The sequence below is a fragment of the Fodinicurvata halophila genome (assembly GCF_042651425.1).
In the GTDB taxonomy this organism is placed as follows: domain Bacteria; phylum Pseudomonadota; class Alphaproteobacteria; order Kiloniellales; family DSM-21159; genus Fodinicurvata; species Fodinicurvata halophila.
Genome location: NZ_JBHSCW010000001.1, coordinates 277,020 through 503,706, shown reverse-complemented (window position 1 = coordinate 503,706; position 226,687 = coordinate 277,020). Strand labels below are relative to the sequence as shown.

The following is a 226,687-nucleotide window of genomic DNA, read 5'->3' as shown; positions in this document are numbered from 1 at the left end:
CCTTCTCCGAGGTGGGGTCGTGAATATCCTCGGGCAGTTCGGTCAGGCCAAGCCCGCCGAAGCCGTTGGCATAGAGCCCACCGATCTGCTTGACGTCGAGGTTGGCGTGCAACTGTGCCATCTCCTCGGCGATGAAGCCGTCGCGGGCCATCATCTCCTTCGCCTGGTCCCAGCTGGAGACGGCGTAGTTGAGCGACGGCAGCTCGAGCCGGGAATCGAACTGGCTGGGCACCGGGATCAAGGCGAACTCGATGGTGTCGCGACGAAGTTCCTCATAGATCTGGGTGTAGTCGCCCAGCTGGTTGGCCGGGAATACGCGGATATCGATTTCGCCGTCGGACTGTTCGGCGGCACGTTCGGCGAACTCGTTCATGGCCTCGGTGGCCGGATGGCCCTCGGGCACGATGCCGGCCATCCTGAGTTGGACCTCGGCGCTGGCCGTACCGGCCAGGACCGTGCCGGCAACCAGTGTGGCCGCCAGCTGGGGAATCGCCTTGCGGGTCAGTCTGTGTGTCATCTGCCTCGCCTCCTTTGTTGAAACCTCCAGCACCCCTGTTCGGGTCAGGGATGCCGCTCTCGCGCACCTGCACAGGCGGATGCAGGAGCGGGTGACCTGTTAACGGCAACGCTGGCACAGAATTGTTGTGCTATGCAACAGTTATGTAAAACAACATTCATGAAGCTGTGAAGGAACGGCCGTGGTTCAGTACCGGATCGGCTTGCGCGTGATCCTGGCCGGTCGCGGGATGGCGGCTTTGGCAGGCATAGGAGGCCAGCTGGCCGCTCACGGATACCCGTTGCTTTCCCCTTGAATCCCAAGGGAAAACCGAGGTCGTTCGCGCACGTTATCTGAAAATCCGAATTCGCCGCCGGAGTTTTTACGATTTGATTTCTCGGCAGGGGCGGCGGAGGCTTCTGGCTGGGGCGACCAGCCGCTGGCCGGACAAGGCGGCATCCGCATCCCGACAGACCGGAGGCGAGATCGATCATGACGGGACCGCAGCTTTATACGCCCACCTCGCTGGATGACGCGCTGGCCGCCCTGTTCGGGGCTGGCGACGAGGCCGGGGGCGCGGCCCGGCCCCTGGCCGGAGCCACCTGGACCATGCGCGCGCCGCTGCGCGGCGAGGCGCCGCCGGCCCGCTATGTGGCGCTGGGCGGGCTGAAGGACCTCAACGACATCACCATCACCGACGAGGCAGTCACGTTGGGCGCCTGCGTTACCCATGCCCGGCTGGCCGCCGCCTTGGCGGAGCTGCCGGAGCTGAGCGGGTTGGCCCAGGCGGCGGGCCGCTCGGCGAACCCGGCCATCCGCCAGGTGGCGACCCTGGGCGGCAACCTCTGTGCGGCGGACTTTCCGGCCGCCGACCTGCCGCCCGCCTTGCTGGCGCTGGAGGCCAGCGTGCTGCTGCGCCGGCACGGCACGGAGGTGACGGAGGAGATGCCGCTGGAGGACTTCCTGGCGCAGCGCGCGCAGCTGCTGCCCGGGGCGCTGGTCAGCGCCGTGCACATCCCGCGCGCGGCCGGGCGCAGCGCCCATGCGCGGCTGACCTTGAAGGCGGCCGGCGACTACCCGGTCGCCATCGTCAGTGTCGCCGCCGAGGTTGGAGTTACCGAGGTAGAAGATCAGGAGATCGGGGGAGGGGGCCGCCTGCAGCGCGTGCGCATCGCCGTCGGCTCCGTCGGGCCGGTGGCCCGGCGCTGGCGGACGCTGGAGGACGCGCTGCAGGATGGCCCTCCAAATGGACAAGGCATTGACCCCGACCGCGCGGCCGCCTTTGCCGCGGAGTTGAGCAGCGAGCTGCCGGCCCGTGACGGGGTCGAGGCGCCGGCGGCCTATCGCCGCCGCGTGCTGCCCGCCCTGGTTCGCCGCGCTGTTGCGGAGCTGGCACCAGACGACAGCCAGGGGGACGACAGCCAGGGGAGGGCCCAGCCATGACGGTGACCTTCACGCTGAACGGACGCGAGACCCGGGCCCAGGCGGAGGCCATGACGCCGCTGGCCCGGGTGCTGCGCGAGGAGCTGTTCCTGACCGGTACCAAGATCGCCTGTGGCGAGGGTTTCTGCGGGTCCTGCACCGTGCTGCTGGACGGTGCACCGGCGGCGGCCTGCCTGCTGCCCCTGGGCCTGGCCGAGGGGCGCGAGGTCCGTACCGTCGAGGGGCTGGCGCCGGCCAGCGGCGGCGGTGGAGCGAGCGGCGAAGCGCCGCTGGCGCCGCTGCAGCAGGCCTTCCTGGACCAGGACGTGGTCCAGTGCGGCATGTGCTTTCCCGGCATCCTGATGGCGCTGACCCCGCTGTTCGAGCGCAATCAGACGCCCAGCGAGGACGAGGTGCGCGCTGCGCTGACCGGGAATATTTGCCGCTGCACCGGCTATGAACAGATCATCTCGGCCGCGCTCTCGCTGCGGGACGGCGCAGTGGGCGAAAATGCCGGGGAAGGAGCCGCGTCATGAGCGATATCCTGGACAAGGCCGAGGACCGTCCCGTGATTGGCGACAGCCTGCCGCGCCGCGATGCCCGCGACAAGCTGCGCGGCGCCACGCGTTACACCGTGGATTCCGCGCGGCCCGGCATGCTGCATGCCGCCCTCTGCCGCGCCCAGGTGGCGGCTGCCCGCATCCGCAGCATCGACGTGGAGCCGGCACGGCGCATGCCGGGCGTCCACGCCGTCATCACCGCCGCCGACGCGCCGGGCCGCTACGGCATCGGCGTGGCCGACCATCCGCTCTTCGCCGTGGACGAGGTGCGCTATTGCGGCGAGCCGCTGGCCGCCATCGCCGCCGAGACGCCGGAACAGGCCGCCGCCGCGGCCGCAGCGGTGGTCGTCGAGCTGGAACCGCTGGAGCCGCTGATCACCATGGCCCAGGCGCTGGCCTCCGGTGCGCGCGAGATCCATCCGGACTGGCGCGACTACGAGGTGCTGGTGGAGGGCGGCGCGCGCGAGGGCAACATCGCCTGGGAGGCGACGGTGGTGCGCGGCGACAGCGACGCCGCCTTCGCCCGCGACGACGTCACGGTGGTGGAGAGCAGCTTCCGCAGCGGCCGGCAGAACCAGGCCCCGCTGGAGCCGCGCGCCTGTGTGGCGAGCTACGAGGACGGGCGCTTCGTCATCGAGACCTCGACCCAGGTGCCCTGGGCCGTGCGCGGCTCCACCGCCCGGCTGATGGGCGTGCCGGAGTCCCAGGTGCGGGTGGTGGTGCCGGCCGTGGGCGGCGGCTTCGGCCTGAAGTTCGAATTCGCGCTGGAGCCCTTCGCCGCCTTGCTGGCGCGCGCCTCGGGCCGGCCGGTGCGCCTGGTAAACAGCCGGCAGGAGGAGATGCAGACCGCGCTCTGCCGCGAGAACGCCGACATCCGCGTGCGCTCGGCCATCGGGCCGGAGGGGCAGATCCTGGCGCGCGAGATGGTGGTGCTGATGGACTGCGGCGCCTATGGCGGGGAGCAGCCGTTCCTCACCACCATGACGGCGCACACCCTGGGCGGCAACTATCGCCTGGGCGCGGTGCGCCTGGTCAGCCGCGCGGTCTATACCAACACGCCGCCCACCGGCGCCTTCCGCGCCTGCAACGGCACCTATGGCACCTTCGCCCTGGAACGCCACACCGACGAGATCTGTGCCGCCATCGGCATGGACCCGTTGGAGTTCCGCCGCCGCAACGTGCTGGGCGACGGCGACCTGGGGGCCACAGGCCAGGTCTTCCAGGGCGACGTGCTGGGGCCCCTGCTGGCGCGCATGGAGACATTGCGGGCGGCGCCGCTGGAGGAGACGGCGCCCTTCGCCCGCGGGCCGCGCCCCCGGCCGCAGGTCGAGGCCGGAGTTTCCCCTTACAACGCCACCTCCTACAACGGGCGCCTGGCCGACGGGCGGCTCTATGGCCGGGCCACGGTGGTGGGCACCTGGTTCGTCTTCGTCGGGCCCTCGGCGGCTACGGTGAACCTGAACCCCGACGGCAGCGCGACGCTGGTGACCTCGGGCGTGGAGATCGGCTCCGGCTCGATGATGCAGGCGCTGCCCCAGCTGGTGGCCGAGGCCCTGGGCCTGGAGCCCTCGAACGTGGTGGTGCGCGCCGCCGACACCGACGCCGCCGGCTATGACGTGGGCGTGGGCGGCGGGCGGACCACCGTCTCGCTGGGCGTGGCCAGCCACCAGGCCTGTGCCGAGGTGCGGCGCAAGCTGCTCGACATCGCCGCCGACATGGTGGAGGCCGCGCCCGAGGACCTGATCCTCAAGGGCGGGCAGGTCTATATCCAGGGCGTGCCGGAAGCGCGTGTCTCCATCGCCCAGGTGGCCCAGCGCGCCCAGGCGGTGACCGGCCCCATCTCCGGCAGCGGCGCCTTCACCGGCGCCGGCACCCAGGCCATGCCCGGCTGCTGCGCCGGGCACATGATCGAGGCGCTCGACCTGCCCATCTTCACCGTCCACGACTGCGAGCTGGCGGTGGACCCGGAGACCGGCCATGTGGAGGTGCTCGCCTATCGCGTGGTGCAGGACGTGGGCCGCGCCATCAACCCCCGCGCCATCCACGGCCAGATCCAGGGCGGCGTGACCCAGGGCCTGGGCTATGCCCTGCACGAGGAGGTGACCTTCACGCCCAACGGTGACGTCGCCCAGCAGGGCTTCGAGACCTATCGCCTGCCCCAGGCGGGCGACACCCTGCCCATCCAGGTCGACCTCTACGAAGGCGCCCCTTCGATGGGCCCGCTGGGCGCCAAGGGGGCGGGCGAGATCCCCATCCTGAACGTCGCCGCCGCCGTGGCCTGTGCGGTGGCGAACGCCACGGGCACGCGGGTGCAGGAGATCCCGCTGACGCCGCCGCGGGTGCTGGACCTGCTGTGCTGGGAGGGCGATGCGCTGGATCTCGGTCATATGGCCGAGGACTGGTGGGGGAATGTGCTGGGGACGGGGTAGCCTTGCTGGGCGCCTAGTAGAATATGTATGAGTTACGTGCCAACGGGTTTCCCTGGATGTTCAGGGGATAGCGGCTGCCCAGGCGGCAGCGCTGGCCGGCATAGACGAAGCGGCTGCTCGTGGCCACGACATCCGTCCAGGTCCGGCGGTGCAGCAGCAGGCAGGGCTCGTTCGGGGCCACCTGGAGCAAGTCGCGGAACTTCTCGTCGGGAAGGATGGCCTCCACGGTCTGTTCGACCTCGCGTGCGGGATCGCAGGTCGTCAGGTATTCGTTGGGCGTGATCGTCGTGTAATCCTGCTCCAGGTACCGGGGCGCCGCCGAGGGGTTCACGTAGCGCTCTTCGTATTGGATGGGCTGCCCGTCCTCGTAGTGGACGACTTCCGAATGGAAGATGCGGGTATCGGGCGGCACTTCCAGCTCGGAGGCGACGATCGCGGGGGCGTTGATCGCCTCCAGGGTCAGGACTCTGGCGCTGTGCCTGCGGTTCAGCTGGCGGATCTCCTGCGCGATGTCCTTCACTTCCAGGAGCGAGGCGGTGGGCCGCGCGCTTGCCACGAAGGTGCCGACACCCTGCATGCGGACCAGCCAGCCGTCATAGGCCAGTTCCCGAAGCGCCCGCGCCGCGGTCATGCGAGAGACCTGGAACAGCTCGCAGAGCTTGGCTTCGGACGGAAGCTGGTCGTCGGGCTTCCAGTTCCCGAGACGGATCTGCTCGACGATATAGCGCTTTACGCGCTCGTAACTCGGCATCCAGGCCGTTTCATTCTGTTCTATGGCCACTGCCCGCCTCCAAGATTCACTGTTTCTCCCGTAGTCAGGCTTTCGACCATCGCCGCCAGGCCCAGACAATCATGAATGCGGTCGCAATCAGGAGGACGGCACTGATCGGCCGGGTCACGAAGACCGTGAAATCCATGTCATGGACGGTCATCGCCTGACGCAGATTCCTCTCTATGATGGGCCCCAGGACCAGGCCGAGCACGATGGGCGCCATGGGAATTCCCACGCGCAGCAGGACGAACCCGGCCAGGCCCAACACCGCGATCAGGATGACATCGAACGACAGATTGTTGACGGAGTACCCGCCGGCGGCGCACAGCACGGCAATGATCGGCAGCAGGACGGGCAGGGGCACCGAGAGGATATGGGGCAGCCACCGGCGGCTCGCCATCGCGACGACCAGGACGCAGAGATAGGCAAGGATCAGAAGCACGAGGATCTGCGTGAACAGGATGGGATTGTCCCCGATGAAGGACGGGCCGGGCGTGATTCCCTGGATGAGCAGCGCGCCGATCAACACGGCCGTGACCGTGTCCCCCGGGATCCCCAGCGTCAGCAGCGGCACGAGCGCGCCGCCCGTCACCGCGTTGTTCGAGGACTCGGCGGCGATCACGCCCCGCGGCGAGCCGTGGCCGAGTTCCGTATCCGTCTTCTCGGAGCGGGAGGTTTCGCCATAGGCGATCCAGGCGGCGATGGTCGGGCCCGTGCCCGGCAGGATGCCTATGAAGGTGCCGATGAGGGAACTCTTGATGGTCAGCCACTTGTGCCTGAGCAGCTCGCGCAGGGCGGACAGTGCCGAATAGCGCTGCTGGACCGGCAGGTGGCTCTCGTCGTCCTGCTGGGTGACGCGGGACAGGACCTCGGCCAGCGCGAACAGTGCGATCAGTGCGGGCAGGAGGGGGATGCCGTTCATCAGTTGCGGCATCCCGAAGGTCAGGCGCTGCATTCCTGAAACCTGGTCGATGCCGACAAGGCCCAGGTACATGCCCAGGACCGCACCGATGATGCCCTTGATGAGCGACTTGCCGGAAATGGCCGCCACGCAGGTCAGGCCGAACAGGCCGAAGACGGCATATTCCACCGAGGTGAACTTGAGCGCCAGCGTGGCCAGGAAGGGCGCAATCGTCATCAGAAGCAGCACGGAGACGACGCCGCCGACGACGGAGGCCAGGATCGACAAGCCCAGCGCCCGGTCCGCCTCTCCCTTGAGGGCCATCTTGTAGCCGTCCAGGGAGGTCGCCGCGTTTCCGGGCGAGCCCGGCGTGTTCAGGAGAATGGCCGGAATGGAGCCGGCGTAATAGCCGCCGCAATAGATCCCCAGCAGCAGTGCCATCGCCGCCTCGAACCCCATTCCGAATGTCAGGGGGGTGGTAATGGCCACACCGGCCGTCGCCGTCAGTCCCGGCATGGCGCCGAAGACCAGGCCGATCAGCACCCCGGCCAGGATGCTCACGATCAGCATCGGCTGGAACACGCCTGCCAGGGCGGACTGGACAACGCTGGGATCGATCAGCTCCATGTCGGCAGCAAGACTCCGAAACCGTATCTGAAGACACTGTAGCCCAGCAGGCTGACAGCAAGCGGGACCACAGCCAGGTACAGCCACCGGCGTTCGCCCAGCACGAGCATGGCCAGCAGGACGAACGCCAGCGTGCCGACACGGAAATCCATGTATCGGAAGCTGAAGGCATAGATCAGGAAGAGCCCGGCAAAGGCGGCCACACGAGGCACGGCTTGCCGGGGCAGGAAGCTGTCGATCGTCAGGGGTCCCGGGCGCACCAGAAGGATCAGGCCCAGGAGCACCAGGATGGCCGGGAGAAGGATGGGAAAGAAGCGTGCGTTGAGGCCGCCGGGATCAAATCCCGTGGGGACGTCCATCCCGATCAGCAGCAGCCAGGCCGCACACAGGAGTGTCCCCACACCGACAATCACATCCGTTCTCTTCAGCCATCGCATGGTGCGTAAATCCCACTTCGTGAGGGGGCCGAATCAGTTCTCCAGCACGCCCATATCGGTGAGAATCTGCCGGTGAAGCTCGACGTTCCCGTCGATCCTCTCCTGGAACGCATCGGCATCCAGGAAGGAGTCCTGCAGGTTGAACTTGGCGTAGGCGTCCCGGGTTTCCTCGGACTGCGCCACCTTGGAAATCAGCTCCTCCAGGAACGCGACCCGCTCCTCGGGCACTTCGGAATGTGTCAGCAGGCCGAACCAGACAGCGGCCGTCAGGTCATGGCCGGCTTCCTGGAAGGTCGGCGTGTCGGGCAGGTAGTCGACACGCTCTTCGGAGCCGACGCCGAGCACGCGGAGCCCTTCGTCGTCTTCACCATCCAGGTGGCCCAGATAGTTGGTCGCGCCCACGAAGACGAAATCGACCTCGCCGGTCAGCACGTTGGTCACCGCGCCGGTGCCGCCCTTGCCGCCGATATGGCTGAGGTTCAGGCCGTTCTCCAGGGCGAACTGGCCCATGTTGATATGCTGCGTCGTCCCGGGGCCCGGCGTGGAATAGGTGATGCGCTCGTCCTCGGCGGCCGCGAACAGCTGGTCGACGTCTTCCCACTCGCTGTCCTTGGCCACGGCGAGGCCGATGGGCACCTCGACGAGCTGGGCGAGGGGCTGGAAGTCATCGGTCTTGTACCCGGAGTCCGCCATCAGGGGGCGGGCCGTCAGGGCGCCGGTGGAGCCCATCAGGAGGGTGTAGCCATCCGGCTCGGCCTGCACGGCCTCGGCGGTTCCCACGGCACCGCCGGCGCCGGCGATGTTCTGGATCACGACGGAGACGTCGAGTTCGTCTTCCATCTGGTCGGCGATCACCCGTGCGGACTGGTCAAGCGCGTCGCCGGCCGCGAAGGGCACGACGATCTTGATGGGCTCGGAGGGGTAGTCGTCGGCCTGGGCCTGGGCGAGGGGCGCTGCCGTCAGCCCCAGGATGCCGGCTGTGATCAGGGTTCTGGATATCATGAGTTTGCCTCCATGCTAGCTGGGTTCACTACGTCTGCTCTTCTCTATCCTTCTTCGGCGAGGATATTGGTTTGAAGCCAACGATACAGTTTACCTGTGTCCGCTCAAACATGTATATTCATCTATACAAGCTGAGAGACAAGCACGTCAATATTGGGAGCCAGCTGGCACTGGCTTACTCAAGCGACCGCGACAAGGAGACCCGAGATGGAAGCCAATGAAATCTACGTCGATTACCTCAATGGCGATGGGATCGAGGCGGCGCCGTTGAGCGACGCGGAAATATTGGAGGCGGTTGAACAATCCCTCGCGGCCCAGGGGCAGGGGAAGACCGTGATCGAGCCGCGCGTGCACCTGGTTCCGGAAAGCTCGGACAAGGGGCACTTCAATGTCCTGCGCGGCTATATCCAGCCGCTGAACTATGCCGGCGTGAAGATCGTCGGGGATTACTATCGCAACTACGAGCAGGGGCTGCCCTCGGAGCTGGGCGTGCTGAACCTGTTCAACCCGGACAACGGCATGCTGAAGGCCATCGTCGACGCCACGGAGATCACCTCGATGCGGACGGGCGCGCTGACGGCCCTGGGCGGCCGCTATCTGGCACGCGCCAACTCCAAGGTGCTGGGCCATATCGGGGCGCGGGGCACCGCCTACTGGAACGTCCGCCTGCTGGACCACATCTTCGATTTCGAGGAGATCCGCATCCATTCCCGGCGGCCGGAAAGCCGCAACGCCTTCGCCGCCCAGCTGGAGAAGGACCTGGGCAAGACCATCGTCGTCACGGACAACTGGGAGGATTGCGTCGTCGGCGCGGACATCGTCGTCGAGGCCTCGCGCCTGCCCGAGCCCGAGCCGATCCTGAAGACCGCGTGGATCTCCAGGGGCGCCTACGTCGTGCCCTATGGCACCATGAGCGCGGTGGAGTTCGACCTGACCGATATCATGGACAAGATCGTCGTCGACGACTGGGAGCAGTGCAAGCCGGGCCGGCCTTTCGGCGCCCTGCGCGAACATGTGGACAGCGGGAAGGTCACCCAGGAGACCATTCATGGCGAGCTGGGACAGATCGTGGCCGGCCAGAAGCCCGGCCGCGAGTCTGACGAGGAGACGATCCTGCTCTGGCATCGCGGGCTGAGCACGAGCGACATTGCCCTGGGGGCCGCCATGCTGGACAAGGCGCGCGCGGCGGGGACCACCCAGCGACTCAAATTCCGATAAGGGGCGAGACGTGCCCCCCTCCGCCGGCTCCTCCCTGCTCGCCGTCCCCCGGATGTACGATCCGGGGGAGCCGGTGACCTCCCGCTGGCGGCGCTTCTTCGCCTGGCTCGCCGAGGCGGCCGGGGTCGACCTCCATATGGCCGAGATGCCGCCGCCGGCGCAGCTGCCGGACATCTGGTCGCGCCGCGACTTGGGATGTGCCTTCATGTGCGCCCTGCCGTTCTCCGGCGGACGGTTCGACGTGCAGCCCCTGGCCGCGCCCGTGCCCTGCTTTCCGCGCTATGAGTCCCGCCCCGTCTATGCGACGGACTTCATCGTCCGCCACGACTCTCCCATCGAAGCGCTGGAGGACCTCCGGCAGCAGGGGCCCCTCGCCCTCATGCCCCGGGACTCGCTCTCGGGCTTCCGGAGCCCGGTCGCCCACCTGGCGGAGCGCCTGGGGGAGGCGCCACTCCGCCACCTGCTCCGGAGCAAGGCCGTCCAGGTGCAAACGCCGCGGGAGGTCCTGCAGGCCGTGGCCGAAGGCCAGGCCGCCGTGGGGGTCGTCGACACCTATTTCTTCGACTTGTGCGCTCACCCCCAAATGCCGCTTGCCCAGAACCTGCGCAGCATCGCCACGACGCCCTGGCTTCCGATTTCTCCCCTGGTGGCTTCTGGGGTCGTCGACGGCGGAACTATCGATGCCATCAGGGCTGCGCTCTTGAGGGCAGGTGAAGATGCGGAGCCACGCGCGCTCCTCGAGGACCTGGGTTTGTCGGGCTTCGCCGAGGTCGATAGGTCCGCCTATACGGAGGCGGTTGGTGCTCGATTCCGCGACGGCGTGGACAAGAGCCTGATCTCTCCCTGAAGTTTCCTTCGGCCAGGGATATATCCAAGGCGGCTTGACCCAGGGCCTGGGCTATGCCCTGCACGAGGAGGTGACGTTCACGCCAGAGGGCGAGGTCGCCCAGCAGGGCTTCGAGACCTATCGCCTGCCCCAGGCGGGCGACACCCTGCCGATCCAGGTCGACCTTTACGAGGGCGCCCCTTCGATGGGCCCGCTGGGCGCCAAGGGGGCGGGCGAGATCCCCATCCTGAACGTCGCCGCCGCCGTGGCCTGTGCCGTGGCGAACGCCACGGGCAGTCGCGTGCAGGCGCTTCCCCTGACGCCGCCGCGGGTGCTGGACCTGCTGTGTGGTGAGAGTGAGGCGCTGGACCTCGGCCGTATTGCCGAGGACTGGTAGGGGAATGTGTTAGGGGGGCAGCGGAAAGACAAAGCCTCATAAAACCATAGTAGAATGGTCGTTATACTGTTCTGAATATAGAAGTGATTTTCAAACTTATTCTTAGGATTTAGATCTTATAGAATTTTATGCTTATTCATGATACACTACTTCTCCATGTATTATTCGGGGGAGGTTGATCATGGCAGATAATGGGGAAGCAGCGAAGAAACATATCAAGCATATCGTCGTCTTGATGATGGAGAATCGATCCTTCGATCATATGCTTGGTCATTTGAGTCTGCCCCCAGATGAGGGTGGTCTGGGCCGGAAAGACATTGAAGGCATTGATGACCCCGATAACCACGTCAACCCAAATAGGGAGAGCGGTAAGGATGTGTCGCTGCATAGGTTGCGGGATACGAGACGTGTAAAAATTGATATGCCGCACAGCGCTGAAGAGGTTGAGTGGCAAATCAATCCAACGGGCTCGTCGAATGACATGTGTCAAGGCTTCGTGAATCAATATATTTCAAAAGTGCGGGAAGCAGGAGAGGACGCGCAAGAAGCTGATCTAGCGATGAGTTATTATGCCTTTCCGGAGGTCTGGGCCCTGACCGGATTGGCTAAGCAATCCACCGTCTGCGATCATTGGTTCTCGTCCTTGCCAGGTCCTACCCAGCCGAATCGCATGACTGCTTTGGCTGGAACCTCCAATCATGAAAACAAGAATATATTTCCCCCCAAATTGTGGAATGTAACCACTTTGTTCGAGTATTTGGATCAGGCAAAGGTTGAGTGGAGAGCTTATAGTCATGATGTATCTTCATTGCGCTATATATATTCGCACGTAATAAGCCCTCACATTGAGAAGATCTCAATTTTCTATGATCGTGCTCAGCGTGGGAATTTACCTCATGTTACATGGATTGATCCAAACTTCCGCGCCGTTTACGAAGAAGTGGAGGATTCGCAGAAGCTTTTTCAGTGGGCTGAGGATACATATGATGAAATAGTGGGTAACCGCAGCGATCATCGTGTAGATCTGGAAACCGACAACAGCGATCATCCAGATGCAGATATAGCACGAGGACAGGAACTGATTGCCCGCGTCTATAACGCACTCCTTGAGAATGACCCTAAACTTGAAGAAACCCTGTTCATCCTGGCCTACGATGAACACGGGGGGTTTTACGATCATGTCATTCCCCCTGGCTGGGAAAGCGCAGATCCTGCTCTAAGTGAGCAGTTAGGATACTCCGGTGGAAGTCATAAGTTTGGGGTGCGCGTACCCATTATTGTGGCAAGTGGTTGGTTGGAAAGTGGATCAGTGTGTCAGCATGCGCTTGATCATGCAGCAATTACAAAGACTGTTCTCAACCGTTTTTCATTAGGGGAGGATTCACCTGAACGTCCCGATCATTTGGCCCGAGTGCCAGATCTTTGGACTGCGTTAGAGGGAAGTTGGCGAGAAAAGCCCCAAGATGAACCCTTTCAGCGTTTGCGGAAGCCTAAACCAGGAAAAACAGCATTGAGGGAGGAAATGGGGGATTTAATCAGAAGAGCGCTTGAAGGTGGAACACCAGTTGAACGACTCTAAGTGAGAAATGGCCTTACCAAGACTAGACTTTTGATAGGTGCCTGTACTCCACACACGGTACACACAGTACTTGTTGGACATCAGGGGTAGGATCACAAGCCGATCCATTTTTCGTCAGTTAGTGATGCTACAACCTCATCTGTCTCCTATCTTTTGCTCCGCCTGCGCACAAGCGCAATCATCAACCAACGATTTCAGCACCAACTGGATGAAACCTTGAGGTCACGTTAATCATTAGCATTGAGAAACTCTGGGCCCGCTGAAGCAGCGTACAGCCTTCAACTCGTTGGTCTACTATGCCCCGCACTTGGAGCAGAATTCGTCTCTGGCGAGCTGCATCGAATCCTTTATTTAAAGAAGCGAGCGCGGGGTTTGGCTAGTAGTGGGAGCCTCGGTATGCCGGTAGAAAAGATAATTTTGATAAAGAACATCGGCCGCTTCCGCGATGCTAGAGCAAGCGGTGATGTCAAATTCAAGAAATACAACGTTGTCTTCGCGGAAAATGGTCGCGGAAAGACAACGGTGTGCGCGATTCTGCGGGCTCTAAGAGAAAACCAACCGGCTTATATAACTGGACGCAAAACCCTTGCTGCGATCGATGCGCCGGAAGTCCAGATCCGGCTGAATGGAACAACCGCAACGTTCTCCAATGGGACCTGGAATCAGACCGACCCTCACCTTGCCGTGTTCGACGGCCAGTTTGTGACCGAAAACGTCTATGCGGGCGATGCTGTGGAGCCGGAGCAACGGCGCAACCTCTACCGTGTCATGGTTGGCCCGGAAGGTGTCGGAATGGTCCGGCGTATGGATGAGTTAGATAAAGAAAACCGCCAGAAAAGCAGGGAAATTAGGGAGATCCAACAACAGATCAACGAGCATGTTCCGCAGGATATGACCTTCGACGATTTTCTGAATCTCGCAGAAGATCCAGAGATCGCCACCAAAATTGAGGATCAGGAAAGAGCTGTACAGGCCGCCCAGCGCGCCGACCAGATTCAACAGCGAGCTGAACTGCGGCCTGTGGATCTTCCTCGGCTTCCGAATGATTTTACGGCAGTACTTGTCCGAACACTCGAGGGGATCGCCGCTGACGCGGAGGAAAAAGTTAAACAACAGATCGCCAAGCATCAGATGCATGATCGCGGCGAAGCGTGGCTCTCCGAGGGCTTAAACTATATCCACGAGGAGGACGACTGTCCGTTTTGTGGTCAATCCCTCGACCGGATCGATCTGATCGACGCTTACCGGGCATATTTCAGCGAGGAATACGAGCAGCTAAAATCCGAGATTTCCAATCTCATGGCACGTGTCGATGCCGAACTTGGAGAACAGGCATTCAGCGCCGTTGAACGGACTGTTCATCAAAACAGCACCGATCTGGAGTTCTGGCAGCAATATGTGACGATAGCGCCACCAGCCATCGATGATCTAGTTTCACTCATTCAGGTTCTTCGCGATCTCCGTCAAGCAGCTTTGTCGCTGCTTGAGCGCAAGGCTGCAGCACCTCTGGATTCCATCTCACCGAGCGAGGCTTACACGCAGGCTAAGCAGGATTATAGTACTGCCACTGAGAGCATCACTCGATACAACGAATATGTGAATGCGGCCAATCGGATAATTCGAGACAAGAAGGAAGAGGTTGCCGGCACCGACCTGCAAGCTGCCCGAAGTGAGCTAGACAGACGCAAAGCGGTCAAAACACGCTACACCAATCGTATTCGCCAGATCTGTGATTTATATGTTCAGAAGAACAGCGAAAAGCGTCAGCAGGATGAAGAAAAAGAGCAACTTCGTAGCCGGATCGACGATCATACAAATAGGATAATCAGTACATATCAGCAGAGTATTAATAACTACCTGGACCGCTTTAATGCTGGGTTCCGCATAACGGGGACGTCCCATAGCTATCAAGGCGGCACACCGACAACCCATTATCAGCTTCTTATCAATGACACCCCGATCAATTTAGGACGGGCTGACACGTCTTTGGAGACACCTAGCTTCAAGAACACTCTAAGCGCCGGCGATCGCAGCACTTTGGCATTGGCGTTTTTCCTAGCGCAGCTTGAACAGGACCCCGACCGAGCAAGCAAATCTGTGGTTCTGGATGATCCTTTCACTAGCCAAGATAGCTTTCGCCGAAATCAAACGGCTTTGCAGGTACGACGCCTGGGTGACGTTGTGGCGCAAGTCATAGTTCTGTCCCATGACATCGGTTTTCTAAAGCTTGTCTGGGACAAACTTGCGGCAACAGCCAGTCATGAGCGAAAGTCACTTTGGCTGGCCCGAGTGGCAGAGGGTAATACCCGCATCGCGGAGTGGGATATTGAGGAGGCTGTTAAGGATCGCTTCGAGATGTCCCGGGATGCATTGCAGCGGTTCTATTCATTTAATGAAGGTAACGCCGGTGATGTTATCCAGAAGATTCGGCCTGTACTGGAAGCATATTACAAAGCAGTGGCATGGGGGGTATTTCAAGGTGACGACACCCTTGGCGTGATGGTTGGAAAAATAAGGGATCTACCGGGTGACCACGAGCTTCGCGCCGTCGAAGATGAGCTTGAGGAAATCAACGAATACTGCCGCTCCCACTCTCACGGAGAGGCACCAGGAGGTATTGCCGAGCCGATCGACGACGGCGAGTTACAAGCTTATGTGAAAAAAACGCTACGATTGGTGGGATCTTTTTGAGTGGAATGAGGCCCCGTCGTTGCGGCGGGAACTTGCCCGTGAATAAGACAGGGGATTAACGGCTGGTCGAGCACTGCTTCTCGTTCTTCTGACATACCTGCATTTTTTGCGCGAACTTCTGCCCAACCTCGGAGGACATTAATCTACTGCTAGGCAGCTTTGCCAAGCATTATTACCCAAAGAAACTTATACATCGGTTGTAATATAATGGAGAAAGGGAGGGGGATGATTATTGTTGCAGCTACATATTTACATATTGATAAATATATTCATAAAGAAAAATCTTTTGAAGAAAATAGAAAAAAGTTTGAAAGCGAATTAATTAAAATAACCAGGGAGATATATGGAAATAATTTTGATATTAACCTGCATATCGATGAGGGTGGAACATATCTAAATGTTTTAATTGGGGCTGGAGCTTTAGTTTCAATTTTATCACAAGGCCCCTCAGCGATTTCGAATGTTATGGAGTATGGAGAAAAGGCAGTAGATTTTGGAAGTGAAGTAGTTGAAGAAGTTCAAGATGTTTTTGATGTAGATGAGGAAGAGATTGACTGGAAGCAACGGCGCCGTGGCGATATCAAGAATTTAATATCTATATTTAAGTATTCCGATATTATAAAACAAGATAATATGGATAAAAATAGTATAAATGAAGCAAAGAAAGAATTAAGAAGAAATTTGCAGAAAATCTACAAAAAAGTTAATAATATAGAAGAATTAAACCTTATCTCAAAAGAGTTGCCAGCTGATTTTACGCCAAAAATATCGGCAAATATTATAGGGTCGCGAGATCAAGATTTTGAGACTTTCTTGGATTTGCCCGAATTTTCTGTAGGAATTTTAGGTGAAGAGCGCAGCCAGAAAAGGGGAACTCGAAGAAGGCGGCGCATCTACGAAGCAACACTAAGATCCTAAACCAAATAATGCAAATTATTATAAGAGTTTATCACAAGTCACTTCTATCGGTAGATGAAGAAGGCGGTGATGGATAGCTAGTTATCACGCATGTATTGTTAGTGATTACCCTCGGAATTCCGCTGTGACGAGTACGATGGTAAGGAGCTTGGGGTGATGACGAGGAATAAATGGCTCTAACAGTAGATGATTTCCGTGAAACTCTAACCAACTGGCTGCTCCAAGCGAAACGAGAAGATCGGGCGTTCCTGGAAGTATCGGCGGGCGAGCTTCATCGAAATGTGGGAGAATACCCAGGTTCAAGGCACAGCATGCCTTCGTGTTGTAGCGTAATGAGACAGCTCATGAAGCCTGGAGACGAGATCGTCGACGCTCCTCCCAAGGGGAAAGGGGCGTCCTTACGCATTCGTTATAAATTAGCGAAACGGAGTGGTCGCTGAGTGCTGGAGCTACAAGCTTCCTCAACTCCCCTAATCCATCCCCAGCTGCTGATAGATCCGCTTCACGTACTGCCCGAAGGCATCGGAGGTCTTCATGTCCATCGTCCGCGGCTGGGGCAGGTCGATGGGGAAGTAGTCGGCCATGCGGGCCGGGCCGGCGGTGAGCACGGCGCAGCGCGAGCCCAGGAAGACGGCTTCCTGGATGCCGTGGGTGACGAAGACGATGGTCTTGCCGCTGGCCTCCCAGATGCGCAGCATCTCCAGGTTCATCTTCTCGCGGGTCAGCGCGTCCAGCGCGCCAAAGGGCTCGTCCATCAGGACCAGCTTGGGGTCGTGGATCAGCGCGCGGGCGATGGCGGCGCGCTGCTGCATGCCGCCCGAGAGTTCGTAGGGGCGGCTGTTCTCGAAGCCGCTGAGCCCGACCATGTCGAGGAGCTCCCGCGCCCGCTCGCGGCTCTGCTTGCGCGGCAGTTTCAGGATGTCGGCGGGCAGCATGACGTTCTCCAGGATGGTGCGCCATTTCAGCAGCAGCGCCTGCTGGAACACCATGCCCACGTCGCGCCCCGGCGTGAAGCCGCCGGCCGCCCCACCGATGGAAACCTCGCCGTCCTGGGCGTCGCTGAGCCCCGCCAGGATGCGCAGCAGCGTGGTCTTGCCGCAGCCCGAGGGCCCGACCACCGAGACGATCTCGCCCTCGGCGATGTCCATGGTGACGTCGGAGACGGCCAGGAACTCCTGCCCGCCGGTGCGGAAGACCTTGCGCACGTTGCGCAGGCGGATGAAGGCCTCCTCATTAGAAGTCGTGGCGTCTGTGGTGTTACCTGCGGTGTCGATTTGAGCCGTCATGAGAGCCATCTTTCCAGGTTGTCCTGTACGAATGCGTCGTCCGAGAGATCGGGGTGCTCGGCATAGACGCGGTCGATCTCGGCCGCCTGGCCCACGCCCAGCCCCTCGTCCGGGTCCAGGCACCACAGGCCCTCGAGCAAGCCCTGCCGGCGCAGCACCTCGTGACAGCCGGCGATGACGCCGCCGAAGCCGTTGGCGGCGTCGAAGACGGCGGCGTTGCAGTCGGTCACCCGGCTGTCGAGCGCCAGCAGCTCGGGGGTCGCCGTCCCGCCCGCGTCGATCACCGCATGAATGCCCTCCAGCAGCTGCACGGCCGAGCGCGTCCAGACCGACCAGTGGCCGAGCAGGCCGCCGCGGAAGCGTAATGTGACCGTCTCGCCGCCGCGCTGCACCTGAAAGGGGGTCAGCAGGTCCAGGACGATGTGGTCGTCGTTGCCGGTGTAGAGCGTCACCCGATCCTCGGCGCCGGCGGCCGCGACGCCGCGCATCACGTCCAGGGTGCGATAGCGGTTGAAGGGCGCGACCTTGATGCCGATGACGTTGTCGATGGCGGCGAAGCGGTGCCAGAACTCCATCGGCAGTTCGATGCCGCCCACCGCCGTCTGCAGGTAGAAGCCGACGACGGGGATCTCGTTAGCGATGCGCTCGCAGTGGGCGATCAGGTGCTCGGTGTCGGCGCCCTTCATGGCGGCCAGGCTGACCAGCCCGGCGTGATAGCCCAGCTCGACGGCGGTGCGCGCCTCGGCCATCGCCTGCTCGGTCTGGCCGGCGATGCCGGCGATCATGAACAGCTTGCGATCGCTCCAGGCCTTGCTGTCCTCGATGGCCGCGGAGAGCACCGGTGCGTAGAGGCCGTGGTCGCGGATGGCGAACTGGGTGGTGTGCACGCCGACGGCCAGGCCGCCCGCGCCGGCGTCGACGTAATAGCGCGTCAGCGCGCGCTGGCGCCGGCGGTCGAACCGGCGCTCGGCGTCCAGGGCCAGGGGATGGGCCGGGATCACCGCGCCCTTGCGGAAGCGGGCCAGCAGGTCGGGATCAAGCTGTGAATGGTGCAGCCCCATGGTGTCAGGCCTCCTTGCGTGACGTCGTGAAGGTCATCAGCCGAACTCCGGCCCGGCGATGGCGTGCAGGTTCGTGGCGTCGCCTATTCTGCGATCTGCGTTCCGGGTCATGCGCAGGTAAGGCCGCTGCTGGGTGAAGCCACGGGCCTGCAGGTGGTCCACCACCGCTTGGCGCGTATCCACCACGTCCAGGAAGACGCGGCCCGACAGCTGCGCCAGGGCGCTGTCCAGCAGGGCGACGGCGGTCTCTTCGGTCTCGGCCAGCAGCGGACCGATCTGGCTGGCCAGGTCGCCATTGCGCCCGAGGATGGCGCCGCTGCTGTCTTCTGTCATCCAGGCCGCCTCGGGCAGGCGCTGGGCAAGACTGGCCAGGATCGGCCGGCGTTCGGCGCCCAGGGCCGCGGCGTCCAGAGCGACCGCCGCCAGGAAGGCCTCCGGCTGGGACAGCGGCACCAGGCTGCCTTCCGCCGCGTGTGCGGCGGGCGCGCGGCCCTGGCCCTGCCAGCGGGTGAGCCTGAGCGATCCTTCGAAGCCCAGGGTGCGATAGATCGGCTCGCCGGCCGGCGTGGCGTCCAGGCAGGCGATGCGGCCCTGGCGGTCGAGCTCGTCCAGGCAGCGTTCCAGCAGGCGGGTGCCCAGCCCCTGCTTGCGGTGGCTTCCGCGCACCAGGACCATGCCGATCCAGGCGAAGTCGTCGCCGTAGGGCAGGATGGCAGCGGAGCCCACCGCCCGGCCGGCGTCGAGGACGCCGAAGACCCGGCCCTGGTCCAGGAACAGGCGCCAATCCGCCTCCAGCTGGTTCCAGCCGGCCTCGCGCGACAGCGCCATCAGGTCGGGCAGGTGACTTTCGTCCAGAATCTCGGTGGCGACCTGGCTAGTAAGCGCCATCGCGGACCTCGAACTGCGTGGGCTTGCCATAGGTGGGCGAGTCGCGCTGCAGCCAGTCGGCGGTCCAGGCCATCATGCGCTTCAGCGGCACCAGGGGGTAGCCGAAGGTGGCGCAGGCCTCGGCCGCGTTGGACAGCCAGGCGGTCTCCGCCTCCTGGCCCGTGATAATTGGCTCGCGGTCCATCAGGCGGCCGAACTCCCGGGCCAGCCAGCGCACCGAGATGACCTCGGGCCCGGTGACGTTGAGGGGGCTGGTGGGGGCGGTGGAGTGATAGAGGCTGCGCAGGGCCAGGGCGTTGGCGTCGCCCTGCCAGATCACGTTGACGTGGCCCATGGTGACGTCAACGGGCTGGCCCTGCTTCACCTTCAGCGCCACGTCGTGCAGCACGCCATAGCGCAGGTCGATGGCGTAGTTCAGGCGGAACAGGCGCCCCGGCGTGCCGTGGAGGTCGGAGAAATAGCTGAACATGCGCTCGCGGCCGATGCAGGAGTTGGCGTACTCGCCGGGCGGGGTCAGCGGCGCGTCCTCGTCGGCGCCCATGCCGTCCACCGGGGCGAAGGCATAGACGCAGCCGGTGGAAAAGGCGACGATGCGCGACTCGCGGAAGGTCTCGGCGACACGGGCCGGGACATGGACGTTCATGGCCCAGGTCAGCGGCTGGTTGCCCTCGGCGCCGAACTTGCGACCGGCCATGAAGACGATGTTGCGCACGCGGGGCAGGGCCTCCAGCGCGGCCGGGTCCAGCAGGTCGCAGGCGATGGTCTCGACGCCCGCGGCCTCCAGCTCCGACTTGACGGCCGGGTCGCTGAATCGGGCGACGGCGATGACGCGCTTGTCCGGGGCGGCGTTGCGCGCCAGGCGGCAGAGCGAGGGGCCCATCTTGCCGGCGGCGCCCAGGACCATGATGTCGCCGTCCAGCTGGTCCAGCTCGTCGGCCAGCACGCGCGAGGGGCGCGCCATGAAGTCCTCCAGCTCGGCGATGCTGGCGAAGCGGTCGGGCAGGTTGGAGGCGTCCAGCCAGGGGCCGGATTGTGCGCTTGATGTCGGGTCTTGCGAGGTCATGGGTTGGCCTTGCTCCTTCTGGTCTCGATAGCGGGGCTGGTCTCGAAAGCGGGACAGGTCACGACAGCCGCGCGTCCTTGGGCACGAGGAAATGCTCCAGCGCCATGACCAGGCCGTAGAGGACGACGCCGATCAGCGTGATCAGGATGACGGCCATGAACATGGCGGGCGTGTCCAGCGAGGCCTGGACCTGGATCATCAGGTAGCCCAGGCCGCGGCTGGAGGCGATGAACTCGCCGACGATGGCGCCGGCCACGGCCAGGATGGCGGCCACCTTCATGCCCGAGAAGATATAGGGCAGCGAACCCGGCAGCTGGATGTAGTAGAAGGTCTGCCAGCGCGAGGCGCGCAGCGACTTAACCAGGTCCAGCAGGTCGGGCTCGATCTCGCGCAGGCCGCGCACCGTGGTCAGCAGGATCGGGAAGAAGCAGAGGCTGAAGGTGATCAGGATGTTGGTGCCGATGCCGTAGCTGAACCAGACGATGACCAGCGGGCCCAGCGCCACCTTGGGGATCATGTTGAGGGTGACCAGCAGCGGGAAGAACAGCACGAAGGCCAGGCGCGACCAGGTGAAGATCAGCGCGCAGAGCACGCCCAGGACGACGGCCAGCGCATAGCCGCCGAAGATCTCGAGGGCGGTCACGTAACTGTTGGAGATCCAGCTGTACTGCTCGCCGGCCAGCGTGGCCAGGATCTCGCTGGGCGGCGGCAGGATGAACTGCTGCACCTCGAGGACACGGACCAGCAGTTCCCACAGCAGGAAGGCGGCGATGTGGACGCCGACGACGATGAGCTGGTTGGTGGGAAGCCGGCTCTGTTGCGGCTTCGGGGTCGCCATTTGGGTTTCCTGCATCGTCACCACTGTCTGCAAGCTGAGAGGATGAGGGAAGCCTAGGAGATCGCGTCCAGCGCTGTCAACTATCCAGTTGGTTGATAATTGCTGCAGAGTGCGTGCAGCACCAGGTCGATGACGTGCTGGCGCCGGCGCGCGACCTCGGCCGGGGTGGACATGTCGCGATTGAAGATGGCCGAGAGCGTGGAGTTGTTGGAGAAGAAGAAATAGGACAGGCTGGCGATGGAGATATAGAGGTTCACCGGCCCGAAGCGCTCGTTGAAGACGCCCTGCTGCACGCCGCGCTCCAGGATGGTGGCGATCACCTCGACCAGCGGCGAGTGCATGTCCACGAGCTCGCGCGAGTCCTTCAGGTGCGCGCTGCGCATGCGATTCTCGTCGTTCAGCAGGGTGATGAACTCCGGGTGCTCGGCCAGGTAGTCGAAGGAGAAGCCGACCAAGCGCTCCATAGCCGCCACCGGCTCCAGCGCGTGCAGCTCCAGCTCGCGCTCCTGGGTGCGGATGTGGCGGTAGACCTCCTCCAGCGAGGCGGTGAAGAGCTCGTCCTTGCTGCCGTAGTAGTGATAGACGAGCTGCTTGTTCACCCCGGCGCGCCTGGCGATGGCGTCGACGCGCGCGCCGGCCAGGCCGTTCTCGGCGAACTCGGCGATGGAGGCGTCCAGCAGGGCGCGGCGCGTCTCCACCGGATTGCGGCGGCGCGGGGGCGCCTTGTCCGGCGACGCCTGGTCTTGCGAGGGGGGCGCCTTGCGCCGGGGAGATCGCATGTCTGTCATGTCCAACTTAAAACCAACCAGTTGGTTAATTATTGATCCGATGAAGTGAAATGGGTAACGTTTTTTCGGCTTATCTCCAAGCCCGGCCCTGTCGCTTTGCCCGGGCGGGCTTGGCGCGGCTGCACGCCAAGAGGTTCGGCCGCGACAAACAAGGAAGGGAGACTTCGTTGAAAACATTAGCAAAACTGGCTGCCGCGGCAGCGATGGTCCTGCCCGGCACGGCCGTGGCGGAAGACCTGGACATGATCCTGAACTGGGTGCCCACCGCCGATCATTCGCCCTATTTCTATGCCCAGCAGCAGGGCTGGTACGAGGACGCCGGGCTGAACGTCAGCATCGACGCCGGCCAGGGCTCGTCCGCCTCGGCCCAGCGCGTGGGTGCCGGCCGCTCGGAAGTGGGCGTGGCCGACATGGCCACCTCGCTGGTGGCGAAGAGCAAGGGCGCCGACATCGTCGCGGTGATGGTGGTCTATGCCAACTCGCCCCAGGGCTTCTACTGGCTCAAGAGCAGCGGCATCGAGGGGCCCGAGGACTTCCCCGGGCACAAGATCGGCAACCCGCCGGCCGACGCTTCGCGGGTCATGTGGCCGCTGTTCGCCGAGACCGTGGGCATCGACCCGGACTCCGTCGACTTCGTGAACGTCAGCCCGCAGGCCAAGATCACCTCGCTGAAGAGCGGGGCCATCGACATCACCAGCGACTTCTACAACGAGCACGACCTGAAGGTGCGCGAGTTCGGCGACGACCTGGGCTTCGTCGCCTGGCGCGACATCGGCATCAACCCCTACGGCAACTCGGTGATCTTCAACGGCGAATACATGGAGGAGAACCCCGAGGTCGTCGAAAAGTTCACCGAGATCACCCAGCGCGCCTTCAAGGCCTGCGTCGACGACTTTGACCCCTGCCTGGACGCCTTGGTGGAGGACGTCTCGGGCCTGGACCGCGACAACCAGCGCGACCAGTGGGGCCGCATCAAGGAGCTGATGCGCGATCCCACCACCACGTCGGTCGCCCTGGGCGCCTTCAATCCCGAGCGCATGCAGGACGACTACGAGATGGTCGAGGAATACTTCGACATCGACGAGCCCTTCGACGTGACCACGGTCTACACCAACGAGCACCTGGACGAATCCATCACCATGACCGAGGAGTGAGGGGCATTACGCGCGTCCTCGCCTGAGGCAGGATCGCCAAGAATAAACCGCCCGCCGGGGATGTTCCGGCGGGCGGTTTGCGTTTGACCTATTGGATTGCAAATCCTCGGACAGGGAAAATTGCGCCCTGCAGAATCGCGCCAAAGCTGTTATGCAGACAGGGTTCCCACATGGTTCCCGATTCGCCCTGCCCCATGCCTTCATCTCCGCTCGATATCCTGAAATCCGTCTACGGCTACGATGCCTTCCGGGGCCGTCAGGCGGAGGTCATCGATCATGTGATCGCCGGCAACGACGCCTTCGTGCTGATGCCCACGGGCGGGGGCAAGTCGCTGTGCTATCAGATTCCCGCGCTCTGCCGCGACGGGCTGGGGCTGGTGGTCTCGCCGCTGATCGCGCTGATGGAGGACCAGGTGGCCGCCCTGCGCGCCGCCGGGGTGCGGGCGGCTGCCTTGAACTCCAGCCTGGCGGGGCCGGCGCGCGGGCAGCTGTGGGACGATATCCGCGCCGGGGAGCTGGACCTGCTGTACGTGGCGCCGGAGACGCTGCTGCGTCCCGAGGTGCTGGAACGGCTGCGCAGCGAGACGCGGCTGGCGCTGATCGCCATCGACGAGGCGCACTGCCTGTCCCAGTGGGGGCACGACTTCCGGCCGGAGTACCGCGAGCTGTCCTGCCTGGCCGAGGCCTTTCCCGGCGTGCCGCGCATGGCGCTGACGGCCACGGCGGACGCGCCGACGCGCGCCGAGATCGTCGAGCACCTGGCCATCGCGCCGGAGAACAGCTTCCTCGCCGGCTTCGACCGGCCCAACATCCGCTATGCCATCGCCGAGAAGAACACCCCGCGCCGGCAGCTGCAGGGCCTGCTGACGGCGCATCCGGGCGAGAGCGGCATCGTCTATTGCCTGTCCAAGCGCAAGACCGAGGAGACCGCCGACTGGCTGAACGACCAGGGCTTCCGCGCGCTGGCCTATCACGCCGGGCTGGACGCCGGCACGCGCGCCGCGCGCCAGCGCCGCTTCCAGCACGAGGAGGGCATCGTCATGGTGGCGACCATCGCCTTCGGCATGGGCATCGACAAGCCGGACGTGCGCTTCGTCGCCCACCTGGACCTGCCGGGCAGCATCGAAGCCTATTACCAGGAGACCGGGCGGGCCGGGCGCGACGGCCTGCCGGCCGAGGCGCTGATGCTGTACGGCCCCGACGACATCGCCCTGCGCCGCATGTTTATCGAGGACTCGGGCGCGCCCGACGCGCGCAAGCGCATGGAGCGGCAGAAGCTGGACGCCCTGCTGGGCCTGGCGGAGACGGCGGACTGCCGGCGCCAGGCGCTGCTGCGCTATTTCGGCGAGGATCACGCCCCTTGCGGCAACTGCGACACCTGCGCCCGGCCGCCGGAGCTGTTCGACGGCACCGAGGCGGCGCAGAAGGCGCTGTCCTGCATCTATCGCACCGGCCAGCGCTTCGGCCAGGCGCACATCGTCGCCGTGCTGCGCGGCGAGAGCGACGAGCGCATCGCCCGCCTGGGCCACGACCGCCTGTCCACCTGGGCCATCGGGCAGGAGCATGACGCGCGCACCTGGCGCTCGATCCTGCGCCAGCTGATCGCTTTGGGGCTGGTCAGCGTGGACGTGGCCGGGCACGGCGGCCTGGCGATCTCCGAGCGCGGCGCCGCCTTCCTGCGCAACAAGGAGAGCCTGCAGCTGCGCCGGCCGCAGAAGGGCAGCGGCCGCAAGGCGCCCCGGGCGCAGGCGGCGGTGGAGCTGCCGCCCGAGGTGCAGCCGCTGTTCGAGGCGCTGCGCGAGAAGCGCCTGGAGCTGGCCCGGGCGCAGGGCGTGCCCTCCTATGTCATCTTCCACGACAAGACCCTGGCCGAGATGGCCGCGGCGCGGCCGGCCTCTGAGGCGGCCCTGGCCCGCATCTCCGGCGTCGGCGCCGGCAAGCTGGAGCGCTACGGCGCGGCCTTCCTGGCGGTGATCGCCGATCACCCGCAGCCCGCGGAGGCGTGAGGCCTAGTCCTGCAGCGGCCCCCTGGCCTCTTCCAGGACGCTGTCCGGGCTGGGCAGCGAGACTTCCCACAGCTCGTGGCCCAGGCTCTCCATCAGTTTCAGCGTGTGGTCAAAAGCCTGCCTGACCTCGGGCGCCGCGTCCGCTTATCCCCATCTCAGCTCGTGCAGCGCATTCCCAGGAACAGCGTCCGAGACGCACGGAGGCGTCTTCATTGCGCAGACTGACTGGCCCAGCCAGGGTCCTTGCTACAGCCATTGGAGCAGGGTGTCCGTGTCAGTGGTCCACCCGAACTTCATGGCGAAGTTCTTGAGTGTCGCAGCGTGAAGGTCCGGGGCGAATGAGGAAACAGCGTCCGAGACAATCGTCGTGCGATACCCAAAGTGGAATGCTTCACGCGCGCTTTCCTCAATGCAGATCTGGGTGACAGTGCCCGTGACCAGGATTGACTTGACGTCAAGGGCCCGCAGACGCTTATCAAGGTCCGTATCGTGAAAGGCGCCATAGCCGTATTTGTCGATAACGACGTCGCCAGCGCCGGGGGCCAGTTCATCGATCACTTGCGCACATTGCAGTGGATGCGGCGCGTCCGGATAACTGCGGATGTGGTCTTTCCAGCAGCACTTCGTCTCCGGACGGCATTGCGGCGACCAAAGCCACAGTAGGTCAGGCGCTTGCCTGGCCAAGAAACGGGTGAAAACGATCGGATGTCCGCGCTCGCGAAACTTGCCGATCAGACGATTGATAGGTTGCACGGTCGCGCGGGCGTCGGGGACTTCCAACGGCGCACCTTCACGCACAAAATCGTTCTGCATGTCGATGACGAGCAGCGCTGGATTGATCAGCCGTTGGCTATGGGGAATCTCATTGGCAACGAGTGTCTCCGCAGAGTCCAATACAGCCTCCTGATCCGGGAATCGGCGTGCCCGACAAGTGAGTCCCCGAAGATGAGGACGTTAGAATGTGGGGCGAGCGGCAATATGTCAATTATATCCAACTGGTTGGTTGAAGCAGCTGCAGGGCCTGTTGATGGCGCATCCGGGCAAGAGCGGCATCGTTTATTGCCTGTCCAAGCGCAAGACCGAGGAGGCGTGAGGCTTAGCCCTGCAGTGGGCCCCTGGCTTCTTCCAGGGCGACGGCGAGATCCACGGCGGCCTTGTCCTCATCGAGCGGAGCGACGATCTGGACGCTTGCGCCCAGTCCCTGGTCGTTCCGGTGGATCGGCAGGGAGACGGCCGGATGCCCCGTCTGGTCGAACAGGCAGGTATAGCTGATGTGGGCCTGCAGGACGGGAATGGAGCCCTTTGCCGTTTCGACCGTCTCGTCCGATTTCCTGGGCGGCAGGACGGGCAGGGTGGGGGCCAGCAGGAAATCGACCTGCTTGAATGCCCGTGAGACCTGCTGTCTTGCGCCCTGTCGCGCGCGTTCGGCCTGGACATAGCGATAGGCGGGTTCCCGTTTCGCGATGTCCAGCGCCTGCCGGACTCCCTCGGGGTAGTTGTCCCATTGGTCCGGAAAGTGCTCGAAATGATAGGCGCCGGCTTCCGCCGTCAGGTTGATCATGTGGAATGCCAGGACGCTGTCCGGGCTGGGCAGCGAGACTTCCCGCACCTCGTGACCCAGGCTCTCCGCCAGTTTCAGGGCGTGGTCAAAAGCCTGCCTGACCTCGGGCACGGCATCCGCGTAATAGTTCGGGTCATGCCCCAGGACGAATTGTCCGCGAGTGGGGCCCCCCGTGCTGTCGAACTGCGGATCCAGGACCGCCTGGATCGGTGCTATGTCGGCGGCCGAATTCACCAGTGGGCCCGCGTGATCCAGCGACCAGGCCAGGGGCCTGACACCCTCCAGCGGCACCCGGCCATAGGTCGGCTTGAAGCCGGCGATCGAGCAGCAGGCCGCCGGAATCCGGATGCTGCCGCCGGTGTCCGTGCCGATGCCGGCCAGGCCGAAGCCGGCCGCGACCGCCGCCGCTGACCCCCCGCTGGATCCCCCCACGACGTGCTCGGGCGCATTGGGGTGGGTCGTCTGCGGGGTGCGGACCAGGAACGCGCCGCTGTCGGTCTCGCCCATGGCCAGGATGACGGCATCCGCGGCGCGCAGCCGCTTGACCAGTTCCGCATCCTGCCGGGCGACGTAATCCTTGAGGAACTCCAGGCCGGCCTTGCAGTGGGCGCCTTCGACGTCGACCAGGTCCTTGATGATGACGGGCAGGCCGGCCAGGCGGCCTGTCTTCCCGCCTTCACGTTTCCTGCGGTCGATGTCCTCGGCCTGGGCAAGTGCCCTGTCCTCCAGGACATCGCTCAGGGCGTGCAGGGAGGGATTCCGCTTGGAGATCGTTTCCAGGCACCGGGAGACGAATTCCGTCGAGGTGATCTGCCCGGTTCTGAAATCGTCCAGATAGAGATGCGCCGTATCGTACATGCTCGCCCCCGCCGAGAGACACATGAAGAAAGAGGGGCATGGCGAACGCCATGCCCCTCCTGCCAGATCAGGTCAGGTCGCATCCCGGGATCTCGGGGTCGATCTGCCCGAAGTCCTCGATGATGTCGAAGCTGCCGTTGTCGCCAGCACGCGCCAGGATGCTGTTGCAACGCATGTGGTTGTTCTTGGCGGAAATGTTGACGTGGCCCTGAGGGGCCTCGAACTCGACTTCCGGCAGGGCCGCAAGCACCTTGTCCGTCTCGGTGGAATCCGCCTTGGCGACGGCCTTGGCGTACAGCCAGGTGGCGGCATAGGTGGATTCACCGATCCCGTTCACCGGAATGTCGTCGCCGTATTTCTGCCTGTACTTCTTCAGGAACTCCTTATTCGCAGGGGTGTCCAGGCTCATGAAATAGCTCTGGTTGGCAATCACGCCCTTGATCAGCTCGGGATAGCTCTTGGCATAGACATCGTCGAAGCCCTGTCCGACAAGCTGCGGTTCCATCTCGAAGCTGTTGTACTGGTTCAGCATGGTGCCGCCATCCGCGCCGGCGAGCATGCTCCAGACCATGTCCGGCTGGGTCTCGTTGATGCGCTCGAAGACGGGCCCCAGGTCCTGAATGCCGAAGGGGAAGAATTCCGTATCGATGATCTCTCCACCAGCACGCTCGAAGGCCTCCTGGATGTATTTTGCGCTGGTGCGGGGCCAGACATAGTCGGAGCCGACGATGTAGCAGCGCTTGCCCACATTCTCGACCAGCCAGGGGACCATCGGGTCGATCTGCTGGTTGGGGACCTGACCGGTGGCGACGTAGTAGGGGTCGCAGACCTCGCCCTCGTAGTAGGTGGTGTAGATCAGAAGCTTCTGGGCGGGGCTCGTGACCGTACGCGCGGCCTCGTGCTCCAGGCTGGCGATCAGGCCGATGATGACATCGACATCATCCCTGAATATGAGCTGACGTGCCTTGTCGATGGTTGCCTGCGTCTGGGTCTGGTCGTCCTCGACCGTAAAGACCACTTCGCGACCGCCGGCACCGCCGTTGTTGTTGATTTCCTCGACCGCCAGTTCGAAACAGTTCTGCTGGATCTCGCCCAGAATGGTCTCCAGGCCGCTGAGGGCGGTCAGAAAGCCGATGTGGACGGTATCCGATGCCTTGAGGATGGCAGGGAAGCCGAAGGATGTCGTCGCTGCGGCCCCTGTGGCGGCCATGCCCTTCAAGGTCGTTCTTCTGGAAATATTCCTGCTAGCCATAACTTTGTTCTCCCTTTTTCTCAGCCTTCCTGGTTCATTTCAAAGTCTGCGAAAGATTATAGTGCCAATATTTCTTCTAGGACTTCTTCGTTTCTGAATTCGGATGCGTCTCCTTCCTTGACGATTTCACCCTTGTCCATAACCATGCAGTGAGTTGCGAGTTCGATGCCGAACTCGAAATTCTGCTCGACGAGCAGGACGCTGACATGGTGCTCCTCCACGATCGTTCTGACGATCTCCTGAAGAGTCTGGACGATGCTGGGCTGTATGCCCTCGGTAGGTTCGTCCAGCAGCAGGATATTCGGTCGTCCGCAGAGGGCCCTGGCGATGGCCAGCATCTGCTGCTGGCCACCTGACAATGTTCCTCCCGCCTGATTGATCCGCTCTTTCAGGATCGGGAAGTACTCGAATACCTGTTCCGGGATATCCGCGTTCCTGTCCGGACAGGCACGCAGGCCGGCGACCAGGTTCTGCCTGACCGTATGCTTGGGAAAGATACCACGTCCTTGCGGAACATAGGCAATTCCGTGGCGCGCCCGCTTGTGGGTGGGCCAGTTGGTGCAGTCTTCCTGGTTCAGCTTGATCTGTCCCGAGCGGGTCTTGAGCAGCCCGCAGATCGTTTTCAGCAGTGTGGTCTTGCCGACGCCGTTGCGTCCGAAGAGAAACAGGACGTCCTTCGGGGGCAGGGCGAGGCTGACCCCGTTGATGACCGGGATGTTCTGGTATCCGGACTTCACGTTGTCGAGTTCCAGGACCGGATTATTGTTTTCCAAGGTACACCTCCCGGACGGTCTGGTCCTGCTCCACGTCGCTGAACGCGCCTTCCTTCAGGAGCTTTCCCTGATGCAGGACGATCGTATGGCAATTCAGCTTGCGCACGAAACTCATGTCATGCTCGATGACGATCGTGGAGATGCCGGCCTGAACTTCCTTCAACAGGTCCGCCGTCTTCTGCGTTTCGTCCCGCGTCATGCCGGCGGTCGGCTCGTCGAGCAGCAGCAGTTGAGGCACCGGCATCAGGGCGATGCCGATCTCGAGCCACTGTTTCTGGCCGTGAGCCAGCTCGCTGGCTTTCACGGTGCGCTGCCCGGACAGCTGGACGGTCTCCAGGACCTCATCGACCCGTCTGGCCGCGGCCGCGCCGTGTTCCTTGCTGGCGAGGTCCAGGTTGTCTTCGACCGTCAGTTCGTCGAAGACGCTGGGCACCTGGAACTTGCGGCTGATCCCCAGGCGCGCGATGCGATGCAGGGGCAGCCGGGTGATGTCGATGTCCTGAAAGAGAATCGTCCCTTCCGTGGGACTCTCCGAGCCGCACAGCATGTTGAAGAGCGTGCTCTTGCCGGCTCCGTTGGGCCCGATGATGCACTGCATCTGTCCCGACCAGGCCTTGAGGCTGACGGTGTCGACCGCGGTCAGGCCGCCGAAGCGCTTGCTCACGGAGTCGACCGACAGGAGGGGCGTGCTGCTCGTCTCAGGCATGTTCGGCCCCTCCCTTGTTCTTTTTCCTCGTCAGTCTTGCCGAGAGGTTCTGGGCCAGACCGGCCAGGCCGTTCGGAAACAGGAAGACCATGGCGATGAAGAAGGCGCCGATGAACAGCGGCCAGAGGCTGGTGTTGATGCTGCTGAGTTCTCTTTCGATCTGCATGACCAGCACGGCACCGATCACGGGCCCGATCAGCGTGCCGCGTCCGCCAACCGCAACCCAGACGATCACCTTCGTGGAGAGCAGCAGGCCGATCAGGTCGGGCGCGACATAACCGGCAAAGGAGGCATAAAGTCCGCCGGCGAGCGCGGCAATCATGGCCGATACCATGAAGGTGCCGACGAGGTGCAGGGGGGTATTGTACCCGAGCGTGCGTGCCCTGAGCTCGTTGACCTCCAGCGCTTTCAGCAGGCGGCCGTAGCGACTGTTCGCCACCCGCCACAGGGCGAGGAGCAACACCAGCAGAAGCACCAGGGCAATGTAGACTCCCGTCTGCGGGGCGGTGACGACAAACTCGAAGCTTCCCAGCGACAGGCTCAAGGGCTGAACGCCGGTGATTCCCGAATCGCCGCCCGTGACCTCGACCCAGGCAATGACGATATGATGAGAAATGACCGTCAGGGCCAACGTCATGATCGTGAAATAGGGACCGCGAACCCCGGCGAACAGCAGGAAATACCCGAACAGCAGCGCGACCAGGCCGGCAGCGCCAATCCCGGCAATGAGCCCGAGCACCGTGATGTTCGACACATCGAAATTCGTGCTGAGGATGGCGACGGCATAGGCGCCGATGCCGAAGAAGGTGGCGTGTCCGAAGCTCAGCAGGCCCGTTCGCCCCCAAAGGTAATCCAGGGACAGGGCAAAGATGCCGAAGACGAGGGCGTCCCGCAGGATCATCAGCCAGTAGTAATCGGCGACAAGAGAGACGACGATGGCGAGGCCGGCGAGCGCGATCGCCGTGATGGGGGTGAACAGCTCCCGGGCCGAGATCTTGTCTTGCTTAAGCGGAAGGATCTTCATGTCTGCTCACCATTTCACATTCGCATGGGGAACGATGCCCTGCGGACGGAATCGCAGAACGATGATTCCGAGAGCCAGAACCAGTGCCTGGGCGAGCGTAACGGGCATCTGATAGGTGAACACCGTCTCGAGCCCGCCCACGAAGGTGCTGCCCGCGGCGATGCCCCAGAAGCTGCCGGCCCCGCCGACGATCACCACGAAGAAGGCCTTGGCCAGGTAGTTGACACCCATCTGGGCGATGACCACGGCAAGTGGCCCGACAAGCACTCCTGCCAGCGCGGCCAGGCCGGCGCCCAGCATGAAGGCCTTGGTAAAGATGCGCTTCGTATCGATGCCCAGGGCCTCGGCCATGTCCCGGTCCTGTATGACCGTCCTGATGTCCAGGCCGAAGTTGCTGCGCGAGAACATGAGCAGCACCAGGCTGAGGACTCCTGCGGAGAACAGGATGATGAACACGCGGTAGGCCGGGTAGGAGGCTCCCAGGATGTTCATTGTTCCCGAGATGGGAGAATCCACCCCTTGCGGCCCCGCACCGAAGATGATCTCCAGAGTTTGCTGGATGATGAGACTGAGCCCCCATGTGGCAAGGATTGTGGCCAGCCATCTCGTATAGAGATGCTGCACGATGAGACGTTCCACCAGTAAGCCCGCCAGGGCACCAACGATCGGTGCAATGATCAGGGCAATCCAGTAGCTCCCCCCGAAGGCCTGAAGAACCGAAAGCGTGAAGGCGCCGATGGTCATGAACTCGCCATGCGCCAGATTGATCACTCGCATCATGCCGAAGATGATGCCCAGACCCATTGCGACCAGCATAAGGACGCTGATCAGGGTCAGGGCATTCATCACCGACGGTACCAAGCTTGTTATTGTCATGTTCTGGTCATTCCCATCTCAGCTCGTGCACCGCAGTCCTAGGAAGAGCTTCCGGGAAGCACGGAAGCGTCTTCATCGCGCATTCGGGGTGGGCCCAGCCACGTCCCCTCGATCTGCGCATCCAGTTCGATCATGTAGCTTTCCGCATCCACCATGTGCTCGTGCATGAGGGCCCTGACCGCGTCCGGGTCCCCTCTCTTCAGGGCCTCCAGAACCGAGGCATGATAGCGGCAGTTCTGGGCCAGGAAGTCTCCGTGGCGCGTGAAGTTCTCGGCGCTCAGAACGACGAGATCTCTCAGGACGTCGTTGAGGAAGCGTCCGATGAACGCCAGCAGCGGGTTCGGGCAGGCTCTTGCGATGATGTCGTGAAAATCGAGTTCGGCGGTGCGCTGCGCCTTGCGTTGCGCTTGTCGCTCGCGACCCCTGTATTGGCAGACGTCGATCGAAGCCTGCAGCTGCTCGAAATCCCGAGCGCTCAGATGCCCGACGGCCGTGGCGGCGACCTCTGGCTCGACGAATTTCCTTGCCGCATAGACCTGGGCGAAGGTCACCGTCTTCGAGTGGAAGTAATTCCGCAGCAGGTGCATGGCACGGGCGTAGGGCACCTCGCTCAGAACAGCGCCGCCGTCGGCCCCGGGCATGTTCACGATGAGGCCCTGCACTTCGAGCGACTTCAGGGCTTCGCGTACGGTGCCCCTGCCGGCCGAGAAGAGTCGAATCAGTTCCTTTTCATGCGGCAGCTTGTCTCCGGGGCGTTTGCCCTCTTCGACAATCCACCGCTTGATCTGCTCGACGATCCAGTCCGATCGTTTCTGCGGCCGCTGCGGGGCGGCCTGGTAGGTCAGAGTCTGTGCAGTCATCTTCCTGCCCAGGCGTGTTTCCCTATTCAGGGCGAAATGTAATCATAATTATCATAATTAGGGAACACCCAGATTCCCATGTGCGTTCTGGGCGCGGGCACGGTCCGTTCGCCCTGCAACAGTGAAAAGACGATAAGGCGTCATCAGGAAATCAGAAAATACTCGTCCAGGAGATCGGGCTCTTCCGAGGAGTTTCCTTTGGAATCAAGAGTCCCTGGGGGTGAAGATGCCTGTTGCGATATCTGAAAATCCGAACTCGTCTCCGAAATATTTACAATTTGATTTATTCTCAGCCCGGGCGGACGCTGAAGGCTAGGGAGTTCCAGGGTCTCGCGAAGAAGACAGGAACGGGCGCTTGCAGCTGGAGGCATGACAGTGACCAGAAAAGCGGTGGATCTGAACTGCGACCTGGGTGAGAACTTCGGGTACTGGCGGATCAGCGAGGCGACGGACGAGGAGCTGATGGACCTGATCAGCTCCGCCAACGTGGCGACCGGCTTCCACGCCGGCGATCCCAACCTGATGGACAAGGTGGTCAAGGGCGCGGTGGAGCGCGGCGTCGCCATCGGCGCCCATCCCGGCTATCGCGACCTGCAGGGCTTCGGTCGGCGGGTGATCCAGGCCAACCCCGACGAACTGGTCAACGACATCATCTATCAGGTGGGCTCGCTGCGCGAATTCGCGCGGCGCCACGGCACCAAGCTGCAGCACGTGAAACCCCACGGCGCGCTCTACATGGAGGCGGCACGCAACGCCGAGCTGTCGGAGTTGCTGGTCGACGCGCTGAGCAAATCCAGTCCCGAGACCTCGGTGTTCTGCATGGACGTCTCGGAGACCTATCGCGTCGCCAAGGCGGCGGGCCTGAAGACCGTGCGCGAGTTCTACGCCGACCGCGACTACGACACCAGCGGCAGCATCGTGTTCACCCGGCGCATGCGTGCGCTGAACCCCGAGGAGGTGGCCGAGAAGTGCCTGCGCGCCTGCAAGGAGGGCAAGGTGCGCACAGTGGAGGGCGAGGACATCGACATCACCTTCGAGTCCATCTGCTTCCACTCCGACACGCCCGGCGCACTGCAGATCGGCACGGCGGTGCGCAAGGCCCTGGTCGAGGCCGGCATTCACATCCTGCCGGCGGAGGACATCCTGGCGGACGCGGCCTGAAAGCGGCCGCAATCCGCGCGCAGCATTCTCGCGTGATCTTACCGCGAACAGAACAACCAAGCTGAGAAGAAGACAGACAGCCAAGCGAGATCAAGGAGACACAGCCATGGCGGACATCCGCTCTCCCATCCCCGGTACTTTCTATCGCCGCCCCTCGCCCGAGGATGCGCCCTACAAGTCGGAGGGCGACGCGGTGGCCGTGGGCGACGTGGTCGGCCTGGTCGAGGTCATGAAGTCCTTCATCGAGGTGAAGTCCGAGGTCGCCGGCAAGGTGAAGGCCTTCAAGGTCGAGAACGAGGAGCCCGTCTCGGCGGGCGCCGTCCTGGTCGAGCTGGAGGACTGAGCCCCATGGCGATCCGACGCCTGTTCGTGGCCAATCGCGGCGAGATCGCGGTGCGCGTCGTGCGCGCCGCGCAGGCGCTGGGCATCACGGCGGTGCAGGCGCACTCGGACGCGGACAAGGACATGCTGGCTGTGCGCCTGGCCGACGAGGCCATCTGCATCGGCCCGGCCCAGGCGGCCAAGTCGTACCTGAACGCCGAGGCGCTGATCACCGCCGCCAGGGAGACCGGCTGCGACGCCGTGCATCCGGGCTACGGCTTTCTGTCGGAGAACGCCGATTTCGCCGAGGCGGTGGAGCAGGCGGGGATGATCTTCGTCGGCCCCTCGGCCCAGACCATCCGGCGCATGGGCGACAAGGCGGCTGCGCGCGCCGCGGCCCAGGAGGCCGGCGTGCCGGTGGTACCGGGTTCGGACGTCATCAAGACGGCCGCGGAGGCCCTCGCGGCCGCCGCCAAGATCGGCTATCCGGTGATGATCAAGGCCGCCGCCGGCGGCGGCGGGCGCGGCATTCGCATCGCCGACAACGAGGACGAGCTGGGCACCCTGGCGCCGCAGGCGCGCGCCGAGGCCCAGGCCGCCTTCGGCGACGGCGCGCTGTACCTGGAGCGCGCGCTGAAGCAGCCGCGGCACATCGAGGTGCAGATCCTGGGCGACGGCCAGCGGGCCGTCCACTGCTATGAACGCGAGTGCTCGCTGCAGCGCCGCCGGCAGAAGGTCTGGGAAGAGGCCCCCGCCGCCTGCCTGACCACCGAGGTGCGCGAGGAGCTCTGCCGCTCGGCCGTGGCGCTGGCCGAGTCCGTGGCCTATCGCGGGGCGGGGACGCTGGAATACCTCTACGACGAGGGCACGGGGGAGTTTTTCTTCATCGAGATGAACACCCGCATCCAGGTGGAGCATCCGGTGACCGAGATGGTGACCGGCATCGACCTGGTGGCCGAGATGATCAAGGTGGCCGGCGGCGAGCCCCTGTCCATGCGCCAGGAGGACATCACGCTGGACGGCCATGCCATCGAGGTGCGGGTGAACGCCGAGGACCCGGCCAACAACTTCATGCCCTTCCCGGGGGTGATCGGCAAGCTGCGGATCCCGGAGATCGAGGGCCTGCGTTTCGACACCCTGCTGTACGAGGGCTATGTCATCCCGCCGTTCTACGACTCGCTGCTGGGCAAGCTGATCGTCCACGGGGCCGACCGGCCGGCGGCGCTGGCCGCGCTGGCCAGCGCCCTGGCGCAGATCAGCATCGGCGACGTCAAGACGACGCTGGCGCTGCACAAGGCCCTGGCGGCCGACCCGGCGGTGCAGGCCGGGACCTTCCACACCCAGTTCCTCGAGCCCTGGCTCGAGAGCCGCACCCTGACCGCCGACCAGGAGGTTTGAGCATGAAGACACGTTATTCCTTCGGAGGCGACGAGCACATCTTCGTGGAGATGGACGAGGAGATGTCGCTGGACGCCTTCTTCAAGAGCCTGTCGATGACCACCGCCGTGCGCGAGGCCGACATCGACGGGGTGACAGAGGTCTGCCCGGCCAACGCCAGCTTCCAGGTGAAGTTCGACCCGGACCGCATCAAGCCCGACGACATGCTGGCCGAGCTGAAGGCCCTGGAGCACACCGCCGAGAGCGCAGAGAAGCGTCTCAACACGCGCATCGTCGAGTTCCCGGTCTACTACCAGGATCCCTGGACGCACGAGACGCTGATGCGCTTTCGCGACCGGCACCAGGACCCGAGCGGAAGCGACCTGGACTATGCCGCGCGGATCAACGGCTTCAACACGGTGGAGGAGTTCATCACCGCCCACCACTCGGCGCCCTGGTTCGTCTCCATGGTCGGCTTCGTCTCGGGCCTGCCCTTCCTCTACCAGCTGGTGGAGCGCAAGAAGCAGCTGGAGGTGCCCAAGTACGTGCGGCCGCGCACCGATACGCCCAAGCAGACCGTGGGCTACGGCGGCTGCTTCTCCTGCATCTATTCAGTGCGCGGGGCCGGCGGCTACCAGATGTTCGGCATCACGCCGGTGACCATCTTCGATCCCAAGCAGGAGACCTCGTACCTCCGCGACTTCCTGGTCTTCTTCAAGCCCGGCGACCTGGTGAAGTTCACCCCGATCAGCCGCGAGGAATACGACGCCACGCTGGCCGAGGTGCAGGCCAATCGCTACACGCCGCGGGTCCGCGAGGTCGAGTTCGACCTGGAGGCCTTCAACGCGGACATGGACGGCTTCAACAAGAAACTGATGGGGGCCCTCAATGACGTTTAAGGTTCTCAATCCCGGACTGCTCACCACCATCCAGGACCTGGGCCGCCCCGGCTATTTCCACCTGGGCATCCCCATCTCGGGGGCCATGGACCGCCTGTCGCTGCGTGCGGCCAACCTGCTGGTCGGCAACGACCAAGGGGCGGCCGCTCTGGAGACCGTCTTCATGGGCCCGCAACTGGAGTTCGAGAAGGACGCCATGGTGGCGGTGACCGGCGCCGAGCTGCCGCCGAAGGTGGACGGCGAGGAGAAGCCGACCTGGACCGCCTTCAAGGTGAAGGCCGGGCAGGTGCTGTCCTTCGACTACCTGCGCGAGGGCGCGCGCGCATACATCGCGATCTCGGGGGGCATCACCACCGACGTCTACCTGGGCAGCCGTTCGACCTACGCCATCGGCGCGCTGGGCGGCTACGAGGGCCGGGCGATCGCCAGCGGCGACATGGTGCCCTTCGGCGACGACGGAAAGGTCAAGGAAGGGCGCAGCCTGGACAAGTCCCTGCGCCGCCTGCCGGGCAATCCGGCCGAGCTGCGCGTGCTGCCGGGTCTCTACTGGCGCCTGATCACCGAGGAGGCGGGGCGCAACTTCTTCGACGACGAGTGGAAGGTGGCGCCCGAGGCCGACCGCATGGGCGTGCGCTTCCGTGGCGGCCGGCCCATGAGCTTCAAGGAGCGCGAGCAGCCCTTCGGCGCGGGCTCGGACCCCTCCAACATCGTCGACGGCTGCTACTCCTACGGCTCGATCCAGGTGCCGGGCGGCAGCGAGCCCATCGTCCTGCACCGCGATGCGGTCTCGGGCGGCGGCTATTTCACGCTGGGTGCCGTGATTTCGGCGGACATGGACCTGATCGGCCAATTGCAGCCGCATACGCCCACGCGTTTCGTCAAGGTGGACATGGATCAGGCCCTGGCCGCCCGCAAGGAGCGCAAGGCCCAGCTGGGCCGGATCGAGGACGCACTCAGGTAACCGACAACAAAGAGAAAACGACAACACGACTTCAACAGAGGAGGTGGAGAAAATGGTTAGGTTGATTGCAACACTGGCGGTCGCCACGGCCCTTGCGGGCCCGGCCGTCGCACAGGGCGGAGAGTGGTTCCCCTACGAGGCCGAGCAGGTCACGCCGGCCTTCTCGGCGGACGGCGAGGTCAGCAAGGTCGAGTACGTGCCCTTGGAGCAGGCCTCCGAGCCCTGGGAAATCTGCGTGTCCTTCCCGCACATGAAGGATGCCTACTGGCTGGGCGTCGACTACGGCGTGGTCGAGGAGGCCCGGCGCCTCGGCGTCAACCTGAACCTGGTCGAGGCCGGCGGCTATACCGAGCTGGCCAACCAGATCAGCCAGATCGAGGACTGCGTGGCCGGCGGCGCGGATGCCGTCATCATCGGCGCCATCTCGCTGGACGGACTGAACAACCTGGTGGACGAGCTGGCCGAGGACGGGATTCCGGTGATCGACGTGATCAACGGCATCTCCTCGGAGAACGTCACCGCCAAGTCCCTGGTTTCCTTCCGCACCATGGGCTCCAGCGCCGGCGAGTACCTGGCCGAGAGGCACCCCGAGGGCAGCGATCCGGTCCAGGTGGGCTGGTTCCCGGGACCGGCGGGCGCCGGCTGGGTGGAGGCCGCGCACGCGGGCTTCATGGAGGCCGTGGAAGGCTCCGCCATCGAGGTGCTGGAGCCGCGCTACGGCGATACCGGCAAGGAAACCCAGCAGGGCCTGGTCGAGGACGTGCTGCGTGCCAACCCGGACGTGCGCTACATCGCCGGCACGGCGGTCACGGCCGAAGCGGCCCAGGGCATCATCCGCGAGCGCAACCTTGTGGGCGAGGTGGACCTGATCTCCTTCTACATGACGCCGGGCGTCTACGAGGGCATCGAGCGCGGGTTCATCCTGGCCGCCCCGGCGGACTCCATGGTCATCCAGGGCCGCATCGCCGTCGACCAGGCGGTTCGTGTCCTGGAGGGCGAGGATTACGTCAAGCACGTGGGCCCGGAGATCTTCGTGGTCGACCAGGACAACATCGGCGAGGTCGAGCGTACGAACATCCTGCCGCCGCAGGGGTTCAGCCCGGTCTTCTCGGTGGACGCCGAATAAACCCTGTGCCTGTTCCCGGGAACGGCGTTCGCGCCGTTCCCGGCCTTTTTTCCTTTGCAAGGGACCGCGAGAGCCCCGGATGTGCCGGGTGCAATCCGTGGAAAGGTCCCGGGACGACCTGAGATGCAGACGGTCATCGAAACATCCGCCCTGACCAAGCGCTATCCGGGGGTCGTGGCACTGGATGCCGTGGACTTCGACCTGAAGGCCGGCGAGGTGCATGTGCTCTTCGGCGAGAACGGGGCGGGGAAGTCCACCCTGATTGCCATGATCGCGGGCGCCAGCCAGCCGAGTGGCGGCAGCATCCGCGTGAACGGCGAGGAGGTGCAGTTCCAGTCGGTCGCCGATGCCCGGGGCAAGGGCATTTCGGCCGTCTTCCAGGAATTCTCCCTGGTGCCCACCATGACGGTGGCCGAGAACATCTTTCTGGGCGACGAGCCCAAGCGCGGCGGCTTCACCGACAAGGCCGGCATGCTCCGGCGTTCGCGTGAGCTGTTCCGGCAGCTGGACTTCGCCATCGATCCGAAGGCCCTGGTCAGCACGCTACGGCGCGCCGAGCAGCAGATGGTGGAGATCGCCAAGGCCTTCCACGGCCAGCTCTCGATCCTGATCCTGGACGAGCCCACGGCCTCGCTGACCGAGCGCGAGGTCGACCAGCTGTTCCAGGTGGTAGAACAGATGAAGGCGCGCGGCGTGGGAATCATCTACATCTCCCACCGCATCCAGGAGCTCAAGCGTATCGCCGACCGGGTCACGGTGCTGCGCGACGGTCGCAAGATCGGAACGGTCGCCATGGCGGAGACCAGCGAGGCGAAGCTGGTGGAGATGATGGCCGGGCGTGCCATCGACGAGATTTATCCGCGGATCGAGGCCCGTCCGGGCGATGCCCTGCTGGAAGTCGAGGGCCTGAAGACCGCCGGGGTCGCGGAGGCCTCGCTCAGCGTGCGCCCCGGCGAGATCCTGGGGGTGGCCGGGCTGGTCGGCTCCGGCAAGTCGCGCTGCTTCCGTGCGCTCTTCGGCCTGCAGCCGCTGCAGGGCGGCCGCGTGCGCCTGAAGGGCCGCGACGTTACCGGAGCGAACAGCCGGCGCATGATGGGCCTTGGCGTCTACTACCTGCCACCCGACCGCAAGAGCGAGGGGTTGCAGCTGGCCTTCACCTCGCGCGCCAACCTGATCCAGGGCGTGATGGTGGGGGCATCCAGCCGGCTGGGCGTGCTGCCCTGGAAGCAGATGCACGCCAAGGCCGAGGAGGTGGCGGACTCGGTCGAGCTGCCGCCGGACTTTCGAGGCCGCCTGGCGGCCCAGCTGTCGGGCGGCAACCAGCAGAAGACGCTGTTCGGGCGCGGCCTGGGCAAGGACTACGACCTCTACATTTTCGACGAGCCCACGGTGGGCGTGGACATGGGGGCGCGCGCGGCGATCTACGGCCTGATCCAGCGCCTGACGGAACGCGGCAAGGCGGTGGTGGTGATCTCGTCCGACCTGCCCGAGGTGATGAATCTCTCGCACCGCCTGCTGGTGTTCTCACAGGGACGGATCTCGGCTGAGCTGCCCCAGGCGGACATCAGCGAAGCTACGGTCCTGGCACATTTCTTCGAGGATTAATCCGATGACGGACAATGCGACGACACCTCAGCAGACAGCGGAGCGGCAGACGACCCTGCAGGGCGTTCGGGCCGTCTTCATCAAGCTGGGGGTGCTGCCCTTCTTCCTGGTCGGAGCGCTCGTCATCTTCACCCTTTTCTCGGATCGTTTCCTGACCTTCGACAACATGACCAACGTCTTCAGGCAGTCGGTCTACCTGACCCTGGTGTCCCTGGGCCAGATGCTGGCCCTGATCACGGGCGGCTTCGACCTGTCGGTGGGGGCGGTGGTTGCCCTCACCTCGGTGATCTCGGCCATGACGATGGCGGCGCTGATCGGGATCTTTCCGGAGGCCGTCTGGCTGGTGATCATCCTGGGCATGCTGGCCGGGCTGGGCGCCTCGCTGGTGGTGGGCCTGGTCAATGGCGCCGGCGTGGCCTTCTTCGGGGTCTCGCCCTTCATCATGACCCTGGGCGTCAGCTCGGTGGTGGCGGGCATCTCGCTGTTTCTGACCGGCGGTGTGCCGGTCTCCGGCATGCCCTATGCCTTCGCGGACGCCTTCGGCTTCGGGCGCCTCTGGGACATTCCGGTGCCGGTGATCGTCGCGCTGATCGCGATCCTCGCCATGTGGGTCTTCATGGAACGCATGCGCACCGGCGCGCATATCTATGCCGTGGGCGGCAACCTGAAGGCTGCCATACTCTCGGCCATCGACACCAAGCGCACCCTGATCATCGCCTATGGGCTCTGTGCCCTGCTGGCCTCGGTGGCCGGCCTGCTGCTGACCGCGCGGGTGGAGTCCGGCGAAGCCAACCTGGGCGGGACCATCGCGCTGGAATCCATCGCCGCCTGCGTCATCGCCGGCGTGTCGCTGCGCGGTGGCATCGGCCGGGTGATCAACGTGGTGCTGGGCGCCTTCTTCATCACCCTGGCGCAGAACGGCATGAACCTGGCCCAGATCAGCTCGTACATGCAGATGGTGTTGCTGGGCGGCCTGCTGATCCTGGCGGTGATCTTCGACCAGGTGCGCTATCGCATGATGATGGGACGCAGCTGAGGCGCGGGGCGCAACCCCGGACCGGGAAAGGACGAGACTCAGGTGGGCGCGGAATGGGTTTGTCGCTTTTCCGCAGGGGCGGTAGGCTTATCTCGCACGCGTGTCCTCCGAGCGAGAGTTGCCTTTCTTGGTTTTCCCGAACGTCAGCCGGCTCCTGATCAAGCTTGTCCTGGCGGGTCTTGTCGCCCTCGCCGTCCTGGGTGGCCTGGTGCTCTATGCCGTGGAACGGGAATTCAGCCAGGTAGAGGAGTCCCGGGCAGAGGTGGCGGAGAGCAACCGTGTCATCTTCGAGATCCAGCGCCTGTTCTCGACGATGCAGGATGCCGAGGTGGGACAGCGCGGCTATATCATTACCGGCAATCCGGAATTCCTCGAGCCCTATGAGCGCGCCGTTTCGCGCATCAATGGGAACCTTCTGACCGTCTCCGGCCTTGTTGAGGACCGCGAGCAGCAGATGATCCACTTCAACCTGCTGCACTCGCTGGTGCAGGACAAGCTGGATTACATGGAGCATACCATCGTCATCCGGCGCGATCGCGGCCAGGAGCCGGCGACCAACGTCATCCGCCAGAAGCGCGGCAAGCAGCTGATGGATTCCATTCGGCTGGTGATCCAGAAAATGACGACCATCGAGAATCGACGTTTCCAGGGGTTGCGGGAACAGGACCGGCAGCGCCATGAAGACACGTTGCATCTCGTCTATGCCACTCTGGGCGGGATGGGGCTGGTGATGCTGCTGCTGGGCGGTGCAGCCGTGCGTTATGTCGTGCTGAGCAAGCGAGCGGAAGCCGCTCAGGCGGAACTGTCGCAACGGCTGGGTACGATCCTGGACAACATCATGGACGGTATCGTCGTCATCGACGAGAGGGGCATCGTCGAAAGTTTCAATGCGTCGGCCGAAAGCATCTTCGGCTATCGAGCCGAGGACGTGGTGAACCGGAACGTCAGCCTGTTGATGCCGGAACCACATCGCAGTGCGCATGACGACTATCTGAAGCGCTACCTCGAGACCGGCGAGGCACACATCATCGGCATTGGACGCGAGGTGGAAGGCCAGCGCAGAAACGGTGACCTGGTGCCGCTGGACCTTGCGGTGACCGAGATGCATCTGGAGAATCGCCGACTCTTCATCGGCGTGGTGCGGGACATCACCGAGCGCAAGCGCATCGAGCAGATGAAGAAGGAATTCATCTCCACCGTCAGTCACGAGCTGCGCACGCCGTTGACCTCGATCGTCGGTTCTCTGGGCCTGATGTCCGGCGGCGCGGCCGGCGAGCTGCCTCCAAAGGCGCAGCGTCTGGTGGACATCGCGCACAAGAACAGCGAGCGCCTGGTGCGCCTGATCAACGATATCCTGGATATCGAGAAGATCGAGGCCGGGCGCATGGAATTCAACTTCCAGCCCCTGGTGGCCGGCGAAATCGTGGCACAGACCGTCGACGCCAACCGCGGTTTCGCCCAGCGTCACGGCGTCGAGCTTGAACTGGAGGACCTCTCGAGGGGCACCCGGATTCACGCCGATGCCGATCGCATGGCCCAGGTGATGACCAACCTGATATCCAACGCCGTCAAGTACTCCCCGGAGGGAGGATCGGTTCAAGTGCGGGTTAAGCATTTGGAGGACAATCTCGAGATCGCGGTGCATGACCAGGGACCCGGTATTCCGGAGGCCTTCAGGGCCCGTATCTTCGAGAAGTTCGCACAGGCCGATTCCTCCGACAGCCGACAGAAGAGTGGCAGCGGACTGGGGCTGAGCATTGCCCGGCGGATCGTCCAGGAGCATCGCGGCAGGCTTGACTTCGAGACGGATACGCAAGGTGGCGGAACGACCTTCCGGGTCGAGTTGCCGTTGTTCCGCGAGGAGACGGCCTCTCCCAAGGCGGAAGCGGTGCTTGAGGAAGCGGCGGGAGAAGACGGGCAGAAACGCCTACTGATCTGCGAGGATGACGAGGACGCCGCCTCGTTGCTCTCAATTATCTTCCGGGAGGCCGGATTCGGTGTCGATATCGCCTATACTGCAAGTGCAGCGGAGGACTTGCTGGAAAAACAGGACTATGCCGTCCTTATCCTTGACCTTGGTTTGCCGGACCGTGACGGGCTGGACTTCATCGACAGCCTGCGCAACAAGCCGGAAACCCGGAACCTGCCCATCGTCGTCGTTTCGGCCCGGGCCGACGAGGTGCGGCAGGAACAGAAGGTGGCCGCCCTGGACGTGGTCGACTGGCTGACCAAGCCCGTGGAGCGGTTCCGCTTGTTGGCCGCGGTAGACCAGGCTGCGCGCCTGGACCCCTCAGCGTCCCTGCAGGTTCTGCTGGTGGAGGACGATGAAGCGGTGCGTCAGTCGGTTGCAATGGCACTTGAGGGGCAGGCCGATGTGATGATGGCAGGTTCCCTGCAAGAAGCCCGGCAGGTCATGGAACGAGGACTATGCCATCTGGTCATCCTGGACCTGGACCTTCCCGATGGCTCAGGCCTCGACCTGTTGCCTGACCTGCGCCAGTCCTACGGCCCCGTCCTGCCGGTTGTCATATTCTCGGATCGGGAGAGCTCGCAGGAGGCCCTGCCGGAGGTTACGAAAGTCCTGCAGAAGTCCGAGACGGCCACCGAAGACCTGGTTGCGCTTGTCCGGAGCCATGCGAGCGCTCAAGCTTCGGACAGGAAGAGGCAAGGAGATGACGACAACTGAACCTCAGAAACTGCTCTGCGTCGACGACGAGAGCGACATCCGGGAGATCGCCGCGCTGTCCCTGGAGCTGGACGCAGGCTTTACCGTAAAGTCCTGTGCCTCGGGACAGGAGGCGTTGGAAGCCCTGCCCGAGTTTGCTCCGGACATGGTGCTGCTGGACGTGATGATGCCGGACATGGACGGTCCGGCGACATTGGAGAGGCTGCGACAGCTGCCCGAAGGCAGGACGGTTCCGGTGGTCTTCATAACGGCCAAGGCCCAGCGCCAGGAGGTCGAGTATTTCCTGTCCCTGGGCGCGGTTGGCGTGATCGCCAAGCCGTTCGACCCCATGACGCTGGCGGATCAGGTGCGCAGTATCTGGGAGAGCCGTCATGGCACGGGATAAAGCCGATCCGGGTGCGCGCCTGCGCGAACTGCAGCGCGGTTTTCTCGAGCGGACGGACGGGGAGATTGCCGAACTGGAAAGCCTCTACGCCGGCGAGACATTGGATAGGGCGGAGGCCCTGGCCAGTATCGAGCGCATCGCTCATCGTATAGCCGGCGGCGGCGGCACCTTCGGGTTTCCCGAGTTGAGCACGGCCGCCGAAGCCCTGGAGCAGGCAGCCGGGCGCGCACAGAGTGAAGGCGGGAAAACACTCGAGGACCTGGCGCCCCTGGTGGTCGAGTTGCGCCGTGTCCACGACGCGCTGTCACCGGTCTAGGCCGGTCGTTTCAGCTCTGGCGAAAGCCCGTGCGGGTCATCTGTCCCCATCCGCCTTTCTGGCCGCGCAGGAAGCGTAGGAGGCCGACAACCTTCCAGAAATTGTTGGCTTGGCGATAGCCGAAGTTCTCCATCACGGCGGCACCGGCCAGGACCAGGAGGTCGCGCACTTTGGGAAACTGGTGGAACTGGATTTCCTCGAGGATCAGCGTGGAGACGCTGATGAAGATCCCGAGGCTGAAGGTGACGGCAATGAAGGCCAGCATGTAGGCGCCATCCAATGCCCCCAGAAGCCAGAACAGGGGGATCAGGATATAGCCCAGAAGCTCGGCGATCGGGCCGAGGAAATCGGCCAGCAGGACATCCCCGAGCCCGGCGAACCCCACCCGTCCGTAACGCGGATTGAACAGCATGCGCCGATGCGTGAAGAGGGTTTCCAGTGCACCACGTTGCCAGCGGATGCGCTGGCGGGCGAGGACGCGCAGGCTTTCCGGCGCCTCCGTCCAGCAGACGGGATCGGGGATGAACTTGATTGTATAGGCACGCTTGTGTTCGCTCATGTAGCGATGGATCCGGACGATGATCTCTATGTCCTCGCCGACGGTGGCGCGCGAATAGCCTCCCACCTCCATCGCCGTCCGTCGCCGGAAGATTCCGAAGGCACCGGATACGTTGACCAAGGAACCGATCTCGCTCCAGGCAAGGCGACCCATGAGGAAAGCGCGCAGGTACTCCACCGTCTGGAACAGCGCGAGCAGGTTCCGGGGCGGGCCGATGTCGACAACCCGCCCTGCCCGGACGCGGCAGCCATTGACGATGCGCACCGTGCCGCCAACCACGACGGTGCTGAGAGGATTGTCGATGAAGGGCTGGACGGCGCGCAGCAAGGCGCCTGCCTCGAGCAGCGAGTCCGCATCCACAGCACAGAACAGCGGGGCACGGGCCAGGTTGATGCCGGCATTCAGTGCATCGGCCTTGCCACCGTTCTCTTTGTCTATGACCAGCAGCCGGGGCAGGTGAGGAGAGGCATAGAGGCCGCGGATCGGTTGGTGCGGCGTTACCAGGTCGTGGGCACGCTCGACCGGTTCCAGCCCGAAGGTTTCGATCAGGCGCTGCAGGGTCTCGTCCTTCGAGCCGTCGTTGATTACGAGCACCTCGAAGGTGGGGTACTGCAGAGAGAGGAGGGAATTGACGTTCTCGACGACCGTTTCCTGCTCGTTGTGGGCCGGGACCAGCAGAGCAATCGGCGGGCTGACGTCGCTGTAGAGATTCCAGAGCGAATTGATGCGCTGCACGGGAGCTCGCCGCGCAGCGGAGAGGCCGGCCAGCATAAGCTGTGTCAGGTACATGACATTCTGCAGCAGGCCGATCGCGATCACCGCCATGGCGACGGGTTCGGCCACGGCGGACATCCAGGCGTGCAGTTGTTCGGGAATCTGGATCATGGCACGGCCTTTTCGGCCAGGATCATGGAGGCGATGCGGCGTGCGCGCTCCTCTCCGTTGTTCGCTGCCTCGCTCAACCTGTGCCGTCCCTGCTTTCCAAGCGCATGCAGTGCTTCGGCGGCCCGGTAGCGGGTCCACCAGTTGCTGTCATCCAGCAGGGCCGCGAGTGGTTCGAGAGCCTGGTTCAATCCCAACCGGCCGGCACAGCTCGCGGCTTGGGTGCGAACCTCCCAATCGGCATCCGAAAGAGCCTGCAGGACGGCCCGCGATGCTGCCGGATGCTGCAGGTCGGCCAGAGCACGCAGGGCGGCGGCCCGGACTTCAAGGGAGGGGGACGAGGTGGCCTGCATGATGTGCGGTACGGCCTGGTACTGGCCGCTCTTGCCCAGGGCGTCGAGGATCAGGATCCGCGTGACCTCGTCCGTGTCTTCCTTTTCCAGACAGGCCGTCATTTCCTCGCAACGGGTCTCGGCCAGACCCTGGAAAATCTGGAGGAGGGCCCGGGATTGCTCGCTACTGCCGATTTTCAGCTTGTCGATGAGGAGCTCCAGAGATGGAGCAGCTCCCAGCTCCGTAAGGGAACTCACGGCGGCGAGCCGCACGTCTGGGTCGGAATCCTCCAGGGCCTCGCGCAGTGCCTGGAGGCCCTTGTCCGTTTCGGCGTGACCCAGGTTCTTTGCGGCCAGCAGGCGTCTGTGCCTGTCGCCATGCTTCAGGTCGTGCAAGATCCGCTCGCTCAGGCCCAGGTCCTCGAAGAGGGCCATAAGGCGGGCCAATTCGTTGCCGCGAACGAGTTGGGCCAGTTCGTGGATCAGCTCGGTCAGGACCGAGCGTCCTGCAGCGGCGCGCTGCCCCATCTCTTGCGCCGCCAGGTTGCCCTCCAGATAGGAGAAGACGTCCTGCAGCAGGTCCTTGCGTATCCGCCTGCGACGCGCTTCAAGCCGCTGGATGAGCAGGCGGCGCAGGACCAGGGACAGCATGGCAGCGAGGGCCAGTGTGCTGAGGGCGAGGGAGACAACCCATAGGATCTGGAGGAACCCCATGACGCTCCTCAGAACCGCAGCGTGACACCGGCCGTGAGGGCCCGGCGCAGGTAGGAGTCCCGGCGATCTTCGTGCAGATAGTTGAGGTTGAGACTGAGGCGTTCGTTCAGGTCGTAGACAACACCCCCGAAATACGACTGAACGTCATAGGTTACTCCCTCGGAGGTTTCCGGGGCGTCGGCCATACCAGCGAAGACCCGAAGACGATCACTCACCTGAACATCTCCGCGCGCGAGCCAGCCCTGCTCGTGGTCGCTCAGACTCTTGAAGTTGTTGATCCAGCGTCCCGAGACCCAGGCACGACCCTCGAAGAGATAGAGTTGCAGGCCCGGAGAGGCCGTCTGGAAAGCGTCATCGGAATAGCGGGCATGGCGGCCGTCGAATGTCAGGAAGAGCGGTCCGAAGTCACTCACGCCATCATGCAGGTTCAGGCTGCCGCCGAGACCGACATCCCAGTCCTGGCGGAAATCGGCTTCAGGCGTGACACCGGCGTTCAGGTAGACATCGCCTGCCTGTCCGAAGCTGTGTTGAACCCCGGCCTGGAAATAGCTGTCCACCTCCTCGAAGCGCTCGCTGAGCTCCATGCGTCCCGTGAGTGTGGTATCCGAGTCCAGGCGATAGCCGAGCTGATGGGTGGTTTCCCGCCAGGGGTCGAGATCCGTGCGCGCCAGCCGGCTGTAGCTAATCGAGGAATCCAGGCGCCAGCGATGGTCCGGCTCGTGGGCGCGCGAGTCTGGCCCGGCGGTCTCCAGTTGGTCTCGCAACTGCAGGACTTCTTCGTTCTCCGGGGCCAGCGCCAGGGCCTCGTCAAGGGCTTCCCGCGCGGCTGTGCGGCGTCCGTCCCAATACCGGACACGGGCCAGGGCGAGCCAGGCATCGGTATAGCCGGGCGCTTCTTCCACAGCCCGCAATAGCAGCCGTTCGCCCTCCGCGTAGTCTTCCCGATAGCCGTGAATCAAACCCAGCTGCAGCAGGACGTCGGCATTGCCCGGGGAAAGCTCCAGGGCCTGTTCCAGGTATTCGGCCGCTTCGTCGAAATCGCCCGCCAGCCGCGCCTCGGTGCCCGTCTGGTAGAGCGCCTGGAAATCGGCGGCGGTCTCCGCCTCCGCCGCCAGGACACCGCTCGTTATTGCGGGCAGGAGGATTGCGATGATGCAGAAACATCTTAGGGATTTCGGGTGCAAGGGGGCGGGATCCAGCGTTGCCGTATCTTGCCTCACGCCGAGCTGTCCCGTTCGCCGAGGATCTTGGAGATACGCGTGACCAGTTCCTGGGGCATGAAGGGTTTCACCAGATAATCGTGGGCGCCCAGGGAGAGGCCTTGCAGAACATCGTTCTCGGCCTTGCGCGCAGTCAGCATCACGACCGGAATCCCGGCAGTCGTCTCGTTGCCCTTCAGGCGTCGCAGGACCTCGAAGCCGTCGAAGCCGGGCATCATGGCGTCAAGCACGACCAGCGCCGGCTGCTCGCGTTGCACCGCCTCCAGGGCCGAGGGGCCATCGTCCGCCTTGAGAACCTCGTAGCCGCGCGCTTCGAGCTTGTATTCGAGCAATTCCACCAGCAGCGGGTCGTCATCGGCGATCAGGATCTGACTGGCTGGTTGTGGCATACGGGTTCCCCGGACTCCTGCCGGTCATTTATACCTGAGAGCGAGGGTATCGAATCATTTTCCTCGCGTGAATGTTCTCTACTAGAGAACACCATGCAGGGCAAAACCGTGGAAGGACGGCCAAACCTGGAACTTCGGCTCCACCTCGCTCATGAGGAGCTGCATAGCCTGAATATCCCCATTGAAGCTCAGGCGGTCCCCGGGCGAGATGTGACGATGGCTGTAGCGCCAGCTCGTGCCGTGAGGGTTCCGGGCGGGTTCGTCGAGCAGCACCAGCGCGTTGTGTCCGCCCAGCTCCAGGGCCCAGAGTTCTCCTTGCTCGGCCGGTCTGTAGTTCAGGTGCAGTTCATCGGACAGTGGCCCAGCCTCCAGCCCGATCCGAATCGGCATGTTTTCATCCGTGCCCCAGTCCAGGAAAGGGGTCGCGATTTCCTGCAGGTCGGAGGGCTGGGTGCGATAGGACATGACGGCGATGGAGACCACCGAGTCCGGCAGCCTGTCCAGGAATCTGGCCTCGATCTGGGGATTGCCCGCGAACCAGAAGGGCAGGGCCAGTTCGACCGGCATATCGAGAACGGCCGTGAGTTCTTCCAGGGTGTTGCGGAACGCATCCAGCCAGGCCGGCCTGTCCAGATTGAAGCCGGTCAGCAGGTAGGGTTCTATGTCGTACTGGACACCGGCAAGGCGGGATTGTGGTGCAGCGTTGCGGTTATAGGCGGCGATGGCCTCGGCCCTGCGGACAAAGATCGGCCGCTCGCTTTCGAGCACGGCAGCGGGGTCGCCTTCGACAGCCCAGACATCCAGGCCACGCTCATCCGCCCTGCGGATGAACGTCGACAGCACCTCTCTGTTCTGGAGGCGACCGTCCTGATAGTCCACGGAGATATAGAGCGCGTCCAGGTCGAGCGCCTCGGCTTGTTCCAGCACGCTCTCCTGACGACTCTGCCAGAGATCGGGGTGCCAGGCCCAGGCGGTCAGCGGACTGTCGACAGGCTCTGAGCTGACTCTCGGTGCGAGCTCGATGCTGTTCAGGCGGGCCTCACCGCCGCTGTTCGGGCAGTGCAGGGAGAAGGCCAGCGGGTATCGCGGCCCGTGCACTGGATTTGGCTGTGGCAAGGTCATGAACGTCGACCCCTGAGGCAACGCCCCGAGGACCGTCGGGTTCTGGCTGTCCGCCTTGAGCGGGTCGTACAGGGCGAACTGGAAGCCGCCAGAATGCTCGGCGGCGACCCGCAGGTCCACCCTGTCGAGTTCAGGCAAGTCCCTTTCGGGATCTTCCAGGAGGACGCCGGCGGGTTGGCTGCCGGCCTGGCAGCGTATCGTCAGCCCGTCGTCCGTCTTTTCCAGGGTGACCCGCTCTTCCGTTCCGAAGGGCCGTGCGGAGAGGAGTGGTAGCAGGTTCCTGGCCAGCGGCGCTATGCGGGGTACGGAGCGGTCTGCGCGCCGTTCGGCCGTGGTGGTCGTCTCGGCCGTGAATTGCGGCAACCCCTCGGCATCGACCTGGTCGGCCGGTCCGGTCAGAACGATGCTCTCGGTCGAGTCCGTGATATCCGCGACGAAACCCGCCCAGCGCAGGCTGGCGCGATCGACGGGCAGCTGCAGCTGGCTGCAGGCCTCGGCCTCGCCAGGGGTCTCTGCCACTGTCAGTACTTTCCTGGCGCCAGCGGTATCGGTGAAGCTGGCCAGTGTCTTGCCTGCCGTTTCGGCCTGGTCTGCCGGACAGAGCCGAAGGGTTACGGAAGATGCAGAATTCGAGTCTTCGGTCATTGCGGTTCCACAAGACGGCAGGACGACAAGCGAGCACCAGAGACTGACAAGAAAGACGGTATTGCGCACGGGCCCCCACTCCATTCGTAAATTCAAGCACGACGAACAAATCCCCTGGACTATTGCAGAGAGTGGTGGATAGGTGAACTCCTCGATCCTCACTCCCTTGAAAAGAGGCAGCCGGCACAACCGGCAAGTTGGCATGCTGTTCGGATGCCGGGGCTTGTCTTGCCGAACGAATGCGGGTCCCATGGCGCAACCACCGCGGACTGTGAGGCATGAACCTTCAGCGAATCCAGATTGTCTGCGTGCTCTGCCTCGCCGGCATGATCAGCCAGTTCTACCGGGCCGCCAATTCCGTCCTGGCGGAACCGGTCATGGGGGATATCGGCATGTCGCCGACGGCCTACGGCAGCATGACGGCGGCGTTCTTCGTCGCCTTCATGGTCATGCAGCTGCCCTCGGGCCTCCTGTTCGATCGCTACGGGCCGCGGCTGACCATCAGCGGCCTGCTGTTGCTGGCCGTGGCCGGTGCCATCGTCTTCGCGCAGGGCGACAGCCTGCTGCTGCTCGTGCTCGCGCGCGGCCTGCTGGGGGTCGGCTGCGCCGCCGCGGTGATGGGCGCCTTCGTCGTGATCTCGGCCTGGTTCTCCGCTCGGCATTTCGCCGTCGTCTCGTCCTTCGTCATCGCCACGGGGCATCTGGGCAACCTGCTGGCCACGGCGCCCTTCGCCTATTCCATCGAGGCCATCGGTTGGCGTGCCAGCTTTGCCGTGCTCTCGGGCATCACCCTGGTCCTGGCCGTCGTCGTCTTCGTGGTGGTGCGCGACAGACCGGAGACACCTGTCGCCAAGAGCGCCGATCCTCCTTCCTGGACGGAACTGATGCAGGGGCTGGCCATGGTTTTGAAGATGCGGGACATCCAGCGGATCTTCGTCCTCGCCCTGATCGCCTATCCCAGCATGATCACCATCCTCGGGCTGTGGGGCGGGCCCTACCTGCACGCCGCCTTCGATATGGACTCGGTGGCGGTGGGCAACGTGCTGCTGTTCATGCCGGTCTGCAGCCTGGTCGGCACGCTCTGCTTCGGACCGCTGGACCAGCTTCTCAATTCGCGCAAACGGGCCGTACTCACCGGTGTCGTGCCGCTGGGCCTGACCCTGCTGCTGCTGGGGGCCTATCCGGAGCCGCCTGTCGTCCTGGTCGTGGTCCTGCTGGCCGCCATCGCCTTCTTCTCCTCGGCCAGCATGCTGATCATCGCGCACGGTCGCGGCCTTTTGCCCGATCACATGGCGGGGCGCGGAATCACCAGCATCAACACCGGAGTGATGGGGGGTGCCACGCTGTTCCAGCTGGGAACCTCGCTGTTCCTGGGCCTCTTCACCGGAGCCGAGGGTGAGGTGAGCGTGACGGGCTTTCGCCTGATGTTCCTGGGCATGGGCGCGGTGGCCCTGCTGGCGGTCAGCATATACCTGCCGGCACGCGACGTTCACCCAAAGCAGCCGCGTCGGGAGTCCGAGGTCTCCTGAAACCGAGCACCTCCGCGGACATTCACAAGTATAAACGCGGGTCGAACAGATAATCCTTTGATGAAGAAGTGTATTCTTCGGGTCGATTGCGCCGCGTCAAAAGCTCTGCTACCGTCTGTCGCTAAAAAGAACAGAACACAAGTTCTGAACAGTATACCAAATACTGAATATAACCCGGTATTCGGGAAACAAGAACGAATAGGGAGGAAAATCATGCGAGAATCAGGAAAGTGGCTGGCGATAGCCGGCCTTGCAGTGGCTGTTGCCTTGCCCAGCGTGGCGAGTGCGCAGGATACCGTCGAGGGCCCTGAAGTCAGTTGGCGGGTCTCGACCTGGGGCAAGGAACGTGCCTTCACCGCCGGCATAGAGAAAGCGGCGGAATTGATTTCGGAGCGGACCGATGGGCGCTTCCAGATCGAGGTCGTCTATGGCGAGGCGTTGTCGAAGGCGCGCGAGAATCTGGATGGCATCCGCATCGGCGCCTTTGAATCCGCGATGTACTGCAACTTCTATCATCCGGGCAAGATGCCGGCGTCCATGGTGCTGACCATGCCGTTCCTGCAGCTTGGCAACTGGGATGTGTCCAGGGATGTGCGCGAAGCCGTGATGAACCATCCCATCCTGAAGGAGAAGATAGACCAGTGGAATGCCCGCTACTACATGTCGGCGCTGCTGCCGCAGTACGAGTTCCTGGGGGCCGGTGATCCGCCGGAAAGCATCGATGACTGGGACGGCCTGCGGGTGCGCGCCGGGGGCGGTATCGGCCAGGCGATGGAGAAGCTGGGCGCGTCTCCCACCACGGTTCCGGCCACCGAAACCTATACGTCCATCGATCGCGGTACCATCGACGCCGTCTCCCTGCCCTATACCTATTCCCATGCCTCGTACCAGATTCCGGAGGTGTCGGATTGGTTCACCAGCAACATGTCGCCGGGGACGACCGAGTGCGGCACGGTCCTCAACAAGGAGGCTTACAACGAGCTTCCCGAAGAGTACCAGCAGCTGCTGGAGGACGTGAAGGAAGAGGCCTACCAGGCCCAGATCCAGGCCTACAAGGAGATCGACAAGGTCAACCTGCCGAACTTCCGCGAGGAACTGACCGAGATCACCTATGACGACGCCCAGATCGAGCGTTTCAAGGAGGTCGCCGGCCAGCCGGTCTGGGACGAATGGGTCGAGGAGAACCAGGATGACTTCGATGCCCAGGGCCTTCTGGATTTCGTTCTGGAGGAAATCGAGAAGGCTCAGGAGAAATATGAGGGCTGATCTTCGGGCGGCCTGACTACGATGGCCAGATCCTGCGGGTCACGTCCTTGCCGGCGTGACCCGCATTCTTCTGCGAAGGTTCTCTTGTCATGAAATCCGACGACTCCCCCGCACCGGGGCATGGACCGTCCTTGGGGCCGTCCTCGGGGCCGACCGGACTGGTTCGGGTCGACCGCGTGGTGCACCAGGTGGAGAAACTCTTCGCCTATGTGTCCGCCGGCTTCATCTTTGCCCTGATGCTGCTCGGCGTGGCCCAGATTGCCGGGCGCAAGCTCCTGAACACACCGATCTTCGGCTACATCGACATGGTGGAGCTGGCCATGACCACCTTCGCCTTCCTGGCGGTCGCCTATTGCGAGCGCCTCGGCGGGCATGTGCGCATGGACATGATCATCGACAATCTGCATGGGCGATTGCGCTGGGCCTTCGAGGTCTTCGGGATTCTCTGCGGGCTCTTCCTGATCGCGGTACTGATCTACTATGGCTTCGATCATGCGCTCAGGGCCTACAACTACGGGGATTCGACGATCGATGCCCAGTATCCCTGGTGGCCGTCCAAGCTGTTGGTCCCGCTGTCCTTCTCCCTGCTGTGGATCCGCCTGGCGATCAACCTGATCGGATACGGACGGCTGCTGGTCCATCCGGACAGGGAGGCGGTCGCAGTGCCGGTGACACTGAGTTCGGCTGCCGTGGACTCGGCGGAGTATCTGAAGGAAGCGGACGCCCCTGACGACAATGAACAGACGGGGAGGGGCCGGTGAGCGAGCTTGCTGATTCCACCATAGGCATCATCGGCATCGGCGCCCTGGTGTTCCTGGTCGCGCTGGGAGTGCGCATCTATATCGCCGCTGGCCTGGTCGGCCTGGTTGGCCTCGTCGTGCTGCTGGGCTGGGATGCGGGAGCCGGCATGGCGGGGACCGTGCCGCACTCCAAGTCCGCGACCTATACCCTCTCGGTCCTGCCGATGTTCATTCTGATCGGCTTCCTGGCCTTCCATGCCGGCATTACCAATGCTCTCTTCGAGGCGGCGCGCAGGTGGCTCGGCTGGCTTCCGGGGGGCATGGCGATCGCCTCGGTGTTCGCGACGGCCGGGTTTGCCGCAGTCTCCGGCGCGTCCACCGCAACGGCAGCCGTCTTCGCGCGCGTGGCCATTCCGGAAATGCTGAAGGTTGGGTATGCGCCGCGATTGGCCGCCGGTGTCGTCGCGGCCGGAGGGACCCTGGCCTCGCTGATCCCTCCCAGCGCGATCCTGGTGATCTATGCCCTGATCGTCGAGCAGTCCGTGGGACGCCTGCTGCTGGCGGGGTTCATTCCCGGCATATTCTCGGCTTTGATCTACATGGGGATCATCGTTGCCTGGGCTCTCTGGAATCCGTCCATAGGCAGGCCCATCCATGGCTTTACCTGGAGTGAGCGCTTCAAGTCCCTGCCGGGCACTTTCCCTATGATCATTGTGGTCGTCATCATCTTCAGCGCCATCTACCTGGGATGGGCGACGCCGACGGAGGCTGGCGCGCTGGGCGCTTTCGTCGTCTTCCTGGCCGCGCTCAGAAAGGGGATGCGCCACCGCGAACTGGGGGACGCCCTGCTGGAGACAGCCAAGCTGACGGTCATGATCTTCTCGATGATCTGGGGCGTGCTGATCTTCGTGCGGTTCCTGGGCTTCTCGGGACTCCCTGACGAATTCACGACCTGGGTCACATCGCTGCCCTACCCGCCCATTGTGGTGATGATCTGTATCCTGCTGGCCTATGCCCTGCTGGGCATGGTGATGGATGCCATCGGCATGATGCTGCTGACCCTGCCGATCGTCTATCCAGCCGTTATGGCGCTGGGCTACGATCCCATCTGGTTTGGCATCGTGGTCGTCAAGATGGCGGAACTCTGCCTGATCACACCGCCCATCGGGCTGAACTGCTACGTGGTGTCCTCGGTACGCTCGGACATACCGGTTACCTCGGTGTTCCGCGGAGTGGCGCCCTTTGTCCTGGCGGATATCCTGACCGTGGCGGCCTTCCTGGCCTTCCCGGGCATCATTACCTGGCTGCCGCAGCAGATCTGAGGGAGCCGATGGGGCTCAGGTCTGGTTGCGCAGCCTGTTGCGCAGGCTGTGGCGATTGGCGTCCTTGATGCCCAGCACATCCTGGGCAATCAGCACGCGCTGTACGTTCTCGGTGCCTTCGCCCACGGTCAGCATGTCGATGTAGGCGTTCAGCTTCTTGACCGGATACTCGTCGCTCAGCGCATAGCCTCCGAAGACCTCCCGCGCCGTGTCGCCGGCCAGGCGCGCGGCCTTGGTGGCCAGGTACTTGGCGCGGGAGGCCACGCGCGTCGAGGTGCGGCCCTGATCCATGGTCCAGCCGATCTGGCGGGCCATCATGCGGGCGGCGTCGACGGCCACCACGCTGTCGGCGATGCGTTCCTGGAGCATCTGGTAGTGGGCGATTGCCTGGCCGCCGACCACGCGTTCATTGGCATAGGAGACGGCGGCGTCCAGGGCAGCCTGGGCCAGGCCGACCAGCCGGGCCGAGACGGTGAGGCGACCGTATTCCAGCGCGTTCATCGCAATCCGGAACCCCTCGCCTTCCGCGCCAAGCCGGTTCTCCTCGGGCACGGGAAAATCCTCCAGGAAGACGGCACAGGAGCGCAGGGCCTGGGACAGCCCGCTCATGGGTATGGGGTCGGCATGGTAGCCGGGATAATCCTTTGGCCTGACAATGAAGGCGGAGATTCCCCTGTGCTCGGCCTCGGGATCGGTCTTCGCGAAAAGGACGCCGGTGTCCGCCGCGTCCGAGAAGGTGATCCACATCTTCGAGCCGTTCAGCAGGTAGCCATCGCCGGTGCGCCGTGCCGTCGTGCGCATGGCGCCGGCGGGGTCGGAGCCGCCACCGGCCTCGGACAGGGCGAACATGCCGATGCTGCGGCCAGAAATCAGGTCTGGCACATGAGCTTCGGCCTGGGAGTCACTGCCCCAGTTGTAAATCGTGTAGGGGCAGGTCATGGCCTGCATGTTCATGCAGTAGCCGAGCTCCGGGGCCAGCCGGGACAGCTCCTCCGCAATCACCGAAACGGCAAGGAAGCCGGCCTCACTGCCGCCCAGCCATTCCGGGAAGGCCGCCCCGAAGTAACCGGCCTCGCCCAGCTTGCGGACGATCTCGCGCGGGAACTCGCCGCGCGCCTCATAGTCCGGCAGGGCGGGCGCGATCTCGGTTTCGTGAAAGCGGCGCACCGACTCTCGCAGGCTCTGCATTTCTTCCGGCAAATCGAAATCCAAGAGTCCGTTCCCCCTCTGCTGACGTCCCTGGCACCGCTGCCCGGTGTCCCCGTATCCTGCCGCCGCTATCCTGCCGCCCGTGTGCGAAGAAAACAATGCGCTGGCCCGGTGGTGGGCGCGATTCTCCGCAGGGGAAGAACCTGTCTGCTTGCCTGTTGCGGGAACTGACCGCAGCTCACCGAGATTTGATGGGGCACGTCATCCCAGGACGCCCAGCATGTTGTCCCGGATGGAGCTCATGTGCTGGGTCATCAGCTTCTGTGCCGTCTCGGGGTCGCGGTCGGCGATGGCCTGGACGATGGCGCTGTGCTGCTGGTCGTAGAGCGTGCGCGTGTCGGTGGAAACCGTACGCTTCTTCAGGCGGTACCAGCTGGGCTCGTTGCGAATGGCGTTGATGGCATCGCAGTAGTCCACCAGAAGCGCGTTCTTGGTGGCATGGAAGATGGCGAGATGCAGCTCGGCATCCCAGTGCTCGAATTCCGCGAGGCCGCGGGCCGAGAGCGAGGTGCGCAGGGCGATCTGGATCCGGTCTATGTCCTCGTTGCTGCCGCGGCTTGCGGCCAGGGCGGCCACATGGGGTTCGATGATGAGGCGCACCTCCATCAGGTCCGCTGGACTGGCATTGCGCATGCGCCGTGACAGGAAGCTGCCGCTGGAGCGATTGGGGATTTGCGCCACGAAGGTTCCACGTCCGATCTGGCGCGTCAGGAACCCATCGCTTTCCAGCTGTTGCAGAGCGGCCCGCAGGGTATTGCGCGCCACACCCAGAAGATTGGCGAGTTCCCGTTCCGAGGGCAGTTGCTGGCCCAGGGAGAATTCACCACTCTCGATACGGGCCAGCAGGTCCTGCATGGCGCTTACAGCGGCCCGGCCCAGGTGTGGGTTTCGAATCTGGTTCATGACTGAACCATTCTTGATCCAATAATGTGAGTGAGCAAACAGAAATTTTCGAATTCTTGAGAATCAGGTTGACAGTTGAAACTCGATTGAGTGAGTATTGGCTCAATTAAGAACCAATGGTTCAGAATTGGTTCAACAAAAAACAAGACAGGGAGGGGCCTCCCCGACAATGAAGATCGCCGCGTATCATCTGGACGGCAAGCCGGGTCTGGGCAGTCTGTCCGCGGATGGCAACAGCCTGTCGCCGTTCGACCTCTCCGGCAGTGCGGCCGAGCGGGGCGTGCTCACGCTGGTGGACGCCGGCGCGGGCCGGCCTGGACTGACCTCCGAAAAATTGCCCTTGTCCGCCGTGAAACTGCGCGCGCCGGTTCCGCGGCCGCGACGCAACATCTTCTGCGTGGGCAAGAATTATTACGAGCACGCTCATGAGTTTGCCAGCAGCGGCTTCGATTCCGGGGCGGCGTCGGGCGCGGTGCCGGATGCGCCCATCATCTTCTCCAAAGTTCCGGACTGTGTCAGCGCCGCGGGCGACCCCATCCCCGTTGACCCCAGGGTGAGCGATGCGATCGATTACGAGGCCGAACTGGCCGTCATCATCGGGCGCGGCGGACGCGGCATTGCCAAGGCCCGGGCGATGGAGCACGTCTGGGGTTATACCATCGTGAACGACATCACGGCCCGCGACCTGCAGGGCCGTCACAAGCAGTGGCTGATCGGCAAGTCGCAGGACGGGTTCTGCCCCATGGGGCCGGTGGCCGTCACCGCAGACGAGCTGGACCTGTCGAAGACCTGGGTGCGCTGCCACGTCAATGGCGAGCTGCGCCAGGAAGCGCCGGTTTCGGCCCTGATCTTCGACATTCCCACGCTGATCGAGACCCTCTCGGCGGGCATCACGCTCTATCCCGGCGACATCATCGCGACCGGTACGCCGGCAGGGGTGGGCATCGGCTTCGAGCCGCCGCGCTACCTGCGGGCCGGCGACAGGGTCAGCGTGGACATCGACGGCATCGGCCGTCTGGAAAATCCGGTTGCGACCTATCAGGAAGCGCTACGGGGGGCTGTGGCATGAGTACGCAGACAGTCGAACGCATGGCAGTCGAGGTGGACGGCGAGGGGACGCCCGTCGTGATGGTGCACGGCCTGGGCGGGACCTCCAACACATTCACCCCGCAGATGGGCCTGTTCCGGAGCGGGTATCGGGTGATCCGTCCGGATCTTCCCGGCTCGGGACGCAGTCCGCATTCCGGCGAACTGTCCATTTCCGGCTTCGTTGCGACCCTGGCCAAGGCCTGCCGGGTTCTGGGCGTGGACAAGGCGCATTTCGTGGGGCATTCGCTGGGCACCATCATCTGTCAGCATCTGGCCGTGGAGCATCCCTCACTGGTGCGCAGCCTGTCGCTGTTCGGCCCGATCAGCGAGCCGCCGGATCCCGCCCGCAAGGGGCTGAGAGACCGGGCGGCCAAGGCGCGCGCCGAAGGCATGGCGGATATCGCCGATGCCATCGTGCAGGCAGCGACCTCGGGCGAGACGAAAGAGCACAATCCCCTGGCCGTTGCGCTGGTGCGCGAGATGGTGATGCGCCAGCCTGCCAATGGCTATGCCGCCACCTGCGAGGCCCTGGCCGGGGCGTCGGCGGCGGATGTCACGCGCATCCGCTGTCCGGTCCTGCTGGCTACCGGCGACGAGGACGGCGTGGCGCCGGCCTCGGGAGCTCGGGCGATCGGCGAGAAGATGGAAAAAGCCAGGACCAAGATATTAAATCGTTGCGGGCATTGGGCGACCTTTGAGAAGGTCGAGGATAGCAACCGCGAATTGAGAGATTTCATGGCTTCCGTACGAACAGCTTGACCGGACAGGCGAGCCCGACAGCGCCGCACGAGCGCCAAGAAAACAAAACGGGAGCGCCGCTAGGGAGGACGCGTTATGGGTGACTATCTTTTTACCAATGTTCGTATTCTGGACGGCAGCGGGGATCATCCCTACAGCGGCGAGGTCCTGGTCCAGGGCAACCGGATCAAGCAGGTCAGCAGAAGCAGCGGGCGCAGCACGGGCGGCAACGGCCATACAGTGATCGACGGCGCAGGGGCGACCCTGATGCCGGGCATGACAGAGGCCCACACGCACCTCTCCTGGAACGACCAGCCCAGCCTGGAGGCCATTCAGCAGATGCCACTTGAGGAGCACACGCTCTTCACGGCGGAAATGGCCAAGCGCTATATAGAGATGGGCTTCACCTCCTGCATGGGAGCGGCCTCGGCCAAGGCGCGCCTGGATGTCGTCATCCGCGATGCCATCAACCAAGGCCGCATTCCCGGCCCGCGCTATTCGGCGGCCAGCCAGGAGATCACCACCCTTGGCGGACTGGGGGACACCTCACCGCCGCACCTGGACTTCCCGGAACTCTCCTTCGGCTGTATCGTCTCCGGCGTGGAGGAAATGCGCCGGGCTGTACGTCAGTTCATCAAGTACGGCTGCGACACCATCAAGCTGAACCTCTCTGGCGAGGAGATCGCCGGTGTGGGCGCCGAGGAGACGCCGATGACCGACGAGGAGGCCGCTGTGGCCGTCTCGGAGGCCAAACGCCGGGGGCTGCGGGTGGCGGCTCATGCACGCTCCAATGAATCGATCAAGATGTGCATCCGGCACGGCATCGAGATCATCTATCATGCCTCCTTCGCCGATGAGGAAACGCTGGACCTGCTGGAGGCCAACAAGGACAAGCACTTCGTGGCCCCTGGCCTGGCCTGGCTGATCCGTACGTCAAAGAACGCGGCCGAGTACGGCGTACACCCGGACTCTTCGCTTGGCATGATGTACGCCCGCGAGGCGGAGATCGCCACCGAGACCATGCGCAAGATGCACCGGCGCGGCATTCGCGTCCTGCCGGGCGGCGATTACGGCTTCGCCTGGATCCCGCATGGCACCAACGCCAAGGACCTGGAATACTTCGTCGACCGAGTCGGCATGTCCCCCATGGAGGCCATTGTTTCCGCTACCAAGCTGGGCGGCCAGATCATGGGCAGGCCCGACGAGCTGGGGCTGCTTAAGGAAGGCTACCTGGCCGACCTGATCCTGGTCGACGGAGATCCCGTAGCGAACATCCGCATCCTGCAGGAGCGCGCGCGCATCCTGGCCGTCATGAAGGACGGCAGCTTCTATCGGGCCCCTGACGTGACCGCCCAGGGACGTTCCTCCCTGCGCTGGGCCGGATGAGGGCACGCGCAGGATCATGCGGCTTTTCATACTGACCTTCCTGAACGGGATCACGCTGGCGGCCCTTTATTTCATCGTGGCCAGCGGGTTTTCCCTTGTTTTCGGCCTGATGCGCAACGTGAACCTGGCGCACGGCTCGCTCTATCTGTTGGGTGGCTATATTGGCTATGAAATCGCGGACAGCACGGGGTCCTGGGTTCTGGCGGTGGTCGCCGGCTTCGTGTCCATGGCGTTGGCCGGGGTGCTGCTTCAGCTGCTGGTGTTCCGCTACATGGAAGGCCAGGAACTGCGTCAGACCCTGGTGACGATCGCACTGTCCATCATCCTGGCGGACGTCATGCTGGCGATCTGGTCCGGCGTGTCCTACCAGTTCACCCCTCCACAGTGGCTTTACGGAGCCACGCCGATGCCCTTCATCAACGCCTATCCGACCTATCGCCTGTTCACCCTGGCGTCCGCGATCGTCATCGGCCTTGCACTCTGGTTCTTCCTGAACCGTACCCGCATCGGCATCATGATCCGTGCCGGCGTGGACGATCGCGGGATGCTTTCGGCCTCCGGCGTCAACGTCCAGCTGCTGTTCTGCGTGACCTTCGCCATCGGTGCCGGCCTGGCCGGCCTGGCCGGCGTTCTGGGCGGCTCTGCCCTGTCCATTGCCCCGGGTGAGGATACGCGTTTCCTGCTGGCCTCGCTGATCGTGGTGATCGTGGGCGGCATGGGCAGCATCCCGGGGGCCGCCATCGGTGCCCTGCTGATCGGGATGACCGAGCAGTTCGGGCTGGCCTACTTCCCGACCTATGGCGTCGTCTTTTCCTTCCTGGTCATGGTGGCCGTCCTGGCCGTCCGCCCCCAGGGCATTCTCGGACGGGCATAGGAGCGCAGGATGGCCTCGATCACCGAAGAGACAAGCGAGAAGAAGACCGTGCCCACCCTGCCAAGCTGGCTGCGCGGTCTGCGCTGGTACCATCCCGTGGTGGCGGTCCTGCTGCTGATCTACCCGTTGCTTGCGACGGACTTCTGGATCGTCCAGATCGGGGCGCAGTCCCTGATCCTGGGGACGGTCGGGCTCTCGCTGATGCTGCTGGCGGGTTACGGGGGCATGGTCTCGCTTTCCCAGCTGACCATCGCTGGGCTGGCGGGCTATTTGGTGGCCATCTTCGGCAATGCGGAGTGGCCGGCCTGGCTGATGCTGGTGGGCGCGGTCAGCCTGGCCACCCTGGCGGCAGCCCTGATCGGCTGGATATCGGCCCGTACAAGCGGCATCTACACCATCATGATAACGCTGGCCATCTCCGTGGCCTTCTATTACCTGGTGCTGCAGAACGATCCCATCTTCAATTCCTTCAATGGCTTTGCCGGAATCGATCCACCTGCGGTCTTCGGTGTCGATTGGCGCGCGCCCCTGCCGTTCTTCTATCTGACGCTGGCCGTAGTGGCGCTCTGCTATTTTTTCGTTCTCTATCTGTCCCGCACGCCGTTCGGCCTGGCGCTGCAGGCCGTGCGCGACAATCCGCGCCGCATGTCCTCGCTGGGCTTCAACGTCATCGCCCATCGCGTGGCCGCGCATACCGTGGCCGGAGCGATTGCCGGCATCGGCGGCGTGCTGCTGGTCTGGCAGAATGGTCAGATCTCGCCAGGTTCGGTCGGGATCGGGCCGGTGATCGATATCCTGATCCTGACGGTCCTGGGCGGTCTGGCCCACCCGGTCGGTCCATTCATCGGGGCATTGATCTTTATCCTGATGGAGAATTTCGCCATCGACCTGATCGATCGGGAACGCTTCAACACAGTAATAGGAGCGGTTTTCCTGGTGATCGTACTCTTTTCGCCGGACGGGGTGCTTGGCCTCTGGGGCAAGCTGAAATCCTGGCTGGCAAAACAGTCCGCCCGCAACAAGGCGGACCAATGGTAGGTGCTGGGCTCATGCAGGCATGCAGCCTGTCATGGTCGGGCCCAGACAAACAGTAAGGGAGGAAACGAGTATGCTGAAGAAACTACTGTCTATGACAGCGGCGGCGACCCTTGTGGTTGGCGCCGGAGCGGCGGCGGCCCAAGACGATCCCATCAAGCTGGGCGGGCTTGCCACGCTGGAAGGTCCCTTCGCGGTGCCGGGCGAGGATGGCATCCGCGGTATCCGAATGGCCCTGGAAAAATTCGGGCATGAAGCCGGGGGACGCGAGATCGAGTTGATCACCGCCTCGTCCGACGCCTCGCCGGACAGCGCCGTTGATGCGGCGCGCCGCCTGGTCGAGAATGACGAGGTGGATGTTCTGGTCGGACCGCTGTCGGGCTCCGAGGGCATTGCCATCAAGAACTATGCCAAGGATCACCCTGAGGTCACCTTCGTGAACGGCAGCTCGGCGGCCCAGAGGACGACCCTGGACGATCCGTCCGAGAACTTCTTCCGCTTCTCGACCGACGGGGCGCAGTGGCAGGCGGGCCTGGGCGAATATGCCTACGAAGAGAAGGGGTACGAGAAGGTGGCCATCGTGGCCGAGGACTACTCCTTCCCCTATTCACTGGTCATGGGCTTCATGACCGATTTCTGCAAGCTGGGCGGTCAGGTCGTCGAGAAGTTCTACGTGCCGCTGGGCACGCGTGACTACTCCACGACCGTGGCTTCGATTCCCCAGGACATCGATGCACTCTATGTCGCCCTGGGCGGTTCGGATGCCATCAACTTCCTGTCCCAGTACCAGCAGATGGGCAGTGCCAAGCCCATGATCGCCGGCTCGATTACCGTGGACCAGACCGTGCTGGGCGCCAAGGGCCAGCAGCGCGACTACCTAGCCGGTACCATCACCGCCGGTCCGATCGCCGACAACTGGGACGATCCGAAGTGGGTCGAGTTCAAGGAAACCTACGCCGAGATGTTCGACGACGGCTTGCCGTCTCCGTCGCTGTTCGCCCATGCCTATTACGTGAACACGCTGGCCGTGCTCACGGCCCTGGATGAGGTGGACGGCGATCTCTCCGACAACCAGGCGGCCTTCCGCGAAGCCCTGAAGAACCTGGAGCTGGAGACGCCGACGGGGACCATTTCGGTCGATGAGAACCGCAATGCCGTTGCCGACATCTTCATCACCGAGGTCGTGAAGGACGGCGAGGGCGGTCTCTACAACGAGGTCGTCAAGGTCGTGCCGGAAGTGAACCAGACCCTTGGCATGCCGGAAGAGGAGTTCCTGGCCAATGGGTTCGCCTCGCGTGACAACCCCTCCTGCCCGTAAGCCTGAGGAGTTTGTCATGACGGAAAACGGCAGACAGAAGGCGTTTGGCAAATGAGCGCAGTTGCATCTGCCGGTTTCACCGAAACGGTGACGGCTCTCGCCCTGGATCTCCGGGGCGTGAGCCGCACCTTCGGTGCCTTGGTGGCGCTGGACGACGTGACCCTGAAGGTCCAGGCCGGCGAGCGGCGCGCCGTCTTCGGAGCCAACGGTGCCGGAAAGACGACCCTGTTCAATGCCGTTACGGGGGACTTCCCGCCGACGGCCGGGCGCATCCGCTTCTTCGGCGAGGATGTAACCACCATGCCGCCGCAGGAGCGCATACGCCGCGGCTTGCGGCGTACCTATCAGAATTCATTGCTGTTCCGCGGCTTGACGGTTTTCGACAATCTCTACCTGGCGGCGCGCGGCGTAGGCAGCGGACGCTTCTCGATGTTGCGGTCCGGTGAGGACGACGCCACCATGGAGGCGGCACGCAACATGATGCATGCCGCGCATCTCGACCGGCTGGAGAAGACCCCGGTTTCCGACCTGGCGCACGGACAGCAGCGCCAGCTGGAAATCGGCATGGCGCTGGCCGGCGCACCGCGGCTGATCCTGTTCGACGAACCGGCGGCAGGACTGTCCCCGGCCGAGCGGCGCGAGCTGGTGGACATCCTGCGCGCACTGCCCAAGCACATCGGCTACGTCATCATCGAGCACGACCTGGATGTGGCCCTGCGCGTCGTGGACTACTGCACGGTCATGCACAACGGTGCGGTCTTCAAGGAAGGGGCGCCCGACGAGATCGAGGGTGATCCGGACGTGCAGAGGATCTACCTGGGAGGCGGGCATGAGTGATATGCACCAGGCCGGCGCCGGGCAGACCTCTGTCCTGACCGTTCGTGACCTGCACGTCTATTACGGCCAGGCCCATGCCCTGCAGGGGGTGTCCTTCGACCTGCATCACGGCGTGCTGGGAATCGTCGGCCGCAACGGCATGGGCAAGACCACGCTCTGCAACGCCATTATGGGCCTGACGCCTTCGACCCGGGGCGCCATCCAGCTGAGGGGCCGCGAGCTGCGCGGCCTGACCCCCAATGCCATCGTCGAGCGCGGCATCGGCTACGTGCCGCAGGGGCGGCGGGTCTGGCCATCGCTCTCCGTGGACGAGCATCTGCGCCTGGCGGCACGCAGCGGCCGCAAGGGCAGTTGGACCATCGAGCGCGTCTACGAAACCTTTCCGCGCCTGCGCGAGCGTCGCCGTAATGGCGGTGGGCAGCTCTCCGGCGGCGAGCAGCAGATGCTGGCCATCGGCCGTGCGTTGCTGGCCAATCCGACCCTGCTGGTCATGGACGAGCCGACCGAGGGCCTGGCGCCGGTCATCGTGCAGCAGCTCTCGGCCCTGTTGAAACAGCTGGCCGCCGAGGGCGAGATCTCGGTACTGCTGATCGAGCAGAACCTGGGGGTCGCCACGGAGGTGGCCGAGAATATCGGCATCATGGTCAACGGTCGCCTGGTCAAGGAATTGCCGGCGGCCGAGCTGGCGGCCGACAGCGACCTGCAGCAGCGTCTGCTGGGTGTCGGCCGGCACAGCGAGGACGAGGAGGAAAGCGCTGCGGAAGCGGCTGCGCCGGACGAGCCGCCCCAGGTCTTCCGCGTTCGCCGGGCCGACGAGCGCCTGGGCAGCGCGGACCAGCCACCCCCGGCCTATGTGAGTCAGGGTGCGCCGAACCGCTGGGGTCGTCAGGCAGCCGCGCCGACTCCCGAGACAGGGCGCGAGCACAGCCGGGAGGAGAAAGGCGAGCCCCGCGAAGGGACCACTGTCGCCGCGCCGGCCGACGAGCTGCAGGTGCCGGTGGCGCAACTGGTGGATCGCTGCGCCTATGTGGTTGGCACCTTCGATACCAAGGGCCGTGAGCTGCGTTTCATCGAGAACCGCCTGGAACGACTGGGGCTGCGGACGCGCACCGTGGACCTGAGCACCAGCGGCAAGCCCTCTTCGGCGGATATCGGGCCGCAGGAGGTCGCGCGCTGTCATCCCGGGGGCGTGTCCGCCGTGTTTTCCGGGGATCGGGGTGAGGCGGTGTCGGCCATGGCCGAAGCCTTCCGTCATTTCCTGCCGCGTCAACGGGATGTTGGGGGTGTGATCTCCGCCGGTGGATCCGGGGGAACAGCGCTGGCCACACCTGCCATGCAAGTCCTGCCGGTGGGTGTGCCCAAGCTCATGGTCTCCACCGTCGCCTCCGGCGACGTGAAGCGCTACGTGGGCGCCACCGATATCTGCATGATGTATTCGGTGACCGACGTCCAGGGCATCAATCGCATTTCCGAGCAGGTGCTCTCCAACGCGGCCCATGCCATGGCCGGGATGGTGGCGCATGCCGGCCGCGTCAAGCGGAGCTCGACCAAGCCGGCGGTGGGACTGACCATGTTCGGGGTGACCACGCCCTGCGTGCAGCTGGCCTCGAAGGTCCTGGAGGACGACTTCGACTGCCTGGTCTTCCACGCCACGGGAACCGGCGGACAGTCCATGGAGAAGCTTGTGGACTCCGGCATGCTGGCCGGAGTCCTGGACATCTCCACCACGGAGATCGCCGACCTGATCGTCGGCGGGGTTTTCAGTGCCGGCGAAGAGCGGCTGGACTCCGTCATCCGCAGCCGTCTTCCCTATGTCGGTTCCTGCGGGGCCCTGGACATGGTGAATTTCGGCGCCATGGACACGGTGCCCGAGCGCTTCCGCGGCCGCAATCTCTACAAGCACAACCCGCAGGTCACTCTGATGCGGACCACGGTCCAGGAGAACGAGGCCATGGGCCGCTGGATCGCGGACAAGCTGAACCGCTGCGAGGGGCCGGTGCGCTTTTTCATCCCCGAGGGCGGGGTGTCCCTGCTGGACGCGCCGAAACAGGCCTTCTGGGATCCGGAAGCGGACAAAGCCCTGTTTTCAGCGATCGAGAGCAACCTGCGCCAGACGGCGGATCGCAAGCTGATCAGGTTGCCGCACAACATCAATGACCCGGAATTTGCCCAGGCCCTGGTCGAGGCCTTCCGGGAGATAACGGCCACCCATAAGGACAAGAAGGAGGCAGTTCATGCCCAGGTTTGAGCGTCGGGACATCCTGGAAAAGTTCCGTGACATGATCGACCGCAACGAGCCCATCGTCGGGGGAGGGGCCGGGACCGGACTTTCCGCGAAGTGCGAGGAGGCCGGCGGCATCGACCTGATCGTCATCTACAACTCCGGCCGCTACCGCATGGCCGGGCGTGGCTCGCTGGCCGGGCTGATGGCCTATGGCAATGCCAACGAGATCGTCATGGAAATGGCCGCGGAGGTCCTGCCGGTGGTGCACGACACGCCGGTGCTGGCGGGCGTGAACGGGACCGATCCCTTCATGATCCCGGATCACTTCCTGCGCCGCGTGAAGGACATCGGCTTTTCCGGGATCCAGAACTTCCCGACCGTGGGCCTGATCGACGGCACCTTCCGGGCCAACCTGGAGGAGACCGGCATGGGCTATGGCATCGAGGTGGAGGTGGTGCGCAAGGCGCGCGAGCTGGACATGCTGACGACCCCCTATGTCTTCAGCGAGGAGGATGCGCGCGCCATGGCCGAGGCCGGCGCGGACATCGTTGTCTGCCACCTGGGCCTGACCACGGGCGGCGCCATCGGCGCGGAAACGTCGCTGACGCTGGAGGATTGCGTGCCGCGCATCAATGCCTGGGCGGAAGCGGCGCTGAAGGTTCGCAAGGATGTCATGGTGCTCTGCCATGGCGGTCCGATCGCCATGCCCGACGATGCCCGCTACATCCTGAGTCAGTGTCCGGACTGTCACGGCTTTTACGGCGCGTCGTCCATGGAGAGGCTGCCGGTCGAGGGGGCCCTTACGGAGCAGACACGCAATTTCAAGAAGATCGGGCGCGCCTGACGCGCGTCCAGGACGCCCGGGCCGCAGTCTTGCCAGGGCGTTCAGAAAGGGAGGAAGAAGATGTCTGGTGCAGCACTTGGATGGACCGTCCTGGGGATCATCGTCCTCATTGCGGTCATCGTGGGCGTTGTCTACCTGTTGAACTGGCTCTATCGCCGGTCCACCAAGGAGACCGCCTTCGTCAGAACGGGCCTGGGCGGCGAGAAGGTCGTCAAGGACGGCGGGGCCTTCGTCCTGCCCATCGTCCACGAGGTCATTCCCGTCAACATGAACACCCTGCGCCTGGAGATCAAACGCGGCCAGGACCGCGCCCTGATCACCAAGAACCGCATGCGCGTGGACGTGGTGACGGAGTTCTATGTCCGGGTCCAGCCGACGCACGAGGCCATCGCCATTGCGGCGCAGAGCCTGGGACGCCGGACCATGAACCCGGATGCGCTGAAGGAACTGGTCGAAGGCAAGTTCATCGACGCCCTGCGCTGGGTGGCGGCCGAGTTTACGATGGAAGAACTGCACGAAAAACGCGGGGACTATGTCAAGCGCGTGAAGACCGCCGTGGCCGAGGACCTGCAGCGCAGCGGCCTGGAGCTGGAAGCCCTGTCGCTGACCGGGATGGACCAGACCAACATGGAGTACTTCAATCCCTCGAACGCCTTTGACGCCGAGGGGCTGACGCGCCTGACCGAGGAGATCGAGCGGCGCAAGAAGCTGCGGAACGACATCGAGCAGGATACGATGATCGAGATCCGCAACAAGAACCTGGAGACCGAGCGCTATTCGCTGCAGATCGACCGGGACACCGAGTACGCCCGCCTGGAGCAGCAGCGGGACATCGAATCCCGCAAGGCGGCCCAGCAGGCCGAGGTGGCCCGCGAACGGGCCCAGCGTGAGCGCGAGTCCGAGGAGTCCCAGATCAGTTCGCGCCTGGAGATCGAGCGCGCCCGCATCGCCAGCGATCGCGCCCTGGACCAGGAGCGGATCGGGCGCGAGCAGGAGACCCAGCGCCTGGAGGTCGAGCGGCGCAAGGCCCTGGAGATGGCCGAGCAGGACAAGGCCATCGAGCTAGCCGAGAAGTCCAAGGCCCAGTCCGAAGCCCAAGCGGCCGCCGAACTAGCCCGAGCCAAGGCCGTCGAGGCCGAGGAGAAGGTCTTCACGGCTCGCGAGAAGGAGCAGGCCGAGCGCCGCAAGGCCATCGAGCTGGTGCTGGCCGCCCAGGAGGCCGAGCGCGAGGGCATCCGCCTACGCTCCACGGCCGAGGCCGAGAAGCAGGCTTCCGTGGATCGCGCCGAGGCCACGCGTACGACAGCCGAGGGCGAGGCCGAGGCCGACAAGATCAGGGCCCTGGCCGCCAAGCTGCGTTACGAGACCGAGGCCGAGGGCAAGCGCCAGATGAACGAGGCGCAGAACGTGCTCAGCCCCGAGTCCAGGAAGTCCGAGATGCGCATGCACCTGATCGACAGGCTGGATGCCATCATCCGCGAGAGCGTCAAGCCGATGGAGAAGATCGAGGGCATCAAGGTGCTGCAGCTCGACGGCTTCGGTGGCTTCCCCGGCGGTGCCGGGGGCAGTGGCGGTGGCGGCGAGGGCCACAACGGCCTGCCGGACAACCTGGTCAACAGCGCCCTGCGCTATCGCGCTCATGGACCTCTGGTCGACTCGCTGCTGAAGGAGATCGGCATCCAGGGCGGCGATATCCAGAAGCTGGTGGGTGGTGCTGCCGAGGAGGACGACGAGGATTCCTCGGGGAAGGAGCAGCCTTGAGTAGGCAAGAGGGGCCCAGGTAATGGTCAAGGTCTATACCTCAAGCGTTATCGATGCTTCGGCCGAGCGCGTGTGGTCCGTCGTGCGCGACTTCAACGCCCTGCCCGCGTGGCATCCGGCCATTGCCGAGAGTCGGATCGAGCAGAACCATCCCTCGGACAAGATCGGCTGCGTGCGCAACTTCTCGCTGAAGGACGGCGGCAAGATCCGGGAGTGCCTGCTGGCGCTCTCGGACTACGACCTTTCCTGTACCTATTCGATCCTGGAATCCCCCATGGGCGTCACGGACTACGTGGCGACCCTGAAACTGACGCCGGTGACCGACGGGGATCGCACCTTCGCGGAATGGTCGGCGGAGTTCGACTGTCCGCCGGAGCGCGAGCGGGAGCTGGCGGACCTGGTCGGCAACGGGGTGTTCCAGGGCGGCTTCGACGCCCTGAAAGAACGCTTCGGGGGGCGTTGAGGCTCATGCCGCAGGCAAGCAGTCAGGCGGCCTGAATTCATGGTGCGCCTGCGCAAGAGCACGGTGCTGGAGGCGCCGGTCGACGAGGTCTGGGCCCTTCTGCGCGACTTCAACGGCCACGACCGCTGGCATCCCGCCGTCGGCCAGAGCCGGATCGAGGAGTCCCTGCCGCCGGATGTGGTCGGCTGCGTGAGAGACTTCGTGCTCACCAGCGGCGGCCGCATTCGCGAGCAGCTGCTGAGCCTTTCGGACGAGAGCCACAGTTTCACCTACTGTCTGCTGGAAGCACCGGTGCCTCTGGTCAACTATGTCGCGACCGTGCGCCTGAAGCCGGTGACCGACGGCAATGGTACTTTCTGGGAGTGGGCCTGTTCCTTCGACCCACCGCCGGGACGTGCGGAGGAGCTCACGAAGCTGGTGGGCGAGGAAATCTATGAAGCCGGGTTCCGGGCCATACGGCAGGTGCTGGCCGGCGGGGAGGCCAAGCCGACGGCGCGCAGGCCTACACCCGCCTCTCACATTGCGCGGCCGGCCGTAACCTCCGGACAGGCCATGCGCGGTGGCGCGATGGTGCTGAGCGGTCACGGCGGCCCCGAACGCATGGAGTGGCGCGAGGTCGATGTGCCGGCGCCCGGCCCGGGTCAGGTGCGCCTGCGCCACGGGGCCATTGGCGTGAACTACATCGACGTCTACTGCCGCACGGGCTACTACCCCTTGGTCGAGCCGCCCGGTATCCTCGGCATGGAGGCCGCGGGCACCATCCTGGATGTGGGCGCGGGCGTGCATGGCCTGGCGCCCGGCGACCGCGTGGCCTATGCCTGTCCGCCGCCGGGGGCCTACTGCGAACTGCGGACCATGGACGCCGGTCTGCTGGTGCTGCTGCCCGATGCGATCGACGACGAGACCGCAGCCGCCGCCATGCTGAAGGGAGTGACGGCGGAATTCCTGCTGCACCGGGTTCATCGGGTGAAGGACGGCGATGTCGTGCTGGTCCATGCCGCGGCCGGCGGGGTGGGTCTCTATCTCTGTCAGTGGGCCCGCCGCCTGGGCGCGACCGTCATCGGCACAGTGGGCTCCGAGGACAAGGCCCAGCTGGCGCGGCGCCACGGCTGCAGCTATCCGGTGGTCTACACGCGGGAGGATTTCCTGGAAACGGTGCGCGACGTGACCGAGGGCCGGGGTGTGGATGTGGCCTATGACGGCGTAGGCGCCTCCACCTTCGAGCGGTCCTACGAGGCGCTGGCCATACGCGGTCACCTGGTGAGCTATGGCCAGGCCTCGGGCGGCATTTCGGCCATCGACATCTCCTCTTATTCCAGCAAGTCGGCCCGTGTCTCGCGGCCGAACTATGCGCACTACACCTCGACCACCGAAGAAATCCGCAACAGCACGGATCGCCTGTTCCCGCTGCTGGAAACAGGCGACCTCAAGGTGCAGATCGGCCAGCGCTTTCCCCTGCGACAGGCTGGCGAAGCGCACAAGGCCCTGGAATCCCGCCAAACCACCGGCTCAACGATCCTGACGTTGGCGGAGTGAGGCTAACGCCGGCAAGGAGCGAGCGGACATGGCGGAGCCGAGAGAAACCATCGTTGTCGGGGCCGGCGTCATCGGTGCGGCCTGTGCGTTGCAGTTGCAGCGGGACGGGCACCAGGTCCGACTGATCGACCGAGATCCGCCGGGAGCGGGCACGTCTTCGGGCAACGCAGGCTCGATCAGCACCGGCTCGGTCGTCCCCGTGGCATTGCCGGGCATGCTGCGGCAGGTGCCGGGGTGGCTGCTGGATCCGCAGGGACCCTTGTCCGTGCGCTGGGCCTATCTTCCCAAGGCGCTTCCCTGGTTGCTGCAATGGATCAGGGCCTCGAAGACAGAGCGGGCCGAAAGCTACGCCGCCGCGCTCGCCCGATTGACCTTGAACGCCGTGGAGGACTGGACGTCCATCCTTGAGGCAGAGCAGCGTGAGCGACTGATCCACCAGAAAGGCCAGCTACTGGTGTCGCGTACACAAGAGGCGGGGAAAACGGAGCTTTTTGCCCAGGCCCTGAGAGACGCCAACGGCGTGGCGAGCGAGACGGTGGACGAGGATGCGCTGCGCCAGTTGGAGCCCGGCCTGTCGCGCGACTTCAAGCGGGGGCTGTTCATCCCCGACAGCGGTCACACGACCAATCCCCAGGCGTTGACCGAGGCCTTGGTCGCGTTGCTGCAGGCGGCGGGCGGACAGTTCACACGCGCCGAGGTGCTGGAGGTTGATCAGAGCGGTGGGCAGGCGCAGGCCGTGGTGACGGCCGGCGGGCGCTTTCCGGCCGCCAAGGTCGTGGTGGCGACGGGAGCCTTCAGCCTGGATCTCGCGCGCCCCCTGGGCGATCGCGTGCCGCTGGATACCGAGCGCGGCTACCACGCCATGGCGCTGAAGCCCGAACTGGCCCTCAACCGGCCAACCTCGGACATGGACCGCAAGTTCTTCGCGACCTCGATGGAAGAGGGACTGCGTGTGGCCGGGACCGTCGAGATCGCGGGCACGAAGGCGCCACCCGACTACAGCCGTGCGCGACGGCTGCTGAGACAGGCCAAGGAGATGCTGCCCGATCTGGACACCAGCGAGCACAGGTTCTGGATGGGTTATCGTCCCTCACTTCCCGACAGCCTGCCGGTGATCGATCGCGCGCGGAATGTGCAGAATGTCTGGTATGCCTTCGGCCACGGCCATCTGGGGCTGACCATGGCGCCGGCGACGGCTCAGCAAATCGTGAGGATGCTGCGTGCACCCGGGGGGCGTCTGGACGACAATGACTTTCGCATCGATCGCTTCTGATCGCCTCACGCAGATACGCGCATTGCAACGCAGACAGGAAAGGAAAGAGCATGAGCCAGGACAAGGTGGCCGTCATCACGGCCGGGGGCAGCGGCATGGGGGCGGCGGCCGCTCGCCGGCTGGCCGCCGATGGTTTCCAGGTGGCCATTCTTTCATCCTCCGGGAAGGGTGAGGCCCTTGCCGAGGAACTCGGCGGCCTCGGCGTCACCGGTTCGAACCAGTCGAATACCGATCTGCAGACACTCGTGGACCAGACGATGGCACGTTGGGGGCGTATCGACGTACTGGTCAACAGCGCGGGCCATGGCCCAAAGGGGCCGGTGCTGGAGCTGAGCGACGAGGACTGGCACAGCGGCCTGGACGTCTACCTCCTCAACGTCATCCGGCCGACGCGTCTGGTCACGCCCATCATGCAGCAGCAGAAGGACGGCGTGATTCTCAACATCTCGACCTTCGCAGCTTTCGAGCCGGATCCGCTGTTCCCGACCTCCGGCGTCTTCCGCGCCGGCCTGGCGGCCTTCACCAAGCTGTTCGCCGACAAGTACGCCGCCGAGAACCTGCGCATGAACAACGTGCTGCCCGGCTTCATCGACAGCCTGCCCGAGAAGGAGGAGCGCCGCGCACGCATCCCCATGGAACGCTATGGCAGCAGTGAAGAGGTCGCGGCCACGATCTCGTTCCTGGCCTCACCCGGCGCCGGCTACATCACCGGGCAGAACCTCCGCATCGATGGCGGGTTGACGAGGTCGGTGTAAGGCGGCTCATCATGTCCGTCGATATCTTTGAGGGCTCATGCCGGTCCAGTTCCTGAACGCCCGGGAAAACGCGGAGAGTTCCGAATATCCCAGGCAGTGCGCGACCTCCGTGAGGTGCATATCGGAATCTTCCATGTAGTGAAGCGCCAGTTCCTTGCGCGCGGCGTTTACAAGGTCCTGGAAGGTCAGGCCGTGCTCGCGCAGCTGCTTCTGGAAGGTGTGGTCCGGCATGCCGAATATTCGTGCCATCTCCGAGATCGTGGGCGGCATATCCCCGAGGTGCAGCTTGATCTGGTTGCGCACGATCGTGGCGAAACTCTCCGGGCTCCTGCGCAACTCGCAGCGCGATTTCAGGAATGGCTCGATGACAGAGAAAAGATAGGGATCCTGGCTCGGCATACGGGCATCCAGGTCCCGTCGCCGGAAGGCAAAGGCATTGGTGCGCCGTCCGAAGCGAACCGGAGCGGCGAAGAGTTTCTCGTGTTCGTAGGCGGCGTCTGGTGTCTCATGCTCGAAGCGAACTTCCAGCGGGGCCCATTCCGGACCGAGGGCATGACGGAAAATGTTCAGGAACATGCCCATTGAGAGCTCGGCATCCTGACGGCGGTTACTGATGCAGGGGTCGAAAATCCGGTAGCTTAGCCACAGGATGTCACTGTCCTGCAGCAATCCGAAACTCGATTGACCCTGATGAGCCGGAAAATAAGCCTCCATACTGCGCAAAGCGGTCGAGAGCGTGGGAGAACTGATCGCGGCATAGCCGATTGCGCCCAGATGATGGGGCTTGAACTGGCCACCGAAGTGCAGCCCGAAGTTTGAGTTGCCTGTTTGTCTGGCGGCTTCCTCGAACAGATTGCAGAACTGTGCCAAGGGCAATTCGTTGTAAGGGCTGGAGAAGTCCTGTTCGTGCAGATGGACGTTCCCGAGAATGCTGTCCGGGTCGCCGCTGTATTTCTGAATAAGGTCCATTACGCCGGTTGCCGCTGATGCGAGAACCGTGGAAGGTGCCTGAACGGAATCCTGTTGCACAGTGTGTCCCATCACACCCCTTGAATCTCCTGTCGCAGGATTTTCGGTGTCGAGATGGCAAGTATGCGGGCAAGAGGCTGAAAGCCGCAGTCTGAAGCCCTCAATTGAAAAAGTGTTAAATTTTGGTGCGGCGATGTCAAGCGTGCCCTGTGCCGCGTTGTACCCTGAAAGAAAAATTTGTGGGGAGCTTCACAATTTCGAAAATCAGGGAGACTAAAATGAAGTTGACCAGAAGAGCCTTTTCCAAGGGTGTCGCCGGGGCTGCCGGACTTGCTGCATTGGGACCGATGGGAAAGATCCGTGCAGCGCGCAACGACGAAATGAACATTCTCTGCTGGGAGGGCTATAACACCGACCAGGTGCTCGGGCCCTTCCGCGAGGCGCATCCTGATGCCACCATCCGCGCCGAGAGCGGGACCTCGGATCCGGACATGATCAACAAGCTGCGCGCTGGCGAGATCAATGTCTGGGACCTGATCAATGTCAACCAGCCCTGGGCACGCGAACAGCTCTATCCCGAAGATCTGATTCGCCCGCTCAACAAGGACCGGTTCATGCCGTACTTCGACAGCATGCTTCCGGAGTTCAGGGAGCCGGAGCCCTATCCCCTGGCATTCGCCGAGAACGGGGACCTGATCGGGATTCCGCAGCGTTTCGGGCCATTCTCCTTCGTTGTGAACACCGACAAGATCAGCCGGGAGACAGCCGAGCAGGAAGGCTGGAACCTGTTCCTGGATCCGGACATGCAGGATCGCTATGGGGTCCTGACGTATGACAACTGGAACATCATGCACATGTGCATGACGGCGGGCCTCAATCCCTTCGAGCCGCTGAACGAGGACCAACAGCAGGCCTTCGAGGAGACCGCCAACAAGATCTTCGGCGGGGCGCGCATGTTGAGTGGCGATCTGGTTGCCATGAACCAGGCTCTCATCAACGGGGAAATCGACGCCTATTTCACCGGCGGCACCTATACCGCGTCTCCTGCCCGCTATGACGGGGCAACTCAGGTGCGGGCCATCACCCCCGCGTCAGGGCCCGTTGACGGCAAGGGTGGTGTTGTCTGGGTCGAGCTGACCTCTGCGGTGAACAACCCGGACCCATCGGAACTTGCCGAGGAATTTCTCGAGTTCATCATGAAGCCCGAGATTGCCAAGGAGGTCGCCTTCTCCGAAGGGACCTACAATCCGGTCACGAACATGGGGGATCCTGCAGTCATGGACCTGTTCGATGACACGGAGCTGGACGCCATCCAGTGGGATACGCTGGAAGAAGAAATGGAACGTTCAGTCGAGTACCGCGTGGTGGCGTCCTATGACGAACTGAGCAGCCTCTACAGTGCAGCGAAGCGCGGGTAATCCGCGTTCTGACCACTGATCCCCGGTGTGCCCACGGCGCACCGGGGTCTGCTCAACACGTTCGTGCGAGAGGTGCGCCTGATCATGGCTGCGGAACCTGTTCTGCGTCTCAAGAATATAGTCAAGAAGTTTGGCGCTTTCGTAGCGCTTCACGGGATCAACCTGGATATCCTCGACGGCGAGTTCCTGACCATCGTGGGGCCCTCGGGCAGTGGCAAGACCACCTTGATTCGCCTCCTCGTCGGTATGGATTCGCCCAGCGAGGGTGAAATCTGGCTGAATGAATCGCGCATCGACAAGGTTCCGGCCAACAAGCGGCCAACCTGCATGGTATTTCAGTCTCTGGCCCTGTTTCCTCACAGAACCGTGGGCCAGAACATAGAGTTTCCATTGAAGATTCAGGGGGTGGGTGCCGAGGAAAGAGCGGCACGCGCCCGAGAGCTTCTCGAGCTCCTGCGATTGCCCCCTCATTACCACGACAAACGCATTGCCGAATGCTCCGGCGGTGAGAAGCAGCGGGTCGCCCTGGCTCGAGCCCTGGCCTTTGATCCGGAAATCCTGTTCTTCGACGAGCCCCTGTCCGCGCTCGATTACCGCCTGCGCAAGACGCTGGAGAAGGAACTCAAGGACCTTCATGCCCGCACCGGAAAGACCTTTGTTTACATAACCCACAGCCTGGAAGAGGCGATGGTGATGTCGGACCGGATCGCCATCATGCGTGAAGGCAAGCTGGAGCAGTTGGCCGACGCCGATGGGATCTATACCCGGCCGGTCAGTCGTTTCGTCGCCGAGTTCATGGGCGAGGTGAATCTGTTTGACGTAGAGGGGACGGCCCAGGGCGGTCTGCATGGCCGTGGTGTCGAGGTGCATGTCAACGGCCAGATGGAGGATATCGGAATCTCCCTGGCACAGGGAGAGCGCGGCACGCTCATGGTGCGGCCGGAGTTCGTGCGCATCCTGGAGTCCTCGGGCACCAGCGATTTCATCGTTCGCGGCATCCTGCGCGCTGAATACGCGCTGGGCTCGCGCATACAGTACGAGGTCGAGGCCGCGGACGGTTCACGCCTCAGCGTCGAGAAGCTTCGAGAGGACCGCTATCGAGGTGCCATCGGCGACGAGGTGGTGCTGGGCTGGGATCTGGATTCCACGCATCTGATACGAGAAGACTGATGGAGGGCCTGGACAGAAAACTCGGCGTCTTCAGCGCGCTGCCGATCTTCATCGTGCTGGCTGTCACGTTTCTGGCGCCGCTCTTCGTTGTGGCGGCCTTCTCCATCATGCCCGAGAAGGTCTTCAGTCTGGCAAACGTGCCGGACTTCTCCGCCTACGCCACCTTCCTGCAACAGGGATACTGGAAGTCCCTGGCCTGGTCTCTCGGCATGGCTTTCGCGTCGACGCTCCTGCTGTTCATTGTCTGCTGGCCCCTGGCCTATGGCATGGCAAAAGTCTTCGGAAAATTCACGCTGGTGGTCACCATTGCGGTGGTGGTCAGCCTCTTCGTGTCCGAGAACATTCGTCTTTTTGGCTGGGTGCTGACCCTGATGAAAGGCGGGCTGATCGCAGGATATCTGAATGCCTGGTTCGGCGTGGAGATGGAAAGTCCTCTCTATACAGTCCCGATCATCGTCTTCGGCCTCGTCTATGTGTACTTCCCCTTCATGCTGTTCCCCTTGGCGCAAGGCATTGCCATGGTGCCCGACGATGCCCGCCAGGCGGCAGCCGATCTTGGCGCCTCGCGCTGGCGCGTTCTCTGGGAGGTCGACTTTCCCCTGGCCGCGCCGGGCATTGTTGTCGGCTCGCTCCTGAGTTTCGTTCTGGCCGCCGGTGCTTTGGCGGAATCCAAGCTTCTGGGCGGCCAGGCGGTCATCGTTTTCGCGGACGAGATCGAGACGGCCTTTACCTATGGACAGAACTGGCCGCTTGGCTCGGCACTCTCGATGGTCCTGATCCTGATTGTCGGCAGCCTGGCCATCGTTGGCGTCTCCAAGATCGATCTCGATGCCATCATGGGGAGGAAGCGCTGATGGAGACCGGGCGCACGACCCGTATTGTCCTTTATGCCTACGGGATACTGGCCATCTGCTTTCTCTACCTGCCGCTGGTGTCTGTCGGCTTTGCTTCCGTGGCCGAGTCACGCTATCTGAGCTTTCCCATTCGCCGCTACACGATGCAGTGGTACGGAGAAGCACTTAGCAGCCATACCGTTTCAAATCTGCTGACCACGTCATTTACCATTGCCGTCATCGTGACGGTGATTTCCCTGGTCGTCGGTTTCTTCGGGGCTCTGGCCTTTGCGCGTTATCAGTGGCGTTATCGAAATCTCTTCCAGAAATTCATTCTGCTGCCGATCTTTTTCCCCCAGGCCGTTCTCGGGTTGGCGCTTCTGATCTGGTTCAATTCAGTGGGCATCATACCGAGCTGGAAGACCGCCATCGTGGCCCACCTCGTCTGGATTTCACCCATCACCACGCTGATCATCGCGATCCGGGCCTACGCCTTCGACGCCTCGCTCGAGGAGGCCGCCCGCGACATGGGTGCGTCCACCTGGACGGTTCTCAGGGAAGTCACATTCCCGCTCTTGCTGCCGGGCGTGGTTGCCGCGGGTCTCTTCGCCTTCCTCCTGAGCTGGGGAAATTTCCCACTGTCGCTGTTCACCACCGGCGTGGACTCGACGCTGCCGGAATGGCTCTACGCAAAGATGGTTTCGGGCTATTCGCCCCTGGTTCCCACCCTCGGGATGCTGTCCGTCTTTGCCTCTTTGGCCATTCTGTTCGCGGCTTTCCTCGTCCTTATTCTGGCGAAGAGCTTCAAGCAGGCCAGGAGGACAGAATGAAGAGATACAAGCACCAAACTAAACAGGGAGAATCGCAATGCTGACATCAATCAAGGATCGCAGCGTCATCGTGACCGGCGGTTCCAAGGGAATCGGTCGCGGGATCGCCACCGTCTTTGCGCGCCAGGGTGCAAAGGTCATGATCGCAGCGCGCGGAGAAGACGCTGCAAAGTCGACTGTCGAGGAATTGAGCCGTGAGGGCTGTAGCGTCGACTGGGTGAAGTGCGACGTCTCGGATTGGGAGTCCGTGCAGAAGATGGTCGCGCATACCGCCAAGACCTTCGGAAGCGTTGACATACTCTGCGCCAACGCAGGTGTGTTTCCCCAGACCAAGATGGTCGACATGGATCCCTCGGAATGGGACCAGGTCCTGGCCACCAACCTGCGAAGCGCCTTTCTGTGCGTGAAGGCCTGCATTCCTCATTTCGAGAAGAACGGCAAGGGCCGGGTTGTCCTGACGTCCTCGATCACCGGCCCGGTGACCGGCTTTCCGGGATGGGCCCACTATGGAGCTTCCAAGGCAGGGCAACTGGGCTTCCTGAAGACCGCCGCAATGGAACTTTCCCGATACAACACGACGATCAATGCCGTGATGCCGGGCAATATATATACCGAAGGCCTGCAGGACCTCGGTCAGGAATACCTCGACACCATGGCGGCCTCCATTCCGCTGAAGCGGCTGGGGGCCGTCGAGGATATTGGCAATGCTGCTCTGTTCTTCGCCTCCGATGAAGCCGGATACGTGACCGGACAGCAGGTTGTGGTGGACGGCGGTCAGATCCTGCCGGAATCGCTCGAAGCCCTGGAAGAAATCTGATCCCAGCATCGCATACTAGATGGGAGGAAAAGGCATGGCGGAAAGCGGAGTGCCGCATGACGTCCTGTTGAACCGGCTGCATGGACTGGCAAATCAGTCCCTGCAGCTCTGGGGAATTCCGGACGAGGCAACAGCCCGGCTCATCAATGTTTCCGAGAATACCACCTATCTCGTGGACGCGCCGGACGGCTCCAGATCCGTCCTGCGCATTCATCGGGAAAACTATCACAGCAAGCGCGCCATTCAGTGTGAACTGGCCTGGATGCAGGCCCTGAGCGAGGATGACTGTGTCGTCACGCCAGCGGTGATCCCCGGGCGGGACGGAGAAGCCGTTCAGACAGCTACAAGCGAGGAGCTGGAAAATCCTCGCCATATGGTGATGTTTGAATTCGTTCCCGGGGAGCAGCCCGACGAGGACCATGATCTCGTCACCTCCTTCGAGGAATTGGGCGAGATGGCGGCGCGGACGCACGAGCATTCGATCCGCTGGCAGCGTCCTCAACCCTTTGAACGGCTGATATGGAATCTCGAAGCCTTTTACGGCGAGAAAGCTACTTGGGGAAACTGGAGAGACGGGCCGAATCTCACCGATGGGGCCCGCGAAGTGCTGGAGCGCGTGGAATCCACGGTCAAACGAAGGATCCAGGCTTTCGGGGATGGGCCCCAGCAATATGGCCTGATTCATGCCGACATGCGCCTGGCCAACCTGCTGGTCGACAATGGAACCACACGCCTGATCGACTTCGACGACTGCGGCATGGGCTGGTTTCTCTATGATTTTGCGGCAGGTATCAGCTTTATCGAGGATCGCCCGGAGATTCCCGACATGCGTCAGGCGTGGGTGGCCGGCTATCGCAAGGTGAGAGACCTGTCGGATGAAGAGGAACGGGAGATCGACAGCTTCATCATGCTGCGCCGCATGGCATTGCTGGCCTGGATCGCTTCCCATATCGACGTGCCGGAAGCGCAGGAACTGGCACCCGATTTCGCAAGGGTCTCGGCCGAACTTGGAGAAGCCTACCTGTCGCTGCGGGGATAGGCGTTGTCAATTCAGGATAAGCCGCTGTCAAGCGCGGCCATTCGCTGCCGGATAGCCTGCTATCCGGCAGCCGAGAGGATGAAACCGTGAGCCAAGAAAAGCTCGAATTTCTGCAACGCTCCAAGGAGTTCTGGAATCCTGCGAAGACGCAGGATTGGCAGGACATGGGCGTCGATCTCGTGATCGACAAGCGTGAAGGCTATTACCTCTACGACATGGATGGACAGCGGCTGATCGACCTGCACCTGAACGGCGGCACCTATAATCTGGGCCACCGCAATCCGGAGCTGGTCGAGGTCCTGAAAAGCGCCACCGAGCGTTTCGACATGGGCAATCACCACTTTCCGGCGCTGGCCCGGACCGCGCTGGCCGAGGCACTGGCCGCCTGTGCCCCCGCACCGACCATGAGATATACGGCCTATGGATCCGGCGGCGGCGAGGCGATCGACATCGCTCTCAAGACCGCGCGCCACGCCATGAAGAAGCGCAAGATCGTCTCCATCATCAAGGCCTATCACGGCCACACCGGCCTGGCACTGAAGACGGGGGACGAGCGCTTTTCCAAGCTGTTCCTGTCGGAGGACACCCAGGACGAATTCATCCAGGTTCCGTTCAATGACCTCAACGCCATGGAGGATGCGCTGAAGAAGCGCGATGTGGCGGCGGTCATCATGGAAACCATTCCGGCAACCTATGGCTTCCCCATGCCGGAAGAGGGATACCTGCCCGGGGTGAAGAAACTCTGCGAGCGTTACGATGCACTCTACATCGCCGACGAGGTCCAGACCGGCCTGATGCGCACCGGCGAGATGTGGGGCTGTACCCGCTACGGTATCGAGCCTGACATCATGGTGACCGGCAAGGGCATTGGCGGCGGTCTCTACCCCATCGGCTGCACGCTGATATCCGAGCACTGCGCCGGCTGGCTGCACGAGGACGGCTTCGGTCATATCTCGACCGGCGGTGGTGCGGAGCTGGGCTGTGTGGTCTCCATGAAGGTGCTGGAGATGGTCCAGCGGCCCGAGGTTCGCGCCACGGTCGGACTGATCTCGGACTTCATGCGGGCTGGCCTTGAACGGATCATGGAGGAGTACCCGGATTTCTTCATCGGAATCCGCCAGCATGGCCTGGTCATGGGGCTGGAGTTCAACCACGAACAGGGCGCCAAGCCCGTCATGAAGCACCTCTACGAGAACGGCGTCTGGGCCATATTCTCGACGCTTGATCCGCGAGTCCTGCAGTTCAAGCCGGGACTGCTGCTCAGTCAGCCGGACTGTGAGGACGTATTGCGTCGTGTCGAGATCGGCATCGGGCTGGCGCGAGACGAGGTCATGGGGCGTGGCAGCCGCCGGGGAGCGATATGATGGAACCTGAAATTCGCTCTCTCGTCGAGATATCGGACAGCAAGCCGGCGCTGCGCAGTCATGCGGATATCGTTCTTTCCCGTGCACGCTGGGCGGCAAGCATCTTCCAGCGCTTCGATCGCGACACCACCATGCATATCGCCGAAGCCGTGGCACGCACGGCGCACCAGAATGCCGGCAAATATGCGGAATGGGCGGTGGAGGAAACCGGTTTCGGTGTGGTCGAGCACAAGAAGCTGAAGAACGAACTGACCGCCATGCCCCTCGTCGATCATTACCGGGATGAGGACTTCGTCAATCCCGTCATCGACGAGGCACGCAAGATGGTGCGCATTCCCCGTCCGGCGGGTGTCGTCCTGGCGCTGACTCCCTCCACCAATCCGATTGCCACGGTCAATTTCAAGGTGATGATGGCCCTGATGACGCGCAATGCCGTGGTGATCAGCCCACACCCGGCGGCACGTGCCTGCTGTGTGGATGCGGTGAAGGCCATGGCCGACGCCGCGATCGAGGCCGGAGCCCCGGACGGCTGCATCCAGGTGATCGAACAGCCCTCGATCCCCTTGATCGAGGAATTCATGGCCTCGGACAAGACCTCCGTGATCCTGGCGACCGGCGGCACGGCCATGGTGCGTGCGGCGTACTCCTCCTCCAACCCAGCTATAGGTGTGGGCCCCGGCAACGCTCCTGTCTATGTGGACCCCTCGGCCGAAATGCAGGACGCTGCCCAGCGCATCGTCGATTCCAAGAGCTTCGACAACTCGATTCTCTGCACCAACGAGAGCGTGCTGATCACCTTGCCAGAGGCCGACAAGAAACTGCGGCAGGCGCTCAAGCAGGCCGGCGCATATCTATGTGACGACGAGGAGGTCGAGCGGCTGCGGCGCTACCTGTTCCACGACAGGGGATTCAATGTGGCTGCCGTCGGTCGGGATGCTGTCTGGATCGCCCAGGAATGCGGCATCCGCGTGCCGGCCAAGACGAAGATACTGGTGGCTCCGGTGACGCAGCTTGGCATCGAGGAACGCATGACGCGCGAGAAGCTATGCCCGGTACTGGCCTACCACGTGGCCAAGAACCAGACACAGGCTCTGTCCCAGGCCCGCGCCGTGCTGCGTTTTACGGGCGCCGGGCATTCGGCAGCCATTCATGCCGGCGAGTCCCAGGTCGTGGCCGACTATGCGCGCAGCGTGGAAGCCTATCGCGTGGTGGTGAACGCGCCCTGCAGCCAGGGCGCCGCCGGCTTCCAGACCCATCTGGCACCGACCTTCACGATCGGGACGGGTTATTTCGGGCGCAGCTCGATCGGGGAGAATATCGGCCCGCATCACCTGATCCACTGGACACGGGTGGCCTACAATTCCGACCCTTCCGTGTCCTTTGGCGACTATCAGGCCGCCGATTTCGGGTTCGATGGTCCCCTGCCGCACGCGCCCTCCGACGGGGTTCCCGGTGCCGGCCGCGCTGCCCGGCCGTCGAGGTCGCGCAGCTCTGCGGCGGACACGGGGTCAGGCGGTGGAGCCGGGGTTGGCATGGACAGCCGCACCCGGGAGGAATTGCGCCGTCTGATTGCCGAAGAAGTTCGTAACGTCATCAAGGGAGGCCACTGATGGCGGAACTTCGCTCCTTCATCTTCATAGATCAGCTGCAGCCGCAGACGCTGTGCTATATCTCCACCTGGATGCGCGGGTCCCTGCCCCGGCGCAACATGGCCGCGCAGATCATAGAGATCGCCCCCGGCCTGGATATCGAGGCGCTCACGGATGTGGCCCTGAAGGGAGCGGACGTCCGCGCGGGTATCCTGGTGGTGGAGCGGCAGTTCGGCTATCTCGAAATCCATGCAAAGTCCACGGCGGAGGTCAAGGCCAGTGCCGATGCGGTGCTGGAAGCCCTTGGCGCAAGTCCCGAGGATGCCACGCCGCCGCAGATCCTGGCCTCCAAGGTCGTCACGCGTATCGATCACCAGCACGCCTTCCTGATCAACCGGAACAAGCTTGGATCCATGTTGCTGGGGGGGGAATCGCTGTACCTGCTGGAATGCCAGCCAGCATCCTATGCCATTATCGCCTCCAACGAAGCGGAGAAGCAGGCCAACATCAAGGTGGTGGACTATCGCATGATCGGTGCCAATGGACGGCTGTACCTCTCCGGGGACGAGGCCGAGATCCGCAACGCTAAGGACGCGGCGGAAAACGCCCTGCGTTCGCTGGGCGCGCGCTAGGGGGCGATGGCAGATGAGCAGCGATCTACGCAGTCTCATTCGTGAAGTCCTCGCCGAGGAGCTTCAGGCCATGCGTGGCGGTTCCGGCGCACATGCAGACACCTCGCCGCGCCCGCAGGTGCGCGAGGAAATGGTCTCGATCGCCAATGATGCCGATCTCAACCGTTTTGTCTTGCGCGTTCTGGAATTGGCCCGGGATGGGAAGTCGGTTCAGGAAATCCGGAACGGGCGCTGGAAGTTCAGGCTTCAGCAGGCAGGCACAGCATCTGCCACTAAAGCCACGGCACCCGGGCCTGCAGTGTCCGCAAGCTCCGCAAGCGTTGAGTTCGATCGCGGGCTGGTGAGCGAGCGGCAGGTGAGTGCACTGCCGGAAGACAGTCTTGTCCGGGCGGGCAAGCGCGTGCGCTTCACGCCGCTGGCACAGGATGAACTGCGTCGCAAGCGCATCCGGGTGGAAAGGAAGACATCATGATTCGAGCTCGCGTGACAGGCCAGGTCTGGTCCACCAAGCGTATCGAAACCCTGCCCAACGGAGCCCTGTTGCAGGTGGAGCTTGAGAACGGATCCTCGATGGTCGCCCTGGATGTTCTGGGATGCGGCGTCGGCGAAAGTGTGCTGATCACCACCGGTTCGGTGGCGGCAGCCTATTTCACCAAGATCAAGGCGCCCGTCGACGCATTGATTATCGGATCCATCGATGAATAGAGGAGCACGGACGAATGAGTGTCTCCACGAGTGAAACCCGCAAACCCGCCGGCGGGTCCAAATCACAAGCGGCGAAGTCGGGCCGGCGGGCCGAAGCCAATAACGGAGGTAGTTCCATGTCCAATGCAATCGGAATGATCGAAACCAAGGGGTACGTGGCGGCACTGGCCGCGGCGGATGCCATGGTCAAGGCGGCGAATGTCACCATCGCGTCCCGCGAGGAAGTGGGGGATGGCCTGGTGTCCGTGGTGATCCGCGGTGATGTGGGTGCGGTCAAGGCCGCCACCGAAGCCGGCGCCGAAACCGCGAATTCGGTGGGCGAACTGGTCTCCGTGCACGTGATCCCGCGTCCGCATCCGGATCTCGGCAAGCACTTCGAAGCGGCCAAGTAAGTTCTAACGCCGGCTGACGTTACGCCGGCCGTCGAGGAGAGTCGTATGACGGAGTTGCGCGTCTATCTGCCGATATACGATCTGCAGCCTCAGTTTGCCGCTTATCTGAGCACGCCCATGCGGGCGCGAGGCTATCCCCCCTTCGAAGGGGAGCACAGCCTGATCATCGAGGTTGCGCCGGCACTGTCGATTCACCGGATCTGTGACCTCGCGCTCAAGGCCGCTCCGGAGATGGAGCCGGGTATCCTGTTCACGGAGCGGCAGTTCGGCCTGATGGAACTGCACTCCGCCAGCAAGCAGGATCTCGGCGCGGCGGGGCAGGCAGTGCTCGACGGGATCGGGGCCAATGCGGAGGACCAGCTGGCTCCTGTCACGCTGTTCCACGACATCGTCGAGGATATCTCCGACCAGCACGCCATCATCCTGAACCGAAGCCGGGATGCCTCGATGCTGCTGCCCGGCACCTCGCTGCTGGTTTACGAGATGATGCCGGCCCTGTTCGCCTGTGTTGCCGCCAACGAGGCCGAACGGGCCGCACCCAATGTGATCATCAACGACGTGCAGATGATGGGCGCATCAGGCCGGATCTTCATGTCCGGAACGACAGAGAACCTGAAGGTGGCGCGCGAGGCCATCGGCAAGACTCTGGACGAGGTGAAGGGCAGGAAGAATTGAGCGACTGGAAGACGGCCTTCAGATCCTTCTATTACGAGAAGGCTGACCCACCGGAGGATATCGAACTGCCTCCGGAGGAAACCGCCCTGCTGGTCATCGATATCCAGAACACATACCTCGAAACGGATGACGATCCCGACGAGGCGCGGCGCTGGAAACCCTTTCGCGAGCGATTGACCGGCAAAGTCATTCCCAATACACGCAAGCTGATCGACCTCTGTCGGGACAAGGGCGTCGAGGTGATTTACGCGCGCATCGCCTGCCTGAAGCAGGATGGACGTGACCGATCACTCAGCCAGAAGAAGCCGGGCTTCAATTACCTGCTGATGCCCAAGGACCGGGAAGACAGCCTGATCGTTCCCGATCTGGCACCCGAGGATGACGACATCGTCGTGCTGAAGACCACCGACAGCGCGCTCACGGGGACGAACCTGCGGCTGATCCTGCACAACATGGGCATCCGCCATGTCATTGCCGCCGGCCTGTTCACCGACCAGTGCGTCAGTTCCACGGTGCGCAGCCTGGCCGATGAGAGTTTCGATGTGGTGGTGGTCGAGGATTGCTGTGCGGCGGCTACCGATGAACTGCACCGCAACGAACTGACCACTATCAACATGATCTATTGTCACGTGGTGCAGCTGGAGGACATTCCCGGGTTTCTCGGCAGCTGAATAACGTCCCGACCGGGCCGGCAAGGGCGGGCAGACATGACCGATACTCCTTCTTTCCAGGCCAACAGGTGGCGGCGTTTCGACGATTGGGATGCGCGTGCCCTCCGTCTCGACAAGTTTGCGGTCGAGGATCCGGAGAACGGATTCTCCGCCTTCGAGGGAGCGGCCGATCCAGAGCCGTCCCTGGACATTGTCGATGGGCGCATCGAGGTCATGGACGGTATTCCCGCAACCGACTTCGACATGATCGACAGCTTTGTCGCGGCCTATCACCTGGACCCGGAGATCGCGGCCGAGGCCATGGCCATGCCCTCGCAGACCCTGGCACGGATGCTGGTCGACATGAACGTGCCGCGCGAGGAGCTGACGCGGCTGGCGCGTGGCTTGACACCAGCCAAGCTGGCGGAGGTGGTGGCGCAGCTCAACGCGATGGAACTGGCCTTTGCCTATTCGAAGATGCGCGCGCGCTCCACGCCCGGCAACCAGGCCCATGTGACGAATGCCAAGGACGATCCCCTGCAATTGGCGGCCGATGCCGCCGTTGCCGTGGCTCTGGGATTCGACGAGATCGAGACCACCATGCGGGTGGCGCAGAATTCCTGGGCCAATGCGCTGGCCTGCTGTATCGGCTCCGCGGTCGGCCAGGCGGGGACGCTGTTCCAGTGCTCGAGCGAGGAAGCCGAGGAACTGCAGATCGGCATGGCAGGCTTTACCTCCTATGCCGAAACCGTTTCCGTCTATGGCACGGAAAGCGCCTTCGTGGATGGCGATGACACGCCCTGGTCCAAGGCCTGGCTGGCGGCGGCCTATGCGTCACGCGGGATCAAGATGCGCTGTACGTCGGGTGCCGCGGCTGAACTGCTGATGGGCTTCCACGAAGCGAAATCGCTGCTCTACCTGGAGGCACGCTGTCTCTGCCTGCAACGCGGCATGGGCGCCCAGGGGACCCAGAACGGTGGGATCGACGGTGCGCCGCTGGCAGGCTCGATGCCCGGCGGTGTGCGCGAACTGCTGGCCGAAAACCTGTTGGCTGTCTGGCTGGATCTGGAATGTGCCTCGGGAAACGATGCCCGGCATTCGGAATCGGACATGCGGGTCGGCGCCAAGATCCTGCCCTATCTCATCGCCGGCTCGGACCTGATCTGCTCCGGCTTCGGCAGCATCCTGAAGTATGACAACTCATTCAATCCCTCCTCCTTCAACGGCGAGGAGCTGGAAGAGTTCCTGGTCCTGCAGCGCGACTTCGAAGCCGACGGCGGACTGCGCACCATCGATGGCAGTTCGGCGCTGGCGCTGCGACGCCAGGCGATCGATGCCCTGTCGTTCGTGCTGAAGGACCTGGAGCTGGCCGAGGTCGATGAAACCATGAAGCAATCGGTGGCAGTAGCGTCCGGATCGAAGGAGACGCAGACCCTGGATTCCCGGGTGATTACGGAGATCAGCCGTCGTGTGGCGGAGCGCGGCATTACGATCCTGGACGTCATGCGCGCGCTTCACAGAGGCGGCTTCAGGCAGGAAGTGGAGAACCTGCTGTTCCTTCTGAAGCTGCGTCTTTCCGGCGATTATCTCCAGACCTCGGCCGTCGTGCGCGAGGGGCGGGTCCTGAGCGCCGTCAACGACCCGAACCGCTATCAGGGCCCCGGCACGGGGTACCGACCGAGCGCGGCGCGGCGCAAGGAACTGGCGGATATACGTGACGTCCTGAACCGCGAGGATGTGTTGCGCTTTGAAGCAACGCTCGAGTCTGCCGAGCAGGCGCGTATCGAATATCGCCATATGGGGCAGGCGTCGCCCGGAACCGACAGAAGCGAAGTCGTTGTGGGGATCAGCCCCGGGCTGGGCACCAAGTTCTTCCAGACTCTTGCTGGCCATCCGCTGAGTACCCTCCTGCAGACGCTGAAGCGTGGTATCGAGGACGCCGGTGGGGTTATGCGCGTCGTCCGGTTTGCCCATACGGCGGACACCTCCTTCTTGGGGTTGAGTGCGGCCCGCCTGTCGGGATCCGGTATCGGGATCGGGCTGCAATCCAAGGGCACGGCAGTCATTCACCACCGGGACCGCCTGCCGCACAACAATCTGGAGATCTTCTCGAATGCGCCGATAACGATGCTGGCGCACTACCATGCGCTGGGAGCGAATGCCGCAGCCTATGCACACGGCGACTCTCCGGCGCCGATTTTCGTAACGGGGGATGGAGAGGCCCTGGGGGCGCGTTTTCATGCGCGTGTGGCCCTGATCTACGCGATCGAGACCGCCATGACCTACGACGAGGCCGTGCCGGAGGAGATCGCCCTGCATTTCAAGGAACCAGCCCATGACTGACAGGGACTTCAGCGCAGCAGACTACCCGATCGCCGAGCGCAGGCCCGAGACGGTTCGTGGCGCACGCGGCAAAACGCTGGACGATCTCAATATCGAGGCCGTTGCACAGGGCGAGCTGGAAATGGAGGATCTGCGCATCACGCCCCAGGCCCTCCTGCGCCAGGCGTCCATTGCGCGTTCGGCCGGTCGTGCCGCCCTGGCGGACAACTTCGAGCGTGCCGCCGAAATGACCTCGCTGCCCCAGGACGAGGTGATGCGAATATATGAACTGCTGCGCCCCGGTCGCAGCAGAGGAAAACAGGACCTTCTTGATGCCGCGGAGACCCTGCGCCGGCAATTTCACGCGCCGCAGCTTGCAGGTTTTGTCGAGCAGGCGGCAGCTGTCTACGAAAAGCGGGGCCTGTTTCGCAGGCGTTACTAACGCTCTTCGCAGGCGTCTTTACTCAGTCAGTTCGGCTTTTACGCCACCGAATAGCCGCCGTCGGCGCAGAGCACGGCGCCGGTGGTGAAGCTGGCGCGCGGGGAGCAGAGGAAGGCAACGGAGCCCGCCACTTCCTGGGGCTGTCCCCAGCGTTTCATGGGGGTGCGATTGGCGATCTGCGCCCTGTTCGCCTCCTGCCCGTGCAGCGGCTGGGTCAGGGGCGTTTCGATGTAGCCGGGGGCCACGGCGTTCACGCGAATACCCTCCTCGGCCCAGGCAGCGGCCAGGGAGCGAGTCAATTGCAGGAGACCGCCCTTGCTGGCCGAATAGGCGGGAACCGTCGGGCTGCCGAAGAAGCTCAGCATGGAGCAGATGTTGACGATGCAGCCGTCCGCGGCCTTCAGCAGGCGGGGACGGGCGGCCATACACATGCGCATGGCGCCGGTGAGGTTGATGTCGAGGACACGGGCGAAGGTCTCGGGCTCGAACTCCTTGCCCTCGCGGATGGCCGTTCCGGCCCCGTTGACCAGGACCGAAAGCTGGTCGAGGTCCTTCATTGCGGACTCGATCGAGGCGGGATCGGTTACGTCCAGGCGCCGCGTCTCGAACTCGGGATCGCGTTCGGCGCGGGAGGACGCCAGGATGGGGCGGTAGCCATCCTCGGCGAGCGCCACTGCGATGGCGCGTCCGATGGCGCCGGTGCCGCCGGTGATGAGGGCTGTAGGGATCATGTCGCTTCCTTGATCGCTTGCAGGACGGTTTCGGCATGCGGCATTGGCGCGACAGCACCGTGTCCCAGGGTCGAGAGCGCCGCCGCGACATTGGCGTAGCGCGCCGCCGTGAAGGGATCGTCGCCGGCGATGTAGCGAGCCAGGAAAGCCCCGTCGAAGGTATCGCCGGCCGCGGTGGCATCCACCTGCTCGACGGCATGAGCCGGAACCACCTCCTGCCGCTCGGGAGTCGCCACCAGCGTCCCCTCGCGTCCCATGGTCAGAACGACGATGCGGGGGCCGAGGTTCAGATAGAATTCGGCGATCCGGTGGGGGTCCGGGAGTTCGGTCAACTGGCGCGCATCGTCGAGGCCGGGCAGGGCGATATTGCAGTCGGCGATGGCCGCATGAATGATGGCCCGGGCCCGGGCCAGCGGCCAGAGGTTGAGGCGCAGGTTGGTGTCGTAGCTGACCAGTCCCCCGGCCGCCCGCACCGCGGCGATGGCGGCGAAGACCGCATCGCAGGCTTTGTCGCTGATGGCCTGGCTGATGCCCGAGACGTGCAGCACGCGCGCCTGACGCAGATAGTCATGGGGCAGGCTGTCCGGCGTCATGCGACTGGCCGCCGAGCCATTGCGGCGATAGCTGAAGACGTGTTCACCGTTGCGGTAGGAAATGAAGTAGACGCCCGTCGGAGCCTCCGCGTCAGTGGTGACGCCCCCGGTATCGATGCCTTCGCCTGCCCAGAGGTCCAGGAAATTGCGTCCGAAGGAATCCGCCCCCAGGGCCGTGACGTAGCCGACGCTTGCGCCCTGGCGTGCGGCGGCCACGGCACAGTTCGAGGTGTCGCCCCCGAAGCCGGGCAGGTAGAGGGTCTCCTCGCCGCGCTTGACCTGGGCGAACTCCACCATCGGTTCCCCCAGGCAGATCAGATCCAGGTTGCTTCCGCTCATGCTGTCCCCTTGTCCTGTGCGCCGGCCTGCGTGCCAGCCCGGCCGGAGATGTGCCGGGCGCGCGCCACGATACGTTGCCGGGCCTGTTCCCCACCCTCAGTCCGGGCCTCGCCAACCTCGTCCTGGGTGGCCAGTTGCCCCCCCATGCCGACGGCGTAGGCCCCGGCGGCGAAATAGCCGTCCACCTCGTCCAGTTCGATGCCGCCGGTGGGGATCACGGCAATGTCGGGCAGCACACTGCGCAGGGCTTTCAGGTAGCCCGGACCGCCCAGTTGGCGCGCCGGAAAGACCTTGACGGCGTCCGCACCGAGCCGATGGGCCTGCAGGGCCTCCGTGGGGGTTGCCGTTCCCGGAATCACCGGTATTCCAGCCTCGGTGCCGGCCTCGATCACCTCCGGCACCAGGCAGGGCGACACCAGGAAACGGGCGCCGGCTTTAACCGCATTGTGGGCATCTTCGGCGCTCAACAGGGTGCCGGCCCCCACGAGCAGATCCTTTCGTTCGGCGAGTTCGGCGATCACTTCGAGATAGCCTGGCACGCTGGCGGTGATCTCGAAGATCTCGATGCCGCCTTCATGCAGCCAGTCTACGGCCGTCAGGGCAGTTTCGGCCTCCTGCATGCGGATGACCGGGATCACCTGGGCGCTAAGCTGTCTCAGTACGCTGCTCATGCTCTCCTCGCTGGTAACGAACCTGTGGAGGATGTTGTCCGAACTGGTTGATGGATGTCCAACGGGTCCTTGGTTACAGGTTGGTCTGGGCAAATGCCAGTGTTCCGGTACGGCAGTCCGCTGGAGCTCCCGTGCCGGCCAAGGCCTGAGCCGGTACAGCCCAGCGTGTCGAGCAGGATACTGTCTCGTTCCGTCAGGACAAGCTTGCACCTTAGCGCAGCAGTTTGATGCACAGATGCGAATGCGGCGTTTCCCACAGAGGCTTAGCGAAGAGTCTGCAGGTGAGGAGTGTTACCAGGCACCTGGTTCGAGTCCCTGTCCCCATTCAAGTTGGGAAATGACCGGAGCGAGTTGCCAGTGTGTGAAAATCGGATACGCTCCCGGATGCGGGTGTCGGTCGGAAGGTGGCTCCGTCAACCGGCATCAAGCGGCCCGCCGGCCACCTCGGCGTTGGCCCGTTCCCATCCCTGTACGAGGGGTGAGCCAGCCTGCCGACGGTCTTTGGAGCAAGCCGGAATTTCCGTGTGCCTTTATTTTTCCAGGATGTCACTCCAAATCGGGGGTCAGGTGCTTCGCGCACCCCTCAACGCCACGCCACGACCTTGAAATCCCAAGCACTCCCTGCAAGTGATCCGGCATGATCTCCAAGTTGCCCACCCGGTTTGCGCGGTCGTTCTGTACGGCGGGACTGCTGCTCGGAACGCTGTTCTTCGCCGCCTCGCTGACGCCGAGCCTTCTGCCGCGCACGGCACTGGTCCAGGGAGTGCTGTCCGGACTGGCCTTTGGCGCGGGCTACCTGCTGGGATTCTGGGTTCGCCGGCTGTGGCGGTACCTGGAACTGCCGGTGCTGAGGGGACGGCTCAGTCTTGTTGTGCAAGTGGCCGCCGCGCTCGTTTGTCTCGTCATTGCCGGCTATTTCCTCTGGCGCAGCGTCGGATGGCAGAATTCCATCCGGGCCGCGATGGACCTCGAGCCGACGGCCGAGGGGCAACACCTGCAAGTGGCTCTCGTGGCTGCAGCCGTCTTTGCTGGCCTGGTGCTCCTGGCGCGGCTGGTCCGCCTGGTCTTCGTGCTGGTCTCGCGGTTCATACGGCGGCACGTACCGCGGCGCTTCGCACAGGTGATCGGCTTTGCGCTGGTCGCGATGCTGCTGTGGTCGGCCGCGAACGGCCTGATCTTCAGTGTCGGCCTGAGGATGGCCGATTCCTCCTATCGGCAGTTCGATGCCCTGTTCGAATCCGACGTTGAGCAGCCGGCAGCACCCGTCATGGCCGGTTCGGCCGAGTCGCTCGTGGATTGGGAGGGGATGGGCCGCGCGGGCCGCAGGTTCGTTGCCCAGACGCCGAATGCGGAAAAGCTGGGGAAATTTCTCGATCAGGACGAGCCCATGCGGCCGGCCCGTGTCTACATCGGCCTCAACTCCGCAGATTCCATCGAGGCGCGCGCAGAGCTTGCCCTGGAAGAACTCAAGCGCATCGATGCCTTCGAACGCTCGGCACTGGTCATCGCCACGCCGACGGGCACGGGTGAGGTGGACCGCCCCGCCATCGTGCCCGTGGAGTACATGACGGGCGGGGACGTAGCGACGGTGGCCGTCCAGTATTCCTATCTGGCCAGTTGGCTGGCGCTGCTGACTGAGCCGGGTTACGGCGCCGACACGGCGCAGGCGGTGTTCGACAGAGTCTACGAGCACTGGCGCGACCTGCCCGCCGAGGAGCGTCCGGAGCTGTACCTGCACGGCCTCAGCCTGGGTGCGCTGAATTCCGATCTCTCCTTCGATCTCTACGACGTGGTGGGCGATCCCATCGACGGTGCCGTGTGGAGCGGCCCGCCCTTCTCGACGCCCACATGGCAATCGGCCACGCGGGAGCGGAAGGAGGGCTCGCCTGTCTGGCGACCCCGGTTCCGGGACGGGTCGGTCATCCGCTTCACCAACCAGCAGGACGCTCTCGACATTCCCGGCGCCGAGTGGGGGCCGATGCGCTTCGTCTACCTGCAATACGCCAGCGATCCGATCACTTTCTTCGAGCCGGAACTGTTCTACCGCCGTCCCGACTGGTTGACCGGGCGGCGCGGCCCCGATGTCTCGGATGCCCTGACCTGGTATCCGGCGATCACCTTCCTGCAGCTGATCGCCGACATGCCGGCTTCGATGGTAGGGCCGGTCGGCTATGGTCACGTCTATGCCGCAGAGGACTATGCCGATGCCTGGGCGGAGGTGCTCGATCCGACCGGCTGGGATGAATCGAGGATATCGCAATTGAAAGCGCATCTACGAGGCCGGTACTGACGCGCTCAAACGCCAGCTTTGGCGTGGCAGGTTGCGAACGTCGCACGACAGTGGCTTTCAGGCGACCAGCAGTCTAGAACAGGGGCTGGTTGCGGCGCCTGCGCGATGTTCGCAGGTCGGCATTCGTGAACTGACGAGAGTATGAAGATGCCACAGTCCTATGCATTGGCGATCCACGGCGGGGCAGGGGTGGTGCCGCGCTCCCAGATGAGCGATGCGCTGGCGAAACGCTATCATGCGAGCCTGAACGCGATCCTCGTGCAGGCTTCAGGAACTTTGCGCGAAGGCGGCTCCGCCCTCGACGCGGTGGAGCGGGCCGTCTGCGCGCTCGAGGACGATCCGCTTTTCAATGCCGGACGCGGCGCCGTCTATACGGCGGCCGGCACGCAGGAGATGGATGCCGCCATCATGGAGGGGCGGGATCGGCGGGCGGGCGCCGTCGGTGGCATTTTCGGTCCCCGAAACCCGGTGCGCGTCGCGCGTGCCCTGATGGAGGAAGACGGCCCCGTCTTCATGATTGGCGAGGGAGCATTGCAGGTGGCACGTCGGGCGGGGCTGCCGTTCGAGGACAGGGACTATTTCCATACGGCCGAGCGGAGGGAGGCCCTGGAGGCCTTCCTGGCGCTGCAGGAGCGTGGCGAAACAAGCACGGACCCGTCCTTGCTGCATGGGACGGTGGGGGCCGTTGCTCTGGACCAGGAGGGCAATCTGGCCGCCGCCACCTCCACCGGGGGCTTCACGGGCAAGCGGTCCGGCCGCCTGGGAGACAGCCCGATCATCGGTGCGGGGACCTATGCCGACAACGAGACCTGTGCGGTCTCGGCTACCGGGCAGGGGGAGATTTTCATGCGCTACACGGCGGCAAGCGAGATTGCCGCGCGCATGCGCCATGCCGGCGAAACGCTGGCGACAGCCGCGGAGCATGTCGTGGGCCGTATCCTGGCGCCTGCGGAAGGATCAGGGGGACTCATCACGCTCGACAGGCAGGGCAACATCTCCATGCCCTTCAATTGCGAGGGCATGTACCGCGGTTTCGTGACCGGGAACGACATGCCGGTCACCCGCATTTACGCATGAGCCCGCATTTACCGATTGGATGCCAGGCCGGTTGAACACGGAGTCGCCTCCCGGACTCGGCAAGAATGGCCGGTTGATGCCCATTCACCCCCCGATTTGCAGTATACTGCAAAGTCTGAAAGCCTAGAAGGGCGGGTCGCCATGCTGGTGAGTGTGCCTATCGGCGCTTCGGAGAACAGGGAGACAGAAAATGAAGAAGAATATATTCGTTATCGGCTTGAACGCGTTCAACCTGGAGAAGTTGAAGCGCCTGCGCGGTGCGGAAGACATGGAGTTCCACGGGGTGATCGAACCCGCGGCCGTCTACGACACGGAAGAGTTCGACATTCCGGCCATGCTGAGCGAGGCCGAGGCGCAGCTCTCCGCGTTCGATGGTTCCATCGACGCCATCGTCGGCTACATGGACTTTCCCGTTTCCACCATGCTGCCGATCCTCTGTGGCAAGTTCGGCGTGCGTACAACCTCGCTGGAAAGCCTGTTGAAATGCGAGCACAAGTTCTGGAGTCGGACGGTACAGCAAGAGGTCATCCCCGAGCATATCCCGGCCTTCACGGCCTTTGATCCCTTCGACGACAAGGCCCTGTCCAGGATTGGCGAGGCGGGTCTGTCCTTTCCCTTCTTCGTGAAACCCATCAAGTCGTCGGGCTCGCGCCTGGGCTTCCGCATCGACAATCCGGAGGATTTCGACCACGCCATCGAAAGGCTGCGCGCGGAGATCGGCAGCATCCAGGAGCCTTTCAATTTCGTTCTCGATCAGGCCGACCTGCCTAAGGAGATCCGCCAGGTCCATGGCGGTTACTGCATGGCCGAACAGGTGATCGGTGGTCGGCAATGCACCGTCGAGGGTTATGTCCACGACGGCGAGGTGGTGCCTTACGGTATCGTCGACTCCATCCGCTATCCGCAGGTGCTGAGCTTCTTCTATTACATGTATCCTTCGCGCTTGCCGGCGAACGTGCAGGACAAGATGGGCGAATTGACGAAGCGGATCATGAGTCATGTCGGCTTCGACAATTCGGCTTTCAACATCGAGTTCTTCTGGGACGAGGTGCAGGACCGGATCTGGCTGCTGGAGGTCAACACCCGCATTTCCCAGTCGCACTGCGACCTGTTCGAGAAGGTCGACGGGATCAGCCACCAGCAGGTGACCGTGGATCTGGGCCTGGGGCAGCGCCCCGACATGCCCTCGCGCGAAGGGGATTACAAGGTGGGCGCCGAGTTCTTCTATCGCGTATTCTTCACCGATGCGACCGTCAGCCGGGTGCCGCCACCGGAGGAGATCGAGGCCGCGGCGGCCAAGGTGCCGGGCACCTTTATCCGGTCCCAGGTTCACGAGGGCATGCGCCTGTCGGAGTTGCCCGAACAGGACAGTTACAGCTATGCCATTGCCTACATCTGGATGGGGGCGAGCAAGCAGTCGACCTTGCTTTGGAACTACGAGCGTGTATTGAAGAACATCCACTTCGAGTTCACCGATATCGAAGAATGAGTGAGGGCCCTGTCCGGCAGCTATTCTCGCCGGGCAAGCTTGCCGTATAGACAAGACCGAGAAAGGCGAGAATGGACATCGTTACCGAGTTCCCGCGAGAGGTGGTCGAGGAGGAAACCTGGATGACCCTGCCGGATGGCTGCAGGCTGGCCCTGCGCATCTGGCGCCCGAAGGATTCCGATGAGAGCCCCGTGCCGGCCATCATGGAATACCTGCCCTATCGCAAGCGCGATCTGACGGCCGAGCGGGACGTGGGCATGCATGCCTACTGGGCCGGGCACGGCTATGCCGGTGTGCGCGTGGACATGCGGGGCAGCGGCGAGAGCGACGGGGTGCTGCTGGACGAGTACCTGCAGCAGGAACTGGATGACGGCGTGGAGGTTTTGCGCTGGCTGGAGCAACAGCCCTGGTGCACCGGCGACTGTGCCATGATCGGCATCTCCTGGGGCGGCTTCAACGGCCTTCAGATCGCGGCCCTGCGGCCGCCGCAGCTGAAGTGCATCATCACCATCTGCTCAACCGACGACCGCTTTGCCGATGACGTGCACCACATGGGCGGCTGCCTGCTGGCGGACAATCTCTCGTGGGCGTCGACCATGTTCGACCAGAACGCCTGCCCGCCCGATCCGGCCCTGGTGGGTGAGCGCTGGCGCGAGATGTGGATGGAACGCCTGGCCGGCAGCGGGCTGTGGCTCAAGACCTGGCTCAGTCACCAGCGGCGCGATGCCTACTGGAAGCACGGCTCGGTCTGCGAGGATTTCTCGGATATCCAGTGCCCCGTCTATGCCATCAGCGGCTGGGCCGACGGATACGTGAACGCCGTTTTCCGCCTGTTGGACGGATTGCAGGTGCCGCGCAAGGGCCTGGTGGGCCCTTGGGCGCACAAATACCCACATCTGGGGGAGCCGGGACCGGCCATCGGGTTCCTGCAGGACTCCCTGCGCTGGTTCGATCATTGGCTGAAAGGACAAGAAACGGGGATTATGGACGAGCCCATGCTGCGCGTCTGGATGCAGGACAGCGTGGCGCCGAGCACGCGTTATGAACACCGTCCAGGACGCTGGGTGGCAGAGGCGAGCTGGCCTTCGCCGAAAATCGAAACGCAGGGATACCTGCTGACCCCAGGCCATGATCTTGTAGGTGACGCGGAAACCGAAGCGCCGGATGCGGCCATGGAGATCCGTTCGCCGCTGTTCGTGGGGCTCTATGCCGGGAAATGGTGTTCCTACAACGCGCCGCCTGATCTGCCGCACGACCAGCGCGAGGAGGATGGCGGGGCCCTGATCTTTCAGACGCCGCGCCTGGAGGAAGCCATCGAGATCTGCGGCCAGCCGGTGGTCGAACTGGAGCTGGAAAGCGATCAGACGGTTGCCATGGTCGCCGTACGCCTGATCGACATCGCGCCGGACTACAAGGCCACGCGGGTGTCCTATGGCCTGCTGAACCTGACCCACCGGGACAGCAATGAAACGCCGGAAAAACTCGTCCCGGGCAAGCGCTATCGTGTGCGGGTGCCCATGAAACACATCGCCCAGCACTTTCCGGTCGGACACGCCATTCGCCTGTCGATTTCCACCTGTTACTGGCCGGTGGCCTGGCCCTCTCCCAAACCGGCCACATTGACAATCCATACCCTGGGTAGCCGCCTTTACCTACCGCACCGGGCACCGCGACCGGCGGAGGACGGCATGCTGCGGGCCTTTGAGGAGCCTGAGACAGCCCCGCCGCTGGAAACGACCCTGATCGAGCCGATACGCGAGGAGTGGACCGTCATTCGGGATCTGGCGAACAACAGATCGACGCTACAGGTCATAAATGACGTGGGACGCTATCGGATCGAGTCGATTGACCTGGAAATCGCGGCGCGGACCACGGAGCGCTATTTCTACTCTGACGAGGATTACGACAGTATTGGCGGCTGGACCGAGTGGGAGCGGCATTTCCGTCGGGGCGACTGGCAGGTGCGCACCGTGACCCGCACGCTGATGACTTCGAACGAAACGGCCTTCCGCCTGCAGGCGACCCTCGACGCCTATGAGGGCGACAGCCGCGTCTATTCCCAGAGCTGGGACGAGGAAATCCCGCGCGACCTGGTATAGCCAGATGCCTCAGGTGTTTGGCGGCGGATCCTGGAAACTGCGGCCCTTGAGACGTTCGATGGCATAGTCGATGTCGTCCACCAGCAGGACCAGCAGGTCCCCCTCGCTCGCTGCATCCACAGCCTGTTCGATGGCGGCGCGTTCCTCCATCACCACTTCGACCTGACAGCCTTTGCCGCTGTTCTCGGCGCCGCGTTGCATCAGGCTGGCTGCCTCGCCCACGGGCCGACCACGCGGATCGGTCTCGCAGATGAAGAGGCGGGAATGCATGTGGGCCAACTGAGCGCCCAGGGCCTCCAGGTCCTCGTTGCGCCGGTTGCCCGGTGCGCTGGCAACGCTGATCCGCTGTTTCGGGCCGAGGCTGAAGACCAGTGTTTCCAGGGCCTTGAGTGCCGGGACGTTGTGACCATAGTCGATCAGGCACTTGACGCCGTCGGCCTCCACCAGGTTGACCCGTCCGGGCAGCTGTCCCGGCGTGGGGTGGAAGGTCTGCAGGCCCATCTTGATGTCGCCCATGTTCAGGCCCAAGGCATAGCCGGCGGCTGCCGCGGCCAGGGCGTTCTGGATATTGAAGGGGGCATGGCCTTCGAAGGTGATGGGCACGTCATTGACGTGAATGACCTCCGCCTCGACCTGGCCCTGGCGCATGACGATGAAGTCGTCGCGGACGGTGAAGGCCACGCCGTGGTTGGCGACATGTTTTTGGACCGGCTCGAAGTCGGGGTTCATGGTGAAATAGATGATCTTGCCGCGCGACCAATAGGTGCCTTGGTCCAGCACACGCGGGTCGTCGGCGTTTAGCACGCAGGTTCCTTCGGGCGAAACGGCATCGACCACCACGGTCTTGCAGCGCGCCAACTCGTCCAGGGTATGGATGTCGCCTTCGCCCAGATGGTCGCTGGCGATATTGAGCAGGATACCCACATCGCAGCTGTCGAAACCCAGGCCGCGGCGCAGGATGCCGCCGCGGGCCACTTCCAGGACGGCGTTCTCGACACCCGGCTCCTTAAGTACGGTGGAGGCAGCCTGGGGACCGCTGTAGTCGCCGCGCATGACCACGTGGTTGTCGATCTCGATGGTGCCGGTGCAGGCCATGCCGACGCGCCGACCGGCCTGGCGCAGCAGGTGGGATACCAGGCGTGTGGTGGTGGTCTTGCCGTTCGTGCCAGTGATCGCCGTGATGGGAATGCGGCCGTCTTCGCTCTCCATGGGGAAGAGCATGTTGAGGACGTGCTGACCCACGTCCCGCCCTTGGCCGTGAGTGGGCGAGGTGTGCATGCGGAAACCGGGACCGGCATTGACCTCGACCACGCCGGCGGACTGTTCTTCCAGTGGTTTGGTGAGGGTTTCGGCCAGGAGGTCGATACCAATGATGTCCAGGCCGATCAGGCGGCTGATGCGTTCGGCGGCATAGGCCACCTCTGGATGGACGTCGTCGGTCAGGTCGGTGGCCGTGCCGCCGGTGGACAGGTTGGCCGTGGACTTGAGGTAGACGACCTCGCCCTCGGTGATCACGCTGTCCATGGTCAGGCCGGCCTGGGAAATCAGGCGTTCCGTCTGCTCGTCCACGTGGATCTGGGTCAGCAGGTTCTCGTGCCCCACGCCCCGGCGCGGGTCCTGGTTCTCCCGCTCGATCAGCTTGCGCAGGCTGGTCTTGCCGTCGCCGGTCACATGTGCCGGCCGGCGCCGGGCTGCCGCGATGAGTTTGCCGTCGATGACCAGCAGGCGATGATCCTCACCCCTGACGAACTGTTCCACCACCACACTTTCGTGGCGTGCCAACGCAGCCGCGTAGGCATCACGCAGTTCCGTCTCCTTGGTGATGTTGGTGCTGACACCGCGTCCATGGTTGCCGACCAGCGGCTTGGTGGCCAGTGGATAGCCAATCTCGTCGGCTGCCTCCAAAGCTTCCTGAAGCGAGTTGCAGATTTGGCCCCGCGGCACCGGGATGCCGGCGTCGCCCAGGATCTGCTTGGTCCAGTCCTTGTCGTCTGCGATGCCATGCCCGATGATTCCGGTATTCTCGGTGACCGTGGCCTGGAAGCGTTTCTGTTTGCTGCCGTGGCCCAGCTGGATATAGCTGGTGTCCTCACTGAGGCGGAAATAGGGGATGTTGCGCCGCTTTGCGGCCTCGACGATCGAGGCCGTCGAGGGGCCAAGCATATGGGCGTCGCGAACCTCTTTCAGGCGCGCGATGATCGACTCCAGGTCGACATCCTGGTTGGTGTAGAGGCGCTCGACGATATCCACGGCCTCGCGGCCGGCTGCCAGGCCGCAGGCCTCGTCACGATAGCGGTAGCAGACGATGTAAATGCCAGTCTCGTAGCTGTCGACGGTCTTGCCGTAACCGACGGAGAAGCCGATCATGTTCTGCAGTTCGATGGCCACGTGCTCGACCATGTGGCCGGCATAGGTGCCGCGCTCCACGCGCTGCAGGAAGCCGCCGGGCTCGCCCACGGAACAGCGGTGCTCGTAGATGCCGGGCATCAACTCCTGCAGGCGTTCGGCAATGCCGGGCGCCTGGTCGCTGGGTTTCTGCTCCAGCTCCTCGATGTCCAGTCGCATGAAGATGGTCAGGTAGCGGCTGTAGTAGTTGGGCCCCCGCAGGGCCCTGTGTTCCATGATTTTCATACGGCACCCTTGGTCATTTCGGAGAGCAGCATATCAGAAATGTAGCGACGCTGCGTGACATCGAATCCATGGCCGCTGATCAGGGCGTGCATGATGATATGCTCGAGGGCCACCGGTTCGCCCTCGCTGAGTTCGGCAACGTTCGAGCTTATGATTTCGCGGGAATCCACGATGATGACGTGTCCGGAGCCAATGGCTTCCATGATTCCGCCGGGATGGAAGATTACGCCGGCATCCTCGCCCAGGCCGACGCCGATGTACTCGGGATTGGTCGCCCCGACTTCCATCAGGCGTGTGAAGCGCCCGCGCTCCAGGAAGTGGCTGTCGATCACGATGCCGTCCACGAAACCGAGGCCGCTGCTCATGCGCACGGCGCCCTTGCGCAGCGCATCGGCGGCCTGTCCATTGTAGATCATGGTGGCGGACATGGCGGCGGCTCCGGCGCTGGTTCCGGCGACAACGGCGCCCTTCTCGTGGCGCGCACGGATGGCCTCCAGCAGGGGCGAGCCGCCCAGCACATTGGTCAGGCGCAACTGGTCGCCGCCGGTGAAAAAGATGAGGCCACATTGGCCCACGGTTTCGATATGCTGTTCTTCGCGCGCGTCTTCACGCGAGCGTACGTCCATGCGGTGTATGCGTTCGACGCCCAGACGGCCGAACGCCTCTTCATAGACGGGGAAGATTTCATCGGGAATGCCGCTGGCGGTGGCGATGACGGCAACCTCCTGGTTCCCTTCGGGTGCAAGTGAGACGACCCGTCGGAGGATTTCCAGATCCGATTCCTTGTCTTCGGCCCCGCCAATGGCGACAAGGCGTCCGCTCATGGTGCCGCCCTTTTCCTCGAGTGTGGCTGTATTCGTGATTCCGCTCATCCCTGTTTGACCTCTACTCCTGCTATGCGCAGCCTTGCGCCTGCTTACCCTTCAACCTGCTTTTGGCTCGAAGGTCCAGTCCTAGTTCGCAACTACGGCCTGTTTTGGGCCGTGCTTCCCGCTCAAGTGTTGTGCGATCCGTTCAATGGCGCAGTTCCCCCATTCTAACTGTGTGTCCGGTTGGGTTGGGCGGCGAGTTCGAGCCAGGCCCGGGCCGCATGCGAGAGATAGGCGCCACGTCGCCACAGCAGCGCAATATGCCAGTGAAAGTCGGGATCCGCGACCACCACCGAGGCTACCCGGGGGTGGCGCCGTTTCTCTGCGATCATCCGGGGCAGGAAGCCGATCCCCATGCCGGCTGCAACCAGTTCGACGATGAACGAGATCTGGCTGCTGCGCGCGGCCACCTGGGGCGTGAACCCCTGGCGCCGGCAGGCGTCGAAGATGATGTGATCGATGGCGAACTCGGTCTTGAACAGCAGGAACGAAGAGGCCTTGAGTTGGGCCAGGTTTACCGATTCCGTCTCGGACAAGGGGTGATGGATCGGCAACAGGGCCACGATGGGCTCCTTGCAGACGTGCTGCCACTCGAACTCGTCGGAGACGGGCAGCAGGGAGGCCGCAAGGTCGAGCTCGCCGTCGCGCAGCAGTTCCTCGAGGCGCATGCTGCCGTGTTCCTGCAGCTCGATTTCAATGCCCGGGTAGTAGGCGCGGTAGGTGGCAAACAGCGGCGCAAACAGCACACTGCTGCCCACCGGGGGCAGGCCCAGACGCAGAATGCCGCGCTGCAATCCCTGCAGTTCCTCGAGTTCGCCCACGAGGTCGTCACGCTCCGCCAGGATCGTGAGGGCGCGCGCGTAGACGGTCTCTCCGGCCGCGGTCAGCCGGACGCTGCGGTGTCCGCGGTCGAGCAACTGGACTCCGAGCTCGTCCTCCAGCTGCTTCACGGCCTTGCTGACCGTGGACTGGGTCGAGAAGATCGTCTTGGCAGCCTGCGAGAAGCCCCCTTGGCGAACGACTTCTGCAAAGGCGCGCAGGGTCCGGAATTCCATATATATTCCATAGCAGAATAGTAATAATGAAAGCAATTCATTTTGCGCATGCTGCGAGGCGACATAAATTGGCTGGCAGAGGAGTGGACCATGAGACTCAGCCCTGTCACATATGCCCATGTCATGCTGCGTCGGAGCCGCTTGCTGCAGGCCGCGGTCCTGATCGGCTTCTGGCTCATCGGGGAGGGACTGGTGCGCGCGGCCGACCTGGGAATCCCGGGCGGCATCGTCGGCTTCCTGCTCGTGCTCGGCCTGTTGATGAGTCGGCGCCTCCGTCTCGAGAGCGTCAAGCGTGGCGCCGACTGGTTCGTCTCCGAGATGCTGCTGTTCTTCCTGCCCGCCGTGGTGGCGATCGTCGATCACGGCGAATTGGTCAGCCTGGCCGGTCTCAAGGCCCTGCTCGTGATCGTGGCCGGCACACTGGCGGTCATGCTAGTGACAGCCCTTACAGTCGATCTCTGCTATCGCTGGAGTGCGAAGCATGAGTGAGGGACTGCCAAGCCTGGACAATACGATGACCGTGCTGTTCTGGTCGGCGGTGACCATCGCGCTCTATGCAGCCTCGAAGAAGCTCTATCGCCGCTGGCCTGTTTGGTGGCTTTCCCCGCTGGCGGTGGCGCCGGTGGTCGTCATGGCCATCCTGCTCTCCGTCGGGACCGACTACCGGGAGTACCTGCAGGGCACGCGCTGGCTGCTGCTTCTGCTCGGGCCGACCATGGTGGCTTTTGCCGTTCCCGTCTTCGAGCGGCGGCATCTCATCCGTCGCCATTGGGCCGCGCTGACCCTGGGTGTCGTCGTCGGCAGTCTCACGGCCCTTCTGACGGCCTGGGGCCTCGCGTTCACGCTGGGACTCAGCGACCTGTTCCGCACCAGCATGCTGCCGCGCTCCACGAGCATGCCCTTTGCCCTGAAGGTCTCCTCAGACATTGGCGGCTTCCCGGAACTGACCGCCATCTTCGTCGTGTTGACCGGCGTGCTCGGTGCGGCCCTGGGCCAGCTCATGTTGCACTGGCTGCCGCTGCGCTCGGCCCTTGCCCGCGGCGCGCTGCTGGGCGTCGGCGCCCATGCCGCCGGCGTGGCCAAGGCGCACGAGGTCGGCCGGGAGGAGGGCTCGGTGGCCGGCCTGGTGATGATCCTGGTCGGTTTCGTCAATGTGCTCGGCGGTGGTGTCTTCGCACTGGGCTTCGTGTGAGCGGCTAACCATGACGGGGGCTCTGCGAACGTGCCTCGCAACCGGCTCGCAGGAGTGAGCGATAGCACATCCCGTCCATGCGATTCCCCAACATCACTATCGAGACGGGTTTCGGGCCAGGGCCGCTTCATGAATACCCGGAGTCGCTCCCGGCGATCCCCGGGGTTTGTGCCCCCAGCCAAGTTGTTGGTATGCTCGGGAAAATAAAGCACCTCCAGGGAGGAAAGACCTGCACCATGCTGACAGGGACGGGACTTGAGGAGATGCACGCGAAGCACCTAGGCGGCCTGCCGGAATGCGGGGACCGTCCGCTATGACCCTCTCAGGCGACCTGACGGACAGGCTTTTCGTCGTGACGGGCGCCTCGAGCGGGCTCGGTGCGCATTTCGCGGAGGTGCTGTCGCACGCCGGGGCGCGGGTGGCCCTGGTGGCGCGCCGGCGTGGCAAACTGGAGGTCCTGTCCGACAAGCTGGCCGCCCAGACGGGAACGGCCCCGGTGGTTGCCGAAGCGGATGTGCGCGATGTCTCCGCCATTCGCGCCGCCATTGCGGAGATCGTGGACAGCGCCGGGGTGCCGGACGGGCTGGTCAACAATGCGGGCACGGTCGACACGGCCAAGGCCCTGGACGTCACCGAGGACCACTGGGACACGGTGCTGGACACGAACCTGAAGGGTGCCTGGTTCTTCGCGAATGCGGTTGCGGAAAAGATGGTGGAGGCCGGCCGGACCGGGACGGTGGTCAATATCGCTTCCATCACGGCGCTGCGCCCGGCGGGCGCCGTGGGGCCCTACGCGATCTCCAAGGCGGGGCTGGCGCAGATGACGCGACAGCTCGCGGTGGAGTGGGCGCGTCACGGCATTCGCGTGAACGCCCTGGCTCCGGGCTATATCGAAACGGATCTGAACCGCGAGTTCTTCGCCAGCGAGGCGGGACAGGCGCTGATCAAGCGCGTGCCGCAACGCCGGCTCGGCCAGCTGTCGGACCTGGACGCCCCGCTGTTGATGCTGTGTGACGCGGCCTCCGCCTACATGACAGGGGCCGTCATCCCGATCGACGGCGGTCATTCCGTCAACGCGCTTTAGGGGAGCGGTTCCATGGATTTTGCCCTGCCGGACGAGGTCGAGGTGTTGCGCCAGAAGGTGCGCGGCTTCGTGGAGAGCGAACTGCTGCCTCTGGAAGCGGACCCCGAGAGCTACGGCGAGCACGAGAACATCGCCGAGCCGCTGCTCGAGCGCATGCGGGAGACGGCGAAATCGGCCGGGCTCTGGGCACCGCAGATGCCGGTCGACCGCGGCGGGCTGGGCCTGAACGTGCAGGCCATGGCCGCGTTCTACGAAGCGGCCAACCATTCGATCTTCGGTCCCGTCTGCTTCAACTGCGCCGCACCCGACGACGGCAACATGATGCTGCTCGAGAAGGTGGCGCGCGACGATCAGAAGCGCCGCTGGCTGCAGCCCATCGTGGACGGCAAGGTGCGCTCCTCCTTCGCCATGACCGAACCGGCCCCCGGTGGCGGCTCGGACCCCTCGATGATCCGGACGACCGCCGAGCGGGATGGCGATCTCTGGCGGATAAGCGGGCGCAAGTGGTTCATCACGGGGGCGCAGGCGGCGACGCACTTCATCCTGGTGGCGCGCACCTCCGATGACACGCGCAAGGGACTGACGGCCTTCCTGTTCCATCGCGACGATCCCAACTGGCAGATCGTGCGCCGGATCCCGATCATGGGCCCGGAAGAGCATGGTGGGCATTGTGAGCTGGTGTTCGACGGCCTGGAGATTCCCGACGAGAACCGCCTGATGGAGGTGGGCGACGGGCTGAAGGCCACGCAGATCCGCCTGGGCACGGCGCGCCTGACCCACTGCATGCGCTGGCTGGGCCTGGCGCAGCGGGCGATCCGGATCGCACGCGATTATGTCGAGGAGCGCGAGGCCTTCGGCATGAAGCTGGCGGAGCGCGAGTCGGTGCAGATGCAGCTGGGTGAGGCGGCCATGCGCATCGAGATCGGCCGCCTGCTGACCATGCGGGCCGCCTGGACCCTCGACCAGGGGGACAAGGCGCGCAAGCAGATCTCCATGGCCAAGATCGAGGTGGCCGACGCCCTGCACCAGGCCGTCGACACGGCCATACAGTTGAACGGCGCACGCGGCTACTCCAAGGACACGATTCTGGAATGGATCTATCGCTATGCCCGTCAGGCCCGCCTGGTCGACGGCGCTTCGGAGGTGCACAAGACCGTGCTGAACCGCTTCCTGCAACAGGAAGGCCAGGAGTTCTGGCGCTGGGGGGTCTGAGAAGGTGGCGATGTACCTGGACGACGCGGAGATTTCCAGACTGGAGCGTCACCTCGCCGAGGCGTTCGGGGCGCAGCAGGTCCGGGTGCAGGCGCACGAAAAGTTGTCCGGCGGTGCCATCCAGGAGAACTGGGCTCTGGACATCCAGGTTTCCGGCGGGCCGCGTAACGGCAGCCATGCCCTGGTGCTGCGCACGGACAGTGCGAGCGGGGTGGCGGTCAGTCATTCCCGGCTCGAGGAGTTCGCCTTGCTGAAGGCCGCCTGGGATGCCGGCGTGTGCGTGCCCGAGCCACTCCATCACAGCCGGGACCAGAGCGTGCTGGGCAAGGATTTCTGTCTGATGCGGCGCGTCGAGGGCACGGCCGTGGGGCAGAAGGTGGTCAAGGATGACTCCCTGGCCGGTGGCGACAAGGAACGCCTGGCGGAGGCGCTGGGCCGGGAACTGGCGCGGATCCACACGATCACGCCCGCGACCCACAGCTTCGACTTCCTCGGGCTGCCGGAGGACGCGCCTGCACCCCACCAGCTTCGCACCCTCTATGGCTACGTCGACGCCATCGACCGTCCCCAGCCCGCCCTGGAATGGGGCATGCGCTGGCTGAACCTGCGGCTGCCCGAGACCGAGGAGGTCGTCCTGGCGCACCGGGATTACCGCACCGGCAATTACATGGCGGATGAGACGGGGGTGAGGGGGATTCTCGACTGGGAGTTCGCCGGCTGGTCCGACCCGCACGAGGATCTGGGCTGGTTCTGCGCCATGTGCTGGCGTTTCGGCATGCGCGACAAGCCGGCGGGAGGGATCGGCAGCCGTGCGGCCTTCTATCGTGGGTATCGCGCGGAAAGCGGCCGCAGGATCGATCCGGCAAAGGTCTATTGGTGGGAGGTGTTTGCCCACCTGCGCTGGGCCGTGATTGCCCTGCAGCAGGTCGAGCGCTACCTGAGCGGGGAGGAGGCGACGCTGGACTTGGGACTGATCGGCCTGCGCCTGCCGGAAATCGAGATCGAGATGCTGGACATGACGGCGCCGGGCCAGCAGCTGCCCAGTGCCCAGGATGCGGAGGCGGCGGCATGACCCCGGATCGACCCGATGTCACCGCGTTGCTGGCAACGGCGCGCGCGCTCCTCAAGGACGAGATCCTGCCGGTTGTGCCGGCCGACCAGCGGCTGGACATGCTGATGGTGTTGAGCGCCATGGGGCTTGCCGAGCGCGCCTTGCAGGACAGCACCGACGCGCTGCCGCTGAGGCAGGAGGCGCGCCTCGTGGATCTGGCAGGGCACAAGGTGGACGCGGCGTCGCTTGCCGGCGCCGTGCGTAGCGGCAAGTGGGATGACCCCGAAAAGGCCGAGCAACTCTATAAAGCTCTCGTCGAGGACACGCGGGATCGGCTGGCGCGCGCAAACCCGAAATACCTGGCCGCGATCGCGTCGGAACGCCAGAGGTGAACGGAGGGTCAAGGAGTGGATGGATGAGCACGACGTCTGACGGACACTCCATTTTCGAGAGAGATCTGGAGCCCAATGCGGCCAATCACGTGCCGCTGACGCCACTGACCTATCTGGCCTGGGCGGAACGGGTCTATGGCCCGCGCACGGCCGTGATCGACGGACCGCAGCAGTTCACCTATGCACAGATGGCGCAGCGCTGCCGGCGCCTGGCTTCGGCCCTTGCGCGAAGGGGGATCGGCAAGGGCGATACGGTGGCCGTCATGGCGCCCAACAGCCTGGCATTGCTGGAGGCGCATTACGGCGTGCCCATGGCGGGTGCCGTCCTGAATGCGCTGAACGTTCGCCTGGCCGCGCGGGAACTGGCGTTCATCCTGGATCACGGCGAGGCCAGGGTACTGCTGACGGACCGCGAGTTCTCCGGCGTTATCGGCGAGGCCCTGGCCCTGATGCAGGGCTCCCGTCCCCTGGTCGTGGACATAGACCCGCCGCATGTGGACAGTGGCGCGCAGATCGGCGAAACGGACTACGACAGCCTGCTGGGCGAGGGGGACCCCAGCTTCGACCGCTGGATGCCCGACGACGAGTGGGATGCGATCACGCTCAATTACACCTCGGGCACGACGGGCAACCCCAAGGGCGTCGTCTACCACCATCGCGGCGCGTACCTGAATGCGGCGGCCAACGTCATCAGCTTCCGGCTCGGTCCCGAGAGCGTCTATCTCTGGACCCTGCCCATGTTCCATTGCAACGGCTGGACCTATACCTGGGCCGTGACCTGCGCCGGCGGCACGCACATCTGTATCCGGCGGCCCGACCCGGCCCTGATCTTCCCGGCGATCACCGAACACGAGGTGACCCATCTCTGTGCAGCGCCGATCGTACTCAACATGCTGATCCATGCGCCGGCCGACGTGAAACGTGTCTTCGCGCACAGGGTCCAGGTGGCGACGGGCGGGGCCGCGCCGCCGAGCAGCGTGATCGCCCGCATGGAGGAGATGGGCTTTGCGCTCACCCATCTCTACGGGCTGACGGAGACCTATGGCCCCTCGATGCTCTGTGCATGGCAGCCGGGTCTGCAGGAGATGCCGCTGGAGGAACGCTCCGCCTTCGTGGCGCGCCAGGGCGTGCCCCATCAGATGGTATCGGACCTGCAGGTCATGGACCCGATGGACATGAGCCCCGTCCCCGCCGACGGCGAGACGGTGGGCGAGCTGATGATCCGGGGGAACACCGTGCACAAGGGCTATCTGAAGAACCCGACGGCCAGCGCGGAGGCCTTCGCCGGGGGCTGGTACCACAGCGGCGATCTCGCCGTTGTGCATCCCGACGGCTATGTGCAGGTCAAGGACCGCGCCAAGGACGTGATCATCTCCGGCGGCGAGAACATCTCCTCGCTGGAGATCGAGGAAGTGCTCTACAGCCATCCCGACATCGTCGAGGCAGCCGTGGTGGCGGTGCCGCACGAGAAATGGGGCGAGACGCCGCATGCCGTGGTAACGCCGCGCGAGGGCGCCGAATTGACCGCCGAGGCCGTCATCGCCTGGTGCCGCGAGCACCTCGCAGGCTACAAGTGTCCGCACTATGTGAGCTTCGGAGAGCTGCCCAAGACCTCCACGGGCAAGATCCAGAAGTACGTGCTGCGCGAGCAGTTGCGCGGGGAGAGCGACGAGGCGGACAACCAGGCCTGAAACAGCAGACCTGGTGCTGGATCTCACGCAATCCCAAACGCGAGCTTCGCGGAAATCAAGTAAGTCCTTGAAAAATATGGTGGGTGCGGCTGAGATTGAACCAGCGACCCCTACGATGTCAACTAGAAGCAGAAAGCCGATTTCTCAGGAAAAACTGAAGCTTAAGCTGCCTCGAGCTTATTACATGGCAGATTGTCACCGCAGAATTCTCGCCGCAGCGAAGAAGCGTTCGGAATGAGTGAATTCTCATCTATTGAGCATCTGTAAAGGCTGTGCATGTCCAGAAAAGCGCGCAGCTGAAGTCAAAGAGTTTGTTCGTTGAGTTTGAAGAGTGACCTGCTTCCGATCGCTTATGGAAGAGGTTCAAAGAGCCACTTCAGCTTGAGCCACTATGAGAATGTCAGCGCGGTTTAACGTCGTGCCACTGTTCTTAAGGTAAATGGCAAGTTCGAATTGACCCCTTTAGGAGCACTTGCTAAAGTTTCAATAAACAAAATAAGATCTCGAAAACTGGAACTTTAGGAGGTTATCAATGAGCTTTCCCCGAATTCTGGCTGGTTTTGCCAAGTACGCACTTCCTGTCGGTGTAACAGCCTGTCTTGCCTTTCCCGCTGCTGCTCAGGAGTACACTTGGCGCATTCAAAGCAATCTGAACGAGGGCGAGCCTGGTTATATTGCCTTGGAGGAAGACTTCGCCGAGTTGGCAACCGAGATGTCAGATGGGCGCATTGAGTTCGAAATCTATCCGGTCGGCTCGCTGTTCCCGATCGCGGACGGTCTGGAAGCGGTCGGCTCCGGTGTGACCGAAATGGCCGTGCTCACCGGCGGTTACTACACCGGCAAGCTGGGTCCGATTGCGACCCTCGAAAGCGGCGTTCCCGGCTCGATGCGCACACCGCTCGAGAGGTTCAATTTCTTCTATGAGCGGGGATTCATCGATCTTGCGCGCGAGGCCTATTCGGACAGCGGTGTCTATTATCTCGGTCCCCAGTTCTCGCCGTCGTGGGACATCGTTTCCACCGTTCCGATCACGTCCAAGGAGGACTTCGAGGGCTTGAAGATTCGCTCCTTCGGTCTCGAGGCGGAGTGGTATGAATCCATGGGGGCCGAGCCGGTTTTCATGAGTGGTGGTGACATTTACAGCGCGCTTGCCACCGGCACCATCGATGCCGCACGTTGGGCGAGCCCCGCCGGTAACATGAACAACTCCTTCCATGAAGTTGCGGACTACTATGTTCAGCCTTCGCCCATGCCGGTGCCGAACAACTTCTTTGCGGTCAATTCCCAGGCCTGGGAGGCGCTTCCCGATGACCTGAAGGCCATTCTCAACCAAGCCGCTGTCGCGTCCTCTCTCAGCTACATTACGCTGAGCATGAATGAGGATGCCAACGCGATGCAGGAAATGATCGACAGTGGCATGGAAGTCTCCACCATTCCGCCGGAGGAATGGACGGAGATGGAAGCCGAGGCGCGTAAGCTTTGGCGGGCCTATGACGAGGAAGGTGGTCTTGCAGCGGAAGGTGTCGAGATGCTGGATCAATTCCTGCAGGATATGGGCTACTCACAATAAGGCCTGCTAGGATACCCAGAGCCTGCAAACCTGGCGTTTGCAGGCTCTGGGTTTGATTGTTTTCGGGGAGGGCTTGTGCTGAATTCCGCAGTGAAGCTTGTCGACACGGTGATTGCCTGTCTCGGCAAGTTGGCCGCTCTGTTCATTCTGGCCATCATTGCCACTATGGTTCTTGAAATGGTGATGCGTGGTGTCTTCGGCATGTCCACGCCCTGGGCCGGGGATGTCAGCTCCTGGCTGCTCGTTGGTGTCATTTTCCTGGGTGGGCCCTGGGCGCTCGCCAACGGCAACTTCGTTCGCGTGGACGCGGTATTCGGCATCTTGCCGGCTCGTGTGAAAGCTCTTATCGACAGCACGGTCTCCACCGTGCTTTTCGCGCTTTTCGCTTATGTTCTGATCGATTTCGGCGGGGATCTTGCCTTGCGGTCCTTCCAGATCGGGGAGACATCCGCCACCGGTGCCTGGGAGGGCCCTGTCTGGGTTTCCAAGGCCCTGGTTCCCCTCGGGACCTGTCTCCTTTCGCTTGCCTGGGTGTCCCACTTAATCAGGAGCTGGCAGGACCTGAAGCAGGACGGGACGGACATCAATCATGATTGATCCGGTAATGGCCACGGTCGTCCTGTTCGGGGGCATGATTCTCTTTCTTGGTCTGGGTGTTCCCATCGCGTTTGCGCTGGGTGGCTTCTCGGCCGGAATGATCTACTTCTTCTGGAGTCCCCAGGCCCTCAACATGGTGGCCATCAAGGCCTACAACACGGTCTCCAGTTTCGAGTATCTGGCGATTCCGCTCTTCATCTTCATGGCGGCAATGCTGCAGAGAGCGCGCATCGCCGAGGATCTCTACAACACCATGCAGGTCTTCTTTGGAGGCCTGCGGGGCGGCCTTGCAATCGGGACCATCGTGATCTGCACGATCTTTGCCGCCATGGCCGGCATCAGTGGGGCAGCCACCATCTCCATGGGCCTGATTGCCATTCCGGCGATGCTTTCTCGGGGTTATGGAAAAGGTGTGGCTTTGGGCTCCATTGCCGCCGGTGGCTCGCTCGGCATCCTGATCCCGCCGAGCGTGACCATGATCGTCTACGGCATCGTCGCGAACACCTCCATCGGCAAACTCTATGCCGGCGGGCTTCTGCCCGGCCTTGTTCTGGCCGCGATCTTCTGTGTCTACCTGCTGGCCCGCGGCTGGATTCAGCCCGAGATCAGCGGTGGTGCGTTGGCGCGCCGATACAGCCTTTGGGAAAAGGCCGTAAGCATCAAGGGGCTCATCCTGCCACTCTTGTTGATCGTTTCCGTCATGGGCTCGATTCTGACTGGTATTGCCAGTGTGTCGGAAGCTGGTGCCGTGGGCGCCGCCGGGTCGCTCGTCGCGGCAGCCCTGTTGGGGCGTCTCAACTGGTCGTCTGTGGAAGATGCCTGCAAGGAAACGCTGATGCTCAGCTGCATGATCTTCTGGATCATTGTCGGAGCGACGGCGCTTTCGACCTTCTATACCGCGATGGGTGCGTCCCGTCTGATAGAGGGGCTGGTTCTCGATCTCGAATTGAACCGTTGGATGGTGGTGATTGCGATGTTGAGCATTCTTCTGGTGCTCGGCATGCTGCTCGATACCGTGGGCATCATCATGATTACGGCCCCCATCTTCGTGCCCATCGTCACCCAGCTTGGATTTGATCCTGTCTGGTTCGGAATCCTGTTCATTATCCTGATGGAGATCGGCTTCCTGACGCCCCCCTTTGGTTACAATCTGTTCTATCTACGAGGGGTCGCGCCCTCTCACGTGACCATGACCGACATCTATTACTCGGTGCTGCCCTTCATCGCGCTCATGCTGTTTGGCGTGGGGCTGTTCATGGTGTTCCCGCAGATTATACTCTACCTGCCGGAAATGATCTTCTGAAACACTCCTCGGGGTGGATAGCCCGGATCAGGCTTCAACCGCGTCCTTCGCCGGCTGGCTCTGAAGCATCTTGGCAAATCGGTCTGCGGCTTGCTGCAGGGCTTGGGTCCAATGTTCGGTCGGCATCTGGGAAAGTCGGCTGTGGGGCCCCGTGAGACCCACAGAATAGATTGTCCCGACCGTATCCAGATGCACGGGCGCGGCAAAGGCCATGATGTTTTCGTCGATTTCCCGGTCGCAGATGGCGAAATCCGAACTGCGCACGCTCTCGAATTCCGCTCTCACATCGTCGAGGATTGTCTTAGTGCGGCTGGTCAGCGGTTCAAGCGGCTCCTGAAGGATCTGTTTCACGAGTGCATCGTTTTGAAAGGCGAGTATCGCCTTGGCGCTGGCGGCAGCGTGGCCTGGCAGGATTTCCCCCGGGAGGACATGCAATCGATGGCCCTGGTCCGGAGCTGAGCGGGCAATGGAGCGAATATGCTGCCGCCCCAGCCGAACGATATAGCAGGTCTCGTGGAGCTCATTCGCAAGATCATCGACGACGAGCTGCGCACAGGTGCGCACGCTGTCCGTATTCTGGCCGAGATAGAGCATGCGCCACATGCGCGAGCCGATGCGAAAGGTCTTGTACCAGGAATCGTCAACGCTGAGTGCGCCCGCTTCCACAAGGGCCCGGGTAAGACGGTGCGCAGTGGGCTTGGGCAGATCCGTGATCGTCGTGATCTGAGTCAGGGTCAAGCCGTCATTCGAGGCGGCAACCGCTTCCAGGATCTGGAAATAGCGTTCGATAGGGCCAGGGCCATCCTTGCTCACGATCCGCATCATCCTTGTTCAGTCTAAGCGGCACACTCTTGTGCGAACGGTACACATTCATGCCGGGTGGTGTCTCACTTGGCAACAGCTGTGCTCGAAGAAGAGACAGGTATGGAATGGCCAAGGGGCGGATGATTGACAGGCTTCATGTCACTTCGTAAGGTATCAAAATACGGAACAATATATCAAAAATCGAAACTTTCAAGCGGAATAGCGGAATGGCACTCAGTATCGGCGTGGACGTTGGCGGAACCTTTACCGATTTCTTGTTGCTCGATTCACAGACCAAGCAATTCCGTACAGCCAAGGTGCCCACCACCGTGGACGACAGATCCCGCGGTTTCATGGAAGGCTTGCAAGCTTTGGAAGCTGATGTGCAGCAGGTGGATTGGCTGGTTCACGGGACCACGGCCGGCACGAACGCTGTCCTTGAGCGCAATGGAGCACGTTGTGGGCTGATCACCACGCGCGGCTTTCGGGACACCCTCGAACTGGGGCGAAGGACCCGGCCGAATGCCTATGGCCTTGCGGGCAATTTTGAACCCCTCATCGAACGTAAATATCGGATGGAGGTGGATGAGCGGATCGATGCTCAGGGGCGGGTGATCACACCGCTTGATGAAGACGGTGTGCGGGCTGCCGCCCAACAGCTGATCGACATGGGCGTGGAATCCATTGTGATTCATTTCCTCCATTCCTACAGCAACGCCGGAAACGAAGCGCGTGCTGCGGAGATCGTACGTGAGATCTGGCCCAACGACTACGTCGTCGCGGGCCATGAAATCATGCGCGAGATGCGCGAGTTCGAGCGGGGCTCGACGGCAGCCGTTCACGCCTCAATCAGTCCCGTGGTCAGCCGCTATATCGGCAAGGTGGCCCAGGAACTCGAAGCCAAGGGTTTTTCGCGGGAACTGCTCATCATGCAGGCCAATGGCGGAATGATGGCGTCCTCGCTGGTTCGCGAGCAGGCCGTGCAGACTGTCATGTCCGGGCCCGCTGCCGGTGTTCTGGCGGCGGCAGAGCTGGCCCGGGCCGCGAATGTGAAGAACATCATTACCGGCGATATGGGCGGAACAAGTTTCGACGTGGCCCTGATCGTCGATGGCCAGCCCGTGGTCACTGCCGAGAAGGATCTGGCTTACAGCGTCCCTATCCGGGTCCCCATGATCGATATCCACACAGTCGGTGCCGGCGGAGGATCCATCGCCCATGTTGATAAAGCCGGAATGCTGCGCGTCGGTCCTGAGAGTGCGGGTTCCTATCCAGGTCCCATTGGCTACGGCAGGGGCGGTGAGCACCCGACCATCACCGACGCGAATTTTCTGCTTGGGCGGCTCAATCCGGATGCAGTGACCGGCTCCCAGACCCAAGCGCCGCTGGAGAAGGTGGCGGACGCGATGCAGAAAGAGGTTTGCGCCGGCCTGGGGTTGAAGGATGCCTACGAAGCGGCAGCCGCCATTCTCGATGTTGCGATCTCGGAACTTGCCGGTGCCATTCGTCTCATCTCGATCGAGAAGGGGCATGATCCGCGCGATTTCGCTTTCATGCCGTTTGGCGGGGCCGGTCCCTTGCATGCTGTAGCGATTGCCCGCGAACTCAATTTGCCGCGTATTGTGGTGCCGAGGTTCCCGGGTCTCACGTCTGCGCTCGGCTGCATCTTTGCCGATGTTCGCCATGATTTCGTCCAGACCATCAATACGCCCCTGGCTGAAGTCAGGAATGCTGATCTGGAAGATATCATGCATCAGCAGGCCGAGGCAGGCCGAAAGCTTCTTCAGCGAGAGAAGGTCGAGGTCAAGCGGACGGATATCACGCACGAGTTCGATCTGTTGTTCCGCGGCCAGTCCCACGTCATGCGGTTGCCGGTGCAGGACACTCAGATAGATCTCGACAAGGTGCTTGAGCAGTTTCACGCGGCCTACAAGGCAAGGTTCGATCTGGAACTGCCCGAAATGGAAGCCATCCTCGTCAATATACGCACAACCATCGTCGGGGTGCGCGAGCCTCTGGATCTCTCCGTGTTCAAGCCGCTACCCGGATCCTTGGAGGACGCACGGCGGGGCCAACGCAGGGTCTATTTCGATGGCGCCTGGTACGATACCGATATCTATGCCCGCGATGCCATTCCAGCAGATGCAGTGATCACGGGCCCCGCAATCGTGGAGCAGTCGGATTCCACTCTGGCTCTCGATCCCTGCACCACAACGCGTGTTGATTCCATCGGCAATCTCATCGTCGAACTGACGGCTCAAGGATAAGGAATTTCAGTCATGGCCAAGACGTCCAGCCCGCAGGAAACGACTTCGCGTGTTGATCCGGTCACTCTGACCGTGATCGAGAAGGGCTTGCAGCAGATCTGCAGTGAGATGGATCTCGTCCACGAAAAGACCTCGTTCTCGCCGGTGATCTCGGAAGCTTTCGATCGATCGAACGGCATCTACGGTCGCGAGGACGGGCGCATGATCGCGCAGGGCGAATTGGGCTTGCCGATCTTTCTGGGCGTCATGCAGGAGACCACCCGTTCTGTTCTGGAAGAGCGTGGTCCGCTCGACGATGGTGACGTGATCCTTATCAACGATCCCTATCGCGGCGGCACGCATCTCATGGACGTCAAGATGGTGCGCCCCTTCTACTACAATGGAAAGCTCTGGTGCTATCTCTCCAATACAGGGCACTGGCCGGATACGGGCGGTATGGTTCCAGGCGGCTTCAACAGCACGGCCACGGAGATCCATCAGGAAGGCCTGCGCATACCGCCGGTCAAACTGGTCGAAAAAGGGGTCATGGACCCAGAAATCGTGAGTTTGGTTCTCGCTAACATCCGGGTTTCGGAAGAGCGCATTGGCGATATCAAAGCCCAGATTGCCGCCCTCAATGCAGGGGCGAAGCGTTTGACAGGCCTCCTGGATCGCTACGGCGAAGATGTCGTCAATGAGGCCCTTGTCGAACTGGAGGACCGCTCCGAGCGCATGATGCGCGCCAACATCGAGACCATTCCCGACGGCACCTACAGCGCGACCGCCTACATGGATAGCGATGGTGTGGTCAACGAACCCCTTGAGATCAAGGTGAAAATCGATGTGAGGGGCGGCGACATTTCCTTCGATTTCAGTGAATCAAGCCCGCCCTGTATGGGGCCGATGAATTCAGTGTGGGCAACGACCCTTTCCTCTGTCTATGTGGCCATCAAGCACATCTTTCCCGATGTACCCATGAACGCTGGCTGCTTTCGGCCCATCGAGGTCAAGCGGCCGAAGGGGACGTTTCTCTTTGCCGAGTATCCACGGCCCGTGGCCGGCTGTGCGGCCGAGGCCTCGCAGCGCATCATGGAAGCCGTTTTCCTGGCGCTGTCGGAGGCCATCCCGGACAAGCTGTTTGCAGCGCCGGCGGGCACGAGCGGAAACATCAGCCTCGGTGGCGTGGATCCCGATACCGGGCAGGGGTACATCATGTACTATTTCTCCGGTGGTGGATACGGAGGCTGGTGGGAAGGTGACGGCCTGACCAACGGCTGCTCGACCATCGGTATCTCGAAGAGTCAGCCCGTGGAGATACTCGAGCAGAGGTATCCCTTGCTGTTCGATCGTTATGCGCTTCGCGAGGGCTCCGGTGGAATGGGCCGTTTCCGGGGTGGCTTCGGGGTCAGCTATAGGGTCCGCCTGCTGCGCGGAGAAGGTACGGCATCCTTCCTGATGGAGCATGGTCGCTATGGTCCACCGGGTATCCTCGGTGGCGAAGCCGGTGCTCCGAACCAGATCACGATCTCCCAGGGGGGGACCACCACCTCGCCGGAACATTTTTCGAAGGGAGAAGGCTACGTCCTCAAGGCTGGTGACTGGATCGATGTCGAAACACCGGGTGGAGGTGGCTATGGCCCGCCCGGGGAGCGTTCAGAGGAAGCCCGTAGGGCAGATCTGGAGCAGGATTACTATCCAGAACCGGGAGACCCTGCAAAATGACGAAGGTTCTACAGCGTGTCCCGGGTCAATGTCCCCCTGAAGTGAAATCGGCGCACGGGGTCTGGCTGGAGGATACTGATGGCAATGTCTACCTGGATGCCGTCTCCGGCGGGGCTGCAGTCTCCGCGATCGGGCATGGTGATTCCCGTGTGAACGATGCCATCGCGGCGCAGTTGGACCAGGTTGCCTACGCCCACAATTCCTTCTTTACGAATCGCCCGGCCGAGGAACTGGCCGAGCTTCTCTTGAGCGAGGCACCCGAGGGGCTTTCACAGGTACTCTATTGTTCCGGTGGTTCCGAGGCCATCGAGAGTGCCTTGAAGCTGGCGCGCCAGTATTGGGTTGAAAAGGGGCGACCCCAGAAGAGCCGCATCATTTCCCGGCGCCAAAGCTATCACGGTGCGACATTGGGAACCCTGTCGGTCGGTGGAAACATGCCGCGGCGGGACTACTACGCGCCCATGCTGTTCGATGCCCAGTTGATCGAGCCCTGTTACGCCTATCGGCTTGCTCATCCGGACGAGAGTGAGGAAGCTTATGGAAAACGCGCCGCACAGCATTTGGAAGCGGCCATTCTCGAAGCCGGGGCCGAGAATGTGGCGGCCTTCGTTGCCGAGCCTGTGGTCGGAGCGACATTGGGCTGCGCGCCTGCCGTAAAGGGCTACTTCAAGGAAATCAGGGCGATCTGCGATCGCCACGATGTTTTGCTGATCCTCGATGAGGTGATGTGCGGTACGGGGCGAACCGGCTATATGTATGCCTGCCTGGAAGACGAGGTGACGCCCGATCTCCTCGCCGTTGCGAAGGGAATGGGCGGAGGCTTTGTTCCCATTGGTGCCGTTCTTGTTCATGAGCGGCTCGCCGAGGCCATTCGATCGGGCAGTGGCGCACTCCGCCATGGATTTACCTATATGGCACACCCCTTGTCCTGTGCAGCAGCCTTGGCGGTCCAGAAAGTGATCAAGGACGACGGACTGGTTAAGGCCGCCCAACAGAAGGGGGAGCTGTTGCGTCAGGTCCTGGATGAGCGTTTTGGCCAGCACCCCAATGTTGGCGATATTCGTGGCCGCGGACTGTTCCTGGGACTGGAGCTTGTCCGGGAACGCAATTCGAAGCAGCCCTTCGACCCGTCCTTTGCATTCCATTCTCGTGTCAAGGCGGCTGCCCTGGAGGCGGGGCTGATGATCTATCCCTCTGGCGGCACGATTGATGGCAAGCAGGGCGATCATATCCTCCTGGCCCCGGCTTACGTTGTCAGTGAAACCGAAATTGAAGAGATCGCAGAACGCCTGTCACAGGCGCTCGATGCGACACTCGTGGAGGCTCAGGCTTATGGAGCGATATGACGGACGGCTTGGCGAACTGACCGAGCGCTATGTGGCCGCGCATCCACGATCCCGTGCTTTGATGGAGCAGGCGGGTCAGCATCTGCCAGGTGGCAACACACGCAGCGTCCTGCATTTCGAGCCTTTCCCTCTGGTCATGGAGTCTGGCTGGGCCGACCGCTTGCGTGATGTAGATTCCAGCGAATACATTGATTGCGCGGGTGAGTTCTCGGCCGGTCTTTACGGGCATAGCGACCCGACAATCCGCGCAGCCATAGAGGCGGCTCTCGACAACGGATTGGTCCTTGGCGCACCCAACAGGTATGAGGCGCGCTTGGCCGAATTGATCGCGCAGAGATTTCCGTCACTGGAGCAGATGCGGTTCTGCAACTCGGGTACCGAGGCCAATCTGCTTGCGGTCATGACGGCACGGATCGTTACAGGCCGGGACTCCATTCTGGTCTTCTCGGGGGCCTATCATGGCGGTGTGCTGAGTTATCCCACCGGAGGCAACGCGATGAACGTTCCCCTCGACGTGGTGATGACTCCTTTCAATGATGTGGAGTCCTTCACGTCCGTCATGTCACAACAGGGGCCGAAGATTGCCGCCGTCCTGGTCGAGCCTGTTCTGGGGGCGGCCGGTAACATGGTGGCAAGCCAGGAATTTCTCGAGGCGCTGCGCAAGCTGACACGGGATCATGGCGCGCTGCTCATATTTGATGAGGTGAAAACCTCGCGCCTGGGTGAAGGCGGAATGCAGGGACGCACAGCCATAACCCCGGACATGACCACGCTTGGCAAGTACCTGGGAGGCGGGCTTTCCTTCGGTGCTTTCGGCGGAACACGCCATGTCATGGAGCGCTTTGATCCGGGCCATCCAGATGCGCTGAAGCATGCTGGCACATTCAACAACAACCCGCTTTCTCTCGCGGCGGGTATCGCAGGACTGCGCGAGGTTTTCACGCGTGAACGTGCTGAGGAATTCTTATCAATATCCGAGCGCTTCCGAGAGGAACTGGCGAGCGAACTGAAGAGAAGGGGGCTTCCCGTGCAGGTTTCTGGACTGGGCTCCATCCTCAGCCTGCATTACGGAGAGACGCTGCCCCGCAATGCCGAGGCCGTTCATCCCGCCACAATGAAACTTCGGCGGCTGGTACACCTGGACTGCCTCGAGAAGGGGGTCTACCTGACAGCGCGCGGCGACATATTCCTTTCGCTGCCCATGACGGAGGGGACACTGACCCATCTGAAGGACAGTCTCGTGGCGTCCGCAGAAAGTGAAGTGGCTTATCTATAAGATAGGAGTTGCATGGGTCGAGCGTTAAAAAGCGTTCCGTGTGGGCGATAGAGGGCGAGTTTGCGGCCAGAAAGTCATTGATGATCGCCCTGTAGATTTGGCGCAAAAGTAACCTCAGCCACCTGAAGAGAGATGGAAGTTATAGCCGATGGCGCTGAGCAGGGCGTTGACCCAGGTCCCGAGCGGTCCCTCCAGATAGTTGCGGTACGGGTGACTGTCTTCGGCGGAAACCGGCGTGGACGCCGTGGACTGCGCCATGGATGCGCTGTCGGGCAATACCAGCCAGGCCCCGCTGGGCACCATCGTGGAGGCGCTGGCCTTCACCGGCGGGACACCGGGCTCGACATCGATGCGGTGCGCGAGATCTCCAACTACTGGGAAGCGGTGCGCGGTCAGTACGCCGCCTTCGAGAGCGGTTTGCATGCTCCAGCCTCGGAGGTGTATCTGCACGAGATGCCGGGTGGGCAGTTCACCAACTTCAAGGCGCAAGCGCGCTCGATGGGGTTGGAGGAGCGTTGGCACGAGGTAGCCCATGCTTGGCGTGGTGGCCAGCGTCCTGGCCCGGGACGGCGCCCGGGTGAGCGATGGCGATCTGCTGCTGACCCTCGAGGCGATGAAGATGGAGACCGGCATTCATGCCGAACGCGATGCCACGGTAAAGGCCGTGCATGTCCAGCCCGGCGCTCAGATCGATGCAAAGGACCTCCTGGTCGAGTTTGAGCTGTAAGCTGCTTTTGAAAGCACTTAGGTGTTGGAATTGGCGAGAGAATCAGGCTGTCACAAACTGTAGACCACCTCGTTCAATGCCTTCCCTACTGAGAGGGAGCTGATGTCTGCTTTCATCACTTGTGACAAGAACGTCGAACTGACCCAGATCGGCGAATATTGCCGGACGGATTGCTCCGAACTTGCTGGAATCAACCACGAGGAACCTCTGCTCTGCTGAGGAAATGGCAGCCTGTTTTGGCAGCACCTCATGGAAATGGAAGCAACTGACACCTCTCTCCCAATGGACGCCTGCCGCTGAGATGAATGCCTTGTTGATTCCAATGCGGCGAATGGCGGTGGTCATGTCCTCACTTTCAAAGGAGGAAGACGAGGCATGGAACAATCCGCCGAGCAGGACCAATCTGACGTTCGGATGATTTGCCACCGCATTGGCGACGTTCAGGGCGTAGGTCACGACAGTGAGTTGTTCAAAGCCGTCCAGCAGTCCAATAAGTGCGACCAATGTGGTGCCGCAATCGATGAACACGGAATCGCCGTCTTCGATGAACTGTGCTGCACGTTCGCACAGGCGGTATTTCTCCTGAGCTCTACGATCCTGTTGCTTATTGAGATCGTAGAGGGGGGCAAACTGGGGATCCCTAGTCATGACAAGGCGTCCCCCCAGGAACGTCATTGCCCCCTCGCTTGCCGAGACATCTCGCCGGATCGTCATTTCCGAGACTCCGCACAAACGCGCCGCTTCGGAGAGGTGGAGAGTGCCTCCCTTGGCGAGGGCCTCGTATAGCCGTGTCAGGCGACGGGCGGTGCGGTCATTCATGAGAACAAGTTCTCCATTTCGCTCGCAAACCGGCTCCTTTGTTGAAGTCGGGACGATCACTTTCAGTCGGAAAGATCCGGTCTCCGAGAAAGTTGCTGACAACCAGCGGCACTTTCCCGGGGAAGGTCACTTTTACCTGCATGGGCAGGCAGCAGTCTTCCCTTTGATTGCTGGATAGGTCAGCGGATCGGGAATTGCGGTAAGGTTCCATTCTTCATCAATCATATGAATCGAACTGCATGTTCGAGCCCTTCTAAGGAGGAGGCCAGTAACAGCATCGTCATAATGCGTAGACCGGTTTTGCACGAATATTTTGAGGCTGATTTTGCTGAGCTTGGAAGCCAAACAGCACAAAACCCACTTTGAAAGATCGGACAATAGCATGGGAATCATGTTGTGAAAATCACATGGAATGTGATAATCGTAACATCAAGATGGTAAAAGTAGGCATTCAAGTGCCATTGCCGAAACAATAATCTCGTCAGGGCAGGAAATCCCATGTGTTCTCAATCCCATCATGCGCTTTCTGCGTTTTCTCCTGCGGCTATGAATCTAACTCCGATGGAGGTCATTCAGCTTATGTGAATGGCTCCGCACCATCTGCGCCGATCAGAACCATCCATCAGGTCTGAAACGCAGGGAGGGGCGGCATTGGTAGAATGCAAGAGGTGTAGTTCATGGCTTCAGTCGTCTTGAAGAATATAACAAAGGCCTTCGGCGAACTTCCTGTGGTTCATGGTGTGGATATCACAATCCCTGATGAATCCTTCACGGTTCTGGTTGGTCCTTCGGGCTGTGGAAAGTCCACACTCTTGCGCATGGTTGCGGGCCTGGAAGACGTCACTGATGGCGAGATCGCCATTGGAGAGAAGATCATCAACGACGTTCCTGCTCGGAACAGGGACGTGGCGATGGTTTTCCAGAGCTATGCCCTCTATCCGCATATGACGGTCGCCGAGAATCTCGGATTTAACCTCAGGTTGAAGGGAATCACGAAAGGTGAACGCCGACGCCAAGCGCTTGAAGTCGCTGAATTGGTCGGCATCAGTGAGTACCTTGAGCGTTATCCCCGGCAACTGTCCGGCGGGCAAAGGCAGCGGGTGGCGATGGCACGCGCGATCATGCGTGATCCGCAGGTATTCCTGTTCGACGAACCTCTGTCAAACCTGGACGCGAAGCTCAGAGTGCGTATGCGCACTGAGATCCGCCAGCTGCAGCAGCGTCTGAGTACGACAACGATCTACGTCACACATGATCAAGGGGAAGCCATGACGATGGCTGATCAGATTGTGGTGATGCGCGACGGAATTGTAGAGCAGGTTGGATCACCGCTCGAAGTCTACGATCAACCCGCGACGGAGTTTGTCGCAGGGTTTATCGGGTCTCCTTCAATGAATCTCTTCTCAGGCCAAGCGGCCAGGAACGAGAACGGAGAGACTTACATCGAAAGCGAGGTGGGGGCTCTGCCACTTTCTTCAGACATCCAGATCGAGGACGGACGTAAAGTTACCTATGGCATTCGTCCGATTGCCCTCACGGTATCTGAAGATTCCCGTGCACTTCCTGTCACGGTGGATGTCGTGGAAGCCATGGGGGACCAGGATCATGTCTTTGTTCATATCGGCGACACACGCATCTGTGCCGTCTTTCATGAGCGTCTTTCATTGCGTCCTGGCGATCAAATCCAACTGATGCCCGACCTTGAGCGCGTCCACTTGTTTGATCAGGGAACAGGCCTGCGAGTGGCATAGAGGACAAACGTGCCATGAAAGAGCACGCAAACAACAACCGTCTTAACCAGAGGAGGAAAGCGATCATGAAGTGCCCAAAGAGAGTGGCCCTTATGGCTGCAGCGGCAACGTTTGGCCTATCCTGCGGAACGACTGCCGCACAAGATATTGAGTATCCCGATTTTGACGATGTGACGATTACGGTTGTCGGTGACGAAGGCCAGAACATGGCTGCCTTTGACCAGTATTCCGACGAATTGGCAAAGGCCGGAATTACGATCGAGAAAGTCGGGACCACATTCACCGGTCTGTATGACCGGCTCAAGACCGACTTCGTTTCCGGCGCGTCGGACAGTGACCTGGTGCTTTTCTACCCGTCGTATCTGGGGGATTTCGCTGGAAACGGCTACCTCGAGCCACTCGATGATTATATGGAGAAGGAGCCTGCTTCGATCTGGTCGCCGAAACTTGATCAGGTCCAGCGTGCCTATCAGGAGGTCTATCTCAAGTGGGACGGCGAAACCTATGCTTTGCCGTACGATGGGGACGTCCTGAACATGTACTACCGAAAGGACCTGTTCAACAATGACGAGGAACAGGCGGCCTTTGAGGAAGAGTACGGTCGGGAACTGACACCTCCGGAGACATGGGACGAGTGGCTTGAAGTCGCCGAGTTCTTCACGCGCGAAGAAGGCGATACCCTGGCCGGGGAAACACTGGACAGTCCATTCTACGGAACCGCTACCTATGGGGCGCGTGGTTTCAGTTATGCGTGGTTCCTCGCGCGTTTCGCCAGTACCGGAGGGATATATTTCGACGAAGAGATGAATCCCCAGATCAATTCGGAAGCAGCTGTCGAATCTCTCCAGAACATGGTCGATGTCCTGCCATACAGCCCTCCCGACGTATTGGGCTATGGCTATGAGGAGCTCAAGAACACCTTCCTCGATGGCGAAGTTGCCATGGTTATCCAATGGTCGGATGTCGGCAAGAAGACCGCCGATCCGGAAGTCAGCGAGATTGTCGGGAAGGCCGGTTTCGGACTGGTTCCGGGAACGGAAATGGATGGCGAAGTGAACCATCGCGCTCCCATGCCGGTGGGTCGTGTGCTGGCTGTTCCAGAAGCCTCCGAAAACAAGGAGGCAGCCTATTGGGTGGCCAAGTTCCTCTCACTGGATAAGAGCCAGACGACTGTTGGTGCCAACTGGAGCGGACAGGACCCCTATCGCGAGGCTCATTTCTCGGACCTCTCCGAGTATCCCTTCGAGGACGAAGAGGTCGCGCAAGCTTGGGCGGATGCCACGATGGCGAACCTCAGCAACGGCTTTCCCGATCTCAATATTCCCGGCGCGGCCGAGTACAACGACATCTTGGATTTGGCCGTCAACAAGGCCCTTTCCGGGCAGCTTGAGCCCAAGGCCGCCTTGGACGAAGCCGCCCAGGAATGGGAAGCCATAAATCAGCGCCTGGGTGTGGATAATCAGAAGCAGTTCTGGGATCAGGCCCTCAGCGGCTATCGTGATGCCGGATTGCTCGAGTGAGTGCCCGCACGCTCATCCACATCAAATGATGCGGGATCTTGCAGATGATTGGATCTGAAGAGCGTAGATTTGCAAGGTGGATGGCAGCCCCCGCAGTGGGGCTGCTGTTCATCGTCACGATCGTGCCCCTGCTCTTTTCCCTGGGGGTGTCGCTGACGAATCTGCAGTACGGAACGCCAGCCCCTCTCGCGTTCGAGGGCCTGGGCAACTATGTGCGCGCACTGACCGCAGATTCGCGATTCATAAATGCCATGCTCAATACCGCCATCCTGCTGTTTGGCGGCCTGGCATTGCAGATCACACTCGGCTACTTGATCGCTTCGCTCCTCTTTCGATTGGAGCGCGGCCGCACGCTGATTCTGTCCCTGTTGCTGATTCCCTCGATTGTTTCCCAAGTCGTGGCGGGTTGGCAGGGACGCCTTATCTTCAATGCCACTTCAGGACCCTTGAACGCGCTGCTGACAATGATCGGCATCGATGGGCCGTCCTGGCTGGCAACCACAGACACAGCGCTCTTGACCATTCTGCTGACGGATACCTGGCAATGGACACCATTCATGACCCTGATCATGTTGGCCGCACTGCAAGGCATTCCGCAGGATATACTGGAGGCAGCGACATTGGACGGCGCGTATGGATGGTCCTTGTTTCGCCTGGTCATCCTGCCGCTCATTCTGCCAATCGCAGCGATCGGCATCCTCTTGCGCTCCGTGGACATCTTCAAGACGTTCGATCTCGTCTACATTCTGACTCAAGGCGGACCGGGCAACAGCAGTGAGACGCTGACCTATTATACCTATCTGCAGGGCTTCAAGTTCTTCAGTCCGGGCTATGCAGCGGCTCTGACCTTTATCCAGCTTATTATTGTTGTGATTGCCGCAAAGCTGTTCCTCCGCTTCGTTGCCCGGCAGACGGGGCAGGAAAAATGATCACGAAGCCGACCACCAGTGAACGTGTAGTGGCATGGGTTATCATTCTGCTCGTGCTTGCATTCTTCATGCTCCCCTTTGTGTGGATGATCCTGGGTAGCCTGAAGGCCCGCGGCGAGTTCTTTATTCAGCCGACCGTTTGGTGGCCCGAGGAATTTGTCTGGTCGAATTTTCCCGATGCCCTGGAACAGGGGGCACTGGGCGGACTGATCGACAGCCTGATCATCGCGACGTCGTCGATGATCATTTCCGTAGGCCTGGGAGCGCCGGCAGCATATGCGATTGCCCGCTTTCAGCTTGGACGGCAGCACCTGTCCTTCTGGATCCTGTCCATCCGGATGTTCCCGCCGATCGCGACCATACTGCCGCTGTTCGTGATTTACCGCTATCTCGGGCTGGTTGATACGCACCTCGGTTTGATCATCGCCTATACGGTTTTCAACCTGCCCTTCGCCATATGGATCCTCATGAGTTTTGTCCAGGAGCTGCCCCTGGAGATCGAGGAGGCCGCCAAGGTTGATGGGGCAACACCGTTTCAGATCTTTCGCCTCATCGTCGTGCCGTTGGTCGCACCCGGCCTGATCGTTTCGGCCTTGTTCACTTTCATCTTTGCCTGGAACGATTTTGCATACGCCATCATCTTCAGTGGCTCGAACGTGGAGCCTCTGCCGGTGGTGATCGCTCAATTCGCAGGCGGCCATGAGATCCTCTGGGGGCCGATCTCGGCGTCTGCAGTCATTGCGGTCCTGCCAGTCGTCGTCATGGCCTTCTTCCTGCAACGTTATCTGGCACGTGGTCTGACAATGGGGGCCGTCAAATGATGGCGAACCCGCAGATCACGATTTCCGATTATGGAGGACCTCCATGCTTAAGACGCTTACCACACTTCATACGCCAGAACTGCTCCACGTGCTGGCCTCCATGGGGCATGGAGACGACATTGCCATCGTCGATGCCCACTTCCCCGCAGTGTCCATGGCGCAGAGGATTGTGCGGCTGGATGCGGCGCCTGCACCCGAGGTCCTGAGGGCTTGCCTCCAACTCATGCCGCTGGACACCTTCGTCGAGCAGCCGGCCCTGCGCATGGAGATGGTGGGACAGCCCTCGGACGTTCCGGAAGTCCAGCAACTCTTTCAGCAGGAGATCGATGCTGCGGAGGGGCGGTCATGGCCCATGGGCCAGCTGGAGCGCTTTGAATTCTACGAACGCTCCCGTGAGGCCTATGCCATTGTCGCTACCGGAGAGCAGCGACCCTATGGCTGTATCCTGCTGAAGAAGGGCGTGGTTGGCGCATGAGCAGGATTTGCAGTTGGAGAGAATTTCATGAGCGATAAGTACATCACCATCCTTGGTGCGTTCTTCGTGGACCTGGCCTGCCGCACGCTGCGGATGCCGGAATGGGGGGAAACCCTGCATGGGACCGGGTTCTCCATGGGGCCCGGTGGCAAGGGCTCGAATCAGGCTGTGGCTGCAGCTCGACAAAATGCAAAAGTCGAGCTCATTACCCGTGTGGCACAGGATACGTTCGGCGAGATGGCACGCCGGGTCTATGAGGACGAGGGTATAGGTGCCGGCCATGTCTCGAATGATCCGGATGCGCCGTCCGGGACCGCGACGATCATCGTTGACGATGCGCGGGGCGAGAATGCGATCGTTATCGTGCCGGGGGCATGCGGCAATCTGAACAGATCCGATGTGGATGCAGCCTCGAATACCATTGCGAGTTCGACCCTGTTTGTCTCGCAATTGGAACTGTCAACAGATGCGTGTCTGTATGGGATCGAGCTCGCTTACCGACACGGGGTGCCCGTCGTTCTCAATCCGGCCCCTGCGGTGGAATTGCCACGCGAGGTGTTTTCGCAGATCGATTACCTGACTCCCAATATGTCCGAGGCGAGTTTGCTTGTCGGCCGTGAAGTGAGAACACGCGAACAGGTGGCTTCGGCAGCTGCAACCCTGCGTGAATGGGGCGTGCGCCACGTGCTTATCACTCTTGGAGAAGAAGGTGTCTATGTCAGCAGCGAGAACCAGGAACGCGTGATACCTGCGGTGAATGCCGGACATGTTCTGGACACCACCGGGGCTGGCGATGCGTTCAATGGCGGTCTGGTCGCGGCCCTCGCCGAAGGCCTGCCACTCATGGACGCCGCACACTTTGGCTGCGCGGTGGCGGGTCTCTCGGTCACGAAGCGGGGGACAGCCCCGTCAATGCCGTCCCGGGAGGAGGTGGAAAGTCTTTTGGAGAGGGCAGGATGAGTCATGCAAGCGCCGCTCAGGCTACAGTAAACAAACAGCTCGAGGTCGGTCCGTCTTCTGTGTCTGAGTTTCCGGTCCTGATGCAGAGCACGCCGACGAATGCGGGAATGCCGCTCGACATTGGCTGGGTGCGGTCCCTGCGTGCCAATCGCAGTGCAATCGAGGAACGCGCGGCCACCCTGCCGAAGCGCCGGACTGTGAAGAAATTCTGGCAAGCGGCCTGGCTGCTGAAGGCCGTTTCCTGTATCGACCTTACAACGCTCTCCGGCGACGACACCGCGGAACGCGTACGTCGTTTATGCTACAAGGCACGCCAACCGGTGCGACAGGATCTGTTGACGACGCTCGGTGCGGAAAACCTTGGACTCCATGTCGGGGCGGTCTGTGTTTATCACGCTTATGTGGAAACGGCCGTTCGTGCACTTGAAGGCACCGGCATTCCTGTTGCGGCGGTTTCGACAGGATTCCCTGCAGGACTGTCTCCGTTCCCGGAGCGGCTTTCGGAAATTCGCCGCTCGGTCGCTGCCGGTGCCCGGGAAATCGACATCGTGATCACGCGGGCCCACGTGCTCAATGCGGATTGGGAGGCCCTGTACAACGAGGTTGCCGCTTTTCGAGAAGCCTGCGGCGATACCCACATGAAGACAATCCTGGCCACGGGCGATCTGTCGACCCTCCGCAACGTGGCGCGTGCGAGTCTGGTCTGCATGATGGCCGGGGCTGACTTCATAAAGACTTCGACCGGCAAGGAATCGGTGAATGCCACTTTGCCCGTGGGTCTTGTCATGGCCAGGGCCATCCGCGAGTACCAGGAGCGAGCCGGCATGAAGGTCGGGCTCAAGCCGGCGGGTGGAATCAGTACGGCAAAAAGCGCCTTGGATTGGCTGGTCATGATCAAGGAGGAGCTTGGCCGCGAATGGCTTGACCCAGGCTTGTTCCGCTTCGGTGCGAGCTCTTTGCTGGGCGACATAGAACGCCAGCTTGAGCACAACGCCACCGGATTCTACTCGGCCGATTTCCGCCATCCCGTCGCCTGATACGGATCGATTCCCCAAGGTGTGCCCAATGACCATTCTGGAAACATTCGAAATGATGAACTATGGCCCGGCGCCCGAAGATCCCAGGGAGGCCGTGAATTGGCTGGATGAGCACGAACGGCGCTTCGGACTCTTCATTGGTGGAGAATGGTGCCCGTCAGCCGGCAAGAAGCGGTTCGACAGCATCAATCCCGCCACCGGCGAAACCTTGGCCAGCATTTCCAGTGCCGGTCCCAAGGACATCGACAAGGCGGTCGCGGCGGCCAGGACGGCGCAGTCGGGTTGGTGGAAGCTCGGCTGTCATGGACGCGCCCGTTATCTCTATGCACTTGCCCGGCAGGTTCAGAAGCATTCCCGGCGGCTGGCGGTCCTGGACTGCCTGGACAACGGAAAGCCGATCCGCGAGATGCGCGACATCGACGTTCCACTGGTCGCACGCCACTTCTATCACCACGCTGGGTGGGCCCAGATACTGGCGGACGAGTTCCCGCAGCACGAGCCACTCGGTGTGGCCGCTCAGGTGATTCCCTGGAACTTCCCCCTGCTGATGCTGGCCTGGAAGATTGCGCCGGCGCTTGCCACCGGGAACACCGTGGTCCTCAAGCCCGCGGAATTCACCTCCCTGACGGCACTTGCCTTTGCCGAGCTCTGTCGCGAGGTCGGCCTGCCGCCAGGTGTCGTCAATATTGTCACCGGCGATGGCGAGACGGGGGCAAAGCTTGTTGCACATTCGGATGTGGACAAGGTCGCCTTCACCGGCTCCACGGAAGTGGGCAAAGAGATACGCCGCGCCACAGCGAACAGCTCGAAACGCCTGACCCTCGAGCTCGGCGGCAAGTCACCCTTCATCGTGTTCGATGATGCCGACCTCGACAGCGCCGTCGAGGGCCTGGTCAACGGCATCTGGTTCAACCAGGGCGAGGTCTGTTGCGCGGGCTCGAGGCTGCTTGTCCACGAGCCTGTAGCTGATCGCCTCATGGACAAGGTTCGGCGTCGCATGGAGAGCCTGCGCATGGGCTCGCCTCTGGACAAGGCAGTTGACGTAGGCGCGATCGTTGCCCCCGTTCAGTTGGAGCGTATCCGCAGTATTGTCGATCGTGCCGTGGAAGAGGGGGCTCACTGCTATCAGGCGGAGGTCCCGGTGCCAGATGAAGGGTTGTACTATCCGCCGACGCTGTTGACGAACGTGGGACCGGCTTCGCACGCAGCCCAGACCGAGATATTTGGTCCCGTCCTGACCAGCATGACCTTCCGTACTCCGGATGAGGCCGTGGCTCTTGCCAACAACACCGTCTATGGCCTGGCGGCCAGTGTCTGGTCGGAGAACATCAACGTGGCCCTGGAACTGGCACCGCGCCTGAAGGCCGGGGTGGTTTGGGTTAACTCGACCAATCAGTTCGATGCGGCCTGTGGTTTTGGTGGATACCGGGAGAGTGGCTATGGCCGGGAAGGTGGTCGCGAAGGCCTCGAGGAGTATTTAGTCCCCTCCTGGAGCCGACAGTTGCCGCGCCTGCCCGAGTCCAGCGGTACGAAGTCCGCGCCGGTCTCGGGCGCTGCCCCGGGAAGCGGACCTGCGCTTGGAATTGACCGTACGGCCAAGCTCTACATTGGCGGCAAGCAGACGCGCCCTGACAGTGGTTACAGCATTCCCATCGCGGCTGCGAACGGTGACCATCTTGGAGAAGTCCCGCTCGGCAATCGCAAGGACATTCGTGATGCAGTAGAGGCAGCGCGCAAGGCGCAGGCTTGGGAACAGAGCGATGGTCATTCCCGGGCCCAGATCCTCTACTTCATTGCGGAGAATCTTGAACAGCGCAGTGACGAGTTCTCATCGCGTTTGCAGCGCATGACCGGCGGTACCAGCAAGTCCGCGGCGAAGGAAGTGCACACAAGCATTGAGCGGATCTTCTCGGCTGCCGCCTGGGCGGACAAGTACGAGGGGGCCGTTCATAATCCGCCGGGTCGCAAGCTGACTCTAGCATTGCAGGAACCGATGGGAGTCATCGGGATCATCTGTCCTGACGACACTCCCTTGCTTGCCTTTATTTCGCTGGTGGCGCATGCCATTGCCGCTGGCAATCGCGTGGTCACCGTGCCTTCGGCGTCCTATCCGCTGATCGCGACGGATTTCTACCAGATCCTGGAAACCAGCGATGTCCCGGCCGGAGTGGTCAACATAGTGACAGGCCGGCCGGATGAGCTGTCTCCCGTTCTTTCTGCACATGCCGGTGTGGAAGCCTTGTGGTACTTCGGTCCGATCTCGGGCATGGCGGCGACAAAGGCTGAATCGGTGAGCAACATGAAGCGCGTGTGGACGCATGAGGGCCGGGCTTTCGACTGGTACGACCCGCGACAGGGGCAGGGCCGGGAACTGCTGAAACAGGCGACCCAGGTTAAGAATGTCTGGGTGCCTTATGGCGAGTAGCTTGCTAGATTTGAACGAAGATTAGTCTGAAAATGCACAAAAAACTGTGTCTACGCCTTTCTGGAAAGGTAAACGTGATTAGCCGTATCTGATGAATGCCCATCCCCCGTTCATGGGGAAGAGCCTAAATAATTGATTTATCGAAATAATGGTGGGCGCGGCTGGTATTGAACCAGCGACCCCTACGATGTCAAGTAAAGGTGCGAGTAAGAGTAAGCATCAGGAAATAAAGCTGAAAATCCCATTATACTATCGTATGGCGGATTCCCACCGCAGGAATCTCACCGCAGGTAAGAAGCGGAATAAGCTAACTCAGGATCCCGATGATTGATTGGACGAAGATTACGCCGGTAGATACAAACGCCTTTGTTGTCCTCAGTGGGGCATGCCCTCTATTACAGGTCGACTGAATATGAGCTGACAGATACAAAATGGCTCAAAAGTGCGATGGTGAATCTGGAAAGTTCACAGGTTTCATGTCCTCATCAGTTGTCCCAAGCCTAGCAATGAACGTGTATCTCCAGCTTGCCTGAGGCAGTCCCAGGCCAATGCCTGATTGCTGGTGACCACAGGCTTGCCTAGACGCTTTTCAAGGTGCTCGATAACCGGTGCTGTTCTCAGGGCGGTGCAGGAGATGAACAATGCGTCGGCCGCGGAATCGTTCATCAGGTAATCTGCCGCAGCTTCAAACGCCTCAAGAGAGACATGGGACCGTGTGTCGTTGTCGCGCACAGGGAAATAGCCCTTGCGGACCAAGTCCAGCTTATGACGGACAAGATAGTCTTCGACGAGGGCGTTGACCTCGCCGATGTAGGGCGTGAGGAGCGAGATGCGGGAACAGCCCAGCTGCCGGAGACCCTTCAGGGCGGCCTCTACGGGATTGGCCACCTTGATATTCGGCCTTGCCCTATGAATGGCTTCGGTGATTGCGGCGCTTCCAAGAGCCATGCTGGCGGATGTGCAGCCAAATGCCATCACGTCCAAATGATTAGTCGTCATGAGGCCGGCGGCCGTGTCTGCGATCTTGTCTTTGAGGGCATGCAGGCTCTTCACGTCAAGATAGCGCGGCGCGGGGATGCGATTGGTCTGGATGCGGATGTTCTCCGGCCCAAGGAAACCGTACAGATCCGGTTCGATCGTGCTGTCGTTGGCAAGCGCGATCAGTCCGACTGAAACCGACGATGGGGCAGACATCGAAAGTGTCATTTCCTGCCATCCGGCTAGGGTGGCCTGTGCGTCGCTCATGTCGGATGGTCCTCCATCTCAGATTGTCTGCAGGATCAGTTCAAGAACCGCTCGGCTTGATAGGGCCTAGGGTCCGTGAAAGGCGTTTCGCCCAGCATGGTTTCGGCGAGCAGCCGTCCGGTAATGGGACCCAGGGTTAGGCCCATGTGCCCGTGGCCGTAGGTCAACCAGAGGCCGGGCAACTTCGGCGCCGGGCCGACGACAGGCATGGTGTCCGGAAAACAGGGACGCGCGCCCAGCCAGGGCTGCTTTTCTACCGCTGGTCCGAGCTTCAGCAATCTGTGGGCCTGGGGCAGAAGACGTTCCAATTGCACTGGTGTGGGACGGGCATCGCGCCGGTCGAACTCGACCCCCGTGGTCAAGCGGAGCCCTTGCTCCATGGGCGAGATGACGTAGCCGATATCGGCGTCGAGGACCGGGTGCTTCAGGTCCGCACTGCTGTCCGTGGCGAAGTGATTGTGATATCCGCGCTGTACTGCCAACGGAAGGTGAAGGCCCAACTGGGCGAGCAGTTCCGATGACCAGGGGCCCAAGGCCACAACCACCTCGCGCCCCATGACTGGCCCCTCCCCACTGTCCAGCTGCCAACCGGACTTTTGCCGTTTCAGGCTGCGTGCGTCGCCGGTGACGAAAGTGCCTCCATTGCTGCGAAAATGGTCAGCGTAGGCGCGGGTCACGCCCAGCGGGTCGGAGACGCTGGCAATGTCCTGACTGTGTACAGCATGCCTGAAAATCGGGTTGAGCGCGGGCTCCAGCCGGCATGCATCAGCGGTGTCCAGGACGCTGAAGACGCGGCCCATTTCTCTACCTAGCTCCAGGGCCGGTTTCACGGCTTCGTAAGAGGGGCTGTGACGATAGAGGGATATCCAGCCGTTTCGGCGCAGATAACCGAGAGCACCGGCGGAGTCCAAAAGGCTCTCATGCTCGGCAAGGGCTCGTGACATCAATGGATGCATGGCGTGCGCGACGTACTCCAGGCGCTCCGGGGCGGAGGAGCGGTAATGGGCCACCAGCCAGCCAGCGATGTAGGGCAGGAAAGCTGGATTGTAGCGCGCTGCCGTTGATCGGTTGAGTGCGATCTCGACAAGCTTTCTCGCATTCCGTGGGAACGTAACCGGATAGACGCTGGGACCTCCAATGACCCCGGAGTTCCCGTAAGAGGTTTCCTCGCCAGGACTGCGCCGATCACCCAGGATCACCGACAGTCCGCGCTTTTGAAGTTGGAGGGCCGTACTGACGCCGACGATGCCGGCTCCCAGAATCAGGACGTCACACTGTTTCATTTGCCTCTCTAGAAATCGTTGTTCTTGAACAATTTTCTCAAGACAGTCGAATTCCCGGAGATCAACTTTTCTCGAGCCTTCAATTTTCCTTATTGACTCATTTGAACTACCTTGTCCAATAATATTGGAAGAACGGTTAGTACAATAATATGTGCAAGAACGACTCGTGCTGAGAGGGAAGACAGTGGCGGTTTCCGAGCAGAGCCAGACAGAAAAAACCGACGTGGCAAATATCGCAGAGCAAGGGGCTGCCGGAGATGTCCGGATCGGCGTTGATATTGGCGGCACCTTTACGGATATCGTTGTTCAATGCGGTGATGGCCGCTTGTATCTCAACAAGGTGTCGTCCACTCCAGAGGACCCAGGCAAGGGTGTTGTGACAGGTGTGGTCGAGGTCCTGAAACGATTGGATATCCCGGTCTCCGCAGTCAGGGAAATCGTCCACGGCACGACGGTGGGCTCCAACACGCTGCTGCAGCGTGTTGGAGCCGTCACCGGACTTCTGACAACAAAAGGATTCGCTGACGTTCTTGAAATCGGGCGTATCCGTACGCCGCAAATGTTCGATCTGACCTGGGAAAAGCCGGAGGCGCTGGTGCATCGGCGTCACCGCCTGGAGATCGAGGAGCGTATTGGCTCTGATGGGTCTGTGGTCCGGCCCTTGAATCGAGCGCAGGTCGAAAGCACCGCTGCACAGCTTGTTGAGGAGGGCGTGGAAAGCATCGCGTTGTGCTTCATCAACAGTTACGTCAACGCGGCACACGAGAACGAGGCGAAGGAGATCATCACCCGCGCCTTTCCCGATCTGCTGGTGACCGCAAGCTGTGACGTTCTGCCTGAAATCAAGGAGTACGAACGCACTTCGACGACGGTGGTAAATGCCTATCTTCTGCCTGCAATGCGGACCTATATCGCCCGACTGCGCACCGCGTTGCGTGAAGTGGGGTTCAGCGCGCCGTTGCTCGTGGTTTCTTCCGCAGGCGGCATGATGGGCGCGGACCTGGCGGCGCAGCGGCCGGTCTTCGCCGTGGGCTCCGGCCCCGCGGGCGGCGTTTCGGGCGCGGCGCGGCTCTCGGAGGCCATGCAGACCCCTGACATGGTGGTTTTCGATATGGGAGGCACAACGGCCAAGAGTGCCATCGTTGAGAATTCCAGTCCGATGCTGACCTCGGAGTACGAATTTCGCGACGGGATTTCCTCTCCCAGCCGCTTCATCAAGGGCGGCGGCTACATGCTGAAGGTTCCCGCCATCGACATCGCCGAGGTTGGTGCTGGCGGCGGCTCCATTGCCTGGATCGACGAGGGCGGATTGCTGCGCGTCGGCCCGAAATCTGCCGGCGCAGACCCCGGCCCGGTTTGCTATGGGCGCGGCAATGACGAACCGACGGTGACGGATGCTAACGTGGTGCTGGGTTATCTGAATCCAGAGAATCTGGCTGGTGGCAGCCTGAAGATCGATCGTAACCTGGCGGTCGAAGCGATCCGCAGCAAGCTGGCTGAACCTTTGGGGTTGACGGTTGAAGAGGCCGCACTGGGCATCCGCGAGGTGGCGAATGTGAACATGGGACGGTCGATCCGCTCGGTGACCGTGGAGCGCGGGCGCGATCCGCGTGACATGGCACTGATGGCTTTCGGTGGAAGCGGGCCGGCACACGCCGCCGATCTCGCACGTCAGCTCGAGATGCAGCGTGTGGTCATTCCACCGCTGTCGGGTGTGTTCTGCTCGGCGGGTATGCTGGCCTCGGACATCAAGCACAAGCTCTCGCGCAGCTTCATCACGCCGCTTGGGGCGCTTACTCCCGAACGCTTCGAGGTATTGAAAGCGGAGTTGGCTGAGGAAGCTGCTGAGCTCCTTGGGGAGGAAGGCTATGAGGAAGCGGCACAGAAGCTCTCCTTCGAGATAGACCTGCGTTACATGGGGCAGTCTTCGGAACTGACGGTCGCCCTGCCGGAAGGCAAACTGGATGCTGTCCACCGGCAGGCCATCTATGAGGCGTTCCAGCGCGATTACCAGACGACCTACGGTTACAACAACGAAGAGCCGTTGGAGATGGTTTGCCTGCGGCTGACGGCGGTGGGGCATCTGGAAAACCGCCTACGCTTCGAGCACACAAAGGCGCAGCTTGAAAAAACCGAAACCAGCCAAAGCCGCCGTGCCGTCTATTTCGAACGCGAGCAGGGATACGTCGATACCGCTGTCGTCTCGCGTGCAATGATCGACAGCGTGCCGCGTAGCGGGCCCATGATTGTGGAAACCTACGACACCACGATCATAATTCCGCCGTGGGCACAGGTTCATGAGGACAGCTTCGGCAGTTTGATCATCGAGCGAAGCAGCGACAACAAGAAACCCTCGGACGAGCAGTCCGTGGGTAGGGAGGCCTAAGCGAGATGCAGCTGGATCCTATTACTTTCGCGGTCATCAAGAACGGTCTGGATTCCATCGTCGATGAAATGGCCTATACCGTCGTGCGCACCGCGCGCTCGGAGATCGTCAAGGATGTGATGGACTACTCCGCGGCCCTATGTGGCGCGGATGGCAGTATGTTGGCTCAGGCCAAGACCATCGCGCTGCACCTTGGTGCCGTGCCGGAGGCCATGTCAGTGGTGCTGGAGGAATACGGCGATGATCTGAAGCCCGGCGACGCGGTGATCCTGAACGATCCCTATCAGGGCGGCATGCACCTGCCGGACATCTTCATGTTCTATCCGATCTTCCATGAAGATCGTCTGCAAGCCTTTGGGGTCGTGATCTGCCACCATACGGACGTCGGCGGTCGGGTGCCCGGTTCCAACGCCAGCGATTCCACGGAGATCTATCAGGAAGGCATACGCATACCGGTTTCCAAGCTTTACGAAGCGGGCAGACCGAACAAGACGCTGTTCGATCTGATTGAGCGCAATGTCCGTCTGCCGGATCGGGTGATCGGCGACCTGAAGGCCCAGTACGCCGCCTGCCGTGTGGGGGAGCGCGAGTTGGGCCGCATGTTCGAGCGCTATGGTGCGCCACTTGCCCAAGGTTACTTCACTGGCCTGTTGGACTATGCCGAACGTATGACCCGCGAGGAGATCAAGAAGTGGCCCAACGGAACCTATAGCTTCACCGATTATCTCGACGACGATGGTTTTTCCGACGAACCGGTGCCGATCAAGGTGACGATCGAGGTCCAGGATGACCGGTTGGTGGTGGACTATGCGGGCAGCGCTCCCCAAGTAAAGGCGGCGCTGAATTCCACACGCTCCTACACCAATTCCTGCACCTATCTGAGTGTGCGTTGCGTCCTGGAAGGCGATATTCCCAACAACGCGGGCGTCTTCCGCTGTATCGAGGTGCAGGTACCGGAGGCTTCGATCCTCAATCCCGTGGAGCCCGGGGCCTGCGCGGCACGTGCGCTGACCGGCTATCGCGTGGTGGATGCGATGTTCGGGGCACTCTCCCAGATCGTACCGGCCCGTGTGCCGGCAGCGGGCGAGGGCGGCAACACCGTGGTTTGCCTGGGCGGCCGCAGGCCCGACAAATCGCCTTTCATCATCGTGGACATGATCTGTGGTGCCTGGGGCGGACGTCCGGACAAGGACGGGGTCGAGGCCATTACCAACCCCTCGCAGAACTTGTCGAACACACCGGTCGAGACCATGGAGGCTCAGCATCCGGTGCGTGTCGAGGAGTACCAGTTGATTCCCGATAGCGGTGGTGCCGGCAAATGGCGCGGAGGTTTGGGGGTGGCGCGCTCCTACCGTGTGCTCACCGAAGATGTCCAGCTTCAGCTTCGCGCTGACCGCGCGAAGTTCCAGCCTTATGGACTTAACGGCGGAGAGCCGGGACGTCTGACGCACAACTACCTGATCCGGGACGGCAAGACAGAGGAGCTTCCCGGCAAGGTGACTATGATCCTGCAGCCCGACGATCTGATTCGGCACGAACAGGCCGGCAGCGGCGGATATGGTGATCCCATGACACGCGACCCTGAACGAGTGGCGCGCGACGTCTGGAACCGCAAGATTTCGGTGGACTATGCGCGGCGGCACCATGCCGTCGTTGTGAATCCGACTTCAGGCGAGCTGGACACGAGGGCAACCGAAGAATTGCGGGCAGAGCGTCTTATACACGATGACCAACCAGGGCCTGAGACAAGAAGGGCAAGCTAGATGGATCAGCCGGGCTCGTATTCGGAAGCAACAGAGCGCGGCCAGGCCGCTCCAAAGCGGAAGCAGTCCGCGAGCAACCGCCGTGACCCGAAGCGCACACGCGAGAAGATCATTGCCTGTGCGACGAAGGAGTTCGCTCGCAGTGGCTACGACGGGGCAAGGATCGATCGCATCGTGCAAAGCGCGGGCATCAGCAAGAACCTTCTTTATCATCATTTCGCCGGGAAGGAAGAACTGTTCATCAAGGTGATGGAAGGTGCCTATACCTTGATGCGCGATCATCACCGGGATTTCCAGATTCGCGACCTTGGGCCGGTAGACGGCATGCGGAGCCTGGTTCGCTACACGTTCGAACACTTCCTGCAGCATCCGGAAGTGATCAGTCTGCTGAACAGCGAAAATCTTCACCAGGCCCGGCATATTCGCAAGTCGGAAACCGTCAAGGAGCTCTACAATCCCTTGCTCGAAACCATGGATGAACTGGTTCGGCGCGGTCAGGAGCAGGGGATTTTCCGCCGCAATGTCGACCCGGTTGACCTTTACATTTCACTATCTGGCCTCGGGTATTTCTATCTGTCCAACCAGTACACACTGGGCACTATCTTCAGGCAGAATCTGACCGAGGCAGAGCGCATCCGCCAGCGTGAGGATCATATGGTGGACATGGTGATCGGCTATCTTTGCCACAAAACGGAAGAATGAGGCTTTACAACGGATAGTCGGTAAATAAACTAACTTGTTAGTTAATATAACTGAGTAATTTGGAAGACCATAAGACAGGGAGATCAGTTATGAGACAAAGATGGGTATCAAGGCGTAGCTTTCTCGCAGGCTCTGCAGCCGCCGGACTTGTGCTGGCAAGTGGGCCTCGTCCTCTGAAAGCGGCCGAAAAGGTTGTCGTGCGTTTGGATTTTGCTCCGTGGGGGATCCACGGTGCGATGCATCTGGCGCAAGTGAACGGCTGGTTCGAGGAAGCCGGCCTCGATGTTGAAATCCAAGATGGCAAGGGCACACTGGACACGATCCAGCTTGTCGGCGCGGGACGCGTGGAAGTCGGGCAGGTTCAACTCGGCCCCATGGCCGTGGCGCGCGAGAACGAATTGCCGGTCAAGTCCTTTGCGGGCTTTGCCCGCAGGAGCGATCTGGCCGTGCTAGTGGACCGCGAAACCGGGCCCGATACGGCCGAGGGACTCGAAGGCCTCAAGCTGAGCTGTTTCACGGCCAGCCCCTGGGCGCCCTTCATCGATCCCTTTCTGGAGGCGTCCGGCCTGTCCCGCGATACCGTCGATGTGGTGATGGTTTCGCCGCCGGCGATGGTCAGCACCTACGCCTCAGGAGAGGCGGATGGCTTCATGTCGCTGGCTCCATTCGGGCCGCCACTGGTGGAGGACACGCGGCCGGCCAAGCCGATCCTGGCCATCGACAAGGGCATCGTCTTTCCCAGCTATGGCCTGATCGCCACTGAGGAAACCATTGCAGACTCCTCGGACAAGCTGGCCAAGTTGGCTGAAGTCCAGATCCGGGCCTGGGAATACATCTTCGATGGTCATGTGGATGAGGCTGTTCAGGCGATCATCGATCAGCGTCCCAACGCGGATCTCAACCCGGACACGCTCCATGGCCAGATGGCAGCCTATGACGATTTCTTCGTGACCGAGGCGACGGCAGGGCTTGGCTATGGCATTCAGGCCGACGAGGACTGGGAGATGGCAATCGCCTCCATGGAAGAGGCCGGTGTCATTTCGGAAGGCCATATGCCGGAAGAATACTATACGAACGACCTGCTCACCTGACTCTCTACTTATCTGCAGGGAAGCGTATAGATGTCTGCCTATGTGGAACTGGAGAACGTGGATAAGGTCTATCCTTCTCCAAAAGGGGCAGTTCATGCCCTTCAAGGGATAGATCTTGAAATTCCCTCCGAGCAATTCCTCAGCCTGCTGGGTCCCAGTGGGTGTGGAAAGAGCACTATTCTCAAGCTCGTGGCCTCGCTGGAGCCTCTTTCCGGCGGGAATCTGCGTATCAAGGGGGCGCCGGTAAACGGCGCCCCCCAAGGCATGGGGGTGGTGTTTCAACGCGATATTCTGCTGGATTGGCGGGATATTCTGAGCAACGTCCTGATCACAGCCGAGTTCAAGAAGCTTGATGTGAAGAGCTATCGTGAGCGGGCGAGGCAGCTCCTCGAGATGTTCGGACTTAGTGGATTCGAGGATCGCCATCCGTGGGAGCTGTCCGGGGGCATGCGACAGAGAGCAGCCATATGTCGGGCCCTTCTGGATGACCCTGAACTTCTACTCATGGATGAACCGTTCGGTGCGCTGGATGCCATGACCAGGGATGAATTGAATTTCGAGTTGCAGCGGATGTGGCTGGAAAGCCGGAAAACGGTCCTTTTCATTACCCATTCAATTACAGAGGCGGTCTACCTGTCCGACCGGGTTGCGCTGATGTCACGAAATCCGGGTCGAATCGCTGAGGTAATCGACATCGACCTCCCACGCCCGCGTCCGCTGTCAATCCGGGAGACGTCCGAGTTCGGCAAGTATACGGCGCATATCCGGGATTTCTTCTCCGACCTGGGCGTCTTCAAACAGGAATAATTCAGATGATACAGGCCTTCAGACGCTCCGAACGCGTCCTGTCCATTCTCCTGGTCTTGGTGGGTGCTATTGCCGTATGGGAAGTCTGTGTCTGGATTTTCCAGCCACGCATTTTCATTCTACCGCCTCCATCCATCATACTTGTCAACTTCCTGGAGGCGCCGGGCTATTTTATTGAGAATACAGGGTACACTTTACTGGTGACGGTCACCGGCTTTGTCGTAGCTGTGTTGGCGGGTGTGCTCTGTGCTATCGGGATCGTCTATTCAAAATTTCTCGATCGAACGCTCTATACGCTTCTGGTTGCACTGAATTCGGTGCCGAAGGTAGCGCTGGCACCCCTGTTCGTTCTCTGGATGGGGACGGGCAGCGAGCCGAAGATCGCGATCGCCATCGCAATCGCCATTTTCCCGATTGTCATCGACGCCGTTCTGGGACTGCGCTCGGTGGATCCGGATATGATCAATCTGGCCAAGGCCTCCCGCGCGTCCAATACGGATATCCTGATGAAGATCCGCTTTCCCAATGCGCTGCCCAGCATCTTCGCAGGCATGAAGGTAGCGATCTCCTTTGCGCTGATCGGGGCCATCGTCGGCGAGTTCGTTGCCGGCGAAGCCGGACTGGGTCATGTGATCCTTCAAAGCCAGGGCATGTTCAACACGCCGCGCGTCTTCGTGGCACTGGTGATTCTGGGGATCGTGGGCACCATCCTGTTCTATCTGGTCGATCTCATGGAGAGGTTGCTGCTTCCCTGGCACGTCTCGCAGCGCGGCGAGAAAAAGGCCGCTCCCCAGCCGGGCGCATGAGCTGTATGGCGAAGGCCGGTAGCAGGGATAAGGGTATGAAAGAAACAATCAAAATGTCTTCACCCGGAGTGCCTGGTGAGGGAGAGATCACGTCAGGAGCAAGAAATCCATGTCTGACAAGGGTATAGGCGCCAGCGTCCCGCGCAAAGAGGATACACGCCACCTTCACGGTCGCGGCCAGTTCGTCAGTGATCTACGGTTTCACGGTCTGCGCGATGTGGCTTTCGTGCGCAGTCCAGTGGCCCATGGATGGCTGCGTTCGGTGGATATTCCGGAAGAACTGCGTGGAAACGTGTTTCTGGCATCGGACTTTCCGGATGTCCTGCCGTTGCGGGCGGTGCCGGAGGTGGCCGGGTTTCGCCCTTCCGTCTTTCCGGGGCTGGCTACCGACAAGGTCCGTTTCGTCGGCCAGCCCATCGCCATGTGCGTCGGGTCGAGCCGTGCCGAGGCCGAGGACATCGCCCAGATGGTCTTTCCGGAGATCGACGAAATGCCGGCCGCGTGTGACACCCTGAAGGCGCTGGAGCCCGATGCCCCGCGCATTCACGACGATTGGGACGAGAACGTCTTCATCCGCAAGTCAGTTGAGGCTGGCGATATCGATATCGCACGCAAGAACGCCAGCGTTGTGATCGAGCGGACCTATCGCATGAACCGTCAGGCAGGTGTGCCCCTGGAAGGCCGTGCCATCCTGGCCCACTGGGACCACCGCCTGGATGAACTGGCGGTGTACAACTCCAGCCAGTTTCCACATCAGATCCGCGCCGGCATGGCCCAGTTCCTGCAAATCGAGGAGCGTCAGCTTCACGTGATTGCACCGGACGTGGGTGGCGGCTTTGGCGTGAAGAACATCCTCTATCCCGAGGAACTGATGGTGGCTGCGCTGGCGCGCAAACTGCGTCAACCGGTGCGCTGGATCGAAGACAGGCGCGAGCACTTTCTGGCGTCCATTCACTGCCGGGAGCACGTTCACAAGATCAAGGCCTACGCCGATGACAAGGGGCGCATTCTGGGTCTGGACGCCGAGGTTTACGTGGATGCGGGGGCCTATTCCCACTGGCCGAACAGTCCCTTCATGGAAACCGGCATGGCGGCCAAGAACATTCCCGGTCCTTACAGGGTCGAGAATTACCGCTGTCACACCTTGACGGTCTGCACCAACAAGTCGCCGATCGGACCCTACCGCGGGGTGGCACGGCCTGCGGCCTGCTTCACCATCGAGCGGACCATAGACGAGATCGCCCGCGCCGTGGGGCGCGAGCCGCATGAAGTGCGCATGGAGAACATGGTCAGGCCAGCGGAGATGCCCTACCGCTCGGTCACCAACCTGCTTTATGACAACGGCGATTACGCCAAGAGCGTCCAGATGGCCGCCGATCTGATCGACTTCGACAGTGTGCGCGCGCGCCAGAAATCGCCTGAGCCGGACGGGCGTTTGATTGGCGTCGGTTTCGCCACCTATACCGAGCAGACCGCGCATGGCTGCGGCGAATGGGTGACGCGCGGCACGCCGGTCATTCCCGGCTTCGAATCCGCGACCGCTCGCCTGATGACCGACGGCACGCTGATGCTACTGGTGGGTATCCAGTCGCATGGACAGGGCCTGGAAACAACGCTGGCGCAGGTGGCACATCACGAGCTGTCGTTGGATCCGGACCGCATTTCCGTGCGCCATGGAGACAGTACGCTCAGTCCCTTTGGCATGGGGACCTTCGCCTCGCGCTCCATGGTCATGGCGGGCGGAGCGGTGGCCAAGTCATGCCGCTTGCTGCGCACCAAGATGGCGGATATCGCTGCGCATCTTCTGCAGTGTGAACCGGCCCAGGTTGAATTCAGGAACGGCGCGGCCTGCGGTCCCCAAGGCGAGGTCAGCTTCCAGGAATTGGGACGTATCGCTCACCTTCGCCAGGACGGACTGCCTCTGTCCACCGATCCGACGCTGGAGGCGACCACCACCTATCAGCCCGGAATCGACACGGGCGTTTTCTGCTACTCCACCCAAGTCGCGGTGGTCGCGGTCGATCCCGATACCGGATATGTGGAGATACTTGACTATGGCGTGGTCGAGGACTGCGGCACCATTGTCAACCCCAGGATCGTGGACGGTCAGATCCAGGGCGGCGTAGCGCAGGGCATCGGCACGGCCCTCTATGAGGAGATTCCCTATGACGATTTCGGCCAGCCACTGGCGACCACCTTCGCAGACTACCTGATGCCGGGGGCCACCGAGGTGCCGATGATCAAGATCGCGCATATGATGACACCGGCCGAGCACACGGAATACGGCATGAAGGGCATGGGCGAGGGCGGTGCGATCTCGCCGCCTGCGGCCATTGCCAATGCCATCCGCGACGCGCTGGCTCCGATCGGCGCGCAATTGAACGAGACGCCCATGACGCCCCGGCGCGTTCATGAGGCAGTGCGCCATGCGCGGATGATGCAGCAGGAGGCGGCGCAATGAAACCGGCCCCCTTTACCTATGTGCGTCCACGCGACCTTCAGCACGCCCTGCATGTGGCGGCGGAGGAGCAGGGCCTTGCAAAGTTCGTCGCCGGTAACCAGACCCTGGGTCCGATGATGAACCTGCGCTTGGCGCAGCCCGAGCTGCTGATCGACATTTCCGTCCTGTCCGAGCTGCGGAGCTGTTCGGAAGAGAGCGGGCGGGTCCTGCTGGGTGGCGGTGTTACCCATGCCATGATCGAGGACGGTCGCGTACCGGATCCGTCTGCAGGCTTGCTGGTCCGTGCGGCTTCCAGCCTGGCCTATCGCTCCGTGCGTAATCGCGGCACGATTGGCGGCAGCCTGGCTCATGCAGACCCCTCTGCAGAGTGGCCGACGGTCTTTACGGCCTTGGACGCCGACGTACACTTGAAAAGCGCCACCGGCACAAGAAGCCTGCCTGTCGACGCCTTCCTGACCGGGGCCATGACCACGGCTCTTGAGGATCAGGAGATTGTAGAAGCCGTCAGTGTGCCTCGTCTGCAGGCGGGCGTGCGGTGGGGTTATCACAAGATCTGTCGCAAGGCCGGTGAGTTCGCCAATGCCATGGCAGTCGTGATCCTGGGGGATTCTGGCGGAAGCCGTGCCGTGCTGGGCGCGCTGGACCGCACTCCGCTGAAGCTGAAGGCAGTTGCCGATCGGCTTGAAGCCGGAGACGGTGATGAGAGCGCCCTGCGCGCGGCGATGAATGAAGACACAGAAGAAGCCGGCTTCCGGCTCGACGACTACGAACAGGAACTTCACTGGGCGGCACTACGCCGAGCGGTGAGGGAGGCACGAAACAAATGATTGATATAGAATTCGAGCTGAATGGCCGTCGGGTAACCGGCGATATTGATGATCGCCAGTCTTTGGCCGATTTCGTGCGCGACCACGAAAGCATGACCGGGACCCATCTCGGCTGCGAGCACGGGGTTTGCGGAGCCTGCACCGTGCTGGTGGACGGGCAGCCGGTGCGTGGCTGCATCACTCTGGCAGCCAGCGTGCATGGCCAGCAGGTGCGCACCATCGAGGGATTCGAGGAGGATCCCCTGATGACGGTGATCCGTCAGGCGTTTCGGGATGCCCATGGCCTGCAGTGCGGTTTCTGCACGCCGGGCATGCTAATCATGGTACGCGACATGATCCAGCGGGGCATCTGCACCGAAGCAGCTGCCGTGCGTCAGGAGCTGTCAGGGAACATCTGCCGCTGCACCGGCTATCAGGGCATTGTGAGCGCTGTTCTCCTGGCCGGCGAACGCTGGGCCCATGGTGGCGAGGAACACGGCCGCCTGTCCGCCTGACGTATCTGGATAGTCTGAAATATGCGGAAGAACGACAAGGGGCATTGTGCAATTGCAATGGCCTAACTGGTTAGTTAATTTGATGTATGCGAGATGCAAACCATCGGGTGAGGAAGGGCAAGCTGAGATGACCGAGACAGCGATAACGGAAGTGGAATCTTGGATTCCGGGTGGTGGGCTGTCCCGGTCCGAGACGATGCATGAACTCTCCAATCCCTGGTCGGGACAGCCAAGCCTGAAGATCGCGCCGGCTGGTGCGGAGGGCATCGAGGCCGCGGTTGCTTTTGCGAAGAACGCCTTTGGGGAAAACCTGGGGGCGACCGTCGCCCAGCGTTCGCAATGGCTGAATGCCGCTGCGGACGCTATCGAGGCGCGCATAGACAGTCTGGTGGAGATGTCCATTTCGCACATCGGCAAGCCGCGTCGCGCGGCCGAATTCGAAACAAAGCGCAGTGCCGCCTTCGTCCGCGCCTGCGCGCGTCAGATCCATGATTTTGGGGGTGAGGTTCTGCCGCTGGACAGCGCACCCGCGGGCAAGGACCTGTTCGGGTTCACCAGGCGCGTGCCCTATGGAGTTGTTGCCGCCATTACGCCCTTCAATGCGCCGGCAAACCTGCTGGTCCAGAAGGTCGCGCCGGCGCTGGTGACGGGGAACGCCGTCATCATCAAGCCCTGCCTGGAGGGCAGCGCCATTGCCATCGAGATCGCGCGAGCCTTTGAGGAAGCGGGCCTGCCCGAAAGCCTGCTGAGCGTGGTGACAGGCCATCGCGAGGAGGCGCGGCTCTTGGCCGAGCACGAAGATGTCGCGCTTGTCACCCTGACAGGCGGCACCAAGGCTGGCGAGGCCCTGGCCAAGGCCGCTGGGGCGAAGCCCTTCGTCGGCGAACTTGGGGGCAACTCCCCCAATATCGTCTGCGCGGATGCCAATATCGAGGATGCCGTTGCGCGGATCACGCCGTCTGCCTTCGAAGCCAGCGGCCAGCAGTGTATTTCAACCCAGCGGATACTCGTCGAGGAACCGGTTTTCGAGAGTTTTCTGGAGAAGTTTGAAACTGCCGCTTCCAAGATGAAAGTCGGTGATCCCCGGGATCGTGATACCGACTTGGGGCCCGTGGTATCGAGCGAGGCCGCAGATCGCATCGAGGCCATGATCGAGGAGGCTCGCACTGCCGGGGCGCGCATTCTGGGCGGACCTCAGCGCGAAGGCTGTACCATCCGTCCGACAATCATCGTCAATCCTGAGCGCGATGCGCGGGTCGTGCGCGAGGAGATCTTCGGGCCGGTTGCCGTGGTCATCAAGGTGCGTGACCTGGATGACGCCCTGGCGGTTGCCAACGATAGCGAATTCGGCCTGCAGGGATCCTGCTTCACCAGCAGCCTGGAAACTGCTTTCCGCGTCTCCAACGAGTTACGGGTCGGGTCTCTCTGGATCAACGAGGGAAGCCGTTTCCGACTCGACAACTATCCCTTCGGCGGGGTGGGCAAGAGCGGATACGGCCGTGAAGGCGTGCGCTACGCCATGGAAGAGTGCACCCAGTGGAAGTTCACGGGCATGCGCTTTCCCGGGCACGCCTGAGTCGCTCTTGAAGCAGCTGCTCCCATGAGCTCAAACCCCTACAGCGTCAAAGGCGATTTCGTCTGCACAGCAGCCGTTCCGGCAGCTGCGCGTACCGGACTGGATGCTTTGAGGGCTGGCGGGAATGCTTTCGATGCCGCTCTAGCTGCCTGTTTCGTTGAGACAGTCTGGCTGCCGATGAAATGCGGCTTGGCGGGCGATCTTGTTGCTTTGATGCGCACGGCCGAGGGCGAAGTGCAGTGCCTGACCGCCATTGGTGGCGGGCCGGTGGCGCTGGGGTCAGGGGCCAGACTGGAAAAGACAGGACCGTGTTCGGTCGGCGCACCCGGTGCGCCGATAGGCTATGCGACACTGGCTGAACGCGCCGTACATCCACTGTCGGAACTGATCGCTCCTGCGGCGGCTTATGCCGAAGCGGGTATCTTCTGGACCCCTGTTGCCGTCAATCTGACCCGGGAGGCAGCCCCCCTTTTAAAATCTCACAACAGCTCGACGCGTTTTCTGCCGGAGGGAATGCTGCCCCAAGCCGGCGAACCCCTGCATCTACCAGGACTGGCGCGACTTCTGGGGGATTTCGCGAACAAGCGTGGAGCCCTCTTTCACGGTGACCTTGGCGAGGCCGTGGTGGCACGTGTCAAGGCTGCTGGCGGCTTTATCAGCCTGGAAGACATGAAGGCGGTGGAGGCAACTTTAGCGGTGCCTCTGACGATGGAACTGGACGGTTCTGGGGTTGCGAGAATGACGCCCGCTCCCAGCCATGGCCTGCTGCTCGCAAAGGCGCTGGAGCATGCCGTTGCGCAGGGATGCGATTCCTGGACTGCCTTCATCACCGCGCGCGAGGTGCTGACTGCTGCAGGGGATGAGGGCACTTCGGTCGTGACCGCTGCGGACAATGACGGCAATGGCGTGGTGGTGGTGCATTCCAATTCCTTCCCACAGTACGGGTCTTCCCTGGTTCTGGACGAGTACGACCTGGTTCTGAACAACAGGCCGGGGCGTGGATTTGATCTGGAGGCTCCCACCGATCACTGGAACGCCCCCGCAGCGGGGCGCATACCCTTCACTACGCTACAGGCCTGGGCACTGGAACGGCCAGATGGAGTGTATCTGGGGGGCACGCCCGGCGGGCAGAATCAGGCGCCGTGGAATCTGCAGACAATCCTCGATTTGCTCGATGGCGCGCACGATCTGGGCGCCTTGGTCACCCGACCGCGTTGGGGATTGGATGGCAATGGCGCCGTGCTGGTTGAAAAGGGCTGTGACTTCACGGCGACGCAGAGTTCCATGCGCGAGGTTCCCGCGCTTTCGCTGCGCTCCGCAGAACAGGTTATCCGCATTCCAGGAGAGTGCGCGCCGCTTGAAGCGGCGGCTGACCCGCGCACCGGGGCGCTGGCGCTCGCCGGAGGGCGCCTATGAACTCTCATGACCCCATGAAAAGAAGACCACAAAACAGCAAACCGGAGGACCGATAAGATGACTGTTGTAGCGAGACATCCGCGTCCGGATGAACTCAAGGATGCGAGCCTCGATGAGATACTGGATCGATATGTGGCGCGTTTCTCGAACAGGGTGCCCGACTGGGAAGCATTTGAGGACGCAAAAGTCGAGGGTTACAAGCGTGCGCAGCACCGCTTCATTGGCGGTGGCGGTTCGGGCAAGCACGAGGACCCGAACTCGATCCCCTCGCGCGGGTTTACACTGAGCATCATGTACGTCAATCCCGGCCAGGGGAACGCCCCGCACACCCACGAGGTGGAGGAGGTGTTCTTCGTCCTGAAGGGTTTCCTGGATGTCTTTGTCCAGGACGAGAACGGCGAGCAGAAGTGGACCCGCCTGGGTCCGTGGGAGTGTATTTCCTGTCCGCCCGGCGTGATCCATGGCTATGAGAACACAAGCCTGGAGCCGGTCTACTTCCAGGTCATGCTGGGCCGCAACCGACCCGATGCCATGGGGTATGCCGACGACAGCCTCTATCAGAACAGAGAGGCGCATCTCGGCAGAAAGTAAGGTGAGGCGGGTCCGTCGGCCGGTTTGGACGATGCCGCGAGGTCGAGGGAAGCCCGAAAGGCGTGTGGCAAGAAGGAAGAGGTCGAGCTTACTTTGCTGCGCCAAAGGTTCGGCGGAACCAGCCCTTGATCAGCATGATAAATAGGGAAATTCCTGACAGCGGCCTGGTATCTTGGGACGTTTCGGTTCTGCCGTCTTGCGACATACCCTGCTTTGCCTCGAGGTCTGCCCCCGAGTTGGCTCCGTTCCGGGCGGGAGAGGCGGGGGCGTCCATGGTTTCGGAACCTGTGTTCTCTGCTGTGGCAGGGGCAGGGTCCGTATCTTCATTCAGTTTCTGGCGCAGGTTGCTCGCGAACTCGCCGACCAGATGGTTTGCCAGGTCGCTGATCATGCCGGAGCTGCGTCCGTATTGGGCGACGGATCCGCTGAGGTTGAGATCTGTGGTAATGTCTACACGCGTTCCATCGCCAAGCGGCACCAGATGGAAAGCGATATCTGCTGACGCGTTTCCACGTCCCTTCGTATCGCGCCCCTGCGCTTTGACTTTTGCATTATGATTTGCCTCGTCCTTTTCGACAATCTGGCCAGTGCCCTGGAAGCTCAGCACCATTGGGCCTAGACGAACCTGGACTTCACCTTTGTAGGTGTCTTCATCCTTTACCTCCAGGATACGCGCACCTGGCATGCATGGCGCGATCGCAGGGATATCCAGCAATGTCGTCCAGGCAGTTTGTGGGTCGACGGGAACTTCGAAACTGTTCTGAATCTGCATGATCTTTAGTCTTCCTGAAACGCTTGCCTGGAGTATTAACTAACAAGTTAGTATAATTCATTTCATGAATAAAGCCTTCTCCTTCTGCCAGGAGGCATGGAGAAAACCCAGGATCAGTCCCTTTTGAGAAAGCGAAGAATCGTTTCGCAGATCGTGGCCTTGCGCTGCTCGAGCCGTTCGGGGGTCATCAACGGAGTCTGGAAGATGGCTTCGAAGGTATGGCGATGAGAGACATAGTAGGCAGAGAGAGCGGTAATGGAGATATAGAGGTCAACGGGGTCGACATCGCTGCGGAATACGCCTTCCTGTTCTCCCTTTCGCAGGAGTTCGCGCAATGTGTCCATCAGCGGATTATACATGCTTATGATCTTTGATGACTGCTTTACGTGGCGGGCCTCATGAAGGTTCTCGCTATTCAGCAGGCGAACGAACTCCGGCATCTCGATCCAGACATCCGCCGTGAACTCAATGAGCCGGCGCATGCCTTCTTCAGGACCCATATCGCGGATGCTGAGGTCCTGCTGACGATCCCGCACTGTCTGGTAGACGGATTCCAGTGCGGCAATGAACAGCTGTTCCTTGCTGCCAAAATAGTGGTAGATCATGTTCTTGTTGAGACCGGCCGCGTTCGCGATGGAATCCACCCGCGCGCCGTCCAGGCCTTTGCTGGCGAATTCAGAAATCGCCGTTTGCAGAATCAGTTCCCTGGAATCGCCGCGGGTTCCCGCTCGGGCCATGGTAAGGCATCTCCTTCATGTTTCTCTCAGGATCGGTTAACGAACCGTTTGGTCAATTTGTATCCATACGGTTTGCCAATGACAACAGAGGTTTCTACCGAGAGAGGATTCTAAATTAGGCGCACAATCCACAAAGGCAATGGAGCTAGAATTGGCTGATACACGCAAAATTGGTTTGATTGGGTTTGGGGGGATAGGTCGTGCGTTTCTCGATAACCTGAAGCATTTGGATGGGGCGGGTAGGCTCGTCTCTATCCTGGTGCGGCCCCAGTACGTAGATGGGTTGAGAGCGGAATATGCAGGCGACACCAGATTTGTCAGTACCCTGAATGAGTTCGTCGAAAGCAATCCAACGCTTGTCGTCGAGTGTGCCGGCAATGCTGCCTTGAACGATTACGGCGCGCCGCTCTTGAGGCAGGGCATTGACCTTGTGGCCGCGTCTTCCGGGGCTTTGGTTGACCCTGCGCTTTATGAAACTCTGACCAAAGCGGCGAGGGCGGGGCAAGGACGCATCATGGTTCCGTCTGGGGCGATCGGTGCGATCGATGCCCTGTCAGCCATGGCGTTGGCGGGCCTGAAGACGGTCACCTATCGCGGGATCAAGCCGGTAGCTGCCTGGAAGGGTACGGCTGCGGAAGAGCATTGCGATCTTGATCAACTGCAAACTGCACGGGTTTTCTTCCAGGGAAATGCCCGACAAGCGGCGGCCCTGTTTCCGAAGAATGCGAACGTGGCCGCCATTGTTGGCCTGGCGGGTCTTGGGTTGGACTCGACCCAAGTCGAACTTGTTGCCGATCCGGAGGCCCTGTCCAACATCCACGAAATCAGGGCGGAGGCGACAACAGGAAGCCTCGAGTTGCGAATGGGCGGACTGGCCTCCTCAAGCAATGCACGGACCTCTGCATTGACGGTCTTCAGTCTGCTGGACGCAGTTCGAAACAACCGTACCGTGGTCGAGATCCGGTAGCCTAGGTCTTGCTACCGTAACTGCATCGGGCACCATCAACCCTGGAAGTCAATCTCAGGCGATAGAACCTGTTCCCTCTGACTCTGCGGTGTCAAAACGCAAAAAGCCGGCATTGTACATGGCTCAGGTCATCTGGGTCCAAATGCTTTCAATGCCCATATAGCTTTACAATGAGCAAAAGTATCTTTTGCGAAAGGTATATTGAAATGATAGAAGGAACTATGACTGACGGCGATTCTATCGTTGCGGACAACAGGGTGGATCCAGAGTTCGACATCGTCGGCCTGGGTATGACGCAGTGGCGTCGGGAGCGCCCAGATCTCGATTGTTCGGGCAAGGCCGTTGTCGGACGCATCCTGCGTTTGCAGGAAATCATCATGCGCGCTTTCAATATTGGGCTCGAGCCGCACGGGCTTCGCTATCACGCCTTTGCAGTATTGGCGACGTTGCGAGTCTCAGGCCCTCCTTTCCGGATGTCACCAACGCGCCTCCGTGAAACGCTTTTAATGACATCTGGAGGCACTTCCAACCTCTTGGCGCGTCTGGAACGTCAGGGCTGGGTTGTTCGCCATGACGGTCCGCACGATGGCAGAACTGTAATTGTCGAACTCACCGAAGCAGGGAAGGTCTTGGCCGACCAGGCTATGGAAAGTCACGCCAAGGTGGAACACGAACTCATTCGAATGTTCAGCGAAGCGGAGCAAGATAACCTGTCCGTCATGCTGAGCCGAATGCTTGTCCTGAATCAAGGATGGAGCAACGGAATGTTTCACGGTGCTGGGACTGTAACAGCATCCAACGAGAAAGATAAAAGTAACGAGCAGGTTGAGTAGTGATTTTATTCACATATGGGAGAAAAAATAATGTGGAAGCCAAAAACAAGATTTTGCCTGTCAGCTGCTGTGTTTGGGGTGCTAGCGATAGGATCGGGAGCACAGGCCGCTGATGAACTGGTGATTGCCACTTTTGGGGGGTCCTTCGGCGACGCCACGGAGAAGTGCCATATCGCGCCATTCGAGGAAGAAACTGGAGCTGAGGTTATCATGACCCTTGGCAGTTCCGTAGACAATGCGGCCAAGATTCGCGCTACAGCGGGCAATCCAGAGATCGACCTTGCGTATATGGACATCGAAATCGCAAAGCAAATGGAAGCCGAAGGCCTTCTGGAATCTCTCGATTTCGAAAGCCTGGAAAACTATGACGGCGTGGATCCGAATGTCTTCAATGAAGACGGTCATTTTGCCAACTTCATGACCTCAGCGACTGTCATTGCCTACAACCCTGACGAAGTCGATTCCCCGCCGACGTCCTGGTCCGACCTTTTCGATCCCAAATATGAGGGGAAGATCGCCCTTGGGGATATCACTGGAACCTCGGGCCTGCATTTCCTTCTGGCTGTCAATCGTATGAAGGATGGCGATTTTGAATCCCAGGACGCTGGTTTTGAGGCCATAGAAGACCTGATGCCCCACGTTGTCACGCTCTATACCCAGGCAGACCAGCTTGTGGAACTCTTTCAGCGGGGCGAAATCGTGATGGCCCCGTGGTATCCGGATCGCGCCGGCTCAGCTGCCGATAAGGGGGTTAACGTCGCCGTCTCTTATCCGGAAGAAGGGGCTGTTGGAATTCGACCCACTGTCTCCGTCCCGGAGGGAGCCGCGAACAAGGATCTGGCTCTGCAGTATATGGACGTTCTGTTCTCGAAAGAGGGCCAGGAGTGCTTTGCCGAAAACATGTATGCTGCCCCAGTTCGGATGGATGTGGACCTTTCTGAAAAAGTTCAAGCTGTTCTGCCGAGCAGCGAAGACTATGAGAAGCTCTGGTACCCTGATACGGATGTGACATCCGAGCTGCGCCCTGAATGGACTCAACGCTGGCAGCGGGAAATCGCGAACTAACACCCGATTTCTGGGATGGCTGAGGTGACGGCCATGAGCCGACCACCTCAGCCTGCCGATATCCGAAAAGAGGAAGCTGTCGATATGGGAGAAACTGCGCTTGGGATTGCCAATTTGCGCAAGGTTTTTGGTGATCATGTAGCAGTCAAGGGTTTCTCTCTCGATGTGGAGCAAGGCGAGTTCCTGTCCCTGCTGGGACCGTCGGGTTGCGGCAAGAGTACGATCCTGCGGATGGTTGCGGGACTTATAGAGCCTAGTGACGGGCGCATACTGATTAGAGGGACGGACGTAACCTGGAAGCCGCCAAGCCGGCGCAATATCGGGTTGGTGTTTCAGTCCTATGCCCTTTTTCCGCATATGAGCGTATTTGAAAACGTAGCCTTTGGCTTGCGGCGCAAGAAGGTTTTTCAGAAGGATATCAGTCCACGTGTAGAGGAAGCCCTTGCCCTGGTTCGCCTGACGGGGCTAGAGCATAGACTGCCTCAAGAACTCTCTGGTGGCCAGCAGCAACGTGTGGCGCTGGCTCGCGCGGTTGCTCCAAGACCTGCGTTGCTGCTGCTGGACGAGCCTTTGTCGAACCTTGATGCCAAGCTTCGAGATGCAATGCGCTTGGAGCTCCGCCGTTTGCAGAGGGAACTCTCTGTTACCACAGTTTTCGTGACACATGATCAGGAAGAAGCTCTTACGATGTCTGATCGTATCTGCGTGCTCTCGGATGGTGAGCATCAGCAGACAGGCACCCCTCGTGAAGTTTACAGTCAGCCAAGCACCAAGTTCGTTGCAGAGTTCTTCGGACGATCGAATGCCTTTACCGGATCGTTAATCGAGAACGGCGAACACCCAAGGGTCAGTCTGGAGGGTGGGCTAACGCTTTCCGTTGCTCATGTGCCGGAAGGTGTAAATACCGGAGATCAGGTGCGCGTTATCATTCGACAGGAAAATGTTGACCTCTGTCATGCTGAGGAGGGTTCAAGCGACGCCAATGGGAGGGTCAACTGTTTTCCGGCCACAATGGTGGTGAGTTCTTTTGCGGGCCGAGACCAGCAATACCTGGTGCGCATTGCGGACACTATAGAACTGGCTGCGGAGCTTCGCATTGCTCAGGGTAGGCTGCCATCGGAAGAGAGCGGCAAGCTGGAGGCGAGAATTGCCCCAGATGATGTGATCGTTATGGCTGAGGACAAATGATCAAGCGCTCCTTCGGTCGATTCCTCAGGCGTAGCGGTTTGGACCTGCTTTCGCCATCTATCCTGCTTCTGATAGCGGTCTTTGTTCTGCCTCTGGTGCTGCTGTTTCCCACAAGCCTTCATCCCTATATCCCGGGTCAGGGAATTGGAGATGCATGGACGCTGGAAAACTACGTAGCGATACTTACTGATCCCTTCTATCTTGAGATCATTGCCCGCACACTGGGCCTCGGACTCTTTGTTGTGGTGGCAACCTTGGTGGTTGGCTATCCGCTCGCATACTTCCTTGCTCGTACGCGATCTGCTCTTCGTCCGTGGCTGATCATATTGGTCGTATTCCCGCTGTTGCTGAACTTGGTGGTTCGCTCCTTCGGCTGGATCGTTCTGCTATCGAACTACGGTCTTGTAAACGAGACCTTGGCCTGGATCGGCCTGATCGAAGAGCCCCTGCAGCTGATGTTCAACTTTACCGGTCTGATAATCGGGCTTAGCCATATCTTCCTCCCATTCATGGTTCTTGTTCTGATCGGAACCATACAGGGGATCCCCCAAGAGGTGGAAGATGCGGCCTATACGCTTGGTGCTTCAAAGTTGACCGTACTGAGGAAGGTCACATTGCCATTGAGCGTGCCGGGTATCCTGTCCGGTGCGATCCTTGTTTTCGTCTTGACAATATCCGCTCTGGTGACCCCAAGGCTGCTTGGGGGGCCGACCTATCAGGTGATGTCGACGCTGATTTACGATGAGTTCCTGAGCAATCTCAATTGGCCAAAAGGTGCCGCGATGGCATTCATTTTGACCGTGATCGTACTTGTTCTGGTGTGGGGGGCCGGGCGCGTTGCTAAGCGCTGGGCCGAAATCAGATGAATAGCCCCCCTCTTCGTTACCGTTTCACCAGAGGCATCTCGAGAAGCGCTCTCCCGCTCTATGGTTCGCTGGCCCTCTTGTTTCTGCAGATTCCGGTCATCGTCGTCGTACTTGCATCCCTGACGACAACCTCCTATCTGACGGTGCCGCCGGAAGGGCTCAGTCTTCGATGGTATGTGGATGTGCTGAGTGATGAAGCCTATCTGGAGGCCGCATTCTTCAGTCTGATCCTGGCTGTTTGTGCGACTGTTATTTCGCTCATATTGGGAACGGCGGCTGCCTATGCGCTTGTCAGACGCAGCGTACCGGGGGCGGAAGCGATTTCCTCGGCACTTATGGCGCCACTGGTATTCCCCGCTGTGGTCATCGCGGTTGCCCTCCTCCAATACTACACCCTCATCGGCGTGCGTGGCAGCTTCCTCTCTCTGGCCTTGGCTCATACGCTTATCACGGTCCCTTACGTCGTGCGTTCGCTCCTTGCCAGCCTTGGTGGCACGGATCCAGCGCTTGAGGATGCAGCCTGTACGCTTGGGGCAAACCGGTTCACGGCCTTTCGACTGGTAACCTTGCCACTCATTCGTCCGGGGCTGGTAGCCGGCGCAATCTTTTCGTTCATAGTGTCGTTTGACAATGTGCCCGTCTCGATCTTTCTGGTCAGCGTTCGGCAGACAACATTGCCCGTGAAGATTTTCAGCGCGGTGGAACATGGGATTGATCCCGGCATCGCGGCGATCTCCACGCTGCTCATCATGGCCACCGGCTTGTTCCTCGTTATCGCCGAGCGATGGGTCGGTTTCCATCGTTTCGCGTAGATTTCAGAAAGGAGGGCTCTCCATGCCTATTGCCGACCAGGGTTTCCCTGTGATGTTAACCTTCGATTTGGATGCGGAAACGATGTGGACCGCACGGGATGCCAAGAACGCGGAGCGACCAGTGGTGCTATCCCAGGGCGCCTATGGCTGGAAGGTTGGAACGGACCGGATCCTTGATCTTCTCGATCACTATAGCATCAAGGCAACTTTTTTCGTGCCCGGGCTGATCATTGAGCAGCGGTGGGAACTGTGTGAGAAGATTCTCGAATACGGGCACGAAATCGCACATCATAGTTGGTCTCATCGTTGGATCCTCTCGCTTACTGAAGAAGAAGAGCGTGAGGAAATGGATCGCGGGATCGAGATCATCGAACGATTGACGGGTCGCAAGCCTGTGGGTTGGCGCTCCCCGGCCGCAGAGGTGAGCCCGATATCAATGCCGCTCCTGGTGGAGAAGGGCTTCAGGTATTCGAGCAATTTCTTCGATGATGACTCACCTTATCTTCATGGGGTCAATGGAGAGAAAACGCAGATAGTGGAATTTCCCTTTGCCTGGGTGCTCGACGATGCTCCATTCTTCCAATACTCTATCACTTTGCCCGGGCGCACAATGCAGGCTCCCTCTGCCGTAGCGGAGGCTTGGTGCGCGGAGTTCGACACCCTCTATCACGAGGATCGAGCCTTCACCTTGGCGATGCATCCGCAAATCATAGGTCGGGGCTCTCGCCTGATCGCGTTGCAGCGGTTGATAGAGCATATCCTGGAACATGACCGGGTTTGGTTCGCACGTTGTGATGATGTTGCTGAAGCGGTGCGGCCATCACTCGAATCAGCAGACAGGTATGCATTTCGATGAAGCTGTCAGGTCGCCGCGTTTTGATAGCAGGGGGCGCCTCCGGGATAGGCAGGGCCACTGCTGAGATCTTTCATGCGGAAGGGGCGGCTGTCGCGGTGCTCGATCGCGATGGAGATGGGCTTTCACAGGTGGTGGCGTCGTTGAGCCAGGAGGGGGCGCCACCTGTTGCATCCGCCAGCTGTGACCTGACCGATGAGGCAGCAGTCCAGGAAAGCATTTTACAAGTGGCGGAGGCCCTGGGCGGGTTGGATGGGATTGTTGTCTCAGTAGGGATTGACCTGCTCAAGCCCTTTACCGAGACCTCGGCAAGCGAATGGCAGCGTGTTCTCGATGTGAACCTGACAGCTCCATTTCATCTTTGTAAGACTGCGGTGCCGCATTTGCAGACAGCCAGAGGTGGCACGATCGTACATATTTCTTCCGGAGCTGCATTGCGCCCCCTGGAGGAACGGACTGCGTATTGTGCGTCGAAGGCGGGTCTCGTGATGTTTGCCAAGGCCTTGGCTGTGGATCTGGCTGACGACAACATCCGAGTGAATGCCATCTGTCCGGGCATCATAGATACGCCTCTGTTCAGGCAGTCATTCGAATCACATCCAGATCCCGATGCAGAGCTTGAGCGGATAAAGGACCGGTATTTAATCCGACGGATTGGTCAGCCGGAAGATATTGCGAAAGCAGCTCTATACTTGTCGTCGTCAGACTCAATGCATGTGACCGGGACGACCCTGTCCGTGGATGGGGGGCGTAGTTTTCACTAACTGGAGAGGTCACTGTGTCTGCCTTTTCCATCTCAGGAACAGCCATGGTAACGGGCGCCGCCAATGGCATAGGACGGGCAACTGCCTTGGCCTTCGCTGAAGCTGGTGCGGACCTTGCGCTTCTGGATATCGAAGACTCATCACTGGAGAAGGTTGCCGAAGAAGTCGAAGCTTTGGGGAGTAAGTCCGCAGCATTCGTCACAGACTGCACGGATGGAGAGGCGCTGGAGAGTGCTGTTAAACGTGCAGAGCATGATCTCGGGCCGATCGATGTGCTTTTCAATAACGTTGGTCAGAGCGCACGCGAAAAGGTCGGACCGTTCGTGGAGTCCAAAGAGGAAACCTGGCGCTCGGTCCTCGAGATTTCTCTCATGACAACTCTGCGCCTTAGTCGGCTTGTCGCACCTGGCATGGTTGCCCGAGGTCAGGGGCGCATTGTCAATATGTCGACCGAAGCGGCCTTTTACGGAGATGTTGGGCTGGCCGATTATGCTGCTGCAAAGATGGGCGTTATCGGTTTTACGCGGTCATTAGCAAGGGAACTGGCTCCAGCCGGAATCACGGTGAATGCCGTAGGACCTGGCGCCATACGGACACGTGCACATGATTACATGCCATCCGAAGTGATAGAGCGCATCAAGGACACCGTGCCTATGGGCATCGTCGGGGAACCCGAGGATATCGCCAATGTAGTGGTGTTCCTTGCCAGCCCGGCGGGCCGATACATGACAGGCCAGACCCTCTTGGTGGATGGCGGACGCTGGATGATCTGAAGGAGATACTATGCAGGAACAGGATTACGTGGCGCTGACCGCCACTGAAATAGCCGCGCGCGTCCAAAGCGGAGAGCTTTCTGCCAGGGAAGCCGTCAGCGCCGCCTTGTCCCGTATCGAAGCGACCGAACCAAAGGCCAACGCTTTCATCCATCTCGATAAGGAAAATGCACTGGCTGAGGCAGAGCGAGTGGACGCCGACCGTGCCAGTGGAAAGGACCTGGGTCCCTTGGCGGGAGTGCCCGTTTCGGTCAAGGATCTGGTGCATGTGGCCGGCATGCCCACCTCTTCCGGCTCGGCGGTGTTCGCCGGCAAGCAGGCACCGGAAGACGCAGCGCCGGTTGCCAGACTGCGGGCGGCAGATGCGGTGATCGTGGGCAAGACCACAACACCCGAGTTCGGCCACAAGCCCTTCACCGAAAGCCCATTGTTCGGGCGAACGCTCAATCCCTGGAACACTGATTATACGAGTGGAGGCTCCAGCGGAGGCGCTGCTGTCTCTGTTGCACTGCGCCAAGTGCCACTTGCGATTGGCACCGACGGCGGAGGATCAGTCAGGATACCGGCAAGCATTTGCGGAACCTACGGGTTAAAAGCCACTCAAGGGCGCATTCCGCACGTTCATTCAGCAGATCTGTTCGGAAACAATTCCTACATTGGCCCGATGACGGCCAACCTGGAAGACCTGAAGCTTATGTACTCTGTGATGGCTGGCCCTGATTCACGTGATCCCTGGGCAAAGGTCCTGGCAGATGCCGTGGTTCCACCAAAGCCCCTTCGAATCGGCTTTGCGCTCAAGGTCGGCAACCCCGCGATCGAGGAAGAAGTGGCTGTAGCCGTCAAGAAGGCAGCTGCAGAACTCGAACAGCAGGGGGCCGAGATCGAGACGATAGACGTCAACTTTGCCCGCTATGAGCCCGGCTTCCGAGTTCATCTGGAATCTGCCTTGATGGCCCGCGTGGGGTCCCATCTTGATAGTGAGCGCGAACGGTTTGATCCCTCCTTTGTTCAGACCATGGAAAATGGGCGAGCCCGCAGTGGGATCGACGTGCAGAACGCGATGTCGGAGAGGACCGCACTCTACCGAGAACTGGAACGACTTTTTGAGAAGTTTGATGTTCTGTTGACGCCCACGTTGGCGGCTGCGTCCTTATCGGCCGATACAGATAGCCATGCAGATGTGGAAATTGCAGGGGTCAATGCTGGCGCAATCCGTGCCGGTTGGTATCCTTATACCTTCCCGATGAACCTGACGGGCCATCCGGCAATCTCAGTGCCCTGTGGATGGACCAGTCAAGGACTGCCGATAGGGCTACAGTTGGCCGGTCGTTGGTATGAGGAGGAAACTCTCTTGAATCTGGCGAACGACCTGCATCGAGGGTTGGGGTCTTTTCAGAGAGCTGCCTCATATTGAATTGGTTTGGGGCTGATTTTTCAGTAATTTGGAAGAATGTGGCCTGCTTCCGGCTGCATCGAATTCTAGAAGCAGCCGGATGATCCTAAAGCGCTCGCGTTAGAATCTGTACACTATTGGATTGCCACGGCATATCCGAACGATCGAGAACAGGCTTGTTCCCCTTGCTGTGGCGATTCCAATACATTCCCGTACACAAGATGAGCTCCGACGCTCGGAGTCTCTGTGATGGTTTCCTATGATACGCTGGACAACATAACCTTTGGCGATGGTACAGACCCAATTGGAGCGGCGTTGAATGGATACAGCGTTCACTTATTTCGACAAGGTCTCCCAATTGGGTTCAATCAGGAAGGCAGCTGAAACCCTCAACGTCTCCCCTTCCTCGGTTAGCCGACAGATTGACAAGCTGGAACATATGTTCGAGGCGCCTCTGATCATCCGCCATGCCAAAGGCGTCAAGCTGACGCCGGAGGGCGAGGTGTTGGCGCGCTTCACACGGAGCCGCAGCCGTGAGCTCCATCGGGTGCGTGCCTCAATCGACGCTCTCAAGGGGCTGCACAGGGGGCATGTGACCATTTACACGGTGGAGGGAACCATCGGCTGGATGCTGCCCCAAGCGATCGCCTCATTTTCGAAGCGTCACCCTCAGATTACTTACGATGTTCGCGTGGCGGGAACCGACGGGGTCATGGCAGCGATTGCCGAGGATATGGGTGATATCGGAATTTCCTTTCACCCACTGCCGCGCAGCGACGTAGAAGTGATCGCAAGCATTGTCCAGCCGCTTTTGGCAGTCATGAGTCCATCTCACCCATTTGCTGAACGGCGCCAGGTGAGCCTTGCAGAGCTGACCGATCAGCCCGTTGCCTTGCCTGACCGCTCTTTCGGCATACGACATCTCATCGACCATGCCAGCGCGACCGAGCAACTCGGAATCAATGTTCGCCTCGAAACAAACTCAATCGACATGCTCCGCCAGTTCGTTCTTCAGGAAATGGGAATTGCGTTTCTGCCCGGATTTTCGTTCGAACAGGAACTGATCTCTCAGCGACTTGTTGGCGTTCCCATCGACGATGCCATTCTCGGCCAAGCGAAAACACAGGTGTGCAAGCATGCCGAGATTGATCTGACGCCGGCTGCGGATGGATTTGTGAAAACCATCCTTGAAACATTCGCCCTTTAGCAAGGATGTTGCAATTTACGCAACGCCCTGAACGTAAATTTCTGCTTCCAGAGAACATTAACCAGAGTCACAGTTTATTCGGTTTACTCGACTTCTGGACGGAAGGGGGTGTGAAAATGGCTCAGTGCACATGGAGTTTGATGGGCATCGGCCTTGCGTTGGCCGTAGGAGTATCCGGTTTGGCAGGTTCGGCGGCCGCGGAAGACGACATGATCCGCATAGGCGCGCCCTTGCCCCTGACAGGACCGTTGTCACCCGAAGGCGATAAGCAGCAGCGTGGTTACGACCTCTGGGCAAAGACGGTTAACGAGAACGGTGGCATTACCGTTGGTGATACTGACTACAGGGTCGAGATCGTTTACGTGGACTATGAGTCGAACACGCCGCGAGCGGTACAGACGGCAGAACGGCTGATCACGGAGGAGGACGTCGACTTCCTGTTCTCGCCGTTCGGCTCGGGTGCGACGAAGGCCGCGAGCAGCGTCTCCGAACGCTACCAGATCCCCACGGTGGCGGCGACCGCATCCTCGGAAGAGGTTTACAACCAGGGCTACCGGTTCCTGTTTGGGACCTTCACCCCCAACAATACGCTGACCGACCCGATGGCCGAGATCGTTGCCGGATCGGGCGAGGATATCGAAACGGTGGCCATCTACGCGCGAAACGATCTTTTCCCGCTGGCAATTGCCAACGAGATGGAAAAATCGGCGGAGGAGAACGGTTTCGAGGTCGTGTCCTTCGACGAGTATGCGATCGGCACTAACGACCATTCCTCGGCGCTCACTCTTTTGCGGGACTCGCAGCCTGACTGGGTTTTTGCGACAGGCTATATCAATGATCTCATTCTCATTCGCCGGCAGATGCGGGATCTTGGCGTGCAGCCGCAAGTGCTGAGCATGATCGCCGGACCCGCATACAAGGAGTTCATCGAGGCCACGGGCGAAGCGGCTGAAAACGTGTCCAGTGCTGCCTGGTGGCATCCTGCAGTCGAGTATGACGGCGAGGGAGTTTTCGGAACGACCGCGAACTACTTGGAGCTGTTCGAGGAGGAGTACGACAGCCGTCCGGACTACGCCGAGGCATCTGCGAGTGCAGCCGGCGTGATCCTTCAGCTGGCAATTGAAGAGGTTGACTCGATCGATCCGGTCACGGTTCGCGATGCGCTGGCCGACATTGACGTGATGACATTCTACGGCCCGATCCGTTTTGGAGAGACCGGCCAGATCACTTCGCTCGAGCCACCGGTGTTCCAGATCCAGGATGGCGAGGCCAAGGTAATCTATCCTGAAGCCATCAAGCAGACCGATATGCGCTTCGGCGGCATCAATTGAAGCTGCCCTCACCCTTAGTCAGTCGCGGATAAGGCACTTCCGCGACTGACGTCCATCCGGATCCTTCGCGATGTTTTATGTGCAGATCCTGCTCAACGGGCTGATGCTGGGAGGCCTTTATGCCTGCATCGCAGTCGGTTTTTCCCTGGTATGGGGCGTTCTGAACGTCATCAACATCGTGCATGGCTCGTTTGTGGTGCTTGGCTCCTATGTAGCCTATTTTGCCTGGGTTCATTTGGGGCTGCATCCTTTCGCCTCGATCATCATCGCGGGCGCTCTTCTCTTCGTGCTCGGCTACCTGACGCAGCGCGGCTTAATCAACCGCGTCATGGGCGCACCTGTGCTGACGACGCTGGTTCTGACCTTCGGGCTGGAGTTGCTGCTCAACAACAGCATGCTTGTTGCCTTTACCGCTGACTATCGCACTGTCCGGCTGGAGAATCCTATGGGCAGCGCGCCGCTCGGGGATCTCATCATACCGCTTGACCGTCTTTTCGCCATGGCTCTGGCAATCCTGCTGACGGCAATTCTCTATTTCGTCCTGATACGTTCGCGGATGGGCAAGGCTATTGTGGCTGTGCGTATGGACCGTGAAGCTGCTGCCTTGATGGGAGTAAATGTCAAGCATGTGTATGCATTGACGTTCGGAATAGGCGCTTTCATGGCGGGTGCGGGCGGAAGCCTGCTCAGTCTGATCTTCCCGATCTCCCCTCTGAACAGCACCGAGTTTCTCGGCATCGCCTTCGTCGTATGCGTTCTCGGTGGCCTTGGGAGCATCGGGGGCGCACTGATCGGCGGACTCGCGCTTGGTGTGATCGAGAGCTTTGGCGCATTGTTTTTCGGCCCGGAGCACGGACTCACCATTGCGTTCGTGATTCTTATCCTGCTGCTGATCTTCAAGCCGACGGGCATCATGGGCCGGAAGGGATACGAATGATGCGCATTCTCCTCACGGCACTGGTAATCGCAGTAATCGCAAGTTTGCCCATCCTCGGCGACAATTATCTGCTTCGGCTCGGCACGATGTTCGCGATGTATGCCGTAATGGCGCTGTCCTGGAACGTGATTGGCGGCTATGCCGGCTACCCTTCTTTTGCAACGGCCGCCTTCTTTGGCCTTGGTGCCTATACCGGTGCGCTTTTGCAGGGATCCGGTGTGCCGATGCCGTTAGCCTGGAGCGCCGCATGCCTTGCCGCGGCCCTTTTCGCCGCCGCTTTGGGCGCTGCAATCCTGCATTTGAAGGGGCACTATTTCGCCATCGCGAGCCTGGTCGTCGGGGAGGTCCTGCTGGAAGTTGCTACCTCATGGACCAGCCTGACCGGCGGGGGTATGGGGCTCAATTTGCCCGTCCTGCAGATATCGGTGGACGCCCAGGCGCGGTTGTTCTTCTGGGCGATGTTATCCTTGGCCGTGCTCGCATTCGTAATGAACTGGCTTGTCGCTTCCAGCAAAATCGGGTTTGCGCTGAAGTGCATCCGCCAGAACGAGGATGCATCAGCGATGGTGGGCGTAAACACTACCTTCTATAAGGTCGTAGGATTTACGTTGTCCGCGCTGTTTGTCGGTGGTGCCGGGGCGATCTACGCCTCCTGGGTCTTCTATATCGAACCGCCGGACGTCTTTGACATCCTCCATTCGGTCAAGCCGGTTGTTATCGCATTGCTGGGCGGGGCGGGCACGGTGGTCGGGCCTGTTATTGGTGCAGGGATCTTCCTGGTCATGGAGGAACTCGTCTGGCGCAATTTCCTGTCCTTCCATTCCGGGGTTCTGGGCATACTCATCGTTGCGCTGATCTTCTTCCTGCCAAATGGCTTGGTTGGTCTCGTCAGAAGCCGGCCCGGACGGGCAGGTAAGGGAACGCTCCTTTCACGCAAGAAGGCTGGGGAGCACAAGAAATGAGCGTGCTGAGACTGGAGCAGGTCACCTGCCGCTTCGATGGCCTGGTTGCGCTCGATAATGTTGAGCTGTCCGTGGAGGCCGGAGAGATTGTTGGCCTCATCGGGCCGAATGGTGCCGGCAAAACTACCCTCGTCAATGTCGTCACTGGTGCGGTGCGTGGCGAAGGTCCGATCTGGTTCAACGACAAGCGCATCGACGGAAAGCGGCCGTACCAGGTGGCGCGTCTGGGCATTGCCCGTACGTATCAGACGGTTCAGCCATTCCCAGAAATGAGTGCACTGGAGAACGTGATGGCTGCTGTCGTGTTTGCGGCGGGCGCGAATGGCATCAAGGAGGCCGAATCGCAGGCCGCCGATGCCCTTAGCTTCGTCGGGCTCGGCGACGTTCGTCACATGCGCGCGTCCGAGCTCACTTTAGCCGGTCGAAAACGCCTGGAACTGGCCAAAAGCCTGGCCATGAAGCCAAAGGTTCTTCTGCTGGACGAGGTCAACGCCGGTCTCAATCCCGCGGAAATCGATGAAGCTCTGGCGTTGATCCGGCGGATTGCCGAGCAGGGGGTGACGATCATTATCATCGAACACCTCATGAAAGTGGTGATGTCGCTATGCGGGCGGATCGTGGTGCTTCATCATGGCGCCAAGATCGCCGAAGGCACGCCGGCCGAGATCAGTCAGGACGAGCGTGTAATCGATGCCTATCTGGGTGCCCGGTATGCACGTGCACGCGCGCAGGAGGCTGGCTCCAATGAGTGACACTCTGCTTCAAGTGGACAGTCTGGAAAGCGGGTATGGCGAGATCCAGGTTCTGTGGGGGGTCGATCTAGCCGTCAGTTCGGGCGAAATCGTCTGCCTCATCGGATCCAACGGCGCCGGAAAGACGACCCTTCTGAAAACAGTGTCCGGCCTGGTTCAACCATGGGCGGGAAGTATCCGGATGGAGGGAGCTGATCTGACAGGTTGCACCCCCGATGCTGCGCTCCATGCCGGCATTGCACAGGTGCCGGAAGGCCGCAGGCTCTTCCGCACGATGAGTGTGCGGGACAACTTGCTGATGGGTGCCTATCTGCGGCCTCGCAAGGATCCCAGCATCCCGCGTGATCTCGAACGGGTTATGACGATCTTTCCCCGGCTTGCCGAGCGGGCAAATCAGGATGCGGCCACCTTGTCGGGTGGGGAGCAGCAGATGTGTGCGATCGGGCGCGGTATCATGAGCCGGCCGAGATTGCTGATGATCGACGAACTCTCGCTTGGTCTGGCGCCACGCGCGGTAGAACTACTCAGTGACGCGTTGGTGGAGATCAATGCCAGCGGCGTCGCCATTCTCCTGGTTGAACAGGATGTCATGACGGCCCTCGAACTGGCCCATCGGGCCTATGTTCTGGACCGAGGCGTCGTCAAGCTTTCGGGGCCCTCGGCCGAAATCGAGAAGTCTCCCGAAGTGCGGGAAGCCTATATCGGCATCACATGAGCGATAATCGCAGAGGATGACAATGAGCACCGCGAGCGAAGAGAAATCAGCACGTACCGAGACAATCCGCTGTCCCTATGACGGTCATGTCGTGGGCGAGATGCCTGTCGCCGGTTCGGCCGAGATCGAAACGGCCATTCAGCGAGCGACAACCGGGTTCAATTTGATGAAGCATCTGCCGCGATTTGTCCGGGCAGACATTCTAGAGCGCACCGCGGAACTGATCGAAGCCAGGAGCGATGAATTCATCTCCCTGATTGCCGCCGAAGCCGGCAAGCCGCTCTATGATGCGCGCGGGGAGTTGTCGCGATCTCTGTTCAACCTTCGCAATGCTGCCCGGGAAGCGCGCGCATTCTCGGGTCATGAAGTGCCGCTCGACGTCGATGGCGGCGTCTTTGCATATCAGACGGCCAACTCCGACGGTTCACCGTTGCGCCTCGAGGATGCGGACCTGGACAGCCTGAGCAATCTCGGCCGACGGATCGGGATCGCCAAGCACTTTCCCATTGGGCCGATCCTTGCCATCACGCCTTTCAATTTCCCGCTCAACCTTGTCCTTCACAAGGTGGCGCCGGCACTGGCTGTGGGCAACTCCGTAATACTGAAACCGGCACCCCAGACGCCATTGACGAGCCGCTTGTTGGCGGAAGTCTTGGTTGAGGCAGGCCTGCCTGAGGACGCGATTCAGGTGGTGCATTGCGACGTGCAGCTTGCCGAAGGTCTGGTCAAGGATTCGCGGATTGCAATGGTCTCCTTTACCGGGAGCGCCAAGGTCGGCTGGCACATCAAGGAGATCGCTGGCAAGAAGAAAGTGGCGCTGGAGCTCGGCGGCAATGGTGCTGTGGTCGTTGCCGCCGATGCCGACATTGCCTTCGCGGCCGCGCGCTGCGTGCGCGGCGGTGTCGTTTACGGAGGGCAGTATTGCATCGGCGTGCAGCGCATCTATGCCGAGGACGCGATTTATAAGCAGTTCGAGCGCGAGCTCGTCGCTCGGGTACAGTCCTGTCGCGTCGGCAATCCCCTTGAGGAAGGCATTGATGTGGGGCCGGTCATAGACGAGGGCTCTGCCAAGAGAATTGAGGAGTGGATCGAGGAAGCTGTCGCCGGCGGTGCCCGTGTTCTGGCTGGCGGGCAGCGCCACGGTTCCGTGATAGAACCCACGATCCTGACGGACACCTCGTCCGATATGAAGGTCGAGTGCGAAGAGATCTTCGGCCCGGTGATGACGCTCAAGCGGGTGGAGAAGGCCGAGGAGGGCGTTCGGCTTGCAGGTCAGTCACGCTACGGACTGCAAGGCGGGTACTTCACCAATGACCTGAAAGCTGCCTTTCGGGCGCTTGAAACCTGGGATGTTGGTGGTCTGATGATCAATGACGTGCCGATCTACCGCATCGACAACATGCCATTCGGCGGGTGGAAGGACTCAGGCTTTGGGCGCGAGGGCACCCGGTATGCTATGGAAAGCATGACAGACATCAAGTTTCTGGTCGTCAATTACGGATGAAGGACCAAGCGGATCGATTGTCCGTCGGGGTTGCGGGACTTGGTGCGGTCGGCATGAAGGTCGCTGCGGCGCTAGATGAAGGGATCGACGGGTTGGATCTCGTCGCTGTTTCGGCCCGCGATGTGGAGCGGGCTCGAAAGCGGGCCTCCGGCTTTTCGACGTCTCCAGCCGTGCTGACGCTCGACGAGCTCCCCGGCCGCGCCAAGGTGATCGTGGAATGCCTGCCACCGGAGCTGTTTCGGCGGATCGCCGAGCCGGTGGTGAATCGCGGTGATGTTCTTGTCGTCGCGAGTGTCGGCGCGCTCCTGTCGGCCAACGACCTCGTGGTTCTGGCTCATCGCCTTGGCGGGCGTGTGTTTGCTCCGTCAGGAGCCGTGGCCGGGCTGGACGGCCTGGCCGCGGCTGCGGAGGCCGGCCTTGAGGATGTGACGCTTGTTACCCGGAAGCCGCCGTCCGCCTTTACACCGGAAATCATGCGGCAGCTGGACACGATGAACCTGACGGCTCCGAGACGGGTTTTCGCCGGCAATGCCGTCGAAGCGGTCAAGGCATTCCCGCAGAACGTGAACGTAGCAGCGACGGTCAGCCTGGCCGGGTTCGGCCCCGAAAGAACCCGCGTGGAGGTGTGGTGTGATCCGGATGTGCCAAACAACCGTCATGAGTTGAACTTTCGGTCTGCGGTAGGCGAGGTGCGTGTCGAAGTGAGCAATCTTCCCGATCCCGAAAACCCGAGGAGCAGCGCCGCGACTGGATACAGCATTGTCGCCTGCCTGCGGAAGCTCTCCGCTACGCTGTGCATCGGTTCCTGATTGTTACGAAGGGGGTTCCATGACAGAAATTTCCCGAATGAGCGAAGGCGGTTACGCCTATGTCCCTGGTGTCTTCCAGTATTCGGCGGGTGTTGCGGCACTTTCCGGATTCCGTATCGAGCGAGTTCGCTTTTCCGAGGTGGTGCCTCTTCAGGAGGGTTTCTCTCGTGTCGCAAAGCACCTGGAAAGCCTCGGACGGCCGTTGGCCGCTTTCTGTGCCTGTGAACTTCGCTCGCCCGGGCAGTTCAGCGAGGAGGGCTTTCGTACCTTCAATGCCGCCTATGGCGACGTTCTGCGGAAATGGGGGATTATTCGCGACGAGATCAATCCAGTGGCACGCGCAAATGTCTGTCCGGAAGGTATGGGCCCCGACGAGCCAGGCTTTCATGCCTTCTGCTACACCGTACCGAGCGAGCAGGAGGACCACAGTTTCGTGATTGCCGGTAGCGGCGAGGCCCCTGAAGGTAAGGGAAATTACCGCGACCACATCATCCGGCGTGGCGACACCAGCCCGGAGGGGGTGCGCGAAAAGGCAAGATGGGTGCTCGACGAGATGGAACGCCGTATGGCTTTCTTCGGAGCAGGCTGGCAGGAGACCACGGGTGTGCAGCTTTATACGGTCCATGACGTTCACGAGTTGGTGCCAGAGGAGATCGTCGGTCGCGGGGCCGCCAGACATGGCTTGACCTGGCACTTCGCAAGGCCACCCGTCCAGGAATTGGACTACGAGATGGACTGCCGCAGGGTGTTCGCCGAATACGTGGTCAACATACGTTGATCTGTGATTTGTCCCCTTATCGATAACACTATCCAGTTTGTCCGCAAGTTAAGGGGTCCAACATTCTGATTTCTGGTAACCTTACCCTGAAAGTGACCTTGGCATTGATAACTGACCTGCTTCCCGGAATTTTTCAGTCCGGGGGGTCCATTCTTGGGGGCAGGTCAATCAACCAACGATTCCAGTAGCAATTGGACGAAAATTTGGTATCAGGTCAGCTTTTATTTCGCTTCCCCTTGCTAAATGCGCAGCTACCAGTAAATGGTAATATCAATGACTAAGACAGTAGTAGTTACGGGTGCCGGAGGTTTGATAGGGAGGCCGTTAATCTGGGCACTTGCCGATCGTGGTTTTAAGGTCATTGCCCTTGATCGGGACGTAGTGGAATTTAGTCATCGTAATGTCCAAAGCTATGCTGCCGAGCTAACGGATATACCGCGAGCACATGCGATACTTAAGTCTAGTAACGCTGATGCATTGGTACATTGCGGCGCAATATCCGGTCCGATGGTGTCGAATGACAATCCATTCTGGATCTGTGAAACCAATATCAGGGGGACTGCAAATCTTTTGGAAGCAGCACGTATTCATGAGGTGCAGCGCTTTATATACTGTTCCTCGATCGCTGCTTATGGTCCGACCGCCGAAGGGCCCATACCAGAAGAGTATCCACTCTTTCCCACAAATGTTTATGGTGCCAGCAAGGCTGCGAGTGAACATCTACTGGCAGGGTATCGCTATCAGCATGGGCTCGAAGGCCTGGCTTTGCGCATAGGTTGGTCTATGGCCCTGGACGACGGACTGCATGCACGATTCGTGAAAGCCTCAAGAGTGGATTGAGGGGCGAGAAAATCGTAATTCCTGGGCCGGCTAACTTTCCTTGCCACTACGTATACGTTGACGATGTTGTTAGGGGCATCATCGCCGCTCTTGATGCGAAGTCTGCACCATCACTGGTTTATAACTTGAGCAGTGATTGCGTTTTGCAGCTCAAGGATGTCTGCGAAACTCTCAAAAGTGCTTTGCCCGACAGTGAGGTCGTGCTTGATGAAAGTGTGGAGACCGGAGATGAGTACCAGGGCCAACTGGAGCTTTCGCGGATCAAGAATGAGCTCAAGTTCAAACCGCAAGTATCAATGTATGAAGGGATCATACGATATCGCGATTGGCTCCAAGAGCATGGAGACTGAAAATTTCTAATTTTCCAGGTGTCTGATCCCAGGTTTTGCTGGTGAGAACCTTTAATTCTGGGTGTGTTTTAAGGAATCAGCTCTCGGCTTCTCTGATACTATCCGGCGGAATCTACCGCCTAACCTGTAGACCACTGGCCCGCTCCATCACCGCCTTATGAACGGCATCGGGGATCGCCGGCGGGAAATCCTTCGGCAGTGCTGCCATGGCTACATCCAGCGCCTGTGGTGCCCGCTCCGCCATCTCGTCGAGGATAGCGATCGAGCGCTTCCTCGATAGTCCCGCCCGCATGGCCGTCTGGACAAAATGCCGCCCGTGGATCTCGTCGAAGCGGTAATGCCTTTTGTCACCGACGGACATCGCCATCTTCATCTGCTTGCGCGCGATCTGGCGGGCGCTCACGGCGGGCTGTGCTGTCAGGATGTCATAGAGCGGCGTCATGCGATAGCTGCCGCCCGGCCCCAGGAACAGGCTGAAGTTCTTGGCGTGGCCGTCCGTCGCTCCGATCAGCCAGAAAATAATCTGCGCCTTGAGGACTGTCTCCTGGTCCTCGATCGGCGTGTCGCTGCCCTTGAACAGGTTCAGCACATCTCCCACGCCCGGCCCGCCCTCGTTCTGGTACTTCAGGGTCGGGGGCACGGACAGCGCCTGGCAGCAATCCTCCTGCGGCAGGCGCAGCAGGCGGCCGTCGCCGGTCCATCGCCGATCAAAGCGCGTGATGACAAGCGCCCTGGTTTCGCCGAAGGTTTCGATTGTGGCTGTGTTGACGGGCAGGCCAAAGGCCTCGGCCAGTTTGAGTCCGTAGAACTCGTTCTCGACGCTGTCGGACAGATTGATCCCGCCGGGCAGCTGCCCGATCCGGCTCTTCAGGATATGCGTGGTCGGGGTCGTGCCATGGGGCTTGATCCATCTGCCCTCGTGATGGAGCAGGGCGGTCTTTTCCTTCGCGCCGGCCACGGAAATCCGGAAAGCATTGTCTCGGGACAGGCCCAGCGGCGCCTGAGCCAGTCCCGTCAACAGCTTCTCGATGGTCTCCTCATCGACGGCTTCCCCGTAAAGTGCGGCCGTATTGTCGACGAGGTCGTTGTCTCCGGCAATGAACTGCAAGGCACCGACGCAGTCATGTCCGATTACCGAGAGCAGGCTGTAGGCATCGATGCCGCGCGCGCCGACTTTCTCGGCCACCCGGCGGCGCAGACTTTCGGAGTCCGGCAGCAGGTTCTCGAAGACGGCCGTGACCGGCTCGCCGCGATAGGGGGTTTCGCGCAGGGGCAGCGAGAGCGAGACGGGCAGCGCGTGGTCCCAGGCCAGCCAGTCGTCATGATAGGTGAAGCTGATGGCACCGCTTGTCGCGCAGCCGGCCTTCCTGCTGATCCAGCAGATCATCGACGTGGCGCCCTGGGTCCTGGCGGCGATCGCGCTGGCGCTCGTCGCCTATTGGGCCCTGCGTCACTACAAGGACTGAGCCCATGATCTCTCTACTCACAGAGTTCCTGCCGCACATCATCGGCGCGCTGACCGTCATCGGTGGCGCGCTGGGGCTGTACTACAAGGGCAAGGGCAAGGGCCGACAGGAGGCCGAGCATGAACAGCAGAAGATCGATGCGGCGGCGGCCGATCGCCGCGATGATGCTCGTCGCGAGTATGAGCGCACTGGCGCTTCAGACAGGCTGCGCAAAGGGGACTTCTAGCAGTGCGGTGCAGCCGACGCTGTACAGCTACACGGCCGCTTTCCAGGAGAAGGCGGCGCAAGAGCTGGGCTGTCTGCCGCCACCCTGCCGGCGCAACGTCGTGAGCGAGGACTGCTCGGCGGTCGGAACTTTCGTCGAGGACTATGGGTCCGTGCGGGCGGAGATCCGGGCGATCGAGGATCGGTGAGGGGCGCCGTTCTCAGGCCTTCTCGTTACCACTTCGTTACCAGAGGTGGTGGGCGCGGCTGGGATTGAACCAGCGACCCCTACGATGTCAACGTAGTGCTCTCCCGCTGAGCTACGCGCCCGACCCCAGTGGCGATGGCGGGATGATCGCCTGCTGTGTGAGGCGGGCAGATAGCACCCACGCCGGCGTTTGGCAAGACTCCTCTGCGGTGCCTGTTGCCGGTCCCGCTCGTTTTGAGTGAAGCGCCTCACGCGACTTCCAGGAGGGCGTCGACCTCGCGCACCAGATCGCGCAGGTGAAAGGGCTTGGAGAGCAGGCGCGCGCCTGCCGGGGCCTGTTCCATCCGGCCGTCGCGCAGGACCACGGCGGCAAAGCCGGTGATGAACATGATGCGCAGGCCCGGATGCAGCCCGCCGGCCCGGCGTGCCAGTTCCATTCCGTCCAGCCCGGGCATGACGATGTCGGCCAGCAGCAGGTCCACCGCCTCTTCGTGAAGCTGCCTGAGCGCCTCGAGGCCATCGCCGGCCGCTCGGACGCTGTGACCCGCCGCGTCCAGTGCCCGCACCAGCACGCGCCGGAGGCCGGGATCGTCTTCCGCCAGGAGAATGCGCGCCATGGTGTGTCCTGTCTCTTTGCCTCATTGCCGGGGCACTGCCGGGGTGGCCGGCGGACCCTGCCTGATTTCGGATGGATCAAAGCGCGCCGCTTCGCGAGCATCGCTCAACGAGGTGGTGACCTGTGAAACGTCAGACTAGCGTATTTTCCTCGCCGAGGGTAGCCGCTCGGGCCGTCCGGCCGGCCCACAGGAGGGAGAGCAACGGGGCAGGCAAAGAAATCGTTGCGAAGTCCCTGCAACATTCGGACATTGGAGCGTACAGTCAGGAAGGCCAATTCCGGAGAGAGCATGGACGGTCCGGCCCATACGTCCGAGATCTGCGAGACCCACGAGGTTCTGCGCCCGCGCCGCCAGAGCCTGCCCCTGGTCGTGGCCTCGCCGCACAGCGGCAGCAGCTATCCGGCGGACTTCCTGGCGCGCTCGCGCCTCGATCCGCTGATGCTGCGGCGCTCGGAGGACAGTTTCGTGGACGAGATCTTCGCCGCGGCACCGGAGTTGGGCGCCCCCCTGCTGCGCGCCCTGTTTCCGCGGGCGTACGTAGACCCGAACCGGGAGCCCTACGAACTCGATCCCGCCATGTTCGACGAGCCGCTGCCCGACTATGTCAACTCGGCCTCGCCGCGCGTGGCGGCCGGCCTGGGCACGGTGGCGCGCGTGGTGGCCAACGGAGCCGAGATCTACAGCGGCAAGCTGGACCTGGCGGAAGCCCTGGAGCGCATCGAACGCTGCTACCGGCCCTATCACGAGGCCCTGGCGTGCCTGCTGGGGGAAACGCGGCAGCGCTTCGGGGCCTGCCTGCTGCTGGACTGTCACTCCATGCCGTCCAATGCCCAGAACTGGGGACGGGATCCGCGCCTGCCGGCCATGGATATCGTGCTGGGGGATTGCCACGGGGCGGCCTGCGCGCCGGAAGTCACCCAGTGCGCGGTGGAGGTGCTGAGCGCGGCGGGATACCGGGTGGGGCGCAACAAGCCCTATTCCGGCGGCTACGTCACGCGTCACTACGGCCGTCCGAGGGAAGGGCTCCATTGCCTGCAGATCGAGATCAATCGCCGGCTCTACATGGACGAAACGCGTATCCAGCGCGGCGCCGGGCTGAAGAAGCTGGCGGACATGGTGCCCGACCTGCTGGCCGGCCTGGGCAGGCTGCCTCTCGCACCGAGCTGAACCCGGCCGCAGGGCATCCGTCTCCAACAAAGGGGCAGCCGTTAACGAAAAAGAAAAAAGGGCCGTGCTAATGCACGGCCCAAGTCTAGGGAGGAAACGCCCTTAGAGACGTACGGCGGGAGGAGGATGTCCTCCTCATGCCGCACTGCACAATATGGCGATTTTGCTGCTCTTTGCAAGAGAAAAATTCATATCTAATTGGAATACATACATATTCCACCCAGGATTGGGTGTCTTTTGCGAGCGTCAATGGTGTCAAGTCTCTGTTGCGCCGCACAATTCCGGGAAACCGGGCAATCTGTGCCGGTTGCAGGGGCGCTGGGCGGTTCTTGGCACGCTTATTGCTTTTGCTGAGGGTGTGTTCACGGGAGGTTCCAAGTGACGTTGCTCGGCAGACTGTCCTTTATTCTGATGCTGCTCATGCTGCTGGCCTTCGCGGCCTGGCCGCTTAAGGCCGACAGCACGCGCATCGCGCCGGCGGGCGTCGATTCGGACTGGACGCTCTGTGCGCGCTATGTGGCCGAGGCCGAACGCATGCTCGGCGTGCCGGCACATCTTCTGGCGGCCATCTCCAAGGCCGAGTCGGGGCGGCACAACAAGGCTCAGCGGGCAGTTTTTGCCTGGCCCTGGACCGTGATGGCCGAAGGCAGGGGGCGATATCTGCCCAGTCGCGAGGCCGCTGTCCGGGAAGTGCGCAGCCTCAAGGCGAAAGGGGTGCGCAACATCGATGTCGGCTGCATGCAGATCAACCTCATGTACCATCCCCAGGCCTTCAGCTCGCTGGAGCAAGCCTTCGAACCGGCCTACAACGTCGCCTACAGCGCCAAGTACCTGCTCGATCACTATCGTGAGCTCAACTCCTGGGAGGCCGCGGTCGGCCGGTACCATTCTGCGACGCCCAAGTATAACCTGCGCTACCGCACCAAGGTCATGGACATCTGGCAGAAGGAGCAGCGCACGGCAGAGCGCGGCGGGGAGGAGGAGTATCGTCCGGTGCGCCAGGCATCGCGCCCGACAACCCACAGCGGCGAGACGACCCGCACGAGCACGCTGCCCTATACGGCCAAGCCAATGTCGGCCCAGCGCTTTGCCCATTCCTCGCAGATCCAGCCCGGCCCCTCCGGCCCCTTCTTTGCCCGCTAGGCGGCAAGGGGCGAAGATTCCTTGCGAGAAAACCTCTGCGGTGAATTGCGGTTCCCGATGACCGGCGCTATTCTCGCTCGCCCCGGGGACGACAAGCCCCTCATGCGAGACCATATACAGGTCGGGGCCATATAGAGGATCAATTCCCAGCTGGAAGGGTTAGGAGCGAGAGTATGTCTCAGCCGCGTACGCTGTTCGACAAGATATGGGACAGCCACCTCGTGGATCGGCAGGAGGATGGAACCTGCCTGTTGTATATCGACCGTCACCTGGTGCACGAGGTCACCAGCCCGCAGGCCTTCGAGGGGCTGCGCCTTGCCGGCCGCCCGGTGCGCCGCCCCGAGGCGACGCTGGCGGTGCCCGACCACAACGTGCCCACGGCGGACCGGGCGCGCGGGATCGAGGACGAGGAAAGCCGCATCCAGGTCGATACGCTGGAGAAGAACTGCGCCGATTTCGGCGTGCCCATCTTCCGCATGAACGACGTGCGCCAGGGGATCGTGCACATCATCGGCCCGGAACAGGGCCTGACGCAGCCCGGCATGACCATCGTCTGCGGCGACAGCCACACCTCCACCCACGGGGCCTTCGGGGCGCTGGCCTTCGGCATCGGCACCAGCGAGGTGGAGCACGTCCTGGCGACCCAGACACTCTATCAGACCCACGCCAAGAACATGCGCATCACGGTGGACGGGCCGCTGCCCACCGGGGTCACGGCCAAGGACCTGATCCTGGCCATCATCGGCAAGATCGGCACCGCCGGCGGCACCGGCCATGTCATCGAGTATGCCGGCCAGGCGATCCGCGACCTGTCCATGGAAGGGCGCATGACCATCTGCAACATGTCCATCGAGGGCGGTGCGCGCGCCGGCCTGATCGCGCCGGACGACACCACGATCGATTACATCAGGGGGCGGCCCTATGCGCCCAAGGGCGCGGCCTGGGAACAGGCCGAGGCCTTCTGGCGCGCGCTGCCGTCCGACGAGGGCGCGCGCTATGACAAGGAGGTGACGCTGTCCACCTCGGAGATCGAGCCCCTGGTCACCTGGGGCACCTCTCCGGAAGACGTGCTGCCGATCTCCGGAGCCATTCCGCGGCCCGAGGATGCGCCGAGCGAGAACAAGGCCATGGCCATCAAGCGCTCGCTGGAGTACATGGGCCTGACCCCCGGCACGCGCCTGCGGGACATTGCCGTGGACAAGGTCTTCATCGGCTCCTGCACCAACGGGCGCATCGAGGACCTGCGCGAGGTCGCGCGCGTGGCCGAGGGACGCCGCGTGGCCGACAGCGTCTATGCCATGATCGTGCCCGGCTCGGGCCTGGTGAAGGAACAGGCCGAGGCCGAGGGCCTGGATCGCATCTTCCGCGAGGCCGGATTCGACTGGCGCGAGCCCGGCTGTTCCATGTGCCTGGCCATGAACGCCGACAAGCTGAACCCGGGCGAGCGCTGTGCCTCGACCTCGAACCGCAACTTCGAGGGCCGGCAGGGACCGGGCGGTCGCACCCACCTGATGAGCCCGGCCATGGCGGCTGCGGCGGCCATCTCGGGCCATCTGAGCGACGTCCGCGAGCTGGCCTGCTGAGCAGGGCGCAAGGGAAGAGGAGACAAGACAATGGAAAAGTTTGACAAGCTGACTGCCGTGGCCGCGCCCCTGCCCATGGTGAACGTGGACACCGACATGATCATCCCGGCGCGCTTCCTGAAGACCATCAAGCGCACCGGCCTGGCCGAGGGTCTGTTCTATGCCCTGCGCCACGACAAGGATGGCAATCCCAAGGACTTCGTGCTGGACCGGCCGGCCTACCGGTCTGCGCAGATCCTGATCGTCGGTGACAACTTCGGCTGCGGCTCGTCGCGCGAGCACGCGCCCTGGGCCCTGCTGGACGCCGGCATCCGCTGCGTGATCGGGCCCTCATTTGCCGATATCTTCCACAACAACTGCTTCAAGAACGGCATCCTGCCGATCGTCCTGCCGCAGGAGGAGATCGACAAGCTGATGGAGGATGCCGAGCGCGGCGCCAACGCGACCCTGACGGTGGACCTGGAAGACCAGACCATCGAGCGGCCGGACGGTGGCCAGATCACCTTCGAGATCGATCCCTGGAAGAAGCACTGCCTGCTCAACGGGCTGGACGACGTGGGCCAGACCCTGAACAAGGCGGCCGAGATCGACAGCTTCGAGAACGCACAGAAGACGCACCAGCCCTGGCTCTATGCCTGAGCCGGATGTTCCCTCCCTTCCCACACGCGCAAAAACAGACAGGATGAAGTAGACAAGATGGCAGCCAACAAATCGATTCTGTTCCTTCCCGGTGACGGCATTGGCCCCGAGGCCATGACCCAGGTGCGCCGGGTCATCGAGTGGATGGGGCGTGAACGTTCCGTATCCTTCGATCTGGACGAGGACCTGGTCGGCGGCGCGGCCATCGATGCCCATGGGGTCCCCCTGGCGGATGCCACCATGGAGAAGGCGCTGAATGTCGATGCTGTCCTGCTGGGCGCCGTGGGCGGCCCGAAATGGGATGACCTGCCGTTCGAGAAGAAGCCCGAGCGCGGCCTGCTGCGCCTGCGCAAGGAGATGGAGCTCTATGCCAACCTGCGCCCGGCGCTCTGCTTCGAGGCGCTGGTCAGCGCCTCCAGCCTGAAGCCCGAAATCGTCTCGGGCCTGGATATCATGATCGTGCGCGAGCTGACCGGCGGGGTCTATTTCGGCGAGCCGCGCGGCATCGAGGAACTGCCCGACGGACAGCGCCGCGGCATCAACACCCAGGTCTACACGACCAACGAGATCCGGCGCGTCGGCGACGTGGCCTTCGACCTGGCGCGCAAGCGCAGCGGCCACGTGACCTCCAGCGAGAAGGCCAATGTCATGGAATCCGGCGTGCTCTGGCGCCAGGAGATCACGAAGCTGCATCAGGAGAAGCACAGCGACATCAAGCTGGACCACATGTACGCCGACAACGCCGGCATGCAGCTGGTGCGCAATCCCAAGCAGTTCGACGTGATCGTCACCGACAACCTGTTCGGCGACATGCTGTCCGACGTGGCGGCCATGCTGACCGGCTCGCTGGGCATGCTGCCCTCGGCCTCGCTGGGCGACGTGGATGCCAACGGGCGGCGCAAGGCGCTGTACGAGCCGGTGCACGGCTCGGCCCCGGACATCGCCGGGCAGGACAAGGCGAATCCCCTGGCCACGCTGCTCAGCTATGCCATGGCCCTGCGTTATACCTTCGATCTGGCAGAGGAAGCCGACCTGGTCGAACAGGCGGTGCAGAATGTCCTGGATTCCGGCATCCGCACGCCGGACATCATGGCCGAGGGAACGAAGGCAGTGTCAACCAGCGCGATGGGCGATGCGGTGCTGGCGGAACTCGATCGGCTCAACGGCTGAGGGTCTTGTCCCCGCGGTTGCCTCAACTTTGCCGTAAAGTGCACCAATCATGAAAGGCATCCTGCAGACTGTTCGCCGGAAAGCTGTGACCCTTTCCGGGCGAAGCGGCGCCATGCAGGGGTAAGTGGTTGCAATTTTGGGGCATTGGAAGAGGCAGTCTTGCAATAGTCCCGATTGCATCACACCTTGTGACCCAGTCCTTCCGACACGGAAGGACGACGCAGAATTATAATTTTCGAACAATGGATAAGGGGACTCAAGATGTCCAAGTTCGCACGTACATTCGCTATCGTCGGTATTGCAACCCTCGGCGCGACCGGTCTTACGGCCTGCTCGACCGCCATGAGCGAAGAGGAAAAGTCCATGATGGAGCAAGTCCAGGCTTCGGCTGAACGGGCCGAACAGGCTGCTCGCTCCGCTGAGGATTCCGCCACGCGTGCGGAAGCGGCTGCAGAGCGTGCCGAAGGTGCGGCCGCCCGTGCCGATCGGGCTTTCGAGAGCTCGGTCCGCAAGTAAGCCTTTCGGACTTCTTCCGGAAAAAGAACCCGGTCTCTCTTTGCAGGGGCCGGGTTTTTTCGTAGCTGCAAGCGTGGGATGAAAACACCTACCAGAGTGTTTTCGGTGCCCGTTCCGCCCAGTCGCGGTCGAAGCTCTCGCCGTTGATCCGCGCATTGGAGGCCGCTTCGAGAATCTCACCGGCGCTGGGCAGGCTCTTCGGATCCACCTGGCTGTCGCCCTGCCAGAGACCGGCGCGCAGGATGGCGCGCGCACACTGGAAATAGACCGTCTCGACAGAGATCACCAGGGCTGTCTTCGGCGGCTTTCCGTCGATCGCCAGGCTGTCCAGCAGTGCCGGATCGTCGGAGATGATCGCCCGCCCGTTGACCCTGAGCGTCGTTCCGCTGCCCGGTATGAGGAACAGCAGGGCCACGCGCGGGTCGTTCAGGATGTTGCGCAGGGAATCCAGACGGTTGTTCCCCTTGCGATCGGGCAGGACCAGGGTGCGGTCGTCCGCGACCCTGAGAAACCCCGGACGATCGCCGCGTGGGGAGCAATCCAGCCCTTCGGGACCGGCCGTGGCGAGGACGGCGAAGGGCGAGGCCTCGATCAGGCGCGCATAGGGCGGGATGATCCGGTCGGTTTCCTTCAGGCGCGCGGCGTCCGAGACGCGCGTCTCGTAGATGGCTTCCAGCTGTTCAAGGGAATCAACGGCCACGCCTGCTCCTCCTGTCCTGCTCACGCGCTATCTGCCTGCACGGGGACACTCTGTGCCCACAGCGCCGCTCCTTCAAGCCACCTCTGGCAAGTCGTCTCTGGCAGTCGGCAGGATCGCGCGGCGCTTCAGACATTGACCTGGACGGGATAGCCGCGCCTTTCCATGCCGGCCTTGTCGATCGCCTGCCAGTTCAGGCGTCCCTTCTCGGTCCCGGCGGCCCGCATGACGCGGTCGATCAGGTTCTCAGGCAGCCGGGGTTCGAAATAGCCTTGGGTCTCCACCTGGTCGGCCTGGGTCTGGGTGGGGTGAACCTCCAGATAGAGGGCGTCCCCGACCCAGGCGATCTTGACCGGTTCGTCCTTGACCTTGACCGCGGTGCCGATGGGCACGTCGGGGTAAATCTCCTCGACGTCCTCGGGATACATGCGGATGCAGCCGGCACTGGCACGGCGCCCGATGCCATAGGGATTGTTGGTGCCGTGAATGAGATAGGCCGGCCAGCCCAGGTAGAGGGCGCGCGTGCCGAGGGGATTCTCCGGACCCGGTGGCACCACGTCCGGCAGCTCGGGTTTCTCGGCCTTGATGGATTCCGGAGGATACCAGGTCGGGTTCTTGGTCTTGCGCTCGATGCGGGTGCTGCCGAGCGGCGTGGTTCGCCCCTCGCGGCCGATGCCGATGGGATAGAGCAATGGCAGGACGTCGGCATTCTGGAAGTGGTAGAGCCGCATTTCCGGCAGATTGATCACGATGCCATTCTGCTGGCTCTCGTCCGGCAGCAGGGTCTGTGTGGGCAGGGTGACCTCCGTCCCTTCGCCGGGCAGCCAGACGTCGACATCCGGGTTGGCGGCGCGCAGGGCCACGAACCCGACGCCGAAGCGGGTGGCGATGTCCACAAGGGTATCGTCCTTTTTGGTCTCATAGATGCGAAGTTCTCCGACCAGCCTGCCTTCCGGGCGACTGTCGTCGTCCGGCGCTGTCCCCTCTTCGGCCTGGGCGCGCGTCACGGAGAGGGAGCCGGGCGCCAGGACGCCTGCTGCAGCCGTCCAGGCACTGGCTGTCAGGAAGGCCCGACGGGAGAGAGAGTTCAGGCGAAATCGTGTCTGCGGCATATCTGTTCGTCCATCTGCATCCCTTGCAAAACGGCGGCAAAAGACTAAAGTCCGAGCCCCGTTCAGGCGCAAGTCAAATATGGATAGTTATTATGGGTTACAAGGTGGCAGTCGTCGGAGCAAGCGGCAACGTAGGTCGCGAAATGCTCACGATCCTCGCGGAACGCGAATTCCCGGTGGACGAGGTCTATGCGGTTGCATCCGAGCGCTCGGCCGGAAGTGAGGTTTCCTTCGGCGACGACAAGGTCCTGAAGGTCCAGGATCTGGCGAAGTTCGACTTCACCGGGGTGGATATCGCGCTCTTCTCGCCGGGCGGCAAGGTCTCCGAACAGTATGCGCCGATCGCGGCGCGCGCCGGGACCGTGGTCATCGACAACACCTCGCAGTTCCGCATGGACCCGGACGTTCCCCTGGTTGTGCCCGAGGTGAACGCGGAAGCCATCGCCGGCTACGGGCGCAAGAACATCATCGCCAATCCCAACTGCTCCACCATCCAGCTGGTCATGGCCCTCAAGCCCCTGCACGAGGTCATGCCGATCGAGCGCGTGGTGGTGTCCACCTACCAGTCGGTCTCCGGCGGCGGCAAGGAGGCCATGGACGAACTGTTCAACCAGACGCGCGCGATCTATGTGAACGATCCGATCAAGAAGGAACAGTTCACCAAGCAGATCGCCTTCAACGTCATTCCCCATATCGATGTCTTCATGGACGACGGCTCCACCAAGGAGGAATGGAAGATGACGGTGGAGACCAAGAAGATTCTGGATCCGCAGATCAAGCTGCATGCCACCTGCGTGCGCGTGCCGGTCTTCGTGGGGCACGGCGAGGCCGTGAACATCGAGTTCATGGACGAACTGGACGAGGATCGCGCTCGCGAGATCCTGCGTGAGGCGCCCGGCATTTCCGTCGTCGACCACCGGGTGGACGAAGGCTATGTGACCCCGGCCGAAAGTGCCGGCGAGGATTCGGTCTTCGTCAGTCGCATCCGCCAGGATCCCACCACCGACAACGGGCTGTCCATGTGGGTGGTCTCCGACAACCTGCGCAAGGGCGCGGCGCTCAACACCGTGCAGATCGCCGAGACCCTGGTGGAAAGCTATCTCTAGGCCTGCCTGGCTGTCGTCGCCGTGTCGTGTCGGCAGGTATCGAGGGTTGGTTCCTAGCCGACCTTTTCCGGCGTGAACGGCTGTCGCGGCGCGACGAAGCGGTCCTGGGCGGCGATCAGCTGCAGTTCCCGCGTGCCGGCCTCCAGCGTCGCCGAGATGATCTCGAAGACGGCGGTCGCCATGGCGGCCAGGCTGTCGGGGGCCGAGCGGGTCTTCAGGAAATGTGCCAGGAACAGGGCGGTCACGGCATCGCCGGCGCCGTTGGGCGGAATGTCCAGCGGCAGCATGGGCGTGCGGACCCGCCAGGCCCCTTCGTCGGAGACGGACAGCATCTCGATGGAGTCTTCGGGGGTCTCCGAAGTCTTGAGCGAGGTGACCAGGACCACCTTCGGACCAAGGGCGCGCGCCTTGTTCGCGGCCTCGATGGCGTGCGCCAGGTCGCTGGGACTTTCGCCGGTTAGCAGCTCCAGCTCGAACTGGTTCGGCGTGATGATATCGGCAGCGGGCACGGCACGGTTTTTCATGAACTCGGGGATCTCGGGCTGGACGAAGATACCGCGGCCCACATCCCCCATGACGGGATCGCAGGCATAGAGCGCATCCGGCCGGGCGGTGCGGACGCGATCCACCGTCGACAGGATGGTCTCCCCCAGCTTTGCCGCGCCCAGGTAGCCGGACAGCACGGCGTCGCAGGCCTCGGCCGGGGCCCGTTCGAAGATGCCCGAAAGCACCGACGAGATATGCTCGGGCGAGAAGATCTCTCCGGTCCAGCTGCCGTAGCCGGTGTGGTTGGAAAACTGGACCGTGTTGACGGCCCAGACATCAAACCCCAGGCGCTGCAAGGGGAAGACAGCGGCACGATTGCCGACATAGCCGTAGGCGACGTGGGACTGGACGGAGAGTATGCTCATTTCGGGATCGTTCCGTTCCGAGGATGATTTTTGTTCCGGCAAACTTGCTGTAGCGGGGCTGCTTGGGCAAGGTTCCTTTCAAATCATACAGGCGATATGCTCTGACCGAACCATGCTTTGCCAGCAATGCAGATACGATAGGAAGCAATAGAGATGACCGAGGTTTTCCGCCCCCGCCGCAGCGTTCTCTACATGCCCGGCTCCAACACCCGCGCCCTGGAGAAGGGCCGTGACCTGCCGGCCGATGCCCTGATCCTGGATCTCGAGGATGCCGTGGCCCCGGATTCCAAGGAGGAGGCCCGGGCCAACATCGCCGAGGCGGTGAAGCAGGGCGGATACGGCGGGCGCGAGATCATCGTGCGCGTCAACGGGCTGGAGACCGACTGGGGACGGGCGGATATCGAGGCCCTGGCCTCCTGCGGGGCCGACGCGCTGCTGCTGCCGAAGGTCGAGTCGGCCGCCATGGTCCAGCAGGCGGAAGAGCTCATGGCCAAGGCAGGTGCGCCCGACTCCATGGGCATCATGTGCATGATGGAGACGCCGCGCGGGATCCTGAATGCCGACGAGATCGCTCAGGCCAGCAAGCGGCTGGTCTGCCTGGTGATGGGGACCTCCGATCTGGTGAAGGAGCTGAACGCCGAGCATACTGCCCAGCGCCTGCCGGTCCTCACCTCGCTCTCACTCTGCGTTCTGGCGGCCCGGGCGGCGGGTCTCGCCATCGTCGACGGCGTGTACCTGGACCTCAGCGACGAGGAGGGCTTTGCCGAGCATTGCCGGCAGGGCCGCGAGCTGGGCTTCGACGGCAAGACCCTGATTCATCCCAAGACCGTCGCCAAGGCCAATGAAGTTTTCGCGCCGTCCCCTGAGGAAGTGGCCGAGGCCAACCGCGTCATCGAGGCCCATGCCGAAGCCGTCCGCGAAGGCAAGGGTGTGGTCGTCCTGGACGGCAAGCTGATCGAGAACCTGCATGTGGAGACCGCGAAGCGGACCGTGGCCCTGGCCGAGGCCATCCACGAGCTGGACAGCCAGGCGGTTTCCTGACCGGTTCTCGCGTCCACCTCCGCCTTCACGGCCACAATCGAATGGAGCCCCCCGGTGAGCGACAAGGCCTTTCACGGCAATTTCTTCGAGGATTTCACGCTGGGCCAGGAGATCCGTCATGCCACGCCCCGCACGGTCACGGAAGGCGATGCGGCTCTTTATACGGCCCTGACCGGCAGCCGCTTCGCCCTGCACTCCTCGGCCGATTTCGCAGCGTCCCTCGGACTCGAGGAAGCGCCGCTGGACGACCTGCTGGTCTTCCATCTCGTATTCGGGAAATCGGTGCCGGATATATCGCTCAATGCCGTGGCCAACCTGGGCTATGCCGAGTGCCGCTTCGGCATACCGGTCTATCCCGGAGATACCCTGACCGCCTATTCACGGGTGATCGGGCTCAAGCAGACCTCGGCCGGCACCACCGGTATCGTCTATGTGCAGACCACAGGCGTGAACCAACTGGGTGAAGCGGTCCTGGACTTCAAGCGCTGGGTCCTGGTCAACAAGCGGGATCCCGAGGCCCCTGCACCGGAGACGGAGGTTCCGGAGCTGTCCGAGGCCGTGGCGGCGGGGGAGCTCGTTCTGCCCGTCGGCCTGACCTGTGCGGGCTATGACGCGGAGCTGGCCGGCAGCCCGCATTTCTGGGAGGACTATGCCCCAGGTGAACGCATCGACCACGGTGATGCGATGACACTGGAAGAGGCCGAGCACCAGATGGCGACGCGGCTGTACCAGAATACCGCCAGGGTGCATTTCGACCAGCTGGCGGCGAACGACAACCGCTTCGGCCGACGCATCGTCTATGGCGGGCATGTCATGTCCCTGGCGCGGGCACTCAGTTTCAACGGGTTGGGCAATGCCTTCCGGATCGCGGCCATCAACGGCGGGCGGCACGTTTCCCCAACCTTTGCCGGACATACGCTCTTTGCCTGGTCGGAGGTGCTGGAGAAGCGGGAGCTGCCGGGCCGGGAGGATCTGGGGGCGATGCGGCTGCGCACCCTGGCCACGAAGGACCGGCCCTGTGCCGATTTTCCCGACAAGGACGCCGAAGGCAAGGCGGATCCGGCCGTGGTGCTGGAGCTCGACTACACCGTGCTGATACCGCGCCGCGGCTAGGGGCTCAGGCCGTCCCGGCGTGACTGGCCTGGACCAGGCCGTGAATGAATCGCAGCTTGCCCGTGACCGTCGGGGCCAGAACAAAGGGGTAGAGATCCGGCTGTCCCATGCTTTGATTGAGACTGTTGACGGCCAGGGTGAGCGGCGGCCAGGCCGCGATCAGGCGATCGAAGTCCGCTTCCTGATAAGAATCGAAATCGAAGTCCCGGGCGATTTCCGGATTGTGGCCGGCCTGTGGGGCGATGCGCAGGCGGAAGGCATGGGCGCTCTCCAGCGTATCGAGGATATGCAGGTAGTGCGCCCAGCTTTCCGCGAAATCCTCCCAGGGATGTGCGCTGGCATAGCTGCTGATGCAGTGCTCCTGCCAGTCGCGTGGCGGCCCTTGTTCGTAGTGGACCTGCAAAGCGGCTGTGTAGTCCTGGCGCTCGTCACCGAACATCTCCCGGAAGGCCCTGTGCCAGACACCGTCCCGCACCAGGCGTTCCCAGTAGTAATGCCCGATCTCGTGCCGGAAATGGCCCAGCAGGGTGCGATAGGGTTCGGCCATCTCCTGCCGGTGACGTTCACGCATCGCGTCGTCGGCTTCCGAGATGTCCAGGGTGATCAGGCCCTGGGCGTGGCCGGTGACGACTTGCGGCCCCTCGCCGAAGGCGTCGGGTACCTGGCCGAGGAAATCGAAGGCCAGGCCCTTGTCCAAATCCTCGCGCTTGGTCATGAGCGGCAGGCCCAGGCGCAGGAGGCCGTAGAAAAGGCGATGCTTGGCGCTTTCGAGCCTTTGCCAGAGCAGCAGGGCCCGGTTGTCGGCGAGGTTCGGTATGGTTCGGTTGTGCCGACAGGCGCGGCAGTAGATGTCCGCACTGTCTCGAGGAACCAGCCAGTTGCAGGCCTCATGTTCGGCATTGGCACAGAAGCGGACGTATCGGTCCGGAAAGGCCATTGGGCGCCAGGAGCCGTCCCCTGCAGCCTCGAGTGCCGTGAGCGTGGTGTCCTCGGCGAGGTAGCCCAGTGCCAGGCCGCAGCGTTCACACAGCGTGTTCTCGAAATAGGTCCGCTGGCCGCAGTTCTGGCACTCGAAGAGCTTCATGCAGCGGCTCTGGATGGCAGCTGTTCGCGTTTCATTTCCCGGATTGTCACCATCTTTCCCAGTCGCTCGTCCCACAGAACGAACCAGAGAGCACGCATTGCGTCGCGGAAGGACAGCTGTGGGACTTCCCGCAGGTCCGACAGGGCGGCGTGACAATCGCGCAGTCGGTAATTGGGAATGCGTGGATTGAGATGGTGTACGTGGTGATAGCCGATGTTGCCAGTGAACCAGCGCAGGGGGCCAGGCAATCTTAGAAAGGTCGAGCCCTGGAGTGAGGCCGCCTGGGCATCCCATTGTTCATGACGGAACCATTGAGCCTTCTCGCTGCGATGCTGGACCGAGAACAGCCAGACACCGATGATCGAGGCCAGGATCATCACCGGCACCTGCACGAGGGCCACCTGTCCGAAGCCCAATACCAGTCCGAGGCTGCCCAGCAGGCCGACCAGAGCGATGTTCGTCAGGTAGACGCCCCGTCTTTCGCGCTTCCAGTTGCGCGGCATGTCGAAGGGCAGGCGATAGAGGACGAAGAAGATCAGTGGCGGCAGCACCAGGTTGGCCACGACAGGATGCCGGGCGGCGCGGTACTCCCAGCGCTTGCGTCGGCTCAAGGCAAGATACTCCTCTGTGGTCAGGCAGGAGGAGTAGATGTCGGCACCGGTCTCACGCCGATCCAGGTCGTTCCAGACGCCGTGATGACCCGCATGCTGGCGCCGCCAGGAGGTGTAGGGGGTCAGGGTCAGAAGCCCGCAGAAAAAACCGGTGACATTGTTCGCGCGTCTCGAGCGGAAAAAGGAATAGTGGCCGCAGTCATGCTGGATGATGAAGATGCGCACGAGAAAGAGCGCGGCCAGGGGGGCGAACGCCAAGGACAGCCACAGAGAGTGAGGTGCCAGCAGGTGCATGCCGGCACAGGTCAGGAAGAAGCCTCCGAGGGAGGTGGCGAGCTGGCCAAGGCTTTCGTGGATTGTGGGAGTCTGGAAGCCTGCGGTTGCGCGTTGAAGCGCGACCTTGTCGAGGTCCGTTACCCGGAGGGTGTCTGCTGAAATTACTTTGATCTTTCACGGGCTTGAGCGTTGAGGCAACGCCTTTTCCAGTGATTTCATGATGGTTTTACATCAGAAACGGGAAATGAACGTATAGTCCTCATGTAAATATTATATACTGGGAATCAATTGTGCAGAACCCATATATTCATAATCGGCAAATTAATGCCAAAAATCACGAAAGAAAATTTCAATGTCATTCAAAGATTTCTCGTCCAAGCAGAAACCGAAGCCTGACAACAAACCCGGTACAAAACCGGAGACAGCGCCGTCCGCCGGCGGCAAGACCGGTCAATCCGCAAAAGACGCAAAACCGGCGCGCTGAAGCTTGGCATCCTAAGTGCCTTTCGGGGTGCGACTGTCCGGAAGGCAGGCCAGCCGCCGGACAGGCCCCCATGATTCCAGTCGACAGGGAAGCCAGCACATGACCGCCCCGCCACCTTCCGGCGACGATTTGCCGGACGATATGTCACCCGTACATGAAAGCAAGACCAGGCAGTGCCTGCGCTGTCGCGCCCGGTTCGAGAGTCAGTGGGCGGGAGAGCGCATCTGCGCTCGCTGCAAGGGCACGACAAGTTGGCGCAACGGCTCCTCGATGCCGACCATCGCGACAAGCGAAAGATGACAGGGACCGTGTGAGCTTTCCCCGGCCCGGAAGCTCGGGCCAGGTCTCCTCCTCGAAGCGCCGGTCCCTTGCCCGCAGGCGGCAAAGGGCGTAAACAGCCCCTGAATTTCACAGGGGGCGAGTGGCCCAATCACAGCTTTCGAGGAGTCGTCTCATGGCACGGAGCAAAATTGCACTGATCGGCGCAGGCAACATTGGCGGTACGCTGGCATCGTTGGCTGGTATCAAGGAACTGGGCGACGTGGTGCTCTTCGATATCGCCGAGGGGCTGCCGCAGGGCAAGGCGCTTGATATCGCGCAATCCGCCCCGATCGAGGGCTTCGATGCGAAGCTGAAGGGTGCCAACGACTACGCCGACATCGCGGACGCCGACGTTGTGATCGTGACCGCTGGCGTGCCGCGCAAGCCGGGCATGAGCCGCGATGACCTGGTCGAGACCAACATGAAGGTGATGAACTCGGTGGGCGAGGGCATCAAGACCTACGCACCCAATGCCTTCGTGATCTGCATCACCAATCCGTTGGATGCCATGGTCTGGGTGCTGCGCGAGGCCAGTGGCCTGCCGCACAACAAGGTGGTCGGCATGGCCGGCGTTCTGGATTCCGCACGCTTCCGCCATTTCATCGCCGAAGAAGTCAAGGTCTCCGTCGAGGACGTGCGCGCCTTCGTGCTGGGTGGCCACGGCGACTCCATGGTGCCCATGACACGCTACTCCACCGTGGCCGGCATCCCCTTGCCGGACCTGGTGGAGATGGGCTGGATCGACCGCCAGCGCATCGAGGAAATCGTGCAGCGCACCCGTGACGGCGGTGCCGAGATCGTCGGCCTGTTGAAGAGCGGTTCGGCCTTCTATGCCCCGGCTTCCTCGGCCATCGAGATGGCCGAGAGCTATCTGAAGGACAAGAAGCGTGTCCTGCCCTGCGCGGCCCATCTGAATGGGGAGTATGGCGTGGAAGGGCTCTACGTCGGCGTGCCCGTCGTGATCGGTGAAGGCGGCGTCGAACGGATCGTGGAGCTGCAGCTGACCGAGGAAGAGCGCCAGGATTTTGCGCAGTCCGTGGATAAGGTTCGCGGCTTGCTGGACACCTGCCGGAAACTGGCTGCCGGCTGATGCTGTGTCCCCTGGAGGAATATCTGGTGGAACCCGCCGGAAATCCCGGCCTCGACGGTTGCGTGTCGCAGGCAGGGTGATAAAGTGACGCGCGGTTCCAAGGGGGCGGGGAGCAGCGTCTGACTGTTCCTTCCAGCCCACACATCTCTTAGCAGCAAGACCACAAACATCACGAACGGACCAGCATGAATATCCACGAATATCAGGCCAAGAGCCTGCTGGCGAAGTTCGGCGTCGCCGTGCCAAGGGGCCAGGTGGCCTATACGCCGGCCGAGGCCGAAAAGGCAGCCGACGAGCTGGGCGGACCCGTCTGGGTCGTCAAGTCGCAGATCCACGCAGGCGGCCGCGGGGCCGGTCGCTTCAAGAATGATCCTGACGGCAAGGGCGGCGTCCGGGTCGTCAAGTCCAAGGACGACGTACGAGACAATGCCAAGCAGATGCTGGGCGCCACGCTCGTCACCAAGCAGACGGGGGACCAGGGCAAGGAGGTCAAGCGTCTCTACATCGAGGAAGGTTGCGACATCGCGCGCGAGCTCTACCTCTCGATGCTGCTGGACCGGGCCACCTCGCGCGTGACCATCGTGGCCTCCACCGAGGGCGGCATGGAAATCGAGGAGGTCGCGGCGGAAAGTCCGGAGAAGATCGTCAAGGAGGCAATCGATCCGGCCATCGGCTACATGCCCTACCAGGGGCGCAAGATCGCCTTTGCGCTGGGCCTGGAAGGCAAGCAGATCGGCGCTGCGGTCAAGTTCATGGGCGCCATGTACAAGGCTTTCACCGAACTGGACGCCTCGTTGCTGGAGATCAATCCTCTGGTGGTGACCGGCGAGGGCAGCGTGCTGGCGCTCGATGCCAAGATGACCTTCGACGACAACGCGCTGTTCCGGCACAAGGAAGTGGCCGAACTGCGCGACGAGGACGAAGAAGACCCGATGGAGATCGAGGCCAGCCAGCATGAGCTGAACTACATCAAGCTGGACGGCAACATCGGCTGCATGGTCAACGGCGCTGGCCTGGCCATGGCGACCATGGACATCATCAAGGTCTATGGTGGCGAGCCGGCGAACTTCCTGGATGTCGGTGGCGGTGCCACAAAGGAGCGCGTGACAGCGGCCTTCAAGATCATCCTGTCCGATCCGAATGTGGAGGGCATCCTGGTGAATATCTTCGGCGGCATCATGCGCTGCGACGTGATCGCCGAGGGTGTCGTGGCGGCGGCCCGGGAAGTGTCCCTGCATGTGCCGCTGGTGGTGCGCCTGGAAGGCACGAATGTGGAACTGGGCAAGAAAATTCTCGAAGAATCGGGCCTGCCGATCGTCTCGGCGGACGATCTGGCGGATGCAGCCGATAAGATCGTGAAAGCGGTAAAGGAGGCTGCATAATGTCGGTCCTCGTCGACAAGAATACACGCGTTATCTGCCAGGGCTTCACCGGGGCCCAGGGCACTTTCCACAGCGAGCAGGCGATCGCCTACGGCACGCAGATGGTCGGCGGCGTCACCCCCGGCAAGGGCGGCACGAAGCATCTGGACCTGCCGGTCTTCAACACGGTAAGCGAAGCCGTCGACGAGACGGGGGCCAATGCCAGCGTGATCTATGTGCCGCCGCCCTTCGCAGCCGATGCGATCCTGGAGGCCATCGACGGCGGCATCGAGACCGTCGTGTGCATCACCGAGGGCATTCCGGTGATGGACATGGTCAAGGTGAAACGCGCGCTGGCGGACTCCAACACGCGCCTCATCGGTCCCAACTGTCCGGGTATCATCACACCGGATGCCTGCAAGATCGGGATCATGCCGGGACACATCCACAAGCGCGGCAAGGTCGGCATCATATCGCGGTCCGGAACCCTGACCTACGAGGCCGTGGCACAGACCACCTCGGCGGGCCTGGGGCAGTCCACCTGCATCGGAATCGGCGGGGATCCCGTGAACGGCACCAATTTCGTCGACTGCTTCAAGCTGTTCCTCGATGACGACGAAACCGAGGGCATCATCATGATCGGCGAGATCGGCGGCGATGCGGAGGTCGATGCGGCCGAGTTCCTGCAGGCCCAGGCGAAGAGAAAACCCGTGGCCGGCTTCATCGCGGGACGCACGGCACCGCCGGGGCGTCGCATGGGGCATGCCGGGGCCGTGATCTCCGGCGGCAAGGACACCGCCGATTTCAAGATCAAGGCGCTGGAGAAGGCCGGGGTCCATGTTTCGGCCTCGCCGGCGCACCTGGGAAGCACTATGGTTGAAGCAATGAAGGCCGCGTAAGAGGCACCCTAGTTTGAAGGAGAGGCGGCGGGGTCCGCCAGCCGGCCCCCGCCGGATACATGCAAGATGGCGCAGCAGAACCCGCACGTTGATACCGCTCTGATTGGCCCGAGCGCAGCTCAGATCGCAGAGCTCTATGCCCGTTATCTGGGCCAGCCGGACAGCCTTGATGCTGACTGGCGTGATTTTTTCGGCGCGCTCTCCGAGGATGCGCGCAGCCTGCTCGACGGCATGGTCGACCAGGCGGGACCCGCCGCGGCGGCACCGGGGCGGGGTGGCGGTGTCTACTGCGACGATCCGGCGGTGCGTTCCGCGGCGAAGGATTCGATCCGCGCCCTGATGCTGATCCGCGCCTATCGCGTGCGCGGACACCTGGAGGCAAAGCTGGATCCCCTGGGGTTGATGGAGATCGAGCCGCATCCCGAGCTGGATCCCAAGACCTATGGGTTCAGCGAAGCGGACTATGATCGTCCCATCTTCATCGACAACGTGCTGGGCCTGGAGACGGCCAGCGTCCGGGAGATCGTGGAGCGCCTGCGCCGCATCTACTGCGGCTCCATCGGTGTCGAATTCATGCACATACAGGATCCGGACCAGAAGCGCTGGATCCAGGAGCGCATCGAGAGCGCGGAGCTGAACCGCACCGAATTCACGACGCGCGGCCGCCGGGCCATCGTCGAGCGACTGGCCGCCGCCGAGAGTTTCGAGCAATTCCTGAACAAGAAGTACACCGGCACCAAGCGTTTCGGCCTGGATGGCGCCGAGTCCATGATTCCGGCGCTGGAGCAGATCGTGAAACGCGGCGGGCAGCTTGGCCTGAAGGAAGTGGTCCTGGGCATGCCGCATCGCGGCCGCCTCAATGTCCTGGCGAACTTCATGGCCAAGCCGTTCCAGGCGATCTTCCACGAGTTCCAGGGGGGTGCGGCCCATCCCGAGGATGTCGGCGGCTCCGGCGACGTGAAGTACCATCTGGGCACCTCCACAGACCGGGAGTTCGACGGCAATTCGGTTCACCTGTCGCTGACCGCCAATCCGTCTCACCTGGAAGCGGTCAATCCGGTGGTGGCGGGCAAGGTGCGCGCCAAGCAGCAGCAGCACGGCGATACCGATCGCACCGAGGTCATGGCCCTGCTGATGCACGGAGATGCGGCCTTCGCCGGGCAGGGCCTGGTGCCGGAAACGCTGGACCTGTCCGAACTGCGCGGCTACCGCATCGGCGGGACGATCCACTTCATCGTCAACAACCAGATCGGCTTCACCACGAACCCGGTGAACGCGCGGTCCGGTCCCTATTGCTCGGACGTCTCCAAGATCATCCAGGCCCCGGTCTTCCATGTGAACGGTGACGACCCGGAGGCGGTGGTCCACGTCGCGCGCATCGCGACGGAATTCCGCCAGACCTTCAAGAAAGACGTCATCATCGACATGTTCTGCTATCGTCGCTACGGCCACAACGAGGGCGACGAGCCGGCATTCACCCAGCCGATCATGTACAAGACGATCCGCGGCAAGCAGTCCGTTCGGGCACTCTATACCGAGAGGCTGGTCCAGGAGAACGTCCTCTCGCAGGACGAGGGCGAAGCCTTCATGAGCGACTGGTTCAACAAGCTGGATCAGGAGTTCGAGGCGTCCAAGAACTACAAGCCCAACAAGGCTGACTGGCTGGAAGGGGCCTGGAGCGGCTTCAGGGCGGCGCGCGGATACGATCCCCGCCGCGGCGAAACAGCTGTTCCGCGCGAGGACATCGACAAGGTGGGCAGGAAGCTGGTCGAGGCGCCGGACGACTTCAACCTGAACCGAAAGATCGCGCGCCAGCTGGAAGCCAAGAAGAAGGCCCTGGAGAGCGGCGAGAACATCGATTGGGCCACGGCGGAAGCCCTGGCCTTCGGCACGCTGCTGCTGGAGGGCCACCCCGTCCGCATGTCTGGACAGGACAGCAATCGGGGGACCTTCTCGCAGCGCCACGCCTCCTGGGTCGACCAGGAGACCGAGCGGACCTACAAACCCCTGGAGCACCTCGACCCCGAGCAGGCCAAGCTGGAAATCGTGGACAGCCCGCTCAGCGAAATGGGTGTTCTGGGCTTCGAGTACGGCTATTCCCTGGCCGAGCCGCGGGCACTGACCTTGTGGGAGGCGCAGTTCGGCGACTTCGTCAACGGCGCCCAGGTGATCATCGACCAGTTCATCGCTTCGGGCGAGGCCAAGTGGCTGCGCATGTCGGGGCTGGTGATGCTGCTGCCGCACGGTTACGAAGGCCAGGGCCCGGAACACTCCTCGGCACGCCTGGAGCGATTCCTGCAACTCTGCGCCGAGGACAACATGCAGGTCGTCAACTGCACCACGCCGGCGAACTTTTTCCACGCGCTGCGCCGCCAGGTGCACCGGGATTTCCGCAAGCCCCTGGTCGTGATGACGCCGAAATCCCTGCTGCGCCACAAGCGCTGTGTCTCCTCCCTGGACGAGTTCACCGGAAACTCCACCTTCCATCGCGTGCTGCCGGCGCCCGCGCAGCCGAGCAAGCCCAAGGACGCCAAGCAGGTCGTGCTGTGCAGCGGCAAGGTCTATTACGACCTGCTGGAGGAACTGGAAAAGCGCGAGTTGACGGACATCCACCTGATGCGCCTGGAACAGCTCTATCCCTTCCCGGTGGATGGGCTGGCCAAGGAGCTGGAGTCCTACAAGCACTGCGATCTTGTCTGGTGCCAGGAAGAGCCGCGCAACATGGGCGCCTGGTCCTTCGTCGAGAGCCTGATCGAAGAGGTCGCCACGGACATCGGCTTCAAGAATCCACGGCCCCGCTATGCGGGCCGGCGTTCCGCAGCCTCGCCCGCCACCGGCTCGTTCCGGCGGCACGAGAGCGAACAGGCGCAGCTGATCGACGAAGCCCTGACCAAGGGAATTAAGCGGTTTGGCCGCATCGCCACGCGGCGGGCGCTCGAGGAGCAGGAAAACAATCAGAACACCAAGCAGGCGGCCAAGTGAGGGCGAGCCGGTAACATCGATCTCGGGCGGTTGTTGCCGCCTCAACCTTTAAGGGTGGAACGAGGAAAGACATGGCGACCGAAATCAAGGTGCCCACACTGGGGGAATCGGTGACCGAAGCGACGGTTGCCAAATGGCTCAAGAAGGCCGGGGAGGCCGTCGAGGCCGACGAGGCGCTGGTGGAGCTTGAGACCGACAAGGTGACCCTGGAGGTCAATGCGCCGGCGGCCGGGACGCTGAGCGAGATTTCCGTGGAGGAAGGCGGGAACGTCGAGGTTGGCGCTGTCCTGGGGCTGGTTGAAGAAGGCCAGGCGGCGGCTGCCGCGTCCGGCAAGGACAGCGGGAAGAAGCAGGAAAGCCGGCCCGAAACGGAGAAAGCCGAGACCCCTGCCAAAAGTGGCGGGGAAGAGAAGGCGGCATCCGGGAAAGGCAAGGCTGGCTCTACCGGGTCAGACAAGAGCGGGTCCGCTGGTTCGGGCAAGAGCGTCGACGTGGTCGTGCCCACACTGGGGGAATCGGTGACCGAAGCGACGGTTGCCAAATGGCTCAAGAAGGCCGGGGAGGCCGTCGAGGCCGACGAGGCCCTGGTGGAGCTTGAGACCGACAAGGTGACCCTGGAGGTCAATGCGCCGGAGGCCGGAAGCCTGTCGGAGGTCCTGGCCGAGGAAGGCGAAACCGTCGAGGTCGGGGCCGTCCTGGGCAAGGTGGCGGCCGGTGCGGCCGGAGCCGCTCCGGCGCAGGAGAGTGCGGCAGAGGACACGGCGGACAAGGCCGACGCCGACAGTGAAGAGACGGCGCCGCAACCCGCTGCCTCGGAAGACAAGCAGGGTGCCGCTTCGGAAGAGGAAGGCCAGCTGGACCCCACGGCCGTCTCGCGCAGCGGCGAGGGCGGCAAGATCACGGCGGATGACCTGCGCCAGTTCGTGGAATCGGCCTCGCCCAGCGCGGCCAGCCTGTCGCCGGCCGTTGCCAAGCTGATTGAGGAGAATGACCTGGATCCCGCGCGCATCGAGGGCACCGGGCCGCAGGGACGCATCACCAAGGAGGATGTCCAGAACGTCCTGGACGGCAAGACCGAGTTGAAGCCGCGTCCGCAGGTCAGCAGCGGCCAGGCGGCGGCAGCAGCGCCAGCGCCCTCTGCAACGGCGGAAACACCGGCCTCCGAAGGCGGCCCGCGCGAAGAGCGGGAGAAGATGAGCAAGCTGCGCCAGACCATCGCGCGTCGTCTCAAGGAGGCACAGGACACGGCGGCCATGCTGACCACCTTCAACGAGGTGGACATGAGCGAGGTCATGGCCGTGCGCAGCGAATTCAAGGAGGCCTTCGAGAAAAAGCACGGCGTGAAGCTTGGCTTCACCTCCTTCTTCGCCAAGGCGGTGGTCGGGGCCCTCAAGGAGCTGCCGAAGGTCAATGCCCGCATCGACGGTGACGAGATCGTCTACAACAGGTTCTACGACATCGGCATGGCGGTTTCGACGCCCAACGGCCTGATGGTGCCGGTGATCCGGGATTGCGACAAGAAATCCTATGCCGAGATCGAGCAGTCCCTGGGCGATGTGGCCGCCCGGGCCCGCGACGGCAAGTTGGGCATGGATGAGATGCAGGGTGGCAGCTTCACCATCACCAATGGCGGTGTCTTCGGCTCGCTGCTGTCCACGCCCATCCTCAACATGCCCCAGTCGGGCATTCTGGGCCTGCACAAGATCCAGGAGCGGCCCATGGCCGTGAACGGGCAGGTGGAAATTCGCCCGATGATGTATGTCGCCATGTCCTATGACCACAGGATCATCGACGGGCGCGAAGCCGTCACCTTCCTGGTGCGTGTGAAGGAGCAGATGGAGAACCCGCAGCGCATGCTGCTGGACCTCTGACGTGAGCCGCGGGCGGCCAGTATGACGGATGCTCTGGGACTCGCTCGGCAATTGGGACTGTCGGACAAGGCCCTGGTGTCCTTCATGGGTCGGGCCCGCCGCGTTTCCGCTCTCTGTGGAGACGCGGGTAAACTGGCCGCCGGCCTGGCACCACGGGACGGGGCCGATGGCCAGGTTACCGTGTTCATGCCCAACTGTCCGCTGGCGCTGGTCGCGATGCTGGCCGCGCTTTCCGCGGGCTATTCGCCGCGTCTGCTGGACCCGCGCGCGGCCCTGAAGGACCTGCGGCCCCAGTTCGCCGCCATCGAGAACCGGGATCTGGTTCTGACCGTCGATCTCTCCGCCGTACAGGACAGGCTCTTGGCCGTGCTGCCCCAGGACAGTCGTCCGCGGGTGGCCGTGGGCCGGTTCGCAACGCAGATGCCGATGCCGCAGCGCATACTGGCGCCCTATCTGCGCGGCGGCACCTTCTCCCGCTTGCCGCAGCACGAGTCCTTTTTCCGTCTGGAGGGCCTGATGGGAAAGACGTCGGCCACGGCCAGCGCGCTGTCGCGCGAGAGCGATATCGTGGTTTCCTCGGGATCCTGCTCTCTCGCGGCCTTGCTCGAGGAAGCCGGCGAGCAGGCCAGGACCAGGAAGGGCCAGCGCTGGCTGCTGGACCAGCCGCTTGGGCGCCGGGACAGCCTGGTGGCCAGCCTGGCGGCCATGAGAAAAGGTGCGGAACTCATTCTGGCTCCGCGCCTTGACGAGGAGTCCCTGAAAAAGACAATGGCTTCAACGAAGGCCGACCTGCGGGCGCCCGGCACGCGGGGCTGAATCGCGCCCCAGGCCGGCCCCGAGATCGCTGGTCACTTCATCGTGGGCATGACGAATTCCGCACCGCTGCGCACGCCCTTCGGCCAGCGCGAGGTGACCGTCTTCATCCGGGTGTAGAAGCGGATGCCTTCCGGCCCGTGGGCATAGTGATCGCCGAACAGAGAGCGCTTCCAACCGCCGAAGCTGTAGAAGGCCATGGGCACAGGGATCGGCACGTTGACGCCGACCATGCCGATCTGGGCACGGTTGGCGAAGTTGCGTGCGGCATCGCCATCGTGTGTGAAGATGGCCGTGCCGTTGCCGTACTCGTGCTCGTTCACCAGCTTCAGGGCTTCCTCGTAGTCGTTGGCGCGGACCACGGAGAGCACGGGACCGAAGATCTCCTCGTTGTAGATGCGCATGTCCGACTTAACGTGGTCGAACAGCGTGCCGCCCACGAAATAGCCGTTCTCGTAGCCCTGCAGATTCAGCTCGCGGCCGTCCACCACCAGTTCAGCGCCTTCCTCGACGCCGATGTCGATGTAGTTGCGCACCCGGTCATAGGCCTGCTTCGTCACCAGCGGACCCATGTCGGCCTCGGGATCGTCGTAGGGGCCGACCTTCAGGTTGCGCACCTGCGGTGCCAGGTGCTTGACCAGCTCGTCACCGGCCTTGCCCACGGCAACGGCCACCGACACTGCCATGCAGCGTTCGCCGGCCGAGCCGTAGCCGGCCCCCATCAGGGCATTGGCCGCCTGGTCCATGTCGGCGTCGGGCATGACGACCATGTGGTTCTTGGCACCGCCGAGCGCCTGGACCCGCTTATTGTGCGCGGTGCCGGTGTGATAGACATATTCCGCAATTCCTGTGGAGCCCACGAAGCTGACGGCCTGGATGTCCGGATGGGTCAGCAGGGTGTCCACGGCTTCCTTGTCGCCGTTGACGACATTCAGCACGCCGTCCGGCAGGCCGGCCTCCTTGGCCAGCTCGGCCAGGAACAGCGGGGCCGAGGGATCGCGCTCGGACGGCTTGAGGATAAAGGTGTTGCCGCAGGCGATCGCCACCGGGAACATCCACATGGGCACCATGGCCGGGAAGTTGAACGGGGTGATGCCGGCCACCACACCCAGGGGCTGGCGCACCGAGTGGGAGTCGACGTTGGTGCCCACGTTCTCGGAGAATTCGCCCTTCAACAGGTGCGGTGCGCCGCAGACAAATTCCACCACCTCGATGCCGCGGGTCACCTCGCCGGCAGCGTCGGCCAGGACCTTGCCGTGCTCGCGGGAGATCAGTTCCGCGATCTTCTGTTTGTTGGCTTCCAGAAGCTCGCGGTACTTGAAGAAGACACGGGCGCGGTTGAGCGGTGTCGTGGCCGCCCAGTCCGGAAAGGCGTCCGCCGCATTGCGTACCGCCTGGTCCACCTCTCCGGCGGAGGCGAGGGAAAGCTTGGCCGTCACGTCCCCGGTGGCCGGGTTGAAGACGTCACTGGTGCGTCCGCTGGTTCCCTTGACCACCTGTCCGCCTATGAAATGGTGCAGTTCCTGTGTCATCCTCTACCTCTGTCGGTTGGCTCGCAGTTTTTGGGACTCAAGTTCGGCGCCAGCTTAGGGAAGGAAAGGAACAATTGAAAGAGTAAGACGTAATTTTCAGTGAGCCGGAGGCGCCTGTCTCGTGCGGGCGGTTTCGCTCACGCCTGCTCGCGAGCTTTACCTTTTCTTTATCCGAGCTCCTCAATCTGGCATTACAGCACAACAGCGCAACTTCAGGCCGAATGGCCTGGTTCTCCCATCACGCCGGAACCCCCTCATGTCCGAGACCGATCTGAAAGAACGTCTGGAACAGGAATTGGACAGACTGCGGGAAAGGCAGGAGCTGGTGACCTATCGCGATCTGGCCGTGCGCCTGGACATGGCGGGTCCACACAAGATCCATCGGCTGACGGAGTTGCTGGAGGAAACCATGCGCGAGGACCATGCGGCGGGACGTCCTCTGCGGGCGGCGTCTGTGGTCAGCCGCACGAGTGGGAATCTGCCGCAGCGCGGCTTTTTTCAGTTGCTCCGCGAGCTGGGACACTATAACGGCTCGGATGCCGGCGCGGATGCTCAGGCTGTGCATCGGAACGAATTGGAACGTCTCTGGGCTGCCGGTTCGTCCGGGCAACAGGGCACGAGAGGATAACGGCAGTCTATGCGATCAGGCGCAAGATCAAGAACACCGGAACTTCTCGAGGCTGGCCTGTCCCGGCGCAGCGAGGCCAACTGGTTTGCCCTGGAACTGAGCGGCGCCTGGATTACCGAGACGGTGGCGGCGCGCGAGAAGGACATGGCGTCCCTGGGAACGTCCAACGACATCCGCACGTCCCAGCAGGTGGTGCTCGATCTCTCGGACGTCGAGGCCCTGGATACGGCCGGTGCCTGGATCGTGCAGCGCACGGCCAATCGGCTGCGCGACCGCGGCTTCCAGGTCGAGATCGCAGGGGTCGAAGGCGCGCGCGAGGACCTGATGAAAGCGGTTTCCGAGGCGCACGAGCCGGAACGGCCGGCCGGTGCGACGGGCGGTGCCGTGGGCCTGGTCGAGCGCCTTGGAGAAAGCACCGTTGCGCTGGGTCGCGATGCGCGTGACCTGTTGTCCTTCCTGGGGCTCTGCATCATCGCCACCGGACGGGCCCTGATTCATCCCAAGCGGCTGCGCATCGTCTCCCTGGTCAACCAGATCGACCAGACCGGCTTTCGCGCCCTGCCGATCGTCGGCCTGCTGGCCTTCCTGATCGGCGTGGTGGTGTCCTATCAGGGGGCGGGGCAGTTGGCCCGCTTCGGCGCACAGATCTTTACCGTCAACCTGCTGGGCGTTTCCGTCCTGCGCGAGATGGGCATCCTGATCACGGCCATCATCGTGGCCGGTCGCTCGGGCAGCGCCTTCACCGCCCAGATCGGCACCATGAAGGTGAACCAGGAGGTCGACGCCATGCGCACCATCGGACTGGATCCGGTGGAGATCCTGGTCCTGCCGCGTATCCTCGCCCTGGTCCTGGTCCTGCCGCTGCTGACCGTCTACGCGGATTTCATGGCCCTGTTGGGGGGAGCCGTGATGGCGATGGTCCAGCTGGACATCGATTTCAGCCGCTTCATTTCCCAACTGCATGATGCCGTCAGCGTCTGGTCCTTCTGGGTCGGCCTCTTCAAGGCCCCGGTCTTTGCCTTCATCATTGCGCTGGTCGGCTGTTTCGAAGGGCTGCGGGTTGGCGGCGATGCCGAGTCCGTCGGGCGCCAGACCACGCGGGCGGTGGTGGAAGCCATCTTCCTGGTGATCGTCCTGGATGCCTTCTTCTCGATTTTCTTCACTCTTCTGGGGGTCTGACTCGCATGTCGGAACTCGCCATACGCGTGGACGGGCTGGAGACCCGGTTCGGGTCCAACGTCATCCACGAGAACCTGAACCTCGAGGTCTATCGCGGCGAGGTCATGGGGATTGTCGGCGGCTCGGGAACGGGCAAGTCCGTCCTGCTGAACACCATCGTCGGCCTGCGCCAGCCCAATGCCGGCCGCATCGAGGTGCTGGGCCAGGGCACGGCGCACGCGGATGCGAAGAGCCGCGCGGCCTTGCGCCGGCGCTGGGGCGTTCTCTTCCAGGATGGTGCCCTCTTCTCGTCCTTGACGGTGCTGCAGAACATCGAGGTGCCACTCCGTTTCCACACCCGCATCTCTGCGGCGCTGCGCCGCGAGCTGGCGGCCGTGAAGCTGTCGCTCGCCGGGCTGTCACCGGATGCCGGGCCGAAATACCCCGGCGAGCTTTCGGGCGGCATGCGCAAGCGTGCCGGCCTGGCGCGGGCGCTGGCCCTGGATCCGGATATTCTCTTTCTGGACGAGCCGACGGCGGGTCTCGATCCGATCGGGGCCGCCGGCTTCGACGAGCTGATCAAGGATCTGCGCGCCTCGCTCGGCTTGACGGTCGTGATGGTGACGCACGACCTGGACAGTCTTTATGCTGTCTGCGACCGGGTTGCAGTGCTTGTTGACCGGCGTGTAAAAGTCGGAACCATAAGTGAACTGGTGAATGAGCCCGACCCTTGGATTCACGAATACTTCGACGGCCCGCGCGGGCGGCAGGCCGGCCAGGCTCATGGCGCGGCATAGCAGAACAGCGGCGCAGGGCAACGGAAGGCAGGAACGCGAATAACGCATGGAAACCAAGGCAAACTACCTGACGGTCGGCATCTTCGTCCTGCTGCTCTTTCTCGGCGGCCTGGGGTTTGCCCTGTGGCTAGCCGAATCCAACTGGGACAAGCAGTTCGAAAAATACCTGCTGGTCTTTGACGGATCGGTAACGGGCCTCAGTCGGGACAGTTCGGTCCGCTACAACGGTGTGCGCGTCGGCAAGGTCAATTCCATCCAGCTCGACCACCAGGACCCGGCCGAGGTGCGTGTCGTCATCCAGGTCCAGGAAGGGACCCCCGTGAGGAGCGATACCGTGGGCTCCCTGGCCTTCGAGGGACTGACAGGGGGACGTTTCATCGAGTTGACCGTGGGCTCCAAATCCTCGGAGGCGCCCGTGCGGCAATCCGGGGACCGTTACCCGCGCCTGAAAACCAAGGCCTCCTCCCTGGACCAGATCCTGGAGGGGGCGCCGGACATCATGTCGGCGGTCAGCAAGATCCTTGGCCAGGCCGAGAAGGTCTTCAGCGACAAGAACGCCAAGAACATCGCCTTCCTGCTGGAGGAAGCCGCGTATGCCGCCGGCAACGTACGTGACGCCAGCGCGGAATTCGCGGATCTGGCCCGGGACCTGCGCACGGAAACCGGCAACCTGACGCAGCAGGCTAACAAGACCCTGCTTGCCATCGAAGCTTTTGCAAACTCGGCCGAGGGCACCAGCGATTCCATGGGTCCCATGGTCCAGGATTTCAGGCAGACGTCGCAGTCCGTCACCGATGTGGCCGGGCGTCTGGACCGGATGATCGAGCAGAACAGCGGGCCCCTCAACGAGTTCACCTCCTCGGGGCTCGTGGAACTCTCCTCCCTGCTGGCCGAACTGCGCAATCTGACCCGGAATCTCAACCAGACGGTTACGCGCATCGAGCGGGATCCCGCGCAGTTCCTGCTGGGGGATCCACAGTCCGGTTACGAACCCGGCGACGACAGGCAACAGGGAGGATCAGGGCAGTGAATTGGGGTTACTACTCGCGTCGAGGCCTGCTGGGCGCCGGCCTGCTGGGCGGCGCCGGGCTGCTGGCGGGCTGCGGCTCGCTGATCCAGAGTGTCGAACGCGACGCGCCGCGGCTCTATCGATTGAGCCCGGAGGTGAAACTGCCATCGGATCTGCCGAGGGTGGATTGGCACCTGGTGGTTGCTGATGTCGAATCAAGCTCGGCTCTGGACAGCCTGCGCATCCAGCTGCTGCAGTCTCCCCTGCAGGTGGAGTACTTTGCTCGCGCCAACTGGACCAGCCGCCTGCCGGAGATGATCGCCAAGCAGATGCTGATCGCCTTTGAGAACTCGGGGAAGGTCCTGAATGTCGGACGCGAGAGCATGGTGGGGAGCCCGGACTATCGATTGAGAACAGAAGTTCGGGATTTTCAGGCGGAATACTTCGATGGCGCACCTCCGGTCATCCACGTGAATTTGGCCCAGCGCCTGATCGACCTGCGCGGCAACAGCGTTGTGGCCGTGAAGCAGTTTCAGGCCCGCGAAGAGGCCGACCGTGACAGCATGGACGAGATCGTTCGTACCTTCGACCGGGCCTTCGGCAAGGTCCTGGGCGAGATTGTGGCCTGGACCCTGCGCAATGGCGAGACAGCCTACCGCTCCGCAGCCAGCTCGCAGAACTCCTGAAGATCGGCGAAGAGCTCGGGATCGCTGACCAGGCGCGGGACCTTGTTCTGACCGCCCAGCCGGCCGCGTTTCTTCATCCAGGCGGCAAAGGTTCCCGGCGGCACCGGGCGGACTTCCGGAGCGCCCATGCCGGTGCCGCCGGCACGGTGGGCCGCATAGTCGTCATTCTCTTCCTTCAGCAGCCTGTCCAGTTCCTCGCCGAAGCGTTGGGCCTGTGCCTCCTCGGGCAGCCGCTCGAACTCGATGTAGATGCGGTGATGACCCTTGTCGCGGTTCTCGTCGGGGAAGATGGCACCCAGCGAATAGTCGCTCACCCCCAGACCGGCCGAATTCGCAGCTCCGGCCACTGCGTTCTCGACCTCTTCGGCGATCAGGTGTTCGCCGAAGGCCGACAGGCTGTAGGCCGTGCGGCCGGTGACGAAGAGGCGGGGAGGATCCAGGGAAGCGAAGCGGACCGTATCGCCGATCAGGTAGGCCCAGGCGCCGGCGCAGCTGCTGACCGCAATGGCGTAGTTGACGCCGGTCTCGACGTTGCCGATCCAGTGACGGGTTGGACTGTCGCTGTCCAGCTCCTCTACGGGTACGAATTCGTAGAACACATCGTGGTCGAGGTTCAGGCGCAGTCCGTCGTACGGACCGGCATCGGCTGCCGCGATGAAAGCCTCGCTGGCCGGATAGACCTCGCGGAACGACGCCGGCGTGTCGGCCAGCAGGCGTTCGAAGCGCGCCCGGTAGGGCTCGAAATTGACGCCGCCATGGGCGAGCAGCTCCAGGTTGGGATAGGGCGTCTTGCCGTCGTTCAGTTCACGCGCGCGTTCCAGCAGGATTAGCAGCCAGCTGGGCGTGCCGCTGAGGCTGCGGATATCGGCCTCCAGGGAGGCCTTCGCCGTGCGTTCCAGCTTCTCCTCCCAGTCCGAGAGCAGGGCAAGCTGCTTGTCGGGGAAGGCGAAGAGGTTGCCCCACCAGGGCATGGCGCCGGTGATGATGCCGCTGATGTCCCCGCTGTAGACCCCCGGTGCCTCTTCTTCCAGGGCGGTGCTGCCGCCCAGCATGAAGCTCTTGCCGGCGAACAGACGGCTCTCCGGATGGGCCTGCAGGTGCCAGGTGATGACGTCGAGGCCGGCCTTGCGGTTGCTGGCCAGCATCCTGTCGGTCACCGGGATGTACTTGGTCTTGCCGCTGGTGGTGCCTGAGGTGACGGCGAACCAGGGGATGCGGCCGGGCCAGCTGACATCGTCGAGCAGCGGGAAGGCGTCCTTCCAGTAGGCCTCCCAGAAATCCTCGTAGTGGCGCAGGGGAACCGCGGCCTGGAAATCCTGCACGGTCCTGATGCCGGCAAAGCCGTGGTCCCGGCCGAAGCGGGTATTGCCGGCCTGGTGCAGCAGTCGCCTGAGGATGGCTTCCTGGCTTTCCTGCGGGTTCAGTTCAGCCAGGCGTCGCCGGCGCAGGCGGGAGTAGAGGCGGAGGAACGGCGTGGCATCCATGATTGCGTCAGCCTATCACAGGTCTGGCCGTCCCTTCATCCACTGCCGCCCCGCAGCTTCATGAGCCGGGGGAACTCCTCAACGATGCGCTCCTGGGTCAGCGGCATTTGAATGTATTCGCCCTGTCGCCACAGGGGCACCTGGTCCATGAAATTGGCACTGCCCAGCCAGCCGTCCTGGCCGCCGAACAGCACGAAATAGTTGGCATCGGGATCCGAGAGGTCCGATAGATGGCGGGCCTGGGATCCGTAACGCGCGGCATGGCGCTCATTGACCAGCCCATGCGCCGTCTTCATCACCGTCTCCCGCGATCCGCCGACCGGATAGTTGCCGTATTCGAAGAAGCTGCCGATGACCGGCAGGTTGGCCAGGCTGTGCGCGGCGCTCAAGCGGTGCATGTCCCCCCAGGCGGGATAGTCCTCTGCGTCCTTCCTGGCAGCTTCGAGACTTTCGGAGAGCGCGCTTCTGCGGCTTTCCGGTGTCATCTGCGCCAACTCCCCCTCTAGATAGCTCAGGATGTAATTCCATTCGTTGACGGCGCTGGCCAGTTCGCTGCTGCTTTCCACGCCCTGGGTGCGTGGCCAGAGATGATAGAGCAGGGTCTCGAAAACCACGGGCGCACGCGCGTCCGCTGCATAGTCGCCGTTCCAGTCCTCGAGCGGGGCCAGGAAGTCGGCATGATCCGCGTGGAGCTCTGCCTCCCGGATCGCCTGGAGCAGGACAGCGGACAGCCGCTCCGCCCCGAACGAGCGGGTGTCGCGTTGCAGTTCGGCCAGATCGTCGAGCGTGATGTTCCGGCGATCGGCCACGAAATCTTCCAGGCGGCGCACGCGCTCGTCCGGGCTGTAGAAATAGCCCATCCCGGGTCCTGCGTCGGTGGGCCTGTTGTTGGCGGAGGCGAGGAACCCCTGCTCGGGGTTCAGGATGTAGGGCAGGTCAGAGGTGCGATGGAAGCCCTGCCAGCGGTTCTCGGGGTCCGCCGGGTCGAGAACCAGATCGTCGGGCGGAAACTCCTCCCGGATCGGCTGGAAGGTGGCCATGATGTGGCCGATGTTCCCCTGCCTGTCCGCGATCAGCATGTTCTGGGGCGAGAGCGCGAAGCTTTCCAATGCGTTGCGGAATTCCTCGGGGGTCGAGGCCCGGTTGGCGCGCAGCAGGGCCGTTATCTCGTCGCTGGGCTCGTGTCCCACCCAGCGCAATGCCAGGGTCTCGTCGGCGCCGTTGGGCACGATATCCGCATCGGTGATGATGGGGCCATAGGGCGTGCGGCGGACCTGGCGTGTCTCGTCGAACCAGAAGCGCACGGAGATGTCCGTCTCGCTGACCTGGATCTCGTCCTCGGGTAGGTCCGACACATCGTAGAGGTCACTGCTGGCCGCGCGCATGTGCGTGCCGCCCCAGGCCAGGTCGGGATTGCGGCCCACGGCCACGAAGGGCAGGCCGGGCACCATGAAGCCGACACTCTGATGAGTCGGTGATTTCAGGCCTGCCAGGATCCAGAGGTTGGGCAGGTTGAGCCCCAGGTGCGGATCGCTGGCGATCAGGGCACCGCCGCTGGCGCTGCGTTCGGGCGAGACGACCACCGTGTTGCTGCCCGAGCGGCTGTGCCCCGCCAGGAAGTCGGACAGTGCCTGCTGCTGCTCGCTGCCCCGGAAGCTGACGGTGCCGTTCTGTCCGGCCTCCAGCGCACGCTGCCAGAGCCGCTGGAACTCCGGGTCGCCGCGTTCCTCCAGCAGGGAGAAATAGACCAGCCAGTTGACGTCCGTGCCGGCCAGGCGACCGATGCGCAGGATGTCGTGGATGGTCCAGGGCTCGCTTTGCAGGCCGGCCAGGCCATACTCCGGCGGATCTTTCTGCCGCTGCTGCTGATAGTGGTTCAAACCGTCGACGAAGGCCTGGACCCAGCGTCGCGTCTCGTCCGGCATATTAGCCTCGATTTCTTCGACCGCATGGCCAAAGTCCAGGATACGCAGGGCATGATCGATGTCCGTCGCCGGCGGACCGGCGATTTCCGCCAGGCGGCCGCTGGACACGTGGCGCAGAAGGGTCAGCTGGGCGCCGCGCAGATGGGCATGCACCAGCCCCAGGGTGAAGGCCAGGTCGTGATCGTTTTCGGCCTCGATGTAAGGCACCTGATAGTCGTTCCAGCGCAGGCTGACTTCGGACTCCAGGGGAAGATCCTCGCTCGGGAAGACGGAAAGCCGTTCCTCGGTCTCCCGGTCATCGGGCCAGAGAGCGCTGCAGCCGCCGGTCAGAAGCAGGACCAGCAGGATCGCGAAGGACTTTGCAACGACTATCATGGAGGGTCCCCTGCGCTGATGAAACGGAGGCTTGGACAAGAGCGAACTCCAGACACGCCAGTTAGAACGCCGCGTCAGGCGGTCAAGCTGTCTCGCCTGCAGCTTCGGCGAAAAGCAATCCGGCCTTGCCGTAACGGCGCTGATCGAGCAGGCGCAGATCCGCCGGCAGGGCTTCGGGGTGCTTGCCGTCGGTTTCGATGATGACGAGACTCGCCGGCGCGATCCAGCCGGTGGTGCCGAGCGCCCTGACCGCCGGGTCCAGCAGACCCTGACCATAGGGCGGATCGAGAAAGATCAGCTCGCAGGGCGCCTGGGCACGGGGTGGCTGCAGGGCGTCCCCCAGCCGTATCTCGCACCGCTCCGCCAGGCCCAGTCCGGCGGCGTTGCGGCGCATCAGCTCCAGGGCGACGCGATCCTGCTCGAGGAAGAAGCACCGCTCGGCCCCACGCGAAAGGGCTTCCAGTCCCACGGCGCCGGTTCCGGCAAAGGCATCCAGAAGGCGGGCGCCGTGCACCAGATTGCGGCCCTGGCTCAGGCCGCCGCTTTCCAGGATGGCAAAGAGGGCTTCTCGCGTGCGGTCGCTGGTCGGACGGATTTCGCGGCCCGACGGCGTCTCGATGGGGCGGCCGCCCACTTCTCCGGCCACGATCCTCATCCGGCCGCGTTCCTCCCGCGCCCGGATGAGCGTGTGCCCGAGCCACCACGTCGCGGTGCGGAGCCGCCGCGCCCTCCGTCCCTCTTGTGTTCGGGTTGGGCGGGCAGGCGGTTGCCGAGCTGTTCGCGCAGGGTCTTTCCGGGGACCTCCTCGATCATGCCTTCCTTGAGGCTGCCCAGCTGAAAGGGACCGTAGGAGACCCGGATCAGGCGGCTGACCTGGTAGCCGAGGTGCTCGCAGAGCTTGCGGATCTCCCGGTTCTTGCCCTCGCGCAGGGCAAATGTCAGCCAGGAATTGCGCCCCCGTGTGGAGTCCAGCCTGGCCTGCACGGGGCCGTAGGAGATGCCGTCCACGGTCAGGCCGTTGGCCAGGGCGGCCAGGTCCTTCTCGTTCACGGTTCCGAAGACGCGCACGCGATAGCGGCGGACCCAGCCCGTCGACGGCAGCTCGAGCTGGCGCTTCAGGCTGCCGTCGTTGGTCAGCAGCAGCAGGCCTTCCGAGGTCAGGTCCAGGCGTCCCACCGGCATGACGCGCGGCATGTCCTCGGGCAGGCCGTCGTAGATCGTGGTGCGTCCCTCGGGATCCTGGACCGTGGTCAGTACGCCGCGTGGCTTGTGGAAGCGCCAGAGACGCGAGGGCTCGCTCGCCGGCAGGGCCTCGCCGTCGATGGTCACCTTCTGCCCGGGGCGCACGCGCACCGCCGGGGTGTCCAGGGCCTGTCCGTCCACCGCGACCCGGCCCTGGGCGACCAGCGTCTCGGCCTCGCGACGCGAGCAGACACCGGCGCGCGCAATGAGTTTGGCGATGCGTTCGCCCTGGGGGGAGCTGTCGGAGTCTGTCATGATCTCACTTGCTGTCTGCCGGAGGCCCTGGCGTGGAGGCGTCAGATCCGGTTTTCCTCGTAATCGCCGCAGGACAGGCCGAAGGCCGCCAGGCCTTCCTCCAGGTAATCCGCCAGTTGCGGCATGCCCAGCAGGTAGTGGGCGGTGCGCAGGTTGAAGCGATCGGCAGCCGCCTCGATCACATCCGACCATTCCCCCGGTCCGTAGTCGCCTCGGCCGACCCAGGTCAATGCGATCAGTTCGATCTGCTCGTCCTCGGGCAGGGAGGAGATATAGCCGGCCAGCTCCTCGCCCAGCGGGTCATTGTCATTATGCCCGTCCAGCTCGTCGAAGGCCTCCTCGTGATCCAGGTCGAAGTCGTCCTCATCGTCGTCCCGCTCGGGGTCGTCGATGAGCTCCTCTTCCTCGAACTCGTGGAACCGCGCGATGATGTAGCAAACCTTGTCTGGATCTATCTCCAGCATCTCCTGTCACTCCGCTCGTTCGGCTGCCTTATCCGGTTTTCTCACGCAGTTCTGCACCCTTACCTTGATCCTTGACCTTGCGCAATCGCGGCGCTTGTCTGAAACCTGTGATAACGAGTGCAGCGGGACCCAGGCAACCATGATAGCGCGTGAGGACTACATGAAGAAAGCGCTGGATCAGGCCCGACAGGGCGCGGCCGCCGGCGAGGTTCCCGTGGGCGCGCTGCTGGTCGGGCCGCAGGGGGATGTTCTGGCAGCGGCCCACAATCGCGTGGAGGTTGACGATGACCCCACGGCCCATGCCGAACTGCTGGTCCTGCGGCATGCCGCCGCGCAGCTGGGGGCGGCCCGGCTGGCCGGCTGCGACCTCTACGTGACGCTGGAGCCCTGCGCCATGTGCGCCCAGGCCATCGCCTTCGCGCGGATCCGGCGCCTTTATTTCGGCGCCTATGACCCCAAGGGCGGCGGCGTGGATCACGGCGCCCGGATTTTCCAGCAGCCGACTTGCCATCACCGGCCGGAAGTGGTGGGCGGTGTTCAGGAACAGGCCTGTGGAGAGGTTCTGAAGGACTTCTTCCAGGCGCGGCGCACGGCGCAGGCCCGGGACATGCAGCAATGATCAAGGGGCCGAAAAAGCGAGAGCCGCGCGGGGCAGCGCGGCTCTCTGGGCAGAAAAGGAAGCAGATGCTAGGGACGGAAAACAGCTTCCATGCTCACGATCCTGCCGAAAAAGTTTTAAGGAGTGATTAATCGGGCGCGGTTTTTTGGCGGCCTGATCGTTCAGCACACCTATGTCTGTTTCTTTTGCAAAGGCTGAAGTTGGACGAAAGTGTCAATCTTCTGGTGCACATTCAGAAAGCGCGAACCGGGCAGAGTAGGTACGGTGGCAAAATGACACTCGCAAAATCATCGAAGGACTTGGAGCAACTTGTCACCCGTATCCACATGTTGATCGAACCTGCTGGCGCAAAGATTACCTGGAACAAGAAGATTCGCGACCCAGACACCGATCAGTTACGGCAGATCGATGGCATGATCGAACGTGAGGGAAAGAAGACCCATATCGAATGTCGACGACATAAGCCGCCTCAAGATGTCAAGTGGATCGAAGAACTGATTGGCCGCCGTGCAAGCTTAGGTGCGGACGGAGTGATCGCTGTTTCCACCTCCGGCTTTACAGGCCCTGCCGAAAGCAAGGCAGAAGCGCGCGGAATAATTCTTCGAACATTCTCAGAAATGACCGATGCGGAAATTCAGGCTTGGGGCAAATCAGCTAAGTTAACGACGAAATATATCGATATTGAAAAACTCAAAGTTACTGTATTCATTGACGCCACATGTATGAATCGCATTTCGTCGCAGCCGCAGATATCAGTTTACGAGACAAATATACCCCCTCTAATTGGAATCTTGCAAGAATTCACTAACCACTTTGGTGATAAGTTTTTTTATGACCGATCATCGAATCTCACTGCCACCATTCATTATCCGGGATTATTGGTAGACGGTGTGCCGGTTCGTCATTGCGAAACGATGCTGAGGGCAAAATTGCGCCAGGATAGCGCCGATGTCATTGGCGTATGGAACTATGGGGGCGTTGAGCCGACTTCACAGGACGACACTACTGTGAGTAAACACGATTTTGGCTCAACTGAAATTATTCAAAAGGACGATCACGCCTCTATGATACTCGACCTATCGTCTATCACTCCACCGCGAAACTGTTACCTTCACTCATGGGAAGTTGATTTCGGGCGTATTGTGAGGGCTTGGATCGAGCCTCTTGGTATGCCGCCCCCAACCAATTTCGCGTTCGATATGATGTTAGACGTCAGAGCCGTTCAGGTTTAGCTATAGTTTCCGGCTACAAAATCTTCAACCGCTACAAAGAATGCGGTGTCGATACCTTGTTTAACCGCAGCCGGCGCCCTTATCGGCAAGCAAAATCAACCTCAGCACCGCCTTCGCCGGACAACTCCTCGGCATCCGCGAGGTCGATGATCAAATCTGGCTGGTCAGTTTCATGGACTATGATTTAGGATTCTTCGATCAGGAGACGGACCGCGTCGAACCCGGTTCCAATCCATTCGCCCCGGAGAAACTGTAAACCATCTCTCCGGTATCAAATGTAAACCATGTGTCCGGTATGGACCGAGGGCTTTTGGTGGAGCCGAGGGGAGTCGAACCCCTGACCTCAGCAGTGCGATTGCTGCGCTCTCCCAACTGAGCTACGGCCCCACAAGAGCTGCCGCGCGCCATCATGGCCGGTGCGTGCGGCGTCGGGAGCGCGGATAATGGTCACGGGCGCGGAGGCTGTCAAGCCTCTGCATCATGCGCTCCGGCTGCCCCTGATTTGTGGTGCTGAGTCCTTGAGAGACAAGGGAGAAATCCTTGCGGGACCTCCCCGCCTGTGGGTATAGGTGGGCCGGACCGAAAGCCAAGGGGGAGTCCCGCTCGCATGCATGCGCTTTTTTCCATTCTGGACCTGGTCATCAACATCTACATCTGGCTGCTGATCGGCTCGGCGGTGTTGAGCTGGCTGGTGGCCTTCAACATCGTCAATACCGGCAACCAAGTGGTCTACGTGATCACCGATTTCCTCTATCGCGTGACGGAGCCGGCCCTGGCGCCCATTCGGCGGATCCTGCCCAACCTGGGCGGCATCGACCTTTCGCCGATGGTTCTGATCCTGCTGCTGATCTTCCTGCGCAACCTGCTGTTCTACGATATCTATCCCGCACTGAGCTGAAACGCCGGAGCGGTGTCGGTGATGGCGCCGAATGCGACGTTTCCGGGTTGGCCGCTGCGGCTTCGGGCAGGAAGAGTGCCTGCGCCCGCTGAACCGCGTCAGGAAGAGGACAAAGCATGACGGATGCCAGCATCATCGACGGAAAGGCCTTTGCCGCCCGGCTGCGTGAACGGGTCGGCCAGGAGGTCGCGCGCCTGAAGGACGATGCCGGTCTGACTCCCGGCCTGGCCGTGGTGCTGGTGGGCGAGGATCCGGCCAGCCAGGTCTATGTGCGCAACAAGGGCAAGCAGACCCTGGAAGCGGGCATGCAGTCCTTCGAACACCGCCTGTCCGAGTCCACGACCCAGGAAGAGCTGCTGGACCTGGTCGAGACGCTGAACGCCGACCCGGAGGTTCATGGCATCCTGGTGCAGCTGCCCCTGCCGGAGCAGATCGATTCCGCTGCCGTGCTGGACACCATCGATCCGACCAAGGACGTGGATGGGTTCCATGTCATCAATGCCGGCCGGCTGGCCACGGGGCAGGACGCCCTGGTGCCCTGCACGCCCCTGGGCTGCCTGATGCTGCTGCGCCATCACCTGGGCGACCTCTCGGGCCAGAGGGCCGTGGTCGTGGGGCGCTCCAACATCGTCGGCAAGCCGTTGGCGCAGCTGCTGCTGGGCGAGAGCTGCACCGTGACCATCGCGCACTCGCGCACCCGCGACCTGCCGGCCGAGTGTCGCAATGCCGATATCCTGGTGGCGGCCGTGGGCCGGCCGAAGATGGTCAAGGGCGACTGGATCAAGCCTGGTGCAACCGTGATCGATGTCGGCATCAACCGCGTCGAGGGCGAGGAGGGCAAGACCCGCCTGGTGGGTGACGTGGATTTCGACGAAGCGGTGAAGGTGGCCGGGGCCATCACGCCCGTGCCTGGCGGCATCGGGCCGATGACCATTGCCTGCCTGCTGGCGAACACCCTGACGGCGGCCTGCCGTGCCAGGGGCCTGCCGGCCCCCGACCTGACACTGTAGCGCCGGTCTTAGGGAGAGACTTCCGGCGCCAGGGTCATGGCCGGTGCGTCGGGACGGGTCTCCAGCAGGGACAACAGGTCCCGATCCGTGTCCGCTCCGCTCACCTCATGCGTCCAGACGCGGAACAGTTTCATGTGGTGGGTGCCGAACGAGGTTATCATGGCGCCGTCGGCCGCGTCCTGGCCGCGCACCATCAGCACGCGCCCGATCCGCGGCGTGTTGTGGCGGGCATCGAAGGTGAACCAGCGCCCCTCCAGGAAGGCTTCGAACCAGGCAGAAAAATCGCCGATCTCCATTGGGGGAGCATCGATATCGCCCAGGTAGCCGCTGGCATAGCGTGCGGGAATGTTCATGGCCCGGCAGAGCGTGATCGCGAGATGCGCGAAGTCCCGGCAGACACCGGTGGCCTCGCGCATGACGTCCACGGCGGTCTTTGTCGGGCGCCCGAAGTGATAGCCGAAGGTTATGTGGTTATGCACCCAGTTGCAGATCGCCTGGACCCGCGCCCAGCCGGGCGGCGTATGCCCGAACAGGGCCCAGGCGCGCTCGGCCAGTTCATCGGACTCGCAGTAGCGGCTGGCGTTCAGATAGCCGAGCACTTCGGGCGGCAGGTCCGGTACGCTGTGCTGGCGGGCGTTCCAGTCGAAAACATCCGGCAGGCCGGAGTTCTCGACGATGCAGTCCGACCAGAGCGTCAGCGGGCCGGGCGGTGCAATCAGGCGAGTCCGGCGGTTGCCGAAGTCGTCGATGTACTCCTGCATGGACAGGTTGGAGTCGCTGCGCACGTGATCGTCGCCGATCACGCGGCCATCGTAGTCGGGGTGCGGCGAAAGCGCCAGGATAAGCGGCGTCTCGCTTTTGCACTCGAGAACGATTTCGAATCCGATGCGGATAAACATGGTGACTTTCTTTGGTTGGTGTCTGGCCTCCCCGGGACGCGCACTCTATGCTGACCCGGCAAGAGCGTTGTGCGGATCGCTGGCCTGCAGGTGCAGCGAAGCGTCCGGCGCTAGAACCCTCGGGAGGAACGGCTTGCTCCATTCCGCAGCTCAGAAGTCCAGCGGGCCATGACCACGCTGCGTATCAATCACCGTACCACATATACCTATGACGGGCCCGTGACCTTTGGAGTCCATCGCCTGAGAATCCGTCCGCGGGACGGTCATGACATGCGGATCCTGGATTCAGCCCTCAGCGTGACGCCCGCGGCCGACATCCATTGGGAGTTCGATACCTTCGGGAATTCGGTGGCGCGGCTGACGTTCCGGGAAAAGGCGGACAGACTGGTCATCGCGAGCGACCTTCTGCTTCGCCGCTATGGCCTGGACAATCCAGAAGCCCGGATCGAGCGCTACGCCGGTCCCTGGCCCTTTACCTACGAGCCGGAGGAGGCCTTCGACCTCTCGCCCCTGCTCCATATCCATTCCCCGCAGGACCAGCCTGCGCTCAGGAGCTGGCTGGCAGAGCAAATGCCCGACTTGCCGGACGCAAGCTTCCAGGTGCTGGACCTGCTCAGCGGCCGGATTCATGAAAGCTTTGCCTATCGCCGGCGGGAGGAAAGCGGTGTGCAGTCTCCGTCGGAAACCCTTGCGGCCGGCAGCGGCACCTGCCGGGACTTTGCCTACTTCTTCATGGAGGCGGCCCGTTCCCTGGGGTTCGCCGCGCGTTTCGTCACGGGCTACCTTCATGATCCCGCGATGGCAGGGGCGGGGGCAGAAGAGCAGAACGGCGGCAGCCTGAGCGGCGGTGGCGCGACGCATGCCTGGGCGGATGTCTTCGTTCCGGGGGCGGGATGGGTCGAGTTCGATCCGACCAACCAGATCATAGCCGGCCGCAACCTGGTGCGCGTGGCGGCCACCCGTACACCGGAGCAGGCCATGCCGGTCAGCGGCAGCTATCATGATGGAGGCGCCGCCTTCCTGTCCATGGAGGTGGAGGTCTCCGTCGTACGCTTCGAGGAACAGGCCTCTTCGGGATTGCCGGATCCCGAACTGACGCTGCAGGACGTCAGGTGATCGCGAACACCCGGCCGCTGTCGCTTTCGCGGACGAAATCCACACGCCTCCCGTTCCAGTGATAATCCAGGTGGCGGCCCTGGCGAGGATTGCTTGCCAGGTCGGGATGGAACAGCCCTGCGCAGTCGCCCCGGGGACAGCGGACACTGGGATAGACCAGGCCATCCGAACCGGCGGCCCGCAAGGCCTGGCCCAGACGCTGGGATGCACCATAGTCGTCCGGGTCCAGGATGGCGGCGTGATCCTGGGCGCCTGGTCTCAGGTCGTGCAGGTCGGCCGATACGTCGAGAAGAAGCTCCCGAAAGCTGGAGGTCCAGCCCGCTGCCTCCTGTGTGCGGGCCATGAAGGCCGTGTGGTGGTGCAGCGTCTCGAAGAGCGTCACCTCGAAGGTTTCGCCGACATAGAGCACGCCAAAGCGGCCCTCGCTGTAACGGCTCGGGCGGTCCGTCGAACAGTGGGTGAAGGGCGCCATGAGATAGCTCGCTCCCGGACCGCCCACGCGACGCTCTTCCGGCACCAGGTCGAGCTGCCCGATATTTTCCATGAGGCGGGGGTTTGTCTTCTGCTCTCCGGAGAGGATTCGGCTCCAGTCGGAAGGCTCGGCGATATCCTCGAAGAGATCGATGGGCGGGTGCTGGCTGCGAATGATGCGGCGTGCATCCGGCCAGTCCACCCTGGAAACCGGGATGTTGCGCGCCTCGCTCACCAGGCCCCGCGTTCCGCGTCCAGATAGCGGCGCACGCGCATGAGATCGGTCAGTTCGCCGTCCAGCATGACCTGCAGCGCGGAGCGGCCGCCGAAGGCCGTATTGGGGGCCTTGATCCAGTCATAGCCGCGCTGGGGGTCGTTGAAGACAATGCGCAGCGCCTTGTGGACTCCCATGAGATTCGACAGGCGGGCGCGGCCGTCCCGGCTGATCCGGCCAGGACCTTCAGCTTTCCAGCGGCGATAGGTGCGCACGGTCAGGTCCAGCAGCGTGGCCGCCTGCTCGTCGTTCAGGCCCCAGCGATCGAAGAGATTGAGCGCGGCCCGGAACATCGCGGCCGCCTCGTCCTGCGTGATCGGCGCCGGGGCGAAGGCACCGGGATCGGTTTCGATCAGCTGAAGTTCGGACATGCATTTCTCCTTTTGGCTAAATATAGGAGAAACGATGCCAAATGGCAATCACATGTCCGCCGAGACGATCGCCTACTCCATGACGATCTTCGGGGCCGCCTTCTGGGCACCCTGGAACAGCTTGTCGCGCACCTTGCCGGCGATCTCGGCGAAGGCCTTCGAGTGCGGGCTGTCGGGATTGGAGATGGTAATGGGGCGACCGCTGTCCGAGGTTTCGCGGATATCGATATTGAGCGGGATCTCGCCCAGGAAATCGCAGCCCAGGCGCTCGGCTTCGGTCTTCGCGCCGCCATGGCCGAAGACATGGGATTCATGCCCGCAGTTGGGGCAGACGAAGAGGCTCATGTTCTCGATGATGCCGAGAACGGGCACGTCCACCTTGCGGAACATGTTCAGCCCCTTGCGCGCATCCAGCAGGGCGATGTCCTGGGGCGTTGAGACGATCACCGCACCCGAGAGCGGCACCTGCTGGGCCATGGTCAGCTGGGCGTCGCCCGTGCCCGGCGGCATGTCCACCACCAGCACGTCCAGCTCGCCCCATTCCACGTCGCGCAGCATCTGCTGCAGCGCCGACTGCACCATGGGGCCGCGCCAGATCATCGGTGCATCCTCGGCCACCAGGAAGCCCATGGACATGCAGGAGATGCCGTAGTTCTGCATCGGCTTCAGGATCTTTCCGTCCTCGCTCTGCGGCCGGCCGGTGATGCCCAGCATGCGCGGCTGCGAGGGGCCATAGATGTCGGCGTCCATGATGCCGCATTTCAGGCCAAGCAAACTGAGCGAGAGGACCAGGTTGGTGGCCACCGTCGACTTGCCGACGCCGCCCTTGCCGCTGGCGACCGCGATGATGTGCTTCACGCCCGGCGCCATCTGGCGCGCCTGTTGGCCCTCCTGCTGACCCTGGTGCGCGTGCTGGTGCTGTGTGCCAGAGCCCTGGGTCTGGGCCGAGGGACCGCCGCTTGCCTGGCCCGCGCCGCGGTGGGCGGTCAGCATGGCGCTGACCGAGAGCACGCCCTTGACGTTCTCTGCCGCTTTCTCAGCTTCCTGGCGCAGGGGCTCCAGTTCCGGGCCCTTGGCGGGGTCCACCTCTATGGAGAACCCCACATTGCCGTACTTGACAACCAGGCCGCTGATCATGCCTTGCGTGACGATGTCCTCTCCGCTCTCAGGGTCGCGTACCGTCTTCAGGGCTTCGAGAATGTCGTTTTCGCTGGGTCCGCTCATACTGCTCTTTTCCTGTGGCCTGATGGCATGTAGATGGAATTTTCACCGCAGTGCAAAGTTGCGGCTTTCTAACACTGTACCGCGTGATATATGGTCCGCACGTCCGTTTTACAGCAGGCGGACCCGATGAATGAAGAGGGAGTGATGCATATGCCATGGCAATCGTCCGGCGGTAGCGGCGGCCCCTGGGGGGGCAGCGGCGGTGGTGGCGGCGGCCCCTGGGGACGCGGCGGCGCCGGCGGCGGCAACAATTCCGGTGGCGGCGGCGGACAGCGTCCTCCCGATTTCGAGGACATGATCCGTCAGGGCCAGGAACGCCTCAAGCGGTTGATGCCGGGCGGATTCGGTAGCGGCAAGGTGATCGTGCTCCTGATCATCGCCGCCATCGTCATCTGGCTGCTCTCCGGTCTGTATCGCGTCGAGCCCAACGAGGAAGGCGTGGTCCTGGTTTTCGGAAGCTATACGAAGACGACCGAGCCCGGGTTGCACTGGAACTGGCCGACGCCCATTGGCGAGGTGGAAACGCCCTCGGTGGAGAGCATCAACGCCATCGAAGTGGGTTTCCGTACGACCGAGACTTCCGGAGCGACGCAGGATGACGTGGCCCAGGAAAGCCTGATGCTGACCGGGGACCAGAACATCATCGACATCGATTTCACGGTGCTCTGGCGCGTTTCCAATGCGCGCAACTTCCTCTTCAACATTCGCGAGCCCTTCGCGACGGTGAAGACGGCGGCCGAGAGTGCCATGCGCGACATCATCGGCCAGACCGATATCCAGCGTGCACTGACCGAATCGCGGCAGGACATCGAAGGGTCCACCAGAGAGCTGCTGCAGAGCGTCCTGGACAGCTACGGCTCTGGCATCCTGATCACGCAAGTCCAGCTGCAGCAGGTGCAGCCACCGGAACAGGTGGCCGATGCCTTCAACGATGTGCAGCGCGCCCTGCAGGACCAGGAACGACTGCGCAACGAGGCCGAAGCCTATCGCAACGGCATCCTGCCGCGTGCTCGCGGCGATGCCCAGCGGATCATCCAGGAGGCCAATGCCTATCGCGAAGAAGTTGTGGCACAGGCTCAAGGTCAATCACAGCGCTTCCTGAGCGTCTACGACGCCTATTCCGAGTCTCCGGACACGACACGCCAGCGCATGTACCTGGAGACGTTGCAGGAAGTCTATGGCAGCACGAAGAAGATCCTGCTCGATTCCGAGGGCGCCCAGGATATCGTGCCCTATCTGCCGCTTAACGAGTTGAACCGCCGTACGCTGAGCGATGGCCAGCCGGTCCGGACCGACAACCTGTCGAATCCCTCCGGCGGTCAGTCCAGCCAGTCCGGCCAGTAAGCGAAGGGAGAGAAATCATCATGACACCGCGCTTTCTGCTGCCGCTTGGCATCCTTATCATCATCGCCGGCGTGGCCTTGTTCAGCTCGGCCTACATCGTGCGCGAAACCGACCAGGCCCTGGTCCTGCAGTTCGGTGAACGCAAGGCGCTCAACACGGACCCGGGACTTTATTTCAAGATACCCTTTATCCAGAACGTGCTGTTCTACGAGAAGCGTGTCCTGAACCTGGATCCGCCGACAGAACGCGTGCTGCTGGCCGACCAGAAGCCGCTGCTGGTGGATTCCTATGCCAGATACCGAATTCAGGACGCGCTTCGCTTCTATCAGGCGGTGCGTACCGAACAGGTGGGTGAGGATCGCCTGAGCGTGACCGTCAACTCGGCCATGCGCGCCATCCTGGGTAACGAGACCCTGGCCAGCATCCTGTCTCAGGAACGCACGCGGATCATGACGCAGATCCAGGAGCGGGTGAACAGTGAGGTCGAGAACCTGGGCATGGAAATCGTCGATGTGCGTATCCGGCGTACCGACCTGCCGGACGCGACCAGTCAAGCGGTCTATGATCGCATGGTTTCGGAGCGTGAGCGCGAAGCCCGGGAGTTCCGCGCCCAGGGTGAGGAACAGGCCCAGCGCATTCGTGCCACGGCCGACCGTGAAGCCACGGTGATCCGCGCCGAGGCCGAACGAGAGGCCGAGATCCTGCGTGGTGAGGGCGATGCCGAGCGCACACGAATCCTGTCGGCCGCCTATGGCCAGGATCAGGCCTTCTTCCGCTTCTATCGTTCGATGCAGGCCTATCGCGAAGGGCTGAGCGGCGATAACTCCACCCTGGTCCTGTCGCCGGACAACGAGTTCCTGCGCTACTTCAACCAGTCGCAGGGCGGCGAGACGGCTCCGGAGCCACAGGACACGCAGTAATGATGGCTCTCCAGGGACAGGCGGGCGTCAGCTCCGGCGGCGCCCGCCGGCTCTCGTGAGATGAGCGGCGGCGACCTGCTGGTGGGGCTGGGCCTCGTGTTCGTGTTGGAGGGCATCTTGCTGGCCCTCTTCCCGAGCCTGCCCGAACGCATTCTGGAGCAGATTCGTGACCTCCCGCCCGAAGCGCTGCGCTACTCCGGACTCTTTTCGGCTCTGGTCGGCATCTTCCTGATCTGGCTCGCGATCTAGCCTCGTGGCTGGGACGTGCCGGCTGCGCCAAGCAAAAATCCTTGCCATCGGGCTTTCCCCATCCAGTTTCCTCAGGGTAAGCTCAGGGGGAAGCTTTTGCCTGTCCGGTGGGCAGGTGACCCATTGTCCCAAGCGGAACGGATTGTCTCGATATGTTTGAGCGTACACTGGACGTGGCTGCACAGGCCCCTGGCGAGAAGCATGCAATCGGCGGCTGGAGGCCTCTTGCGATGCTGCAGGCCCTGGCCGTCCTGGTGATCGCGATGACGCTGGGAGCATCGGCGCAGGCACGGAGCGCCCCGGAGAGCTTCGCCGATCTCGCCGACGAACTGCTGCCCACCGTGGTCAACATCTCGACCAGCCAGGTGATCGAGGACAACGGGCGCATCGACAACTTCGAGGAACTCTTTCGCGAATTCTTCGAGGAACGGGGCGAGCCCAACGGCGCACCAGACTTCCCGCGCCAGCGGCGCACCTCGTCCCTTGGCTCCGGATTCATCATCGATTCCGAGGGCTACATCGTCACCAACAATCACGTGGTGGCCAATGCCGACGAGATCACGGTCCGCCTGCACGACAACACCACCCTCGAGGCCGAGATCGTCGGCACGGACGACAAGACGGACCTGGCCCTGCTGAAGGTCGAGACGGATCGTGAACTGCCCGCAGCCCAATGGGGAGACAGCGATGAGGCCCGTGTTGGTGAATGGATCCTGGCGATTGGCAACCCCTATGGGCTGGGCGGCTCGGTGACCGCCGGCATCATCTCGGCGCGGCAGCGCGACATCAACGCCGGCCCCTATGATGATTTCCTGCAGACCGATGCTTCAATCAACCGCGGCAACTCGGGCGGTCCGACCTTCGACATGGAGGGCCGCGTGATCGGTGTGAACACGGCCATCTTCTCGCCGTCCGGCGGCTCCGTGGGCATCGGCTTTGCCATTCCCTCCGCCATGGCACGCAATGTCATCGCCTCCCTGAAGGAGCATGGCGAGGTGCGTCGCGGCTGGCTGGGCGTTCAGATCCAGACGGTTACCGACGAACTGGCCGAAGGGCTGCGCTTGCCAGAAGCCGAGGGTGCACTGGTGGCCTCCCTCTTCGAGGGCGGTCCGGCCGCGGAAGGCGGCATCGAGCAGGGGGACGTGATCCTGGAGTTCGATGGCCGTGAGGTAACGGACATGCGCAGCCTGCCCCGCATGGTGGCCGAGACGCGTGTCGGCAAGGAAGTCGAGGTCGTTGTCTGGAGGGGCGGCGAGCGGCAGACCGTCGAGGTCACCCTGGGCGAGATGGATGAGGACGCCATGTCGGGTCCCTCCGGCGAGGAAGATCGCGGGGAGGCGCCGGAGCCCGAAAGCGGCGCCTTGGAGGATCTTGGCCTGGAGCTCGGAAGCTTGACGGAAGAGCGTCGCAACAACTACGGCCTTGCCGAGGACGTGGACGGCGTGCTGGTGACCGATGTGGACCCCACCGGTCTGGCGGCGGACAGTGGCCTGCAGCCGGGCGATGTCATCGCCGAGGTGGACCAGGAGCCGGTGACCCGCCCCGCCGAGATCGAGGAGAGCGTGGCTGCCGCGCGCCGCGAGGGCTATCGCGTCATCACCCTGCTGATCCTGCGGGAAGGCGATTTCCTCTGGGTGGCCCTTCCCCTGGGGGACGGCTGAGCGGGAAAGTTACGGCCTGGCGTCCGTGAGCCGGGCGTCCTGGGCTAGGCGCCTGCGATCTCCTGCTCTCTATAACCCTGTAAATAGAGCAGGCCGGTCAGGTCGGCGTGGTCGAGGTGAGTCTCGATGGCTTCGCGCAGACGCGGCTTGGGACGATAGGCGACGCCGAGGCCGGCCGCCGAAAGCATGGCTTGGTCGTTGGCACCGTCGCCCACGGCCACCGAGTCTTGCGGTGAAAGGTTCAATTCCCGTGTGAATTCCTCGAGGCTGGCCAGCTTGGCCTCGCGGCCCAGGATGGGGGGCAGGACCTCCCCGGTCAGTCGCCCGTCGCGGATTTCGAGCCGGTTGGCGCGGGCCAGGTCGAAGCCGCAGGTCTCGGCTATGGGGTCGGCGAAGAAGGTGAAGCCGCCGGACACCAGGGCGCAGTAGGCGCCCTGGGCCTTCATGCTGGCCACGAGCTGTCGGGCGCCACTGTTGAGGGTCATGGCGGTGGCGGCCTCTTCCATCACCTCGACCTTGAGGCCGGCCAGCTTGCGTACACGCTCGCACAGTGCACTCTCGAAGTCCAGTTCACCCTGCATGGCACGCGCGGTGACGGCCGCAATCTCGTCGCGCAGGCCCAGGCTGTCGGCCAGCTCGTCCAGCATCTCCTCGGCAATGATGGTGGATTCCATGTCGGCGACCAGCAGTTTCTTGCGACGCCCTTCGCTGGGCAGTACGGCGATATCGAAGGGTCGGTCGGCAAAGGTCGTGCGCAGCGCTTGCAGCGTCGCCTGTGGGTCGCTCCCCTCGAACGGGATGTCCAGGGCCTGGCCCTCGGCCAGCCAGTCCGGCGAAGCCGGTGTGCCACCTGTCCTGGAAAGGCATGCGCAGGCGGATTCCGCGTCCTGCTCGCGCAATGGTGTTGCAGCTGGGTCGGCCAGCAGTATGGTTGTCCATGTCATGAGTCAGGACCCTATAGACAGACCGGCCAATGGTCACAAGAGCCTTGTGGGAAAAGAGCGGGACAACCTGCCGCCCGCGGTGATCGTGGCCGGCCCGACGGCCAGCGGGAAGTCCGGGCTGGCGCTGCGGCTGGCGGAGGCGTTCGAAGGAACGGTCGTCAATGCCGATGCGCTTCAGATCTATCGCGACATTCCGATCCTCTCGGCCCAACCCGGCCAGGGCGAACAGGCGCGCGTACCCCATCGCCTCTATGGGTTCGCCGAGGCGTGGGAGCAGTATTCCGCCGGCCGTTGGGCCGAACTGGCGCGGGGAGAAATGGAGGCAGCGCATGCCAGCGGGCGCCTGCCGATTCTCACCGGTGGAACCGGCCTCTATCTCAAGGCGCTCGAGGAAGGACTCGCGACCGCCCCGCAGGTGGAGTCAGGCACGCGCGCTGCGGCCCGGGAGCGCCTGCGCGCCCTGGGGCGGGAAGCCTTCGTGGCCGAAGTGCAGCGTCTCGATCCTGACAGCGCCGCCCGCCTGCATCCCAATGATACCCAGCGCCTGCTGCGTGCCTGGGAAGTGGCCGAAGGCACCGGTCGGCCGCTGTCCGAATGGCAGCGCCGGACTGCGATTCCACCGGCCCCCTGGCGCTTCTTCTGGCTGGTACTGATGCCCCCGCGCGCCACACTGACCCCGATCTGTGACCGGCGCTTCGCGCTGATGATGGAGCAGGGGGCCCTGGAAGAGGTGCGGCGGCTGCGCTCGCTCGACCCGCCCGCGCAGGGCACGATCCGCAAGGCTGTTGGCGTGCGCGAGCTGCTGGCCCATCTGGACGGGGAGATGAGTCTTGAGGATGCCGTGGCTGCCGCCCAGCACTCCACCCGGCGTTATGCCAAGCGACAGATGACATGGCTGAGGACCCAAGTGCTCAGACATAAAAAGAACGTTCATCTTGAGGAGACGAAATTTTATGAAAGCGATGAGGAAAGAATCTTTTCAATTATTCGTCACTTTGTGTTGACCACCCCTACCTGAGGGTCTAGCTTGCCGGGAGTCGGCAGCGCTGGAGCGCAGGCGGCCTGGAAAAGGCCGACTCTCTGCTCCCTCGACGTGCGCAGCCGGCTTGGTTTTTCGAGATGAACATGTTTTTCTCGGGACCGTAAAAGATCGTGCGGGAGCCCCCGACGAACACGGCCCGAATGCAGGACGAACGGAAGTAGCGACATGAGTGTGGAAAGCGTGCAAGAAACCGAACTGCAGAGTGGTGCCAGGCTGCTGATCCAGGCCCTCATCGAGCAGGAAGTCGAGGTCGTATTCGGCTATCCCGGCGGCGCGGTCCTGCCCATTTACGACGCGCTTTTCCAGCAGAACAGCATTCGCCATATCCTCGTCCGGCATGAGCAGGCGGCCGTGCATGCCGCCGAAGGCTATGCCCGCTCCACGGGCAAGGTGGGCTGCGTGCTCGTGACATCGGGCCCCGGGGCGACCAATGCCGTGACCGGCCTGACCGATGCCCTGATGGATTCCATTCCCGTGGTTTGCCTGACCGGGCAGGTGCCGACCCACCTGATCGGCAACGATGCCTTCCAGGAGGCCGATACCACGGGCATCACACGGCCCTGCACCAAGCACAACTACTTGGTGAAGGATGTGAACGAGCTGGCCCGCCAGGTGCACGAAGGTTTCTACGTGGCCCGCAACGGCCGGCCCGGGCCGGTGGTCATCGACCTGCCCAAGGACATCCTGCAGACAGAAGGTCGCTACACCGAACGCGCCCAGGTGAGGCACCGCAGCTATCGCCCGCAGGTTCAGCCCGACCAGGAGCGCATCCAAGACGCCGTCAAGATGATCGCCCAGGCACGCCGTCCGATCGTCTATTACGGCGGCGGGGTCATCAATTCGGGGGACAAGGCCACGCAGGAGCTGCGCAAGCTCGTCAAGGCGACCGGCATGCCCTGCACCAGCACGCTGATGGGCCTGGGCGCCTATCCGGGCAGTGATCCGCAGTTCCTGGGCATGCTGGGCATGCACGGCACCTACGAGGCCAACCTGGCCATGTACAACTGCGACGTCATGATCAACCTGGGTGCGCGCTTCGACGACCGGGTGACCGGCAAGCTGTCGGAGTTCTCGCCCAATTCCAAGAAGATCCACGTGGACATCGACCCCAGTTCCATCAACAAGTCGGTCATGGTCGACCTGCCGGTGATCGGCGATGTGGGCGAGACGCTGGAAGCCCTGAACCAGGCCTGGGACGAGAACGGGCACAGCCTGGATCAGGAAGGCCTGAAGTCCTGGTGGAGCCAGATCGAGGAGTGGCGCGCGCGCCACTGCCTGAGCTATCGCCAGGAAAGCGAGGAGATCAAGCCGCAGCACGCCATTCGCCGGCTCTATGAACTCACCAAGGACAAGGATGTCTACTTCACCACGGAAGTCGGCCAGCACCAGATGTGGGCGGCGCAGTACATCAAGTTCGAGGCACCCCATCGCTGGATGACGTCGGGCGGCCTGGGGACCATGGGCTATGGCCTGCCGGCGGCCCTGGGCGTCCAGGTGGCGCATCCCGAGTCCCTGGTGATCGACGTGGCCGGCGAGGCCTCGATCCTGATGAACATCCAGGAGATGTCGACGCTTGCCCAGTACAAGCTGCCGGTCAAGATCTTCATCGTGAACAACCAGTGGATGGGCATGGTGCGCCAGTGGCAGGAGCTGCTGCACGGCGGCCGCTATTCGGAAAGCTACACCGATTCCCTGCCGGACTTCGTCAAGCTGGCGGAATCCTTCGGGGCCACGGGCATCCGCTGCACCAAGGCCGCGGAGCTGGACGATGCCATCCAGCGCATGGTCGACACCCCGGGACCGGTGATCTTCGACTGTTGCGTGACGCAGAACGAGAACTGCTTCCCGATGATCCCGTCGGGGGCGGCCCACTACGAGATGCTGCTGGGACCCGATGACCGGGCGGGCAGGCCGATTTCCGAAGAGGGAATGGTCCTGGTCTGAGCTCCGCTCGGCGCGTCCGGCGAAACGAAAACAACAAGAAGACGATTTGACATGGCATACGGTCCCAACCCGCATTCCGGGCAAGAAGTCGCCACGCATACGATTGCCGTACTCGTGGACAACGAGCCCGGCGTGCTTGCGCGCGTGATCGGCCTGTTCTCGGGGCGCGGCTACAACATCGAGTCCCTGACGGTGACCGAGGTCGATCCGGCGGAACATCTCTCGCGCATCACCATCGTGACCAGCGGCACCCAGATGATCCTGGAGCAGATCAAGGCCCAACTGGACCGCCTGGTGCCGGTGCACCGGGTCAGCGACCTGACCCGGCAGGGACCGCATGTGCCCCGCGAGCTGGCACTGGTGAAGGTCGTGGGGACCGGCGACAAGCGGGTGGAGGCGCTGCGTATCGCGGACATATTCCGCGCGCGTGTGGTCGATTCCAGTCACTCCCACTTCATCTTCGAAGTCTCGGGCGACAGCGGCAAGCTGAATGCCTTTACCGAGCTCATGGGGCCGCTGGGGCTGGCCGATATAAGCCGTACGGGGGTGGTGGCCATCGCTCGCGGGGCGGAGAGCCTCTAGACTGCCCGCTACCTGCGTCGTTGCCGGGGGTGCCGCGGGACGCTAGAACGGCGAGGATATTTTCGTGGCCGTGCTTTCTGGGACGGTCCTATCACGGGGGAGCACGTCTTCACTCAGGCGGGATGCAGGCCGGTACACTCGCCAGGAGCTCTCCTCACCATCAGTGACAAGGGTGGCATCCCGATGAAGACCGGTTGCAATCGGGGCGGCCACCAGAGAGGGAGATAACCGACTATGCGCGTTTACTACGATCGTGACGCCGATGTGAACCTGATCAAGGGCAAGAAGATCCTGATCATTGGCTATGGCAGCCAGGGACATGCCCATGCCATGAACCTGCGTGACAGCGGCGTGAAGGAGGTGCGCATCGGCTTGCGCGCCGGATCGCGCTCCGCCCCCAAGGCGGAGGCCGCGGATTTCACCGTCATGACCCCGGCCGAAGG

211 protein-coding genes and 2 tRNA genes (2 of these 213 only partly in view) are annotated in these 226,687 nt (G+C 62.3%); 153 read left to right on the top strand and 60 right to left on the bottom strand.

All coding sequences use genetic code 11. The annotated features are described in order from the left end of the window. A protein-coding gene (dctP, locus tag ACFOW6_RS02380) for a TRAP transporter substrate-binding protein DctP (RefSeq protein WP_382420722.1) crosses the window boundary here: on the bottom strand, nt 1-517 show its 5' portion. Its footprint begins 494 nt before the window's first position; 517 of the gene's 1,011 nt are visible here — the first part of the coding sequence; the start codon lies at nt 515-517; the stop codon falls past the left edge of the window. 471 nt (nt 518-988) lie between these two features. Between dctP (ACFOW6_RS02380) and ACFOW6_RS02375 the strand changes: the two genes are divergently transcribed. From ACFOW6_RS02375 to ACFOW6_RS02365, 3 genes are read left to right on the top strand one after another with little or no spacing between them, the layout of a single operon-like run. Further along, nucleotides 989-1,939: an FAD binding domain-containing protein gene (locus ACFOW6_RS02375; RefSeq protein WP_382420721.1), complete on the top strand. Its 951-nt coding sequence runs from the start codon at nt 989-991 to the stop codon at nt 1,937-1,939. Continuing rightward, on the top strand, nt 1,936-2,454 hold the full coding sequence (locus tag ACFOW6_RS02370; RefSeq protein WP_382420720.1) for a (2Fe-2S)-binding protein: 519 nt from the start codon (nt 1,936-1,938) through the stop codon (nt 2,452-2,454). The genes ACFOW6_RS02375 and ACFOW6_RS02370 overlap by 4 nt, the downstream gene beginning before the upstream one ends. Continuing rightward, nucleotides 2,451-4,907, top strand: a complete 2,457-nt coding sequence (locus ACFOW6_RS02365) for a xanthine dehydrogenase family protein molybdopterin-binding subunit (RefSeq protein ID WP_382420719.1) — start codon at nt 2,451-2,453, stop codon at nt 4,905-4,907. The genes ACFOW6_RS02370 and ACFOW6_RS02365 overlap by 4 nt, the downstream gene beginning before the upstream one ends. Nucleotides 4,908-4,920: 13 nt before the next feature. Here ACFOW6_RS02365 and hutC read toward each other — a convergent pair whose 3' ends face one another. Genes hutC through ACFOW6_RS02345 form a run of 4 tightly spaced genes read right to left on the bottom strand, consistent with a single transcriptional unit; the run spans nt 4,921 to nt 8,646 of the window. Continuing rightward, nucleotides 4,921-5,688, bottom strand: a complete 768-nt coding sequence (hutC, locus tag ACFOW6_RS02360; protein ID WP_382420718.1) for a histidine utilization repressor — start codon at nt 5,686-5,688, stop codon at nt 4,921-4,923. 34 nt (nt 5,689-5,722) lie between these two features. After that, nucleotides 5,723-7,207: a tripartite tricarboxylate transporter permease gene (locus tag ACFOW6_RS02355; protein ID WP_382420717.1), complete on the bottom strand. Its 1,485-nt coding sequence runs from the start codon at nt 7,205-7,207 to the stop codon at nt 5,723-5,725. After that, nucleotides 7,198-7,644, bottom strand: a complete 447-nt coding sequence (locus tag ACFOW6_RS02350) for a tripartite tricarboxylate transporter TctB family protein (protein ID WP_382420716.1) — start codon at nt 7,642-7,644, stop codon at nt 7,198-7,200. Before ACFOW6_RS02350 ends, ACFOW6_RS02355 begins: the two co-directional genes overlap by 10 nt. A gap of 33 nt (nt 7,645-7,677) precedes the next feature. After that, on the bottom strand, nt 7,678-8,646 hold the full coding sequence (locus ACFOW6_RS02345; protein ID WP_382420715.1) for a Bug family tripartite tricarboxylate transporter substrate binding protein: 969 nt from the start codon (nt 8,644-8,646) through the stop codon (nt 7,678-7,680). Nucleotides 8,647-8,853: 207 nt separating this feature from the next. On the opposite strand from ACFOW6_RS02345, the gene ACFOW6_RS02340 reads away from it, so the two are divergent. From ACFOW6_RS02340 to ACFOW6_RS02315, 6 genes are all read left to right on the top strand, one after another. After that, a complete protein-coding gene (locus ACFOW6_RS02340; RefSeq protein WP_382420714.1) occupies nt 8,854-9,864 on the top strand; it encodes an ornithine cyclodeaminase family protein in 1,011 nt (336 codons plus the stop codon). A gap of 10 nt (nt 9,865-9,874) precedes the next feature. After that, complete coding sequence (locus ACFOW6_RS02335) at nt 9,875-10,711, top strand: phosphate/phosphite/phosphonate ABC transporter substrate-binding protein (RefSeq protein WP_382420713.1); 837 nt, start codon at nt 9,875-9,877, stop codon at nt 10,709-10,711. Between the two features lie 22 nt (nt 10,712-10,733). Next, on the top strand, nt 10,734-11,087 hold the full coding sequence (locus tag ACFOW6_RS02330) for a molybdopterin cofactor-binding domain-containing protein (RefSeq protein ID WP_382421003.1): 354 nt from the start codon (nt 10,734-10,736) through the stop codon (nt 11,085-11,087). Between the two features lie 181 nt (nt 11,088-11,268). Next, entirely contained in the window at nt 11,269-12,666 is a 1,398-nt protein-coding gene (locus ACFOW6_RS02325) for an alkaline phosphatase family protein (RefSeq protein WP_382420712.1), read from the top strand. A gap of 396 nt (nt 12,667-13,062) precedes the next feature. Beyond that, the gene (locus ACFOW6_RS02320; RefSeq protein WP_382420711.1) at nt 13,063-15,357 is read left to right on the top strand and encodes an AAA family ATPase; all 2,295 of its coding nucleotides are present in this window, start codon (nt 13,063-13,065) and stop codon (nt 15,355-15,357) included. 225 nt (nt 15,358-15,582) lie between these two features. Continuing rightward, the gene (locus ACFOW6_RS02315) at nt 15,583-16,275 is read left to right on the top strand and encodes a hypothetical protein (protein WP_382420710.1); all 693 of its coding nucleotides are present in this window, start codon (nt 15,583-15,585) and stop codon (nt 16,273-16,275) included. Nucleotides 16,276-16,745: 470 nt separating this feature from the next. Here ACFOW6_RS02315 and ACFOW6_RS02310 read toward each other — a convergent pair whose 3' ends face one another. From ACFOW6_RS02310 to ACFOW6_RS02285, 6 genes are all read right to left on the bottom strand, one after another. After that, nucleotides 16,746-17,561 carry an ABC transporter ATP-binding protein gene (locus tag ACFOW6_RS02310; RefSeq protein ID WP_382420709.1) on the bottom strand — a complete coding sequence of 272 codons (816 nt, stop codon included), beginning with the start codon at nt 17,559-17,561 and terminating at the stop codon, nt 16,746-16,748. Then, complete coding sequence (locus ACFOW6_RS02305) at nt 17,558-18,622, bottom strand: dihydrodipicolinate synthase family protein (protein ID WP_382420708.1); 1,065 nt, start codon at nt 18,620-18,622, stop codon at nt 17,558-17,560. The genes ACFOW6_RS02310 and ACFOW6_RS02305 overlap by 4 nt, the downstream gene beginning before the upstream one ends. 36 nt (nt 18,623-18,658) lie before the next feature. Then, nucleotides 18,659-19,510, bottom strand: a complete 852-nt coding sequence (locus ACFOW6_RS02300; RefSeq protein ID WP_382420707.1) for a GNAT family N-acetyltransferase — start codon at nt 19,508-19,510, stop codon at nt 18,659-18,661. Then, nucleotides 19,497-20,573, bottom strand: coding sequence for an NAD-dependent epimerase/dehydratase family protein (locus ACFOW6_RS02295; RefSeq protein ID WP_382420706.1), 1,077 nt, complete (start codon nt 20,571-20,573; stop codon nt 19,497-19,499). Before ACFOW6_RS02295 ends, ACFOW6_RS02300 begins: the two co-directional genes overlap by 14 nt. 58 nt (nt 20,574-20,631) lie before the next feature. Beyond that, nucleotides 20,632-21,411 carry an ABC transporter permease gene (locus ACFOW6_RS02290; protein WP_382420705.1) on the bottom strand — a complete coding sequence of 260 codons (780 nt, stop codon included), beginning with the start codon at nt 21,409-21,411 and terminating at the stop codon, nt 20,632-20,634. An 80-nt stretch (nt 21,412-21,491) separates the two neighbouring features. Next, the gene (locus ACFOW6_RS02285) at nt 21,492-22,190 is read right to left on the bottom strand and encodes a TetR/AcrR family transcriptional regulator (RefSeq protein ID WP_382420704.1); all 699 of its coding nucleotides are present in this window, start codon (nt 22,188-22,190) and stop codon (nt 21,492-21,494) included. 176 nt (nt 22,191-22,366) lie between these two features. Between ACFOW6_RS02285 and ACFOW6_RS02280 the strand changes: the two genes are divergently transcribed. Together ACFOW6_RS02280 and recQ are read left to right on the top strand one after the other, a co-directional pair. Beyond that, complete coding sequence (locus ACFOW6_RS02280; RefSeq protein ID WP_382420703.1) at nt 22,367-23,353, top strand: ABC transporter substrate-binding protein; 987 nt, start codon at nt 22,367-22,369, stop codon at nt 23,351-23,353. 170 nt (nt 23,354-23,523) lie between these two features. Further along, nucleotides 23,524-25,359 carry a DNA helicase RecQ gene (recQ, locus tag ACFOW6_RS02275; protein WP_382420702.1) on the top strand — a complete coding sequence of 612 codons (1,836 nt, stop codon included), beginning with the start codon at nt 23,524-23,526 and terminating at the stop codon, nt 25,357-25,359. Between the two features lie 246 nt (nt 25,360-25,605). Here the strand turns inward: recQ and ACFOW6_RS02270 are convergent, their stop codons facing one another. The 8 genes from ACFOW6_RS02270 to ACFOW6_RS02235 form a co-directional block, all read right to left on the bottom strand. Beyond that, nucleotides 25,606-26,253 carry a cysteine hydrolase family protein gene (locus ACFOW6_RS02270; protein ID WP_382420701.1) on the bottom strand — a complete coding sequence of 216 codons (648 nt, stop codon included), beginning with the start codon at nt 26,251-26,253 and terminating at the stop codon, nt 25,606-25,608. Between the two features lie 202 nt (nt 26,254-26,455). Further along, complete coding sequence (locus ACFOW6_RS02265) at nt 26,456-27,778, bottom strand: amidase (RefSeq protein WP_382420700.1); 1,323 nt, start codon at nt 27,776-27,778, stop codon at nt 26,456-26,458. A gap of 67 nt (nt 27,779-27,845) precedes the next feature. Then, the gene (locus tag ACFOW6_RS02260) at nt 27,846-29,030 is read right to left on the bottom strand and encodes a substrate-binding protein (RefSeq protein WP_382420699.1); all 1,185 of its coding nucleotides are present in this window, start codon (nt 29,028-29,030) and stop codon (nt 27,846-27,848) included. Nucleotides 29,031-29,086: 56 nt separating this feature from the next. After that, on the bottom strand, nt 29,087-29,803 hold the full coding sequence (locus ACFOW6_RS02255) for an ABC transporter ATP-binding protein (protein ID WP_382420698.1): 717 nt from the start codon (nt 29,801-29,803) through the stop codon (nt 29,087-29,089). Next, the gene (locus ACFOW6_RS02250; protein ID WP_382420697.1) at nt 29,790-30,509 is read right to left on the bottom strand and encodes an ATP-binding cassette domain-containing protein; all 720 of its coding nucleotides are present in this window, start codon (nt 30,507-30,509) and stop codon (nt 29,790-29,792) included. Before ACFOW6_RS02250 ends, ACFOW6_RS02255 begins: the two co-directional genes overlap by 14 nt. Beyond that, nucleotides 30,502-31,533, bottom strand: a complete 1,032-nt coding sequence (locus ACFOW6_RS02245) for a branched-chain amino acid ABC transporter permease (protein ID WP_382420696.1) — start codon at nt 31,531-31,533, stop codon at nt 30,502-30,504. The genes ACFOW6_RS02250 and ACFOW6_RS02245 overlap by 8 nt, the downstream gene beginning before the upstream one ends. A 6-nt stretch (nt 31,534-31,539) precedes the next feature. Beyond that, a complete protein-coding gene (locus ACFOW6_RS02240; protein WP_382420695.1) occupies nt 31,540-32,409 on the bottom strand; it encodes a branched-chain amino acid ABC transporter permease in 870 nt (289 codons plus the stop codon). 38 nt (nt 32,410-32,447) lie between these two features. Further along, entirely contained in the window at nt 32,448-33,269 is an 822-nt protein-coding gene (locus ACFOW6_RS02235; protein ID WP_382420694.1) for a FadR/GntR family transcriptional regulator, read from the bottom strand. Nucleotides 33,270-33,644: 375 nt separating this feature from the next. Between ACFOW6_RS02235 and ACFOW6_RS02230 the strand changes: the two genes are divergently transcribed. The 11 genes from ACFOW6_RS02230 (at nt 33,645) to ACFOW6_RS02180 (ending at nt 45,142) form a co-directional block, all read left to right on the top strand. After that, on the top strand, nt 33,645-34,430 hold the full coding sequence (locus tag ACFOW6_RS02230) for a 5-oxoprolinase subunit PxpA (protein ID WP_382420693.1): 786 nt from the start codon (nt 33,645-33,647) through the stop codon (nt 34,428-34,430). A 106-nt stretch (nt 34,431-34,536) separates the two neighbouring features. Then, complete coding sequence (locus ACFOW6_RS02225) at nt 34,537-34,773, top strand: acetyl-CoA carboxylase (RefSeq protein ID WP_382420692.1); 237 nt, start codon at nt 34,537-34,539, stop codon at nt 34,771-34,773. A 5-nt stretch (nt 34,774-34,778) separates the two neighbouring features. Next, nucleotides 34,779-36,149, top strand: coding sequence for an acetyl-CoA carboxylase biotin carboxylase subunit (locus ACFOW6_RS02220; protein ID WP_382420691.1), 1,371 nt, complete (start codon nt 34,779-34,781; stop codon nt 36,147-36,149). A 2-nt stretch (nt 36,150-36,151) separates the two neighbouring features. Next, nucleotides 36,152-37,027 (top strand): 5-oxoprolinase subunit B family protein, encoded by an 876-nt coding sequence (locus tag ACFOW6_RS02215; RefSeq protein WP_382420690.1) that lies wholly within the window; start codon nt 36,152-36,154, stop codon nt 37,025-37,027. Further along, nucleotides 37,017-37,988, top strand: a complete 972-nt coding sequence (locus tag ACFOW6_RS02210; protein ID WP_382420689.1) for a 5-oxoprolinase subunit C family protein — start codon at nt 37,017-37,019, stop codon at nt 37,986-37,988. Before ACFOW6_RS02215 ends, ACFOW6_RS02210 begins: the two co-directional genes overlap by 11 nt. A gap of 52 nt (nt 37,989-38,040) precedes the next feature. Continuing rightward, nucleotides 38,041-39,114, top strand: a complete 1,074-nt coding sequence (torT, locus tag ACFOW6_RS02205; RefSeq protein ID WP_382420688.1) for a TMAO reductase system periplasmic protein TorT — start codon at nt 38,041-38,043, stop codon at nt 39,112-39,114. A 123-nt stretch (nt 39,115-39,237) separates the two neighbouring features. Continuing rightward, a complete protein-coding gene (locus ACFOW6_RS02200) occupies nt 39,238-40,719 on the top strand; it encodes a sugar ABC transporter ATP-binding protein (protein ID WP_382420687.1) in 1,482 nt (493 codons plus the stop codon). Nucleotides 40,720-40,723: 4 nt separating this feature from the next. Further along, nucleotides 40,724-41,755, top strand: coding sequence for an ABC transporter permease (locus ACFOW6_RS02195; RefSeq protein ID WP_382420686.1), 1,032 nt, complete (start codon nt 40,724-40,726; stop codon nt 41,753-41,755). A 127-nt stretch (nt 41,756-41,882) separates the two neighbouring features. Beyond that, nucleotides 41,883-44,441 carry a CHASE3 domain-containing protein gene (locus ACFOW6_RS02190; protein WP_382420685.1) on the top strand — a complete coding sequence of 853 codons (2,559 nt, stop codon included), beginning with the start codon at nt 41,883-41,885 and terminating at the stop codon, nt 44,439-44,441. Continuing rightward, nucleotides 44,428-44,826, top strand: a complete 399-nt coding sequence (locus ACFOW6_RS02185; RefSeq protein WP_382420684.1) for a response regulator — start codon at nt 44,428-44,430, stop codon at nt 44,824-44,826. The genes ACFOW6_RS02190 and ACFOW6_RS02185 overlap by 14 nt, the downstream gene beginning before the upstream one ends. After that, nucleotides 44,813-45,142, top strand: a complete 330-nt coding sequence (locus ACFOW6_RS02180; RefSeq protein ID WP_382420683.1) for an Hpt domain-containing protein — start codon at nt 44,813-44,815, stop codon at nt 45,140-45,142. The genes ACFOW6_RS02185 and ACFOW6_RS02180 overlap by 14 nt, the downstream gene beginning before the upstream one ends. Nucleotides 45,143-45,152: 10 nt before the next feature. Here the strand turns inward: ACFOW6_RS02180 and ACFOW6_RS02175 are convergent, their stop codons facing one another. From ACFOW6_RS02175 to ACFOW6_RS02155, 5 genes are all read right to left on the bottom strand, one after another. Then, nucleotides 45,153-46,586 (bottom strand): glycosyltransferase family 2 protein, encoded by a 1,434-nt coding sequence (locus ACFOW6_RS02175; RefSeq protein WP_382420682.1) that lies wholly within the window; start codon nt 46,584-46,586, stop codon nt 45,153-45,155. Beyond that, the gene (locus tag ACFOW6_RS02170; RefSeq protein ID WP_382420681.1) at nt 46,583-47,629 is read right to left on the bottom strand and encodes a HEAT repeat domain-containing protein; all 1,047 of its coding nucleotides are present in this window, start codon (nt 47,627-47,629) and stop codon (nt 46,583-46,585) included. Before ACFOW6_RS02170 ends, ACFOW6_RS02175 begins: the two co-directional genes overlap by 4 nt. Nucleotides 47,630-47,637: 8 nt before the next feature. Beyond that, nucleotides 47,638-48,849 carry a YaiO family outer membrane beta-barrel protein gene (locus tag ACFOW6_RS02165; RefSeq protein WP_382420680.1) on the bottom strand — a complete coding sequence of 404 codons (1,212 nt, stop codon included), beginning with the start codon at nt 48,847-48,849 and terminating at the stop codon, nt 47,638-47,640. Further along, nucleotides 48,846-49,238 (bottom strand): response regulator transcription factor, encoded by a 393-nt coding sequence (locus tag ACFOW6_RS02160; protein ID WP_382420679.1) that lies wholly within the window; start codon nt 49,236-49,238, stop codon nt 48,846-48,848. The genes ACFOW6_RS02165 and ACFOW6_RS02160 overlap by 4 nt, the downstream gene beginning before the upstream one ends. Nucleotides 49,239-49,319: 81 nt before the next feature. Continuing rightward, entirely contained in the window at nt 49,320-51,005 is a 1,686-nt protein-coding gene (locus ACFOW6_RS02155) for a hypothetical protein (RefSeq protein WP_382420678.1), read from the bottom strand. A gap of 278 nt (nt 51,006-51,283) precedes the next feature. Here ACFOW6_RS02155 and ACFOW6_RS02150 point away from each other — a divergent pair, with 278 nt between their 5' ends. The 4 genes from ACFOW6_RS02150 (at nt 51,284) to ACFOW6_RS02135 (ending at nt 55,862) form a co-directional block, all read left to right on the top strand. Continuing rightward, a complete protein-coding gene (locus tag ACFOW6_RS02150; RefSeq protein ID WP_382420677.1) occupies nt 51,284-52,534 on the top strand; it encodes an MFS transporter in 1,251 nt (416 codons plus the stop codon). Nucleotides 52,535-52,747: 213 nt separating this feature from the next. After that, nucleotides 52,748-53,800 carry a TRAP transporter substrate-binding protein DctP gene (gene dctP, locus ACFOW6_RS02145; RefSeq protein ID WP_382420676.1) on the top strand — a complete coding sequence of 351 codons (1,053 nt, stop codon included), beginning with the start codon at nt 52,748-52,750 and terminating at the stop codon, nt 53,798-53,800. Between the two features lie 89 nt (nt 53,801-53,889). After that, nucleotides 53,890-54,561, top strand: coding sequence for a TRAP transporter small permease subunit (locus ACFOW6_RS02140; protein WP_382420675.1), 672 nt, complete (start codon nt 53,890-53,892; stop codon nt 54,559-54,561). Then, nucleotides 54,558-55,862, top strand: a complete 1,305-nt coding sequence (locus ACFOW6_RS02135) for a TRAP transporter large permease (RefSeq protein ID WP_382420674.1) — start codon at nt 54,558-54,560, stop codon at nt 55,860-55,862. The genes ACFOW6_RS02140 and ACFOW6_RS02135 overlap by 4 nt, the downstream gene beginning before the upstream one ends. Nucleotides 55,863-55,877: 15 nt before the next feature. Here ACFOW6_RS02135 and ACFOW6_RS02130 read toward each other — a convergent pair whose 3' ends face one another. Together ACFOW6_RS02130 and ACFOW6_RS02125 are read right to left on the bottom strand one after the other, a co-directional pair. Continuing rightward, entirely contained in the window at nt 55,878-57,074 is a 1,197-nt protein-coding gene (locus ACFOW6_RS02130; protein WP_382420672.1) for an acyl-CoA dehydrogenase family protein, read from the bottom strand. Between the two features lie 198 nt (nt 57,075-57,272). Continuing rightward, nucleotides 57,273-57,974, bottom strand: coding sequence for a FadR/GntR family transcriptional regulator (locus tag ACFOW6_RS02125; RefSeq protein ID WP_382420670.1), 702 nt, complete (start codon nt 57,972-57,974; stop codon nt 57,273-57,275). Nucleotides 57,975-58,143: 169 nt separating this feature from the next. On the opposite strand from ACFOW6_RS02125, the gene ACFOW6_RS02120 reads away from it, so the two are divergent. The 14 genes from ACFOW6_RS02120 (at nt 58,144) to ACFOW6_RS02055 (ending at nt 74,107) form a co-directional block, all read left to right on the top strand. After that, nucleotides 58,144-59,043, top strand: a complete 900-nt coding sequence (locus ACFOW6_RS02120) for a fumarylacetoacetate hydrolase family protein (protein WP_382420668.1) — start codon at nt 58,144-58,146, stop codon at nt 59,041-59,043. Then, the gene (locus ACFOW6_RS02115; RefSeq protein WP_382420666.1) at nt 59,040-59,822 is read left to right on the top strand and encodes an alpha/beta fold hydrolase; all 783 of its coding nucleotides are present in this window, start codon (nt 59,040-59,042) and stop codon (nt 59,820-59,822) included. Before ACFOW6_RS02120 ends, ACFOW6_RS02115 begins: the two co-directional genes overlap by 4 nt. Before the next feature lie 75 nt (nt 59,823-59,897). Beyond that, nucleotides 59,898-61,187, top strand: a complete 1,290-nt coding sequence (locus tag ACFOW6_RS02110; protein WP_382420664.1) for a metal-dependent hydrolase family protein — start codon at nt 59,898-59,900, stop codon at nt 61,185-61,187. 16 nt (nt 61,188-61,203) lie between these two features. After that, nucleotides 61,204-62,061: a branched-chain amino acid ABC transporter permease gene (locus ACFOW6_RS02105; protein ID WP_382420662.1), complete on the top strand. Its 858-nt coding sequence runs from the start codon at nt 61,204-61,206 to the stop codon at nt 62,059-62,061. A gap of 9 nt (nt 62,062-62,070) precedes the next feature. Beyond that, on the top strand, nt 62,071-63,099 hold the full coding sequence (locus tag ACFOW6_RS02100) for a branched-chain amino acid ABC transporter permease (protein ID WP_382420660.1): 1,029 nt from the start codon (nt 62,071-62,073) through the stop codon (nt 63,097-63,099). Nucleotides 63,100-63,169: 70 nt separating this feature from the next. Then, nucleotides 63,170-64,414, top strand: a complete 1,245-nt coding sequence (locus tag ACFOW6_RS02095) for an ABC transporter substrate-binding protein (RefSeq protein WP_382420658.1) — start codon at nt 63,170-63,172, stop codon at nt 64,412-64,414. 51 nt (nt 64,415-64,465) lie between these two features. Beyond that, nucleotides 64,466-65,251: an ABC transporter ATP-binding protein gene (locus ACFOW6_RS02090; RefSeq protein WP_382420656.1), complete on the top strand. Its 786-nt coding sequence runs from the start codon at nt 64,466-64,468 to the stop codon at nt 65,249-65,251. Continuing rightward, the gene (locus ACFOW6_RS02085) at nt 65,244-67,499 is read left to right on the top strand and encodes an ABC transporter permease (RefSeq protein ID WP_382420654.1); all 2,256 of its coding nucleotides are present in this window, start codon (nt 65,244-65,246) and stop codon (nt 67,497-67,499) included. Before ACFOW6_RS02090 ends, ACFOW6_RS02085 begins: the two co-directional genes overlap by 8 nt. Further along, nucleotides 67,486-68,319 carry a phosphoenolpyruvate hydrolase family protein gene (locus ACFOW6_RS02080; protein ID WP_382420652.1) on the top strand — a complete coding sequence of 278 codons (834 nt, stop codon included), beginning with the start codon at nt 67,486-67,488 and terminating at the stop codon, nt 68,317-68,319. The genes ACFOW6_RS02085 and ACFOW6_RS02080 overlap by 14 nt, the downstream gene beginning before the upstream one ends. A 60-nt stretch (nt 68,320-68,379) precedes the next feature. After that, nucleotides 68,380-70,080: a flotillin family protein gene (locus ACFOW6_RS02075; protein ID WP_382420650.1), complete on the top strand. Its 1,701-nt coding sequence runs from the start codon at nt 68,380-68,382 to the stop codon at nt 70,078-70,080. A gap of 22 nt (nt 70,081-70,102) precedes the next feature. Beyond that, the gene (locus tag ACFOW6_RS02070; protein WP_382420648.1) at nt 70,103-70,543 is read left to right on the top strand and encodes an SRPBCC family protein; all 441 of its coding nucleotides are present in this window, start codon (nt 70,103-70,105) and stop codon (nt 70,541-70,543) included. A gap of 39 nt (nt 70,544-70,582) precedes the next feature. Beyond that, entirely contained in the window at nt 70,583-72,079 is a 1,497-nt protein-coding gene (locus tag ACFOW6_RS02065; protein ID WP_382420646.1) for an SRPBCC family protein, read from the top strand. 28 nt (nt 72,080-72,107) lie between these two features. Next, nucleotides 72,108-73,352, top strand: coding sequence for an NAD(P)/FAD-dependent oxidoreductase (locus ACFOW6_RS02060; protein ID WP_382420644.1), 1,245 nt, complete (start codon nt 72,108-72,110; stop codon nt 73,350-73,352). A 50-nt stretch (nt 73,353-73,402) separates the two neighbouring features. Then, nucleotides 73,403-74,107: an SDR family oxidoreductase gene (locus tag ACFOW6_RS02055; RefSeq protein ID WP_382420642.1), complete on the top strand. Its 705-nt coding sequence runs from the start codon at nt 73,403-73,405 to the stop codon at nt 74,105-74,107. Nucleotides 74,108-74,116: 9 nt separating this feature from the next. Here the strand turns inward: ACFOW6_RS02055 and qhpR are convergent, their stop codons facing one another. After that, nucleotides 74,117-75,076, bottom strand: a complete 960-nt coding sequence (gene qhpR, locus ACFOW6_RS02050) for an AraC-like transcriptional regulator QhpR (protein WP_382420640.1) — start codon at nt 75,074-75,076, stop codon at nt 74,117-74,119. 278 nt (nt 75,077-75,354) lie between these two features. On the opposite strand from qhpR, the gene ACFOW6_RS02045 reads away from it, so the two are divergent. The 16 genes from ACFOW6_RS02045 (at nt 75,355) to ACFOW6_RS01970 (ending at nt 89,954) form a co-directional block, all read left to right on the top strand. Further along, nucleotides 75,355-76,494 carry an ABC transporter substrate-binding protein gene (locus ACFOW6_RS02045; RefSeq protein WP_382420638.1) on the top strand — a complete coding sequence of 380 codons (1,140 nt, stop codon included), beginning with the start codon at nt 75,355-75,357 and terminating at the stop codon, nt 76,492-76,494. 84 nt (nt 76,495-76,578) lie between these two features. Further along, nucleotides 76,579-77,664, top strand: coding sequence for an ABC transporter ATP-binding protein (locus tag ACFOW6_RS02040; RefSeq protein ID WP_382420636.1), 1,086 nt, complete (start codon nt 76,579-76,581; stop codon nt 77,662-77,664). Continuing rightward, nucleotides 77,664-78,518, top strand: a complete 855-nt coding sequence (locus ACFOW6_RS02035; RefSeq protein ID WP_382420634.1) for an ABC transporter permease — start codon at nt 77,664-77,666, stop codon at nt 78,516-78,518. Before ACFOW6_RS02040 ends, ACFOW6_RS02035 begins: the two co-directional genes overlap by 1 nt. Continuing rightward, entirely contained in the window at nt 78,518-79,327 is an 810-nt protein-coding gene (locus tag ACFOW6_RS02030) for an ABC transporter permease (RefSeq protein ID WP_382420632.1), read from the top strand. Before ACFOW6_RS02035 ends, ACFOW6_RS02030 begins: the two co-directional genes overlap by 1 nt. 37 nt (nt 79,328-79,364) lie before the next feature. Beyond that, complete coding sequence (gene fabG / locus ACFOW6_RS02025; protein WP_382420630.1) at nt 79,365-80,144, top strand: 3-oxoacyl-ACP reductase FabG; 780 nt, start codon at nt 79,365-79,367, stop codon at nt 80,142-80,144. Nucleotides 80,145-80,178: 34 nt separating this feature from the next. Next, entirely contained in the window at nt 80,179-81,183 is a 1,005-nt protein-coding gene (locus tag ACFOW6_RS02020; RefSeq protein ID WP_382420628.1) for a phosphotransferase enzyme family protein, read from the top strand. 86 nt (nt 81,184-81,269) lie between these two features. Continuing rightward, the gene (locus ACFOW6_RS02015) at nt 81,270-82,547 is read left to right on the top strand and encodes a class-III pyridoxal-phosphate-dependent aminotransferase (RefSeq protein ID WP_382420626.1); all 1,278 of its coding nucleotides are present in this window, start codon (nt 81,270-81,272) and stop codon (nt 82,545-82,547) included. Then, nucleotides 82,544-84,157 (top strand): aldehyde dehydrogenase family protein, encoded by a 1,614-nt coding sequence (locus ACFOW6_RS02010; protein WP_382420624.1) that lies wholly within the window; start codon nt 82,544-82,546, stop codon nt 84,155-84,157. Before ACFOW6_RS02015 ends, ACFOW6_RS02010 begins: the two co-directional genes overlap by 4 nt. Next, nucleotides 84,157-84,768: a BMC domain-containing protein gene (locus tag ACFOW6_RS02005; RefSeq protein ID WP_382420622.1), complete on the top strand. Its 612-nt coding sequence runs from the start codon at nt 84,157-84,159 to the stop codon at nt 84,766-84,768. Before ACFOW6_RS02010 ends, ACFOW6_RS02005 begins: the two co-directional genes overlap by 1 nt. 13 nt (nt 84,769-84,781) lie before the next feature. Continuing rightward, a complete protein-coding gene (locus ACFOW6_RS02000) occupies nt 84,782-85,240 on the top strand; it encodes a hypothetical protein (RefSeq protein WP_382420620.1) in 459 nt (152 codons plus the stop codon). Continuing rightward, nucleotides 85,237-85,473 carry a EutN/CcmL family microcompartment protein gene (locus tag ACFOW6_RS01995; RefSeq protein ID WP_026988252.1) on the top strand — a complete coding sequence of 79 codons (237 nt, stop codon included), beginning with the start codon at nt 85,237-85,239 and terminating at the stop codon, nt 85,471-85,473. The genes ACFOW6_RS02000 and ACFOW6_RS01995 overlap by 4 nt, the downstream gene beginning before the upstream one ends. Nucleotides 85,474-85,589: 116 nt before the next feature. Continuing rightward, nucleotides 85,590-85,865 carry a BMC domain-containing protein gene (locus ACFOW6_RS01990; RefSeq protein WP_026988251.1) on the top strand — a complete coding sequence of 92 codons (276 nt, stop codon included), beginning with the start codon at nt 85,590-85,592 and terminating at the stop codon, nt 85,863-85,865. 45 nt (nt 85,866-85,910) lie between these two features. Next, nucleotides 85,911-86,540 carry a microcompartment protein gene (locus tag ACFOW6_RS01985; protein ID WP_382420617.1) on the top strand — a complete coding sequence of 210 codons (630 nt, stop codon included), beginning with the start codon at nt 85,911-85,913 and terminating at the stop codon, nt 86,538-86,540. Next, the gene (locus tag ACFOW6_RS01980) at nt 86,537-87,211 is read left to right on the top strand and encodes a cysteine hydrolase family protein (protein WP_382420615.1); all 675 of its coding nucleotides are present in this window, start codon (nt 86,537-86,539) and stop codon (nt 87,209-87,211) included. Before ACFOW6_RS01985 ends, ACFOW6_RS01980 begins: the two co-directional genes overlap by 4 nt. Before the next feature lie 36 nt (nt 87,212-87,247). Continuing rightward, nucleotides 87,248-89,533, top strand: a complete 2,286-nt coding sequence (locus ACFOW6_RS01975; RefSeq protein WP_382420613.1) for a propanediol/glycerol family dehydratase large subunit — start codon at nt 87,248-87,250, stop codon at nt 89,531-89,533. Then, nucleotides 89,526-89,954: a diol dehydratase small subunit gene (locus tag ACFOW6_RS01970; protein ID WP_382420611.1), complete on the top strand. Its 429-nt coding sequence runs from the start codon at nt 89,526-89,528 to the stop codon at nt 89,952-89,954. The genes ACFOW6_RS01975 and ACFOW6_RS01970 overlap by 8 nt, the downstream gene beginning before the upstream one ends. 38 nt (nt 89,955-89,992) lie before the next feature. Here ACFOW6_RS01970 and ACFOW6_RS01965 read toward each other — a convergent pair whose 3' ends face one another. Genes ACFOW6_RS01965 through ACFOW6_RS01955 form a run of 3 tightly spaced genes read right to left on the bottom strand, consistent with a single transcriptional unit; the run spans nt 89,993 to nt 92,288 of the window. After that, nucleotides 89,993-90,685, bottom strand: coding sequence for an SDR family NAD(P)-dependent oxidoreductase (locus ACFOW6_RS01965; protein WP_382420609.1), 693 nt, complete (start codon nt 90,683-90,685; stop codon nt 89,993-89,995). After that, nucleotides 90,682-91,617: a sugar kinase gene (locus ACFOW6_RS01960; RefSeq protein ID WP_382420608.1), complete on the bottom strand. Its 936-nt coding sequence runs from the start codon at nt 91,615-91,617 to the stop codon at nt 90,682-90,684. Before ACFOW6_RS01960 ends, ACFOW6_RS01965 begins: the two co-directional genes overlap by 4 nt. Then, nucleotides 91,614-92,288 (bottom strand): bifunctional 4-hydroxy-2-oxoglutarate aldolase/2-dehydro-3-deoxy-phosphogluconate aldolase, encoded by a 675-nt coding sequence (locus ACFOW6_RS01955; RefSeq protein WP_382420606.1) that lies wholly within the window; start codon nt 92,286-92,288, stop codon nt 91,614-91,616. The genes ACFOW6_RS01960 and ACFOW6_RS01955 overlap by 4 nt, the downstream gene beginning before the upstream one ends. 637 nt (nt 92,289-92,925) lie before the next feature. On the opposite strand from ACFOW6_RS01955, the gene ACFOW6_RS01950 reads away from it, so the two are divergent. The 4 genes from ACFOW6_RS01950 to ACFOW6_RS01935 all read left to right on the top strand — a co-directional run bounded on the left by ACFOW6_RS01950 (nt 92,926) and on the right by ACFOW6_RS01935 (nt 99,243). Then, nucleotides 92,926-94,578 carry an alpha/beta hydrolase gene (locus ACFOW6_RS01950; protein WP_382420604.1) on the top strand — a complete coding sequence of 551 codons (1,653 nt, stop codon included), beginning with the start codon at nt 92,926-92,928 and terminating at the stop codon, nt 94,576-94,578. A 147-nt stretch (nt 94,579-94,725) separates the two neighbouring features. Continuing rightward, nucleotides 94,726-95,655, top strand: coding sequence for an isoaspartyl peptidase/L-asparaginase family protein (locus tag ACFOW6_RS01945; protein WP_382420602.1), 930 nt, complete (start codon nt 94,726-94,728; stop codon nt 95,653-95,655). A gap of 190 nt (nt 95,656-95,845) precedes the next feature. Beyond that, on the top strand, nt 95,846-97,144 hold the full coding sequence (locus ACFOW6_RS01940) for an ATP-grasp domain-containing protein (protein ID WP_382420600.1): 1,299 nt from the start codon (nt 95,846-95,848) through the stop codon (nt 97,142-97,144). A 71-nt stretch (nt 97,145-97,215) separates the two neighbouring features. Beyond that, nucleotides 97,216-99,243: a CocE/NonD family hydrolase gene (locus ACFOW6_RS01935; RefSeq protein WP_382420598.1), complete on the top strand. Its 2,028-nt coding sequence runs from the start codon at nt 97,216-97,218 to the stop codon at nt 99,241-99,243. A gap of 9 nt (nt 99,244-99,252) precedes the next feature. Here the strand turns inward: ACFOW6_RS01935 and cphA are convergent, their stop codons facing one another. The 3 genes from cphA to ACFOW6_RS01920 all read right to left on the bottom strand — a co-directional run bounded on the left by cphA (nt 99,253) and on the right by ACFOW6_RS01920 (nt 103,798). Then, nucleotides 99,253-101,874, bottom strand: a complete 2,622-nt coding sequence (gene cphA / locus ACFOW6_RS01930) for a cyanophycin synthetase (RefSeq protein WP_382420596.1) — start codon at nt 101,872-101,874, stop codon at nt 99,253-99,255. Further along, a complete protein-coding gene (locus ACFOW6_RS01925; protein WP_382420594.1) occupies nt 101,871-102,746 on the bottom strand; it encodes a cyanophycinase in 876 nt (291 codons plus the stop codon). Before ACFOW6_RS01925 ends, cphA begins: the two co-directional genes overlap by 4 nt. A 164-nt stretch (nt 102,747-102,910) precedes the next feature. Further along, nucleotides 102,911-103,798 (bottom strand): LysR family transcriptional regulator, encoded by an 888-nt coding sequence (locus ACFOW6_RS01920; RefSeq protein ID WP_382420592.1) that lies wholly within the window; start codon nt 103,796-103,798, stop codon nt 102,911-102,913. A gap of 90 nt (nt 103,799-103,888) precedes the next feature. Between ACFOW6_RS01920 and ACFOW6_RS01915 the strand changes: the two genes are divergently transcribed. The 10 genes from ACFOW6_RS01915 (at nt 103,889) to ACFOW6_RS01870 (ending at nt 113,890) form a co-directional block, all read left to right on the top strand. After that, a complete protein-coding gene (locus ACFOW6_RS01915) occupies nt 103,889-104,287 on the top strand; it encodes a CidA/LrgA family protein (protein WP_382420590.1) in 399 nt (132 codons plus the stop codon). Beyond that, nucleotides 104,280-104,990 carry an LrgB family protein gene (locus ACFOW6_RS01910; RefSeq protein WP_382420588.1) on the top strand — a complete coding sequence of 237 codons (711 nt, stop codon included), beginning with the start codon at nt 104,280-104,282 and terminating at the stop codon, nt 104,988-104,990. Before ACFOW6_RS01915 ends, ACFOW6_RS01910 begins: the two co-directional genes overlap by 8 nt. Before the next feature lie 313 nt (nt 104,991-105,303). Next, nucleotides 105,304-106,074 (top strand): SDR family NAD(P)-dependent oxidoreductase, encoded by a 771-nt coding sequence (locus tag ACFOW6_RS01905; RefSeq protein WP_382420586.1) that lies wholly within the window; start codon nt 105,304-105,306, stop codon nt 106,072-106,074. Nucleotides 106,075-106,086: 12 nt separating this feature from the next. Then, complete coding sequence (locus ACFOW6_RS01900; RefSeq protein ID WP_382420584.1) at nt 106,087-107,286, top strand: acyl-CoA dehydrogenase family protein; 1,200 nt, start codon at nt 106,087-106,089, stop codon at nt 107,284-107,286. A 10-nt stretch (nt 107,287-107,296) separates the two neighbouring features. Continuing rightward, nucleotides 107,297-108,358 carry a phosphotransferase family protein gene (locus ACFOW6_RS01895; RefSeq protein ID WP_382420582.1) on the top strand — a complete coding sequence of 354 codons (1,062 nt, stop codon included), beginning with the start codon at nt 107,297-107,299 and terminating at the stop codon, nt 108,356-108,358. Next, nucleotides 108,355-108,729 carry a DUF6285 domain-containing protein gene (locus ACFOW6_RS01890; RefSeq protein ID WP_382420580.1) on the top strand — a complete coding sequence of 125 codons (375 nt, stop codon included), beginning with the start codon at nt 108,355-108,357 and terminating at the stop codon, nt 108,727-108,729. The genes ACFOW6_RS01895 and ACFOW6_RS01890 overlap by 4 nt, the downstream gene beginning before the upstream one ends. 23 nt (nt 108,730-108,752) lie before the next feature. Further along, nucleotides 108,753-110,420, top strand: coding sequence for an acyl-CoA synthetase (locus tag ACFOW6_RS01885; RefSeq protein WP_382420578.1), 1,668 nt, complete (start codon nt 108,753-108,755; stop codon nt 110,418-110,420). Nucleotides 110,421-110,952: 532 nt separating this feature from the next. Continuing rightward, nucleotides 110,953-111,990, top strand: a complete 1,038-nt coding sequence (dctP, locus tag ACFOW6_RS01880) for a TRAP transporter substrate-binding protein DctP (RefSeq protein ID WP_382420576.1) — start codon at nt 110,953-110,955, stop codon at nt 111,988-111,990. A gap of 75 nt (nt 111,991-112,065) precedes the next feature. Then, nucleotides 112,066-112,587, top strand: coding sequence for a TRAP transporter small permease subunit (locus tag ACFOW6_RS01875; protein ID WP_382420574.1), 522 nt, complete (start codon nt 112,066-112,068; stop codon nt 112,585-112,587). Then, entirely contained in the window at nt 112,580-113,890 is a 1,311-nt protein-coding gene (locus ACFOW6_RS01870; protein ID WP_382420572.1) for a TRAP transporter large permease, read from the top strand. Before ACFOW6_RS01875 ends, ACFOW6_RS01870 begins: the two co-directional genes overlap by 8 nt. 27 nt (nt 113,891-113,917) lie before the next feature. Here ACFOW6_RS01870 and ACFOW6_RS01865 read toward each other — a convergent pair whose 3' ends face one another. Further along, nucleotides 113,918-114,703: an IclR family transcriptional regulator gene (locus ACFOW6_RS01865; protein WP_382420570.1), complete on the bottom strand. Its 786-nt coding sequence runs from the start codon at nt 114,701-114,703 to the stop codon at nt 113,918-113,920. A gap of 218 nt (nt 114,704-114,921) precedes the next feature. Here ACFOW6_RS01865 and ACFOW6_RS01860 point away from each other — a divergent pair, with 218 nt between their 5' ends. The 4 genes from ACFOW6_RS01860 to ACFOW6_RS01845 are packed head-to-tail and all read left to right on the top strand — an operon-like array spanning nt 114,922 to nt 121,284. Beyond that, nucleotides 114,922-116,961 (top strand): hydantoinase/oxoprolinase family protein, encoded by a 2,040-nt coding sequence (locus tag ACFOW6_RS01860; RefSeq protein WP_382420568.1) that lies wholly within the window; start codon nt 114,922-114,924, stop codon nt 116,959-116,961. Nucleotides 116,962-116,973: 12 nt separating this feature from the next. Then, nucleotides 116,974-118,662: a hydantoinase B/oxoprolinase family protein gene (locus ACFOW6_RS01855; protein WP_382420566.1), complete on the top strand. Its 1,689-nt coding sequence runs from the start codon at nt 116,974-116,976 to the stop codon at nt 118,660-118,662. Beyond that, nucleotides 118,659-120,008 (top strand): aspartate aminotransferase family protein, encoded by a 1,350-nt coding sequence (locus ACFOW6_RS01850; RefSeq protein ID WP_382420564.1) that lies wholly within the window; start codon nt 118,659-118,661, stop codon nt 120,006-120,008. Before ACFOW6_RS01855 ends, ACFOW6_RS01850 begins: the two co-directional genes overlap by 4 nt. Next, nucleotides 119,995-121,284, top strand: coding sequence for an aspartate aminotransferase family protein (locus ACFOW6_RS01845; protein WP_382420562.1), 1,290 nt, complete (start codon nt 119,995-119,997; stop codon nt 121,282-121,284). The genes ACFOW6_RS01850 and ACFOW6_RS01845 overlap by 14 nt, the downstream gene beginning before the upstream one ends. Nucleotides 121,285-121,398: 114 nt before the next feature. Here the strand turns inward: ACFOW6_RS01845 and ACFOW6_RS01840 are convergent, their stop codons facing one another. Beyond that, a complete protein-coding gene (locus tag ACFOW6_RS01840; RefSeq protein WP_382420560.1) occupies nt 121,399-121,707 on the bottom strand; it encodes a hypothetical protein in 309 nt (102 codons plus the stop codon). Nucleotides 121,708-121,816: 109 nt separating this feature from the next. Between ACFOW6_RS01840 and ACFOW6_RS01835 the strand changes: the two genes are divergently transcribed. Further along, on the top strand, nt 121,817-122,011 hold the full coding sequence (locus ACFOW6_RS01835; RefSeq protein ID WP_382420558.1) for a biotin/lipoyl-containing protein: 195 nt from the start codon (nt 121,817-121,819) through the stop codon (nt 122,009-122,011). A 42-nt stretch (nt 122,012-122,053) separates the two neighbouring features. Here the strand turns inward: ACFOW6_RS01835 and ACFOW6_RS01830 are convergent, their stop codons facing one another. Next, nucleotides 122,054-122,830 carry a DeoR family transcriptional regulator gene (locus tag ACFOW6_RS01830; RefSeq protein ID WP_382420556.1) on the bottom strand — a complete coding sequence of 259 codons (777 nt, stop codon included), beginning with the start codon at nt 122,828-122,830 and terminating at the stop codon, nt 122,054-122,056. Between the two features lie 677 nt (nt 122,831-123,507). Here ACFOW6_RS01830 and ACFOW6_RS01825 point away from each other — a divergent pair. The 8 genes from ACFOW6_RS01825 to ACFOW6_RS01790 all read left to right on the top strand — a co-directional run bounded on the left by ACFOW6_RS01825 (nt 123,508) and on the right by ACFOW6_RS01790 (nt 132,748). Beyond that, nucleotides 123,508-124,581, top strand: a complete 1,074-nt coding sequence (locus tag ACFOW6_RS01825) for an ABC transporter ATP-binding protein (protein WP_382420554.1) — start codon at nt 123,508-123,510, stop codon at nt 124,579-124,581. Nucleotides 124,582-124,751: 170 nt separating this feature from the next. Next, nucleotides 124,752-126,101 carry an ABC transporter substrate-binding protein gene (locus ACFOW6_RS01820; RefSeq protein ID WP_382420552.1) on the top strand — a complete coding sequence of 450 codons (1,350 nt, stop codon included), beginning with the start codon at nt 124,752-124,754 and terminating at the stop codon, nt 126,099-126,101. Between the two features lie 80 nt (nt 126,102-126,181). After that, nucleotides 126,182-127,030, top strand: coding sequence for a carbohydrate ABC transporter permease (locus tag ACFOW6_RS01815; RefSeq protein ID WP_382420550.1), 849 nt, complete (start codon nt 126,182-126,184; stop codon nt 127,028-127,030). Next, the gene (locus ACFOW6_RS01810) at nt 127,027-127,851 is read left to right on the top strand and encodes a carbohydrate ABC transporter permease (RefSeq protein WP_382420548.1); all 825 of its coding nucleotides are present in this window, start codon (nt 127,027-127,029) and stop codon (nt 127,849-127,851) included. Before ACFOW6_RS01815 ends, ACFOW6_RS01810 begins: the two co-directional genes overlap by 4 nt. Nucleotides 127,852-127,894: 43 nt before the next feature. Beyond that, a complete protein-coding gene (locus tag ACFOW6_RS01805) occupies nt 127,895-128,326 on the top strand; it encodes an RbsD/FucU family protein (protein ID WP_382420546.1) in 432 nt (143 codons plus the stop codon). A gap of 27 nt (nt 128,327-128,353) precedes the next feature. Further along, complete coding sequence (gene rbsK, locus ACFOW6_RS01800) at nt 128,354-129,286, top strand: ribokinase (protein ID WP_382420544.1); 933 nt, start codon at nt 128,354-128,356, stop codon at nt 129,284-129,286. Next, the gene (gene deoC, locus ACFOW6_RS01795) at nt 129,283-130,323 is read left to right on the top strand and encodes a deoxyribose-phosphate aldolase (RefSeq protein ID WP_382420541.1); all 1,041 of its coding nucleotides are present in this window, start codon (nt 129,283-129,285) and stop codon (nt 130,321-130,323) included. The genes rbsK and deoC overlap by 4 nt, the downstream gene beginning before the upstream one ends. A gap of 28 nt (nt 130,324-130,351) precedes the next feature. Continuing rightward, nucleotides 130,352-132,748: an aldehyde dehydrogenase family protein gene (locus tag ACFOW6_RS01790; RefSeq protein WP_382420539.1), complete on the top strand. Its 2,397-nt coding sequence runs from the start codon at nt 130,352-130,354 to the stop codon at nt 132,746-132,748. Between the two features lie 474 nt (nt 132,749-133,222). On the opposite strand, the gene ACFOW6_RS01785 is transcribed toward ACFOW6_RS01790, so the two are convergent. Together ACFOW6_RS01785 and ACFOW6_RS01780 are read right to left on the bottom strand one after the other, a co-directional pair. Continuing rightward, the gene (locus ACFOW6_RS01785) at nt 133,223-133,993 is read right to left on the bottom strand and encodes a maleate cis-trans isomerase family protein (protein ID WP_382420537.1); all 771 of its coding nucleotides are present in this window, start codon (nt 133,991-133,993) and stop codon (nt 133,223-133,225) included. A 35-nt stretch (nt 133,994-134,028) separates the two neighbouring features. Beyond that, nucleotides 134,029-135,276 carry an NAD(P)/FAD-dependent oxidoreductase gene (locus ACFOW6_RS01780; protein WP_382420535.1) on the bottom strand — a complete coding sequence of 416 codons (1,248 nt, stop codon included), beginning with the start codon at nt 135,274-135,276 and terminating at the stop codon, nt 134,029-134,031. Between the two features lie 184 nt (nt 135,277-135,460). On the opposite strand from ACFOW6_RS01780, the gene ACFOW6_RS01775 reads away from it, so the two are divergent. From ACFOW6_RS01775 to ACFOW6_RS01720, 12 genes are all read left to right on the top strand, one after another. Continuing rightward, nucleotides 135,461-137,662, top strand: a complete 2,202-nt coding sequence (locus ACFOW6_RS01775; RefSeq protein ID WP_382420533.1) for a hydantoinase/oxoprolinase family protein — start codon at nt 135,461-135,463, stop codon at nt 137,660-137,662. Nucleotides 137,663-137,667: 5 nt separating this feature from the next. After that, nucleotides 137,668-139,425 (top strand): hydantoinase B/oxoprolinase family protein, encoded by a 1,758-nt coding sequence (locus tag ACFOW6_RS01770; protein WP_382420531.1) that lies wholly within the window; start codon nt 137,668-137,670, stop codon nt 139,423-139,425. Beyond that, nucleotides 139,426-140,127, top strand: coding sequence for a TetR/AcrR family transcriptional regulator (locus ACFOW6_RS01765; RefSeq protein WP_382420529.1), 702 nt, complete (start codon nt 139,426-139,428; stop codon nt 140,125-140,127). It begins immediately after the preceding gene. An 89-nt stretch (nt 140,128-140,216) separates the two neighbouring features. Then, nucleotides 140,217-141,218, top strand: a complete 1,002-nt coding sequence (locus tag ACFOW6_RS01760; RefSeq protein ID WP_382420527.1) for an ABC transporter substrate-binding protein — start codon at nt 140,217-140,219, stop codon at nt 141,216-141,218. Nucleotides 141,219-141,260: 42 nt separating this feature from the next. Then, complete coding sequence (locus tag ACFOW6_RS01755; protein WP_382420525.1) at nt 141,261-142,025, top strand: ABC transporter ATP-binding protein; 765 nt, start codon at nt 141,261-141,263, stop codon at nt 142,023-142,025. 5 nt (nt 142,026-142,030) lie between these two features. Beyond that, nucleotides 142,031-142,831, top strand: coding sequence for an ABC transporter permease (locus ACFOW6_RS01750; protein WP_382420524.1), 801 nt, complete (start codon nt 142,031-142,033; stop codon nt 142,829-142,831). 109 nt (nt 142,832-142,940) lie between these two features. Then, nucleotides 142,941-145,292 carry a xanthine dehydrogenase family protein molybdopterin-binding subunit gene (locus ACFOW6_RS01745; protein WP_382420522.1) on the top strand — a complete coding sequence of 784 codons (2,352 nt, stop codon included), beginning with the start codon at nt 142,941-142,943 and terminating at the stop codon, nt 145,290-145,292. Next, nucleotides 145,289-146,119 (top strand): FAD binding domain-containing protein, encoded by an 831-nt coding sequence (locus tag ACFOW6_RS01740; RefSeq protein WP_382420520.1) that lies wholly within the window; start codon nt 145,289-145,291, stop codon nt 146,117-146,119. The genes ACFOW6_RS01745 and ACFOW6_RS01740 overlap by 4 nt, the downstream gene beginning before the upstream one ends. Continuing rightward, complete coding sequence (locus ACFOW6_RS01735; protein WP_382420518.1) at nt 146,116-146,613, top strand: (2Fe-2S)-binding protein; 498 nt, start codon at nt 146,116-146,118, stop codon at nt 146,611-146,613. Before ACFOW6_RS01740 ends, ACFOW6_RS01735 begins: the two co-directional genes overlap by 4 nt. A gap of 127 nt (nt 146,614-146,740) precedes the next feature. Further along, complete coding sequence (locus tag ACFOW6_RS01730) at nt 146,741-148,189, top strand: aldehyde dehydrogenase family protein (protein WP_382420516.1); 1,449 nt, start codon at nt 146,741-146,743, stop codon at nt 148,187-148,189. A 24-nt stretch (nt 148,190-148,213) separates the two neighbouring features. Continuing rightward, entirely contained in the window at nt 148,214-149,605 is a 1,392-nt protein-coding gene (locus tag ACFOW6_RS01725) for a gamma-glutamyltransferase (RefSeq protein ID WP_382420514.1), read from the top strand. Between the two features lie 57 nt (nt 149,606-149,662). Next, a complete protein-coding gene (locus tag ACFOW6_RS01720; RefSeq protein WP_382420512.1) occupies nt 149,663-150,196 on the top strand; it encodes a cupin domain-containing protein in 534 nt (177 codons plus the stop codon). 88 nt (nt 150,197-150,284) lie between these two features. On the opposite strand, the gene ACFOW6_RS01715 is transcribed toward ACFOW6_RS01720, so the two are convergent. Next, complete coding sequence (locus ACFOW6_RS01715; RefSeq protein ID WP_382420510.1) at nt 150,285-150,968, bottom strand: SRPBCC family protein; 684 nt, start codon at nt 150,966-150,968, stop codon at nt 150,285-150,287. Between the two features lie 113 nt (nt 150,969-151,081). Next, nucleotides 151,082-151,705, bottom strand: a complete 624-nt coding sequence (locus tag ACFOW6_RS01710) for a TetR/AcrR family transcriptional regulator (RefSeq protein ID WP_382420508.1) — start codon at nt 151,703-151,705, stop codon at nt 151,082-151,084. A gap of 151 nt (nt 151,706-151,856) precedes the next feature. Here ACFOW6_RS01710 and ACFOW6_RS01705 point away from each other — a divergent pair, with 151 nt between their 5' ends. The 20 genes from ACFOW6_RS01705 to ACFOW6_RS01610 all read left to right on the top strand — a co-directional run bounded on the left by ACFOW6_RS01705 (nt 151,857) and on the right by ACFOW6_RS01610 (nt 171,054). Beyond that, complete coding sequence (locus tag ACFOW6_RS01705; RefSeq protein WP_382420506.1) at nt 151,857-152,672, top strand: aspartate dehydrogenase; 816 nt, start codon at nt 151,857-151,859, stop codon at nt 152,670-152,672. Nucleotides 152,673-152,893: 221 nt separating this feature from the next. Continuing rightward, nucleotides 152,894-153,505: a MarR family winged helix-turn-helix transcriptional regulator gene (locus ACFOW6_RS01700; RefSeq protein WP_382420504.1), complete on the top strand. Its 612-nt coding sequence runs from the start codon at nt 152,894-152,896 to the stop codon at nt 153,503-153,505. 30 nt (nt 153,506-153,535) lie between these two features. After that, a complete protein-coding gene (locus ACFOW6_RS01695; RefSeq protein ID WP_382420502.1) occupies nt 153,536-154,570 on the top strand; it encodes an ABC transporter substrate-binding protein in 1,035 nt (344 codons plus the stop codon). Nucleotides 154,571-154,603: 33 nt separating this feature from the next. Next, the gene (locus tag ACFOW6_RS01690; RefSeq protein WP_382421002.1) at nt 154,604-155,758 is read left to right on the top strand and encodes an ABC transporter ATP-binding protein; all 1,155 of its coding nucleotides are present in this window, start codon (nt 154,604-154,606) and stop codon (nt 155,756-155,758) included. Then, nucleotides 155,755-156,624, top strand: a complete 870-nt coding sequence (locus ACFOW6_RS01685; RefSeq protein WP_382420500.1) for an ABC transporter permease — start codon at nt 155,755-155,757, stop codon at nt 156,622-156,624. Before ACFOW6_RS01690 ends, ACFOW6_RS01685 begins: the two co-directional genes overlap by 4 nt. 77 nt (nt 156,625-156,701) lie before the next feature. After that, nucleotides 156,702-157,436: an ABC transporter permease gene (locus ACFOW6_RS01680; protein WP_382420498.1), complete on the top strand. Its 735-nt coding sequence runs from the start codon at nt 156,702-156,704 to the stop codon at nt 157,434-157,436. Between the two features lie 22 nt (nt 157,437-157,458). After that, complete coding sequence (locus ACFOW6_RS01675) at nt 157,459-158,292, top strand: polysaccharide deacetylase family protein (protein ID WP_382420496.1); 834 nt, start codon at nt 157,459-157,461, stop codon at nt 158,290-158,292. Beyond that, nucleotides 158,289-159,053, top strand: coding sequence for an SDR family NAD(P)-dependent oxidoreductase (locus tag ACFOW6_RS01670; RefSeq protein WP_382420494.1), 765 nt, complete (start codon nt 158,289-158,291; stop codon nt 159,051-159,053). The genes ACFOW6_RS01675 and ACFOW6_RS01670 overlap by 4 nt, the downstream gene beginning before the upstream one ends. Before the next feature lie 44 nt (nt 159,054-159,097). Then, the gene (locus ACFOW6_RS01665; RefSeq protein WP_382420492.1) at nt 159,098-159,826 is read left to right on the top strand and encodes an SDR family NAD(P)-dependent oxidoreductase; all 729 of its coding nucleotides are present in this window, start codon (nt 159,098-159,100) and stop codon (nt 159,824-159,826) included. 10 nt (nt 159,827-159,836) lie between these two features. Next, entirely contained in the window at nt 159,837-161,240 is a 1,404-nt protein-coding gene (locus ACFOW6_RS01660; RefSeq protein ID WP_382420490.1) for an amidase, read from the top strand. A 298-nt stretch (nt 161,241-161,538) separates the two neighbouring features. Next, a complete protein-coding gene (locus tag ACFOW6_RS01655) occupies nt 161,539-162,426 on the top strand; it encodes a LysR family transcriptional regulator (RefSeq protein WP_382420488.1) in 888 nt (295 codons plus the stop codon). 140 nt (nt 162,427-162,566) lie between these two features. Then, nucleotides 162,567-163,757: an amino acid ABC transporter substrate-binding protein gene (locus ACFOW6_RS01650; RefSeq protein WP_382420486.1), complete on the top strand. Its 1,191-nt coding sequence runs from the start codon at nt 162,567-162,569 to the stop codon at nt 163,755-163,757. Between the two features lie 70 nt (nt 163,758-163,827). Further along, nucleotides 163,828-164,694 carry a branched-chain amino acid ABC transporter permease gene (locus ACFOW6_RS01645; RefSeq protein WP_382420484.1) on the top strand — a complete coding sequence of 289 codons (867 nt, stop codon included), beginning with the start codon at nt 163,828-163,830 and terminating at the stop codon, nt 164,692-164,694. Beyond that, nucleotides 164,691-165,656, top strand: a complete 966-nt coding sequence (locus ACFOW6_RS01640; RefSeq protein WP_382420482.1) for a branched-chain amino acid ABC transporter permease — start codon at nt 164,691-164,693, stop codon at nt 165,654-165,656. Before ACFOW6_RS01645 ends, ACFOW6_RS01640 begins: the two co-directional genes overlap by 4 nt. Then, complete coding sequence (locus tag ACFOW6_RS01635; protein ID WP_382420480.1) at nt 165,653-166,408, top strand: ABC transporter ATP-binding protein; 756 nt, start codon at nt 165,653-165,655, stop codon at nt 166,406-166,408. Before ACFOW6_RS01640 ends, ACFOW6_RS01635 begins: the two co-directional genes overlap by 4 nt. Further along, nucleotides 166,401-167,123 carry an ABC transporter ATP-binding protein gene (locus ACFOW6_RS01630; protein ID WP_382420478.1) on the top strand — a complete coding sequence of 241 codons (723 nt, stop codon included), beginning with the start codon at nt 166,401-166,403 and terminating at the stop codon, nt 167,121-167,123. The genes ACFOW6_RS01635 and ACFOW6_RS01630 overlap by 8 nt, the downstream gene beginning before the upstream one ends. 22 nt (nt 167,124-167,145) lie before the next feature. Beyond that, nucleotides 167,146-168,627, top strand: a complete 1,482-nt coding sequence (locus ACFOW6_RS01625) for an aldehyde dehydrogenase family protein (protein WP_382420476.1) — start codon at nt 167,146-167,148, stop codon at nt 168,625-168,627. Continuing rightward, nucleotides 168,624-169,436 (top strand): aspartate dehydrogenase, encoded by an 813-nt coding sequence (locus tag ACFOW6_RS01620; RefSeq protein WP_382420474.1) that lies wholly within the window; start codon nt 168,624-168,626, stop codon nt 169,434-169,436. The genes ACFOW6_RS01625 and ACFOW6_RS01620 overlap by 4 nt, the downstream gene beginning before the upstream one ends. A gap of 19 nt (nt 169,437-169,455) precedes the next feature. Next, the gene (gene cnbZ / locus ACFOW6_RS01615; protein WP_382420473.1) at nt 169,456-170,214 is read left to right on the top strand and encodes a 2-amino-5-chloromuconate deaminase CnbZ; all 759 of its coding nucleotides are present in this window, start codon (nt 169,456-169,458) and stop codon (nt 170,212-170,214) included. Nucleotides 170,215-170,487: 273 nt separating this feature from the next. Beyond that, nucleotides 170,488-171,054: an NAD-dependent epimerase/dehydratase family protein gene (locus ACFOW6_RS01610; protein WP_382420471.1), complete on the top strand. Its 567-nt coding sequence runs from the start codon at nt 170,488-170,490 to the stop codon at nt 171,052-171,054. A gap of 462 nt (nt 171,055-171,516) precedes the next feature. On the opposite strand, the gene ACFOW6_RS01605 is transcribed toward ACFOW6_RS01610, so the two are convergent. Next, complete coding sequence (locus ACFOW6_RS01605) at nt 171,517-172,791, bottom strand: type II toxin-antitoxin system HipA family toxin (protein ID WP_382420469.1); 1,275 nt, start codon at nt 172,789-172,791, stop codon at nt 171,517-171,519. Between ACFOW6_RS01605 and ACFOW6_RS01600 the strand changes: the two genes are divergently transcribed. From ACFOW6_RS01600 to ACFOW6_RS01590, 3 genes are read left to right on the top strand one after another with little or no spacing between them, the layout of a single operon-like run. Then, entirely contained in the window at nt 172,742-172,870 is a 129-nt protein-coding gene (locus tag ACFOW6_RS01600) for a hypothetical protein (RefSeq protein WP_382420467.1), read from the top strand. The two genes, ACFOW6_RS01605 and ACFOW6_RS01600, sit on opposite strands and share 50 nt — an antisense overlap. 4 nt (nt 172,871-172,874) lie before the next feature. Then, the gene (locus ACFOW6_RS01595; protein ID WP_382420465.1) at nt 172,875-173,096 is read left to right on the top strand and encodes a hypothetical protein; all 222 of its coding nucleotides are present in this window, start codon (nt 172,875-172,877) and stop codon (nt 173,094-173,096) included. Nucleotides 173,097-173,103: 7 nt separating this feature from the next. Next, entirely contained in the window at nt 173,104-173,283 is a 180-nt protein-coding gene (locus ACFOW6_RS01590; protein ID WP_382420463.1) for a hypothetical protein, read from the top strand. 46 nt (nt 173,284-173,329) lie between these two features. Here the strand turns inward: ACFOW6_RS01590 and ACFOW6_RS01585 are convergent. Further along, nucleotides 173,330-173,404, bottom strand: a tRNA-Val gene (locus ACFOW6_RS01585). A 126-nt stretch (nt 173,405-173,530) separates the two neighbouring features. After that, entirely contained in the window at nt 173,531-173,899 is a 369-nt protein-coding gene (locus ACFOW6_RS01580) for a response regulator (RefSeq protein WP_382420461.1), read from the bottom strand. 288 nt (nt 173,900-174,187) lie between these two features. Here ACFOW6_RS01580 and ACFOW6_RS01575 point away from each other — a divergent pair, with 288 nt between their 5' ends. From ACFOW6_RS01575 to ACFOW6_RS01550, 6 genes are all read left to right on the top strand, one after another. Continuing rightward, nucleotides 174,188-175,066, top strand: coding sequence for an N-formylglutamate amidohydrolase (locus ACFOW6_RS01575; protein WP_382420459.1), 879 nt, complete (start codon nt 174,188-174,190; stop codon nt 175,064-175,066). Between the two features lie 378 nt (nt 175,067-175,444). Then, entirely contained in the window at nt 175,445-176,209 is a 765-nt protein-coding gene (locus ACFOW6_RS01570) for a lytic transglycosylase domain-containing protein (RefSeq protein WP_382420457.1), read from the top strand. A gap of 173 nt (nt 176,210-176,382) precedes the next feature. Continuing rightward, complete coding sequence (gene leuC / locus ACFOW6_RS01565; protein WP_382420455.1) at nt 176,383-177,792, top strand: 3-isopropylmalate dehydratase large subunit; 1,410 nt, start codon at nt 176,383-176,385, stop codon at nt 177,790-177,792. Nucleotides 177,793-177,822: 30 nt separating this feature from the next. Then, nucleotides 177,823-178,431 carry a 3-isopropylmalate dehydratase small subunit gene (leuD, locus tag ACFOW6_RS01560; RefSeq protein ID WP_382420454.1) on the top strand — a complete coding sequence of 203 codons (609 nt, stop codon included), beginning with the start codon at nt 177,823-177,825 and terminating at the stop codon, nt 178,429-178,431. Between the two features lie 57 nt (nt 178,432-178,488). Then, on the top strand, nt 178,489-179,601 hold the full coding sequence (gene leuB / locus ACFOW6_RS01555; protein WP_382420453.1) for a 3-isopropylmalate dehydrogenase: 1,113 nt from the start codon (nt 178,489-178,491) through the stop codon (nt 179,599-179,601). Between the two features lie 261 nt (nt 179,602-179,862). Then, nucleotides 179,863-180,117: a hypothetical protein gene (locus ACFOW6_RS01550; protein WP_382420451.1), complete on the top strand. Its 255-nt coding sequence runs from the start codon at nt 179,863-179,865 to the stop codon at nt 180,115-180,117. An 88-nt stretch (nt 180,118-180,205) separates the two neighbouring features. On the opposite strand, the gene ACFOW6_RS01545 is transcribed toward ACFOW6_RS01550, so the two are convergent. Continuing rightward, a complete protein-coding gene (locus ACFOW6_RS01545) occupies nt 180,206-180,817 on the bottom strand; it encodes a pyridoxamine 5'-phosphate oxidase family protein (RefSeq protein ID WP_382420449.1) in 612 nt (203 codons plus the stop codon). Between the two features lie 125 nt (nt 180,818-180,942). Next, on the bottom strand, nt 180,943-181,926 hold the full coding sequence (locus ACFOW6_RS01540) for a L,D-transpeptidase family protein (RefSeq protein ID WP_382420447.1): 984 nt from the start codon (nt 181,924-181,926) through the stop codon (nt 180,943-180,945). 92 nt (nt 181,927-182,018) lie between these two features. On the opposite strand from ACFOW6_RS01540, the gene ACFOW6_RS01535 reads away from it, so the two are divergent. Then, nucleotides 182,019-183,032: an aspartate-semialdehyde dehydrogenase gene (locus tag ACFOW6_RS01535; protein WP_382420445.1), complete on the top strand. Its 1,014-nt coding sequence runs from the start codon at nt 182,019-182,021 to the stop codon at nt 183,030-183,032. Nucleotides 183,033-183,085: 53 nt separating this feature from the next. Here the strand turns inward: ACFOW6_RS01535 and pdxY are convergent, their stop codons facing one another. Then, on the bottom strand, nt 183,086-183,943 hold the full coding sequence (gene pdxY, locus ACFOW6_RS01530) for a pyridoxal kinase PdxY (protein ID WP_382420443.1): 858 nt from the start codon (nt 183,941-183,943) through the stop codon (nt 183,086-183,088). 153 nt (nt 183,944-184,096) lie between these two features. Here pdxY and ACFOW6_RS01525 point away from each other — a divergent pair, with 153 nt between their 5' ends. Further along, a complete protein-coding gene (locus ACFOW6_RS01525) occupies nt 184,097-184,984 on the top strand; it encodes an HpcH/HpaI aldolase/citrate lyase family protein (protein ID WP_382420441.1) in 888 nt (295 codons plus the stop codon). Nucleotides 184,985-185,038: 54 nt separating this feature from the next. Further along, nucleotides 185,039-186,097 carry a MaoC family dehydratase gene (locus tag ACFOW6_RS01520; protein WP_382420439.1) on the top strand — a complete coding sequence of 353 codons (1,059 nt, stop codon included), beginning with the start codon at nt 185,039-185,041 and terminating at the stop codon, nt 186,095-186,097. A gap of 4 nt (nt 186,098-186,101) precedes the next feature. Here the strand turns inward: ACFOW6_RS01520 and ACFOW6_RS01515 are convergent, their stop codons facing one another. Both ACFOW6_RS01515 and ACFOW6_RS01510 read right to left on the bottom strand, forming a co-directional pair. Continuing rightward, nucleotides 186,102-187,181, bottom strand: a complete 1,080-nt coding sequence (locus ACFOW6_RS01515; protein ID WP_382420437.1) for a zinc-binding metallopeptidase family protein — start codon at nt 187,179-187,181, stop codon at nt 186,102-186,104. Then, a complete protein-coding gene (locus ACFOW6_RS01510) occupies nt 187,178-188,050 on the bottom strand; it encodes a fatty acid desaturase (protein ID WP_382420435.1) in 873 nt (290 codons plus the stop codon). The genes ACFOW6_RS01515 and ACFOW6_RS01510 overlap by 4 nt, the downstream gene beginning before the upstream one ends. 370 nt (nt 188,051-188,420) lie before the next feature. Here ACFOW6_RS01510 and ACFOW6_RS01505 point away from each other — a divergent pair, with 370 nt between their 5' ends. The 7 genes from ACFOW6_RS01505 (at nt 188,421) to ACFOW6_RS01475 (ending at nt 197,892) form a co-directional block, all read left to right on the top strand. After that, nucleotides 188,421-188,552: a hypothetical protein gene (locus ACFOW6_RS01505; protein ID WP_382420433.1), complete on the top strand. Its 132-nt coding sequence runs from the start codon at nt 188,421-188,423 to the stop codon at nt 188,550-188,552. A gap of 454 nt (nt 188,553-189,006) precedes the next feature. After that, entirely contained in the window at nt 189,007-189,963 is a 957-nt protein-coding gene (gene mdh / locus ACFOW6_RS01500) for a malate dehydrogenase (protein ID WP_382420431.1), read from the top strand. Between the two features lie 185 nt (nt 189,964-190,148). After that, nucleotides 190,149-191,345 (top strand): ADP-forming succinate--CoA ligase subunit beta, encoded by a 1,197-nt coding sequence (sucC, locus tag ACFOW6_RS01495; protein WP_382420429.1) that lies wholly within the window; start codon nt 190,149-190,151, stop codon nt 191,343-191,345. After that, a complete protein-coding gene (gene sucD / locus ACFOW6_RS01490) occupies nt 191,345-192,223 on the top strand; it encodes a succinate--CoA ligase subunit alpha (RefSeq protein WP_382420427.1) in 879 nt (292 codons plus the stop codon). The genes sucC and sucD overlap by 1 nt, the downstream gene beginning before the upstream one ends. A gap of 66 nt (nt 192,224-192,289) precedes the next feature. Then, the gene (locus ACFOW6_RS01485) at nt 192,290-195,205 is read left to right on the top strand and encodes a 2-oxoglutarate dehydrogenase E1 component (protein WP_382420425.1); all 2,916 of its coding nucleotides are present in this window, start codon (nt 192,290-192,292) and stop codon (nt 195,203-195,205) included. A gap of 71 nt (nt 195,206-195,276) precedes the next feature. Next, a complete protein-coding gene (odhB, locus tag ACFOW6_RS01480) occupies nt 195,277-197,076 on the top strand; it encodes a 2-oxoglutarate dehydrogenase complex dihydrolipoyllysine-residue succinyltransferase (protein ID WP_382420423.1) in 1,800 nt (599 codons plus the stop codon). Between the two features lie 21 nt (nt 197,077-197,097). Further along, on the top strand, nt 197,098-197,892 hold the full coding sequence (locus ACFOW6_RS01475; RefSeq protein ID WP_382420421.1) for a hypothetical protein: 795 nt from the start codon (nt 197,098-197,100) through the stop codon (nt 197,890-197,892). Between the two features lie 32 nt (nt 197,893-197,924). On the opposite strand, the gene ACFOW6_RS01470 is transcribed toward ACFOW6_RS01475, so the two are convergent. Then, nucleotides 197,925-199,421 (bottom strand): CoA-acylating methylmalonate-semialdehyde dehydrogenase, encoded by a 1,497-nt coding sequence (locus ACFOW6_RS01470; protein ID WP_382420419.1) that lies wholly within the window; start codon nt 199,419-199,421, stop codon nt 197,925-197,927. A 256-nt stretch (nt 199,422-199,677) separates the two neighbouring features. Between ACFOW6_RS01470 and ACFOW6_RS01465 the strand changes: the two genes are divergently transcribed. From ACFOW6_RS01465 to ACFOW6_RS01445, 5 genes are read left to right on the top strand one after another with little or no spacing between them, the layout of a single operon-like run. Then, nucleotides 199,678-200,049 carry a hypothetical protein gene (locus tag ACFOW6_RS01465; protein ID WP_382420417.1) on the top strand — a complete coding sequence of 124 codons (372 nt, stop codon included), beginning with the start codon at nt 199,678-199,680 and terminating at the stop codon, nt 200,047-200,049. A gap of 9 nt (nt 200,050-200,058) precedes the next feature. Beyond that, entirely contained in the window at nt 200,059-201,228 is a 1,170-nt protein-coding gene (locus tag ACFOW6_RS01460; protein WP_382420415.1) for an ABC transporter permease, read from the top strand. A 5-nt stretch (nt 201,229-201,233) separates the two neighbouring features. Then, entirely contained in the window at nt 201,234-202,004 is a 771-nt protein-coding gene (locus ACFOW6_RS01455; protein WP_382420413.1) for an ABC transporter ATP-binding protein, read from the top strand. Between the two features lie 46 nt (nt 202,005-202,050). Then, the gene (locus ACFOW6_RS01450) at nt 202,051-203,034 is read left to right on the top strand and encodes an MlaD family protein (RefSeq protein WP_382420411.1); all 984 of its coding nucleotides are present in this window, start codon (nt 202,051-202,053) and stop codon (nt 203,032-203,034) included. Continuing rightward, nucleotides 203,031-203,699, top strand: a complete 669-nt coding sequence (locus ACFOW6_RS01445; protein WP_382420409.1) for an ABC-type transport auxiliary lipoprotein family protein — start codon at nt 203,031-203,033, stop codon at nt 203,697-203,699. Before ACFOW6_RS01450 ends, ACFOW6_RS01445 begins: the two co-directional genes overlap by 4 nt. Here the strand turns inward: ACFOW6_RS01445 and ACFOW6_RS01440 are convergent. The 5 genes from ACFOW6_RS01440 to ACFOW6_RS01420 form a co-directional block, all read right to left on the bottom strand. Beyond that, a complete protein-coding gene (locus tag ACFOW6_RS01440; RefSeq protein ID WP_382420407.1) occupies nt 203,666-205,183 on the bottom strand; it encodes a GH3 auxin-responsive promoter family protein in 1,518 nt (505 codons plus the stop codon). The two genes, ACFOW6_RS01445 and ACFOW6_RS01440, sit on opposite strands and share 34 nt — an antisense overlap. Nucleotides 205,184-205,218: 35 nt before the next feature. Beyond that, nucleotides 205,219-207,483, bottom strand: coding sequence for a penicillin acylase family protein (locus ACFOW6_RS01435; protein ID WP_382420405.1), 2,265 nt, complete (start codon nt 207,481-207,483; stop codon nt 205,219-205,221). A gap of 82 nt (nt 207,484-207,565) precedes the next feature. Beyond that, nucleotides 207,566-208,138 (bottom strand): 16S rRNA (guanine(966)-N(2))-methyltransferase RsmD, encoded by a 573-nt coding sequence (gene rsmD, locus ACFOW6_RS01430; protein WP_382420403.1) that lies wholly within the window; start codon nt 208,136-208,138, stop codon nt 207,566-207,568. Next, on the bottom strand, nt 208,135-208,980 hold the full coding sequence (locus ACFOW6_RS01425) for a pseudouridine synthase (protein ID WP_382420401.1): 846 nt from the start codon (nt 208,978-208,980) through the stop codon (nt 208,135-208,137). The genes rsmD and ACFOW6_RS01425 overlap by 4 nt, the downstream gene beginning before the upstream one ends. A 41-nt stretch (nt 208,981-209,021) precedes the next feature. Further along, nucleotides 209,022-209,444: a DUF3775 domain-containing protein gene (locus ACFOW6_RS01420; RefSeq protein ID WP_382420399.1), complete on the bottom strand. Its 423-nt coding sequence runs from the start codon at nt 209,442-209,444 to the stop codon at nt 209,022-209,024. A 139-nt stretch (nt 209,445-209,583) separates the two neighbouring features. Here ACFOW6_RS01420 and ACFOW6_RS01415 point away from each other — a divergent pair, with 139 nt between their 5' ends. The 3 genes from ACFOW6_RS01415 (at nt 209,584) to ACFOW6_RS01405 (ending at nt 211,483) form a co-directional block, all read left to right on the top strand. Next, complete coding sequence (locus ACFOW6_RS01415) at nt 209,584-210,063, top strand: nucleoside deaminase (protein WP_382420397.1); 480 nt, start codon at nt 209,584-209,586, stop codon at nt 210,061-210,063. A gap of 272 nt (nt 210,064-210,335) precedes the next feature. Then, entirely contained in the window at nt 210,336-211,295 is a 960-nt protein-coding gene (locus ACFOW6_RS01410; protein WP_382420395.1) for a restriction endonuclease, read from the top strand. Further along, nucleotides 211,214-211,483, top strand: coding sequence for a leucine zipper domain-containing protein (locus ACFOW6_RS01405; protein ID WP_382420393.1), 270 nt, complete (start codon nt 211,214-211,216; stop codon nt 211,481-211,483). The genes ACFOW6_RS01410 and ACFOW6_RS01405 overlap by 82 nt, the downstream gene beginning before the upstream one ends. 123 nt (nt 211,484-211,606) lie before the next feature. Here ACFOW6_RS01405 and ACFOW6_RS01400 read toward each other — a convergent pair. Continuing rightward, nucleotides 211,607-211,682 (bottom strand) — tRNA-Ala (locus tag ACFOW6_RS01400). Between the two features lie 220 nt (nt 211,683-211,902). Here ACFOW6_RS01400 and ACFOW6_RS01395 point away from each other — a divergent pair. Both ACFOW6_RS01395 and folD read left to right on the top strand, forming a co-directional pair. Then, nucleotides 211,903-212,193 (top strand): YggT family protein, encoded by a 291-nt coding sequence (locus ACFOW6_RS01395; RefSeq protein ID WP_382420391.1) that lies wholly within the window; start codon nt 211,903-211,905, stop codon nt 212,191-212,193. 116 nt (nt 212,194-212,309) lie between these two features. Then, nucleotides 212,310-213,203, top strand: coding sequence for a bifunctional methylenetetrahydrofolate dehydrogenase/methenyltetrahydrofolate cyclohydrolase FolD (gene folD / locus ACFOW6_RS01390; protein ID WP_382420389.1), 894 nt, complete (start codon nt 212,310-212,312; stop codon nt 213,201-213,203). An 8-nt stretch (nt 213,204-213,211) separates the two neighbouring features. On the opposite strand, the gene ACFOW6_RS01385 is transcribed toward folD, so the two are convergent. Further along, complete coding sequence (locus ACFOW6_RS01385) at nt 213,212-214,102, bottom strand: transglutaminase-like domain-containing protein (RefSeq protein WP_382420387.1); 891 nt, start codon at nt 214,100-214,102, stop codon at nt 213,212-213,214. 168 nt (nt 214,103-214,270) lie between these two features. Between ACFOW6_RS01385 and ACFOW6_RS01380 the strand changes: the two genes are divergently transcribed. Next, nucleotides 214,271-215,218 (top strand): transglutaminase family protein, encoded by a 948-nt coding sequence (locus tag ACFOW6_RS01380; RefSeq protein ID WP_382420385.1) that lies wholly within the window; start codon nt 214,271-214,273, stop codon nt 215,216-215,218. Here the strand turns inward: ACFOW6_RS01380 and ACFOW6_RS01375 are convergent. The 3 genes from ACFOW6_RS01375 to apbC all read right to left on the bottom strand — a co-directional run bounded on the left by ACFOW6_RS01375 (nt 215,211) and on the right by apbC (nt 217,558). Further along, entirely contained in the window at nt 215,211-215,924 is a 714-nt protein-coding gene (locus ACFOW6_RS01375; protein ID WP_382420383.1) for an RES family NAD+ phosphorylase, read from the bottom strand. The two genes, ACFOW6_RS01380 and ACFOW6_RS01375, sit on opposite strands and share 8 nt — an antisense overlap. Beyond that, nucleotides 215,921-216,334, bottom strand: coding sequence for an MbcA/ParS/Xre antitoxin family protein (locus ACFOW6_RS01370; protein ID WP_382420381.1), 414 nt, complete (start codon nt 216,332-216,334; stop codon nt 215,921-215,923). The genes ACFOW6_RS01375 and ACFOW6_RS01370 overlap by 4 nt, the downstream gene beginning before the upstream one ends. A 72-nt stretch (nt 216,335-216,406) precedes the next feature. Next, a complete protein-coding gene (gene apbC, locus ACFOW6_RS01365; protein ID WP_382420379.1) occupies nt 216,407-217,558 on the bottom strand; it encodes an iron-sulfur cluster carrier protein ApbC in 1,152 nt (383 codons plus the stop codon). 150 nt (nt 217,559-217,708) lie between these two features. On the opposite strand from apbC, the gene hflK reads away from it, so the two are divergent. From hflK to ACFOW6_RS01345, 4 genes are all read left to right on the top strand, one after another. Then, the gene (gene hflK, locus ACFOW6_RS01360) at nt 217,709-218,902 is read left to right on the top strand and encodes an FtsH protease activity modulator HflK (protein ID WP_382420377.1); all 1,194 of its coding nucleotides are present in this window, start codon (nt 217,709-217,711) and stop codon (nt 218,900-218,902) included. 20 nt (nt 218,903-218,922) lie between these two features. Then, on the top strand, nt 218,923-219,822 hold the full coding sequence (hflC, locus tag ACFOW6_RS01355; protein WP_382420375.1) for a protease modulator HflC: 900 nt from the start codon (nt 218,923-218,925) through the stop codon (nt 219,820-219,822). A 60-nt stretch (nt 219,823-219,882) separates the two neighbouring features. Next, nucleotides 219,883-220,071: a DUF2065 domain-containing protein gene (locus tag ACFOW6_RS01350; RefSeq protein WP_382420373.1), complete on the top strand. Its 189-nt coding sequence runs from the start codon at nt 219,883-219,885 to the stop codon at nt 220,069-220,071. 152 nt (nt 220,072-220,223) lie between these two features. After that, nucleotides 220,224-221,732: a DegQ family serine endoprotease gene (locus tag ACFOW6_RS01345; protein ID WP_382420371.1), complete on the top strand. Its 1,509-nt coding sequence runs from the start codon at nt 220,224-220,226 to the stop codon at nt 221,730-221,732. A 44-nt stretch (nt 221,733-221,776) separates the two neighbouring features. Here the strand turns inward: ACFOW6_RS01345 and serB are convergent, their stop codons facing one another. Continuing rightward, nucleotides 221,777-222,676 (bottom strand): phosphoserine phosphatase SerB, encoded by a 900-nt coding sequence (gene serB, locus ACFOW6_RS01340; protein ID WP_382420369.1) that lies wholly within the window; start codon nt 222,674-222,676, stop codon nt 221,777-221,779. On the opposite strand from serB, the gene miaA reads away from it, so the two are divergent. From miaA to ilvC, 4 genes are all read left to right on the top strand, one after another. After that, the gene (miaA, locus tag ACFOW6_RS01335; protein ID WP_382420367.1) at nt 222,675-223,694 is read left to right on the top strand and encodes a tRNA (adenosine(37)-N6)-dimethylallyltransferase MiaA; all 1,020 of its coding nucleotides are present in this window, start codon (nt 222,675-222,677) and stop codon (nt 223,692-223,694) included. The two genes, serB and miaA, sit on opposite strands and share 2 nt — an antisense overlap. A 189-nt stretch (nt 223,695-223,883) precedes the next feature. After that, entirely contained in the window at nt 223,884-225,662 is a 1,779-nt protein-coding gene (locus ACFOW6_RS01330; RefSeq protein ID WP_382420365.1) for an acetolactate synthase 3 large subunit, read from the top strand. A 51-nt stretch (nt 225,663-225,713) separates the two neighbouring features. Next, a complete protein-coding gene (gene ilvN / locus ACFOW6_RS01325; RefSeq protein WP_382420363.1) occupies nt 225,714-226,244 on the top strand; it encodes an acetolactate synthase small subunit in 531 nt (176 codons plus the stop codon). 234 nt (nt 226,245-226,478) lie between these two features. Continuing rightward, nucleotides 226,479-226,687 carry the 5' end (the start) of a ketol-acid reductoisomerase gene (gene ilvC, locus ACFOW6_RS01320; protein WP_382420361.1) on the top strand. Its footprint extends 811 nt past the window's final position, so only the first 209 of its 1,020 coding nucleotides appear in the window; its start codon is at nt 226,479-226,481; its stop codon lies beyond the right edge, outside the window.

Bases quoted from the DNA above. Each gene is read 5' to 3' on its own strand.
- ACFOW6_RS02375 (WP_382420721.1), top strand. From the start codon at position 989: ATGACGGGACCGCAGCTTTATACGCCCACCTCGCTGGATGACGCGCTG.
- ACFOW6_RS02370 (WP_382420720.1), top strand. From the start codon at position 1,936: ATGACGGTGACCTTCACGCTGAACGGACGCGAGACCCGGGCCCAGGCG.
- ACFOW6_RS02365 (WP_382420719.1), top strand. From the start codon at position 2,451: ATGAGCGATATCCTGGACAAGGCCGAGGACCGTCCCGTGATTGGCGAC.
- ACFOW6_RS02355 (WP_382420717.1), bottom strand. From the start codon at position 7,207: ATGGAGCTGATCGATCCCAGCGTTGTCCAGTCCGCCCTGGCAGGCGTG.
- ACFOW6_RS02350 (WP_382420716.1), bottom strand. From the start codon at position 7,644: ATGCGATGGCTGAAGAGAACGGATGTGATTGTCGGTGTGGGGACACTC.
- ACFOW6_RS02345 (WP_382420715.1), bottom strand. From the start codon at position 8,646: ATGATATCCAGAACCCTGATCACAGCCGGCATCCTGGGGCTGACGGCA.
- ACFOW6_RS02340 (WP_382420714.1), top strand. From the start codon at position 8,854: ATGGAAGCCAATGAAATCTACGTCGATTACCTCAATGGCGATGGGATC.
- ACFOW6_RS02325 (WP_382420712.1), top strand. From the start codon at position 11,269: ATGGCAGATAATGGGGAAGCAGCGAAGAAACATATCAAGCATATCGTC.
- ACFOW6_RS02320 (WP_382420711.1), top strand. From the start codon at position 13,063: ATGCCGGTAGAAAAGATAATTTTGATAAAGAACATCGGCCGCTTCCGC.
- ACFOW6_RS02315 (WP_382420710.1), top strand. From the start codon at position 15,583: ATGATTATTGTTGCAGCTACATATTTACATATTGATAAATATATTCAT.
- ACFOW6_RS02310 (WP_382420709.1), bottom strand. From the start codon at position 17,561: ATGACGGCTCAAATCGACACCGCAGGTAACACCACAGACGCCACGACT.
- ACFOW6_RS02305 (WP_382420708.1), bottom strand. From the start codon at position 18,622: ATGGGGCTGCACCATTCACAGCTTGATCCCGACCTGCTGGCCCGCTTC.
- ACFOW6_RS02300 (WP_382420707.1), bottom strand. From the start codon at position 19,510: ATGGCGCTTACTAGCCAGGTCGCCACCGAGATTCTGGACGAAAGTCAC.
- ACFOW6_RS02295 (WP_382420706.1), bottom strand. From the start codon at position 20,573: ATGACCTCGCAAGACCCGACATCAAGCGCACAATCCGGCCCCTGGCTG.
- ACFOW6_RS02290 (WP_382420705.1), bottom strand. From the start codon at position 21,411: ATGGCGACCCCGAAGCCGCAACAGAGCCGGCTTCCCACCAACCAGCTC.
- ACFOW6_RS02285 (WP_382420704.1), bottom strand. From the start codon at position 22,190: ATGCGATCTCCCCGGCGCAAGGCGCCCCCCTCGCAAGACCAGGCGTCG.
- recQ (WP_382420702.1), top strand. From the start codon at position 23,524: ATGGTTCCCGATTCGCCCTGCCCCATGCCTTCATCTCCGCTCGATATC.
- ACFOW6_RS02265 (WP_382420700.1), bottom strand. From the start codon at position 27,778: ATGTACGATACGGCGCATCTCTATCTGGACGATTTCAGAACCGGGCAG.
- ACFOW6_RS02260 (WP_382420699.1), bottom strand. From the start codon at position 29,030: ATGGCTAGCAGGAATATTTCCAGAAGAACGACCTTGAAGGGCATGGCC.
- ACFOW6_RS02250 (WP_382420697.1), bottom strand. From the start codon at position 30,509: ATGCCTGAGACGAGCAGCACGCCCCTCCTGTCGGTCGACTCCGTGAGC.
- ACFOW6_RS02245 (WP_382420696.1), bottom strand. From the start codon at position 31,533: ATGAAGATCCTTCCGCTTAAGCAAGACAAGATCTCGGCCCGGGAGCTG.
- ACFOW6_RS02240 (WP_382420695.1), bottom strand. From the start codon at position 32,409: ATGACAATAACAAGCTTGGTACCGTCGGTGATGAATGCCCTGACCCTG.
- ACFOW6_RS02235 (WP_382420694.1), bottom strand. From the start codon at position 33,269: ATGACTGCACAGACTCTGACCTACCAGGCCGCCCCGCAGCGGCCGCAG.
- ACFOW6_RS02225 (WP_382420692.1), top strand. From the start codon at position 34,537: ATGGCGGACATCCGCTCTCCCATCCCCGGTACTTTCTATCGCCGCCCC.
- ACFOW6_RS02220 (WP_382420691.1), top strand. From the start codon at position 34,779: ATGGCGATCCGACGCCTGTTCGTGGCCAATCGCGGCGAGATCGCGGTG.
- ACFOW6_RS02215 (WP_382420690.1), top strand. From the start codon at position 36,152: ATGAAGACACGTTATTCCTTCGGAGGCGACGAGCACATCTTCGTGGAG.
- ACFOW6_RS02210 (WP_382420689.1), top strand. From the start codon at position 37,017: ATGACGTTTAAGGTTCTCAATCCCGGACTGCTCACCACCATCCAGGAC.
- torT (WP_382420688.1), top strand. From the start codon at position 38,041: ATGGTTAGGTTGATTGCAACACTGGCGGTCGCCACGGCCCTTGCGGGC.
- ACFOW6_RS02200 (WP_382420687.1), top strand. From the start codon at position 39,238: ATGCAGACGGTCATCGAAACATCCGCCCTGACCAAGCGCTATCCGGGG.
- ACFOW6_RS02195 (WP_382420686.1), top strand. From the start codon at position 40,724: ATGACGGACAATGCGACGACACCTCAGCAGACAGCGGAGCGGCAGACG.
- ACFOW6_RS02185 (WP_382420684.1), top strand. From the start codon at position 44,428: ATGACGACAACTGAACCTCAGAAACTGCTCTGCGTCGACGACGAGAGC.
- ACFOW6_RS02180 (WP_382420683.1), top strand. From the start codon at position 44,813: ATGGCACGGGATAAAGCCGATCCGGGTGCGCGCCTGCGCGAACTGCAG.
- ACFOW6_RS02175 (WP_382420682.1), bottom strand. From the start codon at position 46,586: ATGATCCAGATTCCCGAACAACTGCACGCCTGGATGTCCGCCGTGGCC.
- ACFOW6_RS02170 (WP_382420681.1), bottom strand. From the start codon at position 47,629: ATGGGGTTCCTCCAGATCCTATGGGTTGTCTCCCTCGCCCTCAGCACA.
- ACFOW6_RS02160 (WP_382420679.1), bottom strand. From the start codon at position 49,238: ATGCCACAACCAGCCAGTCAGATCCTGATCGCCGATGACGACCCGCTG.
- ACFOW6_RS02155 (WP_382420678.1), bottom strand. From the start codon at position 51,005: ATGACCGAAGACTCGAATTCTGCATCTTCCGTAACCCTTCGGCTCTGT.
- ACFOW6_RS02150 (WP_382420677.1), top strand. From the start codon at position 51,284: ATGAACCTTCAGCGAATCCAGATTGTCTGCGTGCTCTGCCTCGCCGGC.
- dctP (WP_382420676.1), top strand. From the start codon at position 52,748: ATGCGAGAATCAGGAAAGTGGCTGGCGATAGCCGGCCTTGCAGTGGCT.
- ACFOW6_RS02140 (WP_382420675.1), top strand. From the start codon at position 53,890: ATGAAATCCGACGACTCCCCCGCACCGGGGCATGGACCGTCCTTGGGG.
- ACFOW6_RS02125 (WP_382420670.1), bottom strand. From the start codon at position 57,974: ATGAACCAGATTCGAAACCCACACCTGGGCCGGGCCGCTGTAAGCGCC.
- ACFOW6_RS02120 (WP_382420668.1), top strand. From the start codon at position 58,144: ATGAAGATCGCCGCGTATCATCTGGACGGCAAGCCGGGTCTGGGCAGT.
- ACFOW6_RS02115 (WP_382420666.1), top strand. From the start codon at position 59,040: ATGAGTACGCAGACAGTCGAACGCATGGCAGTCGAGGTGGACGGCGAG.
- ACFOW6_RS02110 (WP_382420664.1), top strand. From the start codon at position 59,898: ATGGGTGACTATCTTTTTACCAATGTTCGTATTCTGGACGGCAGCGGG.
- ACFOW6_RS02105 (WP_382420662.1), top strand. From the start codon at position 61,204: ATGCGGCTTTTCATACTGACCTTCCTGAACGGGATCACGCTGGCGGCC.
- ACFOW6_RS02100 (WP_382420660.1), top strand. From the start codon at position 62,071: ATGGCCTCGATCACCGAAGAGACAAGCGAGAAGAAGACCGTGCCCACC.
- ACFOW6_RS02095 (WP_382420658.1), top strand. From the start codon at position 63,170: ATGCTGAAGAAACTACTGTCTATGACAGCGGCGGCGACCCTTGTGGTT.
- ACFOW6_RS02090 (WP_382420656.1), top strand. From the start codon at position 64,466: ATGAGCGCAGTTGCATCTGCCGGTTTCACCGAAACGGTGACGGCTCTC.
- ACFOW6_RS02085 (WP_382420654.1), top strand. From the start codon at position 65,244: ATGAGTGATATGCACCAGGCCGGCGCCGGGCAGACCTCTGTCCTGACC.
- ACFOW6_RS02080 (WP_382420652.1), top strand. From the start codon at position 67,486: ATGCCCAGGTTTGAGCGTCGGGACATCCTGGAAAAGTTCCGTGACATG.
- ACFOW6_RS02075 (WP_382420650.1), top strand. From the start codon at position 68,380: ATGTCTGGTGCAGCACTTGGATGGACCGTCCTGGGGATCATCGTCCTC.
- ACFOW6_RS02070 (WP_382420648.1), top strand. From the start codon at position 70,103: ATGGTCAAGGTCTATACCTCAAGCGTTATCGATGCTTCGGCCGAGCGC.
- ACFOW6_RS02065 (WP_382420646.1), top strand. From the start codon at position 70,583: ATGGTGCGCCTGCGCAAGAGCACGGTGCTGGAGGCGCCGGTCGACGAG.
- ACFOW6_RS02060 (WP_382420644.1), top strand. From the start codon at position 72,108: ATGGCGGAGCCGAGAGAAACCATCGTTGTCGGGGCCGGCGTCATCGGT.
- ACFOW6_RS02055 (WP_382420642.1), top strand. From the start codon at position 73,403: ATGAGCCAGGACAAGGTGGCCGTCATCACGGCCGGGGGCAGCGGCATG.
- qhpR (WP_382420640.1), bottom strand. From the start codon at position 75,076: ATGGACCTTATTCAGAAATACAGCGGCGACCCGGACAGCATTCTCGGG.
- ACFOW6_RS02045 (WP_382420638.1), top strand. From the start codon at position 75,355: ATGAAGTTGACCAGAAGAGCCTTTTCCAAGGGTGTCGCCGGGGCTGCC.
- ACFOW6_RS02040 (WP_382420636.1), top strand. From the start codon at position 76,579: ATGGCTGCGGAACCTGTTCTGCGTCTCAAGAATATAGTCAAGAAGTTT.
- ACFOW6_RS02035 (WP_382420634.1), top strand. From the start codon at position 77,664: ATGGAGGGCCTGGACAGAAAACTCGGCGTCTTCAGCGCGCTGCCGATC.
- ACFOW6_RS02030 (WP_382420632.1), top strand. From the start codon at position 78,518: ATGGAGACCGGGCGCACGACCCGTATTGTCCTTTATGCCTACGGGATA.
- fabG (WP_382420630.1), top strand. From the start codon at position 79,365: ATGCTGACATCAATCAAGGATCGCAGCGTCATCGTGACCGGCGGTTCC.
- ACFOW6_RS02020 (WP_382420628.1), top strand. From the start codon at position 80,179: ATGGCGGAAAGCGGAGTGCCGCATGACGTCCTGTTGAACCGGCTGCAT.
- ACFOW6_RS02010 (WP_382420624.1), top strand. From the start codon at position 82,544: ATGATGGAACCTGAAATTCGCTCTCTCGTCGAGATATCGGACAGCAAG.
- ACFOW6_RS02005 (WP_382420622.1), top strand. From the start codon at position 84,157: ATGGCGGAACTTCGCTCCTTCATCTTCATAGATCAGCTGCAGCCGCAG.
- ACFOW6_RS02000 (WP_382420620.1), top strand. From the start codon at position 84,782: ATGAGCAGCGATCTACGCAGTCTCATTCGTGAAGTCCTCGCCGAGGAG.
- ACFOW6_RS01995 (WP_026988252.1), top strand. From the start codon at position 85,237: ATGATTCGAGCTCGCGTGACAGGCCAGGTCTGGTCCACCAAGCGTATC.
- ACFOW6_RS01990 (WP_026988251.1), top strand. From the start codon at position 85,590: ATGTCCAATGCAATCGGAATGATCGAAACCAAGGGGTACGTGGCGGCA.
- ACFOW6_RS01985 (WP_382420617.1), top strand. From the start codon at position 85,911: ATGACGGAGTTGCGCGTCTATCTGCCGATATACGATCTGCAGCCTCAG.
- ACFOW6_RS01975 (WP_382420613.1), top strand. From the start codon at position 87,248: ATGACCGATACTCCTTCTTTCCAGGCCAACAGGTGGCGGCGTTTCGAC.
- ACFOW6_RS01970 (WP_382420611.1), top strand. From the start codon at position 89,526: ATGACTGACAGGGACTTCAGCGCAGCAGACTACCCGATCGCCGAGCGC.
- ACFOW6_RS01965 (WP_382420609.1), bottom strand. From the start codon at position 90,685: ATGATCCCTACAGCCCTCATCACCGGCGGCACCGGCGCCATCGGACGC.
- ACFOW6_RS01960 (WP_382420608.1), bottom strand. From the start codon at position 91,617: ATGAGCGGAAGCAACCTGGATCTGATCTGCCTGGGGGAACCGATGGTG.
- ACFOW6_RS01955 (WP_382420606.1), bottom strand. From the start codon at position 92,288: ATGAGCAGCGTACTGAGACAGCTTAGCGCCCAGGTGATCCCGGTCATC.
- ACFOW6_RS01950 (WP_382420604.1), top strand. From the start codon at position 92,926: ATGATCTCCAAGTTGCCCACCCGGTTTGCGCGGTCGTTCTGTACGGCG.
- ACFOW6_RS01945 (WP_382420602.1), top strand. From the start codon at position 94,726: ATGCCACAGTCCTATGCATTGGCGATCCACGGCGGGGCAGGGGTGGTG.
- ACFOW6_RS01940 (WP_382420600.1), top strand. From the start codon at position 95,846: ATGAAGAAGAATATATTCGTTATCGGCTTGAACGCGTTCAACCTGGAG.
- ACFOW6_RS01935 (WP_382420598.1), top strand. From the start codon at position 97,216: ATGGACATCGTTACCGAGTTCCCGCGAGAGGTGGTCGAGGAGGAAACC.
- cphA (WP_382420596.1), bottom strand. From the start codon at position 101,874: ATGAAAATCATGGAACACAGGGCCCTGCGGGGGCCCAACTACTACAGC.
- ACFOW6_RS01925 (WP_382420594.1), bottom strand. From the start codon at position 102,746: ATGAGCGGAATCACGAATACAGCCACACTCGAGGAAAAGGGCGGCACC.
- ACFOW6_RS01920 (WP_382420592.1), bottom strand. From the start codon at position 103,798: ATGGAATTCCGGACCCTGCGCGCCTTTGCAGAAGTCGTTCGCCAAGGG.
- ACFOW6_RS01915 (WP_382420590.1), top strand. From the start codon at position 103,889: ATGAGACTCAGCCCTGTCACATATGCCCATGTCATGCTGCGTCGGAGC.
- ACFOW6_RS01910 (WP_382420588.1), top strand. From the start codon at position 104,280: ATGAGTGAGGGACTGCCAAGCCTGGACAATACGATGACCGTGCTGTTC.
- ACFOW6_RS01905 (WP_382420586.1), top strand. From the start codon at position 105,304: ATGACCCTCTCAGGCGACCTGACGGACAGGCTTTTCGTCGTGACGGGC.
- ACFOW6_RS01900 (WP_382420584.1), top strand. From the start codon at position 106,087: ATGGATTTTGCCCTGCCGGACGAGGTCGAGGTGTTGCGCCAGAAGGTG.
- ACFOW6_RS01895 (WP_382420582.1), top strand. From the start codon at position 107,297: ATGTACCTGGACGACGCGGAGATTTCCAGACTGGAGCGTCACCTCGCC.
- ACFOW6_RS01890 (WP_382420580.1), top strand. From the start codon at position 108,355: ATGACCCCGGATCGACCCGATGTCACCGCGTTGCTGGCAACGGCGCGC.
- ACFOW6_RS01885 (WP_382420578.1), top strand. From the start codon at position 108,753: ATGAGCACGACGTCTGACGGACACTCCATTTTCGAGAGAGATCTGGAG.
- dctP (WP_382420576.1), top strand. From the start codon at position 110,953: ATGAGCTTTCCCCGAATTCTGGCTGGTTTTGCCAAGTACGCACTTCCT.
- ACFOW6_RS01870 (WP_382420572.1), top strand. From the start codon at position 112,580: ATGATTGATCCGGTAATGGCCACGGTCGTCCTGTTCGGGGGCATGATT.
- ACFOW6_RS01860 (WP_382420568.1), top strand. From the start codon at position 114,922: ATGGCACTCAGTATCGGCGTGGACGTTGGCGGAACCTTTACCGATTTC.
- ACFOW6_RS01855 (WP_382420566.1), top strand. From the start codon at position 116,974: ATGGCCAAGACGTCCAGCCCGCAGGAAACGACTTCGCGTGTTGATCCG.
- ACFOW6_RS01850 (WP_382420564.1), top strand. From the start codon at position 118,659: ATGACGAAGGTTCTACAGCGTGTCCCGGGTCAATGTCCCCCTGAAGTG.
- ACFOW6_RS01845 (WP_382420562.1), top strand. From the start codon at position 119,995: ATGGAGCGATATGACGGACGGCTTGGCGAACTGACCGAGCGCTATGTG.
- ACFOW6_RS01840 (WP_382420560.1), bottom strand. From the start codon at position 121,707: ATGCAAACCGCTCTCGAAGGCGGCGTACTGACCGCGCACCGCTTCCCA.
- ACFOW6_RS01835 (WP_382420558.1), top strand. From the start codon at position 121,817: ATGCTTGGCGTGGTGGCCAGCGTCCTGGCCCGGGACGGCGCCCGGGTG.
- ACFOW6_RS01830 (WP_382420556.1), bottom strand. From the start codon at position 122,830: ATGAATGACCGCACCGCCCGTCGCCTGACACGGCTATACGAGGCCCTC.
- ACFOW6_RS01825 (WP_382420554.1), top strand. From the start codon at position 123,508: ATGGCTTCAGTCGTCTTGAAGAATATAACAAAGGCCTTCGGCGAACTT.
- ACFOW6_RS01815 (WP_382420550.1), top strand. From the start codon at position 126,182: ATGGCAGCCCCCGCAGTGGGGCTGCTGTTCATCGTCACGATCGTGCCC.
- ACFOW6_RS01810 (WP_382420548.1), top strand. From the start codon at position 127,027: ATGATCACGAAGCCGACCACCAGTGAACGTGTAGTGGCATGGGTTATC.
- ACFOW6_RS01805 (WP_382420546.1), top strand. From the start codon at position 127,895: ATGCTTAAGACGCTTACCACACTTCATACGCCAGAACTGCTCCACGTG.
- rbsK (WP_382420544.1), top strand. From the start codon at position 128,354: ATGAGCGATAAGTACATCACCATCCTTGGTGCGTTCTTCGTGGACCTG.
- deoC (WP_382420541.1), top strand. From the start codon at position 129,283: ATGAGTCATGCAAGCGCCGCTCAGGCTACAGTAAACAAACAGCTCGAG.
- ACFOW6_RS01790 (WP_382420539.1), top strand. From the start codon at position 130,352: ATGACCATTCTGGAAACATTCGAAATGATGAACTATGGCCCGGCGCCC.
- ACFOW6_RS01785 (WP_382420537.1), bottom strand. From the start codon at position 133,993: ATGAGCGACGCACAGGCCACCCTAGCCGGATGGCAGGAAATGACACTT.
- ACFOW6_RS01780 (WP_382420535.1), bottom strand. From the start codon at position 135,276: ATGAAACAGTGTGACGTCCTGATTCTGGGAGCCGGCATCGTCGGCGTC.
- ACFOW6_RS01770 (WP_382420531.1), top strand. From the start codon at position 137,668: ATGCAGCTGGATCCTATTACTTTCGCGGTCATCAAGAACGGTCTGGAT.
- ACFOW6_RS01765 (WP_382420529.1), top strand. From the start codon at position 139,426: ATGGATCAGCCGGGCTCGTATTCGGAAGCAACAGAGCGCGGCCAGGCC.
- ACFOW6_RS01760 (WP_382420527.1), top strand. From the start codon at position 140,217: ATGAGACAAAGATGGGTATCAAGGCGTAGCTTTCTCGCAGGCTCTGCA.
- ACFOW6_RS01750 (WP_382420524.1), top strand. From the start codon at position 142,031: ATGATACAGGCCTTCAGACGCTCCGAACGCGTCCTGTCCATTCTCCTG.
- ACFOW6_RS01745 (WP_382420522.1), top strand. From the start codon at position 142,941: ATGTCTGACAAGGGTATAGGCGCCAGCGTCCCGCGCAAAGAGGATACA.
- ACFOW6_RS01740 (WP_382420520.1), top strand. From the start codon at position 145,289: ATGAAACCGGCCCCCTTTACCTATGTGCGTCCACGCGACCTTCAGCAC.
- ACFOW6_RS01735 (WP_382420518.1), top strand. From the start codon at position 146,116: ATGATTGATATAGAATTCGAGCTGAATGGCCGTCGGGTAACCGGCGAT.
- ACFOW6_RS01730 (WP_382420516.1), top strand. From the start codon at position 146,741: ATGACCGAGACAGCGATAACGGAAGTGGAATCTTGGATTCCGGGTGGT.
- ACFOW6_RS01725 (WP_382420514.1), top strand. From the start codon at position 148,214: ATGAGCTCAAACCCCTACAGCGTCAAAGGCGATTTCGTCTGCACAGCA.
- ACFOW6_RS01720 (WP_382420512.1), top strand. From the start codon at position 149,663: ATGACTGTTGTAGCGAGACATCCGCGTCCGGATGAACTCAAGGATGCG.
- ACFOW6_RS01715 (WP_382420510.1), bottom strand. From the start codon at position 150,968: ATGCAGATTCAGAACAGTTTCGAAGTTCCCGTCGACCCACAAACTGCC.
- ACFOW6_RS01710 (WP_382420508.1), bottom strand. From the start codon at position 151,705: ATGGCCCGAGCGGGAACCCGCGGCGATTCCAGGGAACTGATTCTGCAA.
- ACFOW6_RS01700 (WP_382420504.1), top strand. From the start codon at position 152,894: ATGACTGACGGCGATTCTATCGTTGCGGACAACAGGGTGGATCCAGAG.
- ACFOW6_RS01695 (WP_382420502.1), top strand. From the start codon at position 153,536: ATGTGGAAGCCAAAAACAAGATTTTGCCTGTCAGCTGCTGTGTTTGGG.
- ACFOW6_RS01690 (WP_382421002.1), top strand. From the start codon at position 154,604: ATGAGCCGACCACCTCAGCCTGCCGATATCCGAAAAGAGGAAGCTGTC.
- ACFOW6_RS01685 (WP_382420500.1), top strand. From the start codon at position 155,755: ATGATCAAGCGCTCCTTCGGTCGATTCCTCAGGCGTAGCGGTTTGGAC.
- ACFOW6_RS01675 (WP_382420496.1), top strand. From the start codon at position 157,459: ATGCCTATTGCCGACCAGGGTTTCCCTGTGATGTTAACCTTCGATTTG.
- ACFOW6_RS01670 (WP_382420494.1), top strand. From the start codon at position 158,289: ATGAAGCTGTCAGGTCGCCGCGTTTTGATAGCAGGGGGCGCCTCCGGG.
- ACFOW6_RS01665 (WP_382420492.1), top strand. From the start codon at position 159,098: ATGGTAACGGGCGCCGCCAATGGCATAGGACGGGCAACTGCCTTGGCC.
- ACFOW6_RS01660 (WP_382420490.1), top strand. From the start codon at position 159,837: ATGCAGGAACAGGATTACGTGGCGCTGACCGCCACTGAAATAGCCGCG.
- ACFOW6_RS01655 (WP_382420488.1), top strand. From the start codon at position 161,539: ATGGATACAGCGTTCACTTATTTCGACAAGGTCTCCCAATTGGGTTCA.
- ACFOW6_RS01650 (WP_382420486.1), top strand. From the start codon at position 162,567: ATGGGCATCGGCCTTGCGTTGGCCGTAGGAGTATCCGGTTTGGCAGGT.
- ACFOW6_RS01645 (WP_382420484.1), top strand. From the start codon at position 163,828: ATGTTTTATGTGCAGATCCTGCTCAACGGGCTGATGCTGGGAGGCCTT.
- ACFOW6_RS01640 (WP_382420482.1), top strand. From the start codon at position 164,691: ATGATGCGCATTCTCCTCACGGCACTGGTAATCGCAGTAATCGCAAGT.
- ACFOW6_RS01635 (WP_382420480.1), top strand. From the start codon at position 165,653: ATGAGCGTGCTGAGACTGGAGCAGGTCACCTGCCGCTTCGATGGCCTG.
- ACFOW6_RS01630 (WP_382420478.1), top strand. From the start codon at position 166,401: ATGAGTGACACTCTGCTTCAAGTGGACAGTCTGGAAAGCGGGTATGGC.
- ACFOW6_RS01625 (WP_382420476.1), top strand. From the start codon at position 167,146: ATGAGCACCGCGAGCGAAGAGAAATCAGCACGTACCGAGACAATCCGC.
- ACFOW6_RS01620 (WP_382420474.1), top strand. From the start codon at position 168,624: ATGAAGGACCAAGCGGATCGATTGTCCGTCGGGGTTGCGGGACTTGGT.
- cnbZ (WP_382420473.1), top strand. From the start codon at position 169,456: ATGACAGAAATTTCCCGAATGAGCGAAGGCGGTTACGCCTATGTCCCT.
- ACFOW6_RS01610 (WP_382420471.1), top strand. From the start codon at position 170,488: ATGACTAAGACAGTAGTAGTTACGGGTGCCGGAGGTTTGATAGGGAGG.
- ACFOW6_RS01600 (WP_382420467.1), top strand. From the start codon at position 172,742: ATGGCACCGCTTGTCGCGCAGCCGGCCTTCCTGCTGATCCAGCAGATC.
- ACFOW6_RS01605 (WP_382420469.1), bottom strand. From the start codon at position 172,791: ATGATCTGCTGGATCAGCAGGAAGGCCGGCTGCGCGACAAGCGGTGCC.
- ACFOW6_RS01595 (WP_382420465.1), top strand. From the start codon at position 172,875: ATGATCTCTCTACTCACAGAGTTCCTGCCGCACATCATCGGCGCGCTG.
- ACFOW6_RS01580 (WP_382420461.1), bottom strand. From the start codon at position 173,899: ATGGCGCGCATTCTCCTGGCGGAAGACGATCCCGGCCTCCGGCGCGTG.
- ACFOW6_RS01575 (WP_382420459.1), top strand. From the start codon at position 174,188: ATGGACGGTCCGGCCCATACGTCCGAGATCTGCGAGACCCACGAGGTT.
- leuC (WP_382420455.1), top strand. From the start codon at position 176,383: ATGTCTCAGCCGCGTACGCTGTTCGACAAGATATGGGACAGCCACCTC.
- leuD (WP_382420454.1), top strand. From the start codon at position 177,823: ATGGAAAAGTTTGACAAGCTGACTGCCGTGGCCGCGCCCCTGCCCATG.
- leuB (WP_382420453.1), top strand. From the start codon at position 178,489: ATGGCAGCCAACAAATCGATTCTGTTCCTTCCCGGTGACGGCATTGGC.
- ACFOW6_RS01550 (WP_382420451.1), top strand. From the start codon at position 179,863: ATGTCCAAGTTCGCACGTACATTCGCTATCGTCGGTATTGCAACCCTC.
- ACFOW6_RS01540 (WP_382420447.1), bottom strand. From the start codon at position 181,926: ATGCCGCAGACACGATTTCGCCTGAACTCTCTCTCCCGTCGGGCCTTC.
- ACFOW6_RS01535 (WP_382420445.1), top strand. From the start codon at position 182,019: ATGGGTTACAAGGTGGCAGTCGTCGGAGCAAGCGGCAACGTAGGTCGC.
- pdxY (WP_382420443.1), bottom strand. From the start codon at position 183,943: ATGAGCATACTCTCCGTCCAGTCCCACGTCGCCTACGGCTATGTCGGC.
- ACFOW6_RS01525 (WP_382420441.1), top strand. From the start codon at position 184,097: ATGACCGAGGTTTTCCGCCCCCGCCGCAGCGTTCTCTACATGCCCGGC.
- ACFOW6_RS01515 (WP_382420437.1), bottom strand. From the start codon at position 187,181: ATGAAGCTCTTCGAGTGCCAGAACTGCGGCCAGCGGACCTATTTCGAG.
- ACFOW6_RS01505 (WP_382420433.1), top strand. From the start codon at position 188,421: ATGTCATTCAAAGATTTCTCGTCCAAGCAGAAACCGAAGCCTGACAAC.
- mdh (WP_382420431.1), top strand. From the start codon at position 189,007: ATGGCACGGAGCAAAATTGCACTGATCGGCGCAGGCAACATTGGCGGT.
- sucC (WP_382420429.1), top strand. From the start codon at position 190,149: ATGAATATCCACGAATATCAGGCCAAGAGCCTGCTGGCGAAGTTCGGC.
- sucD (WP_382420427.1), top strand. From the start codon at position 191,345: ATGTCGGTCCTCGTCGACAAGAATACACGCGTTATCTGCCAGGGCTTC.
- ACFOW6_RS01485 (WP_382420425.1), top strand. From the start codon at position 192,290: ATGGCGCAGCAGAACCCGCACGTTGATACCGCTCTGATTGGCCCGAGC.
- odhB (WP_382420423.1), top strand. From the start codon at position 195,277: ATGGCGACCGAAATCAAGGTGCCCACACTGGGGGAATCGGTGACCGAA.
- ACFOW6_RS01475 (WP_382420421.1), top strand. From the start codon at position 197,098: ATGACGGATGCTCTGGGACTCGCTCGGCAATTGGGACTGTCGGACAAG.
- ACFOW6_RS01470 (WP_382420419.1), bottom strand. From the start codon at position 199,421: ATGACACAGGAACTGCACCATTTCATAGGCGGACAGGTGGTCAAGGGA.
- ACFOW6_RS01465 (WP_382420417.1), top strand. From the start codon at position 199,678: ATGTCCGAGACCGATCTGAAAGAACGTCTGGAACAGGAATTGGACAGA.
- ACFOW6_RS01460 (WP_382420415.1), top strand. From the start codon at position 200,059: ATGCGATCAGGCGCAAGATCAAGAACACCGGAACTTCTCGAGGCTGGC.
- ACFOW6_RS01455 (WP_382420413.1), top strand. From the start codon at position 201,234: ATGTCGGAACTCGCCATACGCGTGGACGGGCTGGAGACCCGGTTCGGG.
- ACFOW6_RS01450 (WP_382420411.1), top strand. From the start codon at position 202,051: ATGGAAACCAAGGCAAACTACCTGACGGTCGGCATCTTCGTCCTGCTG.
- ACFOW6_RS01440 (WP_382420407.1), bottom strand. From the start codon at position 205,183: ATGGATGCCACGCCGTTCCTCCGCCTCTACTCCCGCCTGCGCCGGCGA.
- ACFOW6_RS01435 (WP_382420405.1), bottom strand. From the start codon at position 207,483: ATGATAGTCGTTGCAAAGTCCTTCGCGATCCTGCTGGTCCTGCTTCTG.
- rsmD (WP_382420403.1), bottom strand. From the start codon at position 208,138: ATGAGGATCGTGGCCGGAGAAGTGGGCGGCCGCCCCATCGAGACGCCG.
- ACFOW6_RS01425 (WP_382420401.1), bottom strand. From the start codon at position 208,980: ATGACAGACTCCGACAGCTCCCCCCAGGGCGAACGCATCGCCAAACTC.
- ACFOW6_RS01420 (WP_382420399.1), bottom strand. From the start codon at position 209,444: ATGCTGGAGATAGATCCAGACAAGGTTTGCTACATCATCGCGCGGTTC.
- ACFOW6_RS01415 (WP_382420397.1), top strand. From the start codon at position 209,584: ATGATAGCGCGTGAGGACTACATGAAGAAAGCGCTGGATCAGGCCCGA.
- ACFOW6_RS01410 (WP_382420395.1), top strand. From the start codon at position 210,336: ATGACACTCGCAAAATCATCGAAGGACTTGGAGCAACTTGTCACCCGT.
- ACFOW6_RS01395 (WP_382420391.1), top strand. From the start codon at position 211,903: ATGCATGCGCTTTTTTCCATTCTGGACCTGGTCATCAACATCTACATC.
- folD (WP_382420389.1), top strand. From the start codon at position 212,310: ATGACGGATGCCAGCATCATCGACGGAAAGGCCTTTGCCGCCCGGCTG.
- ACFOW6_RS01385 (WP_382420387.1), bottom strand. From the start codon at position 214,102: ATGTTTATCCGCATCGGATTCGAAATCGTTCTCGAGTGCAAAAGCGAG.
- ACFOW6_RS01380 (WP_382420385.1), top strand. From the start codon at position 214,271: ATGACCACGCTGCGTATCAATCACCGTACCACATATACCTATGACGGG.
- ACFOW6_RS01370 (WP_382420381.1), bottom strand. From the start codon at position 216,334: ATGTCCGAACTTCAGCTGATCGAAACCGATCCCGGTGCCTTCGCCCCG.
- apbC (WP_382420379.1), bottom strand. From the start codon at position 217,558: ATGAGCGGACCCAGCGAAAACGACATTCTCGAAGCCCTGAAGACGGTA.
- hflK (WP_382420377.1), top strand. From the start codon at position 217,709: ATGCCATGGCAATCGTCCGGCGGTAGCGGCGGCCCCTGGGGGGGCAGC.
- hflC (WP_382420375.1), top strand. From the start codon at position 218,923: ATGACACCGCGCTTTCTGCTGCCGCTTGGCATCCTTATCATCATCGCC.
- ACFOW6_RS01350 (WP_382420373.1), top strand. From the start codon at position 219,883: ATGAGCGGCGGCGACCTGCTGGTGGGGCTGGGCCTCGTGTTCGTGTTG.
- ACFOW6_RS01345 (WP_382420371.1), top strand. From the start codon at position 220,224: ATGTTTGAGCGTACACTGGACGTGGCTGCACAGGCCCCTGGCGAGAAG.
- miaA (WP_382420367.1), top strand. From the start codon at position 222,675: ATGAGTCAGGACCCTATAGACAGACCGGCCAATGGTCACAAGAGCCTT.
- serB (WP_382420369.1), bottom strand. From the start codon at position 222,676: ATGACATGGACAACCATACTGCTGGCCGACCCAGCTGCAACACCATTG.
- ACFOW6_RS01330 (WP_382420365.1), top strand. From the start codon at position 223,884: ATGAGTGTGGAAAGCGTGCAAGAAACCGAACTGCAGAGTGGTGCCAGG.
- ilvN (WP_382420363.1), top strand. From the start codon at position 225,714: ATGGCATACGGTCCCAACCCGCATTCCGGGCAAGAAGTCGCCACGCAT.